This window comes from Halobaculum sp. MBLA0147, assembly GCF_041361345.1.
In the GTDB taxonomy this organism is placed as follows: Archaea; Halobacteriota; Halobacteria; order Halobacteriales; family Haloferacaceae; genus JAHENP01.
The window spans coordinates 56,767-283,861 of sequence record NZ_JBGKAD010000001.1 but is presented as its reverse complement, the minus strand read 5'-3'; the positions used below and the strand labels follow the sequence as shown (position 1 = coordinate 283,861).

General features: G+C 69.3%; 221 protein-coding genes, 1 tRNA gene and 6 pseudogenes (1 of these 228 cut by a window edge). 102 read left to right on the top strand and 126 right to left on the bottom strand.

The annotated features are described in order from the left end of the window. The first annotated feature begins 75 nt into the window (after positions 1-75). Positions 76-771: a GNAT family N-acetyltransferase gene (locus tag RYH80_RS01415; RefSeq protein ID WP_370902074.1), complete on the top strand. Its 696-nt coding sequence runs from the start codon at positions 76-78 to the stop codon at positions 769-771. 72 nt (positions 772-843) lie between these two features. On the opposite strand, the gene RYH80_RS01410 is transcribed toward RYH80_RS01415, so the two are convergent. Next, the gene (locus tag RYH80_RS01410) at positions 844-1,698 is read right to left on the bottom strand and encodes an isoaspartyl peptidase/L-asparaginase (RefSeq protein WP_370902073.1); all 855 of its coding nucleotides are present in this window, start codon (positions 1,696-1,698) and stop codon (positions 844-846) included. A 260-nt stretch (positions 1,699-1,958) separates the two neighbouring features. Here RYH80_RS01410 and RYH80_RS01405 point away from each other — a divergent pair, with 260 nt between their 5' ends. After that, complete coding sequence (locus RYH80_RS01405; protein ID WP_370902072.1) at positions 1,959-4,427, top strand: hypothetical protein; 2,469 nt, start codon at positions 1,959-1,961, stop codon at positions 4,425-4,427. A 30-nt stretch (positions 4,428-4,457) separates the two neighbouring features. On the opposite strand, the gene RYH80_RS01400 is transcribed toward RYH80_RS01405, so the two are convergent. Continuing rightward, positions 4,458-4,802, bottom strand: a complete 345-nt coding sequence (locus RYH80_RS01400) for a cupin domain-containing protein (RefSeq protein ID WP_370902071.1) — start codon at positions 4,800-4,802, stop codon at positions 4,458-4,460. Between the two features lie 420 nt (positions 4,803-5,222). Between RYH80_RS01400 and RYH80_RS01395 the strand changes: the two genes are divergently transcribed. Continuing rightward, positions 5,223-5,912, top strand: a complete 690-nt coding sequence (locus RYH80_RS01395) for a type I 3-dehydroquinate dehydratase (RefSeq protein WP_370902070.1) — start codon at positions 5,223-5,225, stop codon at positions 5,910-5,912. Between the two features lie 24 nt (positions 5,913-5,936). Here the strand turns inward: RYH80_RS01395 and RYH80_RS01390 are convergent, their stop codons facing one another. Both RYH80_RS01390 and RYH80_RS01385 read right to left on the bottom strand, forming a co-directional pair. Beyond that, on the bottom strand, positions 5,937-6,956 hold the full coding sequence (locus tag RYH80_RS01390; RefSeq protein ID WP_370902069.1) for a S66 family peptidase: 1,020 nt from the start codon (positions 6,954-6,956) through the stop codon (positions 5,937-5,939). Between the two features lie 175 nt (positions 6,957-7,131). Continuing rightward, positions 7,132-8,109 carry a transcriptional regulator gene (locus RYH80_RS01385; RefSeq protein WP_370902068.1) on the bottom strand — a complete coding sequence of 326 codons (978 nt, stop codon included), beginning with the start codon at positions 8,107-8,109 and terminating at the stop codon, positions 7,132-7,134. Positions 8,110-8,363: 254 nt separating this feature from the next. On the opposite strand from RYH80_RS01385, the gene RYH80_RS01380 reads away from it, so the two are divergent. Further along, entirely contained in the window at positions 8,364-9,002 is a 639-nt protein-coding gene (locus RYH80_RS01380; protein ID WP_370902067.1) for an HVO_0476 family zinc finger protein, read from the top strand. A gap of 240 nt (positions 9,003-9,242) precedes the next feature. Here RYH80_RS01380 and RYH80_RS01375 read toward each other — a convergent pair whose 3' ends face one another. Beyond that, positions 9,243-10,028 (bottom strand): aldo/keto reductase, encoded by a 786-nt coding sequence (locus RYH80_RS01375; RefSeq protein ID WP_370904623.1) that lies wholly within the window; start codon positions 10,026-10,028, stop codon positions 9,243-9,245. 290 nt (positions 10,029-10,318) lie between these two features. Here RYH80_RS01375 and RYH80_RS01370 point away from each other — a divergent pair, with 290 nt between their 5' ends. Then, positions 10,319-11,053 carry a DUF4013 domain-containing protein gene (locus tag RYH80_RS01370; protein ID WP_370902066.1) on the top strand — a complete coding sequence of 245 codons (735 nt, stop codon included), beginning with the start codon at positions 10,319-10,321 and terminating at the stop codon, positions 11,051-11,053. A gap of 99 nt (positions 11,054-11,152) precedes the next feature. On the opposite strand, the gene RYH80_RS01365 is transcribed toward RYH80_RS01370, so the two are convergent. The 3 genes and pseudogenes from RYH80_RS01365 to RYH80_RS01355 all read right to left on the bottom strand — a co-directional run bounded on the left by RYH80_RS01365 (position 11,153) and on the right by RYH80_RS01355 (position 13,076). Further along, positions 11,153-11,917, bottom strand: a complete 765-nt coding sequence (locus RYH80_RS01365) for a proteasome assembly chaperone family protein (protein ID WP_370902064.1) — start codon at positions 11,915-11,917, stop codon at positions 11,153-11,155. Positions 11,918-12,080: 163 nt separating this feature from the next. Then, positions 12,081-12,260, bottom strand: a pseudogene (locus RYH80_RS01360) (RNA-protein complex protein Nop10); the annotation flags it as partial. 15 nt (positions 12,261-12,275) lie between these two features. Further along, on the bottom strand, positions 12,276-13,076 hold the full coding sequence (locus RYH80_RS01355; RefSeq protein WP_370904622.1) for a translation initiation factor IF-2 subunit alpha: 801 nt from the start codon (positions 13,074-13,076) through the stop codon (positions 12,276-12,278). 293 nt (positions 13,077-13,369) lie between these two features. On the opposite strand from RYH80_RS01355, the gene RYH80_RS01350 reads away from it, so the two are divergent. Beyond that, positions 13,370-13,969 (top strand): DUF1684 domain-containing protein, encoded by a 600-nt coding sequence (locus RYH80_RS01350; RefSeq protein WP_370902063.1) that lies wholly within the window; start codon positions 13,370-13,372, stop codon positions 13,967-13,969. Positions 13,970-14,014: 45 nt separating this feature from the next. Here the strand turns inward: RYH80_RS01350 and RYH80_RS01345 are convergent, their stop codons facing one another. From RYH80_RS01345 to RYH80_RS01335, 3 genes are all read right to left on the bottom strand, one after another. After that, entirely contained in the window at positions 14,015-14,311 is a 297-nt protein-coding gene (locus RYH80_RS01345) for a DNA-directed RNA polymerase subunit L (protein WP_370902062.1), read from the bottom strand. Between the two features lie 95 nt (positions 14,312-14,406). Further along, the gene (locus tag RYH80_RS01340) at positions 14,407-14,916 is read right to left on the bottom strand and encodes a DUF4440 domain-containing protein (RefSeq protein ID WP_370902061.1); all 510 of its coding nucleotides are present in this window, start codon (positions 14,914-14,916) and stop codon (positions 14,407-14,409) included. Beyond that, complete coding sequence (locus RYH80_RS01335; protein WP_370902060.1) at positions 14,913-15,296, bottom strand: 2Fe-2S iron-sulfur cluster-binding protein; 384 nt, start codon at positions 15,294-15,296, stop codon at positions 14,913-14,915. Before RYH80_RS01335 ends, RYH80_RS01340 begins: the two co-directional genes overlap by 4 nt. Positions 15,297-15,444: 148 nt before the next feature. On the opposite strand from RYH80_RS01335, the gene RYH80_RS01330 reads away from it, so the two are divergent. Beyond that, positions 15,445-16,599, top strand: coding sequence for a hypothetical protein (locus RYH80_RS01330; protein WP_370902059.1), 1,155 nt, complete (start codon positions 15,445-15,447; stop codon positions 16,597-16,599). Between the two features lie 57 nt (positions 16,600-16,656). Here the strand turns inward: RYH80_RS01330 and glnA are convergent, their stop codons facing one another. Next, positions 16,657-18,027 carry a type I glutamate--ammonia ligase gene (glnA, locus tag RYH80_RS01325; RefSeq protein ID WP_370902058.1) on the bottom strand — a complete coding sequence of 457 codons (1,371 nt, stop codon included), beginning with the start codon at positions 18,025-18,027 and terminating at the stop codon, positions 16,657-16,659. A gap of 126 nt (positions 18,028-18,153) precedes the next feature. On the opposite strand from glnA, the gene lrp reads away from it, so the two are divergent. Continuing rightward, the gene (gene lrp / locus RYH80_RS01320; protein ID WP_370902057.1) at positions 18,154-18,612 is read left to right on the top strand and encodes an HTH-type transcriptional regulator Lrp; all 459 of its coding nucleotides are present in this window, start codon (positions 18,154-18,156) and stop codon (positions 18,610-18,612) included. A 654-nt stretch (positions 18,613-19,266) separates the two neighbouring features. Then, complete coding sequence (locus tag RYH80_RS01315) at positions 19,267-20,448, top strand: redox-regulated ATPase YchF (RefSeq protein WP_370902056.1); 1,182 nt, start codon at positions 19,267-19,269, stop codon at positions 20,446-20,448. Positions 20,449-20,552: 104 nt separating this feature from the next. Here RYH80_RS01315 and RYH80_RS01310 read toward each other — a convergent pair whose 3' ends face one another. Continuing rightward, the gene (locus tag RYH80_RS01310; protein ID WP_370902055.1) at positions 20,553-21,749 is read right to left on the bottom strand and encodes an aminotransferase class V-fold PLP-dependent enzyme; all 1,197 of its coding nucleotides are present in this window, start codon (positions 21,747-21,749) and stop codon (positions 20,553-20,555) included. Positions 21,750-21,759: 10 nt separating this feature from the next. Next, positions 21,760-22,881 carry a pyridoxal phosphate-dependent aminotransferase gene (locus RYH80_RS01305; RefSeq protein WP_370902054.1) on the bottom strand — a complete coding sequence of 374 codons (1,122 nt, stop codon included), beginning with the start codon at positions 22,879-22,881 and terminating at the stop codon, positions 21,760-21,762. A 226-nt stretch (positions 22,882-23,107) separates the two neighbouring features. Here RYH80_RS01305 and RYH80_RS01300 point away from each other — a divergent pair, with 226 nt between their 5' ends. Next, positions 23,108-23,284, top strand: coding sequence for an HEWD family protein (locus RYH80_RS01300; protein WP_370902053.1), 177 nt, complete (start codon positions 23,108-23,110; stop codon positions 23,282-23,284). A gap of 150 nt (positions 23,285-23,434) precedes the next feature. Here the strand turns inward: RYH80_RS01300 and RYH80_RS01295 are convergent, their stop codons facing one another. Together RYH80_RS01295 and RYH80_RS01290 are read right to left on the bottom strand one after the other, a co-directional pair. Then, positions 23,435-24,355, bottom strand: a complete 921-nt coding sequence (locus RYH80_RS01295; protein ID WP_370902052.1) for a cupin domain-containing protein — start codon at positions 24,353-24,355, stop codon at positions 23,435-23,437. A 113-nt stretch (positions 24,356-24,468) separates the two neighbouring features. Beyond that, positions 24,469-26,670 (bottom strand): AAA family ATPase, encoded by a 2,202-nt coding sequence (locus RYH80_RS01290; RefSeq protein WP_370902051.1) that lies wholly within the window; start codon positions 26,668-26,670, stop codon positions 24,469-24,471. 310 nt (positions 26,671-26,980) lie between these two features. On the opposite strand from RYH80_RS01290, the gene RYH80_RS01285 reads away from it, so the two are divergent. After that, positions 26,981-28,813: a M28 family metallopeptidase gene (locus tag RYH80_RS01285; RefSeq protein WP_370902050.1), complete on the top strand. Its 1,833-nt coding sequence runs from the start codon at positions 26,981-26,983 to the stop codon at positions 28,811-28,813. Between the two features lie 94 nt (positions 28,814-28,907). On the opposite strand, the gene RYH80_RS01280 is transcribed toward RYH80_RS01285, so the two are convergent. Then, positions 28,908-28,980: transfer RNA gene (locus tag RYH80_RS01280), tRNA-Arg, on the bottom strand. Positions 28,981-29,242: 262 nt separating this feature from the next. Between RYH80_RS01280 and RYH80_RS01275 the strand changes: the two genes are divergently transcribed. Continuing rightward, positions 29,243-29,845 carry a hypothetical protein gene (locus tag RYH80_RS01275; RefSeq protein WP_370902049.1) on the top strand — a complete coding sequence of 201 codons (603 nt, stop codon included), beginning with the start codon at positions 29,243-29,245 and terminating at the stop codon, positions 29,843-29,845. Positions 29,846-30,161: 316 nt separating this feature from the next. Then, the gene (locus RYH80_RS01270; protein WP_370902048.1) at positions 30,162-31,625 is read left to right on the top strand and encodes a single-stranded DNA binding protein; all 1,464 of its coding nucleotides are present in this window, start codon (positions 30,162-30,164) and stop codon (positions 31,623-31,625) included. A 6-nt stretch (positions 31,626-31,631) separates the two neighbouring features. Here the strand turns inward: RYH80_RS01270 and engB are convergent, their stop codons facing one another. The 4 genes from engB to RYH80_RS01250 form a co-directional block, all read right to left on the bottom strand. After that, positions 31,632-32,252 carry a GTP-binding protein EngB gene (engB, locus tag RYH80_RS01265; RefSeq protein ID WP_370902047.1) on the bottom strand — a complete coding sequence of 207 codons (621 nt, stop codon included), beginning with the start codon at positions 32,250-32,252 and terminating at the stop codon, positions 31,632-31,634. A gap of 84 nt (positions 32,253-32,336) precedes the next feature. Next, positions 32,337-33,476, bottom strand: coding sequence for a DUF8108 domain-containing protein (locus tag RYH80_RS01260; protein WP_370902046.1), 1,140 nt, complete (start codon positions 33,474-33,476; stop codon positions 32,337-32,339). Between the two features lie 164 nt (positions 33,477-33,640). Then, positions 33,641-34,387, bottom strand: a complete 747-nt coding sequence (locus RYH80_RS01255; RefSeq protein ID WP_370902045.1) for an MBL fold metallo-hydrolase — start codon at positions 34,385-34,387, stop codon at positions 33,641-33,643. A 66-nt stretch (positions 34,388-34,453) separates the two neighbouring features. Then, positions 34,454-34,666 carry a hypothetical protein gene (locus RYH80_RS01250; RefSeq protein WP_370902044.1) on the bottom strand — a complete coding sequence of 71 codons (213 nt, stop codon included), beginning with the start codon at positions 34,664-34,666 and terminating at the stop codon, positions 34,454-34,456. A 214-nt stretch (positions 34,667-34,880) separates the two neighbouring features. Here RYH80_RS01250 and RYH80_RS01245 point away from each other — a divergent pair, with 214 nt between their 5' ends. Further along, the gene (locus RYH80_RS01245) at positions 34,881-35,786 is read left to right on the top strand and encodes a cation diffusion facilitator family transporter (RefSeq protein ID WP_370902043.1); all 906 of its coding nucleotides are present in this window, start codon (positions 34,881-34,883) and stop codon (positions 35,784-35,786) included. Between the two features lie 150 nt (positions 35,787-35,936). Here the strand turns inward: RYH80_RS01245 and RYH80_RS01240 are convergent, their stop codons facing one another. Then, positions 35,937-36,323, bottom strand: coding sequence for a DUF8147 domain-containing protein (locus tag RYH80_RS01240; protein ID WP_370902042.1), 387 nt, complete (start codon positions 36,321-36,323; stop codon positions 35,937-35,939). A gap of 230 nt (positions 36,324-36,553) precedes the next feature. Here RYH80_RS01240 and RYH80_RS01235 point away from each other — a divergent pair, with 230 nt between their 5' ends. Further along, the gene (locus RYH80_RS01235) at positions 36,554-38,779 is read left to right on the top strand and encodes a CDC48 family AAA ATPase (RefSeq protein WP_370902041.1); all 2,226 of its coding nucleotides are present in this window, start codon (positions 36,554-36,556) and stop codon (positions 38,777-38,779) included. Between the two features lie 446 nt (positions 38,780-39,225). Beyond that, complete coding sequence (gene han, locus RYH80_RS01230) at positions 39,226-41,124, top strand: Hef-associated nuclease (protein WP_370902039.1); 1,899 nt, start codon at positions 39,226-39,228, stop codon at positions 41,122-41,124. A gap of 34 nt (positions 41,125-41,158) precedes the next feature. Here han and RYH80_RS01225 read toward each other — a convergent pair whose 3' ends face one another. After that, positions 41,159-42,979 (bottom strand): phospholipase D-like domain-containing protein, encoded by a 1,821-nt coding sequence (locus tag RYH80_RS01225; RefSeq protein WP_370902038.1) that lies wholly within the window; start codon positions 42,977-42,979, stop codon positions 41,159-41,161. Between the two features lie 81 nt (positions 42,980-43,060). On the opposite strand from RYH80_RS01225, the gene RYH80_RS01220 reads away from it, so the two are divergent. Next, on the top strand, positions 43,061-43,300 hold the full coding sequence (locus RYH80_RS01220; RefSeq protein WP_370902037.1) for a hypothetical protein: 240 nt from the start codon (positions 43,061-43,063) through the stop codon (positions 43,298-43,300). Positions 43,301-43,377: 77 nt separating this feature from the next. On the opposite strand, the gene RYH80_RS01215 is transcribed toward RYH80_RS01220, so the two are convergent. Beyond that, positions 43,378-44,676 carry a HEAT repeat domain-containing protein gene (locus RYH80_RS01215; RefSeq protein WP_370902036.1) on the bottom strand — a complete coding sequence of 433 codons (1,299 nt, stop codon included), beginning with the start codon at positions 44,674-44,676 and terminating at the stop codon, positions 43,378-43,380. 251 nt (positions 44,677-44,927) lie between these two features. Between RYH80_RS01215 and RYH80_RS01210 the strand changes: the two genes are divergently transcribed. From RYH80_RS01210 to RYH80_RS01200, 3 genes and pseudogenes are all read left to right on the top strand, one after another. After that, a complete protein-coding gene (locus tag RYH80_RS01210) occupies positions 44,928-45,059 on the top strand; it encodes a hypothetical protein (RefSeq protein WP_370902035.1) in 132 nt (43 codons plus the stop codon). 133 nt (positions 45,060-45,192) lie between these two features. After that, positions 45,193-45,351, top strand: coding sequence for a DUF7559 family protein (locus tag RYH80_RS01205; RefSeq protein WP_370902034.1), 159 nt, complete (start codon positions 45,193-45,195; stop codon positions 45,349-45,351). Then, positions 45,348-45,827 (top strand): annotated as a pseudogene (locus RYH80_RS01200) (Hsp20/alpha crystallin family protein); the annotation flags it as partial. The gene RYH80_RS01205 and the pseudogene RYH80_RS01200, both read left to right, overlap by 4 nt. Positions 45,828-46,072: 245 nt before the next feature. On the opposite strand, the gene RYH80_RS01195 reads toward RYH80_RS01200, so the two are convergent. Together RYH80_RS01195 and RYH80_RS01190 are read right to left on the bottom strand one after the other, a co-directional pair. Continuing rightward, on the bottom strand, positions 46,073-47,719 hold the full coding sequence (locus RYH80_RS01195) for an AMP-binding protein (protein ID WP_370902033.1): 1,647 nt from the start codon (positions 47,717-47,719) through the stop codon (positions 46,073-46,075). Next, the gene (locus RYH80_RS01190; protein WP_370902032.1) at positions 47,709-48,518 is read right to left on the bottom strand and encodes an alpha/beta fold hydrolase; all 810 of its coding nucleotides are present in this window, start codon (positions 48,516-48,518) and stop codon (positions 47,709-47,711) included. The genes RYH80_RS01195 and RYH80_RS01190 overlap by 11 nt, the downstream gene beginning before the upstream one ends. Before the next feature lie 88 nt (positions 48,519-48,606). Between RYH80_RS01190 and RYH80_RS01185 the strand changes: the two genes are divergently transcribed. Then, positions 48,607-49,005 (top strand): MaoC family dehydratase, encoded by a 399-nt coding sequence (locus RYH80_RS01185; protein ID WP_370902031.1) that lies wholly within the window; start codon positions 48,607-48,609, stop codon positions 49,003-49,005. 170 nt (positions 49,006-49,175) lie between these two features. On the opposite strand, the gene RYH80_RS01180 is transcribed toward RYH80_RS01185, so the two are convergent. Next, positions 49,176-50,156 carry a PLP-dependent cysteine synthase family protein gene (locus RYH80_RS01180; RefSeq protein WP_370902030.1) on the bottom strand — a complete coding sequence of 327 codons (981 nt, stop codon included), beginning with the start codon at positions 50,154-50,156 and terminating at the stop codon, positions 49,176-49,178. Between the two features lie 148 nt (positions 50,157-50,304). Then, positions 50,305-50,667 (bottom strand): DUF5798 family protein, encoded by a 363-nt coding sequence (locus tag RYH80_RS01175; RefSeq protein ID WP_370902029.1) that lies wholly within the window; start codon positions 50,665-50,667, stop codon positions 50,305-50,307. 376 nt (positions 50,668-51,043) lie between these two features. Here RYH80_RS01175 and RYH80_RS01170 point away from each other — a divergent pair, with 376 nt between their 5' ends. After that, positions 51,044-52,636, top strand: coding sequence for a DUF790 family protein (locus tag RYH80_RS01170; protein WP_370902028.1), 1,593 nt, complete (start codon positions 51,044-51,046; stop codon positions 52,634-52,636). 42 nt (positions 52,637-52,678) lie between these two features. Here the strand turns inward: RYH80_RS01170 and pyk are convergent, their stop codons facing one another. Next, positions 52,679-54,433, bottom strand: a complete 1,755-nt coding sequence (pyk, locus tag RYH80_RS01165) for a pyruvate kinase (protein ID WP_370902027.1) — start codon at positions 54,431-54,433, stop codon at positions 52,679-52,681. 163 nt (positions 54,434-54,596) lie between these two features. Here pyk and RYH80_RS01160 point away from each other — a divergent pair, with 163 nt between their 5' ends. Together RYH80_RS01160 and RYH80_RS01155 are read left to right on the top strand one after the other, a co-directional pair. After that, a complete protein-coding gene (locus tag RYH80_RS01160; RefSeq protein ID WP_370902026.1) occupies positions 54,597-55,502 on the top strand; it encodes a 3-hydroxyacyl-CoA dehydrogenase family protein in 906 nt (301 codons plus the stop codon). Then, positions 55,499-56,326 carry an enoyl-CoA hydratase/isomerase family protein gene (locus RYH80_RS01155; protein WP_370902025.1) on the top strand — a complete coding sequence of 276 codons (828 nt, stop codon included), beginning with the start codon at positions 55,499-55,501 and terminating at the stop codon, positions 56,324-56,326. The genes RYH80_RS01160 and RYH80_RS01155 overlap by 4 nt, the downstream gene beginning before the upstream one ends. A 43-nt stretch (positions 56,327-56,369) precedes the next feature. Here RYH80_RS01155 and RYH80_RS01150 read toward each other — a convergent pair whose 3' ends face one another. Together RYH80_RS01150 and RYH80_RS01145 are read right to left on the bottom strand one after the other, a co-directional pair. Beyond that, on the bottom strand, positions 56,370-56,624 hold the full coding sequence (locus RYH80_RS01150; RefSeq protein WP_370902024.1) for a type II toxin-antitoxin system HicA family toxin: 255 nt from the start codon (positions 56,622-56,624) through the stop codon (positions 56,370-56,372). A 7-nt stretch (positions 56,625-56,631) separates the two neighbouring features. Then, a complete protein-coding gene (locus RYH80_RS01145) occupies positions 56,632-56,880 on the bottom strand; it encodes a type II toxin-antitoxin system HicB family antitoxin (RefSeq protein WP_370902023.1) in 249 nt (82 codons plus the stop codon). 116 nt (positions 56,881-56,996) lie between these two features. Between RYH80_RS01145 and RYH80_RS01140 the strand changes: the two genes are divergently transcribed. From RYH80_RS01140 to RYH80_RS01130, 3 genes are all read left to right on the top strand, one after another. Then, positions 56,997-57,206 (top strand): type II toxin-antitoxin system HicB family antitoxin, encoded by a 210-nt coding sequence (locus RYH80_RS01140; protein WP_370902022.1) that lies wholly within the window; start codon positions 56,997-56,999, stop codon positions 57,204-57,206. A gap of 64 nt (positions 57,207-57,270) precedes the next feature. Further along, the gene (locus RYH80_RS01135) at positions 57,271-57,759 is read left to right on the top strand and encodes a JAB/MPN domain protein-containing protein (protein ID WP_370902021.1); all 489 of its coding nucleotides are present in this window, start codon (positions 57,271-57,273) and stop codon (positions 57,757-57,759) included. Positions 57,760-57,929: 170 nt separating this feature from the next. Continuing rightward, positions 57,930-58,364 (top strand): FAD synthase family protein, encoded by a 435-nt coding sequence (locus RYH80_RS01130; RefSeq protein WP_370904621.1) that lies wholly within the window; start codon positions 57,930-57,932, stop codon positions 58,362-58,364. Positions 58,365-58,404: 40 nt separating this feature from the next. Here the strand turns inward: RYH80_RS01130 and RYH80_RS01125 are convergent, their stop codons facing one another. Next, a complete protein-coding gene (locus RYH80_RS01125; RefSeq protein ID WP_370902020.1) occupies positions 58,405-59,325 on the bottom strand; it encodes a DUF1028 domain-containing protein in 921 nt (306 codons plus the stop codon). 181 nt (positions 59,326-59,506) lie between these two features. Between RYH80_RS01125 and RYH80_RS01120 the strand changes: the two genes are divergently transcribed. From RYH80_RS01120 to RYH80_RS01105, 4 genes are all read left to right on the top strand, one after another. Continuing rightward, on the top strand, positions 59,507-59,683 hold the full coding sequence (locus tag RYH80_RS01120) for a hypothetical protein (RefSeq protein WP_370902019.1): 177 nt from the start codon (positions 59,507-59,509) through the stop codon (positions 59,681-59,683). A 120-nt stretch (positions 59,684-59,803) separates the two neighbouring features. Further along, on the top strand, positions 59,804-60,403 hold the full coding sequence (locus RYH80_RS01115; RefSeq protein ID WP_370902018.1) for an NUDIX hydrolase: 600 nt from the start codon (positions 59,804-59,806) through the stop codon (positions 60,401-60,403). Between the two features lie 92 nt (positions 60,404-60,495). Then, positions 60,496-62,100 carry a heme-binding protein gene (locus tag RYH80_RS01110; RefSeq protein WP_370902017.1) on the top strand — a complete coding sequence of 535 codons (1,605 nt, stop codon included), beginning with the start codon at positions 60,496-60,498 and terminating at the stop codon, positions 62,098-62,100. A 129-nt stretch (positions 62,101-62,229) separates the two neighbouring features. Next, positions 62,230-63,867, top strand: coding sequence for a sensor histidine kinase (locus tag RYH80_RS01105; protein WP_370902016.1), 1,638 nt, complete (start codon positions 62,230-62,232; stop codon positions 63,865-63,867). A 54-nt stretch (positions 63,868-63,921) separates the two neighbouring features. Here the strand turns inward: RYH80_RS01105 and RYH80_RS01100 are convergent, their stop codons facing one another. From RYH80_RS01100 to RYH80_RS01090, 3 genes are all read right to left on the bottom strand, one after another. Beyond that, positions 63,922-64,989 carry an aldo/keto reductase gene (locus tag RYH80_RS01100; protein WP_370902015.1) on the bottom strand — a complete coding sequence of 356 codons (1,068 nt, stop codon included), beginning with the start codon at positions 64,987-64,989 and terminating at the stop codon, positions 63,922-63,924. Positions 64,990-65,097: 108 nt separating this feature from the next. Then, positions 65,098-65,793, bottom strand: coding sequence for an HAD-IIB family hydrolase (locus tag RYH80_RS01095; protein WP_370902014.1), 696 nt, complete (start codon positions 65,791-65,793; stop codon positions 65,098-65,100). 111 nt (positions 65,794-65,904) lie between these two features. Beyond that, positions 65,905-66,321, bottom strand: a complete 417-nt coding sequence (locus tag RYH80_RS01090) for a hypothetical protein (RefSeq protein ID WP_370902013.1) — start codon at positions 66,319-66,321, stop codon at positions 65,905-65,907. A gap of 138 nt (positions 66,322-66,459) precedes the next feature. Here RYH80_RS01090 and RYH80_RS01085 point away from each other — a divergent pair, with 138 nt between their 5' ends. Beyond that, positions 66,460-67,209 carry a class I SAM-dependent methyltransferase gene (locus RYH80_RS01085; RefSeq protein WP_370902012.1) on the top strand — a complete coding sequence of 250 codons (750 nt, stop codon included), beginning with the start codon at positions 66,460-66,462 and terminating at the stop codon, positions 67,207-67,209. Positions 67,210-67,297: 88 nt separating this feature from the next. Here RYH80_RS01085 and ileS read toward each other — a convergent pair whose 3' ends face one another. Further along, the gene (gene ileS, locus RYH80_RS01080; protein ID WP_370902011.1) at positions 67,298-70,531 is read right to left on the bottom strand and encodes an isoleucine--tRNA ligase; all 3,234 of its coding nucleotides are present in this window, start codon (positions 70,529-70,531) and stop codon (positions 67,298-67,300) included. 254 nt (positions 70,532-70,785) lie between these two features. Here ileS and RYH80_RS01075 point away from each other — a divergent pair, with 254 nt between their 5' ends. The 3 genes from RYH80_RS01075 (at position 70,786) to RYH80_RS01065 (ending at position 72,946) form a co-directional block, all read left to right on the top strand. Further along, positions 70,786-70,950, top strand: coding sequence for a hypothetical protein (locus tag RYH80_RS01075; RefSeq protein ID WP_370902010.1), 165 nt, complete (start codon positions 70,786-70,788; stop codon positions 70,948-70,950). Positions 70,951-71,085: 135 nt separating this feature from the next. Further along, positions 71,086-71,421, top strand: coding sequence for a hypothetical protein (locus tag RYH80_RS01070; RefSeq protein WP_370902009.1), 336 nt, complete (start codon positions 71,086-71,088; stop codon positions 71,419-71,421). 112 nt (positions 71,422-71,533) lie between these two features. Further along, entirely contained in the window at positions 71,534-72,946 is a 1,413-nt protein-coding gene (locus tag RYH80_RS01065; RefSeq protein ID WP_370902008.1) for a tRNA pseudouridine(54/55) synthase Pus10, read from the top strand. 434 nt (positions 72,947-73,380) lie between these two features. Here the strand turns inward: RYH80_RS01065 and RYH80_RS01060 are convergent, their stop codons facing one another. Then, positions 73,381-74,169 carry a CPBP family glutamic-type intramembrane protease gene (locus tag RYH80_RS01060; RefSeq protein ID WP_370902007.1) on the bottom strand — a complete coding sequence of 263 codons (789 nt, stop codon included), beginning with the start codon at positions 74,167-74,169 and terminating at the stop codon, positions 73,381-73,383. A gap of 120 nt (positions 74,170-74,289) precedes the next feature. Here RYH80_RS01060 and RYH80_RS01055 point away from each other — a divergent pair, with 120 nt between their 5' ends. Then, positions 74,290-75,006: a metal-dependent hydrolase gene (locus tag RYH80_RS01055; protein WP_370904620.1), complete on the top strand. Its 717-nt coding sequence runs from the start codon at positions 74,290-74,292 to the stop codon at positions 75,004-75,006. 141 nt (positions 75,007-75,147) lie between these two features. Here RYH80_RS01055 and RYH80_RS01050 read toward each other — a convergent pair whose 3' ends face one another. Next, positions 75,148-75,696 carry a cupin domain-containing protein gene (locus tag RYH80_RS01050; RefSeq protein WP_370902006.1) on the bottom strand — a complete coding sequence of 183 codons (549 nt, stop codon included), beginning with the start codon at positions 75,694-75,696 and terminating at the stop codon, positions 75,148-75,150. Between the two features lie 127 nt (positions 75,697-75,823). On the opposite strand from RYH80_RS01050, the gene RYH80_RS01045 reads away from it, so the two are divergent. Then, complete coding sequence (locus RYH80_RS01045; protein WP_370902005.1) at positions 75,824-76,942, top strand: glycosyltransferase family 2 protein; 1,119 nt, start codon at positions 75,824-75,826, stop codon at positions 76,940-76,942. A 24-nt stretch (positions 76,943-76,966) separates the two neighbouring features. Here RYH80_RS01045 and RYH80_RS01040 read toward each other — a convergent pair whose 3' ends face one another. Beyond that, on the bottom strand, positions 76,967-78,667 hold the full coding sequence (locus RYH80_RS01040) for a methyl-accepting chemotaxis protein (protein ID WP_370902004.1): 1,701 nt from the start codon (positions 78,665-78,667) through the stop codon (positions 76,967-76,969). Between the two features lie 438 nt (positions 78,668-79,105). Here RYH80_RS01040 and RYH80_RS01035 point away from each other — a divergent pair, with 438 nt between their 5' ends. Both RYH80_RS01035 and msrA read left to right on the top strand, forming a co-directional pair. Then, the gene (locus RYH80_RS01035; RefSeq protein ID WP_370902003.1) at positions 79,106-79,504 is read left to right on the top strand and encodes an OsmC family protein; all 399 of its coding nucleotides are present in this window, start codon (positions 79,106-79,108) and stop codon (positions 79,502-79,504) included. 174 nt (positions 79,505-79,678) lie between these two features. Next, positions 79,679-80,227 carry a peptide-methionine (S)-S-oxide reductase MsrA gene (msrA, locus tag RYH80_RS01030; RefSeq protein ID WP_370902002.1) on the top strand — a complete coding sequence of 183 codons (549 nt, stop codon included), beginning with the start codon at positions 79,679-79,681 and terminating at the stop codon, positions 80,225-80,227. Between the two features lie 117 nt (positions 80,228-80,344). On the opposite strand, the gene RYH80_RS01025 is transcribed toward msrA, so the two are convergent. The 7 genes and pseudogenes from RYH80_RS01025 to RYH80_RS00995 all read right to left on the bottom strand — a co-directional run bounded on the left by RYH80_RS01025 (position 80,345) and on the right by RYH80_RS00995 (position 85,810). Then, positions 80,345-80,698, bottom strand: coding sequence for a hypothetical protein (locus RYH80_RS01025; RefSeq protein WP_370902001.1), 354 nt, complete (start codon positions 80,696-80,698; stop codon positions 80,345-80,347). A 21-nt stretch (positions 80,699-80,719) separates the two neighbouring features. Then, on the bottom strand, positions 80,720-81,544 hold the full coding sequence (locus RYH80_RS01020; RefSeq protein WP_370904619.1) for an SDR family NAD(P)-dependent oxidoreductase: 825 nt from the start codon (positions 81,542-81,544) through the stop codon (positions 80,720-80,722). 274 nt (positions 81,545-81,818) lie between these two features. Continuing rightward, on the bottom strand, positions 81,819-82,733 hold the full coding sequence (locus RYH80_RS01015) for an SAM-dependent methyltransferase (RefSeq protein WP_370902000.1): 915 nt from the start codon (positions 82,731-82,733) through the stop codon (positions 81,819-81,821). An 87-nt stretch (positions 82,734-82,820) separates the two neighbouring features. Continuing rightward, positions 82,821-83,459, bottom strand: coding sequence for a protein-L-isoaspartate(D-aspartate) O-methyltransferase (locus tag RYH80_RS01010; RefSeq protein WP_370901999.1), 639 nt, complete (start codon positions 83,457-83,459; stop codon positions 82,821-82,823). A gap of 255 nt (positions 83,460-83,714) precedes the next feature. Continuing rightward, positions 83,715-84,386, bottom strand: a pseudogene (locus RYH80_RS01005) (energy-coupling factor transporter transmembrane component T family protein); the annotation flags it as partial. Further along, a complete protein-coding gene (locus RYH80_RS01000; RefSeq protein WP_370901998.1) occupies positions 84,383-85,219 on the bottom strand; it encodes an energy-coupling factor ABC transporter ATP-binding protein in 837 nt (278 codons plus the stop codon). The gene RYH80_RS01000 and the pseudogene RYH80_RS01005, both read right to left, overlap by 4 nt. A gap of 6 nt (positions 85,220-85,225) precedes the next feature. Next, positions 85,226-85,810: a biotin transporter BioY gene (locus RYH80_RS00995; protein WP_370901997.1), complete on the bottom strand. Its 585-nt coding sequence runs from the start codon at positions 85,808-85,810 to the stop codon at positions 85,226-85,228. 125 nt (positions 85,811-85,935) lie between these two features. Here RYH80_RS00995 and RYH80_RS00990 point away from each other — a divergent pair, with 125 nt between their 5' ends. Then, the gene (locus RYH80_RS00990; RefSeq protein ID WP_370901996.1) at positions 85,936-86,886 is read left to right on the top strand and encodes an AAA family ATPase; all 951 of its coding nucleotides are present in this window, start codon (positions 85,936-85,938) and stop codon (positions 86,884-86,886) included. Between the two features lie 103 nt (positions 86,887-86,989). Then, entirely contained in the window at positions 86,990-88,036 is a 1,047-nt protein-coding gene (locus RYH80_RS00985) for a thiamine pyrophosphate-dependent enzyme (protein ID WP_370901995.1), read from the top strand. 54 nt (positions 88,037-88,090) lie between these two features. On the opposite strand, the gene RYH80_RS00980 is transcribed toward RYH80_RS00985, so the two are convergent. The 4 genes from RYH80_RS00980 to RYH80_RS00965 all read right to left on the bottom strand — a co-directional run bounded on the left by RYH80_RS00980 (position 88,091) and on the right by RYH80_RS00965 (position 92,145). After that, positions 88,091-88,690 carry a hypothetical protein gene (locus tag RYH80_RS00980; protein ID WP_370901994.1) on the bottom strand — a complete coding sequence of 200 codons (600 nt, stop codon included), beginning with the start codon at positions 88,688-88,690 and terminating at the stop codon, positions 88,091-88,093. Then, complete coding sequence (locus RYH80_RS00975) at positions 88,687-89,838, bottom strand: AAA family ATPase (RefSeq protein WP_370901993.1); 1,152 nt, start codon at positions 89,836-89,838, stop codon at positions 88,687-88,689. Before RYH80_RS00975 ends, RYH80_RS00980 begins: the two co-directional genes overlap by 4 nt. Before the next feature lie 64 nt (positions 89,839-89,902). Then, on the bottom strand, positions 89,903-90,214 hold the full coding sequence (locus tag RYH80_RS00970) for a hypothetical protein (RefSeq protein WP_370901992.1): 312 nt from the start codon (positions 90,212-90,214) through the stop codon (positions 89,903-89,905). Continuing rightward, positions 90,211-92,145, bottom strand: a complete 1,935-nt coding sequence (locus RYH80_RS00965) for an ATP-binding protein (RefSeq protein ID WP_370901991.1) — start codon at positions 92,143-92,145, stop codon at positions 90,211-90,213. The genes RYH80_RS00970 and RYH80_RS00965 overlap by 4 nt, the downstream gene beginning before the upstream one ends. Positions 92,146-92,316: 171 nt before the next feature. On the opposite strand from RYH80_RS00965, the gene RYH80_RS00960 reads away from it, so the two are divergent. Then, a complete protein-coding gene (locus tag RYH80_RS00960) occupies positions 92,317-92,817 on the top strand; it encodes an 8-oxo-dGTP diphosphatase (protein WP_370901990.1) in 501 nt (166 codons plus the stop codon). Positions 92,818-92,825: 8 nt separating this feature from the next. Here the strand turns inward: RYH80_RS00960 and RYH80_RS00955 are convergent, their stop codons facing one another. Next, positions 92,826-93,608, bottom strand: coding sequence for a DUF1405 domain-containing protein (locus RYH80_RS00955; RefSeq protein ID WP_370901989.1), 783 nt, complete (start codon positions 93,606-93,608; stop codon positions 92,826-92,828). A gap of 150 nt (positions 93,609-93,758) precedes the next feature. Here RYH80_RS00955 and RYH80_RS00950 point away from each other — a divergent pair, with 150 nt between their 5' ends. After that, positions 93,759-94,439 (top strand): carbonic anhydrase, encoded by a 681-nt coding sequence (locus tag RYH80_RS00950; protein ID WP_370901988.1) that lies wholly within the window; start codon positions 93,759-93,761, stop codon positions 94,437-94,439. 52 nt (positions 94,440-94,491) lie between these two features. On the opposite strand, the gene RYH80_RS00945 is transcribed toward RYH80_RS00950, so the two are convergent. The 4 genes from RYH80_RS00945 to RYH80_RS00930 form a co-directional block, all read right to left on the bottom strand. Continuing rightward, positions 94,492-94,848 carry a chorismate mutase gene (locus RYH80_RS00945; RefSeq protein ID WP_370901987.1) on the bottom strand — a complete coding sequence of 119 codons (357 nt, stop codon included), beginning with the start codon at positions 94,846-94,848 and terminating at the stop codon, positions 94,492-94,494. A 112-nt stretch (positions 94,849-94,960) separates the two neighbouring features. Then, on the bottom strand, positions 94,961-95,863 hold the full coding sequence (locus RYH80_RS00940) for a shikimate kinase (protein ID WP_370901986.1): 903 nt from the start codon (positions 95,861-95,863) through the stop codon (positions 94,961-94,963). A 173-nt stretch (positions 95,864-96,036) separates the two neighbouring features. Beyond that, positions 96,037-96,690, bottom strand: coding sequence for a hypothetical protein (locus tag RYH80_RS00935; protein ID WP_370901985.1), 654 nt, complete (start codon positions 96,688-96,690; stop codon positions 96,037-96,039). Between the two features lie 49 nt (positions 96,691-96,739). Next, positions 96,740-97,996: a hypothetical protein gene (locus tag RYH80_RS00930; RefSeq protein WP_370901984.1), complete on the bottom strand. Its 1,257-nt coding sequence runs from the start codon at positions 97,994-97,996 to the stop codon at positions 96,740-96,742. A 265-nt stretch (positions 97,997-98,261) separates the two neighbouring features. Between RYH80_RS00930 and RYH80_RS00925 the strand changes: the two are divergent. Next, positions 98,262-98,687 (top strand): annotated as a pseudogene (locus RYH80_RS00925) (DUF5796 family protein); the annotation flags it as partial. A gap of 162 nt (positions 98,688-98,849) precedes the next feature. Here RYH80_RS00925 and RYH80_RS00920 read toward each other — a convergent pair. From RYH80_RS00920 to RYH80_RS00900, 5 genes are all read right to left on the bottom strand, one after another. After that, entirely contained in the window at positions 98,850-98,987 is a 138-nt protein-coding gene (locus RYH80_RS00920) for a DUF7128 family protein (RefSeq protein WP_370901983.1), read from the bottom strand. Positions 98,988-99,095: 108 nt separating this feature from the next. Continuing rightward, positions 99,096-100,142 (bottom strand): phosphate ABC transporter ATP-binding protein PstB, encoded by a 1,047-nt coding sequence (gene pstB / locus RYH80_RS00915; RefSeq protein WP_370901982.1) that lies wholly within the window; start codon positions 100,140-100,142, stop codon positions 99,096-99,098. A gap of 3 nt (positions 100,143-100,145) precedes the next feature. Further along, positions 100,146-101,870, bottom strand: a complete 1,725-nt coding sequence (gene pstA, locus RYH80_RS00910) for a phosphate ABC transporter permease PstA (RefSeq protein WP_370901981.1) — start codon at positions 101,868-101,870, stop codon at positions 100,146-100,148. After that, positions 101,867-102,958 carry a phosphate ABC transporter permease subunit PstC gene (pstC, locus tag RYH80_RS00905; RefSeq protein WP_370901980.1) on the bottom strand — a complete coding sequence of 364 codons (1,092 nt, stop codon included), beginning with the start codon at positions 102,956-102,958 and terminating at the stop codon, positions 101,867-101,869. Before pstC ends, pstA begins: the two co-directional genes overlap by 4 nt. A gap of 315 nt (positions 102,959-103,273) precedes the next feature. Next, positions 103,274-104,338: a PstS family phosphate ABC transporter substrate-binding protein gene (locus RYH80_RS00900; RefSeq protein ID WP_370901979.1), complete on the bottom strand. Its 1,065-nt coding sequence runs from the start codon at positions 104,336-104,338 to the stop codon at positions 103,274-103,276. Positions 104,339-104,638: 300 nt separating this feature from the next. Here RYH80_RS00900 and RYH80_RS00895 point away from each other — a divergent pair, with 300 nt between their 5' ends. The 3 genes from RYH80_RS00895 (at position 104,639) to RYH80_RS00885 (ending at position 106,889) form a co-directional block, all read left to right on the top strand. Next, on the top strand, positions 104,639-105,652 hold the full coding sequence (locus tag RYH80_RS00895; protein ID WP_370901978.1) for a PhoU domain-containing protein: 1,014 nt from the start codon (positions 104,639-104,641) through the stop codon (positions 105,650-105,652). Between the two features lie 165 nt (positions 105,653-105,817). Then, complete coding sequence (locus RYH80_RS00890) at positions 105,818-106,552, top strand: class I SAM-dependent methyltransferase (protein WP_370901977.1); 735 nt, start codon at positions 105,818-105,820, stop codon at positions 106,550-106,552. A 151-nt stretch (positions 106,553-106,703) separates the two neighbouring features. Further along, positions 106,704-106,889: an HVO_0416 family zinc finger protein gene (locus RYH80_RS00885; RefSeq protein ID WP_370901976.1), complete on the top strand. Its 186-nt coding sequence runs from the start codon at positions 106,704-106,706 to the stop codon at positions 106,887-106,889. Positions 106,890-107,059: 170 nt separating this feature from the next. On the opposite strand, the gene RYH80_RS00880 is transcribed toward RYH80_RS00885, so the two are convergent. Then, the gene (locus tag RYH80_RS00880) at positions 107,060-107,365 is read right to left on the bottom strand and encodes a DUF7565 family protein (RefSeq protein WP_370901975.1); all 306 of its coding nucleotides are present in this window, start codon (positions 107,363-107,365) and stop codon (positions 107,060-107,062) included. 209 nt (positions 107,366-107,574) lie between these two features. Here RYH80_RS00880 and RYH80_RS00875 point away from each other — a divergent pair, with 209 nt between their 5' ends. Next, positions 107,575-108,336: a PHP-associated domain-containing protein gene (locus RYH80_RS00875; protein WP_370901974.1), complete on the top strand. Its 762-nt coding sequence runs from the start codon at positions 107,575-107,577 to the stop codon at positions 108,334-108,336. Positions 108,337-108,379: 43 nt separating this feature from the next. On the opposite strand, the gene RYH80_RS00870 is transcribed toward RYH80_RS00875, so the two are convergent. Further along, positions 108,380-108,910, bottom strand: coding sequence for a metal-dependent hydrolase (locus tag RYH80_RS00870; protein ID WP_370901973.1), 531 nt, complete (start codon positions 108,908-108,910; stop codon positions 108,380-108,382). Positions 108,911-109,084: 174 nt separating this feature from the next. Between RYH80_RS00870 and RYH80_RS00865 the strand changes: the two genes are divergently transcribed. Together RYH80_RS00865 and RYH80_RS00860 are read left to right on the top strand one after the other, a co-directional pair. Continuing rightward, complete coding sequence (locus RYH80_RS00865) at positions 109,085-110,278, top strand: redox-regulated ATPase YchF (RefSeq protein WP_370901972.1); 1,194 nt, start codon at positions 109,085-109,087, stop codon at positions 110,276-110,278. A 69-nt stretch (positions 110,279-110,347) separates the two neighbouring features. Continuing rightward, entirely contained in the window at positions 110,348-110,668 is a 321-nt protein-coding gene (locus RYH80_RS00860; RefSeq protein ID WP_370901971.1) for a DUF7991 family protein, read from the top strand. 71 nt (positions 110,669-110,739) lie between these two features. Here the strand turns inward: RYH80_RS00860 and RYH80_RS00855 are convergent, their stop codons facing one another. The 5 genes from RYH80_RS00855 to phoU all read right to left on the bottom strand — a co-directional run bounded on the left by RYH80_RS00855 (position 110,740) and on the right by phoU (position 115,820). After that, complete coding sequence (locus tag RYH80_RS00855) at positions 110,740-111,666, bottom strand: hypothetical protein (RefSeq protein WP_370901970.1); 927 nt, start codon at positions 111,664-111,666, stop codon at positions 110,740-110,742. A gap of 71 nt (positions 111,667-111,737) precedes the next feature. Beyond that, the gene (locus RYH80_RS00850; RefSeq protein ID WP_370901969.1) at positions 111,738-112,808 is read right to left on the bottom strand and encodes a hypothetical protein; all 1,071 of its coding nucleotides are present in this window, start codon (positions 112,806-112,808) and stop codon (positions 111,738-111,740) included. Continuing rightward, positions 112,805-113,716, bottom strand: a complete 912-nt coding sequence (locus RYH80_RS00845; RefSeq protein ID WP_370901968.1) for a hypothetical protein — start codon at positions 113,714-113,716, stop codon at positions 112,805-112,807. Before RYH80_RS00845 ends, RYH80_RS00850 begins: the two co-directional genes overlap by 4 nt. A 187-nt stretch (positions 113,717-113,903) precedes the next feature. Continuing rightward, positions 113,904-115,046 (bottom strand): acyl-CoA dehydrogenase, encoded by a 1,143-nt coding sequence (locus tag RYH80_RS00840; protein ID WP_370901967.1) that lies wholly within the window; start codon positions 115,044-115,046, stop codon positions 113,904-113,906. A gap of 105 nt (positions 115,047-115,151) precedes the next feature. Beyond that, entirely contained in the window at positions 115,152-115,820 is a 669-nt protein-coding gene (phoU, locus tag RYH80_RS00835; RefSeq protein WP_370901966.1) for a phosphate signaling complex protein PhoU, read from the bottom strand. A gap of 91 nt (positions 115,821-115,911) precedes the next feature. Here phoU and RYH80_RS00830 point away from each other — a divergent pair, with 91 nt between their 5' ends. The 5 genes from RYH80_RS00830 to RYH80_RS00810 all read left to right on the top strand — a co-directional run bounded on the left by RYH80_RS00830 (position 115,912) and on the right by RYH80_RS00810 (position 121,383). Next, entirely contained in the window at positions 115,912-116,823 is a 912-nt protein-coding gene (locus RYH80_RS00830) for a shikimate dehydrogenase family protein (RefSeq protein WP_370901965.1), read from the top strand. A 132-nt stretch (positions 116,824-116,955) separates the two neighbouring features. Continuing rightward, positions 116,956-117,933 (top strand): helix-hairpin-helix domain-containing protein, encoded by a 978-nt coding sequence (locus RYH80_RS00825; protein ID WP_370901964.1) that lies wholly within the window; start codon positions 116,956-116,958, stop codon positions 117,931-117,933. A gap of 54 nt (positions 117,934-117,987) precedes the next feature. Further along, complete coding sequence (locus RYH80_RS00820) at positions 117,988-119,748, top strand: anthranilate synthase component I family protein (RefSeq protein ID WP_370901963.1); 1,761 nt, start codon at positions 117,988-117,990, stop codon at positions 119,746-119,748. Continuing rightward, positions 119,745-120,362 (top strand): anthranilate synthase component II, encoded by a 618-nt coding sequence (locus tag RYH80_RS00815; protein ID WP_370901962.1) that lies wholly within the window; start codon positions 119,745-119,747, stop codon positions 120,360-120,362. The genes RYH80_RS00820 and RYH80_RS00815 overlap by 4 nt, the downstream gene beginning before the upstream one ends. A 142-nt stretch (positions 120,363-120,504) precedes the next feature. After that, positions 120,505-121,383 carry an alpha/beta fold hydrolase gene (locus RYH80_RS00810; protein ID WP_370901961.1) on the top strand — a complete coding sequence of 293 codons (879 nt, stop codon included), beginning with the start codon at positions 120,505-120,507 and terminating at the stop codon, positions 121,381-121,383. A gap of 93 nt (positions 121,384-121,476) precedes the next feature. Here the strand turns inward: RYH80_RS00810 and RYH80_RS00805 are convergent, their stop codons facing one another. After that, on the bottom strand, positions 121,477-122,541 hold the full coding sequence (locus tag RYH80_RS00805) for a TrmB family transcriptional regulator sugar-binding domain-containing protein (protein ID WP_370901960.1): 1,065 nt from the start codon (positions 122,539-122,541) through the stop codon (positions 121,477-121,479). Positions 122,542-122,709: 168 nt separating this feature from the next. Here RYH80_RS00805 and RYH80_RS00800 point away from each other — a divergent pair, with 168 nt between their 5' ends. After that, entirely contained in the window at positions 122,710-125,106 is a 2,397-nt protein-coding gene (locus RYH80_RS00800) for a DUF7997 domain-containing protein (RefSeq protein ID WP_370901959.1), read from the top strand. Positions 125,107-125,115: 9 nt separating this feature from the next. On the opposite strand, the gene RYH80_RS00795 is transcribed toward RYH80_RS00800, so the two are convergent. After that, positions 125,116-126,270: an ABC transporter ATP-binding protein gene (locus RYH80_RS00795; protein ID WP_370901958.1), complete on the bottom strand. Its 1,155-nt coding sequence runs from the start codon at positions 126,268-126,270 to the stop codon at positions 125,116-125,118. 254 nt (positions 126,271-126,524) lie between these two features. Here RYH80_RS00795 and RYH80_RS00790 point away from each other — a divergent pair, with 254 nt between their 5' ends. From RYH80_RS00790 to trmB, 5 genes are all read left to right on the top strand, one after another. Then, the gene (locus RYH80_RS00790; protein ID WP_370901957.1) at positions 126,525-127,811 is read left to right on the top strand and encodes an extracellular solute-binding protein; all 1,287 of its coding nucleotides are present in this window, start codon (positions 126,525-126,527) and stop codon (positions 127,809-127,811) included. Between the two features lie 4 nt (positions 127,812-127,815). Then, complete coding sequence (locus RYH80_RS00785; RefSeq protein WP_370901956.1) at positions 127,816-128,769, top strand: carbohydrate ABC transporter permease; 954 nt, start codon at positions 127,816-127,818, stop codon at positions 128,767-128,769. After that, positions 128,766-129,806 carry a sugar ABC transporter permease gene (locus tag RYH80_RS00780; protein ID WP_370901955.1) on the top strand — a complete coding sequence of 347 codons (1,041 nt, stop codon included), beginning with the start codon at positions 128,766-128,768 and terminating at the stop codon, positions 129,804-129,806. Before RYH80_RS00785 ends, RYH80_RS00780 begins: the two co-directional genes overlap by 4 nt. 66 nt (positions 129,807-129,872) lie before the next feature. After that, positions 129,873-130,073, top strand: coding sequence for a dodecin (locus RYH80_RS00775; protein ID WP_370901954.1), 201 nt, complete (start codon positions 129,873-129,875; stop codon positions 130,071-130,073). 94 nt (positions 130,074-130,167) lie between these two features. Then, complete coding sequence (gene trmB, locus RYH80_RS00770) at positions 130,168-131,205, top strand: HTH-type sugar sensing transcriptional regulator TrmB (RefSeq protein WP_370901953.1); 1,038 nt, start codon at positions 130,168-130,170, stop codon at positions 131,203-131,205. Positions 131,206-131,256: 51 nt separating this feature from the next. Here the strand turns inward: trmB and RYH80_RS00765 are convergent, their stop codons facing one another. Beyond that, the gene (locus RYH80_RS00765) at positions 131,257-132,204 is read right to left on the bottom strand and encodes a DUF726 domain-containing protein (RefSeq protein ID WP_370901952.1); all 948 of its coding nucleotides are present in this window, start codon (positions 132,202-132,204) and stop codon (positions 131,257-131,259) included. Between the two features lie 319 nt (positions 132,205-132,523). Next, positions 132,524-132,976, bottom strand: a complete 453-nt coding sequence (locus RYH80_RS00760) for a hypothetical protein (RefSeq protein ID WP_370901951.1) — start codon at positions 132,974-132,976, stop codon at positions 132,524-132,526. 296 nt (positions 132,977-133,272) lie between these two features. On the opposite strand from RYH80_RS00760, the gene RYH80_RS00755 reads away from it, so the two are divergent. Continuing rightward, the gene (locus tag RYH80_RS00755) at positions 133,273-134,670 is read left to right on the top strand and encodes an eCIS core domain-containing protein (RefSeq protein ID WP_370901950.1); all 1,398 of its coding nucleotides are present in this window, start codon (positions 133,273-133,275) and stop codon (positions 134,668-134,670) included. Positions 134,671-134,672: 2 nt separating this feature from the next. Further along, on the top strand, positions 134,673-135,617 hold the full coding sequence (locus RYH80_RS00750; RefSeq protein WP_489753318.1) for a DUF7958 family protein: 945 nt from the start codon (positions 134,673-134,675) through the stop codon (positions 135,615-135,617). A gap of 315 nt (positions 135,618-135,932) precedes the next feature. Here RYH80_RS00750 and RYH80_RS00745 read toward each other — a convergent pair whose 3' ends face one another. Next, a complete protein-coding gene (locus tag RYH80_RS00745; protein WP_370901948.1) occupies positions 135,933-136,994 on the bottom strand; it encodes a M20/M25/M40 family metallo-hydrolase in 1,062 nt (353 codons plus the stop codon). Positions 136,995-137,163: 169 nt separating this feature from the next. Here RYH80_RS00745 and RYH80_RS00740 point away from each other — a divergent pair, with 169 nt between their 5' ends. Further along, positions 137,164-137,613: a hypothetical protein gene (locus RYH80_RS00740; protein ID WP_370901947.1), complete on the top strand. Its 450-nt coding sequence runs from the start codon at positions 137,164-137,166 to the stop codon at positions 137,611-137,613. A 137-nt stretch (positions 137,614-137,750) separates the two neighbouring features. Here RYH80_RS00740 and RYH80_RS00735 read toward each other — a convergent pair whose 3' ends face one another. The 4 genes from RYH80_RS00735 to RYH80_RS00720 all read right to left on the bottom strand — a co-directional run bounded on the left by RYH80_RS00735 (position 137,751) and on the right by RYH80_RS00720 (position 142,855). Beyond that, entirely contained in the window at positions 137,751-138,554 is an 804-nt protein-coding gene (locus tag RYH80_RS00735; RefSeq protein ID WP_370901946.1) for a M14 family metallopeptidase, read from the bottom strand. 143 nt (positions 138,555-138,697) lie between these two features. After that, a complete protein-coding gene (locus RYH80_RS00730; RefSeq protein ID WP_370901945.1) occupies positions 138,698-139,774 on the bottom strand; it encodes an ABC transporter permease in 1,077 nt (358 codons plus the stop codon). After that, complete coding sequence (locus RYH80_RS00725) at positions 139,767-141,758, bottom strand: PrsW family intramembrane metalloprotease (protein WP_370901944.1); 1,992 nt, start codon at positions 141,756-141,758, stop codon at positions 139,767-139,769. Before RYH80_RS00725 ends, RYH80_RS00730 begins: the two co-directional genes overlap by 8 nt. Continuing rightward, entirely contained in the window at positions 141,755-142,855 is a 1,101-nt protein-coding gene (locus RYH80_RS00720; protein ID WP_370901943.1) for an ABC transporter ATP-binding protein, read from the bottom strand. Before RYH80_RS00720 ends, RYH80_RS00725 begins: the two co-directional genes overlap by 4 nt. A gap of 380 nt (positions 142,856-143,235) precedes the next feature. Between RYH80_RS00720 and RYH80_RS00715 the strand changes: the two genes are divergently transcribed. Beyond that, positions 143,236-143,991, top strand: coding sequence for an HpcH/HpaI aldolase family protein (locus tag RYH80_RS00715; RefSeq protein ID WP_370901942.1), 756 nt, complete (start codon positions 143,236-143,238; stop codon positions 143,989-143,991). Between the two features lie 38 nt (positions 143,992-144,029). Here RYH80_RS00715 and RYH80_RS00710 read toward each other — a convergent pair whose 3' ends face one another. From RYH80_RS00710 to RYH80_RS00695, 4 genes are all read right to left on the bottom strand, one after another. Continuing rightward, entirely contained in the window at positions 144,030-144,206 is a 177-nt protein-coding gene (locus RYH80_RS00710) for a DUF8178 family membrane protein (protein WP_370901941.1), read from the bottom strand. 124 nt (positions 144,207-144,330) lie between these two features. Continuing rightward, positions 144,331-145,041: a DUF1684 domain-containing protein gene (locus RYH80_RS00705; protein WP_370901940.1), complete on the bottom strand. Its 711-nt coding sequence runs from the start codon at positions 145,039-145,041 to the stop codon at positions 144,331-144,333. Between the two features lie 83 nt (positions 145,042-145,124). Further along, positions 145,125-145,799 (bottom strand): 6-hydroxymethylpterin diphosphokinase MptE-like protein, encoded by a 675-nt coding sequence (locus tag RYH80_RS00700; RefSeq protein WP_370901939.1) that lies wholly within the window; start codon positions 145,797-145,799, stop codon positions 145,125-145,127. A 256-nt stretch (positions 145,800-146,055) separates the two neighbouring features. Continuing rightward, entirely contained in the window at positions 146,056-147,234 is a 1,179-nt protein-coding gene (locus tag RYH80_RS00695; RefSeq protein WP_370901938.1) for a dihydropteroate synthase, read from the bottom strand. 67 nt (positions 147,235-147,301) lie between these two features. On the opposite strand from RYH80_RS00695, the gene dgoD reads away from it, so the two are divergent. From dgoD to RYH80_RS00680, 3 genes are all read left to right on the top strand, one after another. Further along, complete coding sequence (dgoD, locus tag RYH80_RS00690; protein WP_370901937.1) at positions 147,302-148,450, top strand: galactonate dehydratase; 1,149 nt, start codon at positions 147,302-147,304, stop codon at positions 148,448-148,450. Positions 148,451-148,613: 163 nt separating this feature from the next. Continuing rightward, entirely contained in the window at positions 148,614-149,120 is a 507-nt protein-coding gene (locus RYH80_RS00685) for a bifunctional nuclease family protein (protein WP_370901936.1), read from the top strand. 85 nt (positions 149,121-149,205) lie between these two features. After that, positions 149,206-149,625, top strand: coding sequence for a DUF7346 family protein (locus tag RYH80_RS00680; protein ID WP_370901935.1), 420 nt, complete (start codon positions 149,206-149,208; stop codon positions 149,623-149,625). Positions 149,626-149,713: 88 nt separating this feature from the next. Here RYH80_RS00680 and rad50 read toward each other — a convergent pair whose 3' ends face one another. From rad50 to RYH80_RS00660, 4 genes are all read right to left on the bottom strand, one after another. Beyond that, positions 149,714-152,413 carry a DNA double-strand break repair ATPase Rad50 gene (rad50, locus tag RYH80_RS00675; RefSeq protein ID WP_370901934.1) on the bottom strand — a complete coding sequence of 900 codons (2,700 nt, stop codon included), beginning with the start codon at positions 152,411-152,413 and terminating at the stop codon, positions 149,714-149,716. Beyond that, entirely contained in the window at positions 152,410-153,795 is a 1,386-nt protein-coding gene (gene mre11, locus RYH80_RS00670) for a DNA double-strand break repair protein Mre11 (RefSeq protein WP_370901933.1), read from the bottom strand. Before mre11 ends, rad50 begins: the two co-directional genes overlap by 4 nt. Then, the gene (locus RYH80_RS00665) at positions 153,792-154,241 is read right to left on the bottom strand and encodes a DUF7966 family protein (RefSeq protein ID WP_370901932.1); all 450 of its coding nucleotides are present in this window, start codon (positions 154,239-154,241) and stop codon (positions 153,792-153,794) included. Before RYH80_RS00665 ends, mre11 begins: the two co-directional genes overlap by 4 nt. Positions 154,242-154,510: 269 nt before the next feature. Further along, positions 154,511-154,774, bottom strand: coding sequence for a winged helix-turn-helix transcriptional regulator (locus RYH80_RS00660; RefSeq protein WP_370901931.1), 264 nt, complete (start codon positions 154,772-154,774; stop codon positions 154,511-154,513). 138 nt (positions 154,775-154,912) lie between these two features. On the opposite strand from RYH80_RS00660, the gene pan1 reads away from it, so the two are divergent. Next, the gene (pan1, locus tag RYH80_RS00655; RefSeq protein ID WP_370901930.1) at positions 154,913-156,130 is read left to right on the top strand and encodes a proteasome-activating nucleotidase Pan1; all 1,218 of its coding nucleotides are present in this window, start codon (positions 154,913-154,915) and stop codon (positions 156,128-156,130) included. Between the two features lie 100 nt (positions 156,131-156,230). Here pan1 and RYH80_RS00650 read toward each other — a convergent pair whose 3' ends face one another. The 5 genes and pseudogenes from RYH80_RS00650 to RYH80_RS00630 form a co-directional block, all read right to left on the bottom strand. Next, positions 156,231-156,359, bottom strand: a complete 129-nt coding sequence (locus RYH80_RS00650; protein WP_370901929.1) for a hypothetical protein — start codon at positions 156,357-156,359, stop codon at positions 156,231-156,233. A 24-nt stretch (positions 156,360-156,383) separates the two neighbouring features. Further along, complete coding sequence (locus RYH80_RS00645) at positions 156,384-157,397, bottom strand: PLP-dependent cysteine synthase family protein (RefSeq protein ID WP_370901928.1); 1,014 nt, start codon at positions 157,395-157,397, stop codon at positions 156,384-156,386. Positions 157,398-157,589: 192 nt separating this feature from the next. Continuing rightward, the gene (locus RYH80_RS00640) at positions 157,590-159,875 is read right to left on the bottom strand and encodes an amino acid permease (RefSeq protein WP_370901927.1); all 2,286 of its coding nucleotides are present in this window, start codon (positions 159,873-159,875) and stop codon (positions 157,590-157,592) included. An 86-nt stretch (positions 159,876-159,961) separates the two neighbouring features. After that, positions 159,962-160,384, bottom strand: a pseudogene (locus RYH80_RS00635) (universal stress protein); the annotation flags it as partial. A 192-nt stretch (positions 160,385-160,576) separates the two neighbouring features. Continuing rightward, complete coding sequence (locus tag RYH80_RS00630) at positions 160,577-160,825, bottom strand: DUF7120 family protein (protein WP_370901926.1); 249 nt, start codon at positions 160,823-160,825, stop codon at positions 160,577-160,579. A gap of 214 nt (positions 160,826-161,039) precedes the next feature. Between RYH80_RS00630 and RYH80_RS00625 the strand changes: the two genes are divergently transcribed. After that, positions 161,040-161,423, top strand: a complete 384-nt coding sequence (locus RYH80_RS00625) for a thioredoxin family protein (RefSeq protein ID WP_370904618.1) — start codon at positions 161,040-161,042, stop codon at positions 161,421-161,423. Positions 161,424-161,474: 51 nt separating this feature from the next. Here the strand turns inward: RYH80_RS00625 and RYH80_RS00620 are convergent, their stop codons facing one another. Then, a complete protein-coding gene (locus RYH80_RS00620) occupies positions 161,475-162,674 on the bottom strand; it encodes a methionine adenosyltransferase (RefSeq protein ID WP_370901925.1) in 1,200 nt (399 codons plus the stop codon). Between the two features lie 149 nt (positions 162,675-162,823). On the opposite strand from RYH80_RS00620, the gene RYH80_RS00615 reads away from it, so the two are divergent. Beyond that, positions 162,824-163,210 carry a Rid family hydrolase gene (locus RYH80_RS00615; protein WP_370901924.1) on the top strand — a complete coding sequence of 129 codons (387 nt, stop codon included), beginning with the start codon at positions 162,824-162,826 and terminating at the stop codon, positions 163,208-163,210. A gap of 43 nt (positions 163,211-163,253) precedes the next feature. Here the strand turns inward: RYH80_RS00615 and cyaB are convergent, their stop codons facing one another. Both cyaB and hflX read right to left on the bottom strand, forming a co-directional pair. Continuing rightward, entirely contained in the window at positions 163,254-163,844 is a 591-nt protein-coding gene (cyaB, locus tag RYH80_RS00610) for a class IV adenylate cyclase (RefSeq protein ID WP_370904617.1), read from the bottom strand. Positions 163,845-164,096: 252 nt separating this feature from the next. Continuing rightward, complete coding sequence (hflX, locus tag RYH80_RS00605) at positions 164,097-165,398, bottom strand: GTPase HflX (RefSeq protein WP_370901923.1); 1,302 nt, start codon at positions 165,396-165,398, stop codon at positions 164,097-164,099. A 355-nt stretch (positions 165,399-165,753) separates the two neighbouring features. On the opposite strand from hflX, the gene RYH80_RS00600 reads away from it, so the two are divergent. The 3 genes and pseudogenes from RYH80_RS00600 (at position 165,754) to RYH80_RS20125 (ending at position 168,482) form a co-directional block, all read left to right on the top strand. Beyond that, positions 165,754-167,364 (top strand): DNA polymerase Y family protein, encoded by a 1,611-nt coding sequence (locus RYH80_RS00600; RefSeq protein ID WP_370901922.1) that lies wholly within the window; start codon positions 165,754-165,756, stop codon positions 167,362-167,364. A gap of 68 nt (positions 167,365-167,432) precedes the next feature. After that, positions 167,433-167,765, top strand: a pseudogene (locus RYH80_RS00595) (ArsR/SmtB family transcription factor); the annotation flags it as partial. Positions 167,766-167,768: 3 nt separating this feature from the next. Beyond that, complete coding sequence (locus tag RYH80_RS20125) at positions 167,769-168,482, top strand: hypothetical protein (protein WP_489753330.1); 714 nt, start codon at positions 167,769-167,771, stop codon at positions 168,480-168,482. A gap of 59 nt (positions 168,483-168,541) precedes the next feature. On the opposite strand, the gene RYH80_RS00590 is transcribed toward RYH80_RS20125, so the two are convergent. Then, positions 168,542-169,150, bottom strand: a complete 609-nt coding sequence (locus RYH80_RS00590) for a DUF8526 domain-containing protein (RefSeq protein ID WP_370901921.1) — start codon at positions 169,148-169,150, stop codon at positions 168,542-168,544. Positions 169,151-169,392: 242 nt separating this feature from the next. Between RYH80_RS00590 and RYH80_RS00585 the strand changes: the two genes are divergently transcribed. Further along, on the top strand, positions 169,393-170,220 hold the full coding sequence (locus RYH80_RS00585) for an amidohydrolase family protein (protein ID WP_370901920.1): 828 nt from the start codon (positions 169,393-169,395) through the stop codon (positions 170,218-170,220). Positions 170,221-170,362: 142 nt separating this feature from the next. On the opposite strand, the gene RYH80_RS00580 is transcribed toward RYH80_RS00585, so the two are convergent. From RYH80_RS00580 to RYH80_RS00565, 4 genes are all read right to left on the bottom strand, one after another. After that, positions 170,363-171,454 carry a glycosyltransferase family 2 protein gene (locus tag RYH80_RS00580; protein WP_370901919.1) on the bottom strand — a complete coding sequence of 364 codons (1,092 nt, stop codon included), beginning with the start codon at positions 171,452-171,454 and terminating at the stop codon, positions 170,363-170,365. A 179-nt stretch (positions 171,455-171,633) separates the two neighbouring features. After that, complete coding sequence (locus tag RYH80_RS00575; protein WP_370901918.1) at positions 171,634-171,906, bottom strand: ArsR family transcriptional regulator; 273 nt, start codon at positions 171,904-171,906, stop codon at positions 171,634-171,636. Between the two features lie 317 nt (positions 171,907-172,223). Beyond that, positions 172,224-172,406 (bottom strand): hypothetical protein, encoded by a 183-nt coding sequence (locus RYH80_RS00570; RefSeq protein WP_370901917.1) that lies wholly within the window; start codon positions 172,404-172,406, stop codon positions 172,224-172,226. A gap of 95 nt (positions 172,407-172,501) precedes the next feature. Beyond that, complete coding sequence (locus RYH80_RS00565) at positions 172,502-173,377, bottom strand: HAD-IIA family hydrolase (RefSeq protein ID WP_370901916.1); 876 nt, start codon at positions 173,375-173,377, stop codon at positions 172,502-172,504. Positions 173,378-173,510: 133 nt separating this feature from the next. Between RYH80_RS00565 and RYH80_RS00560 the strand changes: the two genes are divergently transcribed. Continuing rightward, entirely contained in the window at positions 173,511-174,266 is a 756-nt protein-coding gene (locus RYH80_RS00560) for a GTP cyclohydrolase III (protein ID WP_370901915.1), read from the top strand. A gap of 127 nt (positions 174,267-174,393) precedes the next feature. Here RYH80_RS00560 and RYH80_RS00555 read toward each other — a convergent pair whose 3' ends face one another. The 6 genes from RYH80_RS00555 to RYH80_RS00530 form a co-directional block, all read right to left on the bottom strand. Next, entirely contained in the window at positions 174,394-175,161 is a 768-nt protein-coding gene (locus tag RYH80_RS00555; protein WP_370901914.1) for an ABC transporter ATP-binding protein, read from the bottom strand. Further along, positions 175,158-176,489 carry a branched-chain amino acid ABC transporter permease gene (locus RYH80_RS00550; RefSeq protein ID WP_370901913.1) on the bottom strand — a complete coding sequence of 444 codons (1,332 nt, stop codon included), beginning with the start codon at positions 176,487-176,489 and terminating at the stop codon, positions 175,158-175,160. Before RYH80_RS00550 ends, RYH80_RS00555 begins: the two co-directional genes overlap by 4 nt. Then, positions 176,486-177,415 (bottom strand): branched-chain amino acid ABC transporter permease, encoded by a 930-nt coding sequence (locus RYH80_RS00545; RefSeq protein WP_370901912.1) that lies wholly within the window; start codon positions 177,413-177,415, stop codon positions 176,486-176,488. Before RYH80_RS00545 ends, RYH80_RS00550 begins: the two co-directional genes overlap by 4 nt. A gap of 7 nt (positions 177,416-177,422) precedes the next feature. Beyond that, positions 177,423-178,805 (bottom strand): ABC transporter substrate-binding protein, encoded by a 1,383-nt coding sequence (locus RYH80_RS00540; protein ID WP_370901911.1) that lies wholly within the window; start codon positions 178,803-178,805, stop codon positions 177,423-177,425. A gap of 257 nt (positions 178,806-179,062) precedes the next feature. Further along, the gene (locus tag RYH80_RS00535; RefSeq protein WP_370901910.1) at positions 179,063-179,767 is read right to left on the bottom strand and encodes an ABC transporter ATP-binding protein; all 705 of its coding nucleotides are present in this window, start codon (positions 179,765-179,767) and stop codon (positions 179,063-179,065) included. 131 nt (positions 179,768-179,898) lie between these two features. Beyond that, entirely contained in the window at positions 179,899-180,372 is a 474-nt protein-coding gene (locus tag RYH80_RS00530) for a hypothetical protein (protein ID WP_370901909.1), read from the bottom strand. Between the two features lie 321 nt (positions 180,373-180,693). Between RYH80_RS00530 and RYH80_RS00525 the strand changes: the two genes are divergently transcribed. Then, positions 180,694-181,353, top strand: a complete 660-nt coding sequence (locus tag RYH80_RS00525) for a DUF6517 family protein (RefSeq protein ID WP_370901908.1) — start codon at positions 180,694-180,696, stop codon at positions 181,351-181,353. Positions 181,354-181,499: 146 nt separating this feature from the next. Here RYH80_RS00525 and RYH80_RS00520 read toward each other — a convergent pair whose 3' ends face one another. The 3 genes from RYH80_RS00520 to RYH80_RS00510 all read right to left on the bottom strand — a co-directional run bounded on the left by RYH80_RS00520 (position 181,500) and on the right by RYH80_RS00510 (position 183,460). After that, positions 181,500-181,853, bottom strand: a complete 354-nt coding sequence (locus RYH80_RS00520; protein ID WP_370901907.1) for a response regulator — start codon at positions 181,851-181,853, stop codon at positions 181,500-181,502. Positions 181,854-182,270: 417 nt separating this feature from the next. Further along, positions 182,271-182,708 carry a DUF7522 family protein gene (locus RYH80_RS00515; RefSeq protein WP_370901906.1) on the bottom strand — a complete coding sequence of 146 codons (438 nt, stop codon included), beginning with the start codon at positions 182,706-182,708 and terminating at the stop codon, positions 182,271-182,273. A gap of 116 nt (positions 182,709-182,824) precedes the next feature. Further along, complete coding sequence (locus RYH80_RS00510; RefSeq protein WP_370901905.1) at positions 182,825-183,460, bottom strand: GNAT family N-acetyltransferase; 636 nt, start codon at positions 183,458-183,460, stop codon at positions 182,825-182,827. A 173-nt stretch (positions 183,461-183,633) separates the two neighbouring features. Between RYH80_RS00510 and RYH80_RS00505 the strand changes: the two genes are divergently transcribed. The 7 genes from RYH80_RS00505 (at position 183,634) to RYH80_RS00475 (ending at position 189,348) form a co-directional block, all read left to right on the top strand. Next, on the top strand, positions 183,634-184,371 hold the full coding sequence (locus RYH80_RS00505; protein ID WP_370901904.1) for a class I SAM-dependent methyltransferase: 738 nt from the start codon (positions 183,634-183,636) through the stop codon (positions 184,369-184,371). A gap of 90 nt (positions 184,372-184,461) precedes the next feature. Beyond that, positions 184,462-184,887: a DUF3054 domain-containing protein gene (locus RYH80_RS00500; RefSeq protein WP_370901903.1), complete on the top strand. Its 426-nt coding sequence runs from the start codon at positions 184,462-184,464 to the stop codon at positions 184,885-184,887. 173 nt (positions 184,888-185,060) lie between these two features. Continuing rightward, entirely contained in the window at positions 185,061-185,390 is a 330-nt protein-coding gene (locus RYH80_RS00495) for a DUF5785 family protein (protein WP_370901902.1), read from the top strand. Positions 185,391-185,522: 132 nt separating this feature from the next. Further along, positions 185,523-187,061, top strand: coding sequence for an RAD55 family ATPase (locus tag RYH80_RS00490; protein ID WP_370901901.1), 1,539 nt, complete (start codon positions 185,523-185,525; stop codon positions 187,059-187,061). Continuing rightward, positions 187,058-187,630 (top strand): DUF7504 family protein, encoded by a 573-nt coding sequence (locus tag RYH80_RS00485; protein WP_370901900.1) that lies wholly within the window; start codon positions 187,058-187,060, stop codon positions 187,628-187,630. The genes RYH80_RS00490 and RYH80_RS00485 overlap by 4 nt, the downstream gene beginning before the upstream one ends. Positions 187,631-187,802: 172 nt before the next feature. Beyond that, positions 187,803-188,192, top strand: a complete 390-nt coding sequence (gene tnpA / locus RYH80_RS00480; protein WP_370901899.1) for an IS200/IS605 family transposase — start codon at positions 187,803-187,805, stop codon at positions 188,190-188,192. A 1-nt stretch (position 188,193) separates the two neighbouring features. Continuing rightward, on the top strand, positions 188,194-189,348 hold the full coding sequence (locus RYH80_RS00475; RefSeq protein ID WP_370901898.1) for an RNA-guided endonuclease InsQ/TnpB family protein: 1,155 nt from the start codon (positions 188,194-188,196) through the stop codon (positions 189,346-189,348). Positions 189,349-189,361: 13 nt separating this feature from the next. Here the strand turns inward: RYH80_RS00475 and RYH80_RS00470 are convergent, their stop codons facing one another. The 3 genes from RYH80_RS00470 to RYH80_RS00460 all read right to left on the bottom strand — a co-directional run bounded on the left by RYH80_RS00470 (position 189,362) and on the right by RYH80_RS00460 (position 191,624). Further along, positions 189,362-189,715: a hypothetical protein gene (locus RYH80_RS00470; protein WP_370901897.1), complete on the bottom strand. Its 354-nt coding sequence runs from the start codon at positions 189,713-189,715 to the stop codon at positions 189,362-189,364. A 73-nt stretch (positions 189,716-189,788) separates the two neighbouring features. Next, positions 189,789-190,544 (bottom strand): hypothetical protein, encoded by a 756-nt coding sequence (locus RYH80_RS00465; RefSeq protein WP_370901896.1) that lies wholly within the window; start codon positions 190,542-190,544, stop codon positions 189,789-189,791. A gap of 48 nt (positions 190,545-190,592) precedes the next feature. Beyond that, positions 190,593-191,624 carry a glutathione S-transferase family protein gene (locus tag RYH80_RS00460; protein ID WP_370901895.1) on the bottom strand — a complete coding sequence of 344 codons (1,032 nt, stop codon included), beginning with the start codon at positions 191,622-191,624 and terminating at the stop codon, positions 190,593-190,595. 144 nt (positions 191,625-191,768) lie between these two features. Between RYH80_RS00460 and RYH80_RS00455 the strand changes: the two genes are divergently transcribed. From RYH80_RS00455 to RYH80_RS00440, 4 genes are all read left to right on the top strand, one after another. Continuing rightward, positions 191,769-192,701, top strand: coding sequence for a sulfide-dependent adenosine diphosphate thiazole synthase (locus RYH80_RS00455; RefSeq protein ID WP_370901894.1), 933 nt, complete (start codon positions 191,769-191,771; stop codon positions 192,699-192,701). 109 nt (positions 192,702-192,810) lie between these two features. Further along, complete coding sequence (locus tag RYH80_RS00450) at positions 192,811-193,482, top strand: DUF5806 family protein (RefSeq protein ID WP_370901893.1); 672 nt, start codon at positions 192,811-192,813, stop codon at positions 193,480-193,482. 270 nt (positions 193,483-193,752) lie between these two features. Next, on the top strand, positions 193,753-195,660 hold the full coding sequence (locus RYH80_RS00445) for a hypothetical protein (protein ID WP_370901892.1): 1,908 nt from the start codon (positions 193,753-193,755) through the stop codon (positions 195,658-195,660). Positions 195,661-195,704: 44 nt separating this feature from the next. After that, on the top strand, positions 195,705-196,721 hold the full coding sequence (locus RYH80_RS00440) for an acetamidase/formamidase family protein (RefSeq protein WP_370901891.1): 1,017 nt from the start codon (positions 195,705-195,707) through the stop codon (positions 196,719-196,721). Positions 196,722-196,747: 26 nt separating this feature from the next. Here RYH80_RS00440 and RYH80_RS00435 read toward each other — a convergent pair whose 3' ends face one another. Further along, positions 196,748-197,419, bottom strand: a complete 672-nt coding sequence (locus RYH80_RS00435) for an MOSC domain-containing protein (RefSeq protein ID WP_370901890.1) — start codon at positions 197,417-197,419, stop codon at positions 196,748-196,750. 118 nt (positions 197,420-197,537) lie between these two features. Here RYH80_RS00435 and RYH80_RS00430 point away from each other — a divergent pair, with 118 nt between their 5' ends. Further along, positions 197,538-198,023, top strand: coding sequence for a DUF7975 family protein (locus tag RYH80_RS00430; RefSeq protein WP_370901889.1), 486 nt, complete (start codon positions 197,538-197,540; stop codon positions 198,021-198,023). A 31-nt stretch (positions 198,024-198,054) separates the two neighbouring features. Here RYH80_RS00430 and RYH80_RS00425 read toward each other — a convergent pair whose 3' ends face one another. Together RYH80_RS00425 and gatD are read right to left on the bottom strand one after the other, a co-directional pair. Then, the gene (locus RYH80_RS00425) at positions 198,055-199,020 is read right to left on the bottom strand and encodes a GNAT family N-acetyltransferase (RefSeq protein WP_370901888.1); all 966 of its coding nucleotides are present in this window, start codon (positions 199,018-199,020) and stop codon (positions 198,055-198,057) included. After that, positions 199,011-200,294 carry a Glu-tRNA(Gln) amidotransferase subunit GatD gene (gene gatD, locus RYH80_RS00420; protein ID WP_370901887.1) on the bottom strand — a complete coding sequence of 428 codons (1,284 nt, stop codon included), beginning with the start codon at positions 200,292-200,294 and terminating at the stop codon, positions 199,011-199,013. The genes RYH80_RS00425 and gatD overlap by 10 nt, the downstream gene beginning before the upstream one ends. A 183-nt stretch (positions 200,295-200,477) precedes the next feature. Between gatD and RYH80_RS00415 the strand changes: the two genes are divergently transcribed. Further along, the gene (locus RYH80_RS00415; protein WP_370901886.1) at positions 200,478-201,998 is read left to right on the top strand and encodes a M28 family peptidase; all 1,521 of its coding nucleotides are present in this window, start codon (positions 200,478-200,480) and stop codon (positions 201,996-201,998) included. Between the two features lie 81 nt (positions 201,999-202,079). On the opposite strand, the gene RYH80_RS00410 is transcribed toward RYH80_RS00415, so the two are convergent. After that, a complete protein-coding gene (locus RYH80_RS00410) occupies positions 202,080-202,427 on the bottom strand; it encodes a DUF7562 family protein (RefSeq protein WP_370901885.1) in 348 nt (115 codons plus the stop codon). A 172-nt stretch (positions 202,428-202,599) separates the two neighbouring features. On the opposite strand from RYH80_RS00410, the gene RYH80_RS00405 reads away from it, so the two are divergent. Together RYH80_RS00405 and RYH80_RS00400 are read left to right on the top strand one after the other, a co-directional pair. Continuing rightward, complete coding sequence (locus tag RYH80_RS00405; protein WP_370901884.1) at positions 202,600-203,079, top strand: RNA-binding protein; 480 nt, start codon at positions 202,600-202,602, stop codon at positions 203,077-203,079. Positions 203,080-203,194: 115 nt separating this feature from the next. Then, entirely contained in the window at positions 203,195-203,419 is a 225-nt protein-coding gene (locus tag RYH80_RS00400) for a hypothetical protein (protein WP_370901883.1), read from the top strand. Between the two features lie 89 nt (positions 203,420-203,508). Here the strand turns inward: RYH80_RS00400 and RYH80_RS00395 are convergent, their stop codons facing one another. Further along, entirely contained in the window at positions 203,509-204,429 is a 921-nt protein-coding gene (locus RYH80_RS00395; RefSeq protein WP_370901882.1) for an endonuclease/exonuclease/phosphatase family protein, read from the bottom strand. Next, on the bottom strand, positions 204,426-205,811 hold the full coding sequence (locus RYH80_RS00390; RefSeq protein ID WP_370901881.1) for an MFS transporter: 1,386 nt from the start codon (positions 205,809-205,811) through the stop codon (positions 204,426-204,428). Before RYH80_RS00390 ends, RYH80_RS00395 begins: the two co-directional genes overlap by 4 nt. A 277-nt stretch (positions 205,812-206,088) precedes the next feature. Between RYH80_RS00390 and rqcH the strand changes: the two genes are divergently transcribed. Then, complete coding sequence (rqcH, locus tag RYH80_RS00385; RefSeq protein WP_370901880.1) at positions 206,089-208,215, top strand: ribosome rescue protein RqcH; 2,127 nt, start codon at positions 206,089-206,091, stop codon at positions 208,213-208,215. Between the two features lie 61 nt (positions 208,216-208,276). On the opposite strand, the gene RYH80_RS00380 is transcribed toward rqcH, so the two are convergent. Continuing rightward, positions 208,277-208,627 carry a DUF2087 domain-containing protein gene (locus tag RYH80_RS00380; RefSeq protein WP_370901879.1) on the bottom strand — a complete coding sequence of 117 codons (351 nt, stop codon included), beginning with the start codon at positions 208,625-208,627 and terminating at the stop codon, positions 208,277-208,279. Positions 208,628-208,824: 197 nt separating this feature from the next. Between RYH80_RS00380 and RYH80_RS00375 the strand changes: the two genes are divergently transcribed. The 3 genes from RYH80_RS00375 to RYH80_RS00365 all read left to right on the top strand — a co-directional run bounded on the left by RYH80_RS00375 (position 208,825) and on the right by RYH80_RS00365 (position 211,080). Continuing rightward, positions 208,825-209,292, top strand: coding sequence for a hypothetical protein (locus tag RYH80_RS00375; RefSeq protein WP_370901878.1), 468 nt, complete (start codon positions 208,825-208,827; stop codon positions 209,290-209,292). A 150-nt stretch (positions 209,293-209,442) separates the two neighbouring features. After that, positions 209,443-210,510: an mRNA surveillance protein pelota gene (locus tag RYH80_RS00370; protein WP_370901877.1), complete on the top strand. Its 1,068-nt coding sequence runs from the start codon at positions 209,443-209,445 to the stop codon at positions 210,508-210,510. 42 nt (positions 210,511-210,552) lie between these two features. After that, entirely contained in the window at positions 210,553-211,080 is a 528-nt protein-coding gene (locus RYH80_RS00365) for a hypothetical protein (RefSeq protein WP_370901876.1), read from the top strand. A gap of 53 nt (positions 211,081-211,133) precedes the next feature. On the opposite strand, the gene menD is transcribed toward RYH80_RS00365, so the two are convergent. The 3 genes from menD to RYH80_RS00350 form a co-directional block, all read right to left on the bottom strand. Further along, complete coding sequence (gene menD, locus RYH80_RS00360) at positions 211,134-212,921, bottom strand: 2-succinyl-5-enolpyruvyl-6-hydroxy-3-cyclohexene-1-carboxylic-acid synthase (RefSeq protein ID WP_370901875.1); 1,788 nt, start codon at positions 212,919-212,921, stop codon at positions 211,134-211,136. 238 nt (positions 212,922-213,159) lie between these two features. Continuing rightward, positions 213,160-213,438, bottom strand: coding sequence for a UPF0058 family protein (locus RYH80_RS00355; RefSeq protein ID WP_370901874.1), 279 nt, complete (start codon positions 213,436-213,438; stop codon positions 213,160-213,162). 165 nt (positions 213,439-213,603) lie between these two features. After that, a complete protein-coding gene (locus tag RYH80_RS00350; protein WP_370901873.1) occupies positions 213,604-213,825 on the bottom strand; it encodes a DUF7120 family protein in 222 nt (73 codons plus the stop codon). A gap of 306 nt (positions 213,826-214,131) precedes the next feature. Between RYH80_RS00350 and RYH80_RS00345 the strand changes: the two genes are divergently transcribed. Next, complete coding sequence (locus tag RYH80_RS00345) at positions 214,132-214,827, top strand: hypothetical protein (RefSeq protein ID WP_370901872.1); 696 nt, start codon at positions 214,132-214,134, stop codon at positions 214,825-214,827. Between the two features lie 66 nt (positions 214,828-214,893). On the opposite strand, the gene RYH80_RS00340 is transcribed toward RYH80_RS00345, so the two are convergent. Then, positions 214,894-215,352, bottom strand: coding sequence for a DUF5804 family protein (locus tag RYH80_RS00340; RefSeq protein ID WP_370901871.1), 459 nt, complete (start codon positions 215,350-215,352; stop codon positions 214,894-214,896). 318 nt (positions 215,353-215,670) lie between these two features. Then, complete coding sequence (locus RYH80_RS00335; RefSeq protein ID WP_370901870.1) at positions 215,671-215,892, bottom strand: hypothetical protein; 222 nt, start codon at positions 215,890-215,892, stop codon at positions 215,671-215,673. A gap of 91 nt (positions 215,893-215,983) precedes the next feature. Here RYH80_RS00335 and RYH80_RS00330 point away from each other — a divergent pair, with 91 nt between their 5' ends. Beyond that, on the top strand, positions 215,984-217,579 hold the full coding sequence (locus RYH80_RS00330) for an AAA family ATPase (protein WP_370901869.1): 1,596 nt from the start codon (positions 215,984-215,986) through the stop codon (positions 217,577-217,579). Continuing rightward, a complete protein-coding gene (locus RYH80_RS00325; RefSeq protein ID WP_370901868.1) occupies positions 217,572-218,927 on the top strand; it encodes a hypothetical protein in 1,356 nt (451 codons plus the stop codon). The genes RYH80_RS00330 and RYH80_RS00325 overlap by 8 nt, the downstream gene beginning before the upstream one ends. 42 nt (positions 218,928-218,969) lie before the next feature. Here RYH80_RS00325 and RYH80_RS00320 read toward each other — a convergent pair whose 3' ends face one another. Continuing rightward, positions 218,970-219,242, bottom strand: coding sequence for a hypothetical protein (locus tag RYH80_RS00320; RefSeq protein ID WP_370901867.1), 273 nt, complete (start codon positions 219,240-219,242; stop codon positions 218,970-218,972). A gap of 822 nt (positions 219,243-220,064) precedes the next feature. Here RYH80_RS00320 and RYH80_RS00315 point away from each other — a divergent pair. The 3 genes from RYH80_RS00315 (at position 220,065) to RYH80_RS00305 (ending at position 222,285) form a co-directional block, all read left to right on the top strand. Continuing rightward, on the top strand, positions 220,065-220,436 hold the full coding sequence (locus RYH80_RS00315) for a hypothetical protein (protein WP_370901866.1): 372 nt from the start codon (positions 220,065-220,067) through the stop codon (positions 220,434-220,436). 293 nt (positions 220,437-220,729) lie between these two features. Further along, positions 220,730-221,866, top strand: coding sequence for an eCIS core domain-containing protein (locus RYH80_RS00310; protein WP_370901865.1), 1,137 nt, complete (start codon positions 220,730-220,732; stop codon positions 221,864-221,866). Continuing rightward, the gene (locus tag RYH80_RS00305) at positions 221,863-222,285 is read left to right on the top strand and encodes a hypothetical protein (protein WP_370901864.1); all 423 of its coding nucleotides are present in this window, start codon (positions 221,863-221,865) and stop codon (positions 222,283-222,285) included. Before RYH80_RS00310 ends, RYH80_RS00305 begins: the two co-directional genes overlap by 4 nt. Positions 222,286-222,371: 86 nt before the next feature. On the opposite strand, the gene RYH80_RS00300 is transcribed toward RYH80_RS00305, so the two are convergent. The 4 genes from RYH80_RS00300 to RYH80_RS00285 all read right to left on the bottom strand — a co-directional run. After that, positions 222,372-223,052 (bottom strand): hypothetical protein, encoded by a 681-nt coding sequence (locus RYH80_RS00300; RefSeq protein ID WP_370901863.1) that lies wholly within the window; start codon positions 223,050-223,052, stop codon positions 222,372-222,374. 382 nt (positions 223,053-223,434) lie between these two features. Further along, positions 223,435-224,100, bottom strand: coding sequence for a flagellin (locus RYH80_RS00295; RefSeq protein ID WP_370901862.1), 666 nt, complete (start codon positions 224,098-224,100; stop codon positions 223,435-223,437). 150 nt (positions 224,101-224,250) lie between these two features. Further along, positions 224,251-226,599, bottom strand: a complete 2,349-nt coding sequence (locus RYH80_RS00290) for a thioredoxin domain-containing protein (protein ID WP_370901861.1) — start codon at positions 226,597-226,599, stop codon at positions 224,251-224,253. A 132-nt stretch (positions 226,600-226,731) separates the two neighbouring features. Next, positions 226,732-227,095, bottom strand: partial view of a DUF4397 domain-containing protein gene (locus tag RYH80_RS00285; RefSeq protein ID WP_370901860.1) — the 3' portion only. The gene runs 1,703 nt beyond the window's last position; the window shows 364 of its 2,067 coding nt (coding positions 1,704-2,067); its start codon lies off the right edge, out of view; the stop codon is at positions 226,732-226,734.

The following is a 227,095-nucleotide window of genomic DNA, read 5'->3' as shown; positions in this document are numbered from 1 at the left end:
CCCGGTCGACCGCGGCGCGTGATCCGGACCCGGACGGTCCGACAGTCGACCTGTCGAACCGTGCCCGTGGTGACGGTGGAGACGGAACAGACGACCGTGATGTTCACACTGACCCGGTCGAGCACGCACGGAGCAGAGACCAGTCGGAACGGCGAGGACGGAACCGACGACACCTCACCGCCGGTGTCACTCGTCGCCGAACGCCCGCGCGTCGGCCGCGACGGGCCGGCGGTTCGCGTCCGTACTGCGCGCCCGGTGGACCGCGAGTGGCTCCCCGAGGTCCACCGCGCAGCCGTCCGAGCGCGTGCCGCGGAGGCGTACGACGACGAGGTACTCGCCGCGTGGGGACGCGAGCGCGACCCCGACGCGTACGACACGGACCCGGACGACGGCGTGTTCGTCGTCGCCGAGCGATCTGGAGCCGACCGGCGCGGGGAGGGAGACGAGGATCACGAGACACCGCCGGTCGTCGGGTTCGGCGAACTGGTCTTCGACGGGGGCGACCACCTCGACGGCGTACCGGAGACGGACGCCGAACTGCGGGCCGTGTACGTCCACCCGGCGGTCGCGGACCGTGGTGTCGGATCCAGACTCCTCTGCCGACTGGAGCGGACCGCGCGCCGTCGGGACGCTCCCGGCGTCGCCCTCCACGCGTCGCTGAACGCCGTCGGGTTCTACCGCCGCCACGGTTACGAACGGGTCCGCGAGACGACCCGCGAGTTCGGAACCGGCGTCGCCGTCGACGTGGTCGAGATGCGACGGACGCTGTGAGGTGGGTGACGGCAGTCCGAGTCTCGCACCCGAGTCGACGCCCGGGGACCGTGACGTTGCGTCGACCGCTCGCTACTCGACGGCGACGCTGGTCTGCATCCCGTCGGAGTTGTACGCCGAGCCGGCGCCGGCCTCGTCCAAGACGATCACGCCCGCCGACGACCCCGTGAGTTCCCCGAACTCCGCGATGGCGCGGTCCGCGGCGGCCTGTGCGTCGAGGCCCGCCTCCAGGTGCCGGACGGCCCGCCGCGAGAGCGTCGCTTTCGCGATGTCCTCGCCCGCACCGGTCGCGGAGGCACCACCCGCTGGCGCGGCGAAGAACCCCGAGCCGATCTGTGGCACGTCACCCACGCGCCCGGCGAGCGCGAACGTCCGCCCGCCCGTGGAGGTCGCCGCCGCGAACGACTCCGTCGTCGGGTCGTGTGCGACCGCGCCGACCGTGTCGTGACCGCCGAAGCGGTCCGCCAGCCAGTCCAGGTGGTCGCGTGGACTCCCCTCCGGTGGGTCCGCGTCCTCGTACTCCGTCCGCGCCTCCTCGGTGAGCAGTTCGGCGTCCGTCTCGACACCGAACTCGGCGGCCAACTCGACGGCGTGTTCGCCCGACACGAGGACGTGTGGCGTCTCCTCCATGACCACCCGCGCGGCCGCCGCGGCGTGTTCGATCCCGGGTGTCGAGGCGACCGCTCCCGCCGCGCGATCGTCGGTCATGATCCCGGCGTCCGTCCGGACGACGCCGTCCGACTGGATCGCACCGCCGTAGCCGGCGTTGAACCGAGGGGACGCCTCCAACACCGCGACCGCCTCGACGACCGCGTCGACGACGTCGTCGGCCGCGACACCCGTCGCGGCCGCCTCGTCCAACACTGCCTGTCTGGGCTCCGGTTCCTCCGGTTCGCCGCCCGCACCGCCGTGACACACGATTCGCACGCCCGACGGTGTGGTGGGCCACCGGTTAACGCGTACGGAATCGGAACCCCGATCCGACCGTCGTGACAGACTCGCCGGGAGTCCCGTCGTCTCCCCGGGTGTCACCGTGCGTCCCCGTCGAACCGGTGTACGGCGACACTGTTCGCGTTCGTTACACCCCTATCACCGTGTCCGAGCCACACAGGTCACATGAGGTTTCGAACACAAGTGTGGAAATATTAGAAAGGCTGTTCACTCGGTGCAGAGTATCGAAGTCGTGTATGGAACTCCGAGAGCAGGAGGGGACCCTCCGAGCCGTCGACGAGTCGGGGACGACAGTGAGCGTGTCGACGGACGGGTGGGAGTCGGCTCGGAGTGGGTCGTCGGTGTCGGCGGCGGTCGCCGAGAGTGTCGTCGGGCCCGACGAACTGGACGCGACGCTGACGGGGGAGACGCGTGGACTCGAGTTCCCCTACGTCCACCTCACTCTGGTCGATCGGACGACCGGCGAGATCACCGACTTGTCCAGTGCCGTCGACTCCGGGGGAGACGGGTACCAGGAACGGACGGGTCGGCTCCCAGAGAGCCGGTACCTCCTGGTGGCGGAGACGAACGTCCGGTCGTACTTCCAGTTCGACGGGGCGGCCAGTGTCTCTCGCGTCCCGGGAGAGTGGAATCGCCTGCGGTTCGAGGAGCCGACCGTCGTCTCGTTCGGTGTGGAGTCGTCGGTCGAGACGGCACCGGACACGGTGACCGTCCCTCGAACCCCGGCGGGGATGGCGACCGCAGTGACACACTTCGCGGCCGGCGCGGACGTCCAGACGGCGGACCGTTCGTGGGTGACGACGAGAGGCCCACCACCGACGGTCCAGTGGGGCTCGGAGACGCACGTTCCGGAGGGCGTCCGCGAGGCGACGCCGACGACGGCGGTCGAACTCACACTCCCGGCGGACCCACAGGCAGTGTGTGTGGCCGGGCCACTCGCGTACTACCTCGGTGCGACCGTCGAGACCGTGTCGGGAGCGACGCCTGCACTCGACCTCCCGACTCGGTCGCTGTCGCTCGGAGCGGACTCTCCGATCGAGACACACGACTCCGTGGAACGAGCGGGAACCGCAGCACTGGCGAGTCGGCTGACGCGGTTGCTTCAGCGGAGCCTCTACGGCGACTGTGTGGTACGTGGGTTCGGCGACTACTCCGACCACGTGTCGTCTGCCGCCCAACGAGAGGCACTGGGGTTGACCCACCCGGGACTGTTCGACGCGCCGCTCGGCGAGCGCCTCGAACGGTACCTCGCGGTCGACTTCACCACCGTGTCGGGACTGTTCCCGGCGTGGCCGTTGTCGCTGTCGGTCGGTAACGACGCGCTGCCGGTCGTCGCTCGGACCGCACACTACCTCCCGGCACTGGCTCCGACCGCGGGTGAGTGGCGGTCCAGCGACGCCGTCGTCGAGGCGACGAGTGACACGGACCACACGCGGCCGAGTGAAGACTGGGGGCGACCTCCGGTGGGAGACGACGAGGACGGAGACGAGACCGACGCGAAACCGGAGAGCCGGCGGACGCCGGGAGACTCCCCCGACCCCTCGTCCGCCGCCGCGCGGCGTCGTGTGACGGCCGAGCGTCCCGGTGGGTCGCCGGGAGGCGAGCCGGCCGAGCGATCCGACGGTCGTGTCCGGTCGGTCGAAGCGGACGCGACGGCCGTCGACGACGACCGCCAGAGACGGATCGAGAGCCGACACGACTGGGGCCGGTACCACGGACGAGTCGGCTCCGGGCCACCCGTGGATGGGTTCCAGGCGAGTCCGGAGGGATTTCGGAACCGAGACCGTTTCGTCGACGAGGAGTCCCCCCTCCGCATCGTGGCGGTCTCGTGTGTCGAAGACGCACCGACGGAACTCGCGGACGCGGTCGAGCGGTACGGGGATCGTGCGGACGAGTTGGCACTCGACGTGGAGGTGGTCGAACGGCCCACGGTCGCACGGCTGGCTCGTGTGTTCGAACAGGAGTCGGACCACCTCCACCTGATGGCACACCGCTCGGAGGATGGGATCGTCTGTGTCGACGGCACGTTCTCGCCGACGACGCTGTCGGAGTCGAACGCACGTACGTTCCTGTTGAACGCCTGCCGGTCCCACGCGGACGGGATCGAGTTGATCGAGCGTGGGAGCGTCGCCGGGGTCGTCACCTGCCGGGACGTACTCGACGAGATGGCCGCCGAGGTCGGGGCGGCGTTCGCACACCTCCTCGCGGAGGGGTTCTGTGTGGTCCGCGCCGCCGGGATCGCACGCGAACGTGCGTCCGTCCCCAGCGACTACGTCGCCGTCGGCGACGGAACACACAGAGTTACCCAGACGAGCGACGTGGTTCCGAAGGTGTTGCTCGTCGGGTCGGCCGATCGGAAGGGTGTGCTCACCGATCGACGCCGCCCCGCCGTTGCAGAGCAGGGTGCCGAGTTCACCACACCCGACGAGGGACCCCGACTCGCGGGGGTCGAGTCGCCGTCTCGCGTCGACCGCGACACACTCGGGCACCGACTGAACTACGCACCCGTCGTGGCGCACGACGGCCAGTACGAACTGCGGGTCGACGATCCGGCCGAGTTGTTCTCGGAAGCCGATCCGGCCGAGTTGTTCTCGGAAGCCGATCCTGCCGAGTCGATCTCGGAAGCCGATCCTGCCGAGTCGATCTCGGACGAAGTCCCGTCTGCGGTGTCTCCGGACGACCGTCTGCCGAACGAGGCAGAGTGAGCGGGCGAGGTGACGAGACCCTCCGACGACTCACTCCTCGCCGGCCCAGTCGGGATCGGTCCGCGGTGGGGCGAACACGTCGACCCCGACGACGCGCTCGTCACCGCGGTTCTCGGCCGCGTGGGGTTCGCCGCCGGGGACGACGTACGAGTCGCCGGCCGACACCGCGATCTCCTCGCCGTCGACGAGGAACGTCAGCGTCCCGCTGGCGACGTAGCCGGCCTGCTCGTGCGGGTGGTCGTGTTCCGGTACCTCCGCGCCCGGTTCGATCTCGAACTGCTGGACGCTCGTCTCCGTTCCGGCGGGGCCCTGCTGGAGGTGGACCTGCGGAACGACCTCGACTCCCTCCGCATCTGCGTGTGATTCGACGTGCACGCGAGACAGTGGCACGGGGAGTTTGATGAACCCGTGGGTAGCGGTCACGGGCGGTGTTCAGACGAGGCCGAGTAGTCGGACGAGACTACCACGCAGGGAGCTCCGAGGGGGCTCCGGGTGGCACCGCCGTCGCCGCGCGGCGGGTCGCGCGGCTGGGAGCGAGAGCGTCGCCCCCGCCCGCCACGACACGTAGCGAGCCCTTCGGTCTCGCCCGGCTCACGGTCGACGCACGGCGAAGCCGCACATCGCTCGCTGCGCTCGCTCCACCTCCGTCGGCGCACGTTCCGACGAGGTCTCACGCACTCGGGTCGCCAGGCTCTCGCGCGTTCCTCGGCCGCCACCTCCAGCGGTCGGTGGATCCGAACACCGCCCGCTCCCCGCCCACACCACTTTCCCGTGCTCGTGTCGTGTCTCGACGCGATGGAGTTCGACACGTTCCGGCTCGCGGCGGCGACGGGCACGCTCGCCGACGAACCGGCCGCACGCGACCACGCCGACCTCGTGGAGTTCCGGCTCGACCTGGCCGAGGAGCCACTGGCCGCACTACGGGCGTACGACGGGCCGACGCCGCTACTCGTCACGAACCGGCCACGGTGGGAGGGTGGCCAGACGGCACCCTACGGCCGACTAGACACACTCGCGGCCGCGGTCGCGTTCGAGTCCGTCGTCGCCGTCGACGTGGAGTTGGCGACCCTGCGCGGCCGCCCGCCCGGGACGAACGACACCGGCGTCGCAGAACTTCGCGAGCGGATCCGCGAGACCGAGACGACGCTGATCGCGTCCGTCCACGACTTCGACGGCACACCGGACCGAGAGGCGCTCGACGGTCTCGTCCGCGCCGCGGCGGCGGCGGGTGACGTGGGGAAGGTGGCCGTCACCGCCGAGACACCGGACGACGCGTTGCGACTGTTGGGTGCGACACGGCGCGCGACGGCACGCGGCGACCGCGTCGCCACGATGGCGATGGGTGAGGCCGGCGCACACACCCGTGCCGTCGCGCCGGTGTACGGCTCTCGGATCGGCTACGCACCCGTCCACGAGGCGGAGGCGACCGCACCCGGACAGTACGACCTGGCGACGCTCCGCGAGTTGGTCGCGCAGTTGTCGTGAGTGCGGTCGCGGGACACCGGCGTGTCACTCGAAGGTGATCGTCCCGGCGTCGGGGTCGAGTCGCGCCGTCGCACCGAGCGGCAGCGGGAACACCGGCGAGGTGTGGCCGAAGTCCACGTCGAAGACGGCCGTCGTCTCGGGCGCGTAGCGGTCGAGCCGTGTCTCGACCGCCTCCCGGATCGCCGTCCGGTACTCGTCGAAGTCTGGGTCGCGGGCCACCTCCGGACTGAACGCCCGTGGACGGCCGACGACGACCCCCGCGAAGCGGTCCAGCCACCCGCGCTCGCCCAACGACCGCAGCAGGTAGCCGACGCGCTCGGCCCGCGGCAGCGTCTCGGAGGTCTCCAGAGCCAACACCGCCCCGTCGAGTCGTTCGGGGTCCGGGAGAAACCGATCCGTCTGGAGGTGCCACTCGACGATGGCGAGTGACCCGCCCCACACCGGGCCGGCGACGGTGCCGCGGTCCCGCCACGACCAGCCGGGCGACGGCTGCCACGAGCGTGGCTCACCCGACTCGAAGTCGTACCACTCGTCGGTCCACTCCGTCGCGGGTTCGACGGTGCCGAGCGTCTCCGCGAACAACGCTCGCGAGAGGTACTCCTCGACGTACGGGTGGAGGTCGGCGTCGACAGTCAGGTCCGGGTGTGCCGTGGTCCCCCACGAGACGATCCCGAGTCGCCACAGGAACAGCCGGAGGTTGTCGTTGTCCGAGTAGCCGAAGAACCGCGTCGGGTGGCGCCGCAGGCGGTCGGCGTCGAGCGAGGAGAGCACTCGCAGTTGGTCGTCCCCGCCGGTCACGGACACCACCGCGCTCACGCCCGGGTCCTCGAAGGCGGTCATCAGCTCCTCGGCGCGTTCCGACGGCGGTGCCGGCCCGTCTGCCGGCGTTCGCTCGGCGGTGGGGTACTGCACCGTCTCGACACCGAACACCGACGACAGGCGGTCGGCCGCACGCTCGACGAGACCGGACGGGACGGGTGCCGACGTGGCCAGCAGCGCGACGGTGTCGCCCGTCGAGACTGCGGGCGGCCGCTGGAAGCTCATACACCACGCCTCAGTGTCATGCTTCAAATCAGTTCTGGGTGGGTGAGAACGGCACCCGACTAGTTGATCGGTCCCGGCGAGAGAACGAACGCCGTGTGCGTGTGAGAGAATTACACGACGGCGAGACGTGACTCGGTGGCGACACCTCGCCGACAACGGCCGGACGACGCCGGTCTCAGGCCTCCTGTGGTTCCTCGGACCGTTCGCGGATCAGATCCCGGACGTGGTCCGGGTCGTCGCTGTCGGCCACCTCGCCGCGGCCGACGATGGCGGTGCCGTCGACGGAGTCGCGCCCGGCGTCGTCGTCGGTGAAGAACACCGCACGGGTCCGGGTCACCCGTCCGATGGAGGCCATCAGTCGGGCGCGCTTCTCGGCGGCCCGTGTGAACGTCGCGTAACTAGACAACAGCGTGAACTCGACGCGGTCGTCGTCCTCGCCGACTGCCTTGAACGGCGCACGCTCCGTCGGGTGGACGACGAAGCCGGCGTCGGACAACACCGCGAACAGTCGTTCCGTCTCCGGGTCCGGGTCCGTCTCCGGCTCGTCGGGAGTCGGCTCCCCGCCGCGGACCTCCTCGGCACCCTCGAGCACCGAGACGGGGTCGGAGAACGGCTCGTCGAACATCTCCTCCAACTGCACCGCGACTTCGACCGAGGCGTTCATCCCGTCCTCGTACTTCGCGACGGTGCGCCGCGAGACACCCAACTCCTCGGCGAGTCGACCGAGACTCCACCCGCGCTCGCGTCGCTCGTCGGCGACGAGGTCGCCGTCGATGTTGACGTACAGTCCGCCGGGGGCGGCGTAGATCAGCGGCGGCACGTCCTCGACGAGCAGGTCGTACAGCGTGTCCGGGTGGATCGCCGGCACGCCGTGGCGGAAGTACACCACGCCGGGTTTGAGGTCCTCGTCGCGCGTCCGCAACCCGACCACGAGCGGCGTCCCCGACAGGTACCGGCCGAGGCGCCGCATCTCCCCGCCCGTCGGGGCGTCGAAGGCGTCGACGTTGCCCAACACCTTGACGAGGAGCAGGTCCTCGCCCGAGCGGGCGGCGAGGTCGAACCCCTTGGGACGCACCGCACACCGCTCGCTGGTCAGGAAGCCCGCGTCGGCGAGCAGTGCGGTCACGTTCTCCAAGAGCGCCTCACGAGACATACAGTGACCTACCAAACTCTTCGCTTATAACGGTTGTGGGGGCGGCAGACGTGTCCACCCCGTCACGTCGTGCGGTCCCACCCGTTCGGGGGCCGAAAGCTACAAACGGACCACTACCCCCGTGTTAATGTGTCACAAACACGTGGGTGACGAGGGTGTCCGTGCCGGTCGAGCCGTGTGAGTCGTCGGGTCGGGGATCCGCTCGCGACCGGCGGTCGGAGGGGTCAAGACGGTCGGTGTCGTACCCGCCGGACATGTCGAACACGAGCCGCGTCTCCGCCACCTGTCCCGCGTGTGGCGAGGAGACGGTCCACGAGATGCTCAAGCCCGGTGGGCAGGCCACCGTGCGGTGTACGGAGTGTGACCACACCCACAAGACGGAGCTGTCGGAACCGAAGACGACGGAGGTCGACGTGATCGTCTCCCAGGACGGCGAGTCGTGGCCGACGACGGTGACGGCCCAGCCGGACGAGGAGTACGAGGTGGGCGACGAGTTCGTCGCCGAGACGGAGCAGGCGATCCAGCAGGTGCGCGTCACGGCCGTCGAGCGCGGCGACGAGCGTATCGAGAGCGCCAGTGCGGCGGCGGCGGACACGCTGTGGACGCGCGTCGTCGACAACGTCGGCGTCGACGTGACGATCCACCCGAACGACGGCCGGAAGGACGAGAACCGCTCGGAGAAGGTGTACCTGCCGGGTGACCACGAGTTCACCGTCGGCGCGGAGGAGACGTTCGGCGACGAGGAGATCGAGGTCGTCGGTATCCACGTCCGCGACGCTTCGACGGGGTACCCGTTCGACAAGGCCGATCAGGAGGGCCAGACGGTGTTCGCGAAGGACGTGAAGCGGCTGTTCGGGCGCGACCAGGTGACGAGTGCGTGGTCTGGCTGGTAGGCGAGCGGTGGAGCCGCGAGCCTGGTCTGGCTGGTAGGCGAGCGGTGGAGCCGCGAGCCTGGTCCGGGTGGTAGGCGAGCGGTGGAGCCGCGAGCCCGGTCTGGCTGGTAGGCGAGCGGTGACGCCGCGAGCCTGGTCCGGGTGGTAGGCGAGCGGTGGAGCCGCGAGCCCGGTCTGGCTGGTAGGCGAGCGGTGACGCCGCGAGATTCGGTCGTGTAGAGAACCAGAGTATCGACCCGATCAGTTCCAGGGACCGAAGTCGGGGTCGACGCGGCGGTCGCGGCGGTCGAGGTCGTCGATCGTCTGGACCTCCTCGTCGGTGAGCGACACGTCGAGACTCGCCGCGTTGTCGCGGATGTGTGCCTCGCTCGTCGCCTTCGGAATCGCAGTCACGCCCTTCTCGCGGAGCCACGCCAGCGACACCTGTGCCTCGCTGACGCCGTGGGCCTCCGCGATCTCCGTCAGTTCCGGCACGTCGAACACCGCACCGCGTGCCAGCGGGGAGTAGGCGACGACCTCGACGCCGTGGTCGGCACACGCCTCGCGCAGCTCCGGCTGGGGGAGCAGCGGGTGGAGTTCGACTTGATTGGCGAACACGTCACCGCCGAGCACGTCCTGTGCGGTCGCCACCTGCTCGGGTTCGAAGTTCGAGATCCCGATGCGGTCGATCAGACCGGCGTCCTGCAGGTCCGCGAACGCCGCCAGCGTCGCCTCTGGGTCGTACGTGCGCGCCGGCCAGTGGACGTACAGCAGGTCGACGCTGTCGACGCCGAGTCTGTCGAGCGACTCCCGGGTCGTCTCCTCCACGTCTGCGGGCGCGAGACTGTCGATCCACACCTTCGTCGCGAGGAACACGTCCTCGCGGGGCACGTCCGCCGCGGCGATCCCCTCGCCGACGGCCGCCTCGTTCTCGTAGATCTGTGCGGTGTCGACGTGTCGGTACCCCGCCTCCAGTGCCGTCCGCACGGACTCGGTGCACTGCGCGGGGTCGTCGTTCTCCCACGTGCCGAGTCCGAGCATCGGCATCCCGTTCGCGTCCGGTGCTTCCAGCGGTGCGGCGGTGGCGTCGGTGTTCGTCACGTCCACACACTCGGCCGTCTCGGGCTTGTGGGTTCCGGAGTCGGCAGGTGCGTGTCGGTGTCGTCGTCGCCCCCACGGACGCGTCGCGCTGGAATCGGCCACGACAGATCGTGTGCGATCGGTCGTGTCAGCACGCCACAGTAGCGATTTAAGCTCTCTGCGGGCGTAGTACCTGGTGTAGATTACACCGGCGTCGACGGAGTGTCGCCACCGGGTCGTGATCCACGGAGCCACACATGTTACGAGACGCCCTCGACTACCCACGACGCGGCGACGACGCGGTGACCACCGTCCTCATCGGCGGCCTCCTCACACTGTTCGGCGTGTTGCTGCTCCCGCTGGTGCCGATCCTCGGGTACGCGATCCGCGTGTTCCGCACGTCGGCCGCCGACGAGGAACAGCCGCCGGTCTTCGACGACTGGGGCGACCTGCTGGTCGACGGTCTGCGAGGACTGGCCGTCACGCTGGCGTACTTCGCGGTGCCGGTCGTGACGAGTCTCCTGGCGGTCCTCGCGGTCGCCGTGTTCGTCCCGGTCGCCGTCGTCGGTGGTGGCAGCGGCCCCGACCCGACGGCGGCCAGCGCCGTCGGGGGGCTGACGCTCCTCGTGTTCGGCCTCTTGGGGTTGGTCTCGATCGTCTGGTCGCTGGCGGCGGGGTTCCTGCTGCCGGCGGCGTTGGCGCGGCTGGCAGCGACCGACGAGATCGGGTCCGCGTTCGCCCTGCGGTCCGTCTGGCGGACCGTCGCGACGAGCGGCTACGTGACGGCCTGGCTGCTGGCGCTGGCAGTCGGCGTCGCGACCAGCGTCGTCTCCGGGCTGCTCGGCTTCCTCCCGGTCGTCGGGGCGGTCGCGGCCGCCTTCGTCGCCTGGTACGCGACGGTGGTCTCGGCACGACTGTACGCGGCCGGCGTCGACGCGGCGACTCCGACACCCCCGGGCGGCGACGAGCCGACGACGGAACAGGCGATCTGACCCCCGGACACCGCATCCGAGTCACGACCAGTTTTCCAACAGTAGAGTCTCTTCACCCCAGCCATCCAGAAACGGAGTACTTCCGGTCCAGAGGCGTGCTCACCCGATGTAGCGCAGTTCGTCCTCGGAGGGCATCCCGCCGCCACCGCCCTGCATCTCCTGGATCTTGCCGACGACCTCCTCCATCTCCTCGGCGCGGTCCTCCAACTCCGTGAAGTCGACCGCGAAGTCCAACACGTCCTCGAGGACCTCCAGGACGGCCTGCGCGCTCTTCGGGTCGACGAGGTAGCCGGAGGTCTCGCCCATCAGACAGGCGGCCTCGAACCCGCGCCGCCCGCCGAGCCCGAGGATCAACCCGGAGACGCCGACGATCCCACCCGCGGGCTCGTCCTCGCGGAACTCGACGCCGGTCTCGCCCAACTCCTCGGCCGTCTCGGCGTCCGACACCGCGCCGAGCACGTCGTACTCGTCGTCCTCGATCAACTCGCCAGTCGGCACCCCACCCAGCGCGAACGCGCGCTCGGCGCCGAACGACTCGGCCACGTCCAGGAAGGCGTCGGTCAGCGCGTAGTGGCCGTCGTTCGAGGCCGCCTGGTGGTCGCCGGTCAACACGAGCAGTTCGGCGTCGCCCGCCTCGACGTAGTGGAACTCCGCGCAGGTGAGCTCCGCCACGCCGTCGTCGCCGACGGTGACCTGCGGCGGGAACTCCGTCGTGTACACCCGCCGGACGAGTTCGCCGTCGAACTCCTCGACGAGGTGTTCCGCCGCCAGCTTCCCGACGTGTCCGACACCCGGCAGCCCCTCCACGAACACCGGCGACTCCGCGTCGACCTCCGCGACGGTCTCGATCTCGATGTGGTCCATACTCTACGAGCGGGGGTCGTCTCACAAAGGTGCGTCGGCTCCGGACGTGTCGCCGCTCTCACAGATCCACCCCGCCCCGACTCGGCACGACTCGTCTTCACTCGTCGTCCGCCGTGGCTCCGTCACCGTCCGCCTCGTCGTCCACCGGCGGATCACGCAGGTCGTCGCGTGCCCGTCTGCGGGCGCGGCGCCGGTACTCCCCGTGCGGATCGTCGGGGGAGAACGGTGCGGGGGCAGCGTCGATCGCGTCGCCGCCACACGAGGGACACGTCTCGCCGAGCGTGTACACCGGACGGTCGTGGTGGCGCTCCCAGTCGGCGCAGACGTGGATGTCGGACTTCACGGGGGCACCCCGGCGTCACTCGTCGTCGGTCCGACGGTCGCGGTGGTACTCGCCCGTCCCACCGATCTCGCCGATCTTCGTCGCCGCGCGGTCCCCGGAGGCCTCCAGCTCGCGTTCGGCCGTCTTGTAGTCGGGGGCCTTCACTTTGATCCGGTACTCCGGCGAGCCGACGTACGAGACGGACAGTTCCACCTCGTCGGGTACCTCGCCGTTACCCTCTGCAGCCTGCAGTGCCTCCTTGATCATGTCGACGCCGTCCGGCGCCGGACACTCCAGGTCGACGTAGCCGGTGACGTTGACGTACGGGACGGAGACGTTCTCGCGGGCCGTCTCGACGATCGCCTCGACCTCCTCCTCGGAGAGGTCGGTGTCCGCCAACGCCTCGGTGCCGTGGATCGCCGCCTGCTCGAACCCGTCGTACATCGAGCCGAACTCGGCGAGCAGTTCCGTCGCGACGCCGCTGTACACGTCGTCGCTCACGTCCTCGCCGAAGGCGATCGTCATCCAGTTGTCCGCCTTCCGCTCGTTCTTCCAGTCTTGAATCTTGTCCGACCGCTGGTGGTCGTTGACGTCCTTCAACGAGAGGTCGATCTGCTGGCTGTCTTCGTCGATGTCCAGCACCTTCGCGACGACCCGTTCGCCCGGACTGACGTGGTCGCGGATGTTCTTGATCCACCCCGAGGCGACCTCGCTGACGTGGACGAGCCCACGCTTGTCCTCGTACTCCTCCAGGTCGACGAACACGCCGAAGTCGGCGATCTCGTCGACTTCGCCGACGACGAGGTCACCCTTCTCCGGCCAGCCACTGAATTTCATGTCCGACGGTTGCGACCGGAGCCTAATACCGTTTCCTTTCGCAGCCTCCTCGCGGTCCGCGACCGGTGGCGTGCAGCCGGCGGCCGACACTGCGTGGCCGGCGACCGGTGGCGTGCAGGCGGCGACCCACTCCGCACGTTCGACGAGCGGACCCCCACGGTCGACGAGCGTACCCGTGCGGTCGACGAACGTCTCCGCCGCCCGTCCGCACCGCCGTCGTCCCAGTCGACTGTCTTGCACCGTCGCGTCACGACCGACTCGGCTTCTTCTCCGTGGACGACCGAGTGAAGTGTGTGACCACCGACGCGTACGTCGAGCGAGTCGAACGGGACCGCGCCGAGAAGGACGAGTTCTTCGGCGAGCACCCACGCTCGCCGGTGCCGACTGCCGTCCAGTCGGGCCAGTCGACGTTCGAGGGGCTGGACTACTACCCGGTCGACCCCGCGTACCGGGTCGAGGTGGCGCTGGACGAACACGACGAGCCGACGGAACTGACCGTCGAGACGACACAGGACGGCACGCAGCGGTACCACGACGTGGGGACGTTCGGGGTGTCGCTCCCGGTCGAGAGCGGGTCCGAGACGGTCGTCCTCCACGCGTTCCGTCCCGTGGACGACCACACGCGGCTGTGGGTACCGTTCCGCGACGCGACCAGCGGGACGGAGACGTACGGTGCCGGGCGGTACCTCGATCTGGAGGACCCGGACGACCGCACCGACGACGGCCGGTGGGTGCTCGACTTCAACCGGGCGTACAATCCGTTCTGTGCGTACTCCGAGGCCTACGAGTGTCCGCTCGTGCCGCGCGACAACTGGCTCGACGTGCCGGTCCGCGCGGGCGAACGCGCGCCGCCGGCGGCGCTGGCCGCGCACGGCGACGAGCACGCGGAGTAGTCGGCGGAGTGGGAGGCGTGAGAGAACGGAGACGGCGGCTCGCGCTCAGGCCTCGGCCGCGAACGCGGCTTCGATCTCGTCGGCGAGTGTCTCCATCTCGGCGGAGACGGTACGGGCGGACTCCTCGAGTGCGTCGAGCGGGTCGACGCCGTCCTCGGTGCTCATCGAGAGGATCGGCTCGGTCTGGCCGCCGGACTGCTCGGGGTTCACGTCGTACGTCGCCGCGGCGACGCCGTCGTTCTCCAACAGCGACCCCTTCAGCACGTTCATGAACGTGTGGTTCTCGCCGGCGATCTCGATCCGCAGTTCGTCGTCGGTCTTGTCCACGACGCGGAGTTCCATACTCGCGCCTTCGCGGGAGTCGGGTTTGTAGCTTGCGTTCCCCGGCGCCGTCGCGGCCTGTACTCGCCGCCGTCACCAGCCCCCGGGCGCTCCCGTCACTGGTCTCCGGACGCCGCAGACTCGACGGTCGGATCGAGTGTCGGTACTGCCGGATCGTCGTCCGCCGTCGGCGGTTCGTCGCGCTCCTCGATCCACGTCTCCTGGAGGTCGCGCCAGCCGACACCCTCGGGTGCCGACGGCTCGCTGGCGAACAGCGCCGTCGACCGGCGCCCGGTCCACGCCCCGTCGCGTCGCTGCCACTCCTCGTAGGTGACCAGACAGTGGTCGCTCGTCGCGTGACGGACGCGGGTGTCTCGGACGCGGATCACGAACGGCGGCTCCCCGTCGGCGTCCTCGCCGTGTCCCGCTCGGACTCCGTCGAGGACCGCCTCGCGGTCCCGTTCGACTCCCTCTGGCGTCACCATCCGGAACGTCGGCTGGAGCGCGGCCGCGACGCGGCCGAACTCCGACGCGGGGACCTCGCCACGGAACCACGCCTGGAACCACTCGTGGAGTCGGACCACCTCGCGGGTCGCGTCAGCCGCGAGGTCCTCGGCGGCGGTCACTCGCGACCACCCCAGACGAGCTTGTCCGACACGAGCGCGACCTCGAGGCCGTCCTCGGCCGGGAGCTGACACGACAGTCGCGGGTAGCCGAACCGCTCGGCGAGCCGGTCGTGCCAGTGGTCCGGCGCCACGTCGTCGAGCACACGGACGCCACAGGTCGCACAGAGCCCGCGCCCGCCGCAGTTGAGTCGCTCGGTGAGGCGGGTGTACGGCGACAGGTTCGCGCGCCGGAGCGCGTCCCGCAGGGGCTCCCCACGCCGCGCCGTCACCGTGGTGGTCTGCTCGTCGTGGTGGACGGTCACCGTCACTGGCTCCGCCCCGTCGGGGTCCGGGGAGACCACACTCGACTCCTCGTCCGCCGCCTCGTCTGTCTCTGGCACGGGCGACTCGACGGTCGCCAGCCCGAAATCGCTCTCGGCTCTCGAGCGGTGGGCGCGACCGCGCCCTCCCTCCTCGCCGGACCTGTCGGAACACGTACCAAAGTCGGCTTCCGGGAACGTTCACCACCCCGTCGGCCGGAGTGGTGGTATGGACACGCCCTCCGAGACGGACGACGAGTCGCGCGAGGAACGGTCACCGGTCTGGCGGACCGGCTCGCCGAGCGACCGGCTGGACGCGGCGCCGGAGCCGCCACGGGAGACGACCGTCGCGGCCGCGCAGTCGGGCGTGAACTTCGTCGCCTTCGAACTCGCGTGGCTCCCGGACGACTGTCGCGTCGACAGTGTGACGCTGCGTCCGGAACGGCCGCCGGGACGACCGGACGGGGTCACCGCCGACGAGATCGATCAGACGCCACACAGCGACGGGAACCCGTGTAGCCTCAGAGTCGTCGTCGACGGAGACGACCGGCGGCTCCGCGTGAAGCAGTTCGCGTACGACTGGGCACCGCCCGCGGCCGGCGTCGCGCCGCTGTGGCGCACCGACACACCGGAGCCGTTCCACTGTGGCGACGCCGTCGGATTCCTCGGGACCGACTACAAGGAGAACCGGGGTGCGGTCACGAACCGTGCCCGCACGCAACTCGAGGTCTCCGTCGTCGACGGCTCGTTCGCGGACGCCGAACTCGAACGACTGCTGTCGGCGGCGACACCCGTCGCTCACCCAGTCGCCGACCGCGTCCGTCGCGTGCCGTTCCACCGGCTCTCGTACTGGCACCGGTACGGCTGTCGACCCCCGGCGGTCCCGCACGGGCTCTGGGACCACGCCCCCTCGCGCCCCTACGACGCGAGCCAGCGCGTCTCGCGGGTCGGACTGGGGACGGTGGGTGACGAGAACGGATCGATGCACGCCGCCGCGACCGAGTCGATGCCGCGACCGCTCGTGCCGACGGCGGAGTTGTACCGGTTCGACTCCGCGGTCGCGTTCCCCGCACACGACGCCGTCGAGTGCGTGTTTCGGCACCGCGCGAACGAGAGCGACCCGCTGTGGCTGATCGCCGCCGCCCCGTCGAGTCCGCTCGCCCCGCCGACCGATCCGGTGCCTGCCGACCAGGCGGCCGAGACACGGGAGACGCTCGCACTCGACGGGCGGACCGTCCACTACGCCGCGCTGTCGGAGCGGTTCGGCGGCTGGGAGGTCACCTGGCGGGAGGCCGGGACCCACTACGGGGTGTACGCCGGGCCGTCGCGAGAGCTCACCGGCACGTCGTTCCGTGAAGTAGTCGCGTCGGTGACACGAGCGTGACGGTCGGAGGACTCGGAGACCACCGAAGGAGAGGAGTCCCCCGATTCGGTCGCTACCTCAGTACTTCGCGAGGTAGCGGTCCAGTTCCCACTGGGACACGTCCGCGCGGTACTCGTCGTACTCGGCGCTCTTCGCCTCGACGAACTTCTCGGCGACGTGGCTGCCCAGCGCAGACTGGATCACCTCGTCGTCCTCTAGCGCGTCGACGGCGGCGCCGAGGTTCGGCGGCAGCGTCTCGATGCCGTACTCCTCGCGGGTCGCCTCGTCGAACTCGTAGATGTTCTCGCGGACCGGGTCCGGCGCCTCCAGGTCGCGCTCGATGCCGTCCAGCCCGGCGTGGATCATCGCCGCCAGCGCGAGGTACGGGTTACACGACGGGTCCGGCGAGCGCAGTTCGATGCGAGAGGCCGCCGGGACGCGGGCGGCCGGCTTCCGGATCAGCGCCGAGCGGTTCACGTCCGACCAGGCGACGTACACCGGCGCCTCGTACCCCGGCACGAGCCGCTTGTAGGAGTTCACCGTCGGGTTACACACGGCGGTCAGGGCGGGGGCGTGCTCCAGGATGCCCGCGAGGAACGACTTCGCCGTGCCCGACAGCCCCAACTCGTCGTCGTCGTCGTGGAAGGCGTTCTCCCCGTCCTCGAACAGCGAGAGGTGCGTGTGCATCCCCGAGCCGTTGATGTGGGGGATCGGCTTCGGCATGAACGTCGCGTGGGCGTCGTTCTGAGCCGTCGTCGCCCGCACGACCGACCGGAACGTGGCGATGTTGTCCGCCGTCGTCAGGGCGTCGTCGTACTTGAAGTCGATCTCGTGTTGCCCCTCGGCGACCTCGTGGTGACTCGCCTCGACCTCGAAGCCCATCGACTCCAGGTTGTAGATGATCTCCCGCCGCAGGTCGCTGGCGAGGTCCTTCGGCGCCAGGTCGAAGTAGCCGCCGGCGTCGTGGGTCTCCGTCGTCGGCGCGCCGTCCTCGTCCGTCTCGAAGACGAAGAACTCCGGCTCCGGCCCGGCGTTGACCTCGTAACCGAGTTCGTCGGCGCGGTCGATGGCCCGCTTGAGCACCCGCCGCGGGTCACCCGAGAACGGCTCGCCCGTCGCCGTGTCGATCACGTCACAGACGAGTCGCGCCGCGCGACCGTCACCGCCGTCGCGCCACGGCAACACCGCGAACGTCTCCGGGTCCGGGTCCAGTCGCATGTCCGACTCCTGGATCCGGACGAACCCCTCGATCGAGGAGCCGTCGAAGTAGATCCCCTCCGTGAACGCCTTCTCCGCCTGCGAGGCGGGCACGGAGACGTTCTTGACCGTCCCCAGGATGTCCGTGAACTGGAGCCGGAGGAAGTCGACGTCCTGCTCCTCGATCTCGTCGAGCACGTCCTGTTCCGCCGCGGCCAGGCCACCGTCTGTCGCAGTGTGTTCGCTCGTCATCTTCGTAGACGTACGGTCCCACAACGACTGGCATAAAACCTCTTTCGGTCGGTGTAAGCTCCCCCGATTCCCGCTGGGATTGGACACGCGTAAAGTTTGAGAGGCTGGAACCCCTAGGTGGGTTCGATGACGTACGAGAATCTCGACGCGAAGTTGATAAACGCCCTCTTGGGCGACGGGCGAGCGAGCCTGCGGAGTCTGGGGGAAGACCTCGACGTGTCGGTGACTACCGTCTCGAACCACCTCCAGGACCTGGAAGACGGCGGGGTGATCGACGGCTACACGCCGCGTGTCAACTACGACGAGTTGGGGTACGACGTGACCGCGGTGATCCAGTTGAAGGTAGAGGGGGAGGCGCTCCCGGAGGTCACCGATCGCCTCCGCGAGGTACGGGGGATGGTGTCGGTGTACGAGGTGACGGGTGACTACGACGTGATCGCCGTCGGGAAGTTCCACGACACCGACGACATGAACGAGCGGATCAAGGACCTCCTCGGGGACGCGGACGTCCGCGAGACGAACACCTCCGTCGTGTTGAACAGCGTCGTGGAGAACGCCCAGTTCGAACTCGACGTGGGCGAGTAGGTCACCGCGCTCGGACCCGAGACGTGTGCGGTGCGCCGCCGAAACGTGGTGTGGTGCGCCGCCGAGACGTGTACGTCGCGACGACTGCGCGTGGGTGACTCGCGACGACTACGCGTGGGTGCGCCGCGTCGCTGGTCGGTGTCGCGTTCGGGAGAACGGGGGCTCGGGAACGACCACCACCGGCTGGGGGTCCGGCGTGGTCAACCCCAGTCGTCCGTCACGTCTTCGAGGTCCGTCTGACAGAACGGACAGCGGTACCGCGTCGCGAAACCGCCCGACTGTGCCGTCGTCTTCGCCTCGAGTTCGTGCATACCGATCCGACGACCACAGTCTGTACAGGTTACCTTCGGCACACCACCCGCTACGATTACGTGGACAAAAACGTTCCGAGCCTCGTGTGGTGTGGTACCACACCGAGATCGGATTCCTCCCGGATTCGGGTACAAGCCGTTCGGTGACGAGTGAAACGTACTCGAACGCCGACAGGACCGGTGCCGAGTCTCTCGCGACCGCCGGTTCGAGATCGAATCGTGGCCGTCTTTGGACCGGTCTGTCCTCGAATCGAGACGGACTGCGCTCGCGCGCGCTCCGGACACGAGCGAGCCGACGGGGTCGACCGAAACCCACACGTCGGTGTCGCGGGAAGACGGACGTATGCTCTCTGTCGCGCTCGCGGGGAAGCCGAACGCGGGCAAGTCGACGTTCTACGAGGCGGCCACGGAGGCGGAAGTCGACGTGGGCAACTACCCGTTCACGACGATCGACCCGAACCGCGGCGTGGCGCACGTCCGGACGGACTGTCCGTGTCTCGCCCGCGACGAGCGGTGTGGGGCCGACGACTGTCGCGACGGGAAACGCTACGTCCCCGTCGAGTTGCTCGACGTGGCCGGGCTGGTGCCGGGCGCTCACGAGGGGCGCGGGCTGGGCAACCAGTTCCTCGACGCCCTGACGGACGCGGACGTGATCCTCCAGGTGGTCGACGCCGCCGGAGAGACGAACGCGGAGGGCGAGCCCGTCGAGGTGGGCGAGTACGACCCCGTCGAGGAGGTGGACTTCGTGGAGTCGGAGATGGACCAGTGGCTCGCCGGCATCGTCGACCGCAACTGGGAGTCCGTCGTCCGCAAGGGGCGCTCGCCGGACTTCGACATCGACGAGGCGCTCGTCGACATGCTCACGGGCTTCGGTGCGACGGTCCACGACGTGACGTACGTGCTCCGCGCGATGGAGTACCCCGCGGACCCCGGCTCGTGGGACGACGACGACCGCGCGGAGTTGGCGCGCCGCGTCCGGGAACGCACCAAGCCCATCGTCGTCGTCGCCAACAAGGCGGACGTCGCACCCGAGGGCAACGTCGAACGCCTCCGCGAGACGGACAAGCCGGTGATCCCGGCGACCGCCGACGGGGAGTTGGCGCTCCAACGTGCCGCCGCGGCGGGCGCGGTCGACTACGACCCGGGCGACGAGGCGTTCGAGATCGTCGGCGACCTCTCGGAGTCACAGCGCGCCGGGTTGGAGCAGATCGGCGACGTGATGGCCGCCCACGGCGGGACGGGTGTCCAGGCGGCGTTGAACACGGCCGTCTACGACCTGCTCGACCACCTGACGGCCTACCCCGTTCAAAACGAGACGCACTGGACGGACGCTCGGGGGAGCACCCTGCCGGACGCACACCTCCTGCCGCGCGGGAGCGGGCCGAAGGACCTCGCGTACGCCGTCCACACGGACATCGGCGACGGCTACCTCCACGCCGTGAACGCCCGCTCGGACCGCCGGATCGGCGAGGACTACGAGCTGGAGGAGGGTGACGTGATCAAGATCGTCAGTACCGCGAACTGAGCGGTGCGTCGGTCTCACAGCCCCGTCTCACGACCGACTGCGGCGCCCCGCCGCGCCCCGATCGCGTCCAGACCGGTCCACTCACCGTAGGTCAGACGGCGCCGTCACCACTCCGCCGACAGCGCCGCGGCCACCCGATCCACCTCGTCGTCCGTGTTGAAACAGTGGACGGACACCCGCACGGCCTCGGGATCGGGCAGGTCACGCACCACGAGCCCGTCCTCCCGCAGGCGTTCTACTGTCGCCTCCGGCTCCGGGACGGCGACGGTCACCAGCCCAGTCTCCGGGTCCAGCGGACTCAGCACACGCTCGGCGGGGAGTTGGTCGACCAAGCGCCGCGTCAGCCGCAGGATCTCGTCGCGTACCGTGTCGAGCCCCAGCGACTCGAACGTCCGGACACTCTCTGCGAGTGCGACGTGTGGACCGATCGCCGTCGTCCCGCGCTCGAACCGCGCCGCGCCCGGTTTCGGCTCGTACGCGCCCGTCGGTTCCGTCACGCTCCGGTAGCCCACCTGCGCCGGGTGGAGTCGGTCGAGCGCCGACTCCGCGACGGTGAGGTACCCCGACCCCCACGCGCCCAACAGCCACTTGTGGCCCGACCCGACGACCGCGTCGGCACCCCACTCGTGGACGTCCACCGGACACTGCCCCGGCTCCTGAACTGCGTCGACGAGTACGAAGGCGTCCGTCTCCCGCGCGGCGGCGACCACCTCCGCCACCGGGAGCCGCGTCCCGTACGTCCACGCGAGCGAGGAGACGACGACCAGATCCGCGTCCGTCTCCCCGACCACCCGCGCGAACGCGTCCGTGTCGAGGCGGCCACTCTCGCAGGCGACACGCTCGATCGCGACGCCGTGCCGCTCGCGGAGTCGCGCCAGCGGCACGTCCGCGGCGGGGTGTTCCAGGTCCGTCGTCACCGCGGTGTCGATCTCGGTCGGGTCGAGTGCCGCCAGTACCGCACTCAACCCGTCGGCGGTGCTCTCCGTGAGGGCGAGTTCCGAGGGCTCGACGCCGAGGAAGGGGGCGACCCGCTCGCGGATCGCCTCGTAGGCGGCGAATCCCACCTCGTAGGCGTCGCCGTCCGCGAGCACGTCGACTTTGTGGTAGCGGTTCCACTCGTCGAGCAGGTCGAGGAGGGACGCCGGCGTCGGTCCCGTCGCGCCGGTGTTGAAGTACGCCGTCCCCTCGCAGGCGGGAATCTGCTCGCGGAGTTCACCGGGCGTCGTCGGCAACTCGACCGAGAGCGGCTCGAACGGCGGGTGATCGGCCAACTCGGGTGGGACCGTCGGGTCGTCGACCATCGCCCGCTCCTCACCGCACCGCCGCGGCGGCGTCCGCGACGATCTCCAGCGCCTCCTTCAGGTCCTCCTCGCCGGTCGCGTACGAGATCCGGGCGTGGCCGGCGCCGTTCGCGCCGAACGCCTCGCCGGGGACGACGACGACGCCGCGCTCGATCACCTCGTCGACGAACCCCTCCGGGACCTCGGGCATCGCGTAGAAGGCTCCCTCCGGCCGTGGACACTCCAAGCCGGCGTCTGCGAGCCCGTCCAACACCAGGTCGCGACGGCGCTCGAACGCGGCGCACATCTCCGCGACCGGCTCCTGGGGTCCGGAGAGTGCGGCTTCGGCGGCGTACTGGGCCGGCGCGGAGGCACAGGCCTGGACGTACTGGTGGACGCGGAGCATCCGCTCGACGCGCTCGCTGGCACCCGTCACCCAGCCGAGTCGCCAGCCCGTCATCGAGTAGGTCTTCGAACAGGCGTTGACGACGACGACGTTGTCCGACTCGGCGAACTCGTACGGGGAGTAGTGGTCCCCGTCGAAGATCATCTGCTCGTACACCTCGTCGGAGACACACAACACGTCGTGTTCGTCCGCGATCCGCGCGAACTCGCGGATGTCGGACTCCGAGGCGACCGTCCCCGTCGGGTTCGCGGGGGAGTTGACCACGAACGCGACGGTGTCGTCGGTGATCCGCTCCTCGACGGCCGCCGGGTCGAGGGTGAGGTCCTCGCGCAGCGGGACGGGTACCGGCTCGCCGCCGGCCAGTTTCGTCAGGGCGTCGTAGGAGACGAACCCCGGGTCCGGGATCAGAACCTCGTCGCCGGGGTCGACGTGGGCCTCCATCACGAGGTGGAGCGCCTCGCTCCCGCCGGCGGTGGCGATCACGTCCTCGGGGTCGACCGCGAACCCCTCGTCGCGCTCGTGTTTGTGAGCGATGGCCTCCCGGAGCGCTCGGGTCCCCTTGTTGGAGGTGTACCCGTCCGCGGCACCGGACTGGATCGCGTCGACGGCCGCCCGTCGGGCGTGTTCGGGTGTCGGGAAGTCCGGCTGTCCGAGTCCGAGGTTGATCGCGTCCTCGCCGGCCGCCTCGAACACCTCGCGGATGCCGCTGATAGAGATCTGCTCGACGCTGTCGGAGAACCCTGCCATACGCCACACCGCGGCTGGCACGCTGGTAAGTCTTGCCACCGGGGCAGTCGCCTCGGGGCCACCGGCCGACCCTCGACACCCAGGCCTGCTCCCAGTCGTCGCCGACGGAACGGCCTCCGGCGGCACGCGAACCACCGAGGGGAACCGCCCCGCGACACGCCCCTCACCGGCACCCGTCCGACTCGGAGGATTTATGAGAATCGTACTCCTACTGGTGTGTTAGCTAATGTCACCGAGCGTACGACGACCGTCCGAACGAGCCTGCGAGCGGTGTGGGCGACACGAGGAGTGGGACGAGACGGCGGCGGCCTGGCGAGTCGCCGACGACTCCGGGGTGGCGTACTGTATCCACGAGTGGGACATCAACGGTTCCTTCCTGCCGTTCGGCGACGCAGAGGCCTGACAGACGGGTCCGGTGCCACGTAGCCCGCCCGATACAGCCCACGAGCGACGGCTCCGTCGGTCGAGTCGCGGCCGTCGCTCACCGCTCCGCGAGACCGGTCCCGACGGCTACCACTCACCGCTCCGCGAAGCCGTTCCCGGTGGCCACCACTCACCGCTCCGCGAGACCGGTCCCGTCGCCGATCGTCGGCTCGTCGACGTGGACGGTCCGGGGGTCGGAGCCGGTGAGCCAGAGGACGAACGCCTGGTCGTCCGGGCTGTCACTGCGGTCGCGGTGGACGAACCCCGCGGGAACGTGGAAACACTCCCCCGACTCGACGAACACGCGCTCGCCCTCGCCGGTCCCCCACTCGACGAAGCCGTCGCCGTCGAGCACGAACCCGAAGACGTGGTTGTCGCCGTGGTGGTGCCACTCCGAGACGAGCGACCCCGTCGAACTCCCGCGGACGGTCTGGACCGCGTCCGCGGGTGCGTCCGGGAACGGGCGGTGACGAGTGACGTTCGCCAACTCGCCGGCGGTCCCCCACGCCTCGCGGCCCGCGACCGCCGTCGCCGCCGCCCGCTCCGCGGCCGGTGTCGGGCGAGTCGACCCACTCCGGGTAGCGGCGTCGCCGGCGTCGGGCGCGACACTAGTGTCGAACGCCACCAGCAGCGTCGCCGGTCCGCCACGGGCGACGACACTGGGCGGTCGCCCCGCCGGGACCGCGAAGAACTCGTCCGTGTCGGTGGTCACCGTCGCCGCCGTCTCGTCCGTCTGGCGCGCGGGCCACCGGAACGCGACGCTCCCACGCGCGACGTAGCCGCGAGCACTCGCGGTGTCGACCGTCGGCCGCCACCTCGCGCCGACCGGCACCGCGACTGCGAGGAGGACCACGCCGTCGGCCTCGTAGAGCCGTTCGCGGCGCACCGCTCCAGTGTCGCGATCACCGCCCGTGTCCCGCTCGGTGTCGGCGGCGGTCGCCTCTCCACCGACCGTGTCGTCCGACTCCACGGCGTTCCGCCACACGTCGGCCCCCACGGTCTCCGTCCACACGTCCGAGGCGACCGTCTCCGGACGCGCACTCTGTAACATACGACTACAGACACGTTCGGTCTACTTCTTTCGACGTTCTAACGACACCGACGAGTGTCGTCGGAAGCGTCTAACAACACAGAGACACCAGCAGGTGTCACCCACCCGCGGCGTCACTCGCTCGCGTCGATCGTCTCCAGTGCGGCGTCGAAGTCCTCGCGGGTGACGGTGATGTCGTCGGCGTGGTCGTTGGCGTCGTCTGCGTACGCGCCGGCGACGCGCTCGACGGCCCGCATGGTCGCGTCGCGAGCGACCGCAGTGAGGTCCGCGCCGGAGTACCCCTCCGTCTCCCCGGCGACCGCCGCGAGGTCTATCTCCTCGGCCAGCGGCGTCTCGGCGGTGTGGACGGCGAGGATCTTCTCGCGAGCCGCCTCGTCCGGCCGCGGCACCTCGACGTGTGACTCCAACCGTCCGGGCCGCAACAGCGCGTCGTCCAACGACTCCTTCCGGTTCGTCGCCGCCACGACTGCCAGGTTCGGGTCGTCCGCGGCCCGGTCGAACTCCGTCAACAACTGCGAGACGACGCGCTCGCCCACGCCCGAAGAGTCACCCGCGAGGTCGCGGTCGCCCGCGATGGCGTCGATCTCGTCGAAGAAGACGATACTCGGCGCAGCCTGTCTGGCCCGCTCGAACACCTCCCGAACTGCCTTCTCGGACTCGCCGACGTACCGGTCCAACAGCTCCGGCCCGGCGACCTGGATGAAGTTCACCTCCGACTCGCCCGCGATGGCACGCGCGAGCAGCGTCTTGCCCGTGCCGGGTGGGCCGTGGAGCAACACCCCCGTCGGCGGGTCCGCGCCCGCCGCCTCGAACAGCGGCCCGTACTCCAACGGCCACGTGACTGCCCGTTCGAGCGCCGACTTCGCGTCTTCGAGTCCACCCACGTCGTCGTACGTCGTCGTCGGCTGTTCGGCGACGTACTCCCGCATCGCGGACGGCTCCACGTCCGCCATCGCGCGGTCGAAGTCCGCCCGCGTCACCGTCACGTCACCCAGATCCACGTCGCTGTCGTCGCGCCGTGCGCGCCGCAGCGCCGTCAACGCCGCCTCCGTGGTCAGCGAGTCCACGTCCGCGCCCACGAACCCGTGGGTCCGCGCCGCGAGTTTGTCCAGATCCACGTCGTCTCCGACCGGCATCCGCCGCGTGTGCACCTCGAAGATCTCGCGGCGACCCGTCTCGCCCGGCACACCGATCTCGATCTCGCGGTCGAACCGCCCGCCACGGCGCAGCGCCGGGTCCAGTGCGTCCGCTCGGTTCGTCGCGCCGATGACGATCACGTCCTCGCTGGCGTCCAACCCGTCCATCAGCGACAGCAGTTGGCCGACCATCCGGTTCTCCATGTCGCCGCCGTCGTCGCGCTGGCCGGCGATGGAGTCGATCTCGTCGAAGAAGATGATACTCGGCGAGTTCTCGTCGGCCTCCGCGAACAGTTCCCGGAGTCGCTCCTCACTCTCGCCTTTGTACTTCGAGGTGATCTCCGGGCCAGAGACGGAGATGAACGACGCGTCCACCTCGTTGGCGACGGCGCGTGCGATCAGCGTCTTCCCGGTTCCGGGCGGGCCGTGCAACAGGACCCCCTTCGGCGGGTCGATCCCGAGGCGAGCGAACACCTCGGGCTCCGACAGTGGGAGTTCGATGGTCTCCCGAACGAGGTCGAGTTCCTCGTCCAACCCGCCGATGTCCTCGTAGGTGACGTGTCTGTGGTCGGCCGTGTCGCCGCTCGCGGGGCGGTCGTCGCCGGTGCCACCGGTGTCGGCCGCGCCGGCGTCGCGGTCGGTCGCCTCGCCGCTACCGCTCGTGTCGGTCTCCGGCTCCGGGTACCTGATCCGTACTTCCGTGTTCTCGGTGACGCGGACCGCGCCGGCGGGGACCGTGTCGTCGACGACGAAGACGTTGCCGCCGAGTTTCTGGAGCCGGACCTGTTCGCCCGCCGTCACGGGTCGCCCCTCCAAGTCGCGCCCGGCGGCGCGGCGCAGCGACTCTCTGTCGAAGTCGCCGCTGGCGAGTGACGCCGGTGCCTCCAGGGCGACCGCCTCGGCGTCGGCGACGGACTGTGGTCTGACCGTCACCGTCTCGCCGATCCGGACGCCGGCGTTGGCGCGTGTCTCCCCGTCGATCCTGACCTCGCCGTCCTCGACGGCGGTTCCACCCGGCCACACCTTCACGACGGTCTCGCGTTTCCCCTCGACGATCGCCGTCTCGCCGGAGAGCACACCGAGTTGTGACATCGTCGCCGGCGGGACGCGCGCGATGCCACGCGATGCGTCCCGCTTCTCGGCGTCGCGGACGGTCATCTCGATCGCGTCGGCAGCCATGTCTCCCGGTAGTCGGACTCGACGCTTTACCTTTTCTCTCGGTCTCTCCCGGCGAGGGGTGCAGTGTTCGGGCCGTCGCCCCGGCGCCGCGTGTGCCGCGGTCTCGACCACCTCCGCGTGTGCCGCGATTTCGACCACCTCCGCGTGTGCCGCGATTTCGACCACCTCCGCGTGTGCCGCGATTTCGACCACCTCCGCGTGTGCCGCGATTTCGACCACCTCCGTGTGTGCCGCGATCACGACCACCTCCGCGTGCGCCGCGGTCCCAACCTTCACACCGAGCGGGTGCGAGACGACAACAGAGATGTCGATGGCAGACTACGACCTGTACGACTGCGCGGAGCCGTCGCTGTCCGGCGTCGAGCGGTCGCTGTACGACGCCGTCTCCCGCGAGGAGCCGTGGGCGCTCGTCGAGCGGTTCGCGGCGTTGGAACGCGTCTCCGGCTCGGCCGACGAGGCGCGCGCGGCCGGGTACGTCTGTGACCGACTGGACGCACTCGGGATCGACTACGACCGTCACGAGCCGTCGTTGTACCTCTCGATCCCGGAGACGGCGACCCTCCGTGTCGCCGACGAGAGTGAACCGGCGGACGAGACGGAGGTGTCGGACTCCGGCGACGCACTCGCTCCTGGCGAGTCGTTCGACGCGGTGAAGACGGTCGCGTTCGGCGGCGGGGAGGCGGCCGGCGAGGTCGTTCCGGTCGACGGCGGGTTCGACGCCGGGTCGGGTGTCGACGACCTGCTCGGAGCGGAGTTGGACGACCTCTCGAACGTCGCCGGCAACGTCGCGCTGTTGTCCGGGGTTTTGCCGATCGAGGCCGTCGAAGAGCTCGCCGCCGCCGGTGCCGCTGGCGTGATCGTCCAACACGCCCACGAGCGGGAGCCACACGAGGGGATCGCCACCCCAGTGTGGGGCGGGGCACCCACGCCACGATCCGACGTTGCCCAGCCGGAGATTCCGATCCTCACCGTCGCGCGCCCCGTCGGCGAGCGTCTGCGCGCGGCGGCAGCGGACGGCGACGGGCCGACAGTCGACGTGCGAGCGGAGACGACGACGGAGTGGCGCTCGTGTCCGCTCGTGGAGGCACGGATCGAGGGGGAGGCGGCGGCGACGGACGACTTCGTGCTGTTGCACGGCCACTACGACTCCTGGCACGTGGGCGTGGCGGACAACGCCACCGGCGACGCGGCACTGCTGGAACTGGCCCGCGTGTTCGCCGACCACGCCGACGACCTCCGGCGGAACCTCCGCGTCTGCTGGTGGCCCGGCCACTCCACCGGCCGGTACGCCGGCAGCACCTGGTACGCCGACCAGCGGGCGCGGACGCTCCGCGAGCGGTGTGTCGCCCACGTCAACGTCGACTCGCCGGGGAGCGTCGACGCGACGGAGTTCGAAGACATGGTCGTCTGGATGCCGGAGGCGGACGGGCTGTGTCGCGGCGCGATCCGCGACACCTGCGGGAAGACGGCGACGGAGAACCGGCCGCCACGAGCCGGCGACTACTCGTTCGACAACCTCGGTGTCACCGGCGCGTTCATGCTGTCCTCGAACATCCCGCGCGAGGTACGGGCAGAACGGGGCTACCACGCGGTCGGGGGCTGTGGCGGCCACAGCGACGCCTGGCACCTCACGACGGACACGCTCGACAAGGCAGACCCCGACGTGTTGGTCCGCGACGTACGGGTGTACGCGACCGCCGTCGCCAGACTGCTCCGCACGCAACCGCTCCCGTTGGACCACCGAGACACGCTGGCCCGCCACGGGGAGACGCTGGCCGAGTACGCCGACGCGACCGACTTCGACCTGGCGCCCGTCCGCTCGGCGCTGGCGGCGACGACCGAGGCCGTCGAGGCGTTCTACGACGCCGTCGACGCGGGCGAGGTGGACGCGGCGACGACCGACGAGACGATCCGTGCGCTCTCGCGTCCGCTCGTCCGCGTGAACTTCACGACGGAGGGACAGTTCGAACACGACCCCGCGTACGACCGGCCGCCGTACCCCGGACTCGCGCCGGCGACGGAGTTGGACGAGCGGGCCGCAGACGAGCGACGACACCACCGCGTCGCACTCCGCCGTCAGCGGACCCGTGCCGTCGCGCTACTCGAGCAGGCACGCGAGATCGCCGAGCGAGCGACGCCGTAGCTGCGCGGCCGTGTGGCGCCGCGTTCGCACGGCTCGGAGTTCGTCGTAGAGACGGACGAGAGAGCACTCACTCGTCGACTGTGGTCGGCAGAAGCGTCCCGGCGGCGATTTGAACGCCGGTCCCTGGCTCCGCAAGCCAAGAGGATAGTCCACTACCCTACCAGGACTCACCTACGAGTATCGCGGGTCCACCTAAACCCCTTACGATCCGTCCCCCGTCGGCCGGACGACAACACGGCACACGAGTGTGACCCGGCGACCGACCGACGACCGGACGGCGACGAGACGGACCGGCTGGAGCGGGACACCGCCGCGGCCGTCGCGGCACACCGCCGCGGCCGTCGCGCCACGAACTCGGAGACGGCGACGGGCAAACGACTGTTTGTCCCACCACGAAGTATATGCCTTCCGCGCGGGAACGAGTGAAACGTGAGACGGAGACGACTCCTCGCCGCGGTCGCCGCCGCCGGCGTCGCCGGCTGTGTCGGCGACGGGACGGGCGGGACCGACGGCGACACGACGGACACGGAGACGGCGACGGACAGCCCGACCGAGACACCGACGGGAGAGCCGACCGACTCGCCCACGGAGACGGCGACGGAGACACCGACCGAGACGCCGACAGACACACCCACCGAGACACCGAGCGAGACGGACGCGCCGACGGTCACGTACACGGCGACCGACCCGGTGGAGCGCGCGGTGCTCACGCGCCTCGGCGACTGCACCGCCGAGGACGGCGGGACGGCGACGGTCGCCCGCGACGGCGACACGGTCCGCGCGACGGGGTGTATCCAGGGGCCCAGCGGCTGCTCGGAGGCGGCGATCCGCGAGACCGCCTACGACGACGGCGCGAACAGACTCGACGTGGTCGTCGAGACCGTCGAGACGGCCGACATCTGCACCCAACAGCTCGTCTACCGCCGCTACCGGGCCGAGATCGAGGTGGCGGGTGCGTCGCTCGACCGCGTCAGAGTGTCGCACGCCGACGGGAGTGGCGGTTCGACTGTCGTCGCCGAGACGGACGTGTGACGGACCGTCGAGATGGACGTGTGACGGACCGCCGAGACGGACTGTGACGGACCGCCGAGACCGGGTCCACCCGCAGTAGCTTCTTGTACGGTGACGGGACCACACCTGGTGTGACGAACACGACACGCCACGTGGCGGACACGGCAGGTAGCTGCGCGCGAGCGACACTCGACGGGGTGACCGACGACCCGGCAGAGACGGCGACGGCGTCGACTTCCAGACGGCCGCGTTGGGGACCGAGACCGGCGTGGAGGGGTGCCCGGACGGTCGAACGGCAACGCTTAACGGAGCAACCCACCTGTGGTACGACGAACAGATGGGCGTGATCGAGGACGTATTCGAGGACGTGGACGCCGACCTCTCGCTGGCGGAGTTCACGGACGCCGTCGAGTCGAAGGTCGAACAGATGGACGGACTCGCCGACGAGGAGACGGCCGCGATGCTGGTCGCCCACGAACTCGACGACCAGGAGGTGAACTCCATCGCCGACGTGGAGACGGGGATGGACGACGTGACCTTCCTCGCGAAGGTGACCTCGGTCGGGGACCTCCGCACGTTCGAACGCGACGAGGAAGACCGCGAGGACGGGAAGGTGCTCAACGTCGAGGTGGCCGACGAGTCCGGGCACGTCACGATCACCATGTGGGACCGGATGGCCGAGGACGCGAAGGAGAACCTCCAGGCCGGCGACGTGATCCACGTGGCCGGACGCCCGAAGGACGGCTACAACGGGCTCGAGATCTCCGTCGACGACGTCGACCCGGACCCGGAGGGTGACGTGGACGTGGAGGTCGTCGAAGAGTACCGCGCCGAGGACCTGACGATGGGCGCCTCGGACGTGACGCTCGTCGGCGAACTGCTGGACACGGACACCGTGCGGACGTTCGATCGGGACGACGGCTCGCAGGGGCAGGTGTCGAACCTCACCGTCGGCGACGAGACGGGACGCGTGCGGGTGACGCTGTGGGACGAGCGCGCACCCCGCGCCGAGGAGTTGACGGCGGGTGAGACCGTCGAGATCGTCGACGGCTACGTCCGCGAGCGGGACGGCGACCTCGAACTCCACGTCGGCTCGCGTGGGGCCGTCGACGTGGTCGACGCCGACGTCCACTACGAGCCGGACACCACCGACATCGGCGCGGTCGAGTTGGACGACACCGTCGACATCGCTGGTGGCGTCGTCGAGACCAGCGAGAAGCGCACGTTCGACCGGGACGACGGCTCCGAGGGGCAGGTGCGCAACGTCCGACTGAAAGACGACACCGGTGAGATCCGCGTCGCACTGTGGGGCGAGAAGGCAGACAGAGACATCGAGTTGGCCGACCGCGTCGCGTGTACGGACGTGGAGATCCAGGAGGGGTGGCAAGACGACCTGGAGGCGTCGGCCGGGTGGCAGTCCAGCGTCACCGTGTTGGACGAGGGCGGCGACACGACCGCCGAGAGCGGCGGGCAGGGTGGTCTCGGCGCCTTCGGCGGTGGAGACGACGGCGACACCGGGTCGACCGGTGGCGGTGTTGGCTCGGACGACGCCACGAGTAGCGACGGGACGGCGACGAGCACGAGCGGCGGCGGGAGTGCCGGAGCGGTCGCGGCCGAGCGCGAGGCGACCGGAACGGTCGAGTTCACCGGCACGGTCGTGCAGGCGGGCGACCCGGTCGTGCTAGACGACGGGACGGAGACACGTCGCGTCGAGACGGACGCGAGTCTCCGGCTCGGCGAGGAGGTGACCGTCCGCGGCCCGGAGTCGGACGGCACCATCGACGCCGAAGACGTGTTCTGACCGGGGTCAGAAGAACTGCAACAGTTCGTCCTCCTTCGCGTCTCTGGCGTGCCCACGTAGCGCCTCCAGCAACGGCTCGATCGAGCCGCGCTTGGCGGAGATCGGCACGATCGTGTCGTCCCACTGCTGCCACGGCGGGTACAGTCCGAGTCGCTCGCAGAGCTCGTTCAGTCGCTCGTCGCGGTCGTCGACCTTGTCCATCTTGTTGACGGTGACGACCGCCGGTACGTCCACGTCGCGGAGGAAGTGGAACAGTTCCACGTCGTGTGGTACCTCGTCGGGCCCGGAGTGGCGGTCGATAATGTCGACGGCGGCCTTCCCGTCGACGACGAGCACCCCCGCGAGGATCTGGTCGGCGTGGTCCTCGACGTACCGTACCACGTCGGTCTTGATCCGCTCGCGGGTGGCCTCGTCGACGCCGCTCATGAACCCGAAGCCGGGGAGGTCGGTGAAGACGAACTCTGGGCCGGTCCAGTCGTAGTGGTTCGGCTCCAGCGTCACACCGGGCTTCTGGCCGGTCGCAACGTCGTGGCCGGTCAACTCGCGCATCAGCGTCGACTTCCCGACGTTCGAGCGCCCGACCAACACGACCTCGTTCGCACGGTCCGGACGCGTGTCGAATGGCATCTCGGCCGAACGTAGCCGTGTGGCGGTGATAACCTCGGCGACTGCTCGCGGCACGGGGAGTGACTGCGGCGGACCCCTCGGCCGTCAGTTCTGCTCTACTGGGCGCTCTCCGTCGTCGCTCGTCTCTCGGTGTCGGGTGGCACTACCTCCCGGCTCGTGGTGGTGTCGTTCGCTGTCGGCCGCGTCGTAGTGGTGCTCCTCCTCGCCACCCGTGGCGGTGTGGTGCTCGCCGTCGGCACCCGTCTCGTGGTGCGCGCCGGGCGTTGCGTCTCCGGTCGTCTCCGAGCGGAGTCGATCCAGTTCCGCCTCCAACTCGTCGGCGCCGTCTGGGTCTCGGCTCTCCGCCACGCAGTCGGCACAGTACGTGTTCGTGCCGGTCTCGTACGTCTTCGCCGGGAGTCCGGCGAGGTAGAGCCGATCGGAGAACCGACGGCGTTCTCCCTCGAGCACGCGGTGGCCGCAGGCGGCACACGACTCCGGTGGCGTCCGGACGTGCTCCGTCTCGACGCTCCGCTCGCGGCCGACCGTCCCCGGCGAGGTGGTGTCGAGGTCGGTGGTGTAGAACGCCGCGGCGACCGTGAGCAGCAGCGTGAACAGCGCGACACCGAACGCGACCGACGGCACCCCCGCCAGCAGGAATCCGACGAAGACGAGACCGTTGAACCCGACGATCAGCCCGGTCAACAGGGGGGCGAGGCGACCGACGAGGTCGCCGTCGTCGACGAGTCGGTCGCCGCCGGCGGCGGTCACCTCTCGCTCGGGAGCGCCGTAGCTCCAACTGTACCACCCGTACAGGAGGTTCCCGACCGGGCTCGTGAGGAAGAACAACAGGAGGTGGACGGGCAACGAGCCGATCCCGCGGTCGACCAGTCGGACGCGGTCGCCGTCGTCACGGGTCACCTCCCACCCGTCCGCCCGGAGGTCCGCGACACGCTGGCGGAGCCACGCCCGGTCGTCGTCCGTCGACGACCGACCGGCCCCCGTGTCGGCGTGGGTCCGTGTGTCGCTCCAGTTCCGGTCACCCGCCGGCTCGTCGCCGACTCGACCGCCGCTGTCTCTCTGCCCACCCGCGCCGGCACCGCCGCGCGCGATCTCCCTGTCACCACCTCGCCCAGTCGACGAGTCGGTAGCGCCGCGTACGGCTTCGCCACAACTGGAACAGTAGTTGTCCCCCGGCGAGAGGCGGTCACCACACGTCGCACAGTACCGCGGGGACTCCGACATCGGTTCGAATCGAGACGGCCGCCCGACAAGTAGCTTGCGCGCCGGTTCACCACGCGAGAGTCGCCGCCGATGTCGCCCGAGACGCGAGAGCCGTCACCAGTGTCCCGTCCGAGACGCGAGAGCCGTCACCGGTGTCCCGCCCGAGAGTACCACCCGAGCGGACGCTACTCGTGTGCACCGCGCTCGTCGAGGACGACCGGGACGGAGCGACTCGCCACGTCGGCGGCGAACGCCTCGCCGTCGGCCGCGAGCAGGTCGAAGGTGTCGTAGTGGACCGGCAAGACGAGATCCGGGTCCATCGCCTCGGCCAGATCGGCGGACTCGTGGCGGTCGCTGACGACGTTGCCGCCGATGTTGGCGAGGAACAGCGACACGTCCAACTCCGCGAACCCGTCGAGGGCGTCGCCGTCACCCGGCCAGAACACCGACACCCCGTCGATCGAGAGCCGGTAGCCGACGCCGAACCCCTCCGGGTGGTACGGCTCCCCGTCTGCGTCGGTGTGCGGCCCGTCGGGCTCGTTGTGCGTCGGGACGCTCCACACGTCGACCGGTGGCGTGGCGCCGCTCGTCGCCGCGTCCGCGTTCGGGGGGACGAGGTGCTCCTCTTCGCCGATCCGGACCGCGTGGCGGTCGATCTCCTCGACGGGCACCACGTCGCGGTCGATCCCGGTTGCGTCTACACCCTCGTACACCACGACGGTTGCGTCCTGGGCGGCGACGCGCTCGATCCCGTCGGAGTCGTAGTGGTGGTCGTGGGTCACACAGACGAGGTCGCCGTCTTTCGGGTACTCCCCGTCGAGGACGCCGTAGCGCCCCGGATCGAGGTAGACGACGTAACCGTCGCGCGTCTCGATCCGCACCGTCGCGTACCCAAGCCACTCCACCGTGAGGCCGTCGTGTCTGACTGTCACGTCTCGACGGTCGCACCGACCGGGCAAAAACGCTCACTCTCTGTCCGCGTACCACTCGCTCGCGGGTCACTCTCTGTCCGCGTACCACTCACCCGCCGGCTCCACCCAGAAGCCGGCGGCGAAGATCACCAACACCGTCGTCAGCGCGGCCGCACGCAGCGTCGTCGCGGTCGACCCCGGCGTCGTCGCCTCCAGCACCGTCCACCCGAGTGCGGCGACGGCACCGAGTGTCAGGACGACCGGCAACGGGTACGTGCCGACGAACTCGCGGAGGTTCACGACCGGTCGTGGCCCGGCGACCGACGAGTGCGTTTCGGTCTCGACGCGAGTGTGAGTCGGAACGAGCATGGGTCGGCGTGGGTGTGGATCGGGCGAGTGTGTGCCGGGGAGAGTGTGGATCGGGCGAGTGTGGGTCGAGACGCGCCGCCGGCAGCGACGGGCAGGGGACGTTCGAGAGGTGGGTTTTTCACCCCGTACCGCCGATTGGAGCGCGATGAGCGACCGGCGGTCGGCGTTCCTCACGGCCTCGTGGGTCAACGTCGTGTCGAGTCTGTTGAAGATCGTCGTCGAGGGAGCGCTGGGGATCGTGTTCGGGAGCGTCGCGCTCACCGCCGACGCGGTCCACTCCGTCGCGGACCTCCTCGCCTCGGGGGTCGTCCTCGTGTGGGGCCGCGCCTCGTTCGCGGGCGCGGACGAGGACCACCCGCACGGCCACGAGCGGTTCGAGCCGCTGACGGCGTTGTTCGTCGGCGCGGTGTTGATCCTCCTCGGCGTGTTGTTGTTCCGCGACGCCGCGACGACCCTGCTCGCGGGTCCGGAGGCGCGCTACAGTGTGATACTGCTCGCGGGGCTCGTCTTCGCGCTGGTGGACCGTGGCGCCTGTTACTGGTACACCGTCCGGGTGAACCGCGAGGTGAACTCCACGGGGTTGGCGGCGCTGGCGGCCGACAGCCGCAACGACGTGTGGACGACCGGCGCGGCGATGATCGGCGTCCTCGGGATGGCCGCCGGTGTGCCGATCCTCGATCCTCTCGCGGGTGGGGTCGTGAGTCTGCTCGTCGTCCACCAGGGGGTCGAGGTGGCTCGCGAGAACCTGACGTACCTGCTGGACGCCGCTCCCGACGAGGCGACACGCGATCGCCTCCGCGGTGTCGTCAGAGACCACGAGGGTGTGTACGGCGTCCACGACTTCACCGCCTTCTACCGCGGCGACACGATCGAGGTGGAGTTCCACGCGGAGGTGGACGGCGACATGAGTCTCGCCGCCGCCCACGACTTGGAGACCGACCTGCGCGAGCGCGTCCTCGCGGAGACGGACGTGTCCGACGTGCACGTCCACCTCGACCCCGCAGGCCTCGACGAGTGGGAGGAGGCCGACGAAGCGGTCGTCGCGACGTGAACACTCGGACTGCGGTGTGTCCTCGCGACCCGAGTCCGTCAACTGCGGTGTGTCCTCGTGACCCGAGTCTGCGAACTGCGGTGTGTCCTCGCGACCCGAGTCTGCGAACTGCGGTTCGTCGTCAGTCTCGGACGGAGACGGAGCCCCCTCTCACCGCTCGGGTTCCGCCTCCCGGGACGGTCCGCGCAGGCCACGGAGCCAGACGACGAGTGCGGCGACGAGTCCGACGACGGCGGCACCGCCGGTTGAGACGACCACCGGCGTCCCGATCGCGCCGATCCCGACCACGAGCCCGACGACGAAGACGAGTCCGAACGCCGCGATCGCTCGCGCGGCGCGTCGCCGCCCCGGCGCCGGATCACCCACGCCGAGCAACACCGCGAGCGTCGCCACGACACCCGCGACGAGTCCCGCGGGGATTCCGAGGAACACGGAGAACTCCGTGTAGGAGGCGGCCGCGGCCGTCACGGCGACACCCGCGAGGAGGAATCCCGCGACGCCGGCGAGCAGTGCCAGTCCGACGGCTCTGAGTCGCATCGAGTGATCACCACCCGACGCTACGTCCACCAGCGTGGTGTAGCCACCGGCCGCAGCGGTGACCACGCGAGTCGAACCTGTTAGTTCGCCGTCACCTCCCCGACCCGGGGTGTTTTCCCGTTGGCACCCCGACAGTGAGACGAGCGCACAGCCGGCGACCAGTCGGGTGCCTCGCCACAGACTTCAAGAGGCGGCGAGGCCGACCCCGACCCACGACTACACGGACAACGATGAACGAAGTTCAACTCGAAGTGGCGAAGGCGTACCCGAACGACTCGGGGCGCGGTATCGCACGACTCGACCCCGACACGCTGTTGCACCTGAAGCTCTCGCCCGGCGACATCATCGAGATCGAGGGCGCGGAGACGACGGCCGCGAAGGTGTGGCGGGCCGACCGACAGGACTGGAACACGGACACCGTCCGGATCGACGGGTTCACGCGCCAGAACGCCGACGTGGGGATCGGCGAGCGTGTCACCATCCGGAAGGCGGAAGCCGAGAAGGCGGAGACACTGACGCTGGCTCCGCCCGAGGAGGCCAGCGTCCAGTTCGGCTCGGACGCCGCCGGGATGGTGAAACGGCAGATCCTCAAGCGCCCGGTCGTCGAACGCGACATCGTCCCGGTGATGTCCTCGACGAACCACCCGTTCATGCGGTCCCCGGGCCAGGCGATCCCGCTGATCGCCGTCGAGACGGAGCCGGACGGCGTCTGTCTCGTCACCGAGGACACGGACGTGGAGCTCCGCGAGGAGCCGATCTCCGGGTTCGAGAAGACCGGCGGCGGGATCACCTACGAGGACATCGGCGGGCTGCAGAGCGAGATCCAGCGGGTCCGCGAGATGGTGGAACTGCCGATGAAACACCCCCAGATCTTCAAGAAGCTGGGGATCGAGCCGCCCAGCGGTGTCTTGCTGCACGGCCCGCCGGGCACCGGGAAGACCCTGCTCGCGAAGGCGGTCGCCAACGAGACCTCGGCGTCGTTCTTCTCCATCGCCGGCCCCGAGATCATCTCGAAGTACTACGGGGAGTCCGAACAACAGCTCCGGGAGGTGTTCGAGGACGCCCAAGACGAGTCGCCGTCGATCATCTTCATCGACGAGCTGGACTCCATCGCGCCGAAACGCGAGGACGTGACCGGCGAGGTGGAGCGCCGTGTCGTCGCGCAACTGCTGACGATGATGGACGGGCTGGAGTCGCGCGGACAGGTCGTCGTCATCGCGGCGACGAACCGCGTCGACTCCGTCGACCCGGCCTTGCGTCGACCTGGACGGTTCGACCGCGAGATCGAGATCGGCGTCCCGGACGAGGCGGGTCGCAAAGAGATCCTCCAGATCCACACCCGCGGGATGCCGCTGTCGGACGACGTGGATCTGGGTCGGCTCGCGGACGAGACCCACGGGTTCGTCGGGGCCGACATCGAGAGTCTGACGAAGGAGTCGGCGATGAAGGCGCTGCGTCGGTACCTCCCCGAGATCGACTTGGACGAGGAGGACATCCCGCCGAGTCTGATCGACCGGATGATCATCAAGCGGGACGACTTCTCGGGGGCGCTCTCGGAGGTGGAACCCTCCGCGATGCGGGAGGTGTTGGTCGAACTCCCGAAGGTCAACTGGGACGACGTTGGTGGGCTCTCGGACGCCCAACAGCAGATCGAGGAGGCCGTCGAGTGGCCGCTGTCCTCGCCCGAGAAGTTCGAGCGGATGGGCGTGGAGGCGCCGAAGGGTGTGTTGTTGTACGGGCCACCCGGCACCGGGAAGACGCTGATGGCGAAGGCGGTCGCCAACGAGACGAACGCGAACTTCATCAGCGTCCGCGGCCCGCAGTTGCTCTCGAAGTGGGTCGGCGAGTCGGAGAAGGCGATCCGCCAGACGTTCCGGAAGGCGCGACAGGTCGCGCCGACGGTGATCTTCTTCGACGAGCTCGACTCGTTGGCACCCTCCCGCGGCCAGGAGATGGGGAACAACGTCTCCGAGCGGGTCGTCAACCAGCTGTTGACGGAGTTGGACGGCCTCGAGGAGATGGAGAACGTGATGGTGATCGGCGCGACGAACCGGCCGGACATGATCGACCCGGCCTTGATCCGGTCGGGGCGGTTCGACCGACTCGTGATGGTCGGTCAACCGGACGCCGAGGGTCGCGAGCAGATCATGAAGATCCACACGCGGGACACGCCGCTGGCACCGGACGTGAGTCTCCGCGAGATCGCGGAGTTGACCGACGGCTACGTCGGCTCGGATCTGGAGTCCATCTCGCGGGAGGCCGCCATCGAGGCGCTGCGTGACGCCGACGACGCCGAACACGTCGAGATGCGACACTTCGAGCGCGCACTCGACGGTGTCCGCCCGACGGTGACCGAGGAGATCGAGGAGTACTACGAGAACGTCGAAGACGAGTTCCGTTCCGGGAGCCAACAGCAGCTCCGGCGCGACGCCGGCGGTCCGGTCGGGTTCCAGTAGCGCTCTCGTTCTATCTGGAGGCGGCTCGTCGCGACGTGGGCGCTCAGTCCCCTCGCGACGCGGGTTCTATGTTCCCGTTCTATCCGCGGCGATTCACGACGCGAGCGCGACGGGTGGTGTTCAGATAAGCCGATGGTTGCGGGTGGCGCGCGAGAAACGCGCGAGGGAGGAGCGAGCGGAGCGAGCGACGAGGCTGGGGAGGGTGAGGCGCTGTGCGGGGTGGATTCGGCCGGGATTGGAAGGGGCGATCCGCTCGCGTTCAATTCAGTCGTCTCGGCGACCCCTATCGCGCCGAACGGTGCCGAGAGGCGCGATATATCGCCGAGCGACCGCGAGCGGATCGGGGCTTCCTGAGTGGTAGTCTCGTCCGACTACTCACCCTTATCTGAACACTACCGCGCGACGACTTCGAAGACTTAACACGGCCCATCGCCGTAGCCACCGGTATGAGCAACGACGTTGCCGGGGATTCCGGCGGGGACGATTCGCGTCCCGTCGTCTACGATCTCGCTCCGAACTGTACGCTCTCGGACGTGTCGGTCGGCGACCGCTACCACGCGACCGTGAACGGTGTGGTCGACTACGGCGTCTTCGTCGACGTGTCGGACGACGTGTCCGGACTGGTCCACGAGTCGAACATGGACGGCGAGCGGTTCGCCGTCGGCGACCGACTGATCGTCGAGTTGACCGAACTGAAGGAGAACGGCGACGTGGCGTTCGACCTCGTCGACCCGACGGACTACCGCACGGAGGCGGTCGAACACGATCCCGAGTTGACGCCGACGACGGACCTGCGGGTCGGCGAGACGGTCACGATCCGCGGCGAGGTGGTCCAGATCAAACAGACCGGCGGGCCGACCCTGCTACACGTCGCCGACGAGACCGGTATCGCCGCCTGTGCAGCCTTCGCCGGCGCCGGGGTGCGTGCGTACCCCGACGTGGCGGTCGACGACGTGGTGCGGATCCGCGGCGAGGCGGAGTCACACGGCGACACCGTCCAGATCGAGATCGACGATCTGACCATCCTCGACGGCGAGGCCGCCGCTGACGCACGCTCGGAGATCGCCGCGGAGCGTGCCGAGCGCGCGGAGCCGGCCGACGTGTCGCCGCTCGTCGAGTGGGAGGCGTTCGAGGAACTCCACGACGAACTCGTGGAGGTCGCACGTCTGCTCCGCGAGACGGTACTGGAGGGGCGACCGATCCGGATCCGTCACCACGCAGACGGTGACGGGATGTGTGCGGCGATCCCGGTCCAGCAGGCGCTGGAGGCGTTCCTCGCGGAGGTGCACGGGACAGAGGACGCCGCGCGCCACCGGCTCAAGCGCCTCCCGAGCAAGGCGCCGTTCTACGAGATGGAGGACGTGACGCGCGACCTCAACTTCGCGCTGGAGGGCCAGGCGCGCCACGGGCAGAAGCTCCCGTTCCTGTTGATGCTGGACAACGGGTCGACGGAGGAGGACGTGCCCGCGTACAAGAACCTCGCGCACTACGACGTACCCATCGCCGTCGTCGACCACCACCACCCGGACCCCGAGGCGGTCGACCCGCTGCTGGACGCGCACGTCAACCCGTACCTCCACGGGCTCGACTACGCCGTCACGACGGGGATGATGTGTGTCGAACTCGCGCGGCTGATCCACCCGGGGATCACCGACGACCTGCGACACGTCCCGGCGGTCGCCGGGCTGTCGGACCGGTCGGACGCCGCGGCGATGGACGACTACCTCGATCTGGCCGCCGAGGAGGGGTACGACCGCGAGGACTTGACCGCCGTCGGCGAGGCGCTGGACTACGCCGCCCACTGGCTGCGCTACAAGGACGGCGAGGTCGTCGTCAGCGACGCCCTGAACGTCGGCTGTGACGACGAGGCGCGCCACGAGGAACTCGTCGAGTTCCTCTCGACGCGGGCCGAACGCGACGTAGCCGAGCAGTTGGACGCCGTCCGGCCACACGTGGAGTCCGAGCGGCTGGACTCGGGGGTGCGGTTCCACCGCGTCGACCTGGAGCGGTTCGCCCACCGGTTCACCTACCCGGCGCCGGGGAAGACGACGGGCGAACTCCACGACGAGTTGGTCCGCGAACACCAGGAGCCGGTGATCACGGTGGGGTACGGCCCGGACTTCGCCGTGTTGCGGTCGGACGGCGTCCGGTTGGACATCCCGCAGATGGTTTCGGAACTCAACGAGGAACTGCCAGGGGCCGGCGTCTCCGGCGGCGGGCACCTCGTCGTCGGCTCGATCAAGTTCGTGAAGGGCCGCCGCGAGCAGGTGATCGACGCGCTCGTCGAGAAGATGGGCGATGCCGCCCTCGACGAGGACCTCTCGGCGGCCGCCGTCGAGGACTGAGTTCGGCGCTCGGTCGCCGCCGCTCGTCGCCCGCTCACTCTGCTGCGAACCGGAGGCGTCGAGCCACCCCCAGTGCGGTCGCCGCGACGAGGCCGACGGCGGCCACGGCGAACAGCGGTGGAACGCCGGTCTCTCCCTCCCCCCCGAGCACGTCGAAGAGCCCGCGACGCGGCCCACGCCAGTCGGCGGCGAAGACGCGCCGGAAGTAGTCGGCCACGCCGCCACCGCGGACCGCCACGGCCACCTCGCGGTTCTCGCCGACGCTCGTCGGGTTCCAGTTGAGCGAGCCGACGACGACGGTGTCGTCTGCGACCACACCCTTCGCGTGGATCTTCCCGAAGGCGTCGCCGGGCTCCGCGACGCGGGCGACGAGTGACGCGCCGGTCCGCCCCGCCCACTCCGTCAGTCGGTCTACGAGCGCGCGGTTGTCCTCTCGGACGTACCACGCCCCGGAGACGAGAATACGGACGCGAACCCCTCGCTCGGCGGCGCGTTTCGTCGCCCGTAACAGGCGGCCGCGCTCGACTGTCGGCTGGAGTACGTCGATCCGCCGGTCGGCGGTGTCGAGGACGGCGACGACGCCGCGACCGGCGTTCCCCGGTGCGGTCAGGAGCACCGTCTCGTTGGGGGTGACCTCCAGGGGAGCGAACCGACGTGGGTACGCCCCTCTCGCGGGACCCGCACGCTCGAACGTCCTGCCCCGCCGTACCCGTCGCCACGGGCGGGCGTCATCCCCGCGCCAGTCGTGCCGGAACACGGCCGCCAACTCCCCGGCGAGCCCGGGGTCGCGGAGACGGAGACCCCAGCCGCGGCTCCCGTTCCCACCGGTCCCGGCCGGCTTCCAGTTCTCCGTGAGCACGAGCACGCGGTCGTCCACGACGGCGTACTTCGGGTGGTGGAAGCGGTACCGCGCCGCCGCACCACCGACGAGTCGGACGGGCACGTCGGCGTCTCGGAGACGGTCGAGGAGTCGTGCCTGCCGACCCGAGATCCCACCGACGGGATCTGCGTCCAGCAAGACGCGCACGCGGACCCCGCGTTCCCGTGCCGCGGTGAGCACCGCGACGACGCGCTCCGAGCCGAACGTGTACCCCGCAAACAGGAGCCGCCGGTCGGCACCACGCAGTGTCTCCACTGGCACGCCGTCGGCGTCCGGGAGCACGAACACCGTCCCGTTCGTCGGGCCGACGGCTGCCGCCGGGCGTGGGTCGTAGTCGACGTGACGCCACGTTCGGTCGGCCGGGAGCCACCGCGCACCCGCCGGGGCCTCGCGGTACCGCACGCGGTCGACGACTGCAGTGCCGTTCGCACCCCGCCGCACTGCCGTGTCGTTCGCCCCCGGTCGTCCGCGACGTAGGGTCACCCGCTCGCCACCGTTCGCGAGTCCGAAGTCGGCGGCGACGCGACGACCGCGGGTGTCCGACGGCACCGCCTCGGGAGCCGCGGCGAGGACGACACGTCCGGGTCCGGAGACGACCGCGGTCGTCTCGCCGTCCGAGACCGTCCAGTTCCCCGCGCCGACGACGACGGCGACGTACTCGCCGCTGTCGCCCTCCGCCGTCGGGTTCGGGAACACCGCGACGATCCGACTCCCGTTCGAGGCGGCGTCGCTGGCGTTCCTCGCGTGGTCGCTCTCGTTCGAGGCGACGGTCAGTACCGGCGGAGGGTTCGGCGGCCGCACCCCCTCGTCGGTGTCGACCGAGGCGTCGTCCGTGGCGTGGGCGTGGTCGGCCGCCGCGACCGGTCCACACGCGGTGGTGACGACCGCGAGACAGGCGAGCGCCACGACGACGAGTACGAGGCGGACGAGGCGGCGTGGCCGGACGACGGGGCAGTCGGCGACTGTCGGGGACACGGAGTGTCTGGTCCCGGCTCGGTACAAGAGGCTACGGGTCGGGTTCGGTGTCCTTTTCGGGCGACCGACGGACGCTCGGGTATGGTGACACTCGCGGAGACCGTCCGCCTCGTCGGGGCGGCGCTGGGCGCCGTCGGCGGCGCACTGGTCGCACTGGAGTTCTTCCAACAGCCCTCGTACGTCCGCTACGACCCGGAGTACGACAGTTGGGACGTCGACATCGCACCGGCCGAGGTGACCGAACACACCTGGCTCGGTCGTACCGGCGGCCTCCTCGTGTCCGCCGGGTTCTCGCTGCTGTTCGTCGGCGAATTACTGTGAGGAGACGGTCGACGGACGGCCACACCCGAGCGACCCGAACGACTCGACGGCGAACGGTGTGCGAACGGAGGCGCGTGTCAGGCGGTCGCGGCGGGTTCCTCGTCGGTGTCGAGTGCGTCGGCGGCGCGGTCCGCCTCCGCCTGGACGATGTACGCCTCGTCGTCCGTCGCCCCGCTGGCGGCACGCAGGGCGCGTTCCGTCCCGATCTGGCGCAGCGCCCACGCCGCGGCGGCGCGAACCGTGTCGACCTCGTCGTCGGCCAGCGTGTCGCGCAGCGGCTCGACGGCGCGCGTGTCGCCGATCATCCCCAGTGCACGGGCCGCGTACGGCCGCACCTGGTCGTTCTCCATCACCAACTTGTTCGCGAGCGGCTGGACGGCGTCCTCGTGGCCGATCTCCCCCAGCGCCTTGAACGTCACCTCCTGGAGCTGCGGGTTCGAGTCCGCGTCGACGTACTCCAACAGCGTCTCGACGGCGTCGGCGGCGGCCATCTTCCCCAGCGCACGGATTCCGGGCTGGTCCCGCTTTTGCGCGCGCTGGTGCATCGCGTCGAACGCGCCCTGGTCGTTCATCCGGGTGAGACTCTCCAGACACCGTTTCTCCATGAACTCCGACTGGAGACTGTCGAGTGCCAACAGCACCATCTCCACGTTGCCGCGCTGTTCCCACTCCTTGACTGCAGCCCACTCCGGCGGGAAGTCCTTGTAGTGGCCCAGCACGTCGTAGAACCCCTGTGCCTCCAACTGCTCACGGGTCTCCAGGTCGTCCCACTCCTCGGCCGCCTCGACGGCCTCGGCCAACTCGTCCGTGGCAGTCAACAGCGCTGCGATCGTCTCGGCGTCGTCGTCCGCGTCCAGCCCGGCGTCGGTCACGGCCGTCGCGACCGTCTCCAGAGCGTCGGCGAGACTCTCCTCGTCGGCCGACGTGGTGGCGTCGACCTCCGCTCCGAGGGCGTCGCCGACCGCCGCGACTGCCGTGGCGACGGCCTCGGCGAGACTCTCGAGTCCGTCGTCGGTCCAGCGGGTGTCCTCGATCGTCCCGCGCACGTCGTCGAACTCGTCGGCCACGTCCGCGGCGTACGGCCCACGCGCCGCCTCCAACTCGTCGCGGACCGACGAGAGCCGGTCGTCCAGCGCCGCCGCCGGGTCCTCCTCGTCCTCGTCGTCGGCCTCGGGGAGGTCGGCCGCTTCGAGCTTGTCCGCGAGGGCGTCGAGGTCGGCCTCCACGTCGTCGAGGTCGGCCTCCGTCTCGGCGTCCTCGACGGCTGCGGCGAGGTCGTCGAAGCGCTCCTCGAACTCGTCGACGGACAGTTCGACGGCGGTCTCCTCGTCGTCGCCACCGCCCCCGTCGCCGTCCGCGGGTGCGTCGTCGCTCATACCTCCGAGTCGCTCCGTGTCGCACAAGGGTGTTTCCATTCGGCCGCCGGCACAGTCCGCGACGCGTCCGGAACACGCCGCGGTGGAGTCCGAGTGAGCTGGCGACGGTCGCCGAGGGTCGCACGGGCCGGAGTCCTCGACTACCGGAGACACGGGAGTGTCCAGATACGGACGAGCGGTCGGACGAGACTACCACTCGGGAGGTCCCGACCCGTCGCCGGTGGGCTGAGCCGTCGCCGCGCGGCACTGCTGTGCGGCCGTCGACGGGAGCGTCGCCCCCGCCCGACCCGACGGTGATCGTCGGGGACGAGCGGGTCGACCCGTTCACCGAGACGGCACTCGCGGCGGCGGCCGCGGACGCGACCTCGGCGGGGCGGCTGTGAGTTCGCCGCCCGGGTGTACCCCCACGACCGACGTGGCGAAGGGCGGCCGGTCGCGACGCGCTCACCGAGCCAGTGTCTCACGGTGCCAGCGTCCCCCACGCCGTTTATACGATCGCCCGGCCTACGTCGTGGTATGCCCGCCACGAAGGAGATCAAGTGTGTCGACGACGACTGCGAGTTGGACATGTTCGAGAACCACTACACGTACGACGTACCCGACGACCACACCGTCGAGGACCTCTCGTGCCCGTACTGTGGTGAGACGGACACCCTCGAAGAGATCGACCTATGAGCGGCGACGAGAGTCCCGCGGACGGGCTGAAGCAGTTGGGTGAGTCGGCGGTCAACACGGTGCTCGACCGGGTCGGACGCGGCGTGAGCAAAGTCCAGGAGCGACGCCCGCTCGCGTACGACCTGTTGGAGTCCGACGACGAGTACCTCGTCGTGTTCGACGCCCCCGGGGCGACGAACAGCGACGTGCAGGTGCAGTTCCGTGACGGCGCCGTCGAGGTGAAGGTCGACCGCTTCCGCGAGTTCCACGAGGAGTTCGAGATGCGGTTCCCGGGTCGGGGCCTGTCGCTGGACGGGAGCGCGGAGTTACCGGAGGGCGCGTCCGTCGACCCAACCGGCGCCGACGCGACACTGACCGAACACGGCGCGCTCCACGTCCGCGTCCCGAAGACCGAGGACGACGGTGTCGCCGTCGACGACGAACCCGCCGACGAGACGGACGACGGCCCCGCGTCCATCGAACTCGACGAGGCCGACGACGCCGTTCACGAGGCCGAGGAGTCGGCGGCGGGAGTCGACGACGACCACGACGACGCGGCCCACGGTGACGACCACGACGGCGAAGTCGAAGGCGACGAGCACGGGGAGACCCACGAGGGCGCCGCGACCGACGGCGAGGACGACGCGACCGACGGCGAGGACGACGCGTCCGACGGTAACTGACGTCCGCCGAACCACGAGAGCCGACGCCCGTCGGCGACCACCGAGACGACGACGCAGCGCTACTCTTCGCCGAACCGGTCGCGAACGGCACCGCGGTCGATCTTCGACGGCCCCGAGGTCGGCATCTGGTCGACGAACCGCAGCGACCGCGGGTGTTTGAACCGCGCCAGTCTGTCGTCGAGGAACGAACGCAACTCGTCGAGAGCCAGCGTCTCGTCGCCGACCACGACCGCACGGCCCACGGTCCCCCACTGCTCGTCCGGGACGCCGATCACGATCACCTCCTCGACCTTCGGGTGATCTGCGACCGCGTCCTCGACGGCCGGCGGGTAGACGTTCTCCCCACCCGAGACGAACATGTTCTTTTTGCGCCCCTCGACGTGGTAGTAGCCGTCGTCGTCGACTCGCGCGAGGTCACCCGTCGACACCCACCCGGATCGCTCGGTAGCGCCGTCGGAGGTGTCGCCCGCCGCGGGGCCGAAGGTCCCGCGACTCTCCGCCGGGTTGCGCCAGTAGCGGTCTGCCGCGTGGGGACCCGACAGTTCCAGTTCGCCGACCTCGCCGGCCGGCAGTTCCTCGCCAGCCTCGTCGACGACGCGGGCGTCGACGTGCATCGCCGGGACGCCGACGGAGTCGGCCTTCTCGCGGGGCCACCCGTCCGGCATCGCGAAGTTGTTCGGCCCACACTCCGTCAGCCCGTATCCCTGCGAGAGGTCGACGCCACGGTCCCACCACGCCTCCAGCACGGACTGGCGACACGGGCCACCCCCGGACTTCGCGACCCGTAGCGAAGAGAGGTCCGTCTCCGCCCAGCGGTCGTGGCTCGCCATCGTCCGCAACACCGCCGGCACCGCGACGAGGACGCTCCCGTCGCGCTCGTCGATCAGTCGCAACACCTGCCCGGCGTCGAACTCGCGTGCGATCACGACGGTGCCACCGAGGTGGAACAGCGGCACCGTGATCACGTTCCACCCGCCGGTGTGGAACATCGGGAACGTCATCGGCGTCGTGTCCGCCGGCCGGAGGCCCCACGCCGTGATCGTGTTGAAGGAGTTCCACAACACCTGCCGGTGTGGGATCACCGTCTCCTTCGGCACCCCCGTCGAGCCGCCGGTGTGCAAGAAGAGGTGTGGGTCCTCGCGGGACACGGCCGGCCGGTCGACGGGCGTGTCGTCCGCCGGGAGTGTGTCCGTCCACGTGGTGTCCGCCGCCGCGACGACGGCGGACTCCTCGTCTGCTGCCGTGCCGGTAGCGACCGGTCCGTCGCCGACCGCGACGACGGTGAGATCCGTGGCCACGTCGAACGCCTCGTGTGCGAGCACGTCCGCGACCAACTCGGCGAACGGCGCCTCGACGACGAGCACCTCCGGGTCCACGTCCGAGAGCATCGACGCCAACTCCGGCGGCGCGAGGCGGTGTGACAGCGGCGCCAACACCGCGCCCAGTTTCCCGGTCGCGAAGAAGAGGTCGACCAGCTCCGGTCGGTTCCGCGAGATGGCCGCCACACGGTCGCTCTTCTTCACGCCCGCCGCACGACAGAGCCGCGCCGCGCGGTTCGCGCGGTCGTCCAACTCCGCGTACGTGTACTCCGTCTCCGTCGTCGCGTCGACGAGCCCGACGCGGTCCGGCGAGAGCCGACGACGGCGTGCGCTCCAGTCACCCACCCACTCGTCGGCCGGCGGCGCGGCGACGAACTCAGACCCCATCGAGGAACGCCTCCAGCGTGTCGTTCACGCGCTCCGCCTCTTCGAGGAAGAACAGGTGCGACCCGTCGTCGATCCACTCCGTCTCGGCGTGAGAGAGTGCGTCCGCGAGCAGTTCCCCGTTCGCGACCGGGAGCACGCGGTCGGCGGTGCCGTGTGCGATCAGCACCGGCAGGGACAACTCGTCGAGTTCGCCGCTGACGTCGAACGCCTCGACGGCCGCGGCCTGCGCCTGCCGTGCGGCCGGCGGCGCGTCGCTGTCGAGTCGCCAGTCGACGATCCGCTCGATCAGGTCGGGGTTCGCGTCTGCGAACCCGTCCGACAGCGCCGGCTGCATCTTGTACCGGATCGCCTCGCGCTCGTCGGCGTCGTCGGGCACGTCGAACATCCGCGCCAGCGTCGCGTCCGGCGTCGGCACCGCGTCGTCGCCGCCCGGCGAGGTACACAACAGTGCCAGTGACGCCGCCCGGTCGTAGTCGAGGGCGTACCGCTGGGCGATCATCCCACCCATACTCGCGCCGACGACGTGGGCCGTCTCGACGCCCGCGTCGGCCAACACGGCCTCCGTGTCGGCGGCCATCTGCGCGATCGTGTACGGGCCCTCGGGTGCGTCCGACTCGCCGGTCCCCCGGTTGTCCGGGAGCACGAGGTGGTAGTCGTCGGCCAGTACGTCGGCCTGTCGGTGCCACATCCACCGGCCGTACCCGAGTCCTTCGAGGAACACCACCGTCTCGGCGTCTGCCGCCGGCTGCCCCCGCTCCTCGTAGGCGATCTCGACGCCCGCTCGTGTGACTGTCTCCATACGCCCGAGTGGCGTGGCCTGCGACTTCAACCACCCGTTTCACATGTTAACCCGGGTGTTTTCGCCGGACGGTCGTCGACTCGTGGGTATGCCAGTCGCAGCCGTCGGCGACACGGAACGCGCCGAGCGCACCGTCACGACCGAGACGATCAACGAGTACGCCGCCGTCACGGGGGACGACAACCCGCTCCACGTCGACGCCGACTACGCGAGCGAGGGGCTGTTCGGCGGCCGCGTCGCCCACGGGATGTTCACCGCGGGCGTCGTCAGCGCCGCCCTCGCCGCGCTCCCGGGTGACATCGTCTACGTCGCACAGGAGTTCTCCTTCGAGGCGCCGGTCCGTCCCGACGAGACGGTCGTCGCAGACGTCGAGGTCGTCGAGCACCTCGGCGACGACCGCCTGCGGGTCGAGACGACCGCGACGGTCGACGGCGAGACGGTCTTGCGCGGCGAGGCGACGATCCTCTCGGTGCCACACGAACCGTGAGCCGCCGACACCGGTCGTGAGCCGTCGACACCGGTCGTGAGCCGTCGACACCGGTCGTGAGCCGTCGACACCGGTCGTGAGCCGTCGCTCCCGAGAGAGCGATGCGTAGGAACGGCACCGAACGAACGATCCGTCGCGTCGCCCCGGAGCGACTCGTCGGGTCGCCGAATCTACCCCTCCCACTCCTCGAAGGAACGGTAGACACCCTTCGAGAGGTACCGTTCGGAGGAGTCACAGAACACGGTGACGACACTGTCGTGTGGGGCGTCCACCTCGCCGTCGCGGACGTCGCGCGCCACCTGTCGCGCCGCCAGCGAGTTCGCGGCCGCGCTGGAGGCGACGAGTTGCCCCTCCTCGGCGGCGAGTCGCTGCATCTCCGCGTGGGTGTCCTCGTCGGGGACCGTGAGGAGGTCGTCGATCAGTTCGGGGTCGACCAGCCGGTTCGTCTCCGTGTCGTGAGTGCCGATCCCCTCCGTCTTGTACTCGCCCTCCTCGGGGTCCTCGCCGAAGAGGTCGCCGTACGTCGACCCCTCGGGTTGGACGGCGACGATACGCGTGTCCGGGTTCCGTTCCAGCGCGTACTCGGCCAGCCCCATCAGCGTCCCGCCGGTGCCCATCCCGGCGACGAGCGCGCCGACCTCGCCGTCGAGCGCCTCGTAGATCTCCGGCGCGGTCGTCTCGTAGTGGGCCTCCGCGTTCAGCGGGTTCGCGAACTGCTGGGGGACGGCTGCGCCGTCCAATTCCTCGGCGAGTTCGTGTGCGCGGTCGATGGCGCCACCCATCCCCTCGTCGGTGGGGGTGTTGATCACGTCCGCACCGAGGGCGCGCATCAACTGCTGTTTCTCGACGGAGAAGCGCTCGGGGACGACGAAGACGGCGTCGAGGCCGAGCTGCCCGGCGGCGACGGCCAATCCGATCCCGGTGTTGCCCGCGGTGGGTTCCACGACGGTGCCGTCGGGCGGGAGGGTCCCCTCCTCGATCATCCCCTCCAGCATGTACTTCCCGATCCGGTCTTTCACCGACGCGCCGGGGTTGAACGACTCCAGTTTCGCGTAGACGGGCACCGCGTCCGGCGAGGCCGCGACCCGCACCAGCGGCGTCTCGCCCACGGTGTCCATCACGGAGTCGAGCGGTTCGGTGTGAGTCGTCACGGCTGGCAAGAGTTGCCCCGACTATCTGTATCTTGCTGTCGCGAGGTGCGAGTCGTCGCCGGTCGCGGAGTCGTCCGTTCGGGTTCATCACCGGCCGCGGAGTCGGTCCCCGACGCGTGGCCGGACGCCACCGGAGGCGGTGTGTCGATCAGTTCTCGTTCTGACTCTGGCTCTGCCCGTCGCCGCTGTCTGCGGCCGCCTCGGCGTCGCCGGCGTCGGCCGCAGCCTCGGCCTCGGCCTCGCGGTCTGCGACCGTGCGACCCTCCGGTTCGGGGTACTCCAGGTCCGCGAGGACGGCCTCCGTGTCGACCCCTTCCTCGTCGGCCAGCGCCTCGACGATGGCTCGCGTCTCGGCGAGTTCGCGGCGGAGTTCGGCGGTGTCCGTCTCGGCGCTGTCGACGGCGCCCTGCAGCTGCTGGATCTCCTTCCGCATCTGGTTGATCCGCTTGAACAGCTTCTCTGCGATGTCGGCGACCTTCTGGAGCTTCTTGGCCGTGCTTCCGAGTCCCATGTGTCGCGGTTCGGGCCCGCGACTGTGTGTCTTCCGGTGGCGTCGCCTCGGTGGGGAGGGGTGCAGCGCTGGGCCACACCCCGATACATCTCACCACACCGCACCACACCTCACCTCACCACACCGCACCACACCTCACCACACCGCCCAGCCCACACACCTCCCCAGCCGACTCGCTCACTCCGTTCGCGAGCCCCTTGCGCGGCTCACGGGTCACTCCGTTCCCCGTTCGCAGTCGAGGCGCTCGTTTCACTCGCGCCTCGCACGCGCCACCGCAGTCGGGTGTGGGCAGGTGGCGTCCCCAGTGTAGGGTCGTCGGAGTATCCCCGCCGTCGAGAGCCGACAGGTGTACGACGCCGGCCACCCGAGTGCGCGTGTGCTCACGAAGGACCTCCGTCGGATCTCCAGAGCCGGCGGCGGCTACCACCCGCAGTTCGTCGGGGACGACGACGAGGCCCGACGACTCGCGGCGCGCGTGATCGGGGTCTACCAGGGTCACGTCGGGGAGCGACGCCGCGATCTCGAGGAGGCGCTGGAGACCGTCGAGCGCGAGACGGACGACTTCAAGCTCGTCCGCGGGTTCGCGAAGCTGTTGGAGCGGTCGGCGACGTTCGAGACGCGCGCGCCGTTGCCGCCCGATCGCGTCCGCCGGGCGGTCTTCGAGGCGGCCGAGTCGGTCGGCGTCACGGACGAGACGGAGCGCCGCGAGGCACTGGCCGACGCCGCCGACGGGCTCGGGACGGAGCCGGAGACCGTCGAGCGGTCGCTGTACGCAGACCGCGACGCCGAGCAGGTGTTGGCAGACCTCGACGCGGACCCCACGCCGGCGTCGCTGTGCGTCCGGTACGACTTCGCGCTGGCGGCCGCGTCGCTACTCGACGCGACGGAGGTACGACTGCGCTCCTCGGACCCCGCCGCGCTCGTCTCGGCCGTCAAACGGAACGGCCTGTTGTACGAGGTGTACGACACGAGTGAGTCCGCCTCCGAATCCGGCGCGACCGGCGACTCCGCCGACGCGACCCTCTCGACGCGGGAGGTAGTCGTCACCGGGCCAGACGCGCTGTTCCGGCGGACGCGCCGCTACGGGACGGCGTTCGCGGACCTGCTGCGGACCGTCGCGCGCACGGCGACCCGGTGGGAGCTGACGGCGACGGTCGACGACCGCGGCCGCGAGCGCACGCTGGAACTGTCCGACGCCGACGTACCGGTCCCGTCGGGTGATCCGACCGGCGAACCGGCGTTCGACTCGGGCGTCGAGTCCGCCTTCGCCGCGCGGTTCCGCGCGCTGGAGGTGGACTGGACGCTCGTCCGCGAGCCGGAACCGCTGCGCGTCGACGGTCCGGACGGGGAGACGCGGGTCGCCGTCCCCGACTTCGCGTTCGTGTACGACCACGCCGACTTCCGTCTGTTCTTCGAGGTGATGGGGTTCTGGACGCCAGAGTACGTCGAGAAGAAGCTGGCGCAGTTCCGCGGGCTGGAGGACGTGGCGCTGCTCGTCGCCGTCGACGCATCGCTGGGCGTCGGCGAGGCGGTCGCCGCGACCGGCGCGGAGGTGATCGAGTACGACGGAACGGTCCGCCCGAAACCCGTGGTCGACGTGCTGCGACGCTACGAGACGGACCTGCGCGAGACGGCGACCGCGGATCTCCCCGCCGAACTGGTCCCCGACGCCGACGCGGTGGGCGTGGCGACGCTGGCCGCGGAGTACGGCGTCCCCGAGTCCGCGCTCGACGACGTGTCGCTCCCCGACCACGAGCGGGTCGGCGACACGTTCGTCCGCCCGGCGGTGTTGGAGCGTGTTCGGGACCGACTGGAGCCGGGGATGGAGTTCGAGACGGCGAGCGAGTGGCTCGCGGACGCCGGGGTCCCGGACGCGAACGCCGCCCTCACGCGACTCGGCTACCGCGTCGCGTGGGAGGGGCTCGGCGGCGGCACGCTAGAGCGGGTGGCGGACGACGGTGGGGAGTGAGGAGTCGAGACGGGGAAGATCGGGCGATGTGGAGCGCCGAGCCTACCGTTTCCGCGCCTGTCGGATCACGTCACCCTCGTAGACGACGCCACGCTCGGCGTCGACGGTGATCGTGTCCCCGTCCCCGAGCCGGTCCGGCAGCGGCGCGCCCGACACCATCGGAATCTGCCGCTCGCGGGCGACGATCGCCGGATAGCCCGTCATCCCGGCGCGGGCGTCGACGATCCCACCCAGGCGGCCGGTGTCGCCGTGGAACTCCCCCTCGAACGTCGCCGGCAGGTAGGCGACGGCGCCCTCGGGGAACGCGGAGAGGTCTCCGTCGTCGATCCGCCGGAGCGGCCCACAGACGCGACCACCGACGACGTGGCGACCAGTCGCGACCGTCTCGGCGGCGACGTGGACCTTCAGCGTGTTCGTCGTGTTCCCCTCCAACTCCGTCATCATCCCGGAGAGCACGACCAACGTGTCGCCCGACTCGGCGACGCCCGCGTCGAGCGCGGCGTCGACCGCGTCGTCCATGATCGCCTCGACGCTGTCCGAGTACCCCGACGCGACCGGGTGGACGCCCCACGACAGCGCCAACTGGCGACGGACCCTGTCGGCGGGCGTCGTCGCGATCACGGGCACGCCCGGACGGAACTTCGCGGTCTTGCGAGCGGTGTAGCCGGACTCGGAGGCGGCGACGACCGCCGCGGCGTCCGTGTCGCGGGCGAGGAACCGCGCCGAGCGCGCCAGTGCCTCCGTCCGGGAGTCGTCGTCCGCCAGCGGGACACGTTCCTCGCGAACCTCCGCGTACTCGTCGCTGGACTCCACCTGGCGGACGATCCGGTCCATCGTCTCGACCACGTGGACCGGGTCCTCGCCGATGGCCGTCTCCCCGGAGAGCATCACCGCGTCCGTCCCGTCCAAGACGGCGTTGGCCACGTCCGACGCCTCCGCGCGGGTAGGGCGCCGCTCGGAGACCATCGAGTCCAGCATCTCCGTCGCGGTGATCACCGGCGTCCCAGTCTCGACGCAGGTCCGGATGATCCGTTTCTGAATCATCGGCACGTCCTCCAGCGGACACTCGACCCCGAGGTCACCGCGGGCGACCATCACGCCGTACGCCGCGTCGACGATCCCCGCCAGGTTCTCGACCGCGCCGCGGCGTTCGATCTTCGCGACGACCGGTACGTTGCCGGCGCCGCGCGCCTCAAGTGCGTCTTGGACGGCGTGGACGTCCGCGGCGTCGCGGACGAACGACGCGGCGACGAAGTCGACGTCTTCCGCGGCGGCCACGTCGAGTTCCGCCGCGTCGCTGTCCGTCACCGGGTCCAAGTCGAGGTCGACGCCCGGGAGGTTCACCCCCTTCCGCGAGGCCAACTCGCCGCCGGAGTCGACCGTCGCCGTCACCTCGTCGCCGTCGACGGCGGTGACCGTCGTCTCGATCCGGCCGTCGTCGAGAAGAATTCGGTCGCCCGGTTCGGCCGACGCGACAGTGTACGACAGGCCGACTCGCTCGGGCGTCGCGTCCTCACCGCGGTAGAAGGTCACTTCCGAGTCCGTCTCTAACTGGACCGTGCCGTCGATCTCGGCCGTTCGGATCTCCGGGCCCTGGAGGTCGAGCATCGCCGCCAACGGTCGCCGCGCGGCGTCGTCGACCGCCCGGATCGTCCGCACCAGCGCCGCCCGGTCCTCGGTCGTCCCGTGACTGGCGTTGAGCCGTGCCACCGACATCCCCGCGTCCGCGAGCGCCCGAACCGTCGCCTCGTCGTCCGAGGCGGGTCCCAGCGTGCAGACGATCTTCGCGCGTCGCATCCTTGCTCGGCAGTCTCTCCACCGCACGGATAAGTCTTCGAGTTACGACTCGGGGGCGAGTACCCGTCTTGGAGCCGTGTGGACGGCCGCCGACGTCGAGCCACGACACCGGCCTCGCGCGAGACCACCGCAGTTTTTGCCTCCTCGGGTCGCTCTCGGAGGTATGGACGCCGACACGCAGACGACGGTGTGTGTCCTCGGTGCGGGGACGATGGGACGCGGCATCGCGTACGCCTGTGCCGTCGCGGGACTCCCGGTGCGGCTCCGCGACGTGGACGACCAGCAGTTGGCCGAGGCCGAGTCGTACCTCGACGACACGCTGGCGGGCGGGGTCGAGCGGGACCTCCTCACGCAGGCGGAGGCGGACGCGGCCCGCGACCGCGTGACCACGACGACGGATCTCGCGGCGGCCGCCGACGGCGTCGACGTTGCCGTCGAGGCCGTCCCGGAGGACCTCGAACTCAAGCGCTCCGTGCTCTCGGAGGCGGAGGAGCACGTCCCGGCGGACGCAGTGGTCGCGTCGAACACCTCCTCGCTGCCGTTGACGAGCGTCGCGGCCGCGCTGGACGACCCGGAGCGGGCCGTCGGACTCCACTTCTTCAACCCGGTTCACGCGATGGACCTCGTGGAGGTCGTCCTCGCCGAGCAGACGAGCGCCGCCGTCCGGGAGTTGGCGGAGTCGTTCGTCGACACGCTCGGGAAGACGGCGGTGACGGTGACGGACGCGCCGGGGTTCGCCACCTCGCGACTCGGCGCCCTGCAGGGTGTCGAAGCGATCCGGATGCTGGAGACCGGCGTCGCGGACCCCCGCGACGTGGACGCCGGGATGGAACTCGGCTACGGTCACCCGATGGGGCCCATCGAGTTGACGGACGTGGTCGGGCTCGACGTGCGACTCGACATCCTCGAACACCTCCGCGAGGAGTTGGGCGAGCGGTTCAAACCGCCCGCGCTGCTCCGGCGGAAGGTGCGTGCCGGGAAACTCGGGAAGAAGACCGGCGAGGGGTTCTACGTCTGGGAGGACGGGGAGATCGTCGGCGTCGCCGACGGCGTCGGGGTGGAGCGATGAGCGACGACGCGAGCGGACTCCTCGCGGCGACGGCCGGCAACGAGTTCGTCGAGGCGACGGTGGGCGAGCGCGGCGAGGGGGTCGCGACGGTCGTGATCGACCGCCCGGACGCGCGCAACGCTCTGAACGCGACGGTCAGGACGGAGTTGCAGGCGGCCTTCGAGGCCGTCGCCGACGACGACGCGGTGCGCGTGGTCGTACTCACCGGCGCCGACGACGCGGGGGCGTTCGTCGCGGGCGCGGACGTGACGGAACTGCGCGAGCGCTCGGCCGTCGAACAGCGCGCCGCCAGCGAGTTCCCGCGCGTGTACGAGACCGTCGCGGACTGTCCCGTCCCGGTGATCGCACGGATCGGCGGCCACGCGCTCGGCGGGGGCTGTGAACTCGCACAGGCGTGTGACGTACGGATCGCGAGCGAGGACGCCAAACTCGGCCAGCCGGAGATCGGCCTCGGACTGATCCCCGGCGGCGGCGGTACACAACGGCTCCCGCGACTCGTCGGCGAGGGCCAAGCACTACGGATGATCCTCTCGGGGGAGCTGCTCGACGCCACCGAGGCCGCCGAGATCGGGCTCGTCGAGGAGGCGGTCCCGGCGGCGGCGTTGGACGAGACGGTCGACGAGTTGGCGAGCCAGATCGCCGCCCACAGTCCGCTGGCGGTGCGGCGCGCGAAGGAGGCGGTGCGTGCGGCCGCGGAGAAGCCACTCGACGACGGGCTGGCGTACGAGCGCGAACTGTTCGTCGGGCTGTTCGACTCCCACGACACCAACGAGGGGATCGACGCTTTCCTCGAGGATCGTGACCCCGAGTTCCGGGGAGAGTGATCCTCGCCGGCTCGTTCACCCACTCCCCGGTCGCCCCCGCGTCTCAGCAGTTTTCGTCGAGCCAGTCTTTGAACCGTTGGAAGTCACGCATACCGGCTTGTTCTCCGATCTCTCTGAGGGTCCCCTCCGACAGTTCGTCGTGGAGTGGGACCGGAACGGTCCGTGCGTCTGCGTCGTGATCGGCCGGTGGATTCCAGACGAGAATTGCGTGATCGCCGCTGATTCGGTCGAGTTCGTAGATCCCGCTTCCGACCATCACCGACACCACCTCGTCGCCAGAGAAGGGAGAGTGAGACACTGTCGACTCACTCGAACAGGTCCGACTCGTCGAGTGGTGTCGACTCGTTGTCGTCCGGATCGATTCCGAGAGCGGCCAACTCCGCGTCGGTCGGCTCGGAGCCTGCACCGTGGTACGCCGCGATGGCTTCGTCCAAGTTGTCCAACGCCTCCGTTCGTGTCTCTCCCTGCGAGGTCACGCCGGTCTCGGTGTCGCGTGCAACCCACCAGTCTCCCTCGTCGGTGAGTGTGATGGTCGGGTCTAGTTCCGTACTCATCTCGGCCAGAAGTGGGTCGTCTCCACGCCTAAACCTTCGGGAGAGTGGCCCATCTGGGCAACACACGACGGCGCTCCCGTCCGAGTTTTTATTACCTATAACGACTCAGTCCGGGTGTGACCACGAGGCGAGAGATCACGCTCCACGAGGAAGACGACGGATGGTGGTCGGCGGTCGACGAAGAGACTGGAGTCGCCTCACAGGGACCGAATCGACAGGCAGCGCTGTCGAATCTAGACGAGGCACTGTCGGTGACGGCTGCGGCAGAAGCCGACCAGACGAAGCCACCGGAGCCCGACGCTCCCTGGTTCGACGAACACCGGTGAGTGTGTCGACCCACTCACCGACGGCATCGACACCCTCTTGCCTCGACCGCTCGGAGCGTTCGTCATGGGCCTGTTCCGGTCGAGCGAACTCCTCGGAATCGCCGAGGAGACGCTGGAGTTCGTCCTCGAGGCGTCGCGCGACGCCCACCCGAACGAGTACATGGCGTTCTTCCAGGGGACGCCCGCCGCCCAGTTGGACCTCGACCGGAGCGGCACGGTGATCACGGACGTGTGGGTGATCCCCGGGACGTCCTCGAACTCCGTCTCGGCGACGGTCCGCGAGAACCAGATCCCGGCCGGCGGGAAGGCCGTCGGCTCCGTCCACTCGCACCCGAACGGCGTGTTGCGACCGAGCGACGCCGACTTGGGCACCTTCCACGCGGGGAAGGTCCACGTCATCGTCGGCGCGCCGTACGGGCGCGACGACTGGCGGGCGTTCGACCGCGACGGCGAGCCGACGGAGTTGGCCGTGTTGGAGGTGCCGTTGCCGGGCGACGAGGCGTTCTTCGACTTCGACCAGTCCGACATCGACGCGGAGTTGTACGACGAATGACTCGCGAGCACGACGACGGCCAGACCGTGGCCGACGGCGGAGACGGTGTACCGACGACCGACGAGACAGGTGACGATGGAGTGGGGGACGGGACCGGCGGTGGACCGACGGCGACCGGCGACGGGACGACGACCACCGACGACGACACCGCCGCCGACCCCGACGACCGTGTGGTGCTCGCACAGGGGACCTTCGACCTGATCCACCCGGGCCACCTCCACTACCTCTCGGAGGCGGCGCGGCACGGCGACACACTCCACGTCGTCGTCGCCCGCCGCGAGAACGTGACACACAAGCCCACGCCGGTGTGTCCGGACCGACAGCGCCGGGACGTACTCGACGCGCTGTCGGTCGTCGACGAGGCACACGTCGGCCACCCGGACGACTACTTCGTCCCCGTCGAACGGATCGACCCGGACGTGATCGTGTTGGGGTTCGACCAACACCACGACGCCGACGCGATCCGCGAGCAACTCCGCGAGCGCGGTCTCGACTGCGAGGTGACGCGCGCGACGGGTCGGGAACCGGCCTACGACGGCGAGATCCTCTCGACGAACGAGATCGTCGACCGGCTGGTCGAGCGGCGCGAGCGCGACGGCGAGTAACTGCGTCGGGTGGGTGTCGGGCCGGGATCGCGCCGACCGATCACACCCGGTCGTACTGCGAGAGACCGTGCCAGATGGCGTCGACCATCCGCGCCTCCCCCTCGCCCTCGGCGTCGTCCCAGCCGTCCGCGAGGGCGTCCTCGATCACGGGGAGCGGGTGGTTCTCGAAGTTGTTCATCCCGCGGAACGCCTCCAGTGCCTCGCGTTCCGCCTCGCCGAACGTCGTGGTCGGCTCCCCGTCGTAGAACCCCAACTCGGAGAGCGTCTCGGCGACCGCACGCGCCGTCTCGCCGTCGAGTTCGCGCGTCTCGTCTGGTTCCTCGCGTTCCAACAACGTCACGTCGTACAGCTTGAACACCCGCTCCAGTTCCGCGATGGGTGTCTCGTGGTCGTCGACGCGCACGTCCACCCAGCGGTCGTTGTTGCCGTCGTAGCCGCCCTCGGGTTTGGCGACGTACAGCGCCGCGCCCTGCTCGCCACGCGAGTCGCCGCCGGCCTCGTTGCCCGCGTGTAGCGCCGCGAGCAGCGCCTCCGGCAGTCCCTCGCCGTCGTCGCGGCGGGTCTCGAACGTCTCGGCCATCGCGTCCAGGGTCGCCTCGTTCTCGAGGATGTTCCCCTGGACGGTGTACGTCTCCCCCTGCCGGTCGCCGGCGTAGTCGAAACACTCCGCGCCGGTGAACGCCGCGACGGAGCCGTCCTGGCCGACGACCCCCACCTGGCGCTGTGGCGCCTCGGGATCCTCGTCGGTGAGTCGCTCGACCACCTCGGCGGCGGTGTGACCCTCCCGCAGGAGGTCGAGACCGTCGGGGCCGTAGGCGACGTTGGCGAAACTCTGCGTGGCGACCGCGCCGGCGTCGGCGCTCGCGAACGGGACCACGCTGCCCACGCTCACGAACTTCGACTGGACCGCGACGCCGACCGCGTCCGTCTCCGGGTCTCGCGCGACGATAGAGAACGTCATCGTCTCCCGGTGTGTCGCGCCCCGTGAAAAGCGTTCACGCGCCGGGGGTCTCTGCCAGGAGTCTGGTCGCTCCGGCAGTCGACTCGGAGAGCACACTGCTCACGACCGAAGTACACTCACACGGTTGGGAAGAAACGTTCGTAGAGAAACGTTTAGGTTCCACTCTGTCGGCCTGGTACGTGTGACCAGAGTGACCCAGAGAGTCCGCCGCGGATTCGTTCTCGTGATGCTCGGACTCACGGTCGCCATCCTCGCGACCGGCGGTGACCTCGAAGGGTTCGCCAGTTGGGCGATACCGGCGACCATCGTCGTGAGTATCGGCCTGAAGATCGTCGGAGACAGGCTGTACGCAGAGTGACTGCTACCAGAGATATTCGATCCCAAATCTGGGACGACGAACCTCGGATCGTCTCGTCGGAGTCACAGCACCGTTGCACCAGACGGCAAGGATAAACCGCTACCGGCCCAGACGAGAGGTATGGACTACGAGGCGGTGGCCGCACACACGCCGACGCGGGTGGCGTCCGCTCCGCGGCGGGCCGCCGTGCTCGCGCCGATCTTCGAGCGGGACGGCGTCGCGCACGTGCTGTTCACGCGCCGTGCCGACGACCTCGGGGAACACCCGGGGCAGATGAGCTTCCCCGGCGGCGGCGCGGAGCCGGAGGACGCCGACCTCACCGCAACCGCACTCCGCGAGGCGGACGAGGAGATCGGCCTCCGTCCGTCGGAGGTCACGGTCGTCGGGGAACTCGACGGGATCGAGACGGTCTCGGAGTACGCCGTCACCCCGTTCGTGGGGCGGGTGCCGGACCGCGAGTACGTCCCCGACGACCGCGAAGTGGCGGAGGTCGTCCCCCTCGCGGTGCCGGCCCTGTGTGATCGCGCCAACTACGAGTCGGAGCGGCGCGACCACCCGCAGTACGGCTCGATCCGCCTCCACTTCTTCCACGTCGACGGCTACACCGTCTGGGGTGCGACGGGTCGGATGCTCGTCCAACTGCTGGAGCTGGGCACCGACTGGCGCGTCCCCGAGGCCGTCGACCGCGTCGTCGACCACGACGCCGAGTTCCCGACCTGAGTCGGGCGGACACTGTAGCGACGGTCACTCCGTCGTGGTGACGCCACCCACGAATCCGAAGGTCGAAGACCCCGAACGACCTACTGTCTGGTATGGTCGAGGTACCTCCGACGGAGGAAGGGTGGTTCGCACTCCACGACTTCCGCACGATCGACTGGGACGCGTGGCGCGAGGCCCCGGAACGACGGCGTCGACGCGCCGTCGAAGAGGGTGTCGCACACTTCGAACGACACGAACAGGTCGCCGACGCAACCGAGGGCGACTCCGCCGTGTTCACGATCCTCGGCGACGACGCCGACCTGCTGATCCTCCACTTCCGCCCGACGCTGGACGCGTTGAACGCCGCCGAACGCCGGTTCGAGTCGACGGCGTTCGCCGCGTTCACCGAGCGGTCCGACTCGTACGTCTCCGTCTCGGAGGTGTCCGGCTACGTCTCCGACGACTACTTCACGGAAGACGAAGCCGACCTGGACGAGGGGCTGCGCCGCTACATCGAGTCGAAGATGAAGCCGGAGATCCCCGACGACGAGTACGTCTCCTTCTACCCGATGAGCAAGCGCCGCGGGGAGGAAGACAACTGGTACCAGCTCCCCTTCGACGAGCGGTCGGAGCTGATGGCGGACCACGGCGAGGTGGGACGGGAGTACGCCGGCAAGATCGAGCAGGTGATCGCCTCCTCCGTCGGGTTCGACGACCACGAGTGGGGCGTGACGCTGTTCGCCGAGGACCCGACGGACCTCAAGGACATCGTCTACGAGATGCGGTTCGACGAGGTGTCCGCCCGCTACGGGGAGTTCGGCGACTTCTTCGTCGGCCGACGCTTCCCGCCGACGGACCTGCGGGCGTTCCTCGACGGCGAGCCGGTGCCGACGAGCGCTCACGAGGGTGCCGGCGCGGCGGCCGGTGCCGGCGACCACCCGCACGGCAGCGAGTCCGGCGGCGGCGGTGACCACCCGCACGCGGGTGGTGGCCACGGTAGCGGCGACGACGAGAGCGACCACGGACGGGGCGGCGACCACGGTGCACACGACGACGAGGGCGAGCACGGTGGCGACGACGGCGGGAGCGGTGGCGGCCCGCCGAGCGGCGACCGGGTGGACGACGACGCGGATGCCGACGAGATCCGGGCGGCGCTGGACGACCTGGACATCTACGCCGGCACGCCCCACGGCGAGGACGTGTACGCGACGGTGCTGTACTCGGAGGCGGACACCGAGGAGCTGTTCGACGAGGTCGAGGGGCTCCGCGGGAACTTCGACCACTACGGCACCCACGTGAAGACGGCGGTGTACGCCGGCACCGAGACGGACCGCTCGGCGGTCGTCTCCATCTGGGACACCGCCAGCGCGGCCGAGACGGCCGCCGGGTTCCTCTCGGAGCTCCCCGGTATCGTCGAGCGCGCCGGCGAGGAGTCCGGCTTCGGGACGATGGGGATGTTCTACACGGTGAAACCCGATCACCGCGAGGACTTCGTCGACCGGTTCGACGTGGTCGGCGACAAACTCGACGGGATGGACGGCCACTTCGAGACGGACCTGCTCGTGAACCACGAGGACGACAACGACATGTTCATCGCCAGTCAGTGGCGCGCGAAAGACGACGCGATGGCGTTCTTCCGCTCGGACGACTTCCGCGAGACGGTCCAGTGGGGCCGCGAGATCCTCGCCGACCAGCCGCGACACGTCTTCCTCGCCTGACGCGCCCGCGGATCGGGCTCCGACTCCACGAGCCGAAGCGTCGCCGGACGCGACTCGTCGATCTCTCCGTGCTCCGATTCTCACTAACAATCAGAGAGACTTTTGACCGGGGTGACGAAACGGGAGACAGTGTCTGGTCGTGACCCCGGTCGACGACCCGCGAGTCCCGCTCCGGAGCGGCTGCACTCGCTGTACGCGGCCACACGCGAGTTGTTGACGGCTCGCACGCGGTCGGCGTTGTGCGAGGCAGTGCTCGCCACGACGGAGACGGTGCTGTCACTGCCGGTCGCCGCGGTGTACATCCACGAGGAGGAGCGTCTCGTCCCGACGGCGACGACGGACGTGGCGTCCGGAGACGCGGCGTCGGCCGGTAGGACACCGACGGAGACGGACCGGTTCGACGCCTACGAGTCGACACACCCGGTGTGGCGCGGGTTCGTAGACGGCGAGACAGTCTGGGTGTCGGAGGCGGACGGGTGGGAGCCGACCGCGCCGGTGGACGTGGCGGTGCCGGTCGGCGAGCACGGGACGCTCCTCGCCGGTCGCGTCGCCGGCGAGCGGGCCGACGAGACGACGGTGGAGCTGTCGCGACTGCTGTGTGCGAACGCCGCCGCGGCGCTCGACAGACTCGAGCGCGAGCGACGACTCGACCGCCTCCACGAGACCGCCCGGGAGTTGATGACCGCCGGCGACACGGCGACGGTCGCCGCCACGGCGACGGACGCGGCTCACGAGGTGTTGGGACTCACCGCCAACGGGGTGTTCCTGGCGGCCTCCGAGGAGGACCGGCTCGTCCCCGTGGGCGTCACCGCCGAGGCGCGGGAGGCGGTCGGCGCCGAGGTGCCGGAGTTGGACTCCGGCAGCGTCGCGTGGGACGTGTACGTCGACGGTGAGCCGGAGCTCCACGACGACGTGCGCCGCGACGAGCGCGTCACGGACCCGCAGACGCCGATCCGGAGTATGCTCGTCTTGCCGCTGGGCGACCACGGTGTCTTCGTCGCCGCCTCGACGACGGTCGGAGCGTTCGACGAGGCGGACCTCTCGCTGGCGCGGGTGTTCGCGGCCAACGTCGAGGCGGCGCTGGACGCCGCCGACAGACAGGCGCGACTCCGTCGTCGCGAGTCGGAACTCGCCCGGCAGAACGAGCGGCTGGAGGAGTTCGCCTCCGTCGTCTCGCACGACCTCCGGAACCCGTTGAACGTCGCCACCGGGCAGGTGGAGTTGGCCGCTGCCGCCGCCGAGACGGAGTCCGCGACCGACCGACTCGACGCCGCCCTGGAGGCCCACGAGCAGATGGAGACGCTGATCGACGACCTCCTCTCGCTGGCGCGACACGGTCGGTCCGTCGGCGAGACGGAGCCGACGGAGGTGGCCGTCCTCGCACGCCGCGAGTGGCCGGACACCGCCGACGCCGCGTTGACCGTCGCGGACGGGATCGGGACCGTGTCGGCGGACCCCTCGCGGCTCCGAGAGTTGCTCGGGAACCTCCTGCGGAACGCACTGGACCACGCCGGCGACGGAGTCCACGTCGAGGTGGGGCCGCTCCAGTCCGGCGGCTTCTACGTCGCCGACGACGGGCCGGGAATCGACCCGGGAGACAGAGAGCAGGTGTTCGAACGTGGGTTCACCACGGCGGCGGAGGGAACCGGCTACGGCCTCGCCATCGTCGCCGACGTGGCCGCCGCTCACGGCTGGACGGTCGAAGTGACGGACAGCGAGTCCGGTGGCGCCCGCTTCGAGGTGCGGACCGATCCCGAACTGGAGTGATCCGCAGTCACCCGAGGGCTCGGAGAGTGATCGGCCCCCAGCACCGACGGCCGATCAGTCGCCCGCGGCTTCGGCGGGCAACACACCGGCCGCACGCAGGTCCTCGCCGTCGACGGAACTCCGGAACTGCTCGGGGCTCATCCCGTCGTCGCGGTCGACGCCGAAGTTCTCCGCGTACAGCTCGGCCACGCGAGACAGCTCCTCGTCGGACAGCGCCGGCGTCTCCGGCGCGGCGGCCCACTCGTCCACGTCGGCCCGCGACCGGAACGTCGGGGTGACGGAGGCGACCTCCTCGTGACCCAACAGCCACTGGATCGCGGCCTGGCCCATCGTGCGGGCGCCGTCGCGTTCGAGGAAGCGGATCTCATCCAGCTTCTCCCAGCCCGTCTCGAACCACTCGTTCGGGCGGTGTGCCCGGTGGTCGCCCTTCCCGAGGTCCGTCTCCGGCGTCACCTGCTCGTTGAGCAGTCCCGAGGAGTGGGGGACGCGCGCGACGAGACTCGTGTCGGCGCCCTCCTCGCGGATCGTCTCCAGGAAGTGCTGGCCGGGGGTCTGCTCGAACAGGTTGAAGACGGTCTGGACGACATCGAAGTCGAGTTCGACCGCGCGGTCACCCTCGGCGAGCCAGCCGATGGAGGGGCCCAGCGCCCACCCGAGTGCGTCGACGTACCCGTCCTCTCGCAGGTCGTACAGCGTCTCCAGCAGTTCGTCCGTCACCTCGTCGACGTTCGCGTTGTGGAGGTACAACACGTCGACGTACTCCATGTCCAGCCGGTCGAGACTCTTCTCGACGGCCTCGCGGACGTACTCGGAGTCCAACTCCTTCGGGAGTTCCCCGTGGCCGGCCTGCGGGTTGTTGTAGAAGTCGTAGCCGACCTTCGTGGCGACCGTCACCTCGTCGCGGTGTTCGCCCAGCGCCTCGCCGATCAACTCCTCGGAGCGGCCGTGGCCGTACACGTCGCCCGTGTCGAAGAAGGAGACACCCTCGTCGAGGGCGTACTGGACCATCTCGACGGCCTCGTCCTCGGAGCGGTCGCCCCACCAGTCGGTACCGACGACCCACGCGCCGAACGCCACCTCGCTGACCGCGACGCCGGAGTCGCCGAGTTCTCGGTGTTGCATGGGTTCGGGTTGGTGACGCGCGAACTTATCGGCTCCGTCTCGGCGGACCGGGGACCCTCGGGCGAACCCACCCGAGAGCGATCAGTCCCCGACCCCGCACCGGCGCGATCAGTCCCCGAACTCCGCTCGCAGGCGGTCGAGTGCGGCGAGCGTCCCGGCGGCGTACCCCTCCGTCAGCACCTCGTCGGCCGCGGATCGGGCCGTCTCGTCGGCGTTCGCGACGGCGAAACTCCGCCCCGCGGTCGCGAACGTGGGCGCGTCGTTCTCGCTGTCGCCGACCGCGACCCACTCCGCGGGGTCGGTGTCGAGTGCCGCCGCGACGCGCTCTAATCCGCGACCCTTCGTCGCGTCGGGTGCCTTCAGGTGGTAGGCGTAGCCGGTGTCGAGCAGTTCGAGGTCGAACTCGTCGGCGACGGCTCGCAGCAGCGACTCGTCGGCGGTGAGTCTGGCCGCCACCTCCGTCTCTCGCCAGCGGTTGACGGTGTCGGCCGCGTCCCACCCGAGGTCGCCGCCGCGGTCGCGGAACGCCGCCGTCGCCCGCTCGACGCGGTCGGGGTCGCCCTCGTAGTGGACTGCTCCGTCGACGAGCGTGACGCCGCCGTTCTCGGCGATCACGCGTTCGGGAATCCCGAGGAACTGTGTCAGGGCGACGGGGTACGGGAACGACTTCCCGGTCGCGAGGACGACCGGCGTGGGCCACTCCCGCAGCGGGTCGAAGATCCGCGGGTCGATCCGTCCGTCCTCGTCGGTCAACGTCCCGTCGATGTCCAACGCCAGCGGCGGCAGGGGTGTGTCTGCGGACACGGCTCTCGTCCGACTCTCGGGGAGCCGGCCGTTAGGTCCGTCGGTCGTGGGTGCGTCCCAGGAGTCTCGGCCCGCACGGGTCTCGCTCCCGCGGTCGCGTCGTCCCGCGAGTCACGCCTCGGCGAAACTCTCGACGCGGACCGTCCCGTTCTCGCGGACGACCAGTTCGTACGTGACCGACGACGGGAGGCGTCGGCTCCAGACGACACGCCCTTGGTTGCGGATCTGGACGTGGTAGACCGCCGTAGTCTCGCTCGTCGCGTCGAGGCGCACCTCGCCGGCGTCGGCCGGGACCGTCTGGTTCAACACGGTCCGGTTGTCGCGCCACACCAGCCGGCCGACCACGCGGATCGGCGTCTCCGACAGCGTGTTGATCCGCAGACGGTCGCGCAGCTCGTTCTCCGAGCGGAACTCCCCGGGTGTCGCCGTCGGGCCGTCCGTCTCGTCGTCCGCCAGTGGGCTGGTGCCGCCGAGACAGCCGGCGAGGACGACGAGACCGACGAGCGCGAGCGTCACGTGCCGTCGCACACCATCCCGTGACGAGAGCGTCGTGGAGTGTCTTGTGGGGACGACGGCGGCCGGAAGTGGTCGCACACTTCACCGTTCCGGTGGCGAGTCGCCGGGAGAGCGACAGAGCCAAACCCACCGCCCGAGTCACCCCGGAGCGTGTTCACCTACTACTTCGGCGTCTACCACCTCCGCCGTCGCCTCCGACGGATCGGAATCGGCGTCGGGGTCGCCGCCGTCGGCGCGGCCGTCGGGACCCTCCTCGCGACGGACGTGGGGTACGCCGTCGGCCTCGTCGTCGTGCTCGGCGGTCTCTGGTACGCCCAACCCGCCGCCAAGCGGCTGTTCGTCCCCGCGCCGTGGGTGCCGGACCGCTGGAAGTACGCGCCGCTGGCCCGCGGGATCGACTTCGAGGACGCTGACCGGTGGCTGGATCTGGGTGCCGGCACGGGGCGCTCGCTGGTCGGCCTCGGCGACGTGGTGCCCGAGGAGACGACGGTGACGGCGGTCGACAGCTTCGACGACCGCGTGATCCGCGGGAACTCCCCCGACCGACTCCGCGCGAACGCCGCCACGGCGGGGCTCGACCCACACCCGGTCGTGGGTGACGCCGGTCGGCTGCCCATCGCGGAGGACTCCCAAGACGTGGTGACGGCGTGTCGACTGCTCCACGACCTCTCGCGACCGGCGGCGGTGAGCGCGCTCGCCGAGACGCGGCGGGTGCTCCGGGAGGGTGGGACGCTCGGCGTGCTCGCGCTCCCGTCGATCCACGACGAGGCGGCGGCCGACGAGTACGACGGGCCGCTGGACTACTGGATCGAGACGCTGGAGGACGCGGACTTCCGCGTGACCGAGAGTGGGACCGTCGAGCGACACGACCAGACGTACTACTACCTCGTCTGCGAGTAGTCGGTCGTGACCTCGGCAGTCGGCCGCGACTCCGGTAGTCGGCCGCGACCCCGGTGGTCGGCCGCAACCTCGGTAGTCGACCGCGAACTCAGTCGTCGGCCGGCGTCTCGGCGGCGACGCGCGCGACCGAGATCGTCACGGCGACGCCCTCCACGTCCCACTCCTCGGTGAGGTCGGGGTCGCGGTCCAGCGACTCACCCAGTCGCAGGTCGTCGGCGCGCACCTCCTCGGCGACGTAGTCGGCGTGGTCCGCGACGAAGCCGGCGACGCGCTCGTCGGCCACGTCCACCGCACAGACGATCCGTTCCTCGACGTCGAGGTCGAGTTCCTTCCGCATCTCCTGGACCCGGCGGACGACGTCGCGTGCGTACCCCTCCGACTCCACGTCGTCGGTGAGTTCCGTGTCGACGTACACGTTGCCGTCCACGTCCGCGCCGTCCGGGCCCGCACCCGAGACGGTGAACCGCGTCCCGGAGACGCCCTCGGGGGCCTCCGTGTGGAACGACACCATCTCGTCGGTCAACTCGTACCGCTCGCCGTCGACGGTCACCGCCAGCGTGCCGCCCTCGGCGGTCAACTCGTCGCGACTCGCCCCGTTCACGGCCGCCATCACGTCCTGTGCCGCCCCGCCGAACGCCGGCCCGAGTTCGCTCATCTCCGCCTCTGCCACGTCGACCAACTCGCCGTACGAGGCGGCGACGGTGACGGTCCGTGCGTTGACGCGCTCCCCGAACAGGTCGGCGTGTCGCTCGACCGCCTCCCGGACGGTCGCGTCCGGACTCTCGACGACGACCTCCGTGACCGGCCAGCGCAGCTTCCGCTCGGCCTGCTGGCGGGCGTTCGCGGCCGCCTCCTCGGCGGCGCGCAACACGGCCACGTCCGACTCCAGCGCCGAATCTCGCAGCGTCTCGTCGGCCTCGGGGTACGAGAGTGCGTGGACGGTCGTCGCCTCCCCGTCGAGGTGCTGGTACATCCGTTCGGTGAGGTACGGCGCGAACGGCGCGAGCAGCCGCGTCACCTCGTCGAGCACCGTGGCCATCGTGGCGTACGCGCCTCGCTTGGTCGCGGAGTCGGCGTCCTCCCACATCCGCTCGCGGGTCGCCTTCACGTAGAACCGCGACACGTCCTGCGTGACGAAGTCCAACACCGCGTTCAGGGCGTCGTCGACGTGGTAGTCTGCCCACGCCGTCGCGACCTCGCGCTCGACGGTCTGGAGCCGCGACAACACCCACTCGTCGACGGTCGTCAGCTCCCCGTCGTCGAGTGACGCCGTCGCCGGGTCGTAGCCGTCCAGCTCCATGTACTCCAGCGGGAACCGGAAGACGTTCCAGAGGATGTTCAGCGTGCGCTGGGTCTCCGCCAGCCCGTCCCACTCGAACCGCAGGTCGTCGCCGTGCTGTTCCTGGCTGAGCAGGTAACACCGCAACGGGTCGCGGCCGGCCTCCTCGATGGCCTCGTCGGGGGTGATGACGGTGCCCCGGGACTTCGACATCTCCGTCCCGTCGCCGAGCCGCGCGAACCCGTGCATGACGACCTCCTCGTAGGGCACCTGTCCGAGTGCGGCCGTCCCCATCCCGAGTTGTGACCAGAACCACCCGCGGGTCTGGTCGTGGGCCTCCAAGATCACGTCCGCGGGCCACAGCTCCTCGAAGGCGGCCTCGTCTTCGGGGTAGCCGATGGTGCCCAACGAGGCGACGGAGGAGTCGAACCACACGTCGAACACGTCCGGCACGCGTTCGTAGGTGACGCCGTCCTCGGTGATCGTCAGGTTGTCCACGCTGGGGCGGTGGAGGTCGATCTCGTCGGGGTCGATCTCCTGGTCGACGCGCTCGGCGAGTTCCTCGCGCGTGGCGACGACGAGCGTCTCGTCGGCGGTGTACGACCCCTCGGCGGTGCGGTCCTCGTCCGTCGGCACCCAGATCGGCAGCGGGATCCCCCAGTAGCGCTGGCGGGAGACGTTCCAGTCGGGCGCGTTCTCGACGAAGTTACGGAAGCGGTTGTCGCGTGCCTCCGGCGGGTGCCACTCGCTGTCCTCCAGGTTCGCCAGTAGCTCGTCTTTCACGTCGGTGACGGTGACGAACCACTGGTCGGTGACGATCCGGACGATGTCCGTGTCACACCGCCAACACTGCCCCTCGTCGACCGTGTGGTCGTCCTCGCTGGCGAGCAGCAGGCCGTGGTCGTCCAAGTCCGCGACGATGTCGTCGTTCGCGTCCCGGACGAACTGGCCGGCGTACGCGCCCGCCTCGTCGGTGTACACGCCGTCCGTCCCGACGGGACAGAACGCCGGCAGGCCGAGTTCCTGGCCGCGCTCGAAGTCCTCTTCCCCGTGGCCGGGCGCGGAGTGGACGAGCCCGGTCCGGTCCGCCTCCACGTAGTCGGCCGTGTACACCTGCTGGGTGCCCTCGGCGTCCACGTGGTCGGGGACCTCCTCCGGCAGCGGGTGCTCGTAGGCGGTGCCGGCCAGCTCCTCGCCGGACAGCTCCGCCAGCACCTCGAAGTCCTCGTAGCGGCCCCGCGAGAGCACCTCCTCGACGCAGTCGGCGGCGACGTACAGCACCTCGCTGTCCCCGTCGCGTTCGGCGCGGACCTTCTGGTAGGTGAGGTCGGCGTCGACGGCGACGAACGTGTTGGCGACGATCGTCCACGGCGTCGTCGTCCAGATGACCAGCGACCCCTCTTCGTCCGCGAGGGGGAACTTCACGTAGATGGACGGCTTGCTCACCTGGTGGTACTCCACCTCGTTGTTGGCGATCGCCGTCTCACACCGCGGACACTGACTGATGGAGCGTTTCCCCTGTTCGACGAGTCCGCGGTCGTGGACCTGCGCGAACGCCCACCAGGCGGCCTCCATGTACTCCGGGGTGATCGTCTTGTACGGGTCGTCCCAGTCCATCCACACCCCGAGTGACTGGAAGTCCTCGTCCATCGCCTCGCGGTTCTCCTCCGCGAAGCGACGACACTCCTCGATGAACGCCTCCATGCCGAACGACTCGATGTCCTGTTTGGTCTCGAAGCCGAGTTCCTCCTCGACTTTCGTCTCGATGGGGAGCCCGTGCATGTCGTACCCCGGGCGGTCCGTCACGTCGTGGCCGGTCATCCGCTTGTAGCGGATCACCGAGTCCTTCAGCGACTTGTTCCAGGCCGTCCCGAGGTGCATCTGGCCGGTGGTGTACGGCGGACCGTCGACGAAGAAGAACGACGGGTCGTCTTCGTGTGCCGCCTTCGCGGCCTCGTAGGCGTCCGTCTCCGCCCAGTGTGTCCCGACGGTCTCCTCGACCTCGTGTGGGGCGTACTGGTTCGGGATCTCGCTGTCGTCCATACTCGTACGTCCGGTCGCCCGTACATCAAAACGACGGTCCGACAGTTCGGCTGTCGAACTCGGCTGCACGGGAGTGGGTCGCGCATCACGGAGTGTCCCCACACGCGTCGACGCCCGAAATCCACCCGGAGATCACTCGAACACGTACGTCAGAGTCTCACAACCAGACCACAGAATTAAGTAGATACCCTCCTCTGTGACAACCACGACGCAAGTCGGAACGAGTCACCATGACCCGCCTCACCGCCGCACCGATGCGCGCCCTGCCACGCAGTGGCGCGTATGGCGGTCTGGAGGCGGGCGACACCGTCGGCATGCCGCGGTCCGAGTTCGAGGGCAATCTCGAACTGGGCACGTGGGGTGGCGGCGGGGTCGTGGTGACTCGGCCCGACGCACCGTCCGTCTCCATCGCCGCGTGAACGCGCACACGGCGACCGGGCCCGGCCCGGACGGAGGCGGACACCTTTCTCCGACCCCCGTTCGGTGACCGGTCCGGTCGTCGCCCACTCCCCGGGTGACGGCCCGCAGGCACGTTCGAGTCGTGCCGGGAGCCTATGTCGGTCCACCTGACCACGCTGGCCGACGCCAGCCTGACAGTCGCAGTGTCTCGTGACGGCAGCCAGAGTCTCGCCGAGGGCGTCCGCGAGCGGTTGACCCGCGTCCCGGCCGTCGAGTCCGTCGAGGACGCGTCGCTGGACGGCGTCCAGCCCGGCCTGAACGAGTTGACCGCGGAGGTGACGGCGACGCTCGCCGTCGACCCCGAGTACGCGCCCGACGCGGCGGCGCTCGCGGACCACCTCGCCGAGCCGTTCGCCGTCTCGGACGTGACCGTGACGGCGTTGCGTGAGGACAGCGCCGATCCCCCCGACGAGGTGGCCGACCCCGTGTGACGACCCAGCGCCGTCGCGGCACCAGCGGCCTCGCTCGCGGGGCACCTCCCACGCGCCGCCACCCGCTGCGGCGAACGAAAGAGGTTCCCGCGGTCACCGTCCAGTCGGTGACATGAGCGACACCGACGGAGCCGACGCCGTCCTCGACCGGGCGCGCGCTCTCCTCGCGTCCGGCCCGCTGTGTGACCACTGTCTCGGTCGGCCGTTCGCCGACCGCTCGTTCGGCCTGGGCAACGACGAGCGCGGCCGCGGGCTCCGCACCGCCGTCGCCCTCGCCGACGACACCGACTTCGAGCCCGCCGACCCCGACGACTGCTGGGTGTGTGAGGGCGTGTTCACCCGTCTCGACGAGTTGGTCGAGCGAGCGACGGACGCGGTCGCCAGCTTCGAGTTCGCGACTTACCAGGTCGGGAGCCGCGTCCCGGGGCTGTACGAGGAGAACGACCGCCTGCTCCGCGAGGACGCCGGACTGGACCCGGAGGACGGCGAACCGCTCCGGAAGGAACTCAACCGCGAGGTGGGCAAGCGAGTCGGCCGCGCGACGGAGACGGACGTGGACTTCGACCGCCCGGACGTGCAGTTCCTGATCGACCTCGAGGCCGACACCGTCGAGGCGGACGTGAACTCCGCGTTCGTCTACGGGCGGTACCGCAAGCTGGAACGCGACGTGCCACAGACGGAGTGGCCCTGTTCGGACTGCCGCGGCTCCGGGTACACCGGCGACGGCCCGTGTGAAGTCTGTGACGGGTCGGGGTACCGCTACGAGGAGAGCGTCGAGCAGCTCACGGCGCCGGTCGTCGAGGACGTGATGGACGGCGTCGACACCGCGTTCCACGGGGCGGGCCGTGAGGACGTGGACGCGCTGATGCTCGGCACCGGCCGCCCGTTCGTGATCGAGGTGGAGGAGCCACGCCGCCGCGACGTGGACGCGGAGCGCCTGGAGGGAGACGTGAACGCGTTCGCGGACGGTACCGTCGAGGTCGATGGACTCCGCCTCGCGACGTACGAGACGGTCGAGCGCGTGAAGGAACTCGACGCGAGCAAGCGCTACCGCGCGCAGGTGCAGTTCGGGGAGGCGGTCGCTCCCGACGAGCTCGCCGCGGCCACGGCGGAGCTGTCCGGGACGACGGTCGAGCAGTACACGCCAGAGCGGGTGGACCACCGGCGCGCGTCGCTCACCCGCGAGCGCACCGCCTACGAGGTGACCGGCGAGCGCGACCCGGAGGACCCGACCCGCGCGACCGTGGAGATTCACGGCGAAGGGGGACTGTACGTGAAGGAACTCGTCTCCGGCGACGGGGGACGCACGGAGCCGAGTCTCGCGGGACTGCTCGGCGTCGACGCCGAGGTGACCGCTCTCGACGTCGTGGCGGTGCGTGGGGAGTCGGAGCCGTTCGAGCGGGAGTCGTTCTTCCTCGACGACCGTGACACGACGCCGCCAGCCGAAACCGAGGCGGCAGAGATCGAGGGGGCCCAGAACACGGACGTGGACGCGGACGACACTGCGACGGACGAGGCCGAGTGACGCGCCGTCTCGCTCGACGCAGGACCCCGGAACCCTTATGCGTCGCAGACAGGTACGTGAACACGACACACATCGCTGTGTCACCACACGCACGCGACGGTGGCGACCGGCTGGTTCCCGTCACGGTGTCGGGCCGTGAGACGGTCCGCGGCCCCGGAGTCGCGGCGACTACGGGCGCCCCGCGGGCACTCGGCGTCCGAGACGGTCGGGTGGGACCGACTCGATCGGCGCCGTGACCACCGCGTGATCGGGTGGTTTCGGGTTGTTGGGCCCGTGGCTCTGCCACGGGTCGGGTACCTCGTCGCGACGACTCCTCGGCCACCGAGCAGTTCACGGTATCGGGAGGAGTAGCGTCTCTCTCGCAGAACGGGAGGAGTAGCATCTCTCTCGCAGAACGGGAGCAGTACTGCCTGTCGTATCGGTAGTACCGCCACTCACACGAACGGGAGCAGCACCGTCTCGCCGGCCGGGATCGCGCCGCGTGCGGCGAGGTAGATGCTCGTGAAGATCAGCGCGTTCCAGGTGCCGTGGATGGCGGCCGGGACGACGAGGTTGTCCGTCACCTCGTAGGCGGCACCGAAGACGAAGCTCGGGACCAGCAGGATCACGATGGTGACCGCGCGAGCGCCCAGTCCGCCGGTGAGTGCGGTGACGTGGATCGCGGCGAACAGCGCCGCGGCGAGGGTGATGGCGACCGGTGCCGAGAACGCCTCGCGGATACGGTTCTGGACGACCCCACGGAACAGCGTCTCCTCACACGGGCCGATGACGAGGATGGAGGCGACGATCAACAGCGGCGCGAGTCCGGGGGACTGCTGGGCCAACTCCCCGGCGTTGTTGCTCGCGGGCGTGAGGTTCAGCACCTCGGTGACGAGGAACGCCGTCCCGGAGACGAGCGCGAACAGCGCGATCAGTCCGCCGACGTACACACCCACCTCCATCAGCGAGGGGAGTCGGACGCCGAAGTACGACCGCACCTCGGGCCACGAGAACTCGCGTCCGACGCGGAGGTACAACAGCGGGAGACCCATGAACGGGACGTACTGGCCCAACACGAGTAGTGCGACGAGGCGACCCGCCGCCGGAACCTCCAACCCGGCGAGTCCGAGCACCTGCAACACCAACACGCCGAGGAGACTCAACACCAGTGCCGCCACGGCACCCGAGAGCCCGAGTCCGTACCCGGAGAGGAACGCCCGCGGGCGAGTCGAGAGGGAGACCATACCCGTCGTTGCGCCCGCCCGTAGTTGACTGTTGCCACTGTCACGAGTGTCCCGGTCACCCGCACCGCATCGCGCGGCTTTATCCCGCCTGCCGGACAACACACGCACGTCATGTCCACCATGGACCTCACCTGGCACGGCCACTCGACCTGGCACGTCGCGGTCGGCGACACGGAGCTGCTGATCGACCCGTTCTTCGACAACCCGCACACGTCGCTGGAACCCGCCGACGTGGACACGCCGGACTTCGTGTTGCTGACACACGGGCACGCGGACCACGTCGCCCACGCGGGCGAGTTCGCGGACGCGACGGTCGTCGCGACGCCGGAGATCACGGCGTACGCCGAGGACGAACTCGGGTTCGACGAGTCGATCGGGATGAACCTCGGCGGCACCGTCGAGTGTGGCGACGCCTTCGTGACGATGCACCGCGCGGACCACACGAGTGGGCTGAACACCGACTACGAACACGAGGTCGGGATGCCCGCCGGCTTCGTGCTCTCCGACTCGAAGCCCACCCAGGAGTCCGACGAGGAGGCGACGACGTTCTACCACGCCGGCGACACCGGACTGATGACGGAGATGCGGGACGTGATCGGCGCGTTCCTCGAACCGGACGCCGCCGCCGTCCCCTGTGGCGACCACTTCACGATGGGGCCGACACAGGCGGCGATCGCCGTCGACTGGTTGGACGTCGACACCGCGTTCCCGATGCACTACGACACGTTCCCGCCCGTCGAGATCGACACCGAGCAGTTCGTCAGCGAGGTCGCCGCCACCGGCAGCGACGCCGACGTGCGCGTCCTCGAGGGCGACGAGACGTTCACTCTGGCGTAGTTCGACCGACCGCAGGGTGACGGAGCGTCCGGGCGGCAGGCGGACGCCGCCGCTCGCGTCCCGCACCCGAGTCAGTTCGCTCGGGTCAGTTCGCTCGGGTCAGTTCGCTCGGGTCAGTTCGCTCGGGTCAGTCCTCCCGAGTCAGTTCTCTCGGGTCGGTTCCTCCGCCTCACCGGCTCGATCCGACGGATCGCTCTCGGAGAAGTCGCCGTCTTCGTCGAGCCAGTAGTCCACGTCGTCGTCGCGGCGGTAGTAGCCGTGGACCGTCCGCTCTCCCTCGCCGCCGGGTGCGGCTCCGGCGAACACGCCGACCTTCTCGGAGTCAGGGTAGACCGTCACGTCCGGGTCGCGCATCGTGGAGACGGCGAGGTACCGCAGCGGCTCGTCGCCGTCGTTGAACACGCCGTGTGCGTGGTCCGGTCCCGCGGGCAGCGCCACGTAGTCGCCCTGCTCGACCGAGAGCGTCTCCTCGGGGAGCCGGACGCCACCTTCGCCCGCGAGGACGTACAGCGCCTCCTCGTTGCCGGTGTGGTAGTGGTACGGCCAGGCGCGCTCGCCCGGCGGGAGTTCGTACAGACTACACCCCAGCTCCTCGCCGCCAGCGGCACGGGCGAGCCGCTTGCGGCGGAGGCCGGTGTGTGTCTCGTCGACCGCCTCCCAGTCCAGGTCCGCCTCGTTCGCGCTGGTCACGGCTCCGTGGAGACCGGCGTGGGTGGTAAATCCTCGCGGGGTGTGTCCGACGGGCGGACGAGACCAGTGGTGACACGCTGCGAGTCAGACCGACCAGGTTATTCCCGTTCGCCCGACACCCCCGGACGTGTCTCGAACGCCGCTCACGGTGGTGTTGGCGACCCGCGAGTGGACACCGGCCTGCCGCCAGGTCGCCGAGCAACTCCACGCGGAGGACACCCTCGTGGTGGTCGCGGACCACGAGTCCGATCCGGTCGTCGACGCGGTGCGAGACGGGACGTGGCGGTCCGACGCAGGCGGCGACGCCGAGGCGGAGACACTCGCCGGGACGGTGCGAGTGGTGTGTGCGGGTGATCCGGACCGGTGTTCCGGGAAGGCGAACGCGGTCGCGACGGGGATGGCGGCCGCGGAGACGGAGCGACTCGTCTGGACCGACGACGACTTCCACCACCCGCCGGCGTGGCTCGCGACGCTGCGGCGAGAGTACGAACGGTTCGGCCCGGTGACGGAACTCCCGTTCTTCGTCGGGCGGGACCCGCTCGCCACACTGTTGGAGCCCGCCTACGCGCTCGGTGGCACCCTCGGGACGTACGCCGGGCGGAAGGCGTGGGCCGGCGGCGTGATCTTCGAACGCGGAGACCTCGAGGCACCCGACGCACACCGCGAGCGGTTCGGCGACGAGACGGGGACCGTCTCGGACGCAACGGGGGCTACCTCGGACGCAACGGGGGCTACCTCGGACGCGACGGAGACCACCCCGGACACGACGAGGACCACCCCGGATGCGACGGGAACCATATCGGACGAGACGGTGTTCCGCCGGGCACTCCGGCGGACGGTGACGGACGACGGGCTGCTCTCGATGTACCTCGACACCACGCCACGGCGACGCGTCCGGTCGGTGCCGGCCGGCGGGTCGATCCGGGCGACGCTGGAGCGACACGTCCGGTTCGCGAAGATCGTCGCACGGACGGAGCCGGCCGGATTCTGGGGCGGCACGGTGCTGTCGACGGTCGTCGCCTGCGCCTGTCTGCTCGCCCCGCTGCCAGCCACACTCGTCGTCACGCTCCTCGCGTGGGTGGTGTACGCGTGGCTCGGCGTCGAGCGGCCGAGTTGGCTGCTCGCGGTCCCCGCCACACTCGCCGGGCCGCCGTTGTTCGCGTACGCCGCCGCGCGACGGACGTTCGTCTGGGGCGACCGGCGCTACGCGTGGCCCGACCCGTTCTCCGTCGAGATCCGCGAGTGAGCGGTCACCCGCCGACGAGCCGAGTCACCGACCGGACGCACTGGACTCCGGTGCGGCGACGGGTGCGTCTCCATCGTGCGCGTCGCCGCGAGCGGCTGCCTCGGGGAGGGTGAACGTCTCGAACAGCGCCGACAGTTCCGCCGCGTCGTCCGACAGCCGCCGCGCGTCGTCGGCGACGCGGTCCACGACGGCCGACTGCTGGTCGGTGGTCGCCGCAACCGACTCAGTCTCCGTGGCCGTCTCGTCGGCCAACGACGCCACCTCGGAGACGTGTGCCGACAGTTCCTCCGCGACACGAGCCTGCTGGTCCGTCGCCGTCGACACCTCGGCGACGCTGTCGTCGATCTCGCCGACGACACGCGCGAGGTCGTCGAACCGTCCGAGCACGTCCTCGACGCCGTCGACCGTCGCCAGCACCTCGTCGCGAGTCGCCTGCACCTCTCGGGCGGCGCGGTCGGCGTGTGACTGAATCTCCCGCACCGTCGCCTGGATCTCCGCCGCGCGGGTCTTCCCCTCGTCGGACAACGCCTGCACCTCCTCCGCGACGACGGCGAAGCCGTCCGCGGCGTCGCCGGCGTCACCACCGGCTCGCGCCGCCTCGATGGAGGCGTTCACGGCCAACAGGTTCGTCTCCTCGGCGAGGCTCTCCATCACCGCCGCGACCGCCTCGATCTGGTCGACGGCGGCGACGAGCGTCTCGACGGTCTCCGTCGTCGACTCGATCCGCTCGGCGACCGCCTCCAGGTCGTCGACGGCGTCCGTCGCCGCCGCACGCCCCTCGCCGGCGAGTGTGTCCGCCTCCTCGGTGGTCTGGCGGACTGCAGTGGCGGAGGCGGCGATCTCCTCGACGGTCGCCGAGAGGTCGCTCACGTCGTCGGCGGCCGTCCGCAGCTCGCGGCGCTGTCTGTCCGCGCGCTCGGAGATCCCGTCGACGGTCGTCGCGACGGTCTCGGCCGTCGTCGCCAGTTCGTCGGTGCCGTCGGTCACCTGCTCCGTCGCGACGGCGACCTCGTCCGCGAACGCCGCCGCCTCCGCCAGCGAGGCGACGACCGTGTCCAACAGGTCGTCGAAGGCACGCGCCAGCGCGGCGTAGTCGTCCGGCACCGCCTCGGGGTCGACGCGAGCGGTCAGGTCACCACCGGCCGCCGCGTCGGCGGTCTCCCCGACGCGGTCGATCACCCGTTCCAACTCGCGGGTGTACCGCTCCAGTTCGGCGTGCATTCCCGCGAGTGCGGCGCCGAACTCGCCAGGTACCTCCGCGTCGAGTCGCTCGTCGTCGAACGAGCGCGCCGCGAGTGCGTCCGCCTGGTCCTCGACGGTCGCCAGGACGCTCCGCATCTCCTCGACGGACCGAGCCAACTCGCCGATCTCGTCCGGCTGGTCCGGATCGACCGCCGGGTGGGCCGTCACCGGCTCGCGTGGGACGGTGCCGCCGGCGATCTCGGTCGCCGTCGCGTGGAGCCGCTCTACCGGCCGGATCAGGTTCCGCCGGGCGATGATCCCGGTGTTGACGAACGCGACCGCCGCTCCGAGCAACAACAGGCCCTGAGTCGCGAGCCGGATCGGACCCGTCGGCAACAGGAACGGCGCGACCGCCTGACCGAGCGAGACGGCGAACTGGATCGTCACGGCCGCGAGGATCGTCCGCTGGACGGACTGGTCGGCACCGACCCGCTCGACGGACCAGTAGAGGAGGTTCACGTACCGTTCGCGGAGGTCGGTCACCGGTCGACACCCCCGTCGAGTTCGCGACACTCTGTGATCGGTACGTCGGCCGGCGACGCTGTAGGGCGTCTGTCGCGTGTGTATGCAGTGAGCATGGTGTTGGGGGATGGACTCGTGTTCGGGAGTCGTGGCTCGTGTCGGGGGTGGCTAGTGTTCGGGGGTGGTGACCGGGGGAGCGGCGGCGAGTCGGGTCACTCGTCTCGCGAGCGGCGGAACGGCCGCGAGCCCGCGGCGGAACCTCGTCGGTCGGACGGTGTCTCTGTCTGCGGAGAGCGGACGAGCGGGTTTGAACGCCCCAGCGTGTTCTCGCGAGTCGGGAATTCCCCGCGAGCGAGTCGCTTGCGGCGAGTGATCGGCGGAACGAGACGATGCGAGACGGTGACACACGCCGTGCATCGGCAGGTTTAGGCTGGGAGAGACCCTCGGTGGAGACGAGCCATGACAGACATCGAATCTACCACCGTGAACGAGGCGGGGTTCCAGGCGACGAGTCAGGTCGGCGACTTCAACATCGACACGGACGCGACGGGCGAGTCGGGACCGGACCCGAACGAAGTGCTCGTGGCGGACTACGCGGCGTGTTTCTCGTACGCGTTCCGTGCGGGTGCCCAGCGTAACGACTTCGACGAGTTGGGGAAGATCCAGACGGACGCCGAGGCCGACCTCGACGACGAGGACGACCTCACCGCGATCCGGTTCACACTCCACGTCGAGGCCGACCTCACGAACGAGGAGGCAGACGAGCTGCTCGGGTACGCCGAGGACATCTGCCACGTCCACGCCGCACTGAAGGAGTCGCTGTACGCGGACGTGACGGTCAACGCCGGCGCGTTCTGAGCCGGTCGCGACCGAGTCGTACGGGATCACTTCTTTCGACGCGAGCCACCCAGCGACGGCTCCGCGCGGTCGCCGATCGTCGGTGCGACACAGTCCGCCAGCGACGACGCCACGGCGGTCGCCGTCGCCGCCGCTGCCGAGGGGCTTATCCGCCGAGCAGCCCTACGTTCGGGTGTGACAGAGACTGCGCAGGCCACCCTCGCGGGTGGCTGCTTCTGGTGTGTGGAGGCGGCGTTCAAGGAACTCGACGGCGTCCACGAGGCGGAGTCGGGGTACACCGGCGGCCACGTCGCCGACCCCACCTACGAGGCCGTCTGCCGCGAGGAGACGGGTCACGCCGAGGCGGTCCAGATCACCTACGATCCGGACGTGATCGGCTACCCCGACCTCCTGCGGGTGTTCTTCACGATCCACGACCCGACGACGCTGAACCGACAGGGGCCGGACGTGGGCGAACAGTACCGCTCGGCGATCTACTACCACGACGACGCCCAACGCGAGACTGCGGAGGCGTTCGTCGAGGAACTGGCGGCCGAGGGGGCGTACGACGACGAGATCGTCACGGAGATCGAGCCGTTGGAGGAGTGGTACGTCGCCGAAGAGTACCACCAGGACTACTACGAGAAGAACCCGAACGACCGTTACTGCCAGTTCAACGCCGACCCGAAGATCCAGAAGGTTCGCGAGAAGTTCGCCGACAAGGTGCGGCAACCCGCCGATTGAGCGGCGCTCGTCGGTCGGTCGTCCCGCAGTTCTGACTCGCTCTCGCCGTCGAATCTCCCTGTCTCTCCTCCGTCGTCCGCTCCGACACCTCGACGCGGTGGCCGCTCGCCGCGCCCGTCACCGCAGGCCGACGAGCGACGACAGTCGCCGTCCGAACGCGACGAGCAGGCCCGGTGGCTCCGGTGCGCGGACGCGCTCGAAGTCCCTCAGTCGCTCGCGTGACACGCGGTGGATCTGCCCGGAGTGTACGCGCACGCCGTCGGCGTCACCTACCGCCAACAGTGTCACCGCGTCGTCACTCCGCCCGACCACCCGGTAGACACCCGCCGGTGGGAGCCGTTCTCGGTCGCCGTCGTCGCGGACCCAAGCGTCTCGATTCCCGGCGTCGGCGTCACCGGCACCGTCACCAGCATCGGCGACCGGTCGGAGGTGCGTCCCTGGGTCGATCAGGGTGGGCGAGTCGGTGGGCACGCCCGACAGTCCGACCCCGAGTCACTCGTAGGTGTCGACCATCCCGTCGTCGTGGCGCAGGTCGGTGCCGTTGAGGTGTGCGGCGTGCTCGGAGAAGCCGTAGAGGAACTGGTTGGCGACCTCGACGGGTTCCATCAACTCCGTCGCGCGGGCTTGGCCGAGCATCACGTCCTCGACGACCTCGTCGACCGAGATGCCGCGCTGGCGAGCCGTCTCCGGGATCTGGTCGACGACCAGCGGCGTCTTCACGTACCCCGTCGAGACGGAGAAGGCGCGGAAGTCGCCGTCGCTCTCGGCCGCCAGCGAGTTCGTGAGCCCGCGGACGCCGAACTTGGCGACGTTGTACGCGACCTTGTCGCTCGTGACGTAGTGGCCGTGGACGGACGCCATGTTCGCGATGGCGCCGCAGTGGTCGGCCGCCCGCAGGTCCGGCACGACCGCGCGCGACAACAGGAACGGCGCACGGACCATCACGTCGTGGAGACGGTCGAACTGCTCGGTCGGGAACGACTCGATCGGCGCGACGTGTTGGAGCCCGGCGACGTTGGCGAGGTACGTGATCGTCCCCGCCTCGCGGGCACGCTCGGCCAACCGCTCGACGTCGTCCTGCTCGGCGAGGTCCGCGACGACGCCGTGGAACTGTCCGGGGAAGCCGAGGCCGTCGACGCGCTCGCTCGTCTCCGCGAGGCCCGACTCGTCCACGTCGCCGCCGACGACGGTCAACCCGTTCGCGGCGGCGACCAGCGCCACGGCGCGGCCGATCCCCGACGCCGCCCCGGTGACGAGACAGACGTTCCCCCCGTGAAAGCGGTCGTCGTCCAGGAGGAGCGGGTCGTCCGGCCCCACCTCCGGTGCCGTGACGCGGTCGTCGCCCGCCTCCGCCGAGTCTGTGGGCTCGTCGGTCGCGGTCTCGTCAGTTGCCGTCCCGTCGGTCGCCGTCTCGCGGGTCCCAGTCTCGCCCCCCTCGTCCGTCGAAGCCGTCCCGGTAGCGTCGCTGTCGGTCACACTACCCCGAGGCGGCGGCGCGGAGGAATAACCCGGCGTTAACACGTGAACGCCACGCGGGCGACGACCGAGGTGTCACGACGCCACGTCGCACGACACCGGGACCGACCGCACCTCACTCCGGACGACGGGCGATCACGGCGTCGTAGTCGGTCCCGGGGACGGACTCCGAGCGCACGTCCGTCGCGTCGGTGTCGCCGACCACCCGCTCGACGGTGGACTCGTCGGGTCGCTCGCCGTCGCCACGGGCGAGAGACCGCACGGCGGCCCGAGTCGCCGCCGGCTCCGCGAAGCGGTCGAGCACGACCACCGTTCCACCGGGTGCGACACGCCCGACCGCGGCCGAGAGCGTCTGCTCCGCCTCCGGGACCGACTGCTCGCCGACCACGTCGACGAGCGTCACCAAGCCGAACCGGCGGTCGAGATCGTCCAGCGGCCCCACGAGCGGGGTCACGTCGCGACTCTCCGCCAGTGGTCGCACCTCGTCGAGAATCTCGGGGGCTTCGACGAACGCTGCGTCGAGCCCGCGCGCGGCCAGTTCCGCCGCCGTCGCCCCCGCGCCACCACACACGTCCAGGGCGTCGGTCGCGTCCGGTGCCGCACGGACCGCAGTCGTCACGCGAGCGCGCCGGACCGCCTCGGGTGTCGCCTCGTCGGCACCGACGCGGTTCCGCCGCCACTCTGGCGGGAGTTCTGGCGGCGACCCCGTCTCGATCGTCTCCGGGAGGTCGACGAGCGTGTCGAGCACGTCGAGTCGGTGTGGCAGCGTGCCGATCGAGCGCGGGTCGCGTTTCGTCAGCAACCCCAACGCCGGGTTCGAGGGCTCGTACTCCCCGTCGACGCGTTCGAGCACGCCGACGTCGGCGAGCGCGCGGCCGGCGACCCGCGCTCCCGTCTCGGTCACGTTCGCGATCCGTGCGGCCTCCGCCGGTGTTCCCGCGGACTCGAGGTAGGCCTCGAGGACACCCGTCTCGCGGGCCGCTCGCACGGCCAGCAGCGTCTCGACCGCGTGGTCGTCTCCGGTGGACACGATCGGCCGCACGTGGGCGAGACTCAAGAACTGCGTGGGACGAGCCTGACAGGACGAGAGCCGGGTCACTTCTGGACGGTCGTCGCGTCACTCGCCGCCGCGCATCTCGACGAACCGGACGGCGCCGTGGGTCTCGCGCTCGACGCCGTCCGAGTCGACGTGCAACCGGACCAGTCGTTGCTCGTCGGTTCCGATCGGGCCGACGACCCTGCCGCCGGGACGGACCTGCGAGAGCACCGCCGACGGCACCGACGGGGCCGCACAGGTGAGGTAGGCGGCGTCGTACGGGGCGTGGTCGGGCCACCCGTCCCAGCCGTCCCGGTGCGCGACGGTCACGTCGTAGCCCAGCGTGTCGAGTCGGCGGCGGGCAGTCCGAGCCAGTTCGGCGTCGTACTCGACGGAGTAGACGTGGCCCTCCTCGAGCAGCGTCGCCGTCACCGCCGCGTGGTAGCCACAGCCCGTCCCGACCTCCAACACTCGCGCGTCCGGCGCCGGGTCCAACAACTCGGAGATGGCCGCGACGACGTGTGGTGCCGAGATCGTCTGGCCGCGCCCGATCCGGAGCGGCCGGTCGGCGTACGCTCGCGCCACACTCGCCCGAGGGACGAACCGGTGGCGAGGGACGGACAGCAGCGCGTCGGCCGTCCGCGAGTCCGCGAGTCGGCCACGACGCTGGAGCGACGCGACCAGTCGCTCGCGTGCCGCCGCCGGTGTCCGATCCGTCACACCCGGCAGTAGCGCGGTCGAGACGCAAGAGTCTCACCCCGGTCCGACGCAGCCGGTCGGCGACGGCTACCCGCTCCCGTGGTCGACGACGACACCCACTACCAGTGTCGTGCCGGCAACCACGAGGAGCGACCACTCGCCACCCGGCACGGCGACGACCATCCACTCTACCACGCTCGGTGTGGTGGCGACCACCCACTCTACCACGCTCGGTGTGGTGGCGACCACCCACTCCACCACACTCGGCGGCACGAAGAGCAGCGCCGCCAACACCAACCCGGGTACGTCGCGTCGCGCGAACCGGAGTCGCGGGAGCGTCGGGTTCCAGGCGAGACACCGCACGCGGAGCGCGTCGGCCAGCCTGTCGGCGCGCCGGAACGTGCTCGCGAGCGACGTGGTGACGAGCAGTCGCATCCGCTCGCGCAGGGGGCGCTCGTCGCCGAGTCGCGTCCGCATCGCCTCCCGCGTCCGCACCACCTCCCGCCGTACGAGCGGGAGGAACCGCAAGACGAGGCCGAGCGCGACACCGAGGAGACGGCCGAGTCGCCCCGGGACGAGTCGCTGGATCGCCGCCTCCGACTCGCGGACCGGCGTCGTCCGCACGTAGACGGCCCCGACCAACAACAGGAGGACGGTGCGGTAGCTCGCCAACGCCGGGTCGACGGCCGCCGCGAGGTCGATCCACGGCGGACCCAGCTCCGCGGCCGCGAACGCCGGCCCCAACAGGAGGAACGGCGCGACGAACACGTACGGACGCAACAGCGTCACCGGCGACGTCCCCGTGAGTGCGACACCGACCGCGACGAGGAGCGTGACCGCCGCCAGCCCGCGCGGCGAGGTGTGGCGGAACGCAGCGACCGCGACCGCCGCCTGGAGTGCGAGCTTCGTCCGCGGATCGAGTCGTCCGAGGGCGGTGGTCGGAGTCACGACTCAGGTACCCTGACACCCAACGCCGGCAGTCGCTCGCGAGCAGTCTCCGGCGACGCACGGAGCGCGACTTCCCCGTCGGACAGCACCACCACACGATCCGTGAGCGGCAGGAGTTCCCGGAGGTCGTGTGTCACGATGATCACGGTCGTGTCGGTGGCGGCCAGCGTCCGAACGTGTGACAACACAGAGTCGCGTGCCGGCGCGTCGAGGCCGACGAACGGCTCGTCCAAGACGAGGTGTGACGGCTCCATCGCGAGGACGCCGGCGAGTGCGACGCGGGCCTGCTCGCCGCCCGACAGCGCAGCGACCCGTTCGTCCCGACGGCCGGTCATCCCGACCGTGTCCAACGCCTCGGTGACCCGACGGTCGATCTCGGCGCGGTCGAGTCCGAGGTTCTCGGGACCGAACGCCACGTCGGCGCCGACGGTCGCGGCGACCAACTGGTCGCGGGGCCGCTGGAACACCATCCCGACGGCGGTGCGTGCCGCCACCGGCTCTGTGACCGGGTCGACGCCGTCGACGCGGACCCGACCCGCGTCCGGCTCCGCGAGTCCGACGAAGTGGCGGACGAGCGTGGACTTCCCGGAGCCGTTCGGGCCGGCGAGGAGGAGGACTTCGCCGTCCGGCACCGTCAGCGAGACGCCGTCGAGAACCCTGTCCGCGGTCGGTGGGCGGTCGTCGGACGGCGACGGCTCGTCGACCGTGTGTGTCTGCGACGACGCCTCACCCGTCTGCGCGTCCGACGGGCCTTCACCACGCTCCGCGGCGGGTGCGGCAGCGAGAGCCGGACCGCCGTCGTACGCGAACACGAGGTCCTCGACGACGAGCACGACTCCTCAGGCGGCCGCGATCCGTTCGCTGCGCACGACCCCGACGGCGGCGGCGATCTTCAGCGCCTCGACCGGGAGGAACGACACCACACCGGCAGTGAACGCGCCGGCCAGCCCGTAGTCACCGAACAGCATCAGTCCGAGCACACCGCCGGCGTAGATCAGCGCGGTGCCGGCGACCATCCCACCGACGAGGATCGGCGTGCTGGCGGCTCGGAAGTCCCGCAGCGACGGGCCGCGGTGGACGACCGCACCGACGGCGAGTGCCGCGAGTGGGTACGACAACAGGTAGCCGCCGGTCGGACCCAAGAGCGCACCCACGCCGGCAGACCCCCCGGAGAACACCGGCACGCCGAGCGCGCCGGCCGCGAGGTAGACGACGAGGGCGAAGGCGCCCCACGCCGGACCGAGCATGATCCCCGCGAGGAACACACCCAACACCTGCAAGGTCACCGGAATCCCGGGCGCGAGCGGGTTCGGGAACGAGACGTACGCGAACGCCCCCATCAGGGCGGCGAACAGCGCGGCACGAGCCAGGTTGGCGACCACCTCGTCGCCGACCGGATCGACCGCGTCGTACTGTGTCGACATGGTACCGCGTTCCGGTGAGCCGTGCTTAGACGTTACGGAACGTCATCCGATTCGACAGACGACGTAACTCGACGGCCGGACGGCGACCCGAGGTTTCAAGCCCCCGCCGGAACCGTGTGGAGGCGATGAACGTCGAGGAGGCGTCCCGGGTCGCCGGGGCCGTGTTGGAGGAGGTGGGGACGGCGGTGATCGCCGACGAGGAGTTCCTCGCGACGGTGTTGACGGGCGTCGTCGCCGGGGGGCACGTCCTGCTCGAAGACGTGCCGGGGACGGGGAAGACACTGACGGCGCGGAGTCTGGCGGACGCGCTGGGGCTGTCGTTCAAGCGCATCCAGTTCACCCCGGACCTGTTGCCCGCGGACATCACCGGGTCGAACGTGTACGACGAGGCCGGCGGGGAGTTCACCTTCGCGCCGGGACCGATCTTCGCGAACGTCGTCCTGGCCGACGAGATCAACCGCGCGCCGCCGAAGACGCAGGCCGCGTTGTTGGAGGCGATGGGTGAGGGGCAGGTCTCCGTCGACGGCGAGACGCACGCCCTGCCGGAGCCGTTCTTCGTGATCGCCACGCAGAACCCCGTCGAACAGGAGGGGACGTTCGGGCTCCCGGAGGCACAGCGAGACCGCTTCACGATCAAGTCGGCCATCGGCTACCCGGACCGCGCCGGCGAACGAGAGCTGATCGACCGGCGCGCGGACCGCAGCGGCTCGATCCCGACGGTGTCGACGGTGATCGACGGGGACCGCGTGCGGGCACTCAGGCAGGTGCCGGAGGGTGTCCGCGTCGCACCCGGCGTGCGCGACTACATCGTGGATCTGGGACGGGCGACGCGGGAAGACAGTCGCGTCGACGTGGGTGTCTCGCCACGTGGGATCCAACATCTGTTCGAGGCAGCACGCGCGTACGCGGCGATCTACGGCCGCGAGTACGTCGTCCCGGACGACGTGAAACGGATGTTACAGCCGGTGTTCACACACAGACTCGTGCTCACCGCCGACGCCGAGATCGAGGGGGCGACTCGGCGGGACGTACTGAGCAGCGTCGCCGACGCCGTCCCCGTCCCCTCGATGGACTGACTGCGGGCGCCCGGCGTCGTGTCGTCGTCACGAGTCGGTGGTCCGATGGGGGACTCGTCGCGGAGTCCGGCAACTTTTACGGCCGCCGGGACACCCCCGCGGTATGCACCGGATCGTCGGCGAGCGGGACCTCGAGGAGACGCGGTTCGACGAGGCGGACGCGCGGACGGCGCTACGGGATCTCGTCCGGACGCGCCGGTTCGACGAGCGCGCGCTCGCCCTCCAGCGGCGCGGGTGGATGTCCGGCTACCCACCCTACGAGGGACAGGAGGCCGCACAGGTCGGCGCGGCCCACGCGATGGCGCGCCGGGACGTGTTGTTCCCGACGTACCGCTCGAACGCGCTCCAGATCGCTCGCGGGGTCCCGATGTCGGACATCCTCCTGTTCCGGCGCGGGTTCCCGGAGTACCACTCCGACCACGACGAACGTGTGTTCCCGCAGGCGGTCCCCATCGCCTCCCAGATCCCCCACGCAGCCGGCGCGGGGATGTACGCCGCCCACAACGACGAGCCGTGGGCGGCGCTGTGTTGTCTCGGCGACGGCGCGACGAGCGAGGGCGACTTCCACGAGGGGTTGAACTTCGCCGGCGTGTTCGACGCCCAGTCCGTGTTCTTCTGTGAGAACAACGGGTGGGCGATCTCGTTACCACGACACCGCCAGACGGCCAGTGACACCATCGCGGACAAGGCCGACGCCTACGGCATCGACGGCGTCCGCGTCGACGGCAACGACCCGTTGGCGGTGCGGGCGGTCGTCACCGACGCCCTGGACGACGCGCGGCAGGGGGACCCCGTGTTGGTCGAGGCGCTGACGTACCGGCAGGGCGCCCACACCACCGCCGACGACCCGAGTCAGTACCGCGACGGCGACCCGGACCTCCCCGAGTGGCGACTCGCGGACCCGGTCGACCGCTTCGAGGAGTGGTGTCTCGACCAGGGGATCGTCGACGAGTCGTTCCGCACCGAGGCGCGCGAGGCCGCCGACGAGGAGTTGGCGGAGGCGGTCGCGACGGCCGAGTCCGTCCCGCGCCCGGAGCCCGAGGAGCTGTTCGATCCGGTGTTCGCGGAGGTGCCGCCACACCTCGCGGAGCAGCGTGCCCAGGCCCGTGCGGACGTAGACCGGAACGATCCGTACGAGTTGGACCGGTGAGGGGAGTGGCCCGAGCTCACTGACGCGGGAGCGGGCGTGGTGGTCGAAGTCGTATCAGTCGTACAGTTCGAGGAACGCCTCGATCACGGGTCTCCGGTGCGCGTACTCGCGGATCGCTCGGAACCGCTCACTCCGGTCGTCGGTCGACGCACAGCCGACTGCCGCCTCCAGGTCGTCTTCGAACGTCACCAGCGCGAACGTCGAACTGTCGCCGGTGTTCACGTCCGCGAGCGTCGCCTCACCGACCCAGAGGTCACCCTCCGTAGCCACCTGTTCTCCGTCGTCCCACTCCATCGAGCCGTCGAACTCCTCGGTGAGGCTCTCTCGGACCTCGCCGACGACCGGCTCGAACCCACGTTCGTCGAGGTCCAAGACGAGCGTCGCGTCGAACTGTCCCGTGACAATCTTCTCCGCAGAGTAGGCGAAGACGTCGTACAGCCCGCCGTCGCCGCCCTCGGACTTGAGGAAGTGGTCGTGATCGTCACGGCGGAAGTCCCGGAGTGCTCGCTCCTGTTCTCCTACGGAGATCGTCTGCCTGTGCTCGTCCTCGGCGACGTACTTCGTCACGTCGGGTGACTCGTTACACCGTTCGAGCACCTTCTGCACGAAATACACGTCGTTGCGACCCTCGGTGAACACGACGTGTCCGCTCATAGGCCTCGGAGGTCCAACTGGAGGTCTTCGACGTGTTCTCGTGCTCGCTCGTAGTCGAACTGTTTGGGCGACAGTTCGGTGGTCTGGATCAGTCGGAACTCCTCGCGGAGCCAATCGGTGTGGTCGCCGACGGTGGCGTCGTTGAAGAACTCCGTCAGGAAGTCGACGTTGTGCGTGGTGACGAACAGTTGCACGTCCTCCTCACGGGCGAACTCGATCAGGAACACGACGAGTTCCTTCACGTACCCCGGGTGGAGGTGGTTCTCCGGCTCTTCCAAGAGGATCACGTCCGGAATCTCTTCCTCGGCGAGGAGTTGCCATACGACTTCGACGACCGTCTTCGTCCCCTCACCGAGGAACTCGTAGGGGATGGAGTGGTGGCTCCCGTTCTCGTCGAACACGAGTTCGTCGAAGCCGAACGACTCGAGGTTCGGGAGGATATCGTGCTCGCGGAGGAAGTCGCGGACACGGACGCGGCGGAGTTCGGAGTCCTCTGGCGACCGTACCGGTGTTTGGCCGGCTGGATCGACTAGACGGATCGGCTCTACCGCTGGGGGTTCTCCAGTGAATTCTCCAAATCTTCTAATGTGTACCCCTTCTGTATTGTCCTCGTAGGGTGACTCTGGCCGGTCCCCCATTTCGGATAAAGAGATAGTGACACTGGATCCGAGAGAGACGAAGAAGTCGTCGTAGTCCTCAGTTTGAACCCTGACGGCCATATTGACGGGTTCAGTCTCTGTCTTCTGAAACATATCCTCAATCCATTCTACATGCTCTCCAATATCATTATAATAACTAGACAAAAATACTAATTCAGATGGCTTTTCGATCATAGTGTGGCCAACAGCCGCTTCAGCCATCAAAGAGTGCGTTTCGCTAGCATCTGGGCAATCAAGTTGAAAACGTAGAGAGTCATCCACCGTCGTTAGCTCCACGCTCAAGGATTTTTCTCCGACCGCGATCAGATTCCCGACGGCAGACCTGTACGACTCCAACGCCGTCGGATCGTGCGCCAGTCGAATCGCCTCCAGAATCGAGGTCTTCCCAGTCCCGTTGCGGCCCGTCAGCACGTTGAACTGTCCGCACTCGAGATCTACCTCGGAGAGACACTTGAAGTCAGAGATGTGGACGCGTTCGACGTGACTCATCTACCCCACGTTGCCGCGGCTCCGGTGAAAAGGCTACCCCACTGCACGTGGTGAGCGCGTCGACTCACCCCTCGCGCCGTTCCACGACGAAGTGGTCCGGATCGGTCTCCTGCCGCACCAGTCGCGCCGGCTCTCGCATCTTCACCACGTAGCCGGTCGGCGTCCGTTCCAGTTCGTGGTCGGCACGCACTCGTCCGAGGACGCCGACGGTCTGGCCCGAGGGCGGCTTCTGGGCCGCGCCACAGTCGTAGATCGTCAACAGTTCGTTACCGTCGTCCGTCTCGTAGACGATGAGCCGGGCGTGCTGGGGGAGCGTCCACGCCGCGTCGGCCGGCGAGTCGGCGGCGGTCTCGGCGCGCGGTAGTTTCAGCGTCACTCGGGCGTCGCTTCGCCGGCGAGCCCCGTCTTTCCTTCGATGATCGAGACCGTCTCGGCGATCTCCTGTTCGTCGGCACCGTCGCCGTAGACACGGCGGACGATCGCCGGGAGCCGGTAGCGGTAGCGTCCGCGACCGGCGTGCTCGATCACGCCCGCTCGACGGAGGGTGCCGTTGCGGGCGTAGGCGAACTCGCGCCGTCCCGAGCCACCGGCGGCGACGTGTGCCGCGACCGGCGTCGCGTTCCCACTGTCGCGGTAGTGGGCCAACATCGCACGGGTCACCTCGTCGAACGACTCGATGGCGTCGACGAACCCCTGGACGACGACCTCGCGACTCCGGAGTTCCGTCCCGGCGGCGAAGGCGGCGATCCCGGCGTGCTCGCGGAACCCGGAGCGACTCGCTGCCGCTCGCAGGTCCACATCGCCCACCTCCGGGATCGAACCCGTCGCCTCGCGTGCGGATCGTGCCGTTCCGCTCGTGGTCGTCGACGAGGCGGTCGCGCTGGTCGTCGGTTCCGACCCGAGTCCGGCCGTCGGGATCGACGTGTCCGCCGACGGTCGCCGTGATCCGCCGTCACTCGCCGCGGCCTCGGCTGCGTCCACGTCGTCCACAGTCGCGTCGACGACGGCCTCGCCACGACTGTCTCCGTCGACGGTCACGGACTCGTCACTCCCCTCGACGACAGCGGGCGACTCGCCCTCGTCGCCGCCGTCGTCCGCCTGCCCGCTGGTGGCTTCGTGGTCGGCGTCGTCAGCCTGCTCGGTGTCGTCTACTCGCTCGGCGTCGTCCGTCTGTCCACCGTCGTCCGCCCCGGTGAACTGGTCCAGTTGAGCCTTCGCGGGGTTCGACCCCGAGCCGCCGCGGTAGGAGGCGTCCGCCTTCCGTAACAGCGCCTGCGCGAAGTCGTCGGCCATCGCGGACATGTCGCGGGCCTCCTCCAGTTCCCGTTCGAGTTCCGAGATCCGCTGGCGCTTCTCGTCGAGTTCCTGTCTGAGGTCCGCCAACTCCGACTCGCGACGCTGTTGTTCGTCGGTGATCTCCTGCAGCTCCGACACCAGATCCCCCGAGACACTCTTCAGGTCCGGTCGTTCGAAGTCGTCGAGGCCGGGCGTCGCGCCCGCGTCGAACGTCTGTTTGCGGTGGAACTTGACCCGGCGGATCGACTCCGACCAGTCGGTCATCAGGAACGCCTCGCCGTCGTCGACCTCCTCGATGGCCTCGCCGTACTCGCTGCCCAAGATCCGCTTGACGACCTTCGTGTCGTTGTCCCAGGTGAGGCGGTGCCAACAGAGCCAGTCACACTGGGTGATGAAGTCCTTCTTCACGTCCGCCGGCCGCTGGGAGATCCCGACGATCCCGAGGCCGTGTTTCCGGCCGCGTTTCCCGATCTTGATCAGCGTCCGGCCGGTGTCGTCGAGCCCCGCGCCTTCGGGGATGTACTCGTGACACTCCTCGACGAGCATCAGGAACGGCTTCTTCAGCTTCTTCTCCTTGGCGAAGAGGTGGCGTGCCGTCTCCCGGACGAGGGTGTTGGCGACATCCTCGTCCAAGAAGCCGGACACGTCGAGGATGATCGGGACGTTCTGGTCCAAGGCGAGGTGGGCGAGCTTCTCGGCGTGTTCGTCCGAGACCTGGATGTCACACTCCTCGTCGGCGCCCGCGTGGAGGATCTCGTACTCCTCTTTCAGCCCGTAGTACTCGCCGTCGCTGTCGACGATCAGCACGGGGAAGTTGTTGTCCAGCAGGTTCTCGATGATCACCGACGCGGTGTTGCTCTTGCCCGACCCGGACTTGCCGGTGACGAACCCGCGACCGGTGAGGATCTCGACCACCGGCAGCGAGATCGGCGTCCCCGGCTGTAGGTTCGACGCCCCGCCCGGCCCGTCGCTGATGTCGGCGACGGTGATCGTCTCCGTCTCCTCGCTCATACCCGGAGTCACCCACGCCGCCCGGATAAGTCCTCACGCCGGTGTCTGACGCACGTCACGCGACCGCGGTGACTCCCCCGAAGCGGCCGCCCGTACGCGAACCGGCGACTCCACCGACGACACACCGCACGCGACCGCAACGACTTACTCGCCGCCGACCCGGTCGCCGGTGTGACCGACGCACACGCCGAGTTGGACGAGTACACGATCTGCCACCCGGTCGTCGACGGCGAACTGCTCCTCATCCGGAAGCAGCGCGGCGTCGGCGCCGGCAACCTCGTCGGCCCCGGCGGTGCGGTCGAAGCGGGCGAGACGCCACGCGAGTGTGTGGTCCGCGAGGTGCGCGAGGAGGTCCGCGTCGACCCGCTCGACGTCCGGAAGGTCGGCGAGTTCGCCTTCCACTTCCGCGACCGCGACCCGGACGACGACTCGATGTTCGCCCACGCGTTCCGCGCCGACGGGATCGACGGCGACCCGCAGTCGACGCCCGAGGCAGTCCCGGAGTGGCACCCGGTCGCGGACCCGCCGTACGAGGAGATGTGGGTCGACGACCGGGTGTGGCTCCCGCACCTCCTCGACGACCGGCGGTTCCGTGCGACGTTCGTGTTGACGGACGACGGCGACGCGATGCACGAGTACGAGGTGGAACTGGGTGTCTCGTTCGACGACTGAGACTGGGCTCAGTCACGAGCGACCGTCCCTCGCGGCAGTAACCACCCGGCGACGACGACGGCGACGACGGACGTGGCGACGCTCCCGGCGGCGAGGACCCACGTGGGCTCGTACCGAACCGGCGGGTGGCCGGCGGTCGGGAGCCCGACGAGGAAGCCGTAGTCGAAGAGGTCGTTGCACAGCACCGCCAGGAACGCCCCCGCGAGGAGTCGTCGCGATGTCCGGCCGAGGCGAGCGATCAGCGCCGCCTCCACGAGGAAGGCGACGTGGGTCGCGAGGATCCCCCAGTAGGCCCACAGCGAGTCGTCGTCGAACCCGACGTACAGGTCGAAGGGGAGATCCGGCCGGACGAACGGGACGTTCAGCGCCACCGCAGTCCACAGGCCCGTCTCGACGAGCCACACCACGGCCAGCGTCGTCACCACCGCCAGTGGGCCGGGGACGTGTCGCGCCGTCGCACGCGACCCGCTCGACGGGTCGTTCGTCTCCTCGTCGGTCCCCGCGTGTGTCTCCTCCTCCGACTCCACATCCGTACCCCAGAAGTCCCCAGAAAGCGCCGGGAGCGCGGTCGCCAACACGAGCGTCCCGAGTGCGAGTGCGGTCGGCGAGTCCCCGTACAGCGGCCACAGGAACGTCGGGACGGCACCCATCGTGTCGAGGTAGTAGCGGACCCCGACGAGGAAGGCGAGCCCGTTCCCGACGAGCAACAGCGACAGGGTCCACGGCGTCGACAGGTAGAACGACGCGACGCGCGCCGGCAGCGGGTTCCACCGCGGGTCGTCACGAGACACGTCTCGTCGGTACACGGGCGGCGGTGTGAATCCTCGGGTCCGGACGGCGGTTTCGGCGGTCGACTACCGGTGGGAGGCGAGGGGGTTCGACAGGGAGTCGCGACGAGATTGGCCCCAGTCTTGATACCCCCACCGCGACCACCTCCACACGTGGACGAGCGCATCCTGGCCCACCTCCGGGGCAACGACCGGCACGCCGACCAGTTCGAGTCGCGGTTCGACGACGTACAGGAGAGTCAGCGACCGGACATGGTGACGGTCGCCTGTTCGGACTCCCGCGTGCTCCAGGATCACGGGTGGGGAAACGAGCGTCCGGGAGCGATCTTCACCGTCGGCAACGTCGGCAACCGCGTCGTCCAGCGCACGGCGTCGGAGACGGTCGTCTCGGGGGACGTGTTGTACCCGCTCCTCCACACCGGAACCGAGACCGTCGCCGTCGTGGGCCACACCGGCTGTGGAGCGGTGACCGCCACCTACGACGCGGTGACCGACGAGCCCTCGGGACCGCCGGGGATCCGTCACTGCGTGGAGCTGTTGACCGAGGCGATCGGTGAGGGTGTCGACCGGCTGCCGGACGGCTTCGACCGCGCCACCGCGGTTAACCACCTCGTGGAGTACAACGTCGACAGACAGGTCGACTACTGTCTCGAGAGTGGCGAGGTACCCGACGAGGTGACGATCCTGGGACTCGTCTACGACTTCCAAGACGTGTACGACGGCCGCCGCGGCGAACTCCACGTCGTGAACGTCGACGGCGAACGCGACCCGGAGCGACTCCGGACGGACCACGAGGCGGTCGCCGACCGCGTCTCGCGGCTCTGGACGTACTGAAGTCCGGGCCCATCTTTTCGCCAGCGTCGACGTACCGCGCCGATTCGGCCGGTCACCGCCGCTCGCGTTGTTCGACCTTGTTCAGTTCGATCAGCAGTCTGAAGATCGCCTTCACGAGGTTCGAGTCCACCTCGAACTGCTCGGCGTTCTCTCCCGCGCGGTCCATCACGGCCTGCTCTTGGCTCTCGTCGGTCGTCGGCAGGTCCTTGGCGGCCTTCACGTCCGCGATGGTGTCGGCGACGTACGTCCGCCGTGCGATCAACTCCACGAGTTCGCGGTCGATCGAGCGGATCTCCTCGCGGAGTTCCGCTAGCGTCATCTCCTCGGGATCGGGGTCGTCGGTCCCCGCCCCGGGTTCGCTCCCCCAGTCTGCCGTCGTCTCGTCTGTGTCGTCTGTCTGATCGGTCATCGTGTATCTCCCGTCGATCCGTCCTCGTCTCGCCGTGTCTGCCGTCGTCGAGGCACCGTCTGTCGTCGGGTGGGCGACTCGCGTCCGCGCCACGGGACCGCCGCCCGCACGCTCACCACCACCCGTTCGGCGGGTCGCCGTCGCCGCGGTCGCGGATCCGTGCGCCCTCGGCGGTCGTCGTCGTCCGCACCACCTCGCCCGGTCGCTCGCGCCAGTCGGCGGCCACGGGGTCCAGCGCGTCCCCCTCGCCGACGGCGACGACGCTGGGGCCGGTCCCGGACAGCGAGACGCCGGCCGCGTGGGGCATCGCCGCCACCGCGGGGTCGGTCGGGTACTCTAGCGCCGCCGAGAAGGCCAGCCCGTTGACCGTCATCGCCTCCGTCGGCGACCCTTCGCGTGCGAGTCGGATCGCCAACTCCGCCATCGGGGCGACCGCCTCGCAGGCCGCCACGTCCGCGTCCGCACTGTAGGCACGAGCTGGCGGCGTCCACACCACAGCGTCGTAGTCGAACGGGGCCGTCGTCAACAACTCGTCGGCCGTGTTGTCGGTGACGACCAGTCCGCCGAGCATACTCGCCGCGGCGTCGTCGAACGCGCCCGTCACCGTCACGCCGGCGTCCCGTGCGGCCGCGACGCCGATCCGGCAGGCGTCCGCGTACGAGACGCTGCCGTCGGGACCGACGGCCACGTCGAGTGCGGCCAACGTCGCCAAGACGGTCGCGTTCGCGGCCGCCGAGGAGGACTTGAGACCGGCCGCCAGCGGCACCTCGCCGTCGGTCCGCACACGACCACCCTCGCCGTCGCCGTACCCGTCGACGACACGCTCGACACAGCGCTCGATCAGCGTGGTGTCTTCCGTCGGCGCGTCGGCGATCTCCCCGTCGACGCCCGTCGTCGTCGGATCGAGTGCGACACGCGCCCGTGTCGACACGTCGAGTGCGAACGCGGCGCCACGACCCGTCGCGAGCGCGTTGACGACCGTCCCCGCACCGCTGGCTACCGCCGTTCCGTACACGTCACCACCGGCGGTCCCCGAGCGAATCAAACTGGCGGTCGGGGCGGTCTAGACACTCTCGGTGACCGTCGAGCCAGACGCCGTGTCGAGAACCCACTCGTCGGCGACACGGAGCACTCACCACTCCCAACACTCACTCGTCGGCGACACGGAGCACTCACCACTCCGAACACTCACTCGTAGACGACACTCCGAACCTGGTGTTGGGCGTCGAACAGGCCGTCCGACTCCGTCCCGTCGAGGTCGTCGTCCAACTCCACCTCCGCCGTGAGCAGTTCTCGCGACCCCGGCGAGAGCCGGTCGAACTCCGAGGTGACGTAGCCGACACCGACCCGGTCGCGGTCGAGTCCGATCGGCTCGTAGAACACGTCGACACGGAGCGTGATCTCCGTGAACGTCACCGAGCCACCGTCCGACCCCGACGACCCGCCGCTGGTGTTCGACACTGCGAGGTCGACCAGCGCGACGCCACCGCCGTCACGCCGCTCGGCACGCGTCGACAGCGTCTCGACGGACAGCGTTCCGGCCGGCGGTACCTGTGCGGCCCGCGGCGTCGGTGTCGGTGTCGCGGTCGGTGTCCCCGTCTCGGTCCGTGTCGCCGTCGGCGAGTCGGTCGCCGTCTGCGTCCGCGTCGGCGACCCCGTCCGGGTCTGCGTCCGCGTCCGTGTCGCCGTCGCCGAGTCGGTCGTCGTCTGCGTCCGCGTCGGCGTGTCCGCCGGTTGCGTCTCCGTGACGGGTGCCGGTGTCACCTCGTTGCCACCACCGAAGCCGAGACAGCCGGTGCTGGCCGCGAGTAACGCCAACAACCCCCGCCGAGTCCGTGCCACAGGAGGTGTAACTCGGCGATCAGAATAAAAGTAGTCCCTCGTGGGGTCGTCACCCGCCGTCCCCGGCGAGCCACGTCCGGCGGTGGGTCTCCCCCCACCCGGTTCGCTCCTCCCAGGCCACCTCCGAACCGCCGGTGACGAGGAGGTGTGGCCCGGCACGGGTGAGGTACGCGTAGAAGGTGTCGCCGCCGACGCGGTAGTATATTCGGTCCCACTGCGAGTCGCCGACGGTGGTCGGGTCGTCCGCGAACTCGTCGATACCGACCCGGCCGAGCGCGACGGCCGCCGCCCGTCTGGCCGCCCCCCGCGACTCGTACCGCTGGACGTACACCGTCCGGTCGCGTCCGACGGACGGGTCGGTGGTCCCGAACGGCTCCTCGCGTGTGGCGCGACCGGGTGTGATCGCGATCAACGTCTCGTCGCGACGGTCACGATCCACCCGCAGCGGGTCGAACGCACGCAACACGGCGTCTCGCTCCCCGTCGGTCAGAGGCGGCCGGTCGAGGTCGTACGGCGCCGGACTCCGTGGGTGTCGCGTCACGAACGCGTACGCGCGGAACCCGCTCGTGAGGTACTCGATCTGGTACAACAGCGGTCGCGCCGGCTGGAACGAGCCGTTCCGGAGGCGGCGGACGAGTCGGTTGTTGATCGGGTCACGCGACAGCGACTCGTCGACGAACACGTCCGACCCGACACCGTCGGCGTACTCTGCCGCGAGTCGGAGTTCCTCCTCGACGCGGTCCTCGTCACCACGTCGGGCAAACCGCTTCACGCGGGCACCGTACGCCGCGAGCCGGTCGTCGATCTCGTTGTGGATCCCGAAGTGAGGCGCGACGGCGTCGGCCACGTCGTCCGCGACCGCCGAGAGGTCCTCGTCGAACGCCTCCGCCTCGGCGAGTGTCACCTCCGCCTGGTCGGCCAACTCGAGTGCAGTCTCCTGGCCACGGTCGAGTGCCTCGCGGTACCGCTCCATCGCGTCGGGGTACTCGCGTGCGAACCACCGCACCTCCGAGACGACCGCGCTGGTCCGGGTCGCGAGCGGTCGGTTCGGCCGCGGAGTCGCGGTCGCCGTCGGCGTGGGTGTCTCCGTCTCGGTGGCGGTGTCGCTGGCGGCGCGGTCGGCGGCGTCGGCGTCGGCCGCCGTAGCCTCACCCGCCGCACGCTCGGCTGGCGTCGGCGTGGCCGTCCGTGTCGGGCGGTCCGACCGTGTCCGGTCGTCGCGGCGCGACGCCTGACTCGCACACCCCCCGAGCAGCGCCGCGACGGCGGCACTGGCCCGCAGCACCCCGCGGCGATCGGCGTCCATACGCACACCGTCCACGACGCTCCCCTGAAAAGCCTCCGCCGTCGCGACCGGTGGTCGTGTCGTCTTCACCACCCGTCGTGCCAGCGCCGCGCGGCGTGTTCCGTCGGTGTCGGTCGCAGTGCCAGCGCCGCGCGGCGTGTTCCGTCGGTGTCGGTCGCAGTGCCAGCGCCGCGCGGCGTCTCGTCGCCACTGGTACTCGAACCCCGTCGGTGCCGCTGCCAGTCTGGAACGGGGGGCTTTTGCGGGCTCCGCGGGAAGCACGTGTATGACCCGCCGTAGCGACGTGGCGCCGAAGACCGTCGGCGTAGAGCTCCGCGAGGAGGGCGTCGCCGTCGAGTACCTCGACGGGCGCGTGACGCTGTACCGCGGCGTCCCCGAGACCGTCTCCGGCAGTCTCACTGCCGGCCCCGGGAAGGAAGTCCACGTGCTCGTCACGGACCCGACCGAGACGGAGGGTGTCCTGTTGTACGTCAACGACCTGAAGACGGACGCCGAGATTCTCGAGGGCTCCGGCGTCGGGCGCGTGATCCTCTCGGCGGGCGAGTCGGAGTCCGTGTTCCCGGGCGTCACCGCCCGTCGACTCTCCGGGGAGCGGACGGAGATCGAGGCCGATCCCGAGGTGGCTCGTGGCCGTGTCTTCGTCTTCCTCGAAGACCAGTGGAGCGAGGAGAGCTACGAGTTCGTCGTCGACGACGAGGAAGACACCGACGAGACGGCGGAGACGGACCCGGACGTGGCCGCGAACGCCGCCGCGACCGGCGACGACGACGGCTGGATCGACGATCCGGTCGTCGACGGCGACGAGTGACCCGGGGGCGAGGTCGGCGAGAGCCGACGGACGACACAGAACCGACTACTGCAGGTATGAGGGGTCGTCTTCGCTGGTACAGTTCTCCTCGTGTTGGGTGGCGTCGGACTCGCTGTCGAACAGGAGCCCACACTCGTCACACTGGTACCAGGTCATGTCGTCGCGTTCCGTCTCCGTGACCATACGTGACTCTGGTGTGGGCGACGGGCAAAGTCGTTCCGGGCGTCCGTCTGGTAGGTCCGTGGCCGTCGGGCGGTCGGGCGGTACTCCGACGGGGTCGCCCGCGAGCACTCACCCGAACTTCCCGGTGATGTAGTCTTCGACGCGTTGGCTCTCCGGGTTCTCGAAGATCTTCTCCGTCTCGTCGTACTCGACCAACTCCCCGCCGGTGAGGAACACCGCCGTCTGGTCGGAGATCCGCGCCGCCTGCTGCATGTTGTGCGTGACGATGACGACCGTGTAGTCCTCGGCCAACTCCTCGATCAGGTCCTCGATCTTCGAGGTGGCGATGGGGTCCAGCGCCGAGGCCGGTTCGTCCATCAGGATCACCTCGGGGTCGACCGCCAGACACCGCGCGATACAGAGCCGCTGTTGTTGCCCACCGGAGATCCCCAGCGCGTTGTCGTCCAACCGGTCTTTCACCTCCTCGTACAGTGCCGCCTGTCGCAGCGAGCGCTCGACGAGCTCCTCCTCCTTCTCGGAGTCGTCGCGACCCAACAGCCGGGCCACGAATCCCGTGTCGATGTCGCCGTGTTTCCGTGGTCCGTAGGAGATGTTCTTCCGGATCGACTTCGGGAACGGGTTCGGGTGTTGGAACACCATCCCGACCCGCTTGCGGAGTTCGACGAGGTTGACGCCGTCCTGGTAGATCTCCTCGCCGTCCACCTCGACGGAGCCCTCCACGCGGGCACTGTTGATCCGATCGTTCATCCGGTTGAGCGATCGGAGGAACGTCGACTTCCCACACCCCGAGGGGCCGACGAGCGCCGTGACACTCTCCCGGGGCACGTCCATCGAGACGCTCTGGATCGCCTGCTCGTCCCCGTAGTACACGTCCAAGTCCGTCGTCGAGATGGCCGCCTCCCCGTCGAACTCGTAGGCCGTCCACTCGGCGCGCGACTCCTCGTGGCTCTCGCCCTGTGTCGTCACGCGGTCGCCCGTCGTCGTGCTCACGCCCGGACTGTCCGTCTCGGTGACGCCGTCCGTCTCCGTGGACCCGGTGTCTGTCGCCGTCTCGGGTCCGTCTGTCGCCGTCTCCGGCGTGTCGGTCGTCGTCCCGCCGTCCGTGGCGGGCTCGCTGTGCGTCGGCGCCGTGTCGTCGGTGGTGTCGTCGGTCATGGTCTATTGGTCTCTGTCGAGTTTCCGCCGGAAGTAGACGCGCGAGGCGATACCGACCGCGTAGAAGCCGAGGACGACCAGCAGCAAGACGAGTGCGGTCCCCCAGCCGAACGCCTGCGTCTCCCCGACGCCGGCGGTGATGATCGCGTACAGCTGGTACGGCAGTGCCGACCCCGCCTCCAACAACTCGGGGTTGGTGACGAACGGCGGCGCGGCCTGGAACCGGAACGAGGACAACACCTGCGGCGCGCTGGAGGGGAACGTCGCCCCGGAGGCGACCAGCAGGATCGGCGCCGTCTCCCCCGCGATCCGCCCGACGCCGAGGATGATCCCCGTGATGATCCCCGGCATCGCGGCGGGCAAGACGACGCTGCGGATCGTCTGCCACTGGTTCACGCCGAGTGCCGCACTCGCGTCCCGGTACTCGTCGGGGACGCTCTTGATCGCCTCCCGACTCGTGATGAGACACAGCGGCAGCAGCATGAACCCGAGCACCAACTGCCCGGCGAGCAGCGACCGCGTGTCGTTGAACCGCGGCACGAGGAAGGCGAGTCCGAACAGCCCGTAGACGACGCTCGGCGTGCTCCAGAGACCGTTCGTCGCCACCTCGACACCGCGGGTGAACGGCCCCTGCTCGGCGTACTCGGTGAGGAACACCGCCGCGCCGACCGCCAGCGGGACGGAGAAACTCACCGCGCCGACCACCAGCCAGACGGTGCCGACGATGGCCGGGAACACGCCGCGTTGGATCCCGAGTCCCTGCGAGGGGTTCGTGACGAACGGCCACTCGAAGGTCGTCAGCCCGATCTCGAACCCCTCCGTCATCGGGGCGAATCCACGGAGGACCACGAACCCGATCAGCGCGGCCAACACGGCGATCATCACCGCCGCGTTCATCGAGATCAACAGGAACGACCCCTGCTGGCGGCCACGAGTGCCGAACCCGGCGTGGGCCTTCGCACCGCTCCAGGCGCCGAGCAGCCCGCCGCCCATCGCGAACAGCGGGACGACCGCCTGCGACGGGAACTGCGCGAGCAGCGTCTCGGGGTCGTACACCCACGACTGGTCGATCACGCCGGCCAACAGGACCAGCCCGACGACCGCGACCAGCGAGCCGACTGGGAGTGTGGACCCGACGTCCTCGCTCGCCCACAGCCCGACGAGGAACGCCGCGACGGCCGTCGCCAGCCCGAACCCGACCCCGCCGAGCGTCCCGAGTCCGAGCAGCGAACTGCCGAGCACACTCCCGGTCGCCAGCCAGAGGCAACTCACTACCGTCATCGGGAGCGGCCCGGTGTACGGGTCCGGCTCCGTGTCCGCCAGCCCGGCACGGGAGACGAAGCCGAGCCCGACGATCCCGGTGCCGGCGGCACCCATCGCGAGCCCGAACAGCTGGTAGAGGCCGAGTCCGAGGATCCGCGTCGAGCCGACCTCGGTCACTCGGAACAGCGTCGTCACACCCAGCGAGAACGTGACGATGCTGAGGCCGACGAGACTCGCCGCGACCCGCTCGTACACCGTCGTGTCGTTCGCGACGAGCGACGAGCGTGTCGACTCGTCGTCGAGGCCGAGCGTCCCGCCGTCGGCGCGGGGGGGCGACGAGGACGATCCGCGCTCTCTCTCGCTCCCGCCGTCTGCCCGCGGGCCGGACGACTCACTCGCCGTGTCGTCCACCGCTCGCTCGCCCGCCGTGTCGGGTCCTCCCCGCTCGCTCGTGTCGTCGGTCATCCGTCACCCTCCAGTGTCCGCTTCATCCGCCACTCGATCAGTTGCGAGGCGACGCTGATGACGGCGACAGTCGCGAAGAGGATCACCCCGGCCCCGTACAGCGCGCTCAACTGCGTCCCGGTAGCGTTACCGTACTGACTCGCGATGACACTCGTCAGCGTCTCGCCGTTGAAGAACACGTCGTACAGCGGCTCCGGGAGGTCTTGGCTGTGTCCCAACATCACCGTCGCAGCCATCGTCTCCCCGATCGCCCGGCCGACGCCCAACAGGACCGCCGCCGCGATCCCCGAGAACGCCGCCGGCAGGGTGACACTCTTCATCGTCTGCCAGTCCGTCGCGCCGACGGCCAACGAGCCGGACTTCATCGAGTCCGGGATGGAGTCGATGGCGTCCTCCGCGACCGTCACCACCGTCGGGAGCGACATCAACCCGATCACGAGTCCGACGGAGAACAGGCTCCCGTAGCTCGTCCCCAACACGTCGAAGGTGTACTGGTTGATGACGACGAAGCCGATGAACCCGTAGACGATCGACGGGATGCCGGCGAGGATCTCGACGCCGGGTTTGACGATCTCGCGGGCCCACCCGGGCGCGATCTCCGCGATGAACAGCGCCCCCGCCACACCCAGCGGCGCGGCGACGGTGACCGCGATGGCGGTCGTCACCACCGTCCCGTAGATCATCGGGATCATCGAGAAGAGGTTCTGTCGCGACGCCCAGTACGGGGGCGACGTGCGGGTCAACATCCCGAGTCCGGGGATGGTCACCCCGAACACCGTGTCGCTCATGATCGTCGCGGCCGGGATCGACTCGACGAACACGAACACGGCGATCAACCCCAACACGAGCACCGTCGAGACGGTCGCCACGAACGTCAGCGCCCGTGCGGTGGTCGCCTGGTGGCGCCCCCACCCGTACACGACCGTCGACAGGGTGACGAGCAGCGGCACCGCCGTCAGCGACGAGTTCGACAGGAACAGTACCAGTGTCGCCAGCAACGACAGGCCGCCGATCACCTGCAACACGACGGCGCGCTCGCCGTCGTCCGCGTCGGCGAGGCGACGCCCGATCTCAGTTCTCGTGGCCATCCGTTTCGTCCGTTCGATTGGGGTTCATTATGTCTTTCCTTCCGGTCGGCGCCGTCGTGGGTCCGCGACTCGCGACGGCCCGAGCGACGACACACGGGACTGTGGGTTACGGAGAGCTCGAGAACCGCTCGCCTCGGCCGAATCGCGAGGACGGTCGCTCGTGGCCCCGCGAACCCGCCGCCACAACCGGGTGTCGTGTACTCGCACGCGCTGTCGTCGCGAGTCTCGGATCGGTACGCCGGGCACACGCCCGGGAGACTGTCACTGTGGGCAGCCGGGAGACGCCCGACGGCCGTCACGACGGCCGACCCGTCGTCAGGACTGGTCCGGCAGCTTCTCGCGTTGCGCCTTCCGGCGGCTCTCCGGCAGCTTGAAGTAGTTGTTCGAGGCGACGAAGTTCTCCTGGCCGAACTCGGTCAGGATCATGTTGATGAACGCGGCCTCCTTCTTCGAGGTGTCCTCCCACGTGTAACAGTGGAGGTCACGCGACAGCGGGTACCCCTTCGCACCGAGGTTCTTGCCGTACTCGTAGGTCGTCCCCTCGAGTTCCAGTGCGATGGGCGGCACTGCGCCACCCTCCTCGACGAACGCCAGCGCGATGTAGGCGATGGCGTTGTCCGTGTTCGACACCAGCGTCTTCACCTGCTGGTTCTGGCCCTTCCGCACGTCCGGCTGGATCGGCGCGTCCGGGTCGCCGTAGAGGTTCGACCGGAACGCGGTGTCCGTCCCGGAGCCCTCGGCACGCCCGATGGCCTGGATCTCCTTGTCCGGGCCACCGACCTCGCTCCAGTTGGTGATCTCCTTCTTGTAGATGGCCTTCAGCTGGTCGCCGGTGAGCTTCGTCACGCCGGCCTCCTTGATCTCACTCGAGACGACGATCGGCTGACCGTCGACGCCGACGACGTGGTCGACGAACTTGTCGAGCTTCGAGTCGCTGGCCTCCGGCAGCTCGTCGGCGACCGGCGCCGAGGAGTCGCCGATGTCGACGCGCCCCTCCTCGACGGCCTTCACGCCCGTCCCGGAGTGCGACAGCGCGACGCTGACCGAGAACGGCGGCGTCGACCGCTCCTCGGTCGCCTCGAAGCCGTACAGTCCCGCGAAGTAGTCGGCGAGGTTCTGGTCCGTGTCGATGTCGTACTGGCCCGGCCCCCAGTACTCCTCGTCGGAGGCGGGCGGGTTCCCGTTCCACAACGAGGCGGCACCGTTCGTGATCGGGTACACCGTCGACGACCCGTCTGCGGTCAGTTTGCTCGTGTCGCTGGACCCGCTCGATCCGGAGCCGGACCCACCGGCACACCCCGCGACGCCGGCCACTCCGGCTGCGGACGCTGCCTGGACGAACCGTCTCCGTGACACCGAGTCGGACGCGTCTTGCGTCATCACCAGATCGAAGGCGCAGCACTCCTAAGTAGTCTGGTATGATGAATATATAGTCGGATGTACGACAACGGGTCGCACACGCAGCCCGCCGCTCCCCGTCGACGCCGGGAGTTCTGAACCGTGTGACCCGAAATTGTCGCCGGTAGAGAGGTTGGAGACGGATTTACGGAGAGTACAGAGTGAACGGTAGACTCCCACGAGTCTGGCGCGCCGAGTCGAAGTCGGGAGCCGCCCGTGTCGCTGGCGCGGGATATATAGACTTTCGGCAGGCTTTTGCCCCCGGTCCGAGAACCGTCGCGTATGGTCGAGACCCGGAAGGTCCAGGTCACGGGTGGTTCCACGTACACCGTGTCGATCCCCAAAGGCTGGGCGACGGACAACGGTGTCAGCGCCGGCACCGAGGTCGAGTTCTACCCCGAGGGGGACTCGCTGTTCCTCACGCCCGTCTCCGAGGAGGAGCGGACGGAGGGGACGCTGGACGTGGCGGATCTGACCGGCGAGGAACTCACGCGTGCGGTGATGACGATGTACGTCTCCGGGTTCGACATCATCGCCCTGGAGTCGTCGCGGATCACGAACGACCAGCGGCGCACGATCCGCGACGCCGTCCAGGGGCTCGTCGGGTTGGAGGTGTTAGAAGAGACGCGCGACCGTGTCGTCATCCGGGACCTGTTGGACTCCTCGGAGCTGTCGATCCACAACGCCGTCACCCGGATGCGACTGATCGCGCTGTCGATGTTGGAGGACGCCGTCGCCGCGCTCGCGGAGGCGGACACGGACATGGCGCGGGACGTGATCCAGCGTGACGACGACGTAGACCGCCTGTACATGGTCGTCTCGCGGATCTTCCGGTCGACGCTCCGGACACCGAAGGCCGCCGACGAACTCGGCTTGGACCGGGAGTCGTGTTTCGACTACCACGCCAGCGCCCGCCAACTGGAGCGGACGGCCGACCACGCGACGAAGATCGCCCACCTCACCCTCGAGATGGCCGACGACGACGGGGAGGTGGTGCCCGGCGACCTCCTCGACGCGGTCGACGAGTTGCGTGTCGACGCCGCCGGTGTCGTCGACGACGCGATGGACGCGCTGTTCGAGGAGGAGCCCAGCGAGGCGACTCGGATCGCCAACGAGGCACGCGGTCGCGTCCGGGAGATCGACCAGCGCGCCCGCGAGATCGACGAACTACTCGGCGAGTTGGACCCCGCACGGGCGCAACTGCTCGGGCTCGTCGTCGACTCCGTGTCGCGTGCGGCCGACTACGGCGGCAACATCGCCGAGACCGCACTCCAGAAGGCCGCGCCGACGCCCTGAGAGCCGGTCGAGCCGCGCCGACTCTCTGAACCCCGGTCGGGCCGCGCCGGCTCTCTGAACGCCGGTCGGGCCACGCCGTCGATCCGACGACGGCGACGCCCGAACTGTGTGAGTGTGTGACAGTTTCGAACCACGCTTAGGTATCCGGCGCCGGTCGGCCCGGACGTGACAGATCCGTTCGGACGAGCGCTGGCGGACCACGCCCGCGAGGAGCGCACCGCGCCGCTGTACCAGGTGGACGGCGAGACGGAACGGGAACACCCGATCCAGGACTTCTACTTCGACCCGCGGACGGCGGACGCGGAGTCGACGCGGTTCCGCGAGCGGTGGCTCGACGGGCCACTGTTGGACGTGGGTGCCGGCGTCGGGCGGGACACGTTGTACTTCCAAGCGCAGTTCGAGACGGTCGCGCTGGAGGTGTCCGAACACCTCGTCGAGACGATGCGCGAGCGCGGTGTCGAGCGGGCCCGCTTGGGTGACATGTTCGCGCTCTCGGAGGCGTTCCCGGCGGACCGGTTCGCGTCGCTGCACGTCTACGGGACGCAGGCGTGTCTCGCGCGCTCGCTCGCCGGGCTGACGGAGCTGTTCGTCGACTTCGCGCGGGTGACGACGCCCGACGCGACTGCGATCGTCGACGGCTACGACCCGACGGTCCCGGCGGCGAGCGAGCTGCTGGGCTACCGCGCGGAGACGCCGCCGGGGCTCGCCTCGCGGACGTTCCACTTCCGGTACGAGGGTGAGCGGAGCGAGACGCTCCTGTTCCGGCTGTACTCGCCGGAGCGGCTCCGAGAGGCGCTGGCACCGACCCCGTGGTCCGTCGAGACGATCCACCGCCGTGGCGACGAGACCGACCCGCACTACCTCACGGTGCTGTCGAAGGAGACTCCGACGACAGAGTGACCGACCGAGTCCGGGTGCGACGCCGAACGGAGTGAGGCCTCGACGCCGAACTGCCGAACCGTGCGGCCGGACGAGCCGTTCACCGGTGATTCTCACGGTGTGGTAAGCCTCCACAAGGTTCTTGTACCGTGTGCGTCATACTGTAGCACGCATGGCGACGGCACCGAGCACGGACGACGACCTGTTCGACGAGTTCCTCTCGACCACCGGCCACGACACCGGTCCGACAGAGTGGGAGGAGTCGTACAACAAGAAACAGTGTCCAGACTGCGGCGGCGTCCACGACACGGCCGCGGCAGAGTGCTCGGTATGCGGTTGGCGACCGGCGGGACGGTAACCGTCGGTCCGGGAGTGGTACCAGCTGTCGACTCCGACCACGCCGCGCGTGGTCGTCCTTCTCCGCGCGTCCGACTCGTCAGTGGTGCGTGCGCGGTCGACGGAGAGAGCCGTCCGTGTCGAAGCGATTCGACTGCAGCCAGCGAGTGAGACGGCGGGCGGCGACCCGCCTCAGGCGGAGGCGCCGGAGCCGTTGAGTCGTTCGACGACGGCACGGAGGTCGGCGGCGTCCTCGATGGCGGCCTTGATCTCCTCGCGTTCGCGGACGGCGTCGGAGTCCGCGTCGTACGCGCGCACGAAGTCGGCACGCGTGTGTTCGTCGAACGCGTGGCGGATCGCGAAGTACCCCTCGGGGACGATGGTGCCACACACCGCACACTCGTGGCGCTCGTGTTCCGTCGTCTGGTGGACGATGGCGTCCTCCGGCGCGTCGAACGCCTCCTCGCAGCCGTCGATGCCGCACTCCCATCCGGGCATACTCCGACCCACTCGGGCGACCGGCAAAAGCCTTCGCTGTCGCCACGTGAGTGCGCCCGCCGAGACCGGCTCCGATCCGACGACACGGCCCTCGGTCACGGAACACCGGCCACGGTGGCGGTCGTCCCGAGACGCCGACCACGGGCAGACGGTACGACCGCGACGCGGTGAAACGGAACCGACAAGTCGGTCCCGGGGTACCCTCGTCCGTGAGCGACGGGGCGACGCGCGTGGACTTCCACGTCAAGATCCTGAACGAGCAGGTTGTCGAGCGGGCCAAGACGGCCGGCATCGACGTGTTGGTGTACGCACCCCACTTCACGCGGCTGCCGACGATCCGCGAGCGGGCGGCCCGGTTCTCCGACGACGACCTGCTGGTCGTCCCGGCCAGGGAGGTGTTCACCGGCGACTGGCGGAGTCGCCGCCACCTGCTCGCGCTCGGCCTCTCCGACCCCGTTCCCGACTTCGTCACCTTCGAGGGGGCGCTGTCGGCGTTCGACGAGCAGGACGCCGCCGTGCTCGTCCCACACCCGGAGCTGTTGAACGTCAGCCTCTCCAGAGCCGAGGTCGGGGCGTACCGAGACAGCATCCACGCCGTGGAGACGCTGAACGGCAAACAGTTCGCGTTCCAGAACGACCGCGCGGACCGCGTCGCGGAGGCGTTCGACGTGCCCGGGTTCGCCTCCTCGTACGCCCACCTCGTCGGGACCGTGGGGTCCGTGTGGACGGAGTTCGACCGCGCCATCGACTCTGCGACGGCGCTCGTCGAGGCCGTCCGCGACGGCGCGGACAGGCGACTCGTCAAACGACGCGATCCGGCGACGAAACTCCGTCGGCTCGCCGAGTTCGCCCACCTCGGCTACGAGAACTCCTGGGGGAAACTCGACCGACTGTTCCTCTCCGGGATGGAGCCGACCCACCCACGCCACATCGCCTACGACGGGCGGTTCGACGACGTGGCGATGTACTGAGTCGCGGACGGTGTCGATCCGCCCGTCCCGAGTCGGTACCAGATCAGGCCAGTCCGGCGGTGCGGAGCAGACCCCGCACCACTTCGGGGAGGAGTGCGAGGAACTCCGGCCTGACCGTCGTCGCCACGAGGTCGATCACGTAGACGTGGATCGCGGCGAGGAGACCCACCTCCAACACCGAGATGACCACGGTGACGACGGTGCTGTACTCGCTGGAGACCGCGACGCCGATCGGGAGGCCGTACTCCTGCGTGTACGGGTAGAACAGCGCGATGCCGCGCTTGCTGCCGACCACGTCCAACAGGTAGTGGGTCGCGATCCCCACCCACACGAAGTGGAGGTTGTCGAAGTACAGCGGGTAGGCCACGAACAGCGCCAACACCGGCAGGTTGTGCAGCGTCTTCCGGTGCTTCCCGAACGCCGTGTCCACGTCCGGGAACAACGCCCCGAGCACGACCGGGGGCAACAGTCGCACCCCCCACTCGACGGTGGTCAGACTCAACTCCGCCCCCAACACCAGCGCCAACCCGAGCGCCAGCAACACCCCGTTCAGTACGTGACCGTACTTGTTCACGGAGGCGTAGTGGCACCCCCGGGTCAAACCGGTTTCCGTTCGTGTGGGTCGGTCTCGTGGTCGCCGCACCACGAGCGGACAGCCCCACCGGCCGTCCGGCACGCGCGTGAGAGTCACTCGCGCAGCGAGGACGGACCGGAAACCACTGGAGTGTCGCCCCCGCCGACGACGGTAGTGAGCTACGAGATCGGACTGGTGGGCAAACCCTCGGTCGGGAAGTCCACGCTGTTCAACGCGGCGACCACGAACGACGTGCCGGAGGGCGCGTACCCGTTCACGACGATCGACCCCAGCGTCGGCGAGGCGTACGTCCGCGTCGACTGTGCCGCCCCGGAGTTCGACGGCGACCACGAGTGTACCCCGAACCACGGCTACTGTGCCGACGGGACGCGGTACGTCCCGGTCGAGTTGGTCGACGTGGCCGGGCTGGTCCCGGGCGCCCACGAGGGTCGCGGGCTGGGCAACCAGTTCCTCACGGACCTCAACGAGACGGACGTGCTCGTCCACGTCGTCGACTTCAGTGGAGAGACCGACGCCGAGGGGGAGCCGACGGAGGGACACGACCCACGCGAGGACGTGGACTTCCTCGAGGAGGAGTTGGACGCGTGGTACCTCGACATCCTCCGGAAGGGACTCGAACGCCACCGGTCGGGCTACCAGGGCCACGACTCCGAGTTGGCCGTCGACCTCGCGGAGCAGCTCTCGTCGTTCGGAATCTCGGACGACGAGATCGACCGGCTGCGCCGCCGGCTGGGACTCTCGACGGACCCGGACGAGTGGGACGACGGCGACGAGGCGGCGCTGGCGACGGCGATCAGACGCGCGACGAAGCCCATCGTGATCGCCGCCAACAAGATGGACACGGCGGCCGCCCGCGAGAACTGGCGCGAGATCACGTCCGACCCCGACTACGACCACCTCACGTTCGTCCCGGTCTCCGCCCACGCCGAGAAGGCACTGAAGAACGCCGCGGCGGCGGGTGTCGTCGCGTACGATCCTGGCGACGCCGACTTCGAGGTGACGGGGGATCTTCCGGAGGAGAAGCGCGCCGGTCTCGACCGGATCCGCGAGTTCCTCGAGACTTTCGGCGGGACGGGTGTCCAGACGGCGATCGAGACGGCGCTGTTCGAGGAACTGGAGACGATCGCCGTCTTCCCCGGCAACGGGTCGCCACGGGCAGACGGCACCTTCCTCCAGGACTGTCTCCTCTTCCCGGAGGGGGTCACCGCCGAGGGGTTCGCGAACGCGATCCACTCCGACGTGGGCGAGGGGTTCCTCTACGCGACGGACGCTCGTACGGGGCGGCAGGTCGGAGCAGACACGGAACTCGACCACCGCGACGTGGTCGAGGTGACGACGACGAACTGACCGGGCGACCGGCTCGCTACCGGCGGGACGCTCCGACAGCGGGAAGTGCGCGACGAGCGTACACCGAGTATGGCCACCGTCGCAGAACTGGTCCTCTTCGGCGTGGTGCTCGTGGTCCAGACCCTCCTGGCGGCCGTGAGCACCCGCTTCTTCAGGATCAGGATGAAGACTCGCTGGGGGTGGGTGATCTACACCGCGATGCTCACTCCGCTGTTGTTGTTCGTCGTGACGCTGATCACGACCGGCGTGTTGGGGATCGGTCCCGACCTCGGGAGTCCGGGGCTCGCCATCGCCGTCACCATCGGCGTCCCGCTGGCACTCGGGTTCACGCTGGACCTGCTGTACGTGCCGCCGCCCGAGGAGTACGACCTCCCCGACACGCAGGGGTGAACACGCGCCGCGCGGACGAGTCGTCCGCGTACTCCTCCGTCTGCGTACTTCTCACTCTGTCTCGTCTCCGTTCAACCGCCTGCCGTCTCGTTCGCCGTCGCCACGGGGGTCTCCGTCGGTGTCACGGTCCCCGAATCGGTCTCCGTCCCCGTCGGTGTCGCCGTCCCCACCGCGGTCTCGTTCGCGAGTCGCCGAGTCACCCACGTCGGGCGCTCGACGACGGCCCCACGCCGCTGGGTCACGCGGAACCGCTCGGTGACGACGACGGCGTCGCCGATCCGGTCGACGACGAACCGAGCACGTGCCGACACGACGAGCCCCTCGAGCGTGACGTTCACCGTCGCGGTGACGTTGCGTCGTGTCAGTCCGGCGCCGTACGGGGCACGGTCCGCCTCTGCGCGGAGTCGGACGACCGTCGCGTTCCCGCTCGTCGTCCGCCCGACGACCGAGAACTGGAGCCCCGAGAGCATCTCGTAGACGTACTGCCCGCCGTCGGCACGCGGGGCGACGCCGTCGGACCGACGACGGACAGAGGTCGTGTTCTCCCGGTGCGAGCGACGCGCGCGGAACGCGGTGACGGTGCGGTCGGCGTACCTGTCGACACGGCCGTGAGACACCGTTCCGTCGGCGTCTCTGTCGCGGTAGGTGAACCGGGAGCGAGCCGAGTCACCGTCGGTCACGGTGCGTGCCGTCTCGTGGCTCACCAGCGACCCGTTCTCGGTCACCACGCGTCGGCTGTGGACGAACGCGGCGTCGCGCGACGCGAAGGCGGTCGCGTGCGCGAGGCGAACCTCGCCGAGCACGGTCCGGTCGCGCTGGAAGCCGGGCGGTCGCGGCGGTGTGGGGGTCGCAGTCGGTGTCGGCGACGGTGTGCCGGCGAGTGCGGGGTTCACCGTCTCCGCTCCGCCGTCGCCGCCGGCACCGCCGCCGACCGCACCACACCCGGCCAGCACGACCAGTGTCACCACCGCGGCGACGTGGCGGGTGTCTCCGAACACGAGTGGACGACTGTCTCCGGACCATCTTCAACGCGGCGGCACGCAGTCGGTCGACCTCCGGACGCGAGCGGTCACGCCCCGTCGTCGATGGCGTCTCGTGGTCCCACCGACTCGCTCTCGTCGCGGTCCGTCGAGTGACCGAACCACTCGACGGCTCGTCCGGTGGTCGCCCACGGTGGTCGCTCGACGGTGACGTTCCCGAGGGCAGTCACGCGGAACCGTTCGACCACCGCGACACGTCGGCCGCGGACGGTCGTCCGGAACCGGACGGTCGCACGGTCGACCAGTCCGGACTCGCGGACACGGATTCGCACCGAGAGGTTCCGCGCGGTACGTCCGCCGATCCACGCCGCGCGCGACCGGGTTGCGGTGTACACGGCGACCGTCCCCGTCGCCGTCTCGCGCGAGCCGGCGAACGCGACTGGCCACCGCGTGAACAGCGCCAGCACCTGCGAGGCACCGCTCGCGGAGCGCAGTTCCGTCGGGGTCAACTCGTCGACGACCACCGGTTGCCGCTCTCCGTCGACGAGTCGTGCGCTGTCGGTCCCGTCTGTCCACGCCGTCCGGTTCTCGCCGGCGGGACGCCACGCGTCGGGTCGCGTCACTCCCGCGCGGCGAACGAACAGTGACCGCGGACCGTCGACCCGACCCGCGAGCCGGACGGTGGCGACTGGCGTGCCGTCCGGCGTCCGCACCGTCCGGACGAACGAGACGGCGCCGCTCCGAGCGCGGAGTACCCCCGCGTGGCGACGCGCGACGGCGCTGGGGTTCGGCCCCGGTGTCGCCGTCTGTACGGGCGTCGGCGAAGCCGTCGGACTCGGCGACGGCGTGGGACTCGGCGAGGGAGTCCCGGCGAGCGCCGGGTTCACCGTGTTCCGGTCCGGGTCACCGTCGCCGACACCACCGACACCGCCGAGGGCACCGCAGCCGGCCAGTGTGACGGCGAGGACGAGGACGACCGTGGCACGTGTGCGGGTGTCGGCCCGTGTGCGGGCCGACGACTGGAGCCGAGCGAGTACCGTAGACACGGCTCCGACGAGTGTCGAGGACCGAAGCAAGGCGAGTCCCGAGGATCGGAGCCAGGCGAGTACTGACGACCGAAGCAAGGCGAGCACCGACGACCGGAGCCACGTCGTCGTCACGGACGCACCTCCGTCCCGGTGTCGTCGACGGGACCGCCGCCGGGCAGCCCGGTGTCCGACCCGTCGTCGTCTGCCGCGCGGTTGCGGGCGACGTCGATCCACCGTGGCGGTTCGACCCCAACGTCGCCGACCGATCGGAGTCGGAACCGTGATCGGACGACGATCGGCCGCCCGTCGACGGTCGTCCGGTACCGGACGCGAATCCGCTCGATCAGTCCGGAAGGCTGCACGACGACGCGGACGGTGGGACCGTCTGCGGCCTCCGCCCCGGTGGAGTCGGTGGCGTCACCGCCGACCGGCTCTGTGGCGACGAGGACCGCCGTCCCGTCACTCCCGTTCGCCGACGCCGCGGCGTCGTAGCGGAGTCGCCACCCGTCCAACAGGCCGTAGACGAGGGCTCGTCCGTCGACAGTGCTGTCGGTCCCGACCGCCGGCGGGTCGTCGTCGTACCGGTACCGCGTCACCTCGTCGCCACGCTCGACACGCTCGGCGACGACGGAGTCCGTCGCCCACCCAGAGAGCCTCACGACACCGTCGTCGGACCGTACCAGGTCACCACGTCGAACCCGTCGGTACCGCGCCCGGTCGCCGGCGACGGCGAGGGTCACTCGCTCGTAACCGAGTCGATCTCCGTCTGGCGTCTCGACGGTCGTCGTCACGCGGACCCGCCCGGTTCGCTCTCGGAGCGTGGCCTGGTGACTCGCCGCGAGCGCGAACGCGTCGACGCCGTCCGGGCCGACGCCGGTCGGGTACCGGGGTGTCGGCGACGGACTCGGCGTCGGCGACGGCGTGGGGCTCGGCGAGGGGGTCCCGGCGAGGGCCGGGTTCACCGTTCTTCGGTCCGCGTCGTCGCCGGCGACGCCACCGCCGATGGTCCCACACCCCGCGAGCAAGAGGAGCGTCGCCACCACGACGGCACGCGAACCGGTCGTGTGTGACCGTGGCTCTGGCACTGATCGGTGACCTGGCGGCTCGTCTCGGCCTGGCGGCTCGTCTCGGCCCGGCGGCTCGTCTCGGCCCGGCGGCTCGTCTCGGCCCGGCGGCTCGTCTCCACCGCGACACGACACCGCCCGCTCGGGCGCCGCGAGCGCGTCCTCACTCCAGCACTTGGTCGGCGATCGTGTTCCGGAGGATCTCGCTGGTCCCCTCGTAGATCTCGTTGAGCTTGGCGTCGCGGTAGTAGCGCTCGACCGGGAAGTCCTTCGTGTAGCCGTACCCGCCGTGGATCTGGATCGCCTCGTTGGCGACCTCGCGGGACACCTCGCTGGCGTACAGCTTCGCCTGTGCGGCCTCCTTCACGAAGTCCTCCCCGCGGATCTTCATGTCGGCAGCCTTGTGCATCAGCATCTTCGCGGCCTGGAGCTTCGTGTCCATGTCCGCGATCTTGTGTTGGATCGACTGGAACTCCGCGACCGGCCGGTCGAACTGCTCGCGGTCCGTCGCGTAGTCGGCCGCCTCCTCCAGTGCGGCGCGGGCGATTCCGACGCCACGGGCCGCGATGGTGATCCGGCCGCCGTTGAGCGTCTTCAGCGCGTGGACGAACCCACGCCCCTCCTCGCCGAGTCGGCGCTCCTCGGGGACGTACATGTCGTCGAACCGCAACTCGGCGGTCGGACACCCCTTGTCGCCCAGCTTGTGTTCGGTGTTCTCGACGACGAAGCCGTCGTCCGTCTCCGGGCGCACGACGAACGAGGAGATCCCCTGGTTCCCGGCTTCGGGGTCCGTCTTCGCGAAGACGATCACGGTGTCGGCGACCGACCCGTTCGAGGTCCACAGTTTCCCGCCGTCGATCACGTAGCCGTCGCCGTCGCGCTCGGCGGTCGTGTCCATCGCCGGCACGTCGGAGCCGGCCTGTGGCTCCGAGAGCGCGAACGCCCCGATCTCCTCGCCCAGCGCGAGCGGTTCGAGGTACTCCTCCTTCTGCCGCTCGTTCCCGAAGGCGTACACCATGTTGCCCGCCAGCGAGATGTGGGCGGCGACGATGGTGCCGAGACCGCCGGAGCCACGAGAGATGTGTTCGAGACCGATGGCGTAGCTGTGGTAGTCGAGGCCCGCACCGCCGTACTCCTCGGGGAACGGCATCCCCATCAGGCCGAGGTCGGCCATCTCGTCGATCAGGTCGGCGGGGAACTCGTCTTCCTCGTCGATCTCCGCCGCGCGTGGGACGACCTCCTCGTCGACGAACTCCGCGACCATGTCGCGGATCTGCCGCTGTTCCGTCGTCAGCTCGAAGTCCATACCACCTCCTTCGCTCGCAGAATCTTCAACCTTCGGCAACACTCGCGGTAGCCGGTGGCGAGGGGGCGACGACGTCCGAGACGGACCGAGACGCCAGCGCCGGGGTCAGTACAACAGTGCGTCGTCGTTCTCGACCATGTACAGCGCGCGGGCGGCGATGTTGACCGCGTGGTCGCCAACCCGTTCGAGGTCGCGGATCGTCAGGAACAGCCGCGAGACCTCCGAGAGCAGCACGTCGGCGTCGCGGTCGTCGTCGGACTGGCTCACCAGTTCGCGGACGATGGACTCGCTGGCCTCGGTACACAGCCGGTCCACCTCGTCGTCGGCGGCCGCCACGTCGTGACACAGTTCCGTGTCCTCGGTCGCGTAGGCGGTGGTCGCCTGGTCGAGGTGGTCCAACGCCAACTCGCCGATCCGTTGCACGTCCACGTCGGGGAACACCGTCTCCTCGGCGTCCATCGCGTACTCCGCGAGGTTCGTCGCCAGGTCGCCGATCCGTTCGAGATCGGTGATGATCTTGAACGAGGAGGCGATGAACCGGAGGTCGCCCGCGACGGGCTGCTGGAGTGCGAGCAGGTCCACACAGTCGGACTCCAACTCCAGGTACAACTGGTTGAGCTCCTCGTCGCCGTCGATCACCTGCCGTGCCAACTCGGCGTCCGTCCGCGCCAGCGCGTCGAGCGCGTCGCGAACCTGCCCGGCGGCCAACTCGCTCATGTAGAGGACGTCGTCGCGGAGCGCGTCCAGACGCTCCTGGTAGCTCTCTCGTGGCATTTGCTCGGTGTTCTCGAAGGGGACCGAAGTATCTTGGCCTCGCGAGTGCGTCCACCGAGAGGCTTTCACCCTGGGAGGGTCGTCGAGTGGTATGGACGTGTACGGTCTCCTCGGGAGCCCCGTGGACCACTCGCTGTCGCCGCCGATGCACGAGGCCGCCTACGACGACCTCGGATTGAACGCGCGGTACGTCACCTTCGAGCCGGACGACGCCGCGGCCGCCGTCGCGGGTGCCGCCGACCTCGGCGTGGCGGGGCTGAACGTCACGGTGCCGTTCAAACGCGACGTGCTCGCCGCGGTCGAGCCGACGCCGCGCGCCCGCCGCGTCGGCGCGGTGAACACGGTCGACTTCGCGACGGACCCGCCGACTGGCGACAACACGGACGTGGCGGGCGTCCGGCGCGCGTTCGCCCACCACGACGTGTCACTCGACGGAACGGATGCCGTCGTGATCGGTGCGGGCGGTGCGGGACGGGCCGCGACGGCCGCACTCGCGGAGTCGGCGGCGTCGGTCCACGTCGCCAACCGCACCGTCGAGCGCGCAGAGACGCTGGTCGCGGACCTCCGTGGGTCGTTCGCCGACGGCGGCGAGGGGGGTCGTGGGGGTGAGGAAGGACGAGATACGAGCACGAACGGCGACACGAGCGACCCGGGGACGCCGAGCGACGGTGGGCTCGACGCCACGCTGACCGCCGGTGGACTCGACGGGCTGACCGAGCGCGTACCGTCGGCGGACGTGCTGGTGAACGCGACCAGCGTCGGGATGGAGGCGCCGGAGGCGACGCCGGTTCCGGCGGAGCTGTTACACGAGGAGCTGGCCGTGTTGGACGCCGTCTACACCCCGCTGGATACGCGTCTGTTGCGCGAGGGGGCGGCCGCGGGGGCCGAGACCGTCGACGGCGCGTGGATGTTGTTGTTCCAGGGTGCCGTCGCCTTCGAGCGGTGGACCGGCCACGACGCCCCCGTGGCGGCGATGAACGAGGCGCTCCGGGCGGAGTTGTAGACGGGCGGTGGGCGGCCCGTAGGTGGGTTCCGAGCGGGTGACAGACACCTCGCGAGCGGGTCGGCGTCGCCGGGTGGCGAGTGCGGTCGCTTCCCCGTCGCTTTTTTGCGGTCGGTGACGGAACGTCTCGGTATGTCGATCATCGAGACGGTGAAGCGGCTCCTCGGCCTGGGTGGCCGGGACCGCACGAAGAGTGGTGGGAACGGTGGGAGCGTCACCATCGAGCGAGACGGCGAGAGCGCGGCGCCGGCGACGGAGTCCGAGGCCGCGGTGAAGGGCACGGACGCCGGTGCCGCCGTCGACGACACGGACGTCGAGGGAGACGACGGCGACTCTGAGGGGACGACAGAGCACGACGACACCGCGACGGCGGACACCGACGCGACGGCCACGGAGACGGACGACGTGACCGACAGCACCGGCGAGACGGAGGCGGACGAGGCGACCGACAGTGCCAGCGAGACGGAGGTGGACGAGGCTGGAGCGGTCGACGAGACGGCTGCAGACGAGGAGGAGACCGAGGAGACTGCCGCAGAGCCCGGCGAACTCGACGACTCGGAGGAGGAAGCGGCGGAAGAAACCGACGCGGACGAGGCGGCCGACACCGAGGAGGCGGACGACACAGAGGCCGACACCGAGGAGGCGGACGACACCGAGGAAGTGGACGACACCGAGGAAGTGGACGACACAGAGGCCGACACCGAGGAGGCGGACGACACAGAGGCCGACACCGAGGAGGCGGACGACACAGAGGCCGACACCGAGGAGGCGGACGACACAGAGGCCGACACCGAGGAGACGGACGACACGGCGACGGACACAGAGGTCGACACCGAGGAGGCGGACGACACGGAGCCGACGGCAGCCGACTCGGCGGCTGCGACGGAGCCGGCGGACACCGCGGAGGTGGAGTCCGACGCCGTAGACGACGGGACGCCGGTCGACGAGATCAAGGGGATCGGCCCGGCGTACGCCGACAAACTCGCCGCGGCGGGGATCGAGAGCGTCGCCGAGTTGGCCGCCGTCGATCCAGACGCGCTGGCCGACCGGACGGAGCTGTCGGCCAAACGCGTCGCCCGGTGGGTCGACCGCGCGAAGACCCACGAGTGAGACGACCGGCGGGCCGACCGGAACTGACTTTCTCTCGACACACGGACGGGGTGTATGCAGCGAACGACGGACCGCGAGACATACCGTCGGCTCGCCGAGACGGCGGCGCCCGAGGACCGAGTCCCGGTGGAACTCCGGGTGTCCGTCTCGGACCCGTTCCAGGCGTACCGTCGCGCCCGCGGCGACGACTGGAGCGTCTGTCTGGAGACGACCGGCGGCCAGTCTGGCTGGGGCTACGTCGCCGTCGACCCCGTGGAGACGCTCACGGTCGGCGCCGACGCCGTCGTGCGAGACCGCGACCACGGCGGTCACGGCGACTACGCCGCCCCCTCGCCGACTCTCGCCGCACTGGAGGGGTTCCTGGAGACGGGCACACTCGTCCGCGGCCCGTGTGACGTGCCGTACCCCGGCGGCACGATCGGGTGGCTCTCGTACGACGTGGCTCGCGAACTGGAACGACTCCCCGACGAGACGACCGACGAGCGCGGGCTCCCGCGGCTCCAGGTGGCCCGGTACGACACCGTCGCGGCCTGGGAGATGCCCGGTGACGGGGAGAGTGACGACGGGACCGGCGAGACGAGTGGTGGCGAGCAGAGCGTCGAGACTGGCGAGGCGAGTGGTGGCGAGACGACGCTCCGGATCGTCGCGAGTCCGCCGGTCGGGACGGACCCGGACACGGGGTACGACCGCGCGCTCGCGGCGGCACGCGACCTCGCAGAGCGCGTCCGCGACGGCGACCCGACGGTCGGGGCGCCGCCGGCAGACGCAGACGCCGTCACCTTCGACGCCGACGTGGGGCGGGACGCGTTCGCCGAGCGGGTCGAGCGGGTCCGCGAGTTCGTCCGCGCGGGCGACACCTTCCAGGCGAACGTCAGCCACCGGTTGACGGCACCCGCCGCCGTCCACCCGGTGGAGGCGTACGCGGCACTGCGCGCCGGGAACCCGGCACCGTACTCCGGACTGGTCGAGTTCCGGGGGGTCGACCTCGCCAGCGCGAGTCCGGAACTCCTCTTGCGCCGGGAGCCGCGCGGGAGTGACCCCCGAGGTGGCGGTGACTTCGGAGAGGGAGGCCCTGCCGGCGACGACCTCCTCGCCGAGTACCCGGACGCGACGGCACGGCTGGTCACGGAGCCGATCGCCGGGACGCGTCCACGCGGGGCGACGACGGCGGCGGACGAGCAGTTGGAGGCGGAACTGACCGGCGACGAGAAGGAGCGTGCGGAACACGCGATGTTGGTCGACTTGGAGCGAAACGACCTCGGGAAGGTGTCCGTCCCGGGCTCGGTGTCCGTGCCGGAGTACCGGCGGGTCGACCGCTACGCGGCGGTGATGCACCTCGTCTCGCTCGTGACCGGCGCGGAGCGGCCGGATCGGTCGCTCGCGGACGACGTGGCGGCCGTGTTCCCCGGCGGGACGATCACCGGCGCGCCGAAGCCGCGGACGATGGAGATCGTCGAGACGCTGGAGACCACCCGTCGCGGGCCGTACACTGGGTCGTTGGCGATCGTCGGGTTCGACGGCCGCGCGACGCTGAACATCCTCATCAGGACGCTGGTCCGGACCGGCGACAGCTACGGCCTCCGTGTCGGCGGGGGCGTGGTCCACGACTCCGTGCCGGACCGCGAGTACGAGGAGACACTCGACAAGGCGCGCGGACTCGTCGCGGCGCTGGACGACCACCTCGACGGGGCGTCACTGGCGGTCGCCGGGCGCGACGAGTCCGAACGGTCGGACCCGGAGTCGTCGCGACGGCAGGACTCCGACAGTCCCGTCGCCGGCCACGAGCACGAGGAGACTGGGGGTGAGCGGCCGTGAGTGGGTCGGAGCCGACGACGACCGGGTCCCAGCCGGAGGTGCTGGTGATCGACAACTACGACTCGTTCGCGTACAACCTCGTGCAGTACCTCGGCGAGTTCGCGGCCGTCACCGTCCGGCGGAACGACCGGATCGACACGGACGGGATCCGTGCACTCGATCCAGACGGGATCGTCGTCTCGCCCGGTCCCGGGACGCCCGCAGACGCCGGAGTTTCGATTCCCGTCTTCGCGGAGCTGTCGTACCCCACACTCGGGGTGTGTCTCGGCCACCAGGCGCTGTGTGCGGCGGCCGGCGGCACCGTCGGGCAGGCACCCGACGTGGTCCACGGCAAGCCCTCCGTCGTCACCCACGACGGACGGGGGATGTTCGCCGGGCTCCCGGAGCGGATCGAGGTGGGGCGGTACCACTCGCTGTGCGTCGCGCCCCACGACCTCCCGGAGAGTCTCGAGGTGAGTGCTCGCACCGACGACGACCGCGGGGTCGTGATGGCGGTTCGGCACCGCGAGCGGCCGCACGTCGGCGTCCAGTTCCACCCGGAGAGCATCCTCACCGACGCCGGGAAACCGCTCGTCGAGAACTTCGTCGACTGGTGTGACGCCGACCGGGAGTGAGACCCGGCGGTCCCGCGTCTGCGACCGAGTCCGCGTTCCGAGTCAGCGGGTGAGGGCGGGTTCCGAGTCTACTGGCTGGGCCGTGTCCCGCCACCCGCCACCGGCCGGTAGCTTCTCACAGGAGCGCCCCGACGGCGGAGTCGTGCCACGCACGACGCTGAACGGTGCCGAGATATACTACGAGACACGCGGCGACCCGAGCGACCCGTCGATCCTCGCACTCCACGGGGGTCCGGGGATCGGCGACGGGCGCAAGCCGCTGGGTGCGTTCGAGACGCTCGCCGACGACTACCACCTCGTCGTCCCGGATCACCGGGGGTGTGGTCGCTCCGAGTTGGCGCCACCGTACACCAACGAGCAGTTCGCCGCCGACGTGGCGGCGCTGCGCGAGGCGTTGTCGCTGGGCGAGGTCGTCCTGATCGGCGGCTCGTACGGCGGGTTCGTCACCCAACAGTACGCGATCGACCACCCGGAGCACCTCCGAGCGGTGGTGTTCCGCGACACCGCGGCGACGCCGGAGTACGACCGCGCTGCCCGCGAGACCGCACGCGACCGGCTCCCCGAGGTACGCGAGCGGGACCTGGACGTGCCCCACATCACCGCGGCGGAACTCGACCGGGTGATGGACGGGGAGGTACCGTCCGACGAGGAGTTCGAACGCCTCTACCACGGGATGGCGCCGCTGTACGCCGCGTCGCTCGACGAGTTCGACGCCACGGCCACCGCCGAGCAGATCGAGTCGCTCCACTTCCACCACGAGACGCACAACCACGTGTTCTCGGAGGTGTTCCCGGAGATGGACTACACGGACGCGCTTCCGGACGTGGAGGTGCCCGCGCTCGTCACCGTCGGCCGCCACGACTGGATCACACCCGTCGCCGCCAGCGAGGAACTCGCGGAACTGCTGCCGAACGCACGGCTCCGGATCTTCGAGGAAAGCGGCCACAACCCGCACCTGGACCAGGCCGACGCCTGGCTCGCCGAGACGAGAGCGTTCCTGAACGCCGTCGGTCACCGGTGAGCGGGACCCCGCGAGGTCCGGCCCACCCGGTCGGTCGGAGCCGTCTCACTCCTCGTCCGCGGAGCCGTCTCACTCCTCGTCCGCGGAGCCGTCTCACTCCTCGTCCGCGAGGTGGAGTTCGACCTCGTCGGTCTCGTACTCCTCGAGGAACGAGCCGGGACCGCCGACGGTGACGGTGCCGTCGGCGGTCTCGACGACCAGCGAGTGTTCGATGGGGTAGGAGTTCGTCTCGGGGCGGACGAGTCCCTGCCGGGTGTCGACGACGGTGCCCGAGATCGTCTCGGGATCGTCTTCCGCGACCACCGGCCTGACGGGCGCCGTCATCCGCACCGGTCGATCCTCGCGGAGGTGCAGCGTCGCCTGGTGGACGGCCTGTCGGAAGTTCGTGAACGTCTCCGGGAGCGGGAGTGGATCGGCGGCGGCGAGTTCCTGAGCCATCTGCCAGTAGTTGCCGAGGAACGAGCCGACGATCACCGGGACGAGTCGTGGCTGGACGAAGCCGATCGCCTGCTGGTCGCTGTCGGCCCGCGAGACCACGTCCAGCGGCGAGACGAGCCCGAACGACTGGTCGACGGTGAGCATGATCGGCGTCGGCTGCGTGGTGGTCCGCGCGACGGAGGCGGTACCCGCGACCGTGTCCGGGTCGATCCCCTCTGCGGGTGTGTCCGTCACGACGAGCAACACGAGCACCCCGCGGTCGACGGCGGCCTCCAACTCCGGGCGGACCTCCTCCAGGTAGCGCTCGGGGAGCGTGAGCGTGATCTCGTTGCTCGCCTGCGCGACCGTCTCCGAGAGGCGACTCAACACGGTGGCACGGGACTTGATCACGTCGAAAGTGGTCTCCTCGCGGTCCCGTTCGTCGTACCGCGCCTCCAGCGCCGCCTCCATCTCGTCGAGGCGTGCCGCCAGCGACTCGATCACCTCCTCCGGTGGGCGGGGACGGACCCGTGTCGGGACGGTGTGGTCCTCGACGGTGACGAGGCCCCGATCCGCCAGTTGCTCGGCGAGACTGTACACGTACCGCTTCGAGACACCCGTGTCGGCGGCGATCTCGCTGGCCTTCGACCCACCGCTCTCCAGCACCGACAGGTAGGTCGCGACCTCCTTCTCCGAGAGTCCGAGCGCGGTGAGTCGCTCTCGCAACGTCTCGTCGTCCATCGTGCAACGCGTCGCCTGCCGGTCGCATAGACCTTGCGACGGCACTGCCGTCTCGGGGGACGATCCCCCAGAGACGCCGCCGCCGTCCAGCGATTCGTTGCAGGCTCGTTCGAAGCGAGAAGTGAAACTACACCACATTTATCCCGGCCGGGGTCTTCGGGAGTGGCAATGAGTCTCCGTCACGCTCTCGACGACGTCAAGCGCACGCGGGGTGACGACAGGGTGTTCCCGGGGGAGTTCCGGACACCCACGGGGCGGTTCTCCGGCACGGGGGATCGACTGGTCCACGTCGCCCCGGACGGCCGGACGCGCGACTACAGCTACCCCCTCTCCGGACTCGCCGGCGTCGAACGCTCTCGGTTCGGGATCGTCTTCCACGACGACGGGGAGATCGACGGTGGGTCGGACGCGGACGACGACGGACCACACACGGACGACGACGAGTCGGACGCGGACGCCGAGACAGAACCCGTCCCGCTGGCGGACGCGACGGTCCACTGGTTCGCGGACGGCGACCAGCGGTACGTGCTCCCCGACGCCGACGTGGACGGAGACGGCAGTACGGACAGAGACGACGGTGCAGACGCCGCGGGTGACACGTTCGGCGCGGGACCGGAGGACACGGGGGCGGCGCCGGGGAGCACGGTGATCGAGACGACGTACCACGTGGCGGGGCACACCGTCCGACGACGCGACTACACCGACGGGCGCTGTCACCGGACGCGCTTCGAGACTGACGTGCCGGCGACGGTGTACGGCTACGTCGAGTTCACGCCCGACCGCGTGGAGAGTCGCCGCTCGCTGCTCCACCACGGGGACGCCGTCGAGGCGTACCACCGGACGGAACACGACTACCTCGCGGTCGCCGCCGACGCGACGCGACTGACGGGCGAGATCCCACCGACGCTCGGGGACGCGCTGTCGCCGGAGCCGACGGAGTACCCCACGGACCGCCCGGGTGGTGCGTACGAGGACCGCTCGCTGACCGGCGGGATCGTCCTCGTCGCCCGAGCGGACGACGGCACCGCGGGCGTCGTCACGCTCCCGACGGAGGCAGCCGAGACCCCGCGCGAGGCGGCGCTGTCACGCGTCCGCGACGCCGCCGAGACCACTCGCGAGACGGGTGTCGCGACGGCGGTCACGGGAGCGGTGGTGCCGCCGGGCGGACACACCCCGACGACGGACGACGACGGGCTCGCACGGGTGCTCGCACAGGACCGGCGCGTGCTCCGGCTGTTGACGGCGCCGGGTGGCGGTCGGATCGCGGGACCGGACTTCGACCCGTTCTACGCGAGCTCCGGCGGCTACGGCTACACGTGGTTCCGCGACGACGCCGAGATCGCCCGGTTCCTGCTCGCGACCGACGACCGCGTCGCCGACGACCTCGACGAGTGGCACGAGCGCGCGGCGGCGTTCTACGCCGGCACGCAGGCCGCCGACGGGAGTTGGCCCCACCGCGTGTGGCCCGACGACGGGGCGTTGGCCCCCGGGTGGGCGAACGCACGCCTGGAGGCCGGCGACGACGGCGACTACCAGGCGGACCAGACCGCCAGCGTCGTCGCGTTCCTCGCGACGTACCTCCGGACCGGCGACCCCGCCGACCCCGAGCGCGTCCGCGACACACTGGCCGACGCGGTTCCGGCGTTGGAGGACACGCTCGCGGCCGACGGACTGCCGGTGCGGTGTCAGAACGCCTGGGAGAACATGCAGGGCCGCTTCTCGCACACGGCGTTCACGTTCCTCCACGCCTTCGCCGCGCTCTCGCGCGTGACGGACGACCCGGGACTGGCGGCGCGTGTCGACGACCTCGAGGCGCGCGTCGACCGCAGTCTGTCGGCGCTGACGACCGGCGTCGAACGACTCTGGCTCCCCGAGGCGGAGCGGTACGCGCTCCGACTGGAGGGGCCCGCACCGACCGGCGGTGACGCCGGGAGTGGTGCCGACGCCGCCGAGGCCGCCACGGATCACGCGGCGGACGGCGGTGCGGTGACGGCAGCGGCGGACGCGGACCCGGCGGCACTCGTGAGTGAGCGCGCCGCGGACGCGGACCCGCGTGCGGACGCGGCGTCGCTCGCCGCCGCGGGCGCCTACGCGGAACTGCACGCGGCCGGGTACGATCTCTCCGAGGCCCGTCTCGACCGGCTGGTCGCACACGTCGACAACACGTTGGCGGCGCTGTACCGCGAGACGGACGCCGTCCGCGGGCTCGCGCGGTTCGACGGCGACCCGTGGCGCCGCAAGACCCAGGCGGAGCCGAAGGTGTGGACCGTCTCGACCGCCTGGGGTGCCCACGCGAGCGCCACGCTCGGCAGTCTGCTGGGAGACCTCGGGGACGACCGCGCAGACGCACGCGACGCCCAGGCACGGACGCTGCTGGGGGAGCTGTTGCCCGGTGGGAGTCTCCTCGACGACGGCGGCTACCTCCCAGAACAGGTGTTCGACGACGGGTGCGCGGACTGTGCGCGGCCGCTCGGGTGGCCCCACGCGCTCCGGACCGCGACGGCGACGGAGTTGGCAGAACGCGACGCACTCCGTGGGCCCGGCGAGCTGGTCGGCGGGGAGTGAGTCGGCCGCCTACTGCGCGGCGACCTGCGGTTCGACCACGTCGATCGCCTCCCCGGTGGTCTCGTCGAAGAGGTGGACGTCCGCCTCGGGGAACCGCACGGAGACGACCGCACCCAGTTCGGGCTGGACGGTCGACTCGACGCGGGCGACGAACTCCGGCTGGTCGTCGGCCGCGAGCGTGCTCTCGCTCTCGCCGAGATCGAGGTAGAGGTAGTTGTCGGAGCCGATCGGTTCGATCACCTCGACGGTCGCGGGCACACCGTCGCCGTCGGCGCTCACCTCGACGTTCTCCGGACGGATCCCGAGTGTGTAGCCGTCGGCACTACCACGGATCGCGTCGGCGCGACCGGCGGTGAGGCGGTACTCGAACCCGTCGCCGTCGCGACCGGTCAACACCACGTCGTCGCCGTCCGTCCGTGCGTCTACGGGGACGAAGTTCATCGACGGCGAGCCGACGAACCCGCCGACGAACTGGTTGGCCGGGTTCTCGTACACCTCCGACGGCTCGCCGACCTGCTGGCGCTTGCCGTCGTTCAGGATGACGATGCGGTCCCCCATCGTCATCGCCTCCTCCTGGTCGTGGGTGACGTACACCGCCGTGATGCCGAACTCCTCCTGGAGGCGCTGGATCTCCGTCCGCATCGTCGTCCGGAGCTTGGCGTCGAGGTTCGACAGCGGCTCGTCGAAGAGGAACACGTCCGGTTCGCGCACGATGGCGCGTCCGAGAGCGACCCGCTGTTTCTGTCCCCCCGAGAGTTCGTCCGGCACGTCCTCGAGCAGCTCGGAGATGCCCATCATCTCCGCGGCGTCCTCCACGCGCTCGTTCCGTTCGGCCTCCGAGAGGTCCGTGCTCATCCGGAGCCCGAACGCCATGTTCTCCCGGATCGTCTTGTGTGGGTACAGCGCGTAGTTCTGGAACACCATCGCCACGTCCCGCTCCTGGGCGGTCTGGTCGGTCACGTCCTCGTCGCCGAAGTGGATCTCGCCGGCCGTCGGCTCCTCCAGCCCGGCGATCATCCGCAGCGTCGTCGTCTTCCCACACCCCGAGGGCCCGACGACGGTGACGAACTCCCCGTCCGGCACCGTCAGGTCGAGGTCCTCCACCGCCACGATGTCGCCACCGTCGTACTCCTTCCGGAGTCCACGCAGCTCGACTCGTGCCATTACCGAGATGTACCGACCACCTCTCATAACTCTTGCGCGGCCGTTCGAACTGCGAAGTGAAATTTCGTCGTCGAACCGCGAGACGACCCCCGCGAACAGCCCAGAAGTGTTCGGCCACTACTGGTCGAGATGAGCATCTAGAACGCCTGGAGAGCAAAATTCTGCACCCGGCCCGAGCTACACCGTGTCGCAACGGGGTGAGCGTAGCCCGAAGAATTAAATGCCCGAAGCAATATTTCGCAACAGGTTACATCATGAACGGTGACAGACGTTCGCTGCTGAAGGCGGTCGGTGGATCGGCGACGCTGGCGGCACTCGCGGGTTGTGTGTCGTTCAGTGGCGGGGAGTCGAGCGGCGACTCCGGCGGTTCCGGTGACTCCGGCGGCGACTCGACGGAGGCGGGCGACTCCGAGGGGTCGGACGCGACGGAGACGGTGACGCCGGGGACGGCGACGCTGTGGACCAACCGGCAGGGTGACGAGGTGGAGTCGATCAAGTCCCAGATCGAGGCGTTCGAGTCGGAGAGTCCACACACGGTCGAACACGAGAACATCACGAAGGACCTCAAGAAGAAGACGAAGACGGCGCTGGCGGCCGGCAACGGGCCGACGACCTTCGGGTGGGCCCACGACTGGACCGGGGAGTTCTACAAGAACGAACTGCTGTCGGACCAGAGCGACGACGTGGAGGTGTCGTTGGACACCTTCACCAGCACGGCACAGGACGCCGCCCAGTACAAGGGTGAACTGATCGGGCTGCCGTTCTCCTCGGAGACCGTCGGGCTGATCGTCAACACGGACATCGTCGACAGCGTCCCGAGCACACTCTCGGAGATGCAGTCGGCGATGGAGGAGTACCACGACCCCGAGAACGGCCAGTACGGTCTCTCGTACCCGCTGAACGGCTACTTCTACAGCGCGTGGGCACACGCCTTCGGCGGCTACTACTTCGACGAGGCCGACGGCTCGCTCGGACTCACGAACGAGGAGACGCTGCAGGGCTTCCGGACGGTCATCGAGGACCTGTACCCGTACATGCCGGACGACCCGGCGTACGGTGCCCAGACCTCCCCGTTCAAGAACGGGAAGGCCGCGTTCGCGATCAACGGCCCGTGGTTCACTGGGAGTCTGGAGGTGCCCTACGAGGTCGCGAAGCTCCCGAGCGTGGACGGCAACGAGCCGAGCCCGTACACGGGGATCTCGCTGTGGTACTTCACCGCCCGCGCGGAGGGGTCGGCCGGCGAGGCCGCCCGCTCCTTCGCGGAGTGGTACACCACGAACGAGGACCTCCACGAGCAGCTCGCCAACGACTTCGGGTTCATCCCGGTCCTGCAGAGTCTGGAGGGGAGCGACGCCCTGCCGGCCGAGGTGCAGGGCTTCGCCGCCAACGTGAGTGCCGGGCGGCCGATCCCGACGAACCCCAAGATGAACGCCGTGTGGGGGCCGACGGAGACGGCGTTCACCCAGGCACTGAACGGGAAGAAGGACCTGGAGACGGCGATGTCGGACGCGGAGTCGAAGATCAAAGAGAACTGGGGCTGACGGGATGAGTCTGCTCTCGACCGCACGGGGCGTCGACGCGACGGGGCTCGGGAGTCGACTCCGTCGATCCGTCGACCGCAACGCCGGGTTCCTCCTGGTCGCGCCCGGACTGTTCCTGTTCGCGGGGTTCATGTTCTTCCCGCTGTCGTTCCTGCTGTACCTCTCGCTGTTCGAGGGAGGCGTGGTCGCTGCGATCACGGGCGGGACGGTGTGGGTCGGCCTCGCGAACTACGTGGGGACGGTCACCAGCCCCGGGTTCTGGGGCTCGATGGTGTACACGATGGGGTTCGTCACCTCCAGCGTCGTGTTGAAGGTGGCGTTGGCACTCGTCGTGGCGCTCGCACTGAACCACCAGCGCGTCCGAGGGAAACGGCTGCTCCGTTCCGTCGTGATCCTGCCGATGGGGCTGCCGGTGATCTTCTCGGTGTCCATCTGGAACAAGATCTTCAGTCCGGCACGGTTCGGGCTGGCGAACAAACTCTGGCTCGCGGCCGGCGGCGAGCAGGCCATCTCGTGGTTCACGAACAGCACGCTCCTGTTCGTCACCTACAACGTGACGGAGGTGTGGCTGGCGTACCCGTTCCTGGTCATCATCGTCGTCTCCGCGCTCCAAGACGTGTCGACGGAACTCCACGACGCCGCGCGCGTCGACGGTGCGGGGTTCCTCCAGCGATTCTGGCACGTCACGCTCCCGTCGATCAAGCGCCCGGTGATGTTCGGCTCGATCCTGACGGCCGCGGCGTCGTTCCAGCAGTTCCTCATCCCGTTCGTGTTCACCAACGGTCGGTCTGGCCGGACGGGCGAGACGATCCTGCTGTACGGCTACCGCGAGGCGTTGAACGCCAACCAGTACGGCGAGGGGGCCTCGATCATGATCCTCGCGATCCTCGTGATCGGGCTGTTCATGTGGCTCGCCGTGCGCAAGGGTGACCTCACCGAGGGGGTGGCCGAGGCGTGAGCGTCCTCGCCGCCGCCGCGACGCGACTGACGAGTCCGGTTCGCTCGGCCACGGGTGCGGTTCGCGACGTGGCCAACGGGGACCGCGACCTCCGCGACGTGCTCGTGACCGCCCTCTACACCGGCGGCGCGATGGGCCTGACGGGCCTGTTGTTGTTCCCGGTGTACTGGGCGTTCGTCGTGTCGATCTCGCCGCCGAACTCGACGGTGTTGAGTCCCGGTGCGATCAAACTCTGGCCCGAACAACCCACGCTGTTGGCGTACAAGTGGGTGTTCGGGAGCTTCACGAAGCCCCACGAGTTGCCCATCGAGTTGCCGATCGGGACGCTGACGTTCCAGATCCCCGGGTTGCCGGTGCCGGTGAACTGCGGGGCGCTCCCGAGCGGCTGTTCGAACTTCGCGGGGTTCTTCTACAACTCCGTCGTCGTGGCGACGTTCACGACCGTGTTGGCGTTGCTAGTCGTGATCCCGGCCGCCTACGCGCTCTCGCGGCGCTCGTTCAAAGGCCGCTCGAAGATCCTCTACGGCTACGTCCTGTTCACGCAGGTCGGTGGCGGGTTGGGGATCGCGACGCTGTTGGCGCTGTACATCCTGTTCCAGCAGGCCGGGTTGTACAACTCGAAGGTCGCGCTGGCGGTGTACTACGCCGCGACCGCGGTGCCGTTCAACACCTGGCTGTTGAAGACGTACATGGACGGCATCCCGGTCTCCTACGAGGAGGCCGCGGTCGTCGACGGCGCGGGGCCGTTGCGCGTCTTCTGGGAGGTCGTCATCCCGCTGTCGAAGGCGGGGCTGGCGACGGTGCTCATCTTCACCTTCCTCACCGGGTGGATGGAGTTCGTCGTCGCGAACCTCCTGTTGGAGCCGAGCAACGCGACCCTCCCGGTCGGGCTGTTCGGTGTCGCCGGCCAGCGGTTCACCCCGTGGCCACGCTTCACGGCGTTCGCGCTGTCGTTCGCGGCGCCGATCATGGGCGTGTACTTCTTCGCCCAGGGCTACCTCGAGGGCGGGCTGTCGTTCGGCGGGATGGAAGGCTGATCCCGGCGGCGACACCGCTTTCGCCAGTAGAGTTATCCCACCGTCGTCCGTGGGTCTGCCCGGACGATGGTCTTCAAGAAGATCACCCTGATCGGCCGGAGCACCGAGAGTTTCGACGACGCCGCGGACGACGCCATCGACCGCGCCGAGGAGACACTCCAGAACGTCCACTGGGTCGAGGTCGACGAGATGGGCGTCGAGGTCGCCTCGGCCGAAAATCGCGAGTACCAGGCCGAGGTCACCGTCGCCTTCGAGCTCGAGGAGTAGGCGCCGTTCCCGTGGCACGGGAACACACTTTCGGAACGCGGTGCAACTCGGACGTGGATAAACTGTTTTACCGGGGGAGACCCGAGAGGCGAGTATGACGGACGAACTGCGGACGACGATGGAGCGTGTCGGGGAGCGGTTCAACCTCGGCGAGTACGAGATCGACGCCTACCTCGCGGTACTCGAACACGGGGAGTTGACCGCCAGCGAGATCGCCGCCGAGACGGACATCCCGCAACCGCGGGTGTACGACACCGTCCGGAGTCTCTCGGACCGCGGCCTGGTGGAACTGCGCGAGTCGCGCCCGATGAAGATCGTCGCCGTCGACCCCGGCGACGCGTTCGGCGACATCCGCTCGTCGCTGGCGGAGATGGTCGACGAACTGGAGGCGCGCTACACCGCACCGGCACGCGACACCGAGGCCGTCTCGCTCGTGAAGTCGCGGTCGACGATCCTCCGGTACCTCGAAGAGATCGTCGAGGACGCCGACTACGAACTCGCGCTGTCGCTGACGCCCGACCTGCTGCGACGCTTCCGCGACACCCTCGCGGAGCGCGTGGACGCGGGCGTCAGCGTGGAACTGCTCGTCACGCCCGCCAGCCGCGCGCCCTCGCCAGAGGAGTTCGACTACGAGGCCGTCTCGACGGAGGCGCGAGCCCGTCGCGGGATCACGACCCCCGTCATCGCCGTCGCGGACGGGGAGTACTCCATCTACGCGACGCAAGACGCCTTGCGCGACGACCGCGACCGCTACGGTGTGATCTTCAACCGCTCTGCGCTGGGGTTCCTGGTGTCCGGTTTCTACGGGACCGTGTTGTGGACCACCGCGGAGACGCTGTCGGCGGACGGGGAGGGGCGGCCGTTCCCGCGGACGTACGCCTCCATCCGCCGCGCGGTGAAGGACGTGAACGACCTCGGCGGGGAGTTCCACGCCGAGGTACGCGGCCGGGACGTGGCGACGGGTAACGACATCGAACTGACCGGGCGAGTCGTCGCCCACGAGTTCGACGCCTCCGAACAGGTCGCCTCCTTCAGCGTCGCGGGAGAGGACGGCGAACCGATCTCCGTCGGCGGGCTGGTCGCCGCGCTGGAGGACGTCGAGGCACAAGAGATCGTGCTCGACCGCCCCTGACGCAGACACGAGGTACTGGAGTCGATCGTCTCGATCACCGCGTCGCCCGCATCACCACCGCGCGACGATCTGGTCGACGATCCCCTCGGTCTCCTTGTAGTAGTTCCTGTGGCAGTCGATCTCGGCGGTCACGTCCACGTCCGTGTAGTTGTCCGGTGCCTCGTACTGGATGCCCACCTCGCCGACAGCCTCCTCGGTCTCGCGAGTTCGGAACACGTCGTTCAGTATCCCGTCGTCGTACGAGTGGAAGTTGTCGAGCCGTTCGGTCGCGTACTCGACGTGGTCGCCGAACTCCTCGTCCCAGAAGCCGGCGTCCATCGACGGCGAGTCCTTCTCGACGGCCGCGCCGACGAGCGAGACGGACGCGAGCAGGTCGCGTTCCTCGTAGGCCTCCTCCAGCGTCTGCAGCGCGTACATCACCACCCGCGCCCCCAGCGAGTGGGCGATCAGCCGTACGTCGACCTCGTACTCGTTCGCGTACCACTGGCAGACGTTGGCGAGTTTCTTCCCGTTCCGCTTCGCGATGTCCTTCGCGGAGGCCCACCCGAGGTCGATGCTGTCACCCTTGTCGGAGTCCCACGAGTACACCGCCACGGAGCCGTCGTACCCCTCCGCGCGGAGCGCGTTCTCACACTCCTGCCCGGCGTCGATGGGTTCGTCCTCCTCGTCGGAACTCCGCCACCCGTGGACGAACAGCGTCAGCTCCCGCTCGCCGAACGCCGGCCACGACCCCGCCACGTCGTAGCTCCACTCCGTCTCGCCGTTTATCAGGTTCGCGTCGGCGTCGAAGTGGTCCCGCGTACTCACCCGCGGGAAGTCGTCCGGTGCCGAGACGTTCTCCGCCCCGCAGCCCTTGTTCCCCGCCGCGACACGCCCCGTCGTCGCTCCGACTCCCACCCCGCCGACGACGGCCGCCGCCGCGGCCCGCAACACCCCTCGCCGGCTCGCAGTTCGCCTCTCTGCCCGGTCCCCGGATCGTCCCGTGGTGTCGTCCACCATACCACGCCGGAACGGACGTTACTATATAAGATTTACTTACTTCTCGGTGTCGTCGTGTGTCGTCGGTCTCGGTGTGGTACGCGAGTCGGACGTGTTGGTCTCGGGGTAGAGCGGGACGAAGCGGGGCGGCGCGAGGCGGAGCGAAGCGGGGCGGTTCGGTGTGGACCGCGGTGGGTGGTGTGCCGGTGAGAGACGCCTCTCCAGTACCGGAGGAGCGCCGACTAGACGCCCCGGGCTTGTGGTGGGCACCGAACACGTGGTAGTTCGACCGAAGAACGGGTGGAGACGTAGGTCGCTGGCGGCGCGGATCGCCGGTCGTCTACGGCGGAGCGGTGTCGCAGTCGTCGGCGAGTCGTTGGCGCCAGCCGTCTGGGAGCGTGGGCGTCTCGACGAGCGTGAACTGGAGTGTGGCGAGCCCGTCGAGCACGACCTCGCGTTCGTCGGGTGTCATCGCGTACTCGTCGCGTGGCGTGCCGACTGGGTGGCGTGGGGCTTCGGGGAGCCTGTCGGGTTCGCCCGTCGCGGCGGCACGTACGTCGTCGACCGCCTCCGCGACGACACACAGCAGGTGTTGGAGGTGGCTCGGCGGGACGAACCCGCTGGTTGCGAGTCTGTCACGGACCTTCTCGGTCGCAGCGTGGAGTTCTCTGGTGCGGTACTGCGGTAGCGGGAGCAGGCGCAGTGTCTCCAGGTGGGCGTCGTAGCTGTCGAGCAGTGGCTGTACGTCGATCGTCCCGTCATCCTTTTCAGACGGAGAATCGTTCGAACACATTGTCGTGGCTCTCCACGACACTGCGGAGGTGAGGTGTCCCAAGCACCTCGCCACTTTGCTGCAGTGACGACCCCGCAGTGTCGTGTCTCGGCGTTGTGCTCGCTGGTTGTTAATATCTGTGGTTGTGTTGGGATTAGCTGTCGGTGTGTAGTGTCTCTGATACGGTGGCCGGTTCGATTGTGTCGTCTTCTCCATTGGCAGAGCTAGCCTTCATATGGTGGGAGAAGCATTAAGCGGTATCCGACAAGATTCAGAGTCGAAAGATGAGTCGGCGCTCGCGGCGGTCTCGGAACAGGGTGTCCGAGACAGACGGCGAACAGTCGAGTGGCGCAGAGGGAGACGACGACAAGCGGTGGGTATCACGGTCGTCGGTAGGCCCTAATACCGGTGGGAAAGTCACCAAAGAACAAGCGGAGGCGTACTACGGCCGTTCGATTGCGGACGGGTCGGAGTACGAGGATCTCCTCGGATTGGAGAAACAGTACGGTCGCCGCCTCCACCGGTGGATCGACGAGGGAATGCCCATCGACGCGATGGGCACCCCTTCGAAGATGCAGCGGTTCCGTGACCGGAAAGACTCCGAGATACCCTGGAACATCGAGGAGTTCAACGAGGATTCGCTGGACGAGAACACCGATCCGGTGTTTCGGAAACGCCGCCGCTCGCCAGCAGGTCGAACGAGTGTCCCCGATTCGGTACGTGAGGTAATCTCCTCGCCCGGCCGACCGTTGGACACCTCGATACAACGCGCTGTAGAGGAGCGGATGGGCGACTCACTCGGTGACGTACGGATTCACACGGGACCGAAGGCGGCCGAAGCTGCCGATCAGATCAACGCTCGGGCGTTCACCGTCGGGAATCACGTCGCGTTCGGTGCCGGCGAGTACGACCCCGAGTCCGCAGAGGGCCAGCACGTCCTGGCCCACGAGTTGGCACACGTCCGCCAGCAGACCGGTGGCGACCTCTCGATGCTTCCGCAGGAGGGTGTGCAACTGGAGATCGATCCCGATCCCAAGTTGGAACGCGAAGCCGAGGAGACCGCACGGCGCGTGATGAGTGGCGGGAAGCTCGGCATCCAGAAGCTCTCCGACACTGAGGTACACGTTCAGCGGGTGGTTGGAGTGGCGTCGACGTTAGGGAACGTGGCTGGAACAGCCGCCGAGATGGCGAAGACGTACCGTGATCGGCGTCGTCTCGAGGGTCAGGAGCAGTTCGAGGAGGCAGCCGACCGAGGCAACGCCGACGGACACATCGGAGACAGTGTCCCCGCGGATCCGGAACTACTCGCCGAAGAAGTCGCCAAACTGAAACGACAACACGCTCAGGTGTTGGAAGTAATAACTACGGCGGCGCCGGGGGCCGCAGGTGGGCAGAACCCAGTCAAGACGGGGACGAAGGGTGTTCTCGGATCACTCGCCGGTATGGGAACCGGCGCCGCAGTCGGAGGCATCATCGGATCGGTCGTCCCCGGTGCTGGCACGGCTCTCGGAGCCGCCGCCGGAACAGCCATCGGCGGTGCTGTCAGTGACCTCACGAAGAGAGGAGTCGAGTACGCTGACACCTACCGTCCTAGCAACGAGTCACTCGAACTCGAACAGATGTATCACGAGATGAGACAGATGTATGCCGAGATGAAAGAAGGGAGCGCATCTGTCCGTGATTCAGAAGGGTTTGGAAGAAAAAGAGGTAGTTAAGCATGGACGGGATAGTTACTGGACAAGGCGAGGAGAGGATCGGGCTGAGTGTTATTGATAACAATGATGTTGAACACGTCATTGAAATGAGATTCAATGGAGAAATAAAGCACCATGTTGCCGATGGGTATGCCGATCTTCCTCAGAACCGAACACGCTCAGAGAACCAGCACAACGAACAAGCCCGGCGGTTCGCGAAGTACTACGTGTTCCGTGAACGGGGCTACGAGACGGTCGAACGGGCGAAGACACCAGAGTTCGTCGACGCCGTCCGCCGGAGTATCGCGTCCCTCTCCGAGGAGTCGTTCGAGGAGTACTTCGGCGCGCTCTACCGCCAACTGCGGAGCCACGACGACGCGTCGGTCGACCGCCCACTCGAACTGCCGCCTGCCGTTCCGGGCGAGGACAACGTCGTCTACTCGCTGGACGTGTTCCTCGGCGTCGACCTCGCCGAGACCGACGGGGCAGACAAACTCGCGGCGACACACGGGTTGGACGTGACCGACGCCGAGGCCCTCGACGACCCGAGTGCGGTGTCACGAGGCGCACTCGATGCATGGCAGGAGTTCGGCGAGGAGCTCGTCGAGACGACACCGGCGGAGGAGTTGACCTTCGAGATGAGTGCGGTCTCCGGCATCCACGTCGGGTACCCGAACGCTCGCGGGGAACACGTCGTCGAGAAGTCCGACGTACCGAGCGAGCGCGACCCCGACGCGACACTCGAACTGTTCGCGTACGCACCCGACACGCTCGTCGACTTCCGGGACTTCCTCGACTACCACCTCCGGTGTCAAGTGCGCGACTGCTACGTCCGGATGGGACTCCTCCCACCCGAACAGTTCCGTGTCCGCGGGTTCGGGAAGTTCCGTGCCACACGCCGGTACGACGACTACGACCTCTATCCCAACTTCCACGAACAGTCCACGCTCGAAGCCTCTCCGCTGTGAGAGCGTGGCCGCGAAACGAACACAGTCGACAGATCCCCCTGACACCGAGGTGCACGTCCAGCGATACCACCACTTCGACGTGTACCCGCCGTACCACGACATCGCCGCCGACATCGACGGCTACACACGCGTTCGCGTCAGAAGTTCCCCTCTCGACGGCAGAACTCGCCGAGCTCTTCGGGTCCGACACGGACGGATCGCTGTACGACCGACTCGTGTCCACTCTGGTCGGCCGGTGACGCAGAACGCGTAGCCTCCCCAGGCGCATCCCTCCACACTCTGGACTCTTGAGACCGACCGACGGATCTCGACGACTCAGACCGACGCGGTGAACGGTGCCGCCGCGTCGGCGTCGGCGACGGCCGCGGCCAACAACTCCGCGGCGGCAGTCAGGTCCGCCGTGTCGATCACCTCGACCGGCGTGTGCATGTAGCGGTTCGGGAGGCCGACGTTGAGCGCCGGGGTCCCGCCACGCGCGGTGAAGAACGCGTCGGCGTCCGTCCCGGTCCGACTGCCGGTCGCCTGGAGTTGGTAGTCGATTCCCGCCTCGTCGCCGGCCCCACGGACCAACTCGACGAGCGCCGGGTGGTTGGCGCTGCCGCGCGCGACGACCGGGCCGGCACCCAACTCGACGGGGCCGCGTGCGTCCTCGGGCACGTCGGGGTTGTCCGTCGCGTGGGTCACGTCGACGGCGACGAAGGCGTCCGGGTCGAGATCGAACCCGACCATCTTCGCCCCCTGGAGGCCGAGTTCCTCTTGGACGGTCGAGACGGCGTACACCGTCGCGTCCACGTCGGCCTCGACCGCACGGCGGAGTGTCTCGGCCGCGACCCAGGTTCCGGCGCGGTTGTCGACCCCGCGTGCGGACAGCCGCGAGCCGGCCAACTCCGCCGTCGTCGAGGAGAACGTCACCGGATCGCCGATCTCGACCAGTTCGCGGGCCGCGTCGCCGTCGTCGACGCCGACGTCGACGAACTGCTCGGCCACGTCCTCGTACTCCTCGTCGCCGTCCCGGAGGTGGATCGCCGTCTGGCCGATCACGCCCGCCACCGGCTCGTCGGCGTGGACCGTGACGTGTTGCCCCTTCGAGACGGTCCGGTCCGACCCGCCGACACGTGTCAGCCGGAGGAACCCGTCCTCGGTCACGTCGCGGACGGCGAAGCCGATCTCGTCGGCGTGCCCCGCGATCGCCACCTCGACATCTACGTCGGGGTCACCCTCGTGGACGGCCACCGCGTTGCCGTACGCGTCCGTGGACACCTCGTCGGCGAACTCCGCGACGTACTCCGTCCACACCGCCTGTCCCGGTGTCTCGTAGCCCGACGGCGACGGTGTCTCCAACAGCGACTCGAGAAACTCGCGGCGTGGTGTCTCCATGTACACACGCCCCACGGCGGTGGGTTTCAACTGCACGGTTCCCGACGGCGAGACGCTGTTGCTGCCCCGTAAGCCGTCTCACAGGCGCGGTGTGTGGCCGGCCGCGCCTAGACAACCGAGCTACCACGACTCACGGAACAGTTAATATACGATAACGCGTAAATTGAGTATGGTACAACTGACCATTCTGGAGCTTCACGTGCACGACGGTCTGGACTTCGCCCCGCTGGGGATCGTGGGTGGGAGCGACGAGAGGGCCGTGGAGACGGGAGAGACGATCGATGGTGGCGAGGACGCGGGCGAGCGAGTCGCGGAGATCCTCGACGACGCGACGGACGCAGACGTGGCGGTCGACGACGTGATGGCAGAGCGAGTCGGCGAGACGCCCGACGACGCGGATCTCGACGACGCCGCGACCGAGGAGGGGCGCTCCGTCGGCCGCCGACTGGTCCGCGGTGTCGTCGGACTGACGCTGCTCGGCACCGCCGCGTACCTCGTCGACCGCCGTCGTTCCGCCAGTACGGACGAGGACGAGTCGGACCTGGACGACTCGGACGTGACCGTCTCCGTGGACGAGGACTCCGTGGAGATCGAGGAGCCGGCCGAGTCGAGCGACTGAGTGACGGAACCCGCCGTCGGAACACGGTGGCCGAGGGACGGTAACGTCGGGGTCTGCGACCTCGCGATGGGTCCGACTCCGGGAGCTTCGGGCGCGGTGGCCACACTGTGGGTCCAGTGGACGACTTCGCTGGGAGTCTACGACAGCGATCCGAGCCGTTCGGCGGCGTAGCCGAACACGTCGTCGTAGCCGTAGGCGGACATCAACACCGGGTAGAACTCCTCGTCGGCCGTGAACTCCTCGCCGTCCGCGACGGCGAAGGTCTCGCCCGGCCCCACGTGCTCGAAGTTGTGTGCGAGCACCTCGTAGCTCTCGGCGGGTGGTTTACCGATCCGTTCCACCAGCCGGAACACGGACACCTCGTCGGTGCCGCGCGAGTGGATACGGTCGTCCGTCGTCGGCTCCGGGAGCGCGTTCGTCGCCGCGAGGAACGCCCGGATCAGCCAGTAGGCGTTCTCGGCAGCCTCCTCCGTCTTCTGGAGTCCACACTCCACCTCGAGTGTGTGTGGCTGTTCGATGAATCGCCCCGTCGAGAACGGCCCCGACTCGACCAGCAGGTCCACCGGGAGCCGTGGGACGACCGCCTGGGCGATCTCGTCGACCGTCTCCGTGATCGCGAACGGCTCGGCGTACGACTGGGTGGAGTGGAGCGACAGCGTGGTACAGCCCGCCAACTCCCGTCGGAGTGCGGCGGCGAGACGACCCTCGTGGGTGTCGGCGTCCGGATCACCCGGGTACGCGCGGTTGAGGTCCTCGTCGAGGTAGCGTGTGTCTTCCGCGCGAGCCTCCTCGTTGGCGACGACGAACTTCACCGGTCGCTCCACGTCGGGGTCGTCCGCGAGGAGCCGGTCGATCCCACGTGGCCCACACGGCTCGTCCCCGTGGATCGCACCCACGACCGCGACCGACGGCGTCCCCTCGCCCAGTTGGTACACCTGCACGAACCCCCGTCCGTGTGGCAACTATTTCAGCGACACGGTCGCCGAGCGCCGCGGTCTCAGACGGTACGACGGGACCGAACGTCGAGTGGTCCCGCCCGCCCGCGAACGGCCCGGTCGCGTGCGAGCAAACACGACGAGACGGGTCACCCCCCGACCGCGTACCGCGGCAACACACGTCGCGCACCGAGGAGCGCGAGCAGTCCGACGACGAGCACGCCGCCGACCGCGAGGTGCTGGGCGAGCCCCGCGGTGCCGATGGCGAGTCGCGCCGCGACGTTCACCGGGTTCACCGGTCCCACCGCGGTCACTCCGAACACGCCCAACACACCCAGCGAGTAGATCGTCTGGGCGGCACGGCGATCCGGGGCGGTCAGCGCGATCGTCGCACCCAACACGACGACGACAGTCGCCGCACCGGCGACGAGCCCGATCAACGACGGCAGGTTCGCGACGGGTGTGCCGTTCGCCGACAACAACAGCATCCACAACACCGCTTGTAACGGCGCGAGCCCGGCGGCCGCGAGCAGTTTCCCCTCGACGATGTCCGTCGTCGTCACCGGCGCGACGCGCAACAGCTCCATCGTCCCGCGGTCCAACTCCTCGGTGAGCGAGTCGACCGTGATCGATCCGGCGATGAACACCGGGAGGAACAACAACAGCGGCACCAACACCGTGTAGGTGAACCCGAAGTACGGCGACGCCGACATCCGTGGCGGCAACTCCAGCGTCCGCGCCTCCAGGTACGCCTCGTTGTCCGCCCGTTCCGCGCGCTCGTAGGTCCGCAGCGCCTGTCTCGCTTGGACGACGACGACGGTGGTCTGGATGTTCGAGTCGGGGACCAGCACCCTGACTCGTGTACCGCCGGCGCCGTCGCTGTTCGCCACCATCGCGGCGTCGACCGCCTCCGGGGCCGCCTCGAACGCCTGGATCGCGAGTTCGCGGGACTCGAACTCTCTGGCGCGGAGGCCGTCCGTCTGCTCGACGGCCGCGACGAGGTCGTCGGCGTCGTCGCCCGCGACCGCCACGTCGATCGTCACGCCGCCGACGCCACCCGGGTCGTACAGCGACACCAGCCCGACGACGAGGAACGACGAGAACGCCGCCACGAACAGCTGGATCACCAGCGCCAGCAGGATCGTCTTCTCGTTCAACAGCGACCGCACCTCGCGGCCGGCGATCGTCAGGCGGGCGTCCGCACCGCTCGTGTCGATCTCAACCAAGGAAGATCACCACCACGAGGTAGTCGTACGCGAAGTGGATCGCCATCGCGAGCCCGAGTCCGACACCGAACCCGGTCCGCCCGCGCGAGGCGCCGACCGCCGCGACCGCCCCGGTCACGACGTGTAAGACGAGCGGCGCGGCGAGGAGCCCGAGCGCACCCGCGACGCCGATCCCGCCGGTTGCGAACGCCGCTTCGCCCGCCGGGAGCCTGTCGAGGCCGACGAACTGGACGATGGCGGTGAACTTCTCGGCGACGAAGAAGCCGACCCCGGAGACGACACCCAACGTCACCGCTACGGGGAGCCGGCGCTCGAAGCGCGCCTTCTCGAAGCCAGCGTACACGTGGACGCTCTTGGCGAGTTCCTCGACGACGGCGACGATCACGAGGATCGCCGGGAGCGCCAGCGAGCGCGGGACGGCGACGAACAGCGCCACGCCCAACAGCTCCGCGACGAAGACGAACGGGAGGAACAACGCCGTCAACAGCCCGACGGAGGCGACCCCGGTGAGTCGGGCGTCCAGGGCGTCGAGGAACTTCTTCGGGATCGACCGCTGGGTGAACATGTCCTCCTCGCGGTAGACGCCGGTGCCCAACAGGAACAACACACCCGCGACGAGGTAGAACGGCCCCGTCGAGAAGACGTACTCGAAGAGTGTCGTCGCCGCGCCGCTCGGCTGGAGGTCACGCACCACGAGCGTGAGCGGCGAGATCAGCGCGACCGGGGTGATCGTCGTGAAGATCGCCGGGACGAACACGTACGTCGTCAGGAACACGGAGACGGTGACCGTGACGAAGGTCAACTCCTTGAACGAACGGGCGAACATCGCGCCGAGGAACGTCGCGCCGAGGAAGACGAGCGCCACCGGCGCGACCGCGGCGACGGTGATCGGTCCACCGCCGACCGCGAGGGCGATCGCGGCGATCGCGGCCAGCGACGCCGCGAGGTACGGCAGCGTCTTCCCGGCGACGATGTCGAGTCGCGAGATCGGTGCGACCAAGAGGAGTTCCCCACGGCGGTTCACCCGCTCGTCGAGGACACTAGAACCGAACGCCTGGATGACGAAGTTCATCGGGACGAGGAAGAGGAAGGCGAGCAGCAGCGACGAGAACGGGAACGGCGGCGAGATCTCCGCCGGCGAACCGGTCGACTGGCCGCCGAACAACCCACCACCGCCGACCGACGGCACCGACAGCGGGCCACCGTCGTCGCGTCCGGGCGCACCGGTCCCCGAGCCGTCGGACGCGCCGGACCCGGCCGACGTACCGGTGCCTCCAGTCCCGTCGCCCCCACCGGTGCCCGAATCGCCCGTCCCGGCGTCGTCCGAGTCGCCACCTCCACTCCCGGTTCCGTCGCCACCGGTCCCACCGCCGCCGGCACCCGCACCGGTGTCGCGCACGCTCGCCGGGAGCCCGTCGTCGCGGACCACGTACGACAGCGTCACGTTGACCGGGAAGGCGGCCGATCGGTTCGGTTCCGCGTCCATCAGTCGCGTGTTGTGTCGCCGCACCACGTCGCGCAGCGTCGACAGCGCCGCCGTCGCCTTCCCGCCGGCACGGCGGTCGATCGCGAACGTGGCGCGCACGTCACTCGTGTCCGCGTCGCGGACGAACACGACCGCGCGGTCGCTGTCGGCCGGGACCGGGCGCAACGCCGTCGCGTCGGCCACGGGTTCGTGGAACGGACTGTCGTCGTCGACCGCGACGGGGTAGATCCCCGCGTTCGGCGTCGACGCTTGCCCGGTCGCTGCCAGTCCGGCCGCACCGCCGGCCAACAGCAGTGCCGCGACGCCGACCGCGAGGGTACGCCTGTCGACGGTACCGGCCGTGTGTGACACCTCCCACCGGGCGATCCGCAAGACGACCCTCGTGTGGTCCGGCAGTCTGCGGAGACTCGCGACGAGTCGCCGACGGAGGCCGGCGAGCCACCCGACGAAGCCGAGGACGGACGCGAGCGCCACGAGCGGACGGGAGCGACCGCTCACTCTCCGTCCTCCCGCGCGCCGTCCGTCCTGACGCGCTCGTCGGCCACCGATCCCTCCTCCGTCTGGTCCGCCTCGGCGCTCGTCTCCGCGGTGTCGTCGGTCCTCGCAGAGCCGAGATCCCCGTCGTCGCCGTCCGCTTCCCCACCGCTCTCGTCGCCACCACCCTCGTCGCCGCCGCGACTCGCCCGCTCCGTCACCGACTCGTCCGGCCCCACCCGTCGACTCCCGGGCATCGGCTGGCCGGCCACGTCGAGGAAGATCTCCTCCAGCGTCGACTCGTCCGTGCGGATGTCGACGACGGTGCCACCGGCGTCGGCGGCCGCCTCGCGGATCGCCTCCACCTCGGCCATCGTGTCGACGACGGCGACGTGGCCGTCGTCGGTCGGCTCCGTCTCCGGCAGCGCGACCGTCGTGTACACGCGGTACGTGGTCTCGCCGTACGCCGCGCGGATCTCCTCGACGGTACCACGGGCGACGATCTCCCCCTCGTTCATGATGACGATCCGGTCACAGATCGACTCGACGTGGTAGAGGTTGTGCGCCGAGAAGAGCACCGTCTTCCCGCGGTCCGCCAACTCGCGGGTGAACTCCAACACGTAGTTGGTCGTGAGCGGGTCCAGCCCCGACGCGGGCTCGTCGTACACCAACACCTCCGGGTCGTTCACCAGCGAGCGGGCGATGGCGACCTTCCGTTTCATGCCCTTCGACACGTCGCCGAGCCGCCGGTCGCGGTGTTCCAACTCCAGTTCGTCCAGCGCCTCGTCGATGCGTTCGTTCGCCACGTCGCGGGGCACGTCGTACAGGTCCGCGAAGAACCGGAGGTACGACAGCGCCGTCATGTCCTCGTACAGTGGCGACTCCTCGGGGAGGAAGCCGAGCTGCGACCGCGTGGCGGGGTCGCTCGCGGGCTCGCCGGCCAACTCGACCTCGCCGGCGGTCGGTTCCAACAGGCCGGCGACGCTCTTCAGCGTCGTCGTCTTCCCGGCCCCGTTCGGGCCGACCACGCCGAAGATCTCGCCGGGAGCCACCTCGAAGCTGCTGTCGGCGACGGCGACGAAGTCGTCGTACACCTTCCGCAACCCGTCGACGCGGATCATACCCGTACGCCGTCCCCCAGCGGATAAAGACCCTCGCCTCGGCTATCGAAGGTGAAAACCACCACGCGTCGGCCGTTCGTCGCACCCCGTACTGGGAGTCTCGACACTTCACGAGTCGGGCGGTGTGTCGCCAGGAGGGGTCGAGAGGGGGGTCAGGTGGGGACACGGATCACGGGGTCCGGGGCGATCCGTGGGGTGCCGTCGGTGACGGCACCTCACGATAGATCGTGAAGGTTTGTCAAAGTATCGTTATCGTAGATAGAAAACGAAGTTGAAAAGTGCCGTCTCGGCGGCTCGTAGGGTCGCGCCCTCACGCGGTCGGCGGACGACCCGCGGCGGGTGCGGAGTGTTTAGGTCGCCGGCGGTCGCGAGTGACTACCGTGCAAGACGCAGGTATCCGAGAGCGACTCCGCGAGGGTGCGGCGACGGGCGTGTGGCTCTCCATCCCGTCACCGACGGTCGCGGAGGTGGTCGCCGGCACGGACGCGGACTTCGTGGTCGCGGACACCGAACACACGTCGAGTAGCGTCGAGACGGTCGAGGCGATCGTCCGCGCCGTCGAGGCCGCCTCGGGCGAGACGGCACCGCTCGTCCGCGCGGCGTGGAACGACCACGTCCGGATCAAGCGACTGCTCGACACCGGCGCGGCGGGCGTGATCGCACCGCAGGTGGAGTCGGCCGCCGAGGCGCGGTCGTTCGTCGACGCGACGCGGTACCCGCCGGAGGGTGACCGCGGGCTCGCCGCGGGTCGTGCGTCGGCGTACGGCACGGAGTTGGACGACTACTACGAGACGGCGGGCGACCGGCTCGCGCGGATCGTCCAGATCGAGTCGCCGACCGCGGTCGACGCCGTCGGGGAGATCGCCGCCGTCGACGGGGTGGACTCCGTCTTCGTCGGCCCCGCGGATCTCTCGGCGTCGTTGGGCATGTTCGGCGAGTACGACGTGCCGGCGTTCCGCGAGGCGGTCGAGCGGGTGCTCGCGGACAGCGAGGTGCCGGTGGGGACGCTCGCGGTGACGCCGGACCAGGTCGACCACTGGAGGGAAGTTGGGTTCGACTACCAGGTGGTCGCGACGGACGTGGACGCACTCCAGCGTGGTGTCGCGGCGTCGCTCGACAGAGTCGACGAGGCGTAGCGGCCGAGGCCCATCCGTACGGTGCCGGTACGACGAACTCAGACGGCGCGTCCAGACTCGCTGGTGCCGACCTTGTACGTTCCGTACGTCAGGAGGACGGCAGCTGGGAGGAGCATGTACGACCACAGTGTGGACGCGCCGGCCTGGAGTCCCGGGACGAACAGCACGATCCCGACGATCATCATCACGCTGCCGAGCAGTACGTCGCGGTTCATGCCTACCGGTAGGTCGGTGGGAACCAAAGAGGGTTTCTCTCCCGCCGTGTCGTGTCACCGCCTCGCAGACCCGGCTCGCTCCACGCGGTCCGGTTCGGGGGCCACACGCCGAGCGGGGGACCGCTCACTCGTCGAGGTCGGGGTCGCGTTCCCCGACGGGGACCGTCGTCGACAGCCAGTTCTCCTCGGGTGGGAGCGGACAGGCGAAGGCGTCGTCGAAGGCACAGAACGGCGTGTACGCGAGGTTGAAGTCGACCGTCACCTCGTCGCCGTCGGTCAACTCCCCCTCGGGGTGGAGGTCCATGTACCGGCCCCCGCGGTAGGTCGCCTGTCCGGTCGTCTTGTCTCGGAACGGGACGAACAGGCCACCGTCGTCACCCTCGCGACGGTACGCGGCGAGCGTCTCCGAGACCGTGTCGGACGACTCGGCGGAGTCGCCCACGCCCTCACTCTCGGCCTCCTCCTCGTCTCCCACCTCGTCGTCCACCGCTTCGCCGTCGTCCTCGCCCTCGTCGTCCACCGCTTCGCCGCCGTCCACTCCTTCGTCGGCGCCGCTGCCGCTCGGCAACTCGAACGCGAACGTCACGACGTGGAGGAACCGCTCGGGTGGCCCGTCGGTGACGGTCATCTCGACCGGGTCCGGCTCGTCGTGGACCGTCGCGGTCGCGGTGACGCGGTACGCGGGGTCCGGATCGAAGTAGTCCAGCCCGTCGAACGACTCCCGTGCCGACTCCGGGAGCGGGGACCGCGGGTCCGCTGTGAGGAACTCGTCTTTCTCGTCTCGCGACTGTTCCAACCGGTCGCGCCACGCCGCCACGTCGAAGCTGTCTGTCACGACGGCGGCTTGGCCGTCGGGAGGTTTCAGTCTCGCGGCTCTGACTCTCTGTCGACGGTGCGGGCTCCCCCCTCGTCACTGACTCACAGCCGTTCGATCTCGTCGCGACGGTCGTCGAGCACGCCGAACCGCTCGTCGCGGTCGCGTTCCAGCCGTTCGAGGAGTCGTTCCGCCCACCACAGTTTCCGTGCCTTCGACTCGGAGAGCGTCTCGTCGTCGAAGTCCCACCCGCAGAACCGCAACTCGGCCGCGCCGAGCGCGTCCGCGAGGTATGCGGCACGGTCGCCGTCGGTGAACCCCCCGTAGTTCACGACCGGGCCGCTGGGGGCCGCCTGTGTCGTCGGGAGGACGTGTGCGGTGTCCACGTCCGGGAGCACCTCGGCCAACAGGTCGCGGTTGTCCCCGTGGGCGTGGACCGCGACCGGCTCGCCCGCACGCGTCCGGTCGACGACCGTCTCGGGGTTCTTGTCGAGGTCCGTCACCATCAGGTCCACCGCGACGCCCGTCGCCGTCAGTCGATCCGTCGCGGTGGAGGCGGCGACGACCGTGTCTGCCTCGCGGGCCACTTCGGCGGTCGCCTCCAGCGACGGGCCGGCGCCGGCGACCGCGACCGTGTCGCCGTGCCAGTCCAGGCGGTCGGTGTCGAACGGTTCGGCCTCGGCCGCCAGTTCGTCGCGTGCCCGCTCGTCACCGCCGCGTCCGTACCCGAAGTCGGCGAGGATCGACTCGTAGATCGGCTCCCAGTCGACGAACTCCATCGGACTCCGGTCGGGGCGTCGCGGGCAAGACCGCTTCGCTCCGTCCGCGCCGCGGGCGAGGTCGCCGCGCGCGTCGCCGCCGACACACCCGACACCACCTGCTCGTCGTCGCCGCCCACCACACGCACCGCAGGAGAGCGTCGCCACTCGTCGGTTCTGTCTCGGTACGGTTGCCGGAGTGGCACCCAAGTACCCCTACCCGTGGTGCCGTTCCGGCTTCGTCGGAGTAGTGGACCGCGTTCGGTATAAGTTTTCCCTACTTCCAGTCGTCCGCCAACGCCCGCACGGCGTCTCCCAGCGGCGCCTCGTCGTCGATCCCACGCACGAGTGCGTCGAGTGCCGCCGGGGAGCCGAACACGAGCGCGCCGTGGCCGTCCCCCGAGGGTGCGACAGTCGCCGCCGTCCCGACGGCCGCGGCCCGCAGCGCACCCAGTCCGGCCGGGTCCAGCCCGGAGAGTTCGTACACCCGCGTCGCCGCGCCCGCCGCGACGGCCTCGTCACCCTCGATCCGGTCGAGGTGACGCCGTGCCTCCCCCGGCGTGGTGACGTTCAACTCCTCGACGCGCACCTCGCCCGGCTCGCAGGCGCCGCCGGCTCGCGGGTCGTCGTCCATCACGCCGGCTCGTCCGCGGGCGAACTCCGCGCCGATCAGCGCCGCGTCGCGGGTCTCGGCCACGTCGTGGGTCCGGATCACGTGTGCGCCGCGCTCGACCGCCATCGAGGTGGCGGCCAACGACACCGGCAGTGCGCCCTCCGTGTCGCGTCCGGCGATCCCCTTGAGGAAGCTCTTGCGGTTGATCGAGACGAGCATCGGTCGGCCGTAGCCGCGGAACTCCCGGAGGCGACGGAACGTCTCGCGGTCGTCGGCGTGTGTCTTCGCCTCGCTCCAGCCGCCGAAGGCTGGGTCGACGATGGTCTTGTCCGTGAACCCGTTCTGGGTCAACGCCTCGTAGATCTCGTCGACGTCCTCGATCGCGCCGGGCCGTTCCAGATCCGGCGGCGAGGCCATCTTGCTCACTGCCGCGTCGTGGTCCCGGCAGACACGGGGCATCTCCGGGTCCGCGAACCCACAGATGTCGTTGACCATATCGAACCCACGCGAGAGGGCCTCGTCGGCGACCTCGTGGTAGCGCGTCTCGATGGAGAAGACGGCGTCGCCGGAGACGGACTCGATCGTCTCGACGGCGGTGTCGAGCCGTTCGAGTTCCTGCTCCGGCGAGAGCACGTCGAGGTCCTTGTTCGCGGACTCCAGTCCCACGTCGACGATGTCCGCGCCCTCGTCGATCAACTCCTCGTCGACGTACCGGGCCGCCTCGCCCGGGTCGTCGTACACGCTCGGGTCGTACGGCGACTCCGAGGAGACGTTGAGTACGCCCATGATCCGCGGTGGGTGGTCGTCGCCGATCGCCAGTCCGGCGGCGTCGATCGTTCGCATCACTACCCGTCACGGGCCGGGCGGGCATAGGCGGTACGATTTACCACCCGTCGCTCGAACGGGGGCCATGGAGATCGTCGACTACGAACTGTTCCAGGTGCCGCCGCGGTGGCTGTTCCTGAAGGTAGAGACGGACACCGGGCTCGTCGGGTGGGGCGAGCCGGTCGTGGAGGGGCGTGCTCGCACCGTCGAGACGGCGGTCGAAGAGCTGTTCGACACGTACCTGCTCGGCGAGGACCCGACGCGGATCGAGGATCACTGGCAGACGATGTACCGCGGCGGCTTCTACCGCGGGGGCCCCGTGTTGATGTCCGCCATCGCGGGTGTCGACCAGGCGCTGTGGGACATCAAGGGGAAGCAGTTCGGCGCGCCGGTGTACGACCTCCTCGGCGGCCCGGTGCGAGACGCGGTGCGCGTCTACCAGTGGGTCGGCGGCGACCGTCCCGAGGGCGTCGCGGCGGCGGCCGCGGAGAAGGTCGACGCGGGGTTCGACGCGCTGAAGATGAACGCCACGGCGGAGTTGGACAGACTCAACTCGCCGGCGGCCGTCGACGCCGCCGCGGAGCGGCTCGCCGCGGTCCGGGAGGCGGTCGGTCCCGAGGTGGACGTGGCCGTCGACTTCCACGGGCGCGCCTCGAAGACGATGGCGAAGCGACTGATCGCGGCACTGGAGCCGTACGACCCGTACTTCGTCGAGGAACCCGTGTTGCCCGAGCACGACGACGAACTCCCCGCGCTGGCGGCGCGGACGACGGTGCCCATCGCGACGGGCGAACGGCGCTACTCGCGGTGGGACGTCCGGGACCTGCTGGAACGGGGTGGTGTGGACGTGCTCCAGCCGGACCTCTCGCACGCCGGCGGGATCACGGAGGTGCGGAAGATCGCCGCGAGCGCGGCGGCTCACGACGTGAGTCTCGCGCCACACTGTCCGCTCGGCCCGATCGCACTGGCGGCCTGTCTCCAGGTGGACGCCTGTACCCACAACGCCGTGATCCAAGAGCAGAGTCTCGACATCCACTACAACGAGACGAGCGACGTGTTGGACTACCTCGCCGATCCGGACGTGTTCGCCTACGACGACGGGACGGTGCCGTTACCGACGGGACCGGGACTGGGAATCGAGATCGACGAGTCGGTCGTCCGCGAGCGAGCCGGCGACGTGGACTGGCACAACCCAGTGTGGCGACACGACGACGGGCGCGTCGCGGAGTGGTGAGACTCGACGGGGGTCTCGCGGAGTGGTGAGACTCGACGGGGGTCTCGCGGAGTGGTGAGACTCGACGGACACGCCGGACCCACGTCGGGCGGGTGAGGGTGAGAGAACCCCACACGGTGACCGGCGGCGGCACCTATTCGTACCCCCCGTTCCAACGACCGGTATGGAACACGAGGCCGAGATCGCCGGGATCGGCGTGGGAGTGGGGCCGGACGGCGACGAAGTGCCCGCGGTGATCCTCCGTGCGCGGTCGGAACTCCTCCCCATCTTCGTCACGCGCGACCAGGCGAACGCGATCCGACTCGGCCTCACCGATCGGGTGTTCGAGCGTCCCCTCACCCACGACCTCCTCGTCGAGATGGTGACGGAGTTCGGCGGGGCGGTCGACGGCGTCCGTATCGACGACTTGACCGACGGCACCTTCTACGCCAAGGTCGACGCGGAAGTGTACGAGAGCGGGCAGCCTCGCGAGTTCGTCTTCGACGCGCGGCCCAGCGACGCCATCGCCGTCGCGATCCGCTTCGAGTGTCCGATCCAGATCGCCGACGAGGTGCTCGACACTGCGGGACAACCGCCGGAGTCCATCGAGATGGACGAACCCGACGCCGACGCCTTCCCACACAGTCCCGGCGACGACGACCGCGACGAGTCGGACTTCCGGTACAGCTGATCCACGGTCGGACCACCGCTTCGCCCGCTCGACTGTTCGGGTCGCGACCGACACGGACTTTCGCTCGCGGCCCGAACCCACTGGTGTGCAGACACTCGTCGACGACGACGGGCGCCGCTACGTGTTGGTGAAGCGATCCGACGAGTCCAGTCTGGTCCGCGACCCCGAGACGGGCGAGGAGACGTACCGCCCCAACGACGCGTTGACGCCCGTCGACGACACGTCGGCGTTGGAGGCTGCGGCGGCCGGACTCGACGACGCGACCCGGCGTGCCGTCCTCGCGTGTCCCGACGACCGAGCGCTGGGGCTGCTCGTCGAAGTTGTGGACCGCGGGCCGACGGCCGCCGAGACGCTCACCGACGCCTACGATCTCTGTGAGTCGGACCTCCACGGGATTCTCGGGGAGTTCCGCGCCGCGGGACTGGTGACCGAGACGACAGTCGCCGGCGTGCCGGGGTACGAGCCGACCGCCGACGCGCGCCGTGTCGTCGATCGCCTGCGGTGATCGTCGGCCCCGTCGTCGTCCGAACGCCGCGTTCCGTCCTCGTCGGGGTCCGCCCGAACTCCGTGCCCTCTCCCGGAGACGCCCGTCGTCAGTCGTCCGACGGCGTCGCCTCGCGCACCTCGGCCAGCGAGGCGTCCGCGACCCGCTCGGCCGTCGAGCGGTTCGTGGTCGGGTTCTTCTCGACGCGCAGCAGGTCGTCGGCCGCGCCGACGAGTTCGTCGTCGTGGGAGACGATGACGATCTGTGCCACCCCGAACCCGCGCATCTGTTCGACGAGGTCGACTAGTCGCGAGACGTGGCCGTCGTCCAAGAACACCGTCGGCTCGTCGAGGATCAACGGCGGCGTCGGCGCCGCGCCCTCGACACCCTCCGCGAGGAGCCGGTAGATCCCACAGCGGAGCGAGAGGTTGAACAGCGCCCGCTCGCCGCCGGACAGTTGATCGGGGGCCAGCGGCTCGCCGTCCTTCTGGTACACCGTGAGTTCGTACTGGCCGTCGAGTTCGATGTGCGAGTAGGCGTCGTTGCCGTACACCAACTCGAACGTCTCGTTGAGTCGCGCCTCCAGACTCTCCACGTTCTGCTGGCGGAGGTCCGCCCTGAGGTCGCCGTAGGTGGTCTCCAACTCTGCGGTCTCCTCGCGGAGGCGTTCGAGGGCGTCGACCCGCTCGGCGACGTGGTCGCGGCGATCGCGGAGATCCTCGAGTTCGTCGAGTTCGTTCTGGATGCGTCCGATCTCGGTCGTGATCTCGTCGCGTCGCGTGTCGAGTTCGTCGAGTTTCTCGGTCACGCGTTCGACGTAGTCGTCGGCCCGCGAGAAGTCGTCGCGTGCCTGCTCGACTCGTGACTCGTCGACACCCGCGGCGAGTTCGTCGCGTCGCTCCCGCTTGTCCGCCAGCGTGTCGCGCCGCTCGTCGTTCAACTGCTCGAGACTGTCGCGTCTCTCGGAGAGCCGTTCGATCTCCGACTGGACGTTCGCCCGTTCCTCGCGGAGGTCGTCGACACGGTCCAGCCGCTCTCGGGCCTCCGTGATCTCCTGTATCTCCGCGTTGATCGAGGCGATCCGCTCGCGGGCGTCCTCGGCGTCGGTGTCGGCCGCTGCGGCGCTCTCGCGCTTCTCGGTCGCCTCCGTTGCCAACTCGTCTGCCTCCTCTCGGAGGCGTTCGATCCGGTCCTCGGTATCTTCGATGTCGGCCTCGGTGCTCTCGATCTCGCTGTCGAGGAGGTCAAGCGTGTTCGACACGTTGTCTAGGTCACTCTCCACCTCGCGGAGAGTCTCGGCCCGATCGAGTCTCGTCTCGAGCGCCTCGCGCTCGTCGCGCAGGTCGGCGAGGTCGGCTTCCAACGTCGTGACCCGCTCGCGTTCCTCCGCGAGCGAGTCGACGTGTGGTGACCCCTCGACGGACTGGCCACACTCCGGACACTTCCCCGCCTCTCGGAGGTCCTCACCGCGCTCGACTGCCTCGCGTGTCGTGTTCAGCTCCGTCCGCACGTCCTCGATCTCTCCGCGGACCGTCGAGAGGTCCGACTGCACCTCCTCGCGGTACGCGCTCGCCCCGCCGACGCTCACCGGCGCGTCCTCGAACTCCGCGCGGAGTCGCTCGCGCTCGTCGCGCTTCGCCTCGCGTCGCTCACGGAGTTCCTCGAGTTCCGAACGGGCCTCCGCGAGGTCGCTCTCCGTCTCGTCGGCACGCTCTCGCTTCCGTTCGGCACGCTCTTCGAGGTCTACGGCCGTCTCGCGGAGGGTCTCGGCACGGTTCTCCGCGCTCGTCACGTCGTCGCGAGCCTCCAGAAGGTCCTCCCGGAAGTCGGACTCCCGTTCCTCCAGTTCCGCGCGCCGTGCAGCCACCGCCTCCTCGTCGGCGTCGTCCACCTCCGTCTCGGCGAGCGCGTCGTCGAGGTCGTCGGCGAGAGAGGTCTTCCGGTCGCGGAGTGACGCGACCTCCTCGGTCACCTCCTCGCGTTCGGACTCCGTCGTCCGGATCTTCGTCTCGAGGTCGTCGATCTCGGTCTCGAGATCGGCGAGCTCTGCGCGCTTCTCCTCGTACTCGTCGAGGATCGACTGGGCCTGCTCGCGTGTCTCTTCGGCCTTCTCCTTCTCCGTCTCGTACTGGTCGATCTGGTCGTCGACCTCGGTCAGCTTCGACTCGGCGGCGTTCAGCTGCTCGTGGAGGTCCTTCGCCTCCTTCGCCCCGACCTGGTCGTCGAGTCCCTCGAGGTTCCCACGCTGCTCGCCGAGGACGTCCTCGACGCCGAGCCGCGCCTCCCCCGCTCGGTCGCGGTACTCCTCCAACTTGCCGAGTTGGAGGAGGTCGTCGATCATGTCCTGGCGCGTGCTCGGCGTCGCCTCGATGAGTTTGTTCACCTCGCCCTGCTTGACGTACGCGCAGTTGACGAACGCCTCGGCGTCCATCCGTAGCAACTCGGCGACGAACGTCTCCACGTCGGTCGCGCCGTCGCGGATGATCTCGCCGTCGTCGGCCGTCGCGAGCGTACAGGTCGCGGTCTGCGCCTGGTCGCCGTACGTCCGGAGCTCGCGGGTGAGGTGGTACGACTCACCCGCGTGCGTGAACCACAGTTCCACGTCCGTCTCCGTGCCGCCGTTGGTGATCACGTCCTCGAGCGTCCCGTCGAGGGCGGCGGAGCCGTACAGCGCGAAGAAACACGCCTCCAACAGCGAGGACTTCCCGCTGCCGTTGAGCCCGTGGATGACGGTCACTCCCTCGGAGAGGCGAACGTCTGCGTCCCCGTACGGCTTGAAGTTCCGGAGTCTGATACGGTCGAACTTCACGTCAGGTCCTCCATCGTGATCTGTTGGGTGTCGTCCGTGTCGTCGTCCGAGTCGGTCGTGTCGTCGGTGCTCGTCTCACTCGTGTCGTCGGCGGTGGTGTCACTCGTCTCGTCTGTGTCGTCCGTGTCTGCGCCGCCCGTATCACTCTCCTCCGAGTCGTCCCGTTCGTCGGTGTCGGTCTCCTCGCCGCTCGCCCCGTCGTCCTCACCCGTCTCCCCACCCGGTTCGTCGGTCTCGTCTCCCGATTCGAACGACGCGGTGCGGTCGACGGCGTCGAGCAGGTTCTCGTCGCCGTCCGCGTCGAGTCGCTCCCGGACGCGACGTGTCACCCGCTCGCGGACGTTGCTGTCGGTGACACCGTCGTCGCGGACCAGGTCGTCCACCTCGCGTGCGGGCTCCGAGAGCCCCATCTCCGAGAGTCGCTCGCGGACAGCCTCGTCCGGGTCGGCGAACTCGACGGACACCTCCGCCGTCGACTCCACCTCGCGGCGGTCTCTCACCCGCGCGATCAGTGCCCCCTCGTCGACGGCGAACGACTCCACTTCGGCGGGGGTCACCGGCTCGCCCTCGCCGGTGATCTCGACGATCACGACCGCGTCCGTCAGGTCGTACTCCCGGAGTCGGTCGCGGACGCGCTCGGTCCCCTCGCCCGCGCCCAACTCCGCCTCCACGAAGACGAACTCGCGTGTCTCCAGTGTTCGGCGGCGTACGTCGACCGTCTCGTCGAAGGTCACGAGGTTGTAGCCGCGTGGGTCCCGCTCCGTGGCGCTTGCACGCTCCGTCGACCCGCAGTAGGTGACCCAGGTGTCGCGCACCTGCGCCTGGTCGGGTTCGTGATTGTCTCCGAGCAGGACGGCGTCGAAGTCGACGGTCGCCTCCTCGAGCACCGTCTCCGTGTCCCACTCGCCGTGTGCGAACGGGGTGAACAGGCCGTGTGCGACGAGCGCCGCGCTGTCGGCGTCGTGTGGCGCGAACTCGTAGGTCAGGTCGTCGCGTCGTGACTCGGGGACGTGGTCGAGTCCGTAGAAGGCCGTGTCCCCGACGACGATCGGTTCGTCCCCCAGTCGCGTCGCCAGGCCGAGCGACTCGAAGAGGTCGAGCCACTGGCCGCCACGTGTCGACTCGTGGTTGCCGACGACGGCGAGGAACGGGACGCCGGCGGCGTCGAGTTCGCGCAGTGCGGACAGTACACCAAGCAGGTCCGGTAGCTCCGGCCGCCGGTCGTGGAAGAGGTCGCCGGCGTGGACCACCGCGTCCACCTCCGCCTCGACGGCGTCCGTCACCACCCGTTCGAACGCCTCGCGGAAGTCCTCGCGGCGCTCCGGCGAGTGGTACTGCCGGTACCCCACGTGTGTGTCCCCGGTGTGGACGACTCGTGTCACGTCTGTGGTCCCTTCGCGCGCCTCCCCCCTGAGTCGTTCGGTGCCGTCGTGTCGCCGACCGCTCGCCGGAGGCGCTCGAAGACGACGAGTGCGGCAGCCGCCCGAACCGGTGGCGGTCGGGAGTCGTCTCGCAGCAGTGTCGTCGCGGACACCTCGTCGAGCGGCGGGGACCCTGCCGACGCCCCGGCGATCTGCCGGAGTCGGTCGAGGCCACCGCGGCGACGGAACTGCGCGGCACGGTCGAGTCGGTCGACGGCCGCCGTCGCGCTCGCGAGTGTCGTATCGGGGTCCGGTGGGGTGTCTCTCCCCGTCGCCAACACGTCCAACACGCGGCGTGTGGTCGTCCGAGGGGAACTGCTCGTCGTCTGCTCCGCGTCCGACTCTCCGCTCTGCGGAGTCGTCTCTCCCGTCTCTCTCGTCTCTCTCGTCCGTGTCTGGTCGAGCACGGAGAGAGTGGTCGCGGGTTCGTACTTGAACCTTCGCCGCCCCGGGCTCCCGCCAGTCCCCCGGGCCAGCGAACTCGGGGGAGACCCAGACGCCTGCCGGTCGAGGACGAGTCACGACCCTGTCGAGAGCCCCAGTCGGGGACGACGAACTCACTCGACTACGACGACGGCGAGAACGGGAGGCGACTTCGACTACGACGACGGCGAGAACGGGAGGCGACTTCGACTACGACGACGACAGTTCGGCTACGGTGGAGTCGGCGATGCGGTTACAGCGACAGCGTGTACAGTCGCTTGCGAGCGTCGGCGAAGGAGAACCGCGACTCCACGGCGTCGGCGTCCTCCAGCCGCGAGAGGGCGTACCGGACTGTCCGTGGCGGCAACAGCGTCTCCTCGGCGATCTGGCTCTGCGAGAGCGTGTCTTCGTACTCCAGTACCTTCGCGACGAGCTTCGCGCTCGGCGGCAACTCCGCGACCGCGTCCCAACCGGTCTCGCTCGTCTCCTCGGCCACTGCAGACTCTGAGGCACTCATCGTACACCGAGTCAGGGTATGCCAGAACATAATACTTACCATCCCTCTCGATTACTCTCGGGCATCGAAGAGGGCAGCGAGGGTGACGGTGTCCCCGGCACCCGAAGCCTCTTGTCCGTCAGTCGCCTATCGCTGGCAATGACCGACACGGTGGAGGGAGTCGACCTCCCGTACGACGAGGAGGCTTCCCGGCAGGAGAAGATCGAGGCGTTGCGCGAGCGGTTGGACGCACTGGAGTCACAGAACGAGGAGATGCGCGACCGGCTGCTCGACGCCAACGCGGAGAACAACAAGTACCAGCAGAAGCTGGAGCGGCTCACCCACGAGAACAAGAAGCTCAAACAGTCGCCGCTGTTCGTCGCGACCGTCCAGGAGCTCACCGACGAGGGGGTCGTCATCAAACAGCACGGCAACAACCAGGAGGCGCTCACCGAGGTCACCGACGAGATGCGCGAGGACCTGGAGCCGGACGACCGCGTCGCGGTGAACAACTCGCTGTCGGTGGTCAAGCGGCTGGAGAACGAGACGGACGTGCGGGCACGCGTGATGCAGGTCGACCACTCGCCGGAGGTGAACTACGAGGACATCGGCGGGCTCGACGAGCAGATGACGGAGGTACGCGAGACCGTCGAGATGCCGCTGAAGAACCCGGAGATGTTCGACGACGTGGGCATCCAGCCCCCGAGCGGCGTCTTACTCCACGGCCCGCCGGGGACGGGGAAGACGATGCTGGCGAAGGCCGTCGCGAACCAGACGGACGCGACGTTCATCAAGATGGCCGGCTCGGAGCTGGTCCACAAGTTCATCGGCGAGGGGGCCAAGTTGGTGCGTGACCTCTTCGAGGTGGCCCGCGAGAACGAGCCCGCCGTCCTGTTCGTCGACGAGATCGACGCCATCGCCTCCAAGCGGACGGACTCGAAGACCTCCGGGGACGCGGAGGTCCAGCGGACGATGATGCAGCTACTCTCGGAGATGGACGGGTTCGACGAGCGGGGCGACATCCGGATCATCGCCGCGACGAACCGGTTCGACATGCTCGACTCGGCGATCCTCCGCCCGGGCCGGTTCGACCGCCTCATCGAAGTGCCGAAGCCGGACGAGGAGGGCCGGGAGTTGATCTTCCAGATCCACACGCGGGACATGCAGACCGCCGAGGACGTGGACTACGCGGAACTCGCGGAGATGGCGACGGACGCCTCCGGGGCCGACATCAAGGCCATCTGTACGGAGGCGGGGATGTTCGCCATCCGCGACGACCGGACGGAGATCCGCATGGGTGACTTCCGCGAGGCGTGGGAGAAGATCCAAGACACCGACACGGACGCGGAAGCCGGCGACGCCGTCGCGTTCGCCTGAGCGGGCGACCGCGCGACGCTGTTCTCCGAGGAGAGGACTTCGACGACGGGGCCCGACGCGGAGTGTCGACTCCCGTGTGAGGTCAACGCGACCGAACCGGTCACAGCGCCGAGAACACGAGGTACGGCAGGCCGAAGAGGAGGACTGTCATCACGAGCAGGATCAGGCCGTAGCCGCCGAACGTCGCGAGTGCGGCGCGCAGCGACTCGTGGTCGTACTCCGAGAGCACACTGTCCCGTGGTGGCTCCGTCGTCTAAGCCGTGTCGGTGTGCTCGTCGCCGCCGGACTCCTCGCGGTCGTTGGCGGCGAACATCCCCGTCGACATGTACCGCTCGCCGGAGTCCCAGTAGACTGTGAGGACGAGCGGGTCCTCGCCGGCCGTGCCGGCGTCCGCGCGCGGCTCCCAGCCGTCGAGTGCGATCGGGTCGTACTCCGGCGACTCACCGGCCGCGAACCGCTCGGCGACCCGGCGAGCCGCGAGGTTCGACGCACCCGACGACTGCCCGACGAGGATCCCCTCCTCGCGAGCGAGACGGCGGCACTCCGCCTCCGCAGCCTCCAGGTCCACTCGGAGCACGCCGTCGAGCAGGTCCGTGTCGAGGTTCCCGCTGACGAACCCCGGGCCCATCCCCTGGTAGGCGTCGTCGCCGGGTGCATCGCCGGAGAGGACCGCGTTCTCGGCGGGCTCGACGGCGACCACGTCCACCTCGGGGAACGACCCGCGGAGCCGTCGTCCGATCCCGGTGATCGTCCCGCCGGTGCCGACGCCACACACCAGCGCGTCCGGACGACGGCCGTCCAGCTGCTCGAGGATCTCGGGGCCGGTCGTCTCGTAGTGCGCCTGCGGGTTCGCGCCGTTCTCGAACTGGTGGAGCTGCACCATCCCCTGTCGTTCCAGTTCGTCGGCGCGCTCGCGGGCGTCGGAGATGTCCCCGTCGACGAGTTCCACGTCCGCGCCGTAGGCACGGATCAGTCGTCGCCGCTCGGCGCTCTTCGAGTCCGGCATCACGACGGTGGCGTCGTACCCCTTCGCGGCCGCGACGACGGCGATGCCGACGCCGGTGTTGCCGGAGGTGGGTTCGACGATGGCGTCGCCCGGCGTCAGTTCGCCGGCAGCCTCGGCCGCCTCGATCATCGCCCGCGCCGGGCGGTCCTTCGCGGAGCCACCCGGGTTCCGACTCTCCAACTTCGCGGCGACCGTGGCACCCGGCGGGCCGTCGACGCGCACCAACGGCGAGCCGATGGTGTCCAGCACGGAGTCGTCCATACCCGAGATACTACGGGAGTACTTAATTCCTCGTCGCCGTCGGCAACGTGTCTGGCGACCGCGACGCACTGCCGTCGCCGGTGGACGACCGCGGTCCTCGTGAGCGAGCGCACAACAGAGCGTCGGCCCCACTGGAGGCGTCTCGGCACCGAGCGTGAGCGCCCGCCAGTGAGAGACCGCGAGTCGCCGCGGTCAGCCGAACAGTCGCTCGCGTAACGACCGCCCGGTCGGGCGTTCGGCGAGGACGACCGAACAGTCGAGGTTCTCGGCCACGTCGATCACGGCGGAGCCGTCGACGATCCGCGAGAGGAGCCCGCGCTCCGTCGCGCCGAGCAACACCATCGTCGCGTCGCGGGCAGCCCGCTCGATTGCCGCCTCCGTGTCGCCGGTCTCGACGCGGATGTTCACGTCCGAGAGGCCGTGGTCGCGGGCCCAGTCGTCCATGAACGCCACGCCGCGGTCCTCGTCGTCCGCGACGTGCAACAGGGTCACCTCCGAGTCGTACTCGCGCCGGAGGATCGACGCCAACTCCGCCGAGAGGTCCGACTCCGGCCCACCGGCGGTGGGCAACAGGACGTGTTCGGGGTCGAACCCGCGATCGCGCAGCGCCAGGAAGTCACACGGCAGGTCCGCACCCAACTCGGAGGTGCGCGACTCCAGCCGCCCGCTCCCGCCGTGTGCCTCTGGATCCCACCCCATCACGACCAGATCCGAGTCGTGGGTGCGAGCGGCGTCGAAGATCTCCTCGTAACCGCGGTGGGAGACGATCGTGTGTGTCTCCACCTCGACGCCGAACGTCTCCGCGTCCGTGCGAGCGTCGTCCAAGACGGCGTGGTACTCCTCCTCGAACTCCTCCAGGTGGTCGCTGGCGTACTCCAGGGAGGTCTGGTCCGGCACCGTGATCACGTGGACGGCGTCGACGACGCCGCCACGCTGTTTCGCGACGGCGCTGGCGAGGGTGATGAGGTCGCGTTCCGTCTCCGGGTTCGCCAGCGGGACCAGCACGCGGTACTGGCCGCCGTCGGGTTGGACGGACTTCGCCGCCGAGACGGCTGGGTCCGGCACCTCGTCGGCGTTCGAGAGGATGTACTGACTCAGGATGCCCGTCTTGTCCGCCTTCCCGCGGGCGTAGAGGAAGTACCACACGACACCGCCGCCGACGAACACCAACGAGAGGGCGATCTCGATCGGCTTCATGAACGCGATCAGTCCGAAGGAGGTGATCGCGCCGAGGATCGGGACGATTGGGTACAGCGGGACGGTCCAGTCGGGATCGTACTCCTCGGCCTCGGACTCTCGCATCACGATCAACGCGAGGTTCAACATCCCGTAGACGATCAGGTGGAGGACGCTCCCGGCCTTCGCGAGCGTCTTCACGTCGCCGACGACGATGAACCCGAGGATCAGCCCGCCGGTGACGGCGATGCTGCGGTACGGCGTCGCGAACCGTGGGTGGACCTCGCTGAGTTTCGACGTGATCAGTCGGTCACGCCCCATCGCGAAGTTGATCCGCGAGGACGCGAGGATCGACGCGTTCGCCGAAGACGCGGTCGCGAGCAGCCCCGCGAACGTCAACAGCGCCACCCCGAACGCGGCCAGCCCGACCGTTCCGAAGGCGATCTCGGCCACGTCCAACACCGGCGTGGTCGTGAAGTCGGGCCCCAACTGTCGCCAGTTGACGACGCCCATCAACACGACCATGATCACGGCGTACATCGCGGTGACGATCAGGACGCTCCCGATCACCGCCAACGGGAGGTTCCGACCGGGGTTCTTCAACTCCTCCGCGACGGTGGTGATCTTGGCGAACCCGAGGAAGGAGACGAACACCAGCCCGGTCGCCGGGAGTACCGCCGTCGCCCCGCCGGTCTCGCTCGGGAAGAACGGCATCAGCGTCGACACGTCCGCCTGCAGGAACCCGAGCACCGAGAACGCGGTGAGGATCGCGACGAGGACCGTGACGATGACGATCTGGATACTCCCCGTCTCCTTGGCGCCGACGTAGTTGACCGTGATGAAGACGGTGCCGGCCAACAGCGCGCCGACCTGGAACTCGCTCAGCCCGAACGGCCCCAGCGAGAGGCCGGCGATCGCGAGCGTCCCGAGCGAGGGAGCGGGCATCGGGAGGAACGTCGCGAGGTACTCCCCGAACCCGAGCGTGTAGAAGGCGCTCGCGAAGGCGAGTCCCATCCAGTTCCCCCAGCCGGCTATGGAGCCGAACAGCGGTCCGAGCGCGTGGTTCACGTAGTAGTAGCTCCCGCCGGCCTTCGGCATCGCGGTCCCCAACTCGGAGGCGGACATCGCCGTGAGCAGCGAGATCCCGCCGCCGATCACGAACGAGAGCGCGACCGCCGGACCGGCCGCCGCGGCCGCCTGTCCGGGCAGGACGAAGATTCCCGCGCCGATCATCGTCCCGACACCGATGGTGAGCGCCGACAGCAACCCGAGGTCCTTCGCGAGTTCCTCGTCGTCGCTCACGCGGTCTCACCTCCCGGCTCCGCCGAGTCGTCGTCGGACGCCTCGGTAGCGCTGGCCGTGTCTGTCGAACTCGCCTCCGTCGCGGCGGTCGCCGGCAACGCGATCACGGGGAGTGGCGCCTCGGTCGCCAGCTGGAGCGTCCGGTCGCCGGAGAGGAACTGGACGAGTCGGCTCCCGCCACGCGACTGGAAGGCGATCGCGGTCGCGTCGACCGCGTCGGCCGTCTCGAAGATCGTCTCGACCACGTCGGCGCCGTACGCGGTGTGGTCGTCGGCCTCGGGGAACACTCGTCGAACTGCCGCGTAGGCGTCCTCTGCCACCCGTTCGGACTGTTCGACCGGGGTCTTGTCGGGGACGCCGCCGCCCTTCTCGACGACGTGGGTCGCCGTCACGTGCTCGGGGTCGTACGGTGCCAACGCACGTGCGGTGGCGTCGGCGTCCGCCTCGTCGGCCACCGGGACGAGGACGTGCCTCAGTAGTGACTCGTGGGTCTCGCCCGAGGATGTCATGTGCGGGTACACTCACGTCGCCGGTATAAGCGCCGCGACTCGCCGGACGGACCGACACGGTCGTGGACGGTGGACCGGAGAGCTACCCTGCGTGGTCGTAGACTGCAGTTCACCGGACGCCCCGACCGGTCGTAGACTGCAGTTCGCCGGACCCCCCGACTCGGTCGCGGACGGGGAACCGCGCCGCGACCCTCAGAAGGTGTACTCGTCGCCGGTCCCCTCGTCTTGGAGCGCCGGGTCCTGCTGTTCGTCCGTCATCTGGTCGAACATGCTCTCGTCCATCTCCGTCGTCGGCTCGTCTTCGGTCGTCTGGTACGCCGACAGGCCACGCGAGAGGAGGTCCTCGACCGCCTGGTCGCGGTTGATGAACTCTCCCTGCTCGACGAGCCGCCGGATCTCGCCGTCGGTCTGGTCCGACAGCGACACTTCGATCTGAGTCACGAGTCGAGGGTTCCAACTTCACACGGATAAAGCCTCGTTCGGTCGCCGAGCGTGGGACACGACGGCGGTCGTGAAGCTGCCCGGTCTGTCGCTGGCCGTCCCGCACCCACCGGCCGGAACCACCGGAGGTGGTGTGTTCAAACCGGCCGAGCACCCACGTGTCGGTGTGGCGACCGAACGTACGCGACTCGGCGAGACGCCGAGTCGGACGACACTGGCCGAGACCGACCTGGAGACGCTCCGTCCCGCGCCCGACTGGGACGCCGCCGCGCACGCCGACGCGGTAGAGACACTGGGGACGGCGGAACTCACCTACCACGTCTGGACCGCCGACTGGTGTCCGGACTGTCGCGAGCAGGTGCCCGCGTTCGCGGCGGCCCTCGACGCGGCCGGTGTGGACCCGAGTGCCGTCCACGTCTACCCGGTCGAACGGGACGACGACGGTAAGTACGGCCCCGGGATGGAGACGTTCGACGTGTCACTGATCCCGACGGTGGTCGTCGAGCGCGACGGCGAGGAACTGGCGCGGTTCGAGGAGTCCGCGCCACGCCCGCTCGTGGTCGCCCTCGCGGCGGCGCTGGCCGACGCGACCGAGTGACTGCTCCGGGCGAGTCGTGGGCGACGGCTGCCCGACCGATCGGGCTCGACTTCAGAAGGTGGACACGTCGCCCTCGACGGCGCGACGGGTCACGTCGGTGACGTTCGCGAGCTTCTCGTCGACGATCTCCGTCACCTCCGCCTCCACGTCGGCGACCGTGACGCCGTCCTCGGTGACGACACGGGTGTCCGCGACGTGTGGCCGGTCGATGGGCCGGCCGATCTGGCTGAGAATCCGGATCTGGAGGTCGCGAATCCCGTCGGCCTCGTCGACGACCGCGTGGGCGACCTCCGTCGACAGCAGGTTGTAGATCTTCCCGATGTGGTTGACCGGGTTCTTGCCGGAGGTCGCCTCCATACTCATCGGCCGGTTCGGCGTGATGAGCCCGTTCGCGCGGTTCCCGCGTCCCACGGAGCCGTCGTCACCCTGTTCGGCCGACAGCCCGGTGGTGGTGAGGTAGATCGACCCCGCCTCCAGGTCGTCGGCCGTGTTGACCTCCACGGAGACCGTCCGGTCAGTGTGCGACTCCGCGAGATCGGCGACGAACGCCTCGATCTCCTCGACGGCCGCGACGTAGTCGTCTACGTCGTCGACGTACCGGTCGACGATGGCCGCCGCGACGGTGATGTCGACGTGGTCGCCCTCGCGTTTCCCCATGATCTTCACGTCCGGGCCGAGTTCCGGGTGGTCGGCCGCGTACGAGCCGTTGAGTTCCCGTTCGGCGGTGAGGACGATCTCCTCCGTCTCCGTGAGCGGTGCGTGCCCGACGCCGTAGGAGGTGTCGTTGGCCATCGGCACCTCGACGCCGTCCTCGCCGAAGACGCTCTGGAGGTCACCCGACCCCTCGCCGAGTTTCACGTCGATCACCACGTCCGTCTCCAAGTCCAACTCCGGCGCGACGCTCGCGAGGTACTCGCGGGCCGCCGACAGGGCCGTCGACTCGACGGGGAACTGCTCGCCCTCGTACTCCTTCGTCGCCCGGCCGACGATCAGGATGTAGATCGGCTCCAAGACTTCGCCGCCCTCGAACGCCGGGGCGGCACGCCCGGCGACGAGTTGCGTCTCGTCGGTGTTGTAGTGGAGCACCTTCCCGACGCGGTCGAGGTACAACTGCGAGAGCGACCGCGAGACGGCCTCGGCGATCCCGTCACAGATCGAGTCCGGGTGGCCGATCCCCTTGCGCTCCACGATCTCGACGTCCTGGTCTTCCACCGCGTTACGGTCCAACTGGGAGACGCGTACGTTCCTCATTACCTCGACTGTCGGACGCTGGGGTTGCTATAACTTGCGAAAAGTACGCGGGTACTCTGGATAACCCGTGGGTATACCGTACTGGGTGTCCACCCGGACTCCGCCTCCCGGCCGGTAGGTTCAGGTCGTCCGGCTCCGACGGGCACCGCGTGACCAGACGACGCGTCTCCAGCGGGACGGAGTGGGAGGAGCGAGTCGGTTACTCGCGGGCGGTCCGGACGGGCGACACCGTCCGCGTCGCCGGGACGACTGCGGTCGACGAGGACGGTGAACCGATGACCGAGGCCGGGCCGGCCGCACAGACCGAGCGCGCCCTGGAGATCGTGGGCGAGGCACTCGCCGAGGCCGACGCAGCGCTCTCCGACGTGGTCCGGACGCGACTGTACGTGACGGACGCCGACGACTGGGAGGCGGTGGGTCGCGCCCACGGGCGGATGTTCGAGGACGTGCGCCCGGCAACGACGCTCGTCGAGGTGGCCGCGTTGATCGAGCCGGGACTCGTCGTCGAGGTGGAGGCGACCGCGGTCGTGGAGTGACTGGGTCGGCACGCCCTCCGAGTGATGATGATGCGTCGTGTGGCTACGTCCCGTCGAGCAACAGTCCGAGGTAGGAGGTGCGGATCTGCTCGTCCGGATCCAGCCCGAGTCGGTCGAGCAGCTCGCGAGCACCGTCTCGCACCGCCGTGACGCGGTCGCGGGTGGTCTCGCGTTCCACCTCGACGAACGTCCCCAGGTCCGTCACCGTGTCGAGGGTGACGACGTAGTCGTCGAGAGCGAACCGCTCGCGGTGTTTCTCGACGGTCGCCGCCGGCTCGTAGCCTAGCCCGTCGAGGACACCCGCCAACGCCTCGCCGTCCGCGACGGCCGTCTCGTACTCCTCGCGCGTCTTCGACTCGGTCTCCACCAGCGGCCCCTTGTACGTCACCTTCGTCGTCTCCGTCTCGGCCGTGGGTTCGGGCTCGCCGGGGTCCGTCTCGCCGCCGTACTCGTCTGGCTCCGGCGCGACGACCGTCTCGCGTCTGATCCGGAGCGCCTCGTCCGTCTCCGCGAAGTCGCGGTCCGGCGCGTCGTAGTAGGTGTCGACCTGCTCGACGGCACCCAGTGGCTCCGCGTCCGACTCCGCGAGTTCGGCGCGGACCGCCTCGTGGTCCGCGCGCACCTTCACCTCCACCTCGTAGGCGCCACCGTTTGTCTCGTCACCCCCACCGTCGGTCTCGTCGACCCCGCCGTCGGTCTCGTCGACCCCACTGGCACCCTCGCCGCTACCGTCGTCCGCTCCTGTCTCGGTCACGCTCGGACAGGCGAGGGCCGACGAGAAGAGCGTTGTCGTGTCCGCGCGAGCACCTCGCCGCTCGGGTCGCCTCCGGTCGCGCGCCAGCACCCTGTCGCTCGGGTCGGGTCCGGTGGTGGTCCGACCGCGGGACTACTCGGACCCGTCGAGCGACGCCGCGCGCCGCTCGGCCTCCGCGACCACGTCCGGCCGGCCGGCGAACTCGACGGTCACGCCGTCTCCCTCGTACGTCGTCTCCGTCTCCCCGCGGTCGTGGAGCCACGAGACGAGCGCCTGCGCCTCGCCCGTGTTCGGCAACTCCAGCGTCGTCTCTCCGCTCGGGAGCCGTTGGACCAGCACCGTGGTGAGTCGGTCGACACCGTCCCCGTGCAGCGCGGAGATCGCCACCGGATCGGCCGCGTCGGGCGCCAACTCCGCGACCGTCTCGCGACGCTGCGCCAGCGTCGCCTCGTCGACGGCGTCGACCTTGTTCAACACCGGGATCACACACTCGGGATCGGCCTCGCCGGCCAACACGTCCAGGGTCGTCTCGGCGCGCCGGCGGAAGGGTTCCTCGTCCATCGCGGCGTCGATCACCGCGGCCACCGCGTCACTGTCGGCGATCTCCGAGAGCGTGGTCGAGAACGACTCCACCAGATCGTGTGGGAGGTCGTCGATCAGCCCGACCGTGTCCGTCACGAGCAGTCGCCGCCCGTCGACGGTCGCCCGACGGGTCGTCGTCTCCAGCGTCTCGAACAGCCGGTCTTCGGCGTTGGCGGCGACGGACTCGTCGTCGTGGGCGGCGTCGTGGTCCGCCAACGACAACTCGTCGGCCAACCGGTGGGTCAGCGTCGACTTCCCGGCGTTCGTGTACCCCGCCACGGCGACGAGGTCGAATCCCTGTTCGCGTCGCTCGGCGCGACGGTCACGCGCCGCCGCCTCCAACTCTCGGAGCTCCGTCCGCAGGCGGTCGATCCGGTCGTCGACGTCGTACACCGGCGCCCCCTTCTCGGTGTAGGAACTCATCGACTGCATCTCAGTGATCTGTCGGAGTCGCGGAAACTCGTACTCGAGCGTCGCGAGTTCGACTTGGGTCTTCGCACGGGCGTCGCCCGCCCCGGCGGCGAAGATCTCCAACACCAGTCGGTAGCGGTCGACGACGCGCGTCTCCGCGGGGAGCAACCCGAGCAGGTCGCCGTACTGCCCCGGCGTGAGTTCCCCGTCGAACACCACCGCGTCGGCGTCCGTCTCGGCGACGCGACGGCCGAGTTCCTCCGCCTTCCCGCGCCCGAGGTTGTAGGTGCGGTCCTCGCGGCGGCGTTGGGTGAGGGTGTCGACCACCTCGAACCCGGCCGACTCGGCCAACCGTTCGATCTCCTCGGTGTCTGGCTGTGCGTCTGCGCGGCGGGCGGCCACTACGGCCCGCCCACCGTCGAGTCGTGATCCTGCTTGCATACGTGTCGTGCCGTCCCGCCGCGGCGCGTGGTGGTCGCGGGTCCCACCACACGCCCGGTGGACGGCGCCTCGCTCGTCGTGTCGTACGCCGTCTGGCGACGCCGTCCCGCCTCCGCGGCAGGACGGCGTGTCGCCGTTCCGACGAGCGCGTCCCCGCCGACGCGCTCACCGGCGCGTCGAGAATGAGGTCTTCATCTACACAAACCTGCTTCGGGACTCGACAAAAAGCTTCGCCCCGGTCGTGACCGACTCACACGGAGTCGGTTCCCTCCGACTCGGAGTCGTCACTCTGCGATTCCACTTCCACCGCGCGGGAGCCGAACCTTCACCACCACCGGCCGCCAACCGGAGATCGATGGAGGAGACGCTCCCCGGGGTGGGCGACGACGGGCCGGGCGAGCGGGTGGTGTGTCACGTCGACATGGACTGTTTCTACGCCTCGTGTGAGCGCCTGAAGGAGCCCGAGTTGGCCGGCGAGCCGGTCGTCGTCGGGATGGGGTACGAGTCCGGGGAGAGCCACGGCGCGGTGGCGACGGCGAGCTACGAGGCTCGGGAGTACGGCGTCGACTCCGCCCAGCCGATCTCGGACGCGCTCGACCGGCTCCCACGAGCCGCCGACGCCGACGCGTCCGATCCGGACGCCCCCGACCCCGCGGAGGCCGGCCACTACCGCCCGGTCGACATGGAGTTCTACGAGTCCGTCGCGAGCGACGTGAAGGCGGTGCTCCACGACCTCGCTGACACCGTCCGTGAGGTGTCTATCGACGAGGCGTACCTCGACGTGACAGACCGCACGCGGTGGGATCGGGTGGGTGAGGACGCCGACGACACCACGGCCGACACCGCGGCCGGCGGGGGCGGACCGGGCGACGGAACAGGCGGCGAGGGAGACGACAGCGGCGGTCGCACGCTCGCGGAGGGGTTCGCACGGCACGTCCGCGAGGAGATCCAGCGGCGCGTCGGTGTCCCGGCCAGCGTCGGCGTCGCGCCGAACATGGCCGTCGCCAAGGTGGCGTCGGACTACGACAAGCCGGACGGGCTGACAGTCGTCCCGCCGGACCGCGTGCGGGAGTTCCTCGCGCCGCTCCCGGTGGAGGACATCCACGGCGTCGGGCCGGTGCGGGCTCGCGAGTTCGCGGAGATGGGGATCGAGACCGCCGGGGACCTCGCGGCCGCGGACCCGACGACGCTCGTCGAACGGTTCGGCGACCGCGGCCGGGAGTTGTACGATCGGGCACGTGGCCGCGACGACCGCGAGGTGACCCCGCGCGGGCGACCGAAGTCGCTGTCGCGCGAGTCGGCGTTCACCGAGGCGACGAGCGACGAGACGGCGAAACGCGAGAAGGTCCGCGCGCTGGCGGCCGACGTGGCCGAGCGCGCCCGCTCGCGGGACGCGACCTACCAGACCATCGGGATCAAGGCCGTCCGGCCGCCGTTCGACGTGAACACCCGTGCGGAGTCGCTGTCTGGACCGGTCGACGATCCCGAGTTGGTCCGAGAGGTGGCACTGGAGTTGCTGACGGAGTTCGCGGACGAGGAGGTGCGGAAACTCGGCGTCCGGGTGTCGAAGCTCTCGTTCAGCGGCGGCGATCAGACGACACTCGGCGGCTACGACGCGGCGGACGCCGACCGGTCGGGCGAGAACGAGACGGCCGGCTGTGCGGCGACCGCGGCTGCGGGCGACGGTTCGGGGCCCGCCGCGGAGCCCGTCGCGTCTGCGACACTCGACGAGTGGGAGACGGAGAGCCGAGACCGTACTCCCCCGGAGACGCTCGCCGAGTGGGCCGCAGACGCCGGGACGACGGGCGGCCGGAGAGACGGGGAGACGGACGGCGACGGCGGCGTGGACGGGAACGGGCGACGGCGGCGACAGCCGTCGCTTCGCTCGTTCGACACTACCGACCGCGAAGGTGGCGGCGCCACCGAGACCGGCGAGACCGTGGACGAGGAGAGCGACGACGAGTGAGCCGAGCACTGGTAGGGACACCGCCGGGAGCGGGTCGTTCAAGTACGTCGGTCGCTAACCTCGCGTGTATGGAGTCCGCGGAGCTACTCGACCTGCTGGGCAACGAGAACCGGAGGCGGATCCTCCAGTTGCTCTCGCGGAAACCCTGTTACGTGACGGAGATCGGCGAGTACCTCGACGTGTCGCCGAAGGCCGTGATCGACCACCTGGAGAAACTCGAGGACGCGGGCCTCGTCGAGTCGCGAACCGACGGCAGCCGTCGGAAGTACTTCCACATCGCACGCGACGTGCGTCTGGAGGTGACCGTCTCCAGGCACGAGTACGGCACCAAGAGCGCGTACGCCGCCAACCCGAGCATGGACATCCTCGGGCGGTGTGCGCACGTCCGACTCGACCTCGACGGACTGCTCGAAGAGGCAGCGGACGGAGGTGGCGGAGACCGAGACGGTGGCGTTGATCGAACCGTCGACGAGAACCGGGACGAGGCCGGGAATCGAAGCGGGACCGGGGACCGAGCCGGGGACGACCACCCCGACGGGCGGACACACCCGGAGAGGGGGAAGTCACCGGGTCGGGACGGACGGCTGCGGGAAGATGCACCGACCTCCACGGGGCCGAGTGACCCCGCGGAGTCGGCCGCCGAGGGGAGTCAGACGACGGCGGACCGGTCGACGGACGGCACCACCGACCACGCCGAGCGCGTCGACGGCGGTCGAACGGCAGTCGGGGGTGCGGGCGACGGTGGTCGACACGCACGGGACGACCCGACGGAGACCGGTTCCGAGGGCGCCGACGGTGGACTCGCGGCGTTGGCCGGCGAGTACCGTCGCCTCCGCGAGATGGAGAACGAACTGTCGCTCGCACAGCGGTGGGTGCGTGGGCGTGTCGCCGACGTGCTCGATCGCGTCCAAGCGGCCACCGGGACAGACAGCGACGCACAGTTCCACGCCGAAGTGTTGGCCGCGGTCGTCGGGACAGACGGTAGCGAACGCGCGGTCGTCGGGGAGGTCGACGGCCCGCCCGGAGAGACGCGGCGGTGTCTCAGACGACTCGCCGAGGGTGGTCTCCTCGAGCACGACGACGGCGTCTGGCGCGTCGTCGACGACGGCGCGCGCTGAGCGGTCGAGTGTGCCGGTGGGGGCCGGTCGGTCGAGTGCGTCGGTGTCGCCGCGACGGCTCAGACGTCGCGGGTGACACCGGCACGGAGGTCGCGTCCGAAGTAGTGACCCACGAGCGAGACGAGGAGCCCGAGGCCGACCCCGACGGCGGTCAGCGTGATCCCGTACCGGCCGAGCACGTCCGTGCCGACGACGAAGCCGCCGGCAGACAGCGTGTTCAACACCAGTGCGACTGCCGCCGCGACGGCACCGGCGACGCTGGTCTCGACGTACGCCGAGTCACTCGCGACGAGCCCGTAGCCGAACGCGGCCGCGAACAGCCCGACGTACTGCGTGACGGCTCCGACGAACGGGACCGCACCGCCCGCGACCAACCCACCGACTGCGAGGCCGAGCGCCAGGAGGAACCGCTTCGGGCCGAACAACCCGGAGAGCCCCAGTGACGGGCGACCCGGCAGGCGACTCCGGAGCCCACCACTCGACTCGTCGGTCTCGGCACCGGCACCGTCGGCGGTCGCACCGGACGCGGCGGCGTCGCGAGTGGGCGCACCGGTCGTGGCGGTGTCCGCCGAGGCTCCTCCCGCCTCCACCTCGGCGTCGGGGTCGTCCGGCGGTTCTCCCACGTCGGACTCCGCCAACTCTCTGAGTTCGTCGAGACGCTCGCTCATACCGTCGTCTGCGCGCGGGCCACGTATGGGTCTTTCCCAGCGGTTCCCACCCGGAGAACCGGTCGTATCGCCCCTCCCGACGAGAGATTCCGACAGTCGGACGTGCGTGTCGGGGTCGGCCCGACCGACGTGTCGGCTTCGGTCCGACCGACGTGGCGGCTTCGGTCCGACGACCCGTACCGTCTTCCACCGCGACGGCGGACGTGAAAACACTAAGACGGCGGGCGTCGAAGCGGGGGACGATGTTGGAACTGGAGCACGGCTTCCGCGTCGTCGACGTACACGCACGGCTCGACCCGGACGCGGAGTCGGTCGCGACCGTCGGTCGCGACGTGTCGCCGGAGTCGCTCCAGCGGGAGCTCCACCAGGCGGGTGTCGTCCGGGCGGTCGTCGCACCGGGACCGCGTCCCGCCGGCGAGGGGTACGTCACGGCGAACAACGCCGTCGCGCGGCTCGCCGTCGACCGCCCGTTTCTCGCGTTCGCGCGGCTCAGCGGGCCACGCGACCCCGGCGAGAGTGCCACCGCCCGACTCCGGAACTTGGCGTCCTCGCCGGAGCCACACCACACCGACGCCGAGGACGCCGAACAGTACGCCTACGACGACCGGTTCCACGGGTTCACGCTCGACCCAGTTCGAGACGGCCTCCCCACGGAGGCGGTGTTGGAGGTCATCAGCGACGCCGGCCCGCCCGTTCGCGTCGCGGCCGGCGAGCAGTTCCCGCCCGAGACCGTCGCGGACACGCTGTGTGGGTACGACTTCCCGGTGATCCTCTCGTCGTTCGGTGGGTTCCCGCTGAACCGGGGGCTGATGCACGACGGGATCGACCTGCTGGAGGAGTACGACGACGTGTACCTCGACACCGCGTTCGTCCGCTACCGCGAACTACTCGAGCGCGGGCTGCTGGAACACCCCGACCGCGTGCTGTTCGGCTCCGGCGCACCGAGCACCCACCCGGACGTGAGCGTGATGGAGGTGCTCACGCTGGACGTCTCCGAGGACCTGATGCGACGTACGTTCTCGAAGAACGCGGCTCGCGTCGTCCCCGAACTCGGCCCGGGCGAGTCCTGATCGACTCGTCGTCGCGGCGTCGAGCGCGCGACCACTCGATCGCCGGACGCAGGACGCCGGACGGTACTCAGTCGTCGGACGCCTGACGGTACTCAGTCGTCGGACGCCTGACGGTACTCAGTCGTCGGACACCTGACGGTACTCAGTCGTCGGACGCCGACTCCTCGACACCCTCGTCGGCGCCCCCTTCGTCGGCTCCCACCTCGTCGGCGCCCCCTTCGTCGGCTCCCACCTCGTCGGCGCCCCCTTCGTCGGCTCCCACCTCGTCGGCGCCCCCTTCGTCGGCTCCCACCTCGCCCGCCTCTGCCTCCTCACCTCCGCCGTCGTCGTCGGCGTCGTAGACGGCGACGGCCCTGTCGTCGCGGTCGCTGAGTCCGTTGGGATTCCGTGTCGGTGTCCGGTCGCGGGCTCGTGCCGCGAGCCCGTCGGCAGCGCCGCGGACGGCACCCGCGAACACGTCGCGTCCGTTCCCGGCCCACCGGGAGGGCCGACTCTCGCCACGGACGACACCGCCGGCCGCCGTGAGAGCGTCCCCGACCGCGTGGCGTGTCGTCCGCCAGACCGTCCCGGGGCGGAGTCCGTAGTTCTTCACCAATCGGTACGCCAGCGCGCGGTACTTCCAGCGCCAGTCGAGGCGCTCGCGGCCACCGTCGGCCGCCTCGACGGTCGTCAGCGTCGCCGCCGCCGGCTCCCAGGTCACCGACACGTCGAGCGCGGCCAAGCGATGTGCGGCGTCGCGCGCGCCGCCGGTCTCCAGGTACTCGTCGAAGCCGTCCAGGCGTCGGACGGTCCCGGCGTCGAACGCGACGTTGTCGCCGTGGAAGTACGTCACCTCCCGTTCGCGGATCGTGCGTCGCTCGGGTGACTCGCTGGTCGTCCCGCCGTGGACCTCGCGGCGACAGGGGCCGGTGACGACGTTCGCGCCACCGGACAGTGCCTCCCGAACCGCGTCCGCCCACCCGTCGGTGACGTGGTGGTCGTCGCCGACGAGTGCCACGGCGTCGCCGCTCGCGGCCGCCAAGCCGGCGTTGCGAGCCACGTTGAGGTTCCGCTCGGACACCTCGACCAGTCGGTCCACCACCGGCGACGCTCTGACCATCCCGGTCGTCCCGTCTGCCGACGGCCCGTTGACGACGACGACCTCCACGTCGGGTGCCGCCGCTCCCAACGCCTCGAGCGTGCCCGCCAACTGGTCCCGGCCGTTCAGCGTCGGGACGACCACCGAGAGTCGCACGGACGAACTTGTCGGGAGGTGGGTGAAAAAACCTTGTCGGACGCACCCGCCGATCACGCGGACTCGTGGGGGGCGACTCGACGGCCGCCGTCGACGCGACACTCGGCCAGAGCCGGTGCTCGTCGCGTCCGGGTTCTACGAGTACCTGTCGAAAACTGTCGTACCGCTCCGTGATGTCGTCAGACGTTGAGGTAGTACACTTGCTTGCGCGCGTCCTCGAAGGAGTACCGCGAGCCGACGATCCCGGACTCGTCGAGGCGGTTGAGCGCGTACCGGACGGTCCGGTCCGGCAGGAGCGTCTCCTCGGCCAACTGCCCCTGCGACATCGGCGTCGCGTCCTCCAACACCTTCGCGACCAACTTCGCACTCGGCGGCAGCTCGCGCAGTCGGTCGCGGTACTCGGCGTCACTCAGCCTGTCTTCCGGGGTCGTCTCCGCGCGACTCGCACTCATACTCCGGTCGACTCGACGCCCGGTGGTAAAGGTTGGCTCATTACAGTCAAGACGCGTCGGTACTGTTGGAGGCCGTACAAGGCCCCTAAGTTTCTCTTGATTCGACCTCTTGTAACGCTGTGGGTTCTGGCGACACTTCGCAGTGTGGCCGTCGCCAGACGAGGGAGTAGTCCGTGTGCTCTGACCGACGCCCCCGTACGCACCGAGAACACTGTCGTGGTCGACGCACTCCGTGTGAGCCACTAGCTACCACACCGGGAGACGGCAGCCGGCGTCTGCCGCGTCCGGGACGGCAGTCACCGCGCCGGGGACCCCGGTCACCGTCGCGTCGTCGCGACACCCTCGACGACGACGACAGTCCCGTCACCGCCTCGGTCCCCGCTCTGGTCCTCGCCAGCGTCGCTCTCGCCGTCCGCGCCGTCGGGGACGCCGGACGACTGCGACGCGGCGCTCGGCGTGTCGGGACTGGTCCGGTAGACGTACGGCGAGTCGCGTTCCATCTCGCTCGGGAGTCACTCACTCTCACACTTGAGAGTTGTGACGGAGTGACACGGCGGTGGGCGGCGGCGAGCGGTGTCGGAGCCGTCCCGTTCCTTCAGCGGTCGTCCGGGCGACGCTCGTCGGTCCCGACTGCGTCGGCCGACCCCGGGGCGAGGGGTGACGCGTCCGTCGGCGGTGGGTCGACATCCTCGGCGTCGAGTACGCGAGACACGTCCGCCAGTGAGTCGAGGACGTAGTCGGGTGCGACGGACGCGTCCGCTACGTCCCCCGCGTCCGCGACGCCGGTCGTCACCAGCGCCGTCGTCGCGCCCGCACGGGCACCCAACGCCACGTCGGTCTCCAGGCGGTCGCCGACGACCAGCAGGTCCGCTGCGGGGACGCCGAGTCGCTCGCCGACGAGCTCGCGAGCCGTCGCCGACGGCTTTCCGGGGACGGCGTCGGGCTCGCGCTCCAACACGCCGGCGAGTGCGTTGGTGATCGCCCCCGACCCCGGCGCGGGACCGTCGGCGGTCGGGATGACGGGGTCCGGGTCCGTCCCGACGAACGCCGTCTCCTCGTCGACCGTCCGAATCGCACGGCGCATGTCCTCGTAGTCGAACGACTCGTCGACGGTCGAGACGACCACGTCCGCGAGCGTGGGGTCGGCCACGAATCGGAGATCCGTCGCCTCGGCCAACAGCTCGCGGACGCTGTCGGCGCCGAACACCGTCGCCACGTCGCCGGCGTGGTGTTCGCGGAGGTACCGGGCGGTCGCCGTCGCCGCCGTGACGACGGCCGCTGGCGTCACGGGAATCCCCGCACCGCCCAGTCGGTCGACGTACGCCGCCGGCCCCGCGGTCGGGTTGTTCGAACAGAACACCACCGGGAGCCCCGCCGCTCGGAGGTCGGCGACCGCCGCCGGCGCCCCGGCCAGTGGCTCGTCTCCCCGCACGACCGTGCCGTCGACGTCGAGGACGACCCCTCGGATCACGACCACTCGTAGGGGCGGTCGCACAATCAATCGCTCGGCGTCACGGCCCGCTTCGTAGCCGTCGGTCGAGCGCGCGTCACACATTCGTGAACGGTAACACCCTTGTGTCGGAGACCCCTGTACTGGGACAACAGTGACGAAGACGCAGTTGACCCACGTTCAGATCGACAACTACGGTCCGTGGACTGTGACGCCGGAACCCCGTCGAGAGATGGACCTCCAGACGCTGCAGTCGCGGTTGTACGCCGACGTGGCACAGTTCGTCGGCTCGCGCGACGGCTACGCCTTCTACGCGCGCGGCGACAACCTCGTCGCGGTGACCAACGGTCTCGACCGCGAGGCACACGAACTGCTCCAAGAGACCGTCTCGAACCGCTACCCGGTGAGCGTGAGTGTCGGTGTCGGCGTCGCCGAGCGACCGGCCGACGCGCTCGCCGACGCCTCCGAACTGCTCCAGACGGCCGGGAGTGCCCAGTCGGCCGACCGCACCGAGGTACTCGGCGGGACGTTCCACGACGACCCGGCCGTCGACGACCTCCAGGTGGCCCACTTCGACGTGGACGACGCGACCGGGAAGTACACCGACCGACTCAACGAGTTCGACACGTTCGTCAACATCGAGGGGGGCTACGCGAGTCTGATGAGTCACCTCCGAGCGGAACACGGCGCGCTCGCCTTCTTCGTGGGTGGCGACAACGTCATCGCCGTCTGTCCGGACCTCTCGGAGGAGGACTACCACGGCGCGATCCGACACGTCCGCGACGAGGCGGACGTGCAGTTGAAGGTCGGTGTCGGCGTCGGCCCGACGGCTCACGACGCCGGGATGGACGCGAAACACGCCCTGGAGGACTGTCGGTACGAGGGCACCGCCGTCGAAGTGGTCGACTGAGTCTCCTCTCTGGCGGCGCCGACGGCCTCTCGTTCTCGTCGTTCTCGTCGTTCGCCCGGTCACACCCCGACGAGACGGCGAGAGACGGACTGGGGTGCGAGACCGAGTCGACGCCCGCCTCGGGGCGTCAGGTCTCGATCGGCTGCCCGGTGTAGACGTTGACGACGCGCTCGTCTCTGACGACCTCCTCGGCGGGGCCGTCGGCGAGGACGGCACCCTCGTTGAGGACGATCAGCCTGTCGACCAACTCGACGAGCGACTCCAGCCCGTGTTCGATCACGACGAAGGTGGTCCCCTCGTCGTTGAGTTCGCGGATGTACGCCGACACTTCCGCGACCGTCTCGCCGGAGATCCCGGCGTACGGCTCGTCGAGCATCAACAGCTCCGGGTCGAGCATCAGCGACCGGGCGATCTCCAGCAGCTTCCGCTCGCCGCCGGAGAGCCGGCCGGCGTAGGCGTCGGCCAGACCGTCGAGGTCGAACCGTTCGAGCAGGCGGTCGGCCCGCTCGCGCACGACGCGTTCCCGGTCGCGGACGCTCTCTCCTTGCGCGAGCGCCCCGACGGCGCTCTCACCGGGGTGGCCGCGTGCGGCGGCCATCACGTTCTCGCGGACGGTCAACGTACCGAGCGGACGAGAGTGTTGGAACGTCCGCACCAACCCCTCTCTGGCGACGGCCTCGGGAGCGTCGCCGGTCACGTCGACACCGTCGAAGACGACTTCCCCGGCGGTCGGCTCCAGGAACCCGGTGACGCAGTCGAAGAGAGTCGTCTTCCCGGCGCCGTTCGGACCGACGAGCCCGACGAGCTCGCCGGACTCCACGCGCACGGACGCCTCGTCGACCGCGGTCAGTCCTCCGAACCGTTTCGTCAACTCGCGGGTCTCGAACAGTGTCACTTGAACACCTCCAGTTTCTCCGGGTCGCCGAACAGTCCCTCCGGTCGGTACCTGATCACGAGGATCAACAGGAGTCCGATCAGCCCGCCACGCAAGGCGTTGAACTGTGTCGCGTCGATCAGTCCGAGTTGCTGTGTGACGAGACTGTTCGTCAGGCGGACGAACAGTTCGAACGACATCACGATGGCCAGCCCCGTGATCGCGCCGCGGTGGTTCCCCGCGCCGCCGATCATCATCCCGATCCAGATGATCACCGTCACGTCGATGGAGATCAACGCCGGGTCGGCGGAACCGAAGAACATCCCCATCAGTCCGCCGGCCAGCCCCGCGACGACGGCGCCGAACGCGAACACCTGGAGTTTGTAGGAGTACGTCGACTTCCCCATGCCGCGGGTGGCGTCCTCGTCGGCCTGGATCGAGCGGAGTACCCGACCGTACGGCGAGGCGGACAGCCGGCGGAACCCCTCGTAGGCGACGAGCAGCAGCCCCGTGAACAGGGTCAGTGTCGCCAGGTCCTGGAGTGCCGCCGTCTCGGCCAGTGGCAACACACCCCCGGTCCCCGTCTCGACGACGAGTTGCGGGATGCCGACGAGCCCGCGGTTGCCGCCGAACGGGTCCCGGAACACCCGGACGATCTCGAAGAGGATCTCCGCGGCCGCGAGCGTCGTGATCGCGAGGTAGTCCTCGCGGAGTCGGAGCGACGACGCGCCCAACACGAGACCACCCCCGACGGCGGCGACGATCCCCACCGCCAGTCCCAACCCCCAGAACAGGTCGAGACCGGTGCCGCTGGCGAAGCCGGGCACGTCGGCGGAGATCAGCGCCGTCGCGTACAACCCGAGTCCGAGGAACAACACGGGGCCGAAGTTGATGATCCCCGTGTCGCCGAACTGGAGGTTCAGTCCGAGCAACACCATCGCGTACAACACGAACAGCGTCGCCTCCTCCATCACGACGAAGGCGAACCCCGGGAGGTCGAACCCGACCGGCAGCGCGAGGACCCCCAGCGTGGCGACGACCACGGCGACACCGACGGTCGCCGCACCACCCGGGAGGCTCGCGAAGACACCGTCCCCGTCGACGGCCAGGGTGGCCGTCTCGGCGGGACCGACCCGTGCGGCGTCGCCGCCGTCCGTCGCGGGTGTCTGTGCCGTCGTCGGGTCGCCGTCCCCGTGGTCGCCGCCGCCGTCCGACGCAGTGTCGGCGGGACCGTCTCCGCCCTGCTCGGGGCCGTCGCCGGCCCGTTCGCGGTCGGCGTCTCCGTGGGCTTCGCGGTCGTCTCCGCCCCGCTCGTGGTCGTCTCCGCCCCGCTCACGGTCGGCGGTCACGACGACACCTCCTCGCCCGCGATCCCCTCGGGGCGAACCAGCAGGATGACGACCAACACGAGGAACGCGACCGAGACCGGCACGTCAGAGAGCACCGGGACGCCCAGGCCCGCGACGATCTCCCGCGAGAGCCCGATCACGACCGCGCCGACGACGGCGCCGTAGATCGACCCGGCACCGCCGAGGATCGCGGCCGCGAGGACGAACAGGATCTGGTCGAACCCGACGACCGGCGAGGCCGACTCCCGGGTGAGCAGCAACACGCCGCCGACACCCGCCAGCGCCGAGGCGATCACCCAGGTGTACTGCCGGACGGTGTAGGCGGGCACGCCCGACAGCTCCGCCAGCGACTCGTTGCTGGCGGTGGCACGCATCGCGATCCCGAGATCCGTCCGCGTGAGCAACCCGTGGAGCCCGCCGAGCAACACCACCGCCAGCGCCATCGTCACGAGCATGTTCGTCGTGACGAAGAAGTCGCCCAGCAGGTCGACGCCGGCGACCGTCACCGCGGGGAGGTCGAACCGGAACGTCGTCGCCGGGACGGCGCCGTACGCCGCGCCCACGTCGACGAACCGCCGGTCCACGTCGAAGAAGAACGCGAACGCGTTCCGCAGGAGGAACCCGAGTCCGATGGACGTGAGCAACAACGGGATCGGTCCCTGCTCGTGGAGCGGGACGAAGAACACTCGCGAGACGACCCACCCGAGGACCGCCGTCGCCACCGTCGCCACGAGGAGACTACTCCAGATCCCCAACCCGCCGACCGCGACGGACGCCCACGCGACGTAGGCGCCGATGGTCACGTACTCGCCGTAGGCGAAGTTGATCATGTTGACGATCCCGTAGATCAGCGTGAACCCCATCGCCGCGACGGCGATCAGGGCACCCGTCTCCAGACCGAAGACGACGAACTGGAACAGCCCCATCGTGGACTCAGTTCGAACTCCGCTGGGCGTCCAGGTTCGTCCGGATGCGCTCGGCGGAGACGCTGTCGTTCTCGGTGAACCCGTCGCTCGTCACCTCGAAGATCCGAGCCTGGTTGAACACGTCGCCGAACTCGTTGAAGTCGACGGTCGTCTGGGCACCGACGTAGTCGATCTCCTCGCCCGCGTCCAACGCCTCCTTGCCGTCGGCGAACGTCTGGACCTTCGTCCCACCGGGGCGTGCGATCCGGCCGATCTGGCTCTGGATCTCGGTGTGGTCCGTGCTGTCGGCGGCGTGGATCGCCAGCGCCGACAGCGTGATCGAGTCGTACGACGACGCCGACCAGTTGTTGGGAGCCAGATCCGACGCGTAGTCGTTGTCGTCACGTCCGACGAAGCTCGACAGCTCCGAGCGGTAGTCGCTCGCGTACGGACCGGAGATGGCCGGCACGGACACCCGCATCCACCCGTCCATCTCCGCGGCGACCTGCCCGACGTTCGACACGGTGTCCGGATTCCGCAGGGGGTTCGACAGCATCAGGTTCCCGCCGTAGCCGCCGTCGCTCCAGTTGCGGATCAGCGTCGTGGCGCTGGGGACACCCATCGCGGTGCCGAGCACGTCGGCGTCCGACTCGTAGAAGCTGTCCAACTCCGAGCGGTACGCCGACTGTCCGGAGTCGACGGGAACCCGCTCGCCGGCCTCCACGCCGTCCAAGACGCCGATGGCAGACAGGAACGTCTCGGCCCACGTCGTCGACCCGGAGGTCTTGTTGTGGATCGCGCCGACGACCGCGCCGTCGGCTGTGGCACGGTTCGTGTGGATCGCGGCCGCGGTCGCGTGTTGGCTGTCCGCACCGGTCGTCCGCCAGAACCAGCCGTCGTCGCTCGTGTCGCCGGGCGTCCCGCCGTCGCCGCCACGCGTGTCGAGGAACCGCGTCCCGGCGTACATCGAGACGATGGGGACCTGCTGGTTCAGGATGAACTCCCAGTTGGGCTGGACGACTGTGGAGGTGAAGCCGTTGATCGTGGCCACGTCGTCCTGTTCGATGAAGGCGTTGAACACCTCGCGGGCCGTCTGCGGGCTCCGCTCGGTGTCGCGTCGCACGATCTCGATCTCCCGTCCCAGGGGGCCGTCCGCCTGGTTGATCTTCCGGACGGCCATGTCGGCCGACGCCGACACCGGCGGTTGGATCGCCTGCAGGTTACCGGACAGAAGCGCCGGCTGCCCCAGCGTGATCGTCCCACCGCCGCCACCGCCACCGGAACACCCAGCCAGTCCGGTGAGGCCGGCGACGCCGGCGGCTCCCGTGGCCCGCAGGAACCGCCTGCGTGTCGTCGCTCCGCTCGATCCGTCCGCTCGCGGTACACCCGTCGACTGTCTCTGTCGTGTCATGGTACCACGTACCACTACTCACCGGCAACTGCCAGACACATGAAATTACCGACCGTTCGGATCGTCGGTGTCCGGGGAACGGGACCGAGACGGTCGGTGATGTCCGATCACGTCGGACCCGTTCGTGACGGCAAACGAACACACCGGCGGAGACGGTCGAGACGGCGGTCGATCGGTCTCGGGCCCCGAGGAACACTCTAGACGGCGAGGACCCGTCTCAGGCCCCCAGGAACCGCTCCAGACGGCGAGGACCCGTCTCAGGCCCCCAGGAACTGCTCGCGGAACTGCTCGTCGTCCAGCAACTCCTCGGCGGGTCGCCCCTCGCCGAGCGTCCCCTGTGTGAGAACGTACCCCCGATCGGCGCGTCGGAGGATCTCCTCTGCGTTCTGTTCGACGACGAGCACCGCCGTCCCGTGTTCGTTGATCGTGTCGATCTCGTCGAAGAGGTCCTGTACGAGATCGGGAGCGAGGCCGGCTGACGGTTCGTCGAGCACCAGCAGGTCCGGTTCCGTCACGAGCGCACGACCGATGGCGAGCATCTGGCGTTGGCCACCGGAGAGCTCCCCGGCCTTCTGTGCCGTGCGGTCCGCCAAGATCGGAAACCGGTCGTAGATCCGGTCGACGACGTCCGACGGGACACCGTCGCGGGTGTACGCACCCATCACGAGGTTCTCGCGGACGGTGAGGTCGGGGAAGACGTTCTCGCCTTGTGGGGTCAACCCCATCCCGGCCTCGACCAACTCCACCGTGTCGTAGTCCGTCACGTCCGTCCCGTCGAAGGAGACCGTCCCACCGAGGCGGTCGGCCTGTCCGAACAACCCGTTCAACAACGTGCTCTTACCCGCGCCGTTGGGGCCGACGACCGTGACGTACTCCCCGTCCGCGACCGTCAGGTCGGCGTCGGTCACGATCTCCAACTCGCCGTACCCCACGTCGAACCCGCTGACGCGCAACAGTGACATCTCGACGGTGGTTCCGCGTGTGGGGTGTTCACTCTTGTGGCGGAGCCCGTGACACCGAGGTTCCGGCGCCCGTCCGGCGGAGCGGTCGCGAGCGGTGCAGACACGGCGTCGAGGGCGCCGGCGTGTCCCACTCAGTTCACGTCCTCGAGTCGCGTCCGTGCGACGATACTCGACTCGCCGTCCGCCCGTTCCGCGACGACGACGAGCGTCCGCTCCGGTGCGGCAGTTATCCTGACGACACCGTCGACCTCCTCGATCACTCGTTCCCGCGTGCCGACGACGACCCTGAGACGCTCCGCGTCCCCCTCGTTCGTCCACGTGACGACGGCGTCGCCGCCGGTGTAGGCCAACGACACCTGTGCCGACACCTGTCCCTCGACCGGCGAGTCACCGAACAACATCCACGTCCCCAACACCGCCGCCAGCGTCGCCGAGACGGCGACCATCGCGACCACCGCGATCACCGGAGTGATCCCGCGGTCGTCACCGGCTCGGCGGAGGCGACGAGCCGACGCCGCGAGCGAGCGGAGCCGACGCTCGTCTCGGTCCCGAGAGCAGACGCTGGTCGCTCCCGGCTCCGGCCGCGGCGCGTCGTCGTCTCTCATGTGGGTTCTCACTCGGTGGCGGGTCCCCCAGCCACCACGTCTCTGTCCGGTTTCTCTCCCACGGCGACCCGTCCGTCGTTCGTCCGAGCCGACGGCCGTCGGGCGGATAAACGTTCTCGCTCCGCTTCTCACGAGTGATAACGTACCGGGAGCGTCGGGTGGGGCCGTGAGCGGCTGATGCGTGGGTCGGGATCGACCGACCGCCGAGCCGTGACCGGGTCATCGGTGAGTCTCCGATCGGAGCCGACGGACTGAGTCGAGCGGGGGAGACAGTTCCGTCTCGGGAAACTATCATGTGGGTGGGCTTCCGTGTGGTGAGTCATGGTGGGACGACAGGGGATACTGGCAGTCGCACTGGTCGCGTGTGTGGTACTCTCGGGGTGTGCCGCGACACAACAGGAGTTCCGGTTCGAGGCGTCGCCGGCGAGTTTCGAGGACGCCTCTGTGTCGGAGGCCGGCTACGAGCAGACGGTGTCTCGCGAGGTGGTGCGGAACCGGAGCGTCGAGGCGGGCGGGTCGACGCGAGACGTGACGGTCGTGAACCACCTGCGGGTGTACGAGCGGCGGGCGACGATCGAGCCGTTGGGTGAACAGCAGATCGCGGCGGCGGCGGTGTTCACCTCGCCGTCGATCTCCATCGTCGGCCAGGAGTTCAACCCGCTGGCGGACGCCGAGCCGCGACGACTGGTCCGGCAGGCGACGAGCGTCGCGGGCGAGGATCTCCCCGGTGGGGGCCTCCAGAACGTCCAGTTCGAGGAGACGCGGACGACGACGGTGCTCGGGACGCAGACGAACCTGAGCGTGTTCACGGCGACGACGAGTATCCAGGGCGTCTCCGTCGACGTGTTCGTGCACGTCGCACGGGTGAAACACGAGGGCGACTACGTGATCGTCGCCGGCGTGTTCCCTGTCCGGTTCGCCGAGGAGGAGCGCCCGCGACTCCAGACGCTGTTCGACGCGACGACACACGAGTCCGAGTGAGCGGCACGGAGTAGTCGAGAGGGACCGAGTCGGGCGACGCGGGCCGGAATCCGGCGGCGAGGATCGAGTCGGGCGACGTAGGCCGGAATCCGGCGGCGAGGATCGAGTCGGGCGACGTAGGCCGGAATCCGGCGGCGAGGATCGAGTCAGGCGACGCTGGCGAGTTCTTCCCGGACCTCGTCGCCGTCGAACGGCTTCGTCACGTAGGCGTCCGCGCCGGCGGCGACGGCCTTCTTCATCATCTCGCGTTGTTCGACGCTGGTGATCATCACGACGGTCGTGTCCGGACTCTGGCCTTTGATCTCTTCGACCGCCTCGACGCCGTTCATCGCCGGCATCATGATGTCCATCGTCACGATGTCCGGCGACAGTTGTTCGAACTTGTCGACGGCCTCCACCCCGTTCTCCGCCTCCCCCACCACGTCGTACTCGTCGCTGACGGCGTCGCGGACCAACGTCCGCTGGAACCCCGAGTCGTCGACGATCAAGACTCGCTGCATCTCTGCCCCCGATTCGGTCCCTCCCGTTATCAACTCCGGGGTTCGCGTGGCGGTAGTGTTCAGATAAGGTTGAATTGTGGTGTGGGACTATCACTCAGGAAGCCCCGAGGCGATCGCGGTCGCTCGGTGACATATCGCGCCTCTTGCGCCCGGCTCCGCCGGTTGCAATCGAGGCGCGGCGCAGCCGCGCCTCGCAGGCACCGCCCGGCGCGATAGGGGCCGCCGAGACGACTGAAGTGAACGCGATCCCCTCGCCCCTTCCAGTCCCGCCCGAGACCGCCCCGCACGGCGCCTCACCCTCCCCAGCCTCGTCGCTCGCTCCGCTCGCTCCTCCCTCGCGCGTTCCTCGCGCGCCAACCGCAACAGTCGTCTTATCTGAACACCTCTCGCGTGACCGTCCCGGGCCGAGGGTCGTGGTCACTGAGAGTCCCCGTCGTCCTCCAGGAACCCCCGGATCGCGGCGACGGCGTCCTCGAAGGCGGCCACGTCGACACTGTCGACTGTGAGCAGCACACCGGCGGTCGCGGTCAGGACTCTGACGACGAACCCGTCGGCGTGGAACCTGACGGTGAACTCGTAGGGACCGACAGTCGGACTGGCGCCGCGTGCCGACAGCGCGGATCGCTCGCGTCGCTCCGCGAATCCGGCCCGTTCGAACTCGACCAACCCCGCCTTCGCCGGGCGAGCGGCAGCAGGACCCTCGTAGAGGTCCGATCGGACGTACAACACGTCGAAAGCCGCGGGCGTGAAGTACACCACACTGCGGAGGTCGTCGCCCACACTGGTCCGAGCGGCGGCGACGACGGACTCGGCGAACGACTCGTCGATCCGCGTCTCGTAGCGTGTCTGTTCCATGCTACCGAGACGCGTCCGACGAGCATGAACTAGCTGTACGGTCCCCCGACAGGTTCCGCCTCACTCGGGTGCGACGAGGGCTGCCGCCTCACTCGGGTGCGACGAGGGCTGCCGCCTCACTCGGGTGCGATCAGGTCCGGCGGGTCGCCGTCGAGGTGGCGGTCGACGTACGCCGCCTCTTCGGGCGCGAGGTCGTCGCGGTCGCGGAACACCGCCAGTCCGCGGCGGTAGGTCTCGGGGTCCGGCGGGGTGGCGTCGGTGGTCGACCGCTCCAAGACGAGTTCGGCGAGCCCCGTCGTCCGACCGGTAGACGCGAAGCCGGCTTTGCTCGCGGCGCCGTACGAGAACGGGTTGTTGACGGCGATCCGTGCGGTCTCGTAGCCGGCCGTCGCGGCGCGGTCGGCGGTGAACCGGAGGAGTCGCGCACCGAGCCCCTCGCCACGGCGGTCGCTGCGAACCGTCACGTACCGACACCACAGCGTCGTTTCGTCGGTCCGGTCGGCGTTGTGTGCGACCGCCGCGACCACCGGGTCCGCCGGCGGGTCGATCCACCCGTCGCCGGTCGCCGACGCGGGGAGTGGTTCGGGGTCGGGACCCTCGAGCTCCAGCGTCTCCGTCGGCGCCGCGTCCGGATCGGTCGCGACACTCACACCCGTCGCCGGTGTGGTGATCTTCCCGGCGTAGGCGAACGCCCGGTAGTCGAGTCGGAGTCGCGGCCCGTCGGGCGCCCACCCGAGCACGCGGTACTGCACACCGGGAGTTCCCTCGGCGGGGTACAAAAGGTCGCGGCCGATCCGGTCACGACCGGGTGCGTCGTCACCACCACCTGTGTCTGCGTCGTCTCCTCGTCGACGTGCTCTCAGTCGTCGAGGTCGTCCTCCACCGGAGACAGTACGTCTATCTCTCTGGCGGACGGAGTCGGGGTGTGAGTCACAGTGTCGGGCGCCACGGGCCGGGTGACGTGCGCTTCTTCGACCGGATCGCGCCGCTGTACGACGTGGCGATGCCGCCAGTCCGGCCCGCCGACCTCCGAGCCGGCTTCCGGCTGGCCGACCGCTCGATCAGGCGAGTCCTCGACGCCGCCGGCGGCACCGGCCGAGCGGCGCGGGCGGTCCGCGTCGCCACGGACGGGACGTGGGCGGACGGACACACGAGGGCGGGTCCCTCGCGGACGGATGCCGAGACAGACAGCGGCTCTTCGTCCGGCACTGCGGACGTGACGGTACTCGACGTCTCGGCGGGGATGCTCGGGCGTGCGGCGGCGGACGGACTCGCCGCGGTGCGCGGTGACGCCCGCCGGCCACCGATCCGACCCGGTGCTGTGGACGCCGTCGTAATCGCGGACGCGCTCCACCACGTCCCGGACTGGCCGGCGGCACTGACGGCACTGAGCGAGACCGTCGCCCCCGGCGGGGTGGTGGTGGTTCGGGAGTTCGACCCGACGACACTACGCGGGTGGGCGCTGGCCCGGCTGGAACACCTCGCGGGGATGGACTCCGTCTTCGCGACACCCGAGGACATCCGCGAGCAGCTCCGAGCGGCGGGGCTGCGAGCCTACACCCTCCAGCCGGGGTTCGGGTACACCGTCGTCGGGGTCGTTCCGCGTGGGCGGGGTGACGAACGGCACGAGCCGACCCACGGTGGCGCGTCCACAGAGACGTGACGCACAGTGATCCCTGGAGGAGTGCGTGACGCAGGGCCACACCGGCGGGGAAACCCGGACGGTTAAGCCGAGCGGGGGCCAGCCACCGGTATGGCGACAGCATCGGAGTTCTTGGATCGCAGGGTCGACCGCGGGACGCTCCCGCTGGCGGCCGGCGACGTGTTCGTCGTCCTGGCGTTCCTGTACGCCGGGACGCTCCGCCACGAGACGGTCGGGTTCCCGCCGACGGCCGACGGACTCGTCCACCTCGCCGGGGTCGCGGCACCGTTCTTGATCGGCTGGGTGCTCGTCGCGGTCCCCGTGGGTGCGTACTCGCCGGGTGCGGGCGAGTCCGCGAAGGCGTCCGTCCCGCTGGTCGTCCGCTCGTGGATCGGCGCGGCCGTCGTCGGACTCCTGTTGCGTGCGACGCCGCTGTTCTCGGGTGGCGTCGAACCGACGTTCGCCGTGGTGATGCTCGTCGTCGGCGCGGTCTCGCTCGGTCTGTTCCGCGCCGTCGCACTGCGGCTCTCCTCCTGAAGGGTCCCAGCGGCCCAGTCTCCCGGTCCGATTCCCCCGTCGATCCGTCCGTGTCGGTCGACCGCCGCCCGCCGTCGTCTCCGGTGCCGTTCGGCGGGAGCGACCGCGGGCGTCCGGTCGTCTCCGGCGGGGAGAACGAAACGGCTAACCGGAGACCGGGACAACCGCGGTCCATGAGCGAGCACGACTGGCCACACGACCCGGACGGCGAGCAGGGGAGTGAGGGCCGCCGGAAGTACGGCCACGCCGTCCTGGCGAAGAAGGTCGACGAGGGAGAGGACTTCCCGATGCGAGCCGGCGACTACGCCGAGGAGTTCGGTGACCACCCAGTCCGTCTCGACGAGGACACGGTCGTCGCCGTCGCCGACATCTTCGCGGGGATCGACGACGACGAGGAGTTCGAAGACTTCGTCGAGTTCCACCGAGTCGTCGGTCGCGCGATGCGAGACGGCGGCTTCTGGACCTACGAGGGCGCACAGGCGTTCACTCGGACGCGAGGCTGATCGCTCTCACACGCGAGGCTGATCACTCTCACACGCGAGGCTGATCACTCTCGGGCGAACGGTGGGAGACTCCCGGCCACGTGGGCTCCGCGACAGAGTTTTCCCACGGCGAGGCGACCTACGAGCAACGGCATGACGGACGAGGGAGACGACGCGGCGACGCAGATGCGGCAGGTGCCGTCCGGGAGCGAGGTGCTCGACCAGCTTCTCGGTGGCGGCCTCCCGGCAGAACGGACCGTCCTCGTGACCGGGGGTCCGGGGACCGGGAAGTCCACCTTCGGGATGCAGTTCCTGGACGAGGGACTCGACCGGGCTGAAGACTGCCTGTTCGTGAGCACGGAACAGACCACCGACGAACTCCGCGACACGTTCGCCGGGTACGACTTCGAGTTGGACCACGACGACCTGGAGATCGCCACACTGCACGCCACGACGGGCCAGACGCTGGAGGACGACGACACCGACGTGACACTCCAGACGCTGGAGGGCGAGGAGTCGCTCGGCGAGGGGTACTCCGCGCCGTTCGAACCGGAGTACATCGTCAAACACCTCCGACAGTTCGCGCCGGTCGACCGGGTCGTCCTCGACAGCGTCTCCGGGCTGTCGGTGATGGGCGACGACTACGACCAGTTCCGTCGGGCGGTGTTGGACCTGATCCGTCTGTTCGGCGACGAGTTCGGCGCGACGACGCTGTTCACCGCCGAGGAGAGCGAGCCCGGCAACGCGGACGGCCGCGCGAGCGTCGCCGTCTCCGACGCCATCCAGTACAACACCCACGGTGTCATCCGACTGTGGCGCGAGAACGTCGAGGGTGACTACCACCGCTTCCTCGAGATCATGAAGATGCGCGGCGTCGACCACGACACCCGCGTCTTCGAGACGGAGTTCGACGACCGCGGGGTCCGACTCATCCCACGGATGCGGACCCACCCGGGCGAGTTCGTCCCGGAGGACTTCATGGAGGTCGGCATCCCCGGCTTCGACGAACTGCTCGGCGGGGGACTCGTCGAAGGAGGGACGATGCTGATCGAACACGACGGGCAGGCGAGTCCACACTCGATCATCACGAACGGGATGCGAGCCGCCGCCGAACAGGACATGGCGATCCTCTTCGTTCCGCCGGTGGAACTGCCGCCGAAACGCGTCGAGGCGATCATCGACCGCGACGTGGGGAACATGACGGAGATGCTGAACGACGACCGGATGTTCCTGATCGACTACCCGAACATCTGGGAGAACACGCGCAAGAACGTCTTCAAACCTCGCGAGTACGAGGACCAGGGCGCCTCGGAGCTGTTCCGCACGATCGACGACCGGCGGGGTGACCAGCCGATGTTCTCGGCGATCAACGTCGAGGCGCAGATTCCGGTGATGGGAACCGACGAGATGCGACAGGTGCGGTTCTGGGAGGAGGAGAACCTCCACCAGGCCGACGACACGACGGTGTACTTCTTCAACCCCGAGACGATGCCCGACGAGTTGGCGGCCTTCTACAAGAACGGCGCGTGGCAGGTCGTGCGGACGTGGCTCAACGACAAGGGGCTCCAGTACCTGAAGCTGAAGAAGTCGCCGGCGGGGTACCTCGGCTCGACACGGCTCGTCGAGTACACGGAGGGGAAGCCGTTCATGCGACTGCAGAACCCGCCGCGCGGGACGGAGGGGTGGCAGTGAGCTCCCAGACGACCCGCTCGCGCAACGTGTTCGTCCTCGCGCCCGTGATGAGCGACGCGAAGACGGACGCCTGCTTCGAGTTGTGTACGGAACAGCCACCGGAGGAGATCGACCTCATCAAGGTGGTGTACCGGGACACCGCAGTCAGCGTGATCGACGAGTGGCTCGAACACACCGGGACGACGCCCGCGACGACGGTGATCGTCGGCGTCGACGACCGCGCACAGTCGTCGGCGTTGGACGAGGTGGACGCCGACGAGTTGGACGGACAGGTGGAGTTGCTGACGGCGAACCCGAACGACCTCACCGGGTTGAGCATGACGCTGAACAACGCCCTCGCGGAGTTGGGGAAGACGGACAACGACCTGTACGTCTGTTTCGACTCGTTGACCGCGCTGTTGCAGTTCGTGGACACGGACAGCGCCTACCGCTTCCTCCACATGTTCACCGGGCAACTGCGGAAGGCCGGCGCCGTGGCGCACTTCCACGCCTCGCCGAACGCTCACGACCCCCAGACGCTGAGTCAGATGAAGACCACCTTCGACGAGTTGATCGAAGCCGGAGAGTAGAGCGGGTCGGCCGTCGGCGACGGCTGTGGAGTTACAGCGGTAGCAAGGCGAAAGCCCACCCCTTCAGGGGTGGGATGAAGCCGACAACTGGAAATCTCTCCACGCTCGTAGCCACGGCTGGGGTTGAATGTCCACGTAACATCTTTAGGTGGGAGGGTTCTATATATTGACGATGCCTCGTGGGTTCGACAGGGAGCGTACCAACGTCCACAAACTCCAGTACCACTTCATCTGGTGCCCGAAGTACCGCAAATCGGTGCTTGACGGCGAGGTACGCCACCGTCTCAAAGAACTCATTGAGGAGAAAGCCGAGGAACTTGGGGTGGAGATACTAGAGTTAGCGATTCGTCCCGACCACGTACACCTGTTCATCACGGGCGACCCGACACTCGCCCCGAACAAGATCATGCAACAGGTCAAGGGCTACTCTTCCCGTCACCTCCGCGACGAGTTCGACTTCGGCCTCCCGTCGCTGTGGACACGCTCGTACTTCGTCTCCAGTGCGGGCGACGTATCCAGCGAAGTCATCGAGGAGTACATCGACGCCCAAGCGGGTGAGTAGTATGCAACGGAGCGTCACGACCACGGTGCGGGTCAAACTCCACTCGCTGACCAACAGGAAGGCTGACCTGCTCGCCCGTGAGTACGAGGCGTTCCAGACCGAGGTTCACGGCGGTGATGCCAACCTCTACTCTGCGACCGACCAGCAGGCGTCGAAAGTCCAGCGACAGAAAGACCCGAACCCCGGCACCGAACAACCTGTCGTTCTCCGTAACGACGTGTTCGACGTAGCTCACGACGAGGATACTGTTCTCTCGTCGTGGTGGGTCAAAGTCCCCGTCTACGACCCAGAACGGGGGCGGGGGAACTCCATCTGGTGCCCCGCCCACGTCCCGCGAAAGGACGAACAACTCGTCTGTGAGGGCGACATTCGGGACAGCGAACTGGTGCGCCGTGACGGTGAGTGGTACGTCCACCTCGTCGTGAAACGGTCTGTGACCATCCAAGACGAGTACGACGACGTGCTGGCGATCGACATGGGTGCACGCTGGGTCGCTACCTGCGTGTCCCTCTCTGACCGCAAAACCACGTTCTACGGCGAGGAAGTCCGTCGCATCCGCGAACACTACAAGCAACTGCGGAAGTCCATCGGGAAGGCGAAACCCCGACAGGGACAGCAGGTGGTCGAACGTATCGGTGACGCGGAAGCGCGGAAGGTGGACGACCGCCTCCACAAGATTGCTCGCCAAATCGTGGCAGACGCCGAGAAGCGGAACGCGGTCATCGTCGTGGGCGACTTCGGCGGGATTCGCAAAGACAACGACAAAGGACGGTACGTCAACGACAAGACCCACAAGATGCCGTTCGCCCGCCTGCTGAACTACATCGAGTACAAGGCCCACGACGCGGGTATCGACGTGCAGTTGGTCGAAGAGTACGACACGTCGCAGACGTGCAACCGCTGTGCTTGCGAGGGCGTCCGTGAGACGCAAGGACGGTTTGAGTGTCCCGAATGTGGCCTTGACGACAACGCCGACAAGAATGGTGCGCTGAATATTGGCAAACGAGCCTTGGGCAAGTTCTCGAAACCGCTGTCCGAGGCGGGGGCTGTACTGACACAGCCCGAAACGCAGGTCATCGTCCAGCGTGACGACGAACCTGCGAACCTCCCGCTACTCGTGGATTCAACCCCCAGTGAGGGAACCCCGCGGCTTTAGCCGTGGGAGGATGTCAGACTTCTTCGCCGATGTACTCGATCGCGTCCAGAATTCGTTCGTCTGGGACCCGGTGACCTCGACCGCGGGGACCCGCGTCTACGAATTCGACATCGGTCAGGTACTTCCTCACACTGTGCTCGGACACCCCGACTCGATTCGACAACTCCTCGACTTCGACCGCAGCGTCGTCGGCGAGACCCAACTCCGACGCGACCCAACGAGCCAGAACGACGACGACGATCTTCTCTCTGCTGTTCAGAGACGCAAATCCGGAGTCTTTCAGAAAGTTGCCCTCGTCGTCGACGTTCACCACGCCGTCTAACGCCTCGGCGACTCGCCGTTTGTTCACCCGTTTGCGGTCGACCACGAGTTCCTCCAGAGGGTCCTCTTCGTCCGTGCTCATATCGGCCTGTACCGCTGTTTCACAGATAAAGGCTCGCTCACCGAAGGTTCACCGGAACGATCTCCGACTCGTCCCCGACACGGTGACTCTCCGACAACAGGATGTCTTCGATCGTCCCCGCCTCACTCGGATCCACTCGACACGAGAAGACCCTTCGTGTATCCGACCGACGCCGGATGTAGTCGTACTCCACTACGACCACCAACTCTATCGGTGCGTCTTCGCTGTTCAACCAGGGGGAGACGACCTGTTCGATGGTCATATCCCCACTACCGACAGTTCCCTCTGCATCTGTCGCCTCGAAGAAGCCGCTCGTCTCTACAGCGCCGTCTTCTCGCGGACGCAGCACTCGTGCGGACGACGACTCTCTCGACAGCGCCGCAGCGAAGGTAGCCCTCGAGATACCAGTCTCGTCCGTCGTCTCCAGTTCGATTCGCAGCTGGAGGTTCTGTGCGACACCCGTCCCCAGGTTCGACAGTTCGAGGTCGACTCGATTCCGTGTCACCTCCCACCGGTGAACGGACACGTCGGGAACGTGTTCTGCCTCCATCCACTGCTCTTGGCGTTCCTGAATCCGTGTCTGTTCTCGGTACAGCAGTACGAGCGCGGCGGTGAGGACGACGGACCCGTACACCCCGGAGAGATCGGCGTACGTGGCGAGCGCCAGTGGGAGACTCCCGGCGACGAGATCGGGGCCGAGAAGGTCGACGACGACCACCGCCAACGGCAGAACGACCGCCCCCAGCAGGATCGTCGAGGGCGCAGGGAGCCAGTCTCTGTACAATCGGGGCACACCACGACTTCCCCTCGTTACAGGTTATAAGGGTCCGGACCAGTCGGGTCAGTCCGCGGACGCCGCACCCTCGACCAACTCGGCGGGCGGCTCCCCCGGCAACGCGTCGCGGTCGTGTGGCTCTTCGAAGTCGATGTCCGGACCGGTCGGCACCAGCCGCTTCGGGTTCAGCGACGTGTGACTCCCGTAGTAGTGGCGCGTGATGTGGTCCATATTCACCGTCTCGGCGATGCCGGGCGTCTGGTAGAGGTCCTTCGTGTACCCCCAGAGGTTGTCGTACTCGTGGATCGCGCGGCGGTTACACCGGAAGTGCGTGTGGTAGACGTGGTCGAAACGGACGAGCGTCGCGAACAGCGCCAGGTCCGCCTCCGTCAACTGGTCGCCGACGAGGTAGCGCCGCTCCGCGAGGTGGTCGTCGTACCGGTCCAGGGCGTCGAACAGCTCGTCGACGGCCTCGTCGTAGGCGTCCTGCGTGGTGGCGAAGCCGGCGCGGTAGACGCCGTTGTTGATCGACGGGTACACGTCCGCGATGGTGTCGTCGATCTCCTGGCGGTGTTCCGCCGGGTAGAGGTCGACGCCGTTGCCCAACTCCGAGAAGGCGGTGTCGAAGCTCCGCATGATCTCCTCGCTCTCGTTGTTGACGATCGTCTCCGTCTCCGTGTCCCACAACACCGGCACGGTCACGCGCCCGGTGTAGTCCTCGGCGGCGCGCAGGTACACCTCCCGCAGGAACTCCGCCCCGTACAGCGGGTCCGGGTACGCCTCGGAGAACTCCCAGCCGTCGTCGTACCGTTCCGGCTGCGTCAGCGAGATGGAGACGTGGTCGGCGAGTCCGTTCAGCTGTCGCGACATCGCCGCCCGGTGCGCCCACGGACAGGCTCGACAGATGTAGAGGTGGTACCGCCCGGACTCCGGCTCGAACTCGGGGTTCGAGACCGGCTCGGCGCCCGCCTCCGGCACCGCGCCATCGATCCAGTCGCGGAAGCTCGTCTCCGACCGCTGGAACTCCCCGTCCTCGTCCGTCTGCTTGAAGTCGACCCGCCACTCGCCGTCCACGAGCATGTTGCGCCCTTCACTCATCGACTCGTCGTTGGTGCGCTGACGGGTTAAGCCGTCCGTCCGGTTGTGTGCGTGTTACCGCCCCAGCAGAGCAGTCGTGTCTCCCTCGCCCGTCGCCACCGAGACCGAACGTCTCTTTACTACCGAGTCGTACCACCAGATGGTATGAGCGCAGACCAGCAGTTCGACGGCTTCGCGGACGTGAGCGAGGCGGACGTGACCCAAGAGATCACGAAGCGCTGGAGCGAGGAGTTCCTCGACTTCTCGGACACGGAGGTGATCGTCGTCGGCGGCGGTCCCTCGGGGTTGACGGCGGCGAAGGAACTCGCGGAGCGTGGCGTGGACGTGATGGTCGTCGAGAAGAACAACTACCTCGGCGGCGGGTTCTGGCTCGGCGGGTTCCTGATGAACAAGGTGACCGTCCGGGACCCCGCGCAGTCGATCCTCGAGGAGTTGGGTGTCCCGTTCGAAGAGACGGACACGGAGGGGCTGTTCCTCGCGGACGGGCCGCAGGCGTGTTCCGGGCTGATCAACGCGGCGTGTGACGCCGGCGCGAAGATGCAGAACATGACGGAGTTCACGGACGTGGTCGTCCGGGAGGACCACCGCGTCGGCGGGATCGTGATGAACTGGACGCCGGTCCACGCGCTCCCGCGGGAGATCACCTGCGTCGACCCCGTCGCGGTGGAGGCGGACCTCGTGATCGACGCGACGGGCCACGACGCGGTCGTCGTCTCGAAGCTGGACGAGCGCGACGTGCTCGACGCGCCGGGCGTCCAGCACGCGAAGGAACACAACACCGGGATGGACGAGACTGGCGACGACAGCTACGGCGCGCCGGGCCACGACTCCCCGGGCCACGACTCGATGTGGGTCGGCGAGAGCGAGGACCAGGTCGTCGAGAACACGGGGAAAGTCCACGACGGGCTGATCGCCTCGGGGATGGCGACGGCGACGACGTACGGCCTCCCGCGGATGGGCCCGACGTTCGGTGCGATGCTCGTCTCCGGGAAGCGCGCCGCGCAGGCCGCCATCGACGAGTTGGGCGTCGACGCGTCCGCCGTGGACGTGACGCCCGCGACGCCCGCCGACGACTGAATCGGGCGGGGCGATCACGTGGAGTCGGGGCTGGGAGCCAGCGACGCGAGTGGACCCGACCACCACCCGACGGGACGCCTTTTTGCCCACGGGCTGGCAATCCGGCGCTATGACCGACGACGCAGACGACGGCCAGCAGCGACTCGGCGAAGACGCGAACGCAGAGAGTGAGACGACGGACGGGTCGGTTCCCGGCCCCGACGTGGGCGCGGACGCGGAGACGACCGCCGGCACCGAATCCGCCGGCGGCACAGCCGACGTGCCGGAGGACGTGGCGCGGTACGACCGGTTCAAGAAGATGGACCGCGCGGAGTACGACCGGGTCAACGACTTCCTGCGCGACCGGACGTACGTCACCGCCCGCGAGTGGGCCATCGCCCGACTGTGTGCGGACTTCCGGACGGAGACGGGCGTCGAGATGACGAAGATCGGCGAGAACCTCCCGCAACTCGTCCCGTTCATGACGGACACTTACACGCCACAGGCGGTCAACCAGGCGCGCCACTCCTTCGAGGAGAAGGTGCGGAAGGCGGGCGCGACGTTCCTCTACGGGGCGATGTCCGGGTTCTTCACCGCCGAGGACCTCGACGAGATGATGTACGACGTGACGGAGATCGCGAAGTTCCTCCTCGAAGTCGAGGGTGTCGACCTCGCCGTCGAGGAGGAGCTGGAGGCGGAAGACCGAATCTCCTCGGTGATGCGCGAGGTCCAGGAGGCCAGCGCCGAGGTGCGCGGCGAGGAAGTGAAGTGTCCGGAGTGCGGGCACGTCCACGACCCCTGATCCGGACACGCGCCGTGCTGGGCGACCGAGAGCAGATCGCGAGTCGACTTCGCGGACGACGATTCCGCCGGGAGTGACGATTCCGACGGAACCGAGACGTGAATCCTCCGCGCCCTGATACGTCGGCGTCTCGCCGTCTCGCCGTGTGATCGCGACGGACGACGCGGATCGACGAGACAGCGACGACGAGCGAACGAGAGTCCGCAGTGACGGGCGAACTCGACCGACGGCTCCGGGCAGACGGCGATCCACAACGGCGGAGGTGGCGGCGTGACGGCCGGACTCCGGGCAGTCACGCTGGCGTGGCTGCTCGTCGGCGGCACAGTCGCCGGCGTCGCACTCGGTAGTGGCGTCGTGACGCCGAGTGCGGCGGACGGTGGGACGACGCCGACTACCGTCGGGAACGACACCCCGACGCCGACTGCCGCGGGGAACACACCCACTGCGGTGGTCTCGGTGCGTCCGGTTCGACCGTTCGACGGTCGACGACTCGGACTGCACGCGAGTGACTCGACGGCCGGGAGCGACGCCGAGATCGAGACGGCGACGTGGACACTGACGACACCCGACGGCCGACGACTCACCCGAACGGGTACTCGAACCAGCGTCGTGCCGCGGCGCGCTGGAACCGTCGAGGTCCGACTCACCGTCACCGACACTGCGGGGCGGACGGCGACGGCGACCCGGCGGGTCGAGTTCGTGCGAACGGCGATCTCCGTGACGAGCGCCGCCGGGAACACACCGGCGAACACGAGCGTCGTGCTCGTCCCGGGCGACCGAGTCGGTGCCGGCGTCTACCCCACCGGCTCCGACGGGACGGTCCGACTGCTGCTCCCGGCAGGGCGGGCGTACGGTGTCGTCACACTCCAAGACGACCACCGGGCGACGCCGCTCGTGCCGGAGGCCGGTCCACCCGACGGCGTCCCGGACATCTACCCGGTCGGGAACCTGACGGCGCGTGCCGGGCGCCACCGGCACGTCACACTCCCCAGCGGCGATCCCGTGGCGGTTCACGCACGCGACGAGGACGGCAGACGGCTCGCGATTCGACAACCGGACGACGACGAGACCGGAGCGACGGATGCGACCGACGTCGCGACCACGGACAGGGGAGACACCACGGACGAGGACGCTCCGGTCCGGCTCTCCGTCCGCGTCGGCGGTGCGAGGGTATTCGCGGGCGCCGACGGCGACGACGGAGGCGGCTGGAGCGGTGCCGAGACGGCCGACGGTCCCCGACCGGTCGTCGGTGGGCCGGTGGGACTCGGGCACCTCCACACGACCGACGACGGGCGGCTCTCGGCCGACGGAACACAGCCGCTGGAGTTCGCCGGCGCGGTCACGCTCGGGGTGACACCCACGAGCGAGCGGTTCCGAGATCCCGGTGTCGTCCGACGCCTGACCGTCGGAGTCACGAACCGAACGACGGCGACTGTGCGACTCGCGACCGTCGCGACGAGCGAGACGCCGGACGAGTCCAGTGAGACGGCGACGCCGGCATCAACGCAGTCGCCGACACCAGTGTCCACGACGACGGCGACAGCGACGTCGGAACCGACGGCGACAGCGTCGCGAACCTTCACGCCCACGACGACGGCGACGCCGACACCAGAACACACGGTGACACCGGCGACCGCAGAGCCCACCGACCGTCCAGCGACTCCGGACGAGACTGTGGCGGCGACCCCGACGTCGACACCCGATCCCGACGAGACTGGAGGCACCGAACCCGACGCCGAGACGGACACACCCGAACCCGACGCCGAGACGGACACACCGACGCCGCGAGATCGAACACCCACACTGGACGAGCACACGGGTACCGCGTCCGAGCCGACCACACGGACTCCGGGGCTGTCCGACGGGAGTCGAGTGGTTTCCACGAGCCCTCGGTCACAGACATCGGTCGACGAGGTCACCACGCCGACTGGCGAGGCCGTTACGCCGACCCCGCGAGTAACCGACCCCACGACCGCCGTCGAACTGCCACCGACGGCCGACGACCCACGGTCGACTCCGACGGCGTCGAGAGACACCGACGACGGCGGTCCGTGGAGCGAGCGCGACGACGAGACGGGACTCGACGGCACCGACGGAGGACTCCCGCTGCTCGGACTACTGGTACTCGTGCTCCTCCTCGTCTTCCCCGGGCTCGCGCGCCTCGCTGGCGAAGACTGAGCACGGCCCGCAGAGTTACCACGGAGCCGAGCGAGTGGTACCACGTGACAGAGCCACACTACGGGACGAGCGCGGTCGAGCACGGCGACTACACGGTCGATCACCACCTCTCGGACGCGGACCAGAACGTCCACAGCGCGTGGGACAACTCGCTGGACCCGGTGTTGACCGTCGAACCGGGCGAGGTGGTCCGGTTCGAGTGTCGCGACGCCGTCGACGGACAGATCGACGTGGAGACGACCGCCGACGACGTACTGGACGTGAGTTTCGACCCGGTCCACCCACTCACCGGGCCGGTCGCCGTGGAGGGTGCACAGCCGGGTGACGTGCTCGAAGTGCAACTGCTCGACCTCCAACACAAAGGCTGGGGGTTCACGAACTTCTTCCCGGGCGAGATGGAGTTGGGACTGCTCCCGGAGGAGTTCGACGAGCCGGGCATCCACGTCTGGGATCTCCAGGGTGACGTTGGCCGGTTCGTCGAGGGCATCGAGGTGCCGCTGGACCCGTTCCCGGGGGTGATCGGCGTCGCACCCGCCGCAGACGGGGAACACGACACGCTCCCACCGCGGTCCGTCGGCGGCAACCTCGACGTGAAACACGCGACCGCCGGCTCGACGGTCTACCTCCCGGTCGAGGTGGCCGGCGGGCTGTTCTCGACGGGCGACTGTCACGCTGCGCAGGGTGACGGCGAAGTGTGTGTCACGGGCGTCGAGGCACCGATGTTCGTCACCGCACGCTTCGACGTGCGGTCGGACCTGGAGATCGAACAGCCCGAACTGGCGACGACGGGGCCGTTCACCGTGACGGGCCACGACGAGCCGGCGTACGCGACCACCGGCGTCGTGGACGACCTGATGGAGGCGACGCGGACCGCGACACGGCACATGATCGACCACCTCCACGAACACCGCGGCCTCTCGCGCGGCGAGGCGTACGTGCTCTGTTCGGCCGCCGTCGACCTCAAGATCAGTCAGGTCGTCGACGCCCCGAACTGGACGGTCACCGCCTACCTCCCGGAGAGTATCTTCCCCGACGGCGAGGCAGCGACTGGGGAGAACTGAGAGACGAGGACGGCTTCGGTGCCCGATCAGTCGCCGTCCTCGTCCGCCTCCTGTCGGAGTCGAGCGGCGATCCCCTCGCCGACTGTCCGCGGGTCCGCCTCGACGACGCGGAGTTCGTCGCCGACTGCGACGCTCCCGGCCGCCACCACGTCGGCACAGATCCCGCCGCGGCCGTCGCCGAGTGCCCGTGCGACGCCAGCCTCGTCGGCCAACTCCTCGACGTACGCACACGGCGGGCGTCGTCGCGTCCCGCGGAGCGTCGCCTCCCCGAGTCGGAACGTCGTCTCCAGCAGGTCCGTCGGGGCAACGTCTCGGACGACGACGTTCCGGCGGTGGCGGCCGTCGGTGAGGTCGATCCCGGTCGTCTCCTGGATCTCGACGAGATCTTCCCAGGCGACGAGTGTCACCTGGCAGGTGTCGTACGGCGCGTAGTGACCGCTGCCGTCGTAGTAGCGGTCACCGACGATGCCGCCAGGTTCACACGTGATCTGCTCGTGGGCGACCGTCGGCTCGCCCCCCTCGGGCGCGGTGAACAACTGCTCGACGGTCCCGGTCGGTGGGTCGTCGGCCGTCGCCGCGGTGGGGTCGCCGGTGGTCGCCGCGGTGGGGTCGCCGGTGGTCGACGAGGTGGCGTGGTCGCCGTCGTGCAACTCGCTGTGGTGGTCTCGCCCGTTCTCGCCGGTCGCTCCGTCGTCCATACGAGACCGTTCGCGTCGAACGACAAACCACTTGTCGCCGTCTGCAAGGCGTCGAGGAGACGACGGCTCGGTCGCCGAACCGACCGGGCTTTTACACTGGACGGTCGTACCGGGTCGTATGACGAGATTCGACGCGAGCGAGCCGACGGAGCGACGGACGCTGTTCGCCGACGCCGTCACCGCCCACCGCGAGCGGGCGAGTCCGTTCCTCACCGCCGAGGTCACCGCCGACGACGACGACGGTGCCGAGTTCGGTGCCGGCGGAACCGAGGCGGCAACTGGCACGGACGACAGCGAGAGTGACGACGGCGAGGGAGGCGACGAGGCGGACGAGCCGGACCGCGCGCCACCGTGGATCCAGTTCGGCGACACGGAGTTCAACCTCGACTGTACCGACGCGGAACTGGAGCGGTTGGAGTCGTTGTTGGACGAGTTCCCGGAGTTCCGTATCGACCAACTGGAGACGCCCGACGAGGCAGAGGCGACCAACGTCCGGATCACGGCGCGGTCGGACGCGAACCGACTCGCCGCCTTCGCGGACCGCGCGTTCACCGAGGTGTACGACCAGCCCGACGACTACCGGCTCTGGATCGCGGCGGTGTGAGGACCGGGGCGAGGGGTCACCCGGGTGTCAATCAGTCCTCACCGAGGACGGCTGGATCGGTCAGGTCGGCCCGCATCGCGAAGTCGGGCTCGTCGGAGACGCCACACCGCACCGCGGCGGCGTCGCTGACCCACCGCACACCCTCGGGGATCAGGACGCGCACCACGTCTGCACCCTCACCGGCCGCGTCGCGTGCGACGGCGTCGAACAGCGCGTCCGCGGCCGCCGTCGAGTCCCAGGCGCCGACCGCGTACACCGCCTGCGTCGTCGTCTCGCCGTCCTCGTCGTCGCGGTCGCTCACCTCCGAGCGGACCGTGAACGCCCGCGTCCCCTCGGACTGGACCACCAGCAGCCGGTCGTCGTCGGCTGCCCGCCGCAGGTCCTCGCGGCGGAGTTCCGACATCGACCACGACTCCTCGAAGTCCAGCGCGAGCCCGCCGAGGTGGTCGCGAGCGGCCCCGTCCGACCAGAACGACCACGCCGCGGCCGGGTCCGCCGTCACCTGGAGTGCGGGCTCGGCGTCGGCGTCCGGCTCCGGCATCGCCCACCGGAACTCCGTCGCCGGCTCGAAGCCGACCGAGCGCGACTGTCCGAGGCCGGCGACGTTCCACGAGAACACCATGTTCCGGACCACCGTCGCTCCCTGCTCGCGGGCCCACCGGAACACCGCCCGCGAGAGTCGCGGCGAGAGTCCCTCGCCGCGGTAGTCCGGATTGACACGCATCCCCTGTGCCCACGCCTCCGTCTCCGAGAGCAGCACGCCCTGCAACACCCCGGCCACGTCCGCGCCGTCGTCCACGTCGGCGACGAACGTCCGCTGCGTGGGGCCGTCCGTCTCGACCCACCGCGGGAACGTCTCCGGCATGTAGTCGCTGGCTCCCTCGCGGTCGCTCCACGTCTCGCGGGTGAACGCGACGACCGCCTCCGTGTCCTCGGGGCGGGCCTGTCGGATCTCGATCTCCGGGCCCGAGGCGTCCTCGTGGTCACTCACCGCCACGGCTGACTCTCCTCCGTCAACTCGCCCTCGAGATCGGTCTGCATCGTCTCTTCTACGGCGGCCGCGTCGTCGCGGTTCGCGAGCGCCCACATCAGTTTCACCAGGGTGGTGCCCGGCAGCGTGTCCCCGGCCTCGACGACCCCGGCCGACAGCAGGTCGCGACCCGTGTCGTACACGCGGTCACAGACGCGGCCCGCCAGACACTGACTCGTCATCACGACCGTCGTCCCGTCGTCGACCAACTCGGCGACCCGCGGGATCAGGTCCGTGTGGACGTGGCCGAGCCCCGTCCCCTCGATCACGACGCCCGCCTTCTCCTCGAGGTAGTCCAACGCGGCGGGGTCCATCCCCGGCGTGAACTTCAGCAGTTCCACCTCGGACTCCAGGTCGGGTGCGGCGGGGACCGTCTCCGGCCGTTCCTCGGGTCGGGTCTCGTAGTCGGCGTCGTCTCGGAGGTCGACGCTCACGCCGTCGGGGTCGTAGGCGACGTGCCCGAGCGGCTCGCCGCCGACCGTCTCGAAGGCGTCGCGCCGCGAGGTGTGGTTCTTCCGGACGCGCGTGCCGCGGTGGAGCGCACAGCCGTCGTCCGTCTCGTCGGCGTGCATACAGACGAGCACCTCCGCACAGTCGCTCTTGGCCGCCTCGACGGCACAGACGGCGTTGACGACGTTGTCCGAGGAGGGGCGGTCCGCCGAGCGCTGGCTCCCGGTGAACACCACCGGGACGGGCGTGTCGAGGACGAACGACAGCGCCGCCGCGGAGTACTGCATCGTGTCGGTGCCGTGCATGACGACGACGCCGTCCGCGCCGGCCTCGATCTCCTCGCGGACCGCCGCCGCCAGGTCCTGCCAGATCGGCGGCTCCATGTTCTCCGAGAGGATGTTGGCGACGACGCGACCGGTGTAGTTCGCCCGCCCGGCCAGGTCCGGCACCGCTCGGAGTACGTCCTCGGCGTCGAACTGGGCCGTCACCGCGCCGGTGCGGTAGTCGACGGTGGAGGCGATGGTTCCACCCGTGGAGATCAGCGCGATCTCCGGGAGGTCCTCGTCGAAGTCGATCTCCGAGCGGGCACCGGTGTCGGTGTCGTCGCCGCCCACGTCGTAGACGCCGCGATCCAGCACCTCTACCTCGGCGTCGGCACGGTCCACGCCGACGTTGTACCCGCCCTCGAGTTTGAGTACGAACCGCTCGTCGTCGCTGGAGGGCATCACCACGCCCTCGTCGGTCACGCCCGCCCGCTCGACGCGGACGCGGTCGCCGGCTTCGGGAGTCATGTGTGTCGGTTCGCCGGCACCGGACTTGAAACTCACCTTCCGGAGTCGGTACACCGCCGCTCACCTTCCGGAGTCGGTACACCGCCGCTCACCCTCCAGTGCCGAGGGGGGACCCGTCACCGCTGTGACTGCGAGCCTGCCGCCGGCCCGTCGTTTATCACTCCGTGGACTGTCACGAGGTGCATGGACGAGTTCGCTGCCGCACTCGGGCGGGCGTGGACGGACGACGAGCCGGCGGAGTTTCTCACCGCGTTGACCGGACTGCCGGATCGGATGGGTGGGTCGCCGGGCGAACGGGAGGCGGCCGGGATCGTCGCGGACGCGTTCCGAGACGCCGGCCTCGCGGACGTGGAGACGAGGCCGTTCGACGCCGCCGCGTGGAAGCGCGGCGAGACGACGCTGGCGATCGAGGAGGCGGGTCGCTCGCCGCCCGCGATCGCGTTGCCGTACTCCCCGGCAGGGACCGTGACTGGCCCCGTGGTCGACGTGGGGTACGGGACGCCCGACGAGATCGCGGCCGCGGACGTCGACGGTGCGGTCGTCGTCGCGAGCACGACGACCCCCGCCGGCTCTCGGTTCCTCCACCGGATGGAGAAGTACGGGACGGCGGTCGAGGCCGGCGCGGCCGGGTTCCTGTTCGCGAACCACGTCCGTGGGCAACTGCCGCCGACCGGGTCGCTGCGGTTCGGCGAGGAGGCACCGGTTCCCGCCGCGGGCGTCAGCTACGAGACTGGGGAACGGCTCCGCGCGCTGGCCGACTCCGACCGATCCGTGTCGAGCGGGGACGAGCGCCCACACGTCGGCCACCGGGGCGGAGCGGCGGTGGGGGACGGAACCGGAGCCGGAACCGGAACCGAAGCCGGAACCGGAACCGAACGAGCCGGGAGTGACGGCGACGACGCACCCACGCGGGTCACGCTCGACGTGGACGCGACGACGACGCCGGGAGAGAGCCAGAACGTGCTCGGACGGCTCGGCCCGGAGAGCGACCGCGCGGTGCTGGCCGTCGCACACTACGACGCCCACGACGTGGCGGAGGGTGCACTCGACAACGGCTGTGGGATCGCGACGTTAGTGACGGCCGCGCGGGTGCTGGCGGCGGCGGACGCGGAGTTGGACCGCGAAGTGCGGTTCGCCGCCGTCGGCTGCGAGGAGGTCGGGCTGTTGGGCGCGGAGGCGCTGGCGGACCGCCTCGACCTCGAGGGTGTCGCGGCGGTGTGTAACGTCGACGGGGCGGGACGGTTCCGGAACCTCGTCGCGATGACCCACACCTCCGAGGCGACGGCAGACGTGGCACGCGAGGTGGCGACGACGACCTGCCACCCGGTCGACGTGGTGTCGGAGCCGCACCCGTTCTCCGACCAGTGGCCGTTCGTCCGGCGTGGCGTCCCGGCGCTGCAACTCCACTCGCGGGCCGACGACCCGGCCGCGGCGACGAGCGAGGGCGCGGACGGCGGCGTCGGCGGCGGTCGCGGCTGGGGCCACACGGAGGCGGACACCCTGGACAAGGTGGACACGCGCAACGTCCGCGAACACGGGATGTTGACCGCCGTCGCGATCCGCGAACTCGCCGCCGGTGAGCGGTCGTTCCCGCGGGTGGAGACCGAGGCGCTCCGGACGGCGTTCGTGGAGAACGACTACGAGCCGGGGATGCGCGCCGCCGGAATGTGGCCCGAGGCGTGGGACACGACGGACGGCGAGTGACTTCGGGGCTCGTGTGCCACCAGAGTGGAACGGCGTCTGCCGCCGGTATCGCTGCAGAACGGGCCGGTACCGCCTCGTCCGTCACCGCCGCGAGTCGCGGTCGGTGTCGGTGTCGGCGTCGCGCCGCTCCGTCTCGGGGTCGCCGTAGCGGTCGAGCACCTCGCGCTGGTAGGCGGCGGCGAACGTCTCGCTGGAGGCGGCGTCCGGCGTCACCGCCTCTACGTCACACAACACCGCCTCCAACTCGTCGCGCGGCTGGTGACACAACTCGCCGTGACAGTCGACACAGAGGAACTCGAACTCCTTGCCGTGTCTGTTCCACCGGTCACCCTCCTTGTCGTACTCGCGTGCGTCGCCCCGGGGGACGCGCTCGCCACAAGCGATACAGAACACGTCGTCGTCCGCCTGGTCCCGGCCGGAGCCGAACATACGACCTCCTCCGCTCCCCGTCGACTTATGGCTTACCGGCTCCGGCCGAGGTCGCCGGTGATCGGCGTGGACGACCGAACGCGACGGGAGGAGGACAAAAACAGCACACCGCGGTGGCGACACACAGCGCGAGAGCGGGCGATTTATGCGCGGACCGGTCCGACAGATCGGTATGGACGTGAAGTCGCGTCACCACCTCCGGTCGGACGAGATCGACGAGATCCGCGAGCGACTCGCCGACCGGCTCGGGGTGACACTCGACGCCGACAGCTTCGAACTGGTGGAGTTGACCGACTCGCCGTTCGACCTGGTGCTCGTCGACGACGAGCCGGCCGTGTTGTACGTCGACGAGGACCCGTTCCTCACCGTCCGCGGGGCCAACGAGTACCCCCCGGAGACGGGGACCGTCACCGTCGACGCGGGCGCGGTGTCGTTCGTCTCCGACGGCGCCGACGTGATGCGCCCGGGGATCACCGAGGCCGACGACGGGATCGCCGAGGGGGATCTGGTCGTGATCGCCGAGGAGAGCCACGGGAAGGTGCTCGCCGTCGGCCGCGCGCTCGTCGACGGCGACGAGATGGCCGGCGACGAAGGGAAGGTCGTCGAGTCCGTCCACCACGTCGGCGACGAGCTGTACGAGTTCGCGGTCTGAGACCGCTCGTCCGTCGGCGGGGGTCGTGCGTGCGGGCGCCCGGCGACGCCCGCGATCCCGACGACACTCGCGGCGGGCACAAGATACGTCAACCCGAGAGCACACGACCCGACCGATGGACGAGATACTGGACGTGGTCGACCTGCTCGCGGACAGTGGGCTGGAAGGAATCGTCACCACCGTCCTCCGGCTGCTGGGACTCGTCGCGCTACTCGGGGGACTGGGGCTGTGGCTGTTGACCGACGCCGGGTTGCTCTTCCTCCCGGCCGGACTGATGCTCGTCGGTGTGGTCCTCCTCGTCGTCCCGAGCGTCCTGCTCGCGCTCGCGGAGTTGGCCTGAGACGCCACCGCGGCACTGCGGTGACGCCCCCGCTGCGTTGCGGAGACGCTACCGCTACGCCGCGAGTCCTCTCCGGCAGGCGAGAGAGGCTACGACGAGTCGCCGTCGATTCGGAGGTCGACGACCACCGGCCGGTGGTCGGAGGGGCGCTCGGCCGGCGGGCGGGCGCTCTGGACGGTCCGATGGGCGCGGACGGAGACGCCACGACAGAACGCGTAGTCGAGTCGCTTCGCCCGTGGCGCCCCGTCCTCGTCGACCGCCCTGCCGCCGAAGCCGACGTACGTCTCCGCCGGTCCGGCGACCGAGGCGGCTACCGCACGCGAGTCCGCGAGGCCGTACTCCTCTGTGAACACGCGGTACGGCGGGGAGTCCGGGAGACAGTTGCAGTCGCCGGCGACGACCGCCGGCCCGTCGGCGAGTCGCTCGCAGACCACCCGTGCCCCCTCGCGGCGCGCCTCGGCACCCTCGTGGTCTAAGTGGACCGAGTGGAGGTCGAGTGTCGGAGTCGTCTCCTCCCCCTCCGTCTCGGCGGCGGGCTCACGGACTCGGAGGGTGGCCCGCGTCACGACTCGCGGGTAGCTGGCGTCCCACGCGACGACTCCGAGTTCGCCGTCCGGTGCGACCCCGTAGACGCCGCCGTCCACGACGCCGAGACGCCCCGCCTGCACCAGGATCGGCGTGTGTGCGCCGTTCTCGTCGGGGAAGGCGACGGCCTCGTAGCCGTCGAGGCGGTCGAGTAGGTCCTCCAGTTGTCCGTACCAACACTCCTGGAGCGCGACGGCGTCGGGGGCGAGCGCCCGCAGTTGTGCGGCGACGCGTTCGCGGCGGTCGTCCCACGCGGCCGCTCCCTCGTCCAACTGCGCGTACCGGACGTTGTACGTCACGATCCGGACGGCGGCGTCCGGCACCGGCGGCACGTCGGCGGCGAGCACTGGCCCGTCGGCGTCGTCGTGGGCGTCGTCGAGTGGTGGCTCTGTGGGGTCGTCGGCCGACCGCGACGTGTCTGTCACGAGTCACCCACCCCGGCTGGGCCGCCGGCCGCGCCGTCGCCACTCCGGTTCGCCGCCGCCTCGATCTCGCGTGCGGTCGCACGGCCCGTCTCCACGTCGACGCGCGACAACAGGACCGCACCACCGACGAAGAAGACGACCAAGGCGACGATGCTGAAGCGACTCGACCCCGTGAGCTGGCCGACGAAGGCGAACAGCGCCGGACCGGCGATACCCGCGAACTTCGAGGAGATGGAGAAGAAGCTGAAGAACTCCGAAGACTGTGTGTCGGGTACCAACGTCGCGTACAGCGACCGCGACAAGGCCTGTGTCCCACCCTGCACCGTCGCGACCGCGGCCGCCAACACCCAGAAGTGCCACGTCTCCGTCATGAAGAACCCACCGACGGAGATTCCGGTGTACACCGCCAACCCGACGTACAACGCTCGTTTGGTCGACATCTCGATCCCACCGAGGACGGGGAGTCGCCGCCGTGGGAGCGATCCGAAGGCGAACGCGAACGGGACCCCGAGGAACTGTACCAACACGAGGGCACCGACGATGCCAGTCTGTCCGATCCCGATCTCGGAGCCGTAGACGCTCGCCATCCGGATGATCGTCCCGATGCCGTCGGCGTACAACAGGAACGCCCCGAGGAACAGCAGGAGGTCGCGGTTCTCCCGTACGTCGCCGAGTGTCGTCCGGAGTCGCGCGAAGCCGGTTACCACCGGGGTCCCCCGTGTCGTCGTCCGCGAACCGTCGCCGGGATCCGGTTCGGACACGCGGAGGAACAGCGGGACGGAGAACACCGTCCACCAGACGGCGACGGAGAGGAGGGCCGCTCTCGTGGCCGCCCGTGTCCCCGGAAATCCGAACGTAGCCGGTCGCAACACCCACGCGAGGTTCACCACGAGGAGGAGGCCACCACCGACGTACCCGAGCGCGTACCCTGCCGTCGACAGTGCGTCGATGTCACCCGTGTCGACGTGTGACAGCAGCGAGTCGTAGAACACGTTCGCGCCGGCGAAGCCGACGTTGGCGACGACGAACAGCCCGGACGCGAGGAGCACGTCGCCGGGACCGGTCGTGTAGAGGCCGGCGGTCGCGACCACACCCAACGCCACGAACGCACCGAGGAACCGCTTCTTCGCTCGGTAGTGATCCGCGACGGCGCCCAACACCGGCGAGGCGAGCGCGACCAACGCGAGTCCGATCGCGGTCGTGTACCCGTAGTACACCGACGCGAGGTTCCCCGGGAGCCCGCCGCCGATCACCGACTCGTAGTAGATGGGGAACACGGCCGCCAGGACGGTGGTCGCGAACGCGGAGTTCGCCCAGTCGTACAGTGCCCACGAGAGCGCCTCGTCCGATCCGAGTCCGAACCGCGTCCGCAGTGACTCCATCGTGTCTCTCTCCGCAGGGAGCGACAAAAATCCCACTCGTGACGGCTACGGAGGGCTCCGTAGTCGACTCGTCGCCCCGCTCCTCCACCCACTCGCCTCCTCTCGCGCCGTCGGCCGCTCCACCCTGGGGTCGGTCGGTCACTCCACCCTGGGGTCGGTCGGTCACTCCACCCTGGGGTGGATCGACGCTCGTGTCGTGGGGTGTGACGGCTCCGATCCGACTGCGCGACGCCTCCGTCCCGGAACGCAGAAACCACCCACGGGCGTACAGACCCGTATGGACCAGAAGCGCGAGATGACCAGCGTCGACATCGCGGCCGTCGTCGGGGAACTCTCCCGCTACGAGGGCGCGAAGGTCGACAAGGCGTACCTCTACGGCGACGACCTGGTGCGGCTGAAACTGCGCCACTACGACCACGGGCGCGTCGAGTTGCTGCTGGAGGTGGGCGACCGCAAGCGGGTGCACGTCTCCGATCCGGACCGTGTCCCCGCCGCGCCGGACCGCCCGCCGGAGTTCGCCAAGACCCTCCGGTCGCGGATGGCCGGCGGCGAGTTGGCCGGCGTCTCCCAGTTCGAGTTCGACCGGATCGTCCGGTTGGAGTTCACCCGCCCCGACGGAGACACCACGCTCGTCACCGAGCTGTTCGGCGACGGCAACGTCGCGGTGTTGGACGAACACGGCGAGGTGTTGCGGAGTCTCGAGACCGTCCGGCTGAAGTCCCGGACGGTGGCGCCGGGGGCGACCTACGAGTACCCCGCCTCGCGCATCCACCCGCTGGAGGTGTCCTTCGAGCGGTTCCGTGCCGAGATGGCCGACTCCGACACCGACGTGGTGCGGACGCTCGCCACCCAACTCAACTTCGGTGGGCTGTACGGCGAAGAGATCTGTACACGGGCGGGGGTCGAGAAGACGCTGGACATCGCCGACGCGACCGACGAGCAGTTCCGGGCGCTGTACGACGCCGTCGACCGGCTGGGCGAGCGGCTGCGGGCCGGCGAGTTGGAGCCGCGACTGTACGAGGACGACGGCACCGTCGTCGACGTGACGCCGCTCCCGCTGGAGGAACACGCCGCCCTCGACGCGACGGCGTTCGACGACTTCGACGCCGCCCTCGACGAGTACTACCACCGACTCGACGCGGACGACGAGAGCGGCGACGACGACACGAAACCCCAGCGGCCGGACTTCGAGTCGGAGATCGCCAAACAGGAGCGGATCGTCGAGCAACAACGGGGTGCCATCGAGGACTTCGAGGCGCAAGCGGAGGCGGAACGCGAGCGGGCGGAGGCGCTGTACGCCAACTACGACCTCGCGGACGAGGTGTTGACGACGGTCCGCGAGGCGCGCGAGGCCGGCGAGTCGTGGGACGACATCGAGGAGACGCTCGCGGCGGGCGCCGAACGCGGCATCGCGGCCGCCGAGGCGGTCACGGGCGTGGACGGCTCCGAGGGGACCGTGACGGTCGCGTTGGGCGACACGACGGCGACACTGCGCGTGGCCGACGGCGTCGAGAAGAACGCCGACCGGCTCTACCGCGAGGCGAAACGCGTCGAGGAGAAGAAGGAGGGCGCACAGGCGGCCATCGAGGACACCCTCGAGGAACTGGAGGCGGTGAAGGAACGCAAGCGGCGCTGGGAGGAGGCCGACGGCGTGCCGGACGACGAGGTCGCGGAGTCGAGCGACGAGGACGACGACGCCGAGGAGGGGGAGACGGACTGGCTCTCGGAGCCGTCGATCCCGCTGCGGACGACCGACGAGTGGTACGAGGAGTTCCGGTGGTTCCACACCTCCGACGACTTCCTCGTGATCGGCGGCCGCAACGCCGACCAGAACGAGGCGATCGTGAAGAAGTACCTCTCCAGCAACGACCTGTTCTTCCACTCGCAGGCCCACGGCGGGCCGGTGACGGTGTTGAAGGCCACCGGCCCGAGCGAGCCGTCGCGCGACGTGGAGATTCCCGAACAGAGTCGCCGCGAGGCGGCGCAGTTCGCGGTGTCGTACTCCTCGGTGTGGAAGGACGGTCGTGGTGCCGGCGACGCCTACGTCGTCACGCCGGACCAGGTGTCGAAGACCCCCGAGAGCGGGGAGTACCTGGAGAAGGGTGGGTTCGCGATCCGCGGGGACCGGACGTACTTCCGCGACGTGCCCGCGCGGGTGGCGATCGGCGTGCAGGCGGAGGACGTGACCCGCGTGATCGGTGGACCGCCGAGCGCCGTCGAGGAGCGCGCAGCGACGACGATCGAACTGGAGCCGGGGCGGTTCGCGCAGAACGACGCCGCGGTGAAGTGTTACCGCGAGCTCAAGTCCCGGTTCGCCGACCAGTCGTTCGTCCGGAAGGTCGCCTCCGCCGACCGCATCCAGGAGTTCCTCCCGCCGGGTGGCAGCGACCTGCTCGGGGTGTAGGGAACGAAGTTGGCACAGTCAGTCGAAGAACCGGGCGGATCGGTCGAGATACTCGGGCGAGTCAGTCGAGTACCCCGAGATCACGCGCGTGGTCGGCGAGTCGCGTCGTGTCCCGGATCTCGGCCTCCGAGAGGCGCGTCTTGACGACGGTGTACTCGTTGGTCGTGTTGTCGTACTGGAGGTAACCGAGGTTCACTAGTTCGCGGCGGACCGTCGCGTCGTCGAAGGCGTCGTCGAGGCGGTCGTTCAGCGCGGCCTTCTGGTACGTCTCGCCGACGGTCACGTCGGCGTCGTCGAGCAGTCGTTCGAGGACGATCAACTCCAAGGCGTCGTTGCGCGGGAGCCGCCCCCGGTCTCGGCAGTCGGCGAAGACCGCCGCCGGGTCCCGGTCGTACGTGAGTGCGTGTGTCACGTTCCGTCGGTTTGTGAAGGCAGTCGTAAGTCTCGTGGGGACGTGGGAGACGCTCTCGTGGTGGACGTGAGACTGTGTCGTGGTGTCGAGAGTGGTCTAGGCGATGTACGAGACCACGTCGGTCCGCGGCGAGACTCGTCGACGGGAGGCGTCGTCGTGACCCCGAGATTGATACGCACACCCTGACAGGTTCGACCGTGGAGAAGACAGTGTTCAGGCGAGCGGACAGAGGTGACGACGCGGTCGCCGCGACGGCCGTGCGGACACGCCACGCGGACCACGACCGCGTGCAACTGGACGGGTTCGTGCCACCCGGCGACGACCCGCGAGCGCAGGCCGACCGCGGGCTGTCGTTCGCCGAGGAGTTCCTGTCGCGGTACTGTGACGGCGACCTACGCGACGTGACGGCGATTCGGCACTACGTCCGCGAGGACCTGCTCCCGGAGGCGGAGTTCGAAATCGGCGCGGCGTGTCGCGAGCACTTCGACCCGCCGGAACTGCCGGCGACCGTGATGGTCGGCGTGAGTGACGTGGTCGGCGGCGACCACGCGCTGAAGATGGAGTTGCGCGCGACGGTGCCCCACGACCGCGAGACGACGGACGTAGAGGTCGTCGAACTCCCACCGCCGCCGGGGTACACGTCGAGTGCCGAGCGGACGGAGTGAGGCGGCGGTCGATTCCGAGGCCGTTCGAGCGACATCGGCCGACGAGGCGATCCGTTCGAACACGTCGCTCGTCGACGTGGTCGATCTGAGCGCAGACCGAGTGACGCACGAACCACGACACCCTTGTAGTCGCCCCTCGGAGTCGAGCGTATGAGAACGGAGCCGCGCGGCTACGGCGAGGACGGCCGCGAGCGACGACTGGTCGTCCCCGAGACGACCGACGACCTGTGGCACCTCTCGCACGTGTTGGAGCCGGGCGATCTGGTGGAGGGTGACACGACCCGCCGCATCCAGCGGCAGGACGACGACCTCCGCGACACCGGCGGCGAGCGCGAACACATACACGTCACCATCGCCGTCTCGGACGTGGAGTTCGCCCGGTTCGCCAACCGTCTGCGTGTCGGCGGCGAGATCGTCGACGCCTCCCGCGAGGACCAGATCGGTCACCACCACACGCTCAACGTCGAGGCGAACACGGAGATCACCGTCGAGAAGGAGTTCAAAGCCGACCAGACGGAGCGCCTCGCGGAGGCGGCGGCGGCGACGGACGCCCCCGAGGTCGCCGTCGCGACCGTCGAGGAGGGCGCCGCCGCAGTCCACCTCGTGAAGGAGTACGGCACGGAGGAGTACGTCTCCCTGACGAAACCCACCGGCAAGGGTGAGTTCGCTCGCCCACGTGAGGAGCTGTTCGCGGAGTTGGGCGACGCGCTGGCGCGGTTGGACGTGGAGGCGGTGATCCTCGCCGGGCCGGGGTTCACGAAGCGGGACGCACTGGACTACTTCGAGGAGGAGTACACGGATCTCGCCGACGGGATCAGTACCGTCGACACCTCGGGGATCGGCGACCGGGGTGTCCACGAGGTGCTGAAACGCGGTGCGGTCGACGAGGTGCGCGAGGAGACGCGGATCGCCCGCGAGGCGGAGTTGATCGACGCGTTGACCGAGCGGATCGCCGAGGGGGCGAAGGCGACGTACGGCCCCGAGGCGACGATGGAGGCCGCGGAGTTCGGCGCGGTCGAGACGCTGTTGTTGCTCGACGAGCGGCTCCGCTCGGAGCGGCGCGACGAGGGGGACTGGGAGATCGACGCCAACGAGCTGATCCAGACGGTCGAACAGCAGGGCGGCGACGTGACGGTGTTCTCCGCGGAGTTCCAGCCCGGCCAGCAGTTGTCGAACCTCGGTGGGGTGGCGGCGCTGTTGCGGTACCGGTTGGAGTGACCGGCCGACAGATACTAATTATCACGGTCGTACATCATGGATATGTCGGAGACGCGTATCGAAGGGCGGTACGTGTGTGCCGTCCTCGACAGTGTCGCAGAGGTGTCACCGGTGTTCGAGAGTCGCGCGGAGGAGATTCTGGCCGACGCCGGGATCGAGTCCCCAGAGCCGAGCGAGACGTACGACACCGGCGCGTTCGCGAGCGCACTGTCGTCGATGGTCGAGGCCGCCGGCGAGACGACGGTCACGCGGGCTGGCGAGGAGATGGTCGACCGCAACGAGGAGATCACGAGTCGGACCGACTTCGAGAGTGGGTTCGCGACACTGCGCGAGCAACACGCGGCGGTTCACCGGTCGTTCGATCCAGACCGGGCGGGCCAGTACCGCCGCGAGCGGGTGGGCGAGCGTCGCCACCGCGTCGCGGCGTTCGGCGAGCACACCTACCCCGAGCCACTCGTCAGAGGCGCCGTCGAGGGTGTCGTCGAGGTCACCGAGTCACCACCGGTCGTAGAGTTCGAGTCGACACGGCCGGCAGACGACGAGGCGTTCGCGTTCGTCGTCACGTGGTAGCGGACGGTCGACTTCGCGGACAGGGCCGCTCGTGAGGCGAGTACGCCCGTCCGTCAGTCCCCGTCGATCCGCTCGCGGACGGCGTCGGCGGTCGCACGCGTCAACTCCTCGCGGACGCGGTGACTCGCCTCGGCGTCCGTCTGGACCTCGATCACGTGACTCCCGTCGCTCGTCGTCGCCTCCTCGTACAGTTCGCGGAACTCGTCGCGGTCCTCGCCGTCGACGCGGGCGAACGAGAGGTCGTACAGTTCCGCCGTCGCAGCGAAGTCGAGGCCGTGTGGCGTGACGAACTGCTCGGTGAACGGCGGGTCGAACGCCTCGATGGGGAGCATGTGGAAGATCCCACCGCCGTCGTTGTTGATCACCACCACCGTCGCATCCACGTCACACCGGCCGAGCGCGAGCAGCCCGTTCGTGTCGTGGTAGTACGCCAAGTCGCCCGTCACGAGCGTGAGGTCGTCCGTCGTCGCCGACCCCGCCCCGAGCGCGGTGGAGGTGATCCCGTCGATCCCCGAGACGCCGCGGTTCCCCAGGACGGTGAGCGAGCGCGCCGCGGGTTCGGCGAAGCGGTCGAGATCACGCACCGGCATCGAGTTCGAGACGAACAGCGTCGTCGGCTCCGGCGCCAACTCGGCCACGTCCGCGAGCACGCGCCCCTCGAACGGGCGCTCCTCGTCCGCGACGGTCTCCCAGTGGGCCGCCTCGGCCGTCTCCCAGCGGGTCCGCCACGCCGTCGAGTCGGGGCCGCTCACGCGACGCGCCGCGGCGACGGCGAGCCGCGAGGGGTCCGCGACGATCAGATCCGTGGCGGTGAACTCCGCCTCGCGCCACCCACCGGCGGGGTCGACGACCAACTGGTCGGCGTCGGCCGCTGCCAGGTAGCGCCGCAGCGGCTTCGAGGTGGGCGAGGCTCCGAAGCGGAAGACGACCTCGGGATCGGGCCAGTCGGCGGTCGCGTCGCCGGCGAGGTAGCCGTCGTAGCCCCCACAGATCGGCGCGACGCGGGTCGCGGAGCCGAACCGGAGTCCCGAGAGCGGGTCCGCGAGCACCGGGAACCCGGTCCGGTGGGCGAGTGTGGTGATCGCCTCCGGATCGGGACCCGGCGGGTCCGCTGGCCCGGCGACGATCAACCCGCGTTCGACGGACAGCGCCTCCGCGACCGCGGCCACGTCGCGGTCGTCGAGTGTGACGTGCCCCTCCGTGGTCGCGACGTACGGGCTGCGCTCGCGCCCCTCGACACGACCGTGTGCGGCCACCTCCTCGAGGTCCGCGGGCACGTCGTCGGGGACCCGCGTCGGTTCGAGCGGCTTCCGGAACGGGACGTTGAGGTGGACTGGACCTGCGGGGGTGCCGGTGGACTCGCGGACGGCACGCGCCACGTCCGTCCGGAGACGGCGGAGTTTCCGCTCGGTGGCCTCCGGTTCCGGGAGGTCGCGGTACCAGCGGACGGCGTCGCCGAACAGTTTCTCCTGGTCGGCAGTCTGGTTCGCGCCGGAGTCGCGCAACTCGGGTGGGCGGTCGGCCGTCAGTGCGAGCAGTGGGACGCGGGCTCGGTCGGCTTCCATCACGGCCGGGTAGTAGTTGGCGGCGGCGGTGCCGGAGGTACAGATCAGCGGCGTCGGCTCGCCGGTGCGACGGGCTCGACCCAGCGCGAAGTACGCCGCCGAGCGCTCGTCGAGGTGTGAGAAGACGTGGAGGTCCTCGTGGCGCGCGACGGCGACCGTCAACGGTGTCGAGCGCGAGCCGGGCGTGACACAGACGGCCGAGACGCCCCCCGCGACGAGTTCCTCCGCGACGGCGCGGCCCCACAGCGTGTTCCGGTTCGGATCCGTGCCGGTCATCGCCGTCGCTTGGGTCCGGGTCGTGATATGGGCACGGACTCGACGCGCGGCCGAACGGACACGGCCCCCGAGTCAGACGGGACACGAGACGTGCGACTGTGATGCGCTAGCAGAAGTGCGGCGGTACGGTTGTGTGGTGGCGGCGCAGTGGTGCGGTGGTGGTGGCGCGGCGGTACGGTTGTGTGGTGGCGGCGCAGTGGTGCGGTGGTGTGGTGGCGGCGCGGCGGTAGTGCGGCAGTCAGACCTTGTCTTCGGCGTCCTCGGCGAGTTCCTCCATCCGCTTGCCGACGCGGCCGGCGTTCGAGAACTCGTCTTCGGACATCGCCGTCGCGAGGGCGTTCCCGAGGACGAAGACGGCGTGTTTGTGTTCGCTCTTGGACTTGTGGACGTGCGAGGGGTCGACCTCCAACTCGTCGTACGGGTCGAACAGCGACCCGTCGACGTCGTCGTGGTCGCGGAACTGCTCCATGATCGTCACCATCTGTTCGTGGAGCTCCAGCAGTTCGTCCTTGTGCATAGCCGAACCCACGAGAGTTTCCGATTTAAGCGTTGTCCGGGAACCGGTCACAGAGGCTCGCGTGTGGGGTGTGTGGCGGGGGTGTCGTGTCCACGCGGGGACGGTGTCCCCACCGGCGGCGTCGCGACTCACCGCGGTGGCGACGGCGCGCGAGGACAGTGGGTGTCAGAAGACGTACTCGTCGTCGTGGCCCATCATCCCGTCGTCTTCGAACCCGCTCGGCTCGCCGGGTTCCTCGTCTTGGGGACCGCTCGTCTTGAACGCCTTCAGCCCCGTGGAGAGCAGTTCCTCGATCGCCTCTTCGCGATCCACGAACTCCCCCTCCTCCACCATCTGCGCGATCTGCATCTCCAAGTGCTCCGGAACGTTCAGCTCGACTCTCGGCATCTACTCGGTCTTGACGAGGGGGTTATTTAAAACCTGTGGGGCGGTGTCGCCCCGTGTGACGGCGAGAACCGGCCGAACGCGCCGGGTTCTGGCACCGTCGGCGGCTCTCGTCGTCTCACGGCCGTCTCGGCAGGTTGAACGTGTGAATCGTTCGACACAACGGAGGGTTCGAGGTCACCTCGTGGCGTCTCGGCCGTCGTCGTGTCGCGTCTCGGCCGTCGTCGTGTCGCGTCTCGGGGGCCGCGGTGTAGTGGCGGGGTCGCAGTGGGCACAAGTGCCAAGCACGGTGCGCTCGGAGGCGGTCGTGTGACACGCGCAGCAGTGGAGTCCGGGTTCGAGCGGTTCGTCGACGACGCCATCGAGGCGACGGCCTCGGCGTTCGCCGTCGGGAACGCCCTCCGTGGGAGCGGCGGTCCGCCGGGGGCGGTCGATCGCCTGCTGTCGAACAGTCGCGCGGTCGAACGCGACGTGGTCCGTCCGGAGTTGCGTGCCTACCGGACGGACATCCTCGCGCAGTTCGAGGCGGTGCTCGACGCCGTCGAGAGCGACGAGCCGTTCGACGCCTACGCCGACCGGGTGCTCGCACGGGACCGTTACGTCGCTGCGTTGCGCGAGGACCTCTCGCCGGGGCGGCGCGACGAGATCGAGGCTGCGTTGTTGGAGCGCCAGCGCGGGCTGGGGGACGCCGTCGCGCCGCTGGTCGCCGCCGACGAGTCGGCGTTCTGGCCGGCCGTCGAGGCGACGTTCGACCGCGAGACGGCCGAGGAGTTCGTCGACGAGCACTTCGAGTTCACCGCGCCGTTGGAGCGGTTCCCCGACGCTTTCGCCTTCGGCACGGAGGTCGACCCCGGCGACGTACTCCCGGGTGTCGGCGGGTTGCTCGGCTCGACGCTGCCGGCGTTCCACGTCGACTTCACCGAGGAGGCTCGGCGCGCGATGTTGCGCGCCGAACGCGAGGTGAGTCGGGAGGCGCGCCGCGAGATCGACCGTCACTTCGAGTGAGAGGTGGGTGGTGGCGGCTCCTCGGGACGCTCGGCGCGGGAGGTCCGGGTCGCCGTGGGTACCGTCTCAGTCGGGGTCGGAGAACTCGCTCTCGGTGACGCGGACGACGACGGTGTCGTCGACGTCGTGGAGGTCGTAGCTCGGGTGGGTGTCGTGCGTCCGTGCGAGGTACATCGGGTCGAGCAGGCGATCCTCGCGGCGGCCGTACACCCGCAGGTGCCGCCCGGTGTCGGCGGGTGCGACGCGTTCGTTGCGGATCGCCTCCGCCAGCTCCCGCGAGAGCCACTCCGCGTCGTCGACACTGGGCTCCCGGATCAACACGTCGTCGACGAACCGCACGAGGTACCAGTCGAGGTCGTTACACAGCGCCACCGCCGCGCCGAGACTCACGGTGTCTAACGCCACCGTGTTCGCGAAGGGACTGTAGAGATCGTACGGGAGCAACGCCTCGCGTGCCGTCTCCCGCGAGAGGAGTTCGCGCCGCAGGTCCGTGTCGGCGTCGCCGACGAGACACACTGTCGTCACACCGTAGCCGTCGTGTCTCGCGGGATTCAAACGTTGCGTCAGACGGCGTCCGCGTCTGCGTCGGGTGGTGTTGCGGTGTCGTGGAGTGTCGGTTCCCCCTAGACTGAAGTGGTGTCGGGGTGTGTCGTCGGGTGAGCGAGGGTACTGCGTGGAGCCTGTGTGACCGTGGCCCGTGAGCCGCGAGGCGCAAGCCGACCGGCGTCGACGACGGCCGTGGGCGCAGGACGTGTACCAGTTTCTGTGGTAAGTGCGACATTGCGAGAGAGTACGTCGTACACCTCGAGACACGGCGAGAGTCTCGCTCTCCGAGCCCGCAGGTCACCGTTCAGCCGAGAGTCTCCGCTCCGCCAGTCGTCGTGCCTCGTCTCTGGAGTCGACCGCCGAGACTGCGATCCGTCCCCCACGCCGTTCGCGACCACAGCCGTCGGGCAGACGACAGACGTAGTGGACCTTCCAACACGACGGCTCGGGTGACAGCCCGACGTAGAGTCGCTCGCCGCAGTCGCGACAGTCGACCTCGGGGTGACGAGAGAGGATCACGGAGCGTCTGGTCCCGTTCTCGTAGAAAACTCGTGTGGTGATATCGTCCAATTCGGGAGATATAAACCGGGTGGCAGAGTGGTCACTGTGAATGACCGACGACGGCTCTCGGATCTTCCTCGCTCCCTACGCCAACGAGGCGGCGTACTCGAACTTCGAGAAGACGGTGATCGAGGGGGAAGCCGCGACGGACCTCGCCGAGTTGACAGACAAGACGTTCCACAGCGACACCGTCCGACTCTGGGGGACGACCGTCTCTTCGTGGGACGACATCACGCCTGGAGACTTCCTGCTGTTCTACAGGGAGGGGGAGTACAGACACGCGGCGCGTGTCAACGACAAGGAGATCAACGAGGAGATCGGGCGTCGCGTCTGGCCGAACCACGACGAAGACGACCCGTGGACGAAGCTGTTGTACCTCGACGATCCGGTGGAGATCAACGCCGACTCGCGTGCGGTCCACGACATGGCAGGCTACGAGAACAGCTACGTCATCGGGTTCCAGCCGCTGAACGACCAGGGTGTCGAGACGATCCGGGATCGGTTCGGCTCCGTCGAACAGTTCGTCTACTGGTCTCCCGACGGCTCGCCGGAGGTGTTCGACAGAGAGACGGACAGCGCAGAGACGGACGACCGCGAACAACGACAGTTGGACGACGCGCTCGAGCGCACCCGGTCGATCGACGTGACCGAGACACCATCACTCTCCGTGTCGGACGCGGTCCTCGACGGGTTGTACTTCCCCGAGGAGATGGCCGAGCGGATCGTCGGCGAGATCAACGACGCGCTCCGTGCCGGCAAGCACGTCATCTTCGTCGGGCCGCCGGGGACCGGGAAGACCGAGATCGCGCGGGCCGTCGCGTCGGAACTGGCGGCGGCACACCCAGAGTACTACACCGGGTCACAGACGACGACCGCCACCGCCGACTGGTCCACGTTCGAGACAGTCGGCGGGTACATGCCCGAGGAGGGCACCGGCGAGGAGCTGTCGTTCTCTCCCGGACAGGTGCTGTCGTGTTTCCGCGCCGACGGGCGACAGCGTAACGACATCCTCGTCATCGACGAGATCAACCGCGCGGACATCGACAAGTCGTTCGGCCAACTGTTCACGCTGCTCTCGGGGCAGGACGTGCAGTTGCCGTTCACCGTCGAGGGAACGCAGGTCGCGGTGCGACCGGGAGACGACTGGGACGGACCGCTGGAACCACACGAGTTCGTGATGCCGGCATCGTGGCGACTGTTCGGGACGATGAACTCCTACGACAAGACCTCGCTGTACGAGATGTCGTACGCCTTCATGCGGCGGTTCGCGTTCGTCCAAGTCGGGATTCCGGAAGCCGAGACGACGGATGAGTGGCGCCAGTTGGTCGCGGCGTACGCAGAGACGTGGTCGATGAAGCCAAGCGAGTCGGTCGTCGCCGACGTTGCCGACGTGTGGCGTGTCGCGAACGAGACGACGGAACGGCAGATCGGCCCGGCGCTCATCCGCGACGTACTCGCACACGTCGGGGAGGATGGCGGTCGCGAGGCACTGACGAGTGCCGTCGCAGCGTACGTCTTCCCGCAGTTCGAGGGACTTAGAGACAGAGACGAAGTCGTCAGGGAGTTGGCAGCACTGGACGGCGTCGACCGCGACCGACTCCTGGCCCGTGCTCGCGAGTTCCTGCAGGTGAGCCCCGATGGATAGGGCGGCGCTGCTGGAGACGCTGACGGAGGACGTGTTGAGTTACGTGATGGCCGGTGGGTTCCCGGAGTCGGCCTTCGCAGAGCGGCTCCACCCGGAGGGCCTCGACGACCGGTTCGACGACTACGAGATGCTCCTGCGACTCCACTTCGTGCTCGACGAAGACGTGGTGGCGTTCGTGCGCGACCTCCCGGCGGGGATCAGACGGATCGAGACGGAGACGGAACGGCGAACCACTACCACGCGCGGGAGTGTCGAGGGGCGAATCGACTGGAGCGAGACGTTGACGACGCGCGCCTCCCGTGCACCGCGAGACTCGGCACTGTTCGTCTGTGACGACCGCTCGGAGACGTACGACACGGCCGAGAACGTCGTGTTGAAGCGACTGCTCTCGCTGATCTACGACACGCTGACCGAGTGTGCGTCGTACCTCGAGAACGACTACGAGTGGGTCCGCGAGACGTGGCGTGGCAACGAGGACCTGATCGACGATCTGACCGAGATCGTCGAGCGCAACGTCCACGTCGCGCGGATTCGAGACCCGGAGACGTACGAACCGACGCCACGGATGCTCGAACGCGCCAAGCAGTCGCGGACGGGAATCTACAGGCGGACGGCCGCGTTGGTCGAGCGGTACCAGCAGACGCTGGCGGGTGACCCGGACGCCGTGCGGCGGTTGTTGAACCGCACCGCGATCACACCCGACGACGACCACGCGCTGTTCGAGTTGTACGTCCTCTTCCGGTTCGTCGGCACCGTCGAGCGACTGAGCGACGGTCGGTTCACGCTCCGGACCATCGAGCGCGGCCGCGACGAGGTGGCGGCGTTGGAGGACGGCGACCGCGAGTTCGTGTTGTACCACGACAACTCCGCCCGTGACCGGGGAATCGACTTCGTCTCGGACGTGATCGGGACGGATCGCGACGACCTGTCGCGGACGGAGGCAGTCCAGCGGGAGGCACAGGCCGTCGCGGACGACTACTTCGGCGACGGGACGACGTACCGCGCGACCGGCCGGCCCGACGTGATCGTCTTGGAGGTGACGGCGGGGGACACCTCGGAGTACCTGATCGCGGAGGTGAAGTACTCCAGTCGACGCGAGACGATCAGACGCGGGATCAAAGAGACGCTGGAGTACGTCGCCTTCCTGCGTGACGACCGGGAGTACGTCCACGACGACGAGGCTCCGTTCGGGAGCGGGTGGAACGGGGTCCTCGTGACGGACGACCTCGACACCGAGGAGACGCCGTCGGTGGAGGAACAGGAGTCGATCCGAATTCTACAGGCCTCGGAGTTGGAGTCGGAGTTGGCGGTCGTCCTCGAGCGCGTAATGGGCGTGTCTCGGGAGTGAGTGTCGTGCTTGTGGTTCGGGCTCTCACGGGGGCACTTCTGATCACCCGAACCGCACGACGGCGAGCAGCGCCAGCGCGACGCCGCCGACGACCAGCAGCGTGAGGAAGGCCCCGGTGGCGAGGCGGCTCATCTCCTCGTCTGGGATGCGCTCGGGTTCGATCACGCCGGTGAGGATGCCACCCGCGAACGCAGCGAGTGCGACTGCCACGACGCCCACCGCCGCCGCGACCACGGCCGGCTCGCCGAGGGCCGTCTGCCCGACCCAGAGACTCGCGAGGAGCATCGACAGCCCGAATCCCGTGCGTCTGTTCACGGCGGATCGTCTCGGCACTGGCGTCTAAAGGCGTCGGTGGATCGGCCGTGTGTCGGGGACCTGCGGGGACGGCACCACCCGAGAGCCCCGCCGCGCTCCGCTCGCTACTCTCACTCTCTGCGGTGGTACGTGGAGACGAGCGTGGCGGTACCAACAGGTGAGAGCCCCGCCGCGCTCCGCTCGCGGGCCTCGCTGCGCGTCTCGCGGGTCGTTTCACTCCCCGCTCGACTGTCGAGGCTCTCACTTCGTTCGAGCCTCGCACTCCTCGCTCCCTACGGTCGCTGCGGTGCTTGCGTCGGCCGGCGTCGCGGACCGCGTCGCCCCTCTCTGTCCCACCCGGAACAGCACCGCACCGCCTCACCCCTCCCCAGCCTCCTGCGCGTCTCGCGGGTCGCTCCGCTCCCCGCTCGATGCTCGTCCCTCGCACGCGTGGCGCTCGCTCCGCTCGCGCCTCGCGCGCGCCGCCAGCCGCCGAAGTATCAAATTCCTGTGATTTCTTCGGCGAATCCACCGAACCTCCTGCGACCCACTGCGAGACCTCTCACGTGCTTGAGAAGTTCCCGAACGAAGCAGTGTCCAGACACCCCGCGTACGTGGTGGATCGAATCGGCAGTCGCGCGTGGGCGCACACGCACGCGCGACGGGTTTCGCGTCTTTCCAGGGAAGACCCACCTCAGACGCATTTATACACCCATCAGTCGAAACACCTAATTACCCCCATCACCAAGCAAGTAGCACACGGCACCCCGGACTCGCCACTCGGGAGCAGTACCGAACGGCAGGGCGAAGGGACGCCCTACCGGGGTGCTGTGTGGGAACAGCATGACAGACTCCGAGTCCGACGCTGAAAGGAGTACCGACGCGGAACCACGACCGATTCCGGACGACGCCGGGCCGCGGCCGGAGCCGGAGACGGCGCGGGCGGTGGTCGAGGGCGACGAGCCGACGGTGGTCTCCCCGCACGGGGGGCGAGAGGCCGAGCGGACGGTCGCGCTCGCGCCCACCGAGGACCGGCCGTTGTCCGACGACGATCTGGCGACGGCGCTGCGCGGCCACGTCACGGGCGTGCAGGTGACGGTCGCGGGCCTCGCGGACGCCTTCACTGGGGGGCGTGATCCCCGCGACTCCGAGCTCGCCGCCGCCGTCGTCGAGGCCGAAGAACTCCTGAGCCTGCTCCGGTCCGTGCAGGCCTGACGCGACGCGCTCCCGAAGTCGAGCACGTCGCCTCCGACCCCGACCCTCGTTTTCCTCTATTTAGCATACACGAAGTTCTAAGTGGCCGTACGCTAGATCGGCCGGAGCGGATGGGCCGGAGACACAGACGGGACGGACGAAGTGGACGGCGACGCGACGCATCCGACGGAGAGCAGTCGAAGTCGGACGCAGAGACACGAGATGATACGGAACGACGCAGAGTGGCGTATTCGTCACGCAACGACATAGAACCCGAACAACTCTCGAAGAAAACACGTCGGCTAGCAGAGGAGATGTACGGTGAACTGGACGATCTAGATGTCGTTCGCCTGTTACGGATGGAGGCGAACGCCCCAGATGCGGTACACGACAGGATCAAAGAGGGAATGCCACTAGCCGTCGCGAACGATTTCAAGAAACGACGACGCTGGCGTGCTAGAGAGGACACACCAATTCCGTGGGATGTCGAACGGCGTAATCGTCGGTCGAAACGGCGGAGTGTGGCCGCCACGAGTGAGATGGAACCCGCAGGAACAACGGCTCTCCCAGAGTGTGTCAGGCGAGTTCTCTCCTCACCGGGAGAGGCGTTGGACGGTGAGATTCGACAAGTGGTGGAAGATCGACTCGGTGAAAAGGTGCCCGAGGTACGTATTCACACTGGACACCGTGCAACAGCGGCGGCTGCAGAACTAGATGCCAGAGCATTCACCATCGGAAATCACATCGTGTTCGGTCGTGGCGCGTACGACCCAGATTCGTTACACGGTCAACACATCCTCGTCCACGAACTAGCTCATGTTCGCCAGCAGACGGACACAAATTACGACGCTTCTGTTCTACCGTTTCTCGGTCCGAACAGTGTCGTGACTTCGGCGACCGGGGGAGCCGTTGACGACACTCGTCAGATAACGACCCTCTCGCGGTGGAGCAGACCCGACGATCGTAGTCCCCTGGATTTACACATCCAGCGACTTCCAGACTGGGAGCTCGGACAGCCACCAGACGAACTGTACGACTCCCCTGATAGCCTCGGTAACCACCCTATTGCAGGTGAACCCGCGTGTTTCGGTGAGTCAGACTCGTCTGATTATCGACGGAACTTCTTTCGAGAGTTTCCCCAACTTCGGGACAGGGAGAACTTCGTAGTCCACCACGCTGTGGAACAGCAAGTACTAGACCGGTATCCAGGGGTCGTCTCAGAGAGTGAGATTCATTCTGTTGAGAACCTACGCGGTATACCATCGAAGGTGAACGCCGATCTACATCTCAGTAAGATTCGGATGAAGTGGAACCAATTCTACCGGAAGCACGATCAAGGAGACGGAACTCCTTCCGCGGAGTTACGGGACAAGCTGTTGGAGAAAGCTACAGAAATCGACGACAAGTACGGGCACTACTTTTTACCTCCCGTGAGGAGTGACAACCGATGACCGAGTACTACAGCGTCGAACCCGAAGTCGCGGGACGAGCGACCGTCGAGCGGCGCGCCGGGTCCCGCCCGACGCTGACGTACGTCTTCGACGGGTGGCGCGGCGACGCGCTGCTAGAGTCGTACCCGCACTTCGTCGTCACCGAGCAGTTGGCGACGGAACTGGACCGCGCCCGACTCGACGGCTACGAGTTCGGCCCGGCGACGACGGAAGCCTCGGAGACGTTCCGGCGACTCTACCCGGACCAGACGCCGCCGTCGTGTCGGTGGCTACGAGTCGACGGGGAGCCGGGCCGCGACGACGTCGGCACAGACGCGGACGGCGTGCTCGTCGTCTCCGAAGACGCACTGGACCGGATCGAGCGCGTCGGATTCGACAACTACGGCTCGTGTACGCGCTACGACCCAGACGGGGAGTGACGCGACCGCTCGCCGTCGCGAGCGCCACCACCGAACTCGGGGTCACCGAATCCGACACCGACCGTCACGACCGAACTGACCCCGACTCACAGTGGGACCGACTCCTCGCCGTCGAGTGACTCGGGCACCACGAACCGGATAACCGTCGTCGTCCCGGCCTCCGTGGTCAGTTCGATCGTCACCTCGTCGCCCGGTTCGAGAGCGTTCGGCTGTGCGGGCGCGTCGCCGGAGCCACCCGCGCCCGCCGCGTCGTCGCCCCCGGTCGAGCGAGCGTCACCCTCGCCGAGCGTGTCGAGAGCGAAGACGAACGCGAACCGGTCGCCGGGGTCGTCGAGGCGAGTCGTGGTCGGGACGGAGCCGTCCGCGTCTCGGATCGGGCGAATCTCGAACCTGCCGAACTCGCCGTCCGTGTCGTCTGTGACCAGCGTGTAGGAGTCGTTCCCGGTGACCCACGTCACGCTCGTGTTCGCGAGCGAGATGTAGCCGTCGCCCGGGGCCGACTGGGTGACGGTCACGTTCACGACGTCGACGGTGCCGTTCGCGGTGACGTGCCCGGTCGTGGCGACCTCCCGGGGGCGGTCGGGGATCTGGTCCGGCGGCGCGTCGACCTGTGCCAGTTCGCCGTCTGGCGTCGGCTCCGGCTGGAGGACGCCGCTCACGTTCACCAGCGCACCGACGGCGACCGACGCCGCCACGGTCAGCACTACGACCGCCGCGAGCGTCCACGGTCCGATCGGTCCGGACTCCACTCTCGTATTCCGAGACACGTTCGACCTCCGAACCCGCCGAGACGACACCCGCTACCGACGGACGGGTCAAAAGACCGGCGGTGGAAACCTCGGATCCGTTCCGACGACGCTACCCGGCACAGACGCTGCCGTCGCGTCGGTGGGTACGAGTCGACTGGGAGCCAGGAGTCGACGTCGTCGGCAGCGACGTGGAGGGCGTCCCCGTCGCCTCCGAGAACGCACCGGACCGCATCGGGCGCGTCGGGTTCGACGACGACCGCCTGTGGACGCCTCCGAGTCGAGCGAAGAGCGAGCACACGCCGGCGCCGGAGGGACGACGCCGTGCGGCGGCGAGTCGAGTGAGGTGTCGTCGAGACGACGGTTCCGGGAGGAAGAGAGAGTCGCTCTCGAGTCCCGCGAGTTACAGCAGGACGGAGTTCTTGCCTTCGAGCGACTCGGGGACGGAGAACCGGATCGTCGTCGTCGCACCAGCCTGCGTGTTCAGCTTGAGCGTCACCGTGTCGCCGCCCTTGAGGTCGTTCGGCTGAGACGGGGACGTGTCGGATCCACCCTCCGCGGTGTTGTCGTCACCCGTCAGCTTCGGGTCGTTCTTACCGGGCGTGTCCAGGTAGAAGACGAGGTTGAACCGGTCGTCCGGGTCGTTGAGTACCGTCGCACCGGTACTCGTGTCGCCCTCGTTCCGGACGGTCTGGACGTTGAACTCTCCCAACCCGGACTTGACGTCGTCTTCGACGAGAGTGTACGAGTCTTCCTCGGTCACCCACGTCACCGTGACGTTCTCGAGGTCGACCTCGCCGGCGCCCGGTGCCTGCGTGACGGTCACGTTCACACCGTTGACGACGTCCGTCTCACCCGAGGTGACGTGACCGGTGGTGACGACCTCTTGGAGACGATCCGAGACTTGTTTCGACGACTGTTCACCCGTCGTCTGTGCCTGCGACTGGAGGAAGCCAGCGGTGTTGATCAGGACGCCGGCAGCGATCGCCGCCACCAGCACCATCGCGATGAACACGATGAGCGTCCCGATGCCTACCTGACCCCGCTCGGTCTCTGTATCATCGAACATTGTCGTAGTTCCCGGCTCTCGGGTGAACGGAGGTATCGGAAGCCGACGGAAAAACCCGCCGGGGTAGTTATCAGACACGATAGCCCTCCACGGTTCGTACACGACCACGGTGGTCGGGGTCGCGAGTCGGCGTGGCCGTCCGGTCTCGTCTCACTCCCCCGGCGTCCACGTCAAGGCGTCGAACAGCTCCGTCCGTGGCGGCGAACAGGCCCGCCCCCGACAGACGTAGGCGGTCGGCGCCCCGTCGCGCGCCTCGCGGTTCGCCCACACCGGCGGCGCCTCCGACAGTCCGAGCGTGTCGAGCCACGCGGAGAGACCGCTCTCCGTCGCGGGCCGCGGGGCGAGCACGGCGTCCGCGAGGTACTGATTCGCGAGCGTCTCGCGCCACTCGGCGGGCCACTCGTCGGCGGCCAGCGTCACCTCCAGCGAGCCGCGAGCGTCGGCGGCCGCCCCCAACGCGAGGGTGACGTGCTCCAGCGGCCGGCCGGCGATCCGATCGCGGTGGGTCGCGAGTGCGGCACGCGCCGCCTCGGCGTACCCCGCGTCCGGCCGGAACCCGTCGAGTGCGAGCAGCGTCGAGACGGCGACGCCGAGACTCGAGGGCGTCGACCGGTCCGTCGGCTCCTGTGGCCGCGCGATCAACGACTCCCCGTCCGCCGGCGTCGCGTAGATCGTCCCCGCCTCGGCGTCGTAGAACGCCTCGTGGATCACGTCCGCCAACTCCAGCGCGAACGAGAGGTGCTCCACCTCGCCGGTCACGCCGTACAACTCCAACGCCCCCCGCGCGAGGAACGCGTAGTCGTCGAGGTAGCCCGTCCCCTTCGCACCGCCGACCGCTCCCGACGCGCCGCCGACCGGCGTCGACGGGTCGTCGCCGCCGTCACCACCGTCGCCCTCGTCGCCGCCGTCTCCTCCGTGGCTCTCCACTCCACCCGCCGCGTCCGGCAGATCGTCGGGGTCGACGTAGCGACGTGCCAGTCGCTCCCCGTCCCAGAGGTGCTCGCGGACGAACGACAGCGCCGCGGCACCGCGGTCGGCCAATCCCGCGTCCAGCGTCCGCGCGCCGGCGGCGAACGCCGACACCGCCAACCCGTTCCAGGCGCCGATCACCTTGTCGTCGCGCGGCGGCCGCTCGCGCTCCTCGCGGGCGTCGTACAGTGCCGCCCGGCCGTGTCGGAGCAGTTGCCGCACCGTCGCCCGCTCCAGGTCGTGGGACTCTGCCAACTCGGATGCGGTCGCGGCGACCGTCGCCACCGTCTGCCCGCGCTCGAAGTTCGGCTCGTCGACGCCGAAGCGGTCCCGGAGCACGTCGCCGGCCGTCTCCCGGTCGACGCCGAGTTCCGCGAGCGTCTCCTCGGCCAGCTCTGCGTCCAGTGCCGCCCGGAGACTCGCCTCGTCCCAGACGTAGAAGGCACCCTCCTCGCCGCCGGAGTCGGCGTCCAGCGTGGCGTAGAAGCCGCCCTCGGGGTGTCCCAACTCGCGGTCGAGGAACGCCAGCGTCTCGCTCGCGACGACGGCGTACCGTGGGCGTCCGGTGAGGCGGTAGGCGTCGAGGTACACCCGCGCCAGCGAGCCGTTGTCGTACAGCATCTTCTCGAAGTGCGGGACGACCCACTCCCGGTCGGTACAGTAGCGGTGGAACCCGCCGCCGATCTGGTCGTACAACCCGCCGTTCGCCATCGCGTCCAGCGTCTCCGTCGCCACCCGCAGCGGCGTCTCGTCGTCGCTGCGCTCGGCGGCACGCAACAACAGGTCGATCCGGCCGGGCTGTGGGAACTTCGGCCCGCCGCGTCCGAACCCGCCGTGCTCGCGGTCCGCACTCCTGATGGCCGTCGTCACGGCGTCGTCGAGCGTCCCCGAGATGGCGTCGTCCTCCTCCTCGTCGCCGCCTCCCGCACCGTCCGACGGGTCTGCACCGACCGCGGTCGCGTCGGCCGCCGAGTCACTGCCGGTGGTCGCCGCACCACCCGTCGTCTCCAGTTCGTCGCGGGCGGTCGCGGCCCACTGCTCGCCGCGCTGGCGCATCTCCTCGCGCTGTTCGGGGTCGGCCCAGGAGTTCGCGACGTTCTCGCAGACATCGAGGAAGCCGGGCTGGTTCCGCTGTGCTCGCTTGGGGAAGTACGTCCCGACGTAGAACGGGTTCCCCTCGGGGGTGAGCCACACGGACAGCGGCCACCCGCCGCCGCCGGACACCTTGTGACAGACGGTCTGGTAGATCCGGTCGAGGTCCGGGCGCTCCTCGCGGTCCACCTTGATCGGGACGAACGACTCGTTGAGCAGGTCTGCGACCGCCTCGTCCTCGAACGACTCCTCCTCCATCACGTGACACCAGTGACAGGCGCTGTAGCCGATCGAGAGGAAGATGGGTACGTCTCGCTCGCGGGCGGCCGCGAGTGCGGTCTCGTCCCAGGGCTGCCAGTTCACGGGGTTGTCTGCGTGTTCGCGGAGGTACGGACTCGCCTCGTCGCCGAGCCGGTTCCGCGCCGTGGGATCGCTCATCGCTCCCCCTTCGGACGGGACACTCATGAATCGCGCGTCATCTGGACGGACGACGAGGAGTGGGAAGTGGGGGATCGTCGGGCCCGCTGGCTCACGCCGCGATCGACTCGAACTGCCCGACTACCCGCTGGCTCACGCCGCGATCAGTTCGAACGACGTGTCGACGGGTTCGTCGTCGACACTGGCGTAGCCGGCGGCGAACAGCGTCACCAGCCCGTCGTCGTAACCGGCGTCGACGCGGAACTGGCCGACCAGTTCCCCCCCGTCGGCGGTGACGACCTCGACGGCGTCGTCGACGACCATCGCGCCGACGGTGTCCGACTCACCGAACGAGACGGGGTCGAACGCCGGGTCCTCTCCGGACAGGGTCACGTTCACGGCCGGCGCGTCGGGCGACGCGTGGACCAACCGCACCCAGATCGTGTCGTCGCTGCCGTAGTCGCCGCCGTCGTCCAACACCAGCGGACCGAACGGCTCGTCTCCCTCTTCGCTCACC

Bases quoted from the DNA above. Each gene is read 5' to 3' on its own strand.
- RYH80_RS01405 (WP_370902072.1), top strand. From the start codon at position 1,959: ATGGAACTCCGAGAGCAGGAGGGGACCCTCCGAGCCGTCGACGAGTCG.
- RYH80_RS01395 (WP_370902070.1), top strand. From the start codon at position 5,223: ATGGAGTTCGACACGTTCCGGCTCGCGGCGGCGACGGGCACGCTCGCC.
- RYH80_RS01390 (WP_370902069.1), bottom strand. From the start codon at position 6,956: ATGAGCTTCCAGCGGCCGCCCGCAGTCTCGACGGGCGACACCGTCGCG.
- RYH80_RS01385 (WP_370902068.1), bottom strand. From the start codon at position 8,109: ATGTCTCGTGAGGCGCTCTTGGAGAACGTGACCGCACTGCTCGCCGAC.
- RYH80_RS01380 (WP_370902067.1), top strand. From the start codon at position 8,364: ATGTCGAACACGAGCCGCGTCTCCGCCACCTGTCCCGCGTGTGGCGAG.
- RYH80_RS01375 (WP_370904623.1), bottom strand. From the start codon at position 10,028: ATGCCGATGCTCGGACTCGGCACGTGGGAGAACGACGACCCCGCGCAG.
- RYH80_RS01370 (WP_370902066.1), top strand. From the start codon at position 10,319: ATGTTACGAGACGCCCTCGACTACCCACGACGCGGCGACGACGCGGTG.
- RYH80_RS01365 (WP_370902064.1), bottom strand. From the start codon at position 11,917: ATGGACCACATCGAGATCGAGACCGTCGCGGAGGTCGACGCGGAGTCG.
- RYH80_RS01355 (WP_370904622.1), bottom strand. From the start codon at position 13,076: ATGAAATTCAGTGGCTGGCCGGAGAAGGGTGACCTCGTCGTCGGCGAA.
- RYH80_RS01345 (WP_370902062.1), bottom strand. From the start codon at position 14,311: ATGGAACTCCGCGTCGTGGACAAGACCGACGACGAACTGCGGATCGAG.
- RYH80_RS01330 (WP_370902059.1), top strand. From the start codon at position 15,445: ATGGACACGCCCTCCGAGACGGACGACGAGTCGCGCGAGGAACGGTCA.
- glnA (WP_370902058.1), bottom strand. From the start codon at position 18,027: ATGACGAGCGAACACACTGCGACAGACGGTGGCCTGGCCGCGGCGGAA.
- lrp (WP_370902057.1), top strand. From the start codon at position 18,154: ATGACGTACGAGAATCTCGACGCGAAGTTGATAAACGCCCTCTTGGGC.
- RYH80_RS01315 (WP_370902056.1), top strand. From the start codon at position 19,267: ATGCTCTCTGTCGCGCTCGCGGGGAAGCCGAACGCGGGCAAGTCGACG.
- RYH80_RS01310 (WP_370902055.1), bottom strand. From the start codon at position 21,749: ATGGTCGACGACCCGACGGTCCCACCCGAGTTGGCCGATCACCCGCCG.
- RYH80_RS01305 (WP_370902054.1), bottom strand. From the start codon at position 22,881: ATGGCAGGGTTCTCCGACAGCGTCGAGCAGATCTCTATCAGCGGCATC.
- RYH80_RS01300 (WP_370902053.1), top strand. From the start codon at position 23,108: ATGTCACCGAGCGTACGACGACCGTCCGAACGAGCCTGCGAGCGGTGT.
- RYH80_RS01295 (WP_370902052.1), bottom strand. From the start codon at position 24,355: ATGTTACAGAGTGCGCGTCCGGAGACGGTCGCCTCGGACGTGTGGACG.
- RYH80_RS01290 (WP_370902051.1), bottom strand. From the start codon at position 26,670: ATGGCTGCCGACGCGATCGAGATGACCGTCCGCGACGCCGAGAAGCGG.
- RYH80_RS01285 (WP_370902050.1), top strand. From the start codon at position 26,981: ATGGCAGACTACGACCTGTACGACTGCGCGGAGCCGTCGCTGTCCGGC.
- RYH80_RS01270 (WP_370902048.1), top strand. From the start codon at position 30,162: ATGGGCGTGATCGAGGACGTATTCGAGGACGTGGACGCCGACCTCTCG.
- engB (WP_370902047.1), bottom strand. From the start codon at position 32,252: ATGCCATTCGACACGCGTCCGGACCGTGCGAACGAGGTCGTGTTGGTC.
- RYH80_RS01260 (WP_370902046.1), bottom strand. From the start codon at position 33,476: ATGTCGGAGTCCCCGCGGTACTGTGCGACGTGTGGTGACCGCCTCTCG.
- RYH80_RS01245 (WP_370902043.1), top strand. From the start codon at position 34,881: ATGAGCGACCGGCGGTCGGCGTTCCTCACGGCCTCGTGGGTCAACGTC.
- RYH80_RS01240 (WP_370902042.1), bottom strand. From the start codon at position 36,323: ATGCGACTCAGAGCCGTCGGACTGGCACTGCTCGCCGGCGTCGCGGGA.
- RYH80_RS01235 (WP_370902041.1), top strand. From the start codon at position 36,554: ATGAACGAAGTTCAACTCGAAGTGGCGAAGGCGTACCCGAACGACTCG.
- han (WP_370902039.1), top strand. From the start codon at position 39,226: ATGAGCAACGACGTTGCCGGGGATTCCGGCGGGGACGATTCGCGTCCC.
- RYH80_RS01220 (WP_370902037.1), top strand. From the start codon at position 43,061: ATGGTGACACTCGCGGAGACCGTCCGCCTCGTCGGGGCGGCGCTGGGC.
- RYH80_RS01215 (WP_370902036.1), bottom strand. From the start codon at position 44,676: ATGAGCGACGACGCACCCGCGGACGGCGACGGGGGCGGTGGCGACGAC.
- RYH80_RS01205 (WP_370902034.1), top strand. From the start codon at position 45,193: ATGCCCGCCACGAAGGAGATCAAGTGTGTCGACGACGACTGCGAGTTG.
- RYH80_RS01195 (WP_370902033.1), bottom strand. From the start codon at position 47,719: ATGGGGTCTGAGTTCGTCGCCGCGCCGCCGGCCGACGAGTGGGTGGGT.
- RYH80_RS01190 (WP_370902032.1), bottom strand. From the start codon at position 48,518: ATGGAGACAGTCACACGAGCGGGCGTCGAGATCGCCTACGAGGAGCGG.
- RYH80_RS01185 (WP_370902031.1), top strand. From the start codon at position 48,607: ATGCCAGTCGCAGCCGTCGGCGACACGGAACGCGCCGAGCGCACCGTC.
- RYH80_RS01175 (WP_370902029.1), bottom strand. From the start codon at position 50,667: ATGGGACTCGGAAGCACGGCCAAGAAGCTCCAGAAGGTCGCCGACATC.
- pyk (WP_370902027.1), bottom strand. From the start codon at position 54,433: ATGCGACGCGCGAAGATCGTCTGCACGCTGGGACCCGCCTCGGACGAC.
- RYH80_RS01160 (WP_370902026.1), top strand. From the start codon at position 54,597: ATGGACGCCGACACGCAGACGACGGTGTGTGTCCTCGGTGCGGGGACG.
- RYH80_RS01155 (WP_370902025.1), top strand. From the start codon at position 55,499: ATGAGCGACGACGCGAGCGGACTCCTCGCGGCGACGGCCGGCAACGAG.
- RYH80_RS01145 (WP_370902023.1), bottom strand. From the start codon at position 56,880: ATGAGTACGGAACTAGACCCGACCATCACACTCACCGACGAGGGAGAC.
- RYH80_RS01135 (WP_370902021.1), top strand. From the start codon at position 57,271: ATGGGCCTGTTCCGGTCGAGCGAACTCCTCGGAATCGCCGAGGAGACG.
- RYH80_RS01125 (WP_370902020.1), bottom strand. From the start codon at position 59,325: ATGACGTTCTCTATCGTCGCGCGAGACCCGGAGACGGACGCGGTCGGC.
- RYH80_RS01115 (WP_370902018.1), top strand. From the start codon at position 59,804: ATGGACTACGAGGCGGTGGCCGCACACACGCCGACGCGGGTGGCGTCC.
- RYH80_RS01110 (WP_370902017.1), top strand. From the start codon at position 60,496: ATGGTCGAGGTACCTCCGACGGAGGAAGGGTGGTTCGCACTCCACGAC.
- RYH80_RS01100 (WP_370902015.1), bottom strand. From the start codon at position 64,989: ATGCAACACCGAGAACTCGGCGACTCCGGCGTCGCGGTCAGCGAGGTG.
- ileS (WP_370902011.1), bottom strand. From the start codon at position 70,531: ATGGACGACAGCGAGATCCCGAACCAGTACGCCCCACACGAGGTCGAG.
- RYH80_RS01075 (WP_370902010.1), top strand. From the start codon at position 70,786: ATGCGCGCCCTGCCACGCAGTGGCGCGTATGGCGGTCTGGAGGCGGGC.
- RYH80_RS01070 (WP_370902009.1), top strand. From the start codon at position 71,086: ATGTCGGTCCACCTGACCACGCTGGCCGACGCCAGCCTGACAGTCGCA.
- RYH80_RS01065 (WP_370902008.1), top strand. From the start codon at position 71,534: ATGAGCGACACCGACGGAGCCGACGCCGTCCTCGACCGGGCGCGCGCT.
- RYH80_RS01060 (WP_370902007.1), bottom strand. From the start codon at position 74,169: ATGGTCTCCCTCTCGACTCGCCCGCGGGCGTTCCTCTCCGGGTACGGA.
- RYH80_RS01055 (WP_370904620.1), top strand. From the start codon at position 74,290: ATGGACCTCACCTGGCACGGCCACTCGACCTGGCACGTCGCGGTCGGC.
- RYH80_RS01035 (WP_370902003.1), top strand. From the start codon at position 79,106: ATGACAGACATCGAATCTACCACCGTGAACGAGGCGGGGTTCCAGGCG.
- RYH80_RS00995 (WP_370901997.1), bottom strand. From the start codon at position 85,810: ATGTCGACACAGTACGACGCGGTCGATCCGGTCGGCGACGAGGTGGTC.
- RYH80_RS00990 (WP_370901996.1), top strand. From the start codon at position 85,936: ATGAACGTCGAGGAGGCGTCCCGGGTCGCCGGGGCCGTGTTGGAGGAG.
- RYH80_RS00985 (WP_370901995.1), top strand. From the start codon at position 86,990: ATGCACCGGATCGTCGGCGAGCGGGACCTCGAGGAGACGCGGTTCGAC.
- RYH80_RS00980 (WP_370901994.1), bottom strand. From the start codon at position 88,690: ATGAGCGGACACGTCGTGTTCACCGAGGGTCGCAACGACGTGTATTTC.
- RYH80_RS00975 (WP_370901993.1), bottom strand. From the start codon at position 89,838: ATGAGTCACGTCGAACGCGTCCACATCTCTGACTTCAAGTGTCTCTCC.
- RYH80_RS00965 (WP_370901991.1), bottom strand. From the start codon at position 92,145: ATGAGCGAGGAGACGGAGACGATCACCGTCGCCGACATCAGCGACGGG.
- RYH80_RS00945 (WP_370901987.1), bottom strand. From the start codon at position 94,848: ATGACCGATCAGACAGACGACACAGACGAGACGACGGCAGACTGGGGG.
- RYH80_RS00930 (WP_370901984.1), bottom strand. From the start codon at position 97,996: ATGGACGCCGATCGCCGCGGGGTGCTGCGGGCCAGTGCCGCCGTCGCG.
- RYH80_RS00920 (WP_370901983.1), bottom strand. From the start codon at position 98,987: ATGGTCACGGAGACGGAACGCGACGACATGACCTGGTACCAGTGTGAC.
- pstB (WP_370901982.1), bottom strand. From the start codon at position 100,142: ATGACCGACGACACCACCGACGACACGGCGCCGACGCACAGCGAGCCC.
- pstA (WP_370901981.1), bottom strand. From the start codon at position 101,870: ATGACCGACGACACGAGCGAGCGGGGAGGACCCGACACGGCGGGCGAG.
- pstC (WP_370901980.1), bottom strand. From the start codon at position 102,958: ATGGCCACGAGAACTGAGATCGGGCGTCGCCTCGCCGACGCGGACGAC.
- RYH80_RS00900 (WP_370901979.1), bottom strand. From the start codon at position 104,338: ATGACGCAAGACGCGTCCGACTCGGTGTCACGGAGACGGTTCGTCCAG.
- RYH80_RS00895 (WP_370901978.1), top strand. From the start codon at position 104,639: ATGGTCGAGACCCGGAAGGTCCAGGTCACGGGTGGTTCCACGTACACC.
- RYH80_RS00885 (WP_370901976.1), top strand. From the start codon at position 106,704: ATGGCGACGGCACCGAGCACGGACGACGACCTGTTCGACGAGTTCCTC.
- RYH80_RS00880 (WP_370901975.1), bottom strand. From the start codon at position 107,365: ATGCCCGGATGGGAGTGCGGCATCGACGGCTGCGAGGAGGCGTTCGAC.
- RYH80_RS00860 (WP_370901971.1), top strand. From the start codon at position 110,348: ATGGCCACCGTCGCAGAACTGGTCCTCTTCGGCGTGGTGCTCGTGGTC.
- RYH80_RS00840 (WP_370901967.1), bottom strand. From the start codon at position 115,046: ATGGACTTCGAGCTGACGACGGAACAGCGGCAGATCCGCGACATGGTC.
- phoU (WP_370901966.1), bottom strand. From the start codon at position 115,820: ATGCCACGAGAGAGCTACCAGGAGCGTCTGGACGCGCTCCGCGACGAC.
- RYH80_RS00830 (WP_370901965.1), top strand. From the start codon at position 115,912: ATGGACGTGTACGGTCTCCTCGGGAGCCCCGTGGACCACTCGCTGTCG.
- RYH80_RS00825 (WP_370901964.1), top strand. From the start codon at position 116,956: ATGTCGATCATCGAGACGGTGAAGCGGCTCCTCGGCCTGGGTGGCCGG.
- RYH80_RS00820 (WP_370901963.1), top strand. From the start codon at position 117,988: ATGCAGCGAACGACGGACCGCGAGACATACCGTCGGCTCGCCGAGACG.
- RYH80_RS00805 (WP_370901960.1), bottom strand. From the start codon at position 122,541: ATGGACGACGAGACGTTGCGAGAGCGACTCACCGCGCTCGGACTCTCG.
- RYH80_RS00800 (WP_370901959.1), top strand. From the start codon at position 122,710: ATGAGTCTCCGTCACGCTCTCGACGACGTCAAGCGCACGCGGGGTGAC.
- RYH80_RS00795 (WP_370901958.1), bottom strand. From the start codon at position 126,270: ATGGCACGAGTCGAGCTGCGTGGACTCCGGAAGGAGTACGACGGTGGC.
- RYH80_RS00790 (WP_370901957.1), top strand. From the start codon at position 126,525: ATGAACGGTGACAGACGTTCGCTGCTGAAGGCGGTCGGTGGATCGGCG.
- RYH80_RS00785 (WP_370901956.1), top strand. From the start codon at position 127,816: ATGAGTCTGCTCTCGACCGCACGGGGCGTCGACGCGACGGGGCTCGGG.
- RYH80_RS00775 (WP_370901954.1), top strand. From the start codon at position 129,873: ATGGTCTTCAAGAAGATCACCCTGATCGGCCGGAGCACCGAGAGTTTC.
- trmB (WP_370901953.1), top strand. From the start codon at position 130,168: ATGACGGACGAACTGCGGACGACGATGGAGCGTGTCGGGGAGCGGTTC.
- RYH80_RS00765 (WP_370901952.1), bottom strand. From the start codon at position 132,204: ATGGTGGACGACACCACGGGACGATCCGGGGACCGGGCAGAGAGGCGA.
- RYH80_RS00760 (WP_370901951.1), bottom strand. From the start codon at position 132,976: ATGTGTTCGAACGATTCTCCGTCTGAAAAGGATGACGGGACGATCGAC.
- RYH80_RS00750 (WP_489753318.1), top strand. From the start codon at position 134,673: ATGGACGGGATAGTTACTGGACAAGGCGAGGAGAGGATCGGGCTGAGT.
- RYH80_RS00745 (WP_370901948.1), bottom strand. From the start codon at position 136,994: ATGGAGACACCACGCCGCGAGTTTCTCGAGTCGCTGTTGGAGACACCG.
- RYH80_RS00740 (WP_370901947.1), top strand. From the start codon at position 137,164: ATGGTACAACTGACCATTCTGGAGCTTCACGTGCACGACGGTCTGGAC.
- RYH80_RS00720 (WP_370901943.1), bottom strand. From the start codon at position 142,855: ATGATCCGCGTCGACGGGTTGCGGAAGGTGTACGACGACTTCGTCGCC.
- RYH80_RS00710 (WP_370901941.1), bottom strand. From the start codon at position 144,206: ATGAACCGCGACGTACTGCTCGGCAGCGTGATGATGATCGTCGGGATC.
- RYH80_RS00700 (WP_370901939.1), bottom strand. From the start codon at position 145,799: ATGGAGTTCGTCGACTGGGAGCCGATCTACGAGTCGATCCTCGCCGAC.
- RYH80_RS00695 (WP_370901938.1), bottom strand. From the start codon at position 147,234: ATGCGAACGATCGACGCCGCCGGACTGGCGATCGGCGACGACCACCCA.
- dgoD (WP_370901937.1), top strand. From the start codon at position 147,302: ATGGAGATCGTCGACTACGAACTGTTCCAGGTGCCGCCGCGGTGGCTG.
- RYH80_RS00685 (WP_370901936.1), top strand. From the start codon at position 148,614: ATGGAACACGAGGCCGAGATCGCCGGGATCGGCGTGGGAGTGGGGCCG.
- RYH80_RS00660 (WP_370901931.1), bottom strand. From the start codon at position 154,774: ATGAGTGCCTCAGAGTCTGCAGTGGCCGAGGAGACGAGCGAGACCGGT.
- pan1 (WP_370901930.1), top strand. From the start codon at position 154,913: ATGACCGACACGGTGGAGGGAGTCGACCTCCCGTACGACGAGGAGGCT.
- RYH80_RS00645 (WP_370901928.1), bottom strand. From the start codon at position 157,397: ATGGACGACTCCGTGCTGGACACCATCGGCTCGCCGTTGGTGCGCGTC.
- RYH80_RS00620 (WP_370901925.1), bottom strand. From the start codon at position 162,674: ATGAGGAACGTACGCGTCTCCCAGTTGGACCGTAACGCGGTGGAAGAC.
- hflX (WP_370901923.1), bottom strand. From the start codon at position 165,398: ATGCAAGCAGGATCACGACTCGACGGTGGGCGGGCCGTAGTGGCCGCC.
- RYH80_RS00600 (WP_370901922.1), top strand. From the start codon at position 165,754: ATGGAGGAGACGCTCCCCGGGGTGGGCGACGACGGGCCGGGCGAGCGG.
- RYH80_RS00590 (WP_370901921.1), bottom strand. From the start codon at position 169,150: ATGAGCGAGCGTCTCGACGAACTCAGAGAGTTGGCGGAGTCCGACGTG.
- RYH80_RS00585 (WP_370901920.1), top strand. From the start codon at position 169,393: ATGTTGGAACTGGAGCACGGCTTCCGCGTCGTCGACGTACACGCACGG.
- RYH80_RS00575 (WP_370901918.1), bottom strand. From the start codon at position 171,906: ATGAGTGCGAGTCGCGCGGAGACGACCCCGGAAGACAGGCTGAGTGAC.
- RYH80_RS00570 (WP_370901917.1), bottom strand. From the start codon at position 172,406: ATGGAACGCGACTCGCCGTACGTCTACCGGACCAGTCCCGACACGCCG.
- RYH80_RS00545 (WP_370901912.1), bottom strand. From the start codon at position 177,415: ATGGGGCTGTTCCAGTTCGTCGTCTTCGGTCTGGAGACGGGTGCCCTG.
- RYH80_RS00540 (WP_370901911.1), bottom strand. From the start codon at position 178,805: ATGACACGACAGAGACAGTCGACGGGTGTACCGCGAGCGGACGGATCG.
- RYH80_RS00535 (WP_370901910.1), bottom strand. From the start codon at position 179,767: ATGTCACTGTTGCGCGTCAGCGGGTTCGACGTGGGGTACGGCGAGTTG.
- RYH80_RS00530 (WP_370901909.1), bottom strand. From the start codon at position 180,372: ATGAGAGACGACGACGCGCCGCGGCCGGAGCCGGGAGCGACCAGCGTC.
- RYH80_RS00525 (WP_370901908.1), top strand. From the start codon at position 180,694: ATGGTGGGACGACAGGGGATACTGGCAGTCGCACTGGTCGCGTGTGTG.
- RYH80_RS00520 (WP_370901907.1), bottom strand. From the start codon at position 181,853: ATGCAGCGAGTCTTGATCGTCGACGACTCGGGGTTCCAGCGGACGTTG.
- RYH80_RS00515 (WP_370901906.1), bottom strand. From the start codon at position 182,708: ATGGAACAGACACGCTACGAGACGCGGATCGACGAGTCGTTCGCCGAG.
- RYH80_RS00500 (WP_370901903.1), top strand. From the start codon at position 184,462: ATGGCGACAGCATCGGAGTTCTTGGATCGCAGGGTCGACCGCGGGACG.
- RYH80_RS00495 (WP_370901902.1), top strand. From the start codon at position 185,061: ATGAGCGAGCACGACTGGCCACACGACCCGGACGGCGAGCAGGGGAGT.
- RYH80_RS00490 (WP_370901901.1), top strand. From the start codon at position 185,523: ATGACGGACGAGGGAGACGACGCGGCGACGCAGATGCGGCAGGTGCCG.
- tnpA (WP_370901899.1), top strand. From the start codon at position 187,803: ATGCCTCGTGGGTTCGACAGGGAGCGTACCAACGTCCACAAACTCCAG.
- RYH80_RS00475 (WP_370901898.1), top strand. From the start codon at position 188,194: ATGCAACGGAGCGTCACGACCACGGTGCGGGTCAAACTCCACTCGCTG.
- RYH80_RS00460 (WP_370901895.1), bottom strand. From the start codon at position 191,624: ATGAGTGAAGGGCGCAACATGCTCGTGGACGGCGAGTGGCGGGTCGAC.
- RYH80_RS00455 (WP_370901894.1), top strand. From the start codon at position 191,769: ATGAGCGCAGACCAGCAGTTCGACGGCTTCGCGGACGTGAGCGAGGCG.
- RYH80_RS00450 (WP_370901893.1), top strand. From the start codon at position 192,811: ATGACCGACGACGCAGACGACGGCCAGCAGCGACTCGGCGAAGACGCG.
- RYH80_RS00435 (WP_370901890.1), bottom strand. From the start codon at position 197,419: ATGGACGACGGAGCGACCGGCGAGAACGGGCGAGACCACCACAGCGAG.
- RYH80_RS00430 (WP_370901889.1), top strand. From the start codon at position 197,538: ATGACGAGATTCGACGCGAGCGAGCCGACGGAGCGACGGACGCTGTTC.
- gatD (WP_370901887.1), bottom strand. From the start codon at position 200,294: ATGACTCCCGAAGCCGGCGACCGCGTCCGCGTCGAGCGGGCGGGCGTG.
- RYH80_RS00415 (WP_370901886.1), top strand. From the start codon at position 200,478: ATGGACGAGTTCGCTGCCGCACTCGGGCGGGCGTGGACGGACGACGAG.
- RYH80_RS00410 (WP_370901885.1), bottom strand. From the start codon at position 202,427: ATGTTCGGCTCCGGCCGGGACCAGGCGGACGACGACGTGTTCTGTATC.
- RYH80_RS00405 (WP_370901884.1), top strand. From the start codon at position 202,600: ATGGACGTGAAGTCGCGTCACCACCTCCGGTCGGACGAGATCGACGAG.
- RYH80_RS00400 (WP_370901883.1), top strand. From the start codon at position 203,195: ATGGACGAGATACTGGACGTGGTCGACCTGCTCGCGGACAGTGGGCTG.
- RYH80_RS00390 (WP_370901881.1), bottom strand. From the start codon at position 205,811: ATGGAGTCACTGCGGACGCGGTTCGGACTCGGATCGGACGAGGCGCTC.
- rqcH (WP_370901880.1), top strand. From the start codon at position 206,089: ATGGACCAGAAGCGCGAGATGACCAGCGTCGACATCGCGGCCGTCGTC.
- RYH80_RS00370 (WP_370901877.1), top strand. From the start codon at position 209,443: ATGAGAACGGAGCCGCGCGGCTACGGCGAGGACGGCCGCGAGCGACGA.
- RYH80_RS00365 (WP_370901876.1), top strand. From the start codon at position 210,553: ATGTCGGAGACGCGTATCGAAGGGCGGTACGTGTGTGCCGTCCTCGAC.
- menD (WP_370901875.1), bottom strand. From the start codon at position 212,921: ATGACCGGCACGGATCCGAACCGGAACACGCTGTGGGGCCGCGCCGTC.
- RYH80_RS00355 (WP_370901874.1), bottom strand. From the start codon at position 213,438: ATGCACAAGGACGAACTGCTGGAGCTCCACGAACAGATGGTGACGATC.
- RYH80_RS00350 (WP_370901873.1), bottom strand. From the start codon at position 213,825: ATGCCGAGAGTCGAGCTGAACGTTCCGGAGCACTTGGAGATGCAGATC.
- RYH80_RS00330 (WP_370901869.1), top strand. From the start codon at position 215,984: ATGACCGACGACGGCTCTCGGATCTTCCTCGCTCCCTACGCCAACGAG.
- RYH80_RS00325 (WP_370901868.1), top strand. From the start codon at position 217,572: ATGGATAGGGCGGCGCTGCTGGAGACGCTGACGGAGGACGTGTTGAGT.
- RYH80_RS00315 (WP_370901866.1), top strand. From the start codon at position 220,065: ATGACAGACTCCGAGTCCGACGCTGAAAGGAGTACCGACGCGGAACCA.
- RYH80_RS00310 (WP_370901865.1), top strand. From the start codon at position 220,730: ATGTACGGTGAACTGGACGATCTAGATGTCGTTCGCCTGTTACGGATG.
- RYH80_RS00305 (WP_370901864.1), top strand. From the start codon at position 221,863: ATGACCGAGTACTACAGCGTCGAACCCGAAGTCGCGGGACGAGCGACC.
- RYH80_RS00295 (WP_370901862.1), bottom strand. From the start codon at position 224,100: ATGTTCGATGATACAGAGACCGAGCGGGGTCAGGTAGGCATCGGGACG.
- RYH80_RS00290 (WP_370901861.1), bottom strand. From the start codon at position 226,599: ATGAGCGATCCCACGGCGCGGAACCGGCTCGGCGACGAGGCGAGTCCG.